The sequence below is a fragment of the Spongiivirga citrea genome (genome assembly GCF_010671565.1).
GTDB lineage: Bacteria > Bacteroidota > Bacteroidia > Flavobacteriales > Flavobacteriaceae > Spongiivirga > Spongiivirga citrea.
Genome location: NZ_JAABOQ010000006.1, coordinates 1 through 230,686, shown reverse-complemented (window position 1 = coordinate 230,686; position 230,686 = coordinate 1). Strand labels below are relative to the sequence as shown.

Below are 230,686 nucleotides of genomic sequence, written 5' to 3'. Positions count from 1 at the left end.
AATCCCGACCCAGAGCAATCGGTTATACAAAAGTAAACCACTAAAACCAGGACTTAAGGTATTTCGTTCTACCGATGTATAATATTTGGTAGTGATATCGTATGTGCTGATAGCGAATATATCGGTCAAACCGGCAATGGTTTCATTTTCAATATCTGAAGTTAAACTTCCTGCAAGCGCATATACAACTACAATGATTAATGAACCCACAAATGAGATAACGGTACTCTTGAATTTTTTAGCAAGTCCGTAGATAATTGCACCGGCAAAAAACATATTGGGCAGTATAAACAAGAAATAGTTGTTGATAAACATTTCCGCAGTAAATGAAGTGTAGCGTTCTGCATCTACCCAGCCAGCGACAGGAGCCACATAGGTGCCAATAATCATTCCTAAAAAAATTCCGAGCATAGGCACAGTTCCTAAAATAAGTGCCCCGAAAAATCGACCGAAAAAGTACCCAGCCTTACCTAAGGGTGTGGTAAAGAGAATTTCGTTAAAGTTGTGATTATGCTCACGCAATGCAGCATAGTTAAAAAACGCCGTGGCCATTAGTAACCCAAAAAGCGTCATTATAGAAGTATATTGTCCTAAGGTGTATGGAGAATTCCTATAAACATTACCCACAGCTCCGCCAATAGTGACATTATCACTAGCGGTTGCTCCAAAAACGAGAAGACCAATAATTAATAAAAATATATACACCATTGGTTGTCGCAACGAATAGCGTAGTTCGCCAAAAAAGAAAGTCTTAAACATAATAAATGGTGGTTAGTGGTTAAACAAGTGTGTTTGCAGTGTTTATTTTCGAGAAGAACACATCTTCAAGATTTGGCCGTACTTGTTCAAATCCGTTTCCAGGATCTGTTTCACTTAAAATGTGAATAACAGGCTGACCTCCCACCATTTTATTGGATATAATTGAGTAGTTAACGGCATATTCTTCTAAAGAATCTCTAGAAACAATTTTTTGATATACCATTCCTTTTAGTTCATCAAGTGATTCTTGAGGTGCACCTTGATACACGATTTGCCCTTGATCCATTATCGCCATTTTGGTACATAATTCGCGCACATCATCAACGATATGCGTAGAAAGTATGACTATAACTTCTTTACCAACATCAGCAAGTAAGTTGTAAAAACGATTGCGCTCACTAGGGTCTAGTCCGGCAGTAGGTTCATCTACTATAATAAGCTTTGGGTTCCCAATTAAAGCTTGGGCAATACCTACTCGCTGTTTCATTCCACCAGAAAAGCCTTTTACACTCTTATTTCTTTTATCATAAAGATTTACCTTATCGAGCAAATATTTTACCATTTCTTTTCGCTCTTTACCATTGGTGAAACCTTTTAAAATAGCAAGGTGATTTAGCAGTTGCTCTGCAGATATTCTTGGGTAGACCCCAAATTCCTGAGGTAAGTAACCAAGTACTTTTCGTAGTTCTTCAGGTTGAGTGAAAATATTAATATCATCTAAGGTGACTGAGCCTGTATCCGCATCCTGTAGGGTAGCAATAGTTCTCATTAAAGAGGACTTCCCAGCGCCATTCGGGCCAAGTAGTCCGAACATGCCGTTTTCGAGTTCTATGCTTACATTATCAAGTGCTTTTACACCGTTAGGATAAGTTTTTGAAAGATTGTTGATACTTAAATGGCTCATAGGATTGTTTTAATTAGTTGGAAATATGACGATCCAAAATACATTAAGTTACAATACCTGTCATCTTATTGTTTTGTTAAAGTAAGTAATGCCCTGACGTGCATTGGTTTTGCTAGGGAAATAAAATTTTTGGCGGGAGCAGTAAAATTAGCCTTTTAGGATCAAGAGTTTCTTGAAAAAAATGAGGTTTTGAATTGGATTGGATTATCTAAAGATGATCCAAAATCGGTTCACTACTGCAAATACAATCCCAAGCCTTATCAGGTTTTCGGGATTTTTTGCCTTTCTCCGCCTTCAAAACCTTTGATTTTGGGCCGCGAAAAACAAAAATCCCGAGGGTATATGCCCTTGGGATTGTGCTTAATGTGAAGCGTATTGGATTCGAACCAACGACCCCTGCCCTGTCAAGGCAGTGCTCTGAACCAACTGAGCTAACGCTTCGTTTTCTTATGACGAAAATAGGCATCTTTTTAAAGAGTTAAAACTGCTTGGCCTTATTATTTAAAGAGTAATGGCGTCTATTTTAAATAAAAGTTAATTTTTATGTAACAAAAGCCGGTTAAACTAGTCCAATAACAAATTTCTAAAGCAGATATTTTTAAACTAACTACATTAATTGCAAAATACATATGAAACTTATCATTAAAGACCTCTCCAAAACCTATGGCAATGGAGTAAAAGCTATCGACAATGTGAATATTGAAATAGGCGTGGGAATGTTTGGGTTACTAGGACCCAATGGAGCGGGAAAGTCTTCGCTTATGCGGACGATTGCCACGCTACAGAGCCCAGATTCAGGCTCGATTTCTTTTGGTGATATTAATGTATTAGAAGATAAAATGTCATTAAGAAAGGTATTGGGGTATCTTCCTCAAACATTTGGAGTGTATCCTAAAATGTCTGCCGAAGCCCTATTAGATTACTTCGCCACATTAAAAGGTGTTAAAACCAAATCTGATAGACAAACTTTGGTAAAGGAAGTACTTGAAATCACTAATCTTTATGATGTAAGAAAGAAAAATGTTGCTGGATATTCTGGTGGTATGAAACAACGTTTTGGTATTGCGCAATTGTTATTAAATAATCCGAAATTGATTATTGTAGATGAGCCTACCGCTGGATTAGACCCGGCGGAACGTCACCGCTTTTTAAATGTACTGCGCGAAGTTGGTACAAATAGTACCGTAATATTTTCAACCCACATTGTAGAGGATGTAAAAGAGCTTTGTAATGAAATGGCGATTTTAAACGGTGGCCGTATTTTAAAACATACCACTCCTATGGAAGCCACTGCGGAATTGGATGGAAAAATATGGACTAAGGTAATCGAGCGGGATGATTTGGAGTCGATGGAAGCTTCATACAACATATTATCATCTAATTACAATCAAGATAATACACTAAATATTCGTGTACATGCATTAGAAAAACCCGCCTCGGATTTTGAAAATGCCAAACCACAATTGGACGACGTTTATTTTATCGCCTTAAAAGAAGGGGAATCAGTAGGCGCTTAATCAATATTTAGTTTTAATTTATTAAGATATTATCTATGTTTTCTACCATATTCATGAACGAACTAAGGTATTGGTTTAAACGACCTGCCTTTTATATATATGCTGCTATATTTTTCTTGTTGTCAATACTTATTGCAGCAGCTTCGGCTGGTATATTTGATTCTGTAACTGCTACAACTGGATCAGCCAATATTGTGAACTCTCCCATTGGAATTATGGGAGCAATTAATGGTCTCGCTACTCTAATTATATTCCTTTTTCCTTCAATAATTGGTGTTGCTATTTATAGAGATTATAAGAGCGAGATGCATACTATATTGTATTCGTATCCTTTTACTAAAGCCAACTATTTATTTGCAAAGTTCTTTAGTGGAGTTTTTGTGGTTTCGATTGTTGTCCTCTGCATTGCCTTAGGTGTTTTCATAGGTTTTAGGTTGCCAGGTACTAACCCAGATATCGTAACTGGGTTTAACTTTCAGTCATACGTCTCAGCCTTTGGTGTTTACGCATTACCAAACATTGTTCTATTTGGTGCGATCATTTTTGCAGTGGTAACATTTACAAGAAATATTGCCGCCGGTTTTATAGTGGCTGTAATTATAGTTTTTGGAAGGGATCTTTTAGATGGCCTTATTACAAATCCAGATAATCGCTATATGGGCGCATTAATGGATCCTTTTGGTTTTTCTGCATCTGATTATTATACAAAGTACTGGACCGTTTCCGAAAAAAATGAATTACAGCTTCCTATTAAAGGCGTTATCATATATAACCGATTAATCTGGCTAGGTGTTGCTTCACTGATTTTTGGACTAGTATTTAGGGTGTTCAGTTTTAGCCAAAATGCCATTTCTTTTTCTTTTAGAAAACAAAAAGGAGAACGATCTACAAAAAGCAATTTTGGAGGGATTACTCGAATTAACCTTCCAAAAGTACAATTGGACTATTCTTTTCTTCAGAATTTAAGAACCACTTGGAGGCTGTCTAATACCGATTTTAAGTATATCATCAAAAGCTGGCCTTTCATATGCATCGTGTTTATAGGTTTGATTTTTATAGTAATTAATATTTCAGAGGTTGGAAATCTATTTGGAACAAAGACCTTGCCTATGACCTGGAAGATGCTAGACAAGGGTGATGCTTTTTACCTTTCCATTATTATCTGTACATTTTTATATGCAGGTATGTTGGTGCATCGTGGTAAAATTGCTAGAGTCAACCATTTGGTAGATGCCTCACCAATTCCAAACTGGACATTATTTGGTTCGAAGTTTTTAGCATTATTGAAAATGCAATTACTGTTATTGACTGTAATAATGGTTTCCGGTCTTATTTATCAAATATCACAGGGCTTTAGTTCTTTTGAGATATGGCATTATATGTTCGAGCTTTATGTGTTGAACTTCATAGTCTTTATTATTTGGGCATTTTTAGCAATGTTTGTTCAAACGCTTGTTGGTAATCCATATTTAGGCTTGTTTATTCTTTTAGTGATTGTAATTGGTTTACCGTTTTTAAGCTTAGCTGGCATTGAGCAGGCAATCTTTAAGTATAACCAAGGAGGAGGTTTTAGTTATACCGATATGACCAACTATGGTTCTCTATCGCGATTCTTAATTTATAGAAGTTATTGGACCTTATGTGGCTTAACCTTATTAGTGATGACTACGCTATTTTGGGTTCGAGGTTTACCTCATTCTTTTAAAGAAAGATTGGCTATTGCTAAGTCCAGATTTAAAGGAATAACAGTTGCTGCTTTCGTATTGTTCTTTGTTAGTTTTTTGACTATGGGTTTTAGAATTTATTATGAGAATAACATCGAAAACGAACGAACTTCGTCTAAAGAACGTGAACTTCAAAACGTCGAATGGGAAAAGACCTATAAAAAGTATCAAGGTGCTTTACAGCCAAGAATCGTGTCGGTAAAAGCTGATATGAATATCTATCCTAAATCCAGAGATTTTAAGGCCAGTGCCGAGTATGTTATGATCAATAAGACTGATCAGGCAATCGATAGTATTTTCTTGAATCATAACAGCTACCCGAGCACTTTTAATTTTGATAGGGAGAATACATTGGTATCTGAAGATACGTTGTATAATTTTGATATTTATAGGTTGAAACAACCTTTATTGCCTGGCGATACACTTGGACTTAGTATTACCGTCGAAAATGAGTCAAATACATCGTTACGCCGAAATTCACCGGTAGAAGAAAATGGCACGTTCATTAACAACTTTTCGATTTTCCCGACATTGGGGTATAGCGACGGAGGTGAATTACGTGATAATAAAACACGCAAGAAATACGATTTACCACCTAATGAGCTGAAGCCACATCCATCTGATTCTACAGCATTGACCAATACGTATATACGAAGCGATTCAGATTGGATTGATTTCGAAACGACCGTAAGTACTTCTGAAGACCAAATAGCAATCGCACCTGGTTATTTGCAAAAAGAATGGGTAGAAGACGGTCGGCGTTATTTCCACTATAAAATGGATAGTAAAATATTGAATTTCTTTGCCTATAACTCTGCTAGATATAAGGTAGTTCGTGATAAATGGAAAGATGTGAACTTAGAAATATATCACCACGAATGGCACGATTATAATATTGAGCGTTTTATGAAAGGCCTAAAAGCGTCTTTAGCATATAATTCTGAGAATTTTGGTCCCTACCAACATAAACAATTGCGTATAGTAGAGTTTCCGTCCGGAAGTTTTGCACAATCGTTCCCAAATACGATTCCATATGCTGGTGATGCAGGTTTTATTGCTGATGTAGATGACAGCGAAGAAGGTGGTGTTGATTACCCATTTGCCATTACTGTACACGAAGTGGCTCACCAATGGTGGGCACATCAAGTAATTGGGGCTGATGTATTAGGAGCCACCATGTTGTCTGAGAGTTTATCAGAATATGTTTCCTTAAAGGTGCTGGAGCATCAGCAAGGAAAGAGAAAAATGAGAAAATTCTTGAAAAAAGCACTTGATGATTATTTATTGAGAAGAACCTTTGAACAAAAGCGCGAAAAACCACTAATGTATAATGACGGACAAGGATACATTCGCTATCAAAAAGGATCACTGATATTTTATGCGTTAAGTGATTATATCGGAGAGAAAACCTTGAATAACGCATTGAAAGATTATGTGGAAAAAGTGAAGTTTCAAGAAGCGCCTTATACAACATCGATCGATATGGTAAATCATATTAAAGCTGTCACGCCCGATTCTTTGCAGTATGTTATAAAAGATATGTTTGAGACCATCACTTTATATAAAAATAAAACCGTAGATGTTACTTCAACCGAGCTTGACAATGGTAAATATCAGATTGATATGGAGTTTAATGTAAGTAAATATCGCAATGATGAAAAGGGCAAGCGCTTTTATGGTGAAAAAGAAGGTGATACCCTGACTTACAAAACTGAAAAAATGAGGAAACCTGAGCTATCAGTAAAACTGGCGGATTATGTCGATATTGGAATTTTCGGTGAGGAAGAAGATGAGGAAGGCAATCTAAAAGAGGTAGAGCTTTATTTGCAAAAACATAAGGTGACTCAAATTAATAACAAGCTTACCATTATAGTTGACAAAAAACCAGTTGAGGTTGGCGTCGATCCATATAATAAATTAATCGATACAAACTCTAACGATAACAGGAGGAAATTATAACGTCTAGATAGTTTTAATGAGAAAACCCATAAGTAAATAAGCTTATGGGTTTTTTAATACCCACTTTTCAGGGATTAGCACTATTGAAAACTAGTTTATCTTTGATAACTCTAAAAACAAGAAAATGAAAAAAATAATTGTCCTATTTATTAATCTATTCATCATACAGCTTATGGCAGCACAAGAAGCTCAACTTCCATTGAAAGAAATTCCGACAGCACCTGATACTTTTTCATCTGGAAATATGGTTGCACGAATGATAGAAGGTTTAGGATTTAGATATTATTGGGCTTCAAAAGACTTAAAAGAGGAAGATCTAGCTTATAAACCAAGTGATGATGCTAGAAATATAATGGAAACCTTACAACATATCTATGGTTTAACAAACGTGATTAAAAATGGACCAACGAGCACTGCAAATGGCAGAGGCGAAGATCTATCTAAATACAGTTATGGCGAATTACGGAAAATGACACTTGACAATTTAAATGAAGCAGCACTTTTAATGCGCGATAAAACATCCGATGATGTAGCCAATATGAAAGTTGTTTTTGATAGAGGAGGGCAGACATCAGAATTCCCATTTTGGAATATGATTAACGGTCCAATAGCCGATGCAATTTACCATACAGGGCAGGTGGTTACCATGCGACGGTCTAATGGAAATCCAATCAATCCTAAAATAAGCGTATTTACAGGTAAAGTAAGAGAGTAATCAGCGCTATTAGAAAAAGGAAAAATGAGACTTTCTTGGAGTTTGACAGAAAGATGATTTACTAAGTAATAACGTGCTAATTATTTAATGAAAACACTGCAGTTTTTAAGATAAAAAGTAGGGTGTAAAGGACCCAGTGAGTATCTTTGTAAAACTCACTTTTTAATGCCTAGAATATGGATAATCTAGATGCGGCTCGGCTGCAAATGGCATTCACACTTATCTTTCATATTGTTTTTGCCTGTATTGGTATGGTAATGCCTTTTTTTATGGTTGTATCACATAGAAAATGGCTAAAAACAAGAAATCCAATTTACTTGACACTTACAAAATCTTGGCAAAAAGGAGTAGCAATCTTTTTCGTTACTGGTGCTGTTTCAGGCACTGCTTTATCTTTTGAGTTAGGGCTGTTATGGCCTGGATTCATGGAGCATGCAGGTCCTATTATTGGTATGCCATTTTCTTTAGAGGGAGCTGCCTTTTTTGTTGAGGCAATTGCACTTGGTTTTTATTTATATGGATGGGATAAAGTACCTGAAAAATTTCATTTGTTTACTGGTGTAATTGTAGGTTTGGCAGGTGTAGCTTCTGGAATTTTGGTGGTGTCTGCTAATGGATGGATGAACGCACCTTCGGGTTTCGATTTTGTAAACGGAGAATTCCTGAATATCGATCCTATTAAAGCATTTTTAAATCCAGCTTGGTTTACTCAAGCACTTCATATGACCTTAGCTGCATTTACTGCAACTGGATTTGCCGTAGCCGGAATCCATGCTTTTCAAATATGGAAAAAACGGAATGTCGAACTTCATAAAAAGGCATTTAAAATAGCGATTACTTTCGGAGCAATTGCTGCTATCTTACAACCACTTAGTGGGGATCTTTCAGCAAAGGATATTGCAGTTCGTCAACCTGTAAAGTTAGCAGCTATGGAAGCGCACTATGAGACGACCAAAGGTGCACCACTTTATATTGGCGGTATTGTCGATACGGAGGCTAAAGAGGTGAATTATAAGATTGCAATACCTAAAGCACTTTCATTTCTTGCTTTTGGTGATTTTGATGCTGAGGTAAAGGGATTAAATGATTTTCCTGAAGATGAGATTCCGAATGTTGCAATTACGCACTATGCTTTTCAAACAATGGTAGGCTTAGGATCGATTTTGGCACTTGCTGGGGTTTTATTTTTTATTGCAAATTATAAAAAGAAAAGCTGGCTTGGTAAAAGTAAGTTTTGGCTGTTGTTTGTATTACTTGCTCCAGCAGGTTTTATTGCTTTAGAAGCTGGTTGGATCGTAACTGAAGTAGGTCGTCAACCATGGATAATTCATGGTGTAATGAAAACAAAAGATGCCGTTACACCTGTACCTGGTATAATCGTTAGTTTTTACATGTATGTATGCTTGTATGCCACCCTTTCAATTGCTGTGACTTGGCTGATGATTCGACAAATAAAAGCACTGAATTTAAAAGAGCATAAGTAATATGATTTATGTAGTATTAGGTTTTTTAGCTATTTCTTTTGTACTCTATGTGCTACTAGCGGGAGCAGATTTTGGTGCAGGTATTATTGAATTATTTTCTTCTAAAAAGAATCAACAGCTCACAAAAAAAACTGTCTATAGGGTAATGGGACCTGTTTGGGAGGCAAACCACATATGGATCATATTAATGATTGTTATTATGTGGATAGCGTTTCCGAAATACTATAATATTCTGGTGGTATACTTACACATTCCGTTAACCTTGGTGCTATTAGGAATTACCCTGCGAGGCGTTGCATTTGTTTTTAGACATTATGATGCCTTTAAAGATCGATCTCAATTACTATATGATTGGATGTTTAGAATATCAAGCTTAGTAACGCCTATTTTTCTAGGTCTCACTTTTGGAGCCTGTTTGCAAGGAGAAATCATTATGGGCTCCAATGATGTTAACTATAGTTTTACCGAATTGTATATATCGCCCTGGCTTAATAGCTTTTCACTATTAGTAGGCGTGTTTTTTGCAGCTTTATGCGCGTTTTTAGCGTCTATTTTGTTAATAGGTGAATCAGATAGAGAAAGCAGAACTATTTATGTAAAGAAAGCCTTGATAGCAACTATAACTGTAGTGCTAATTGGTTTTATCACCTTGATTATAGGTTATTTTAGCAGTAGTGATTTTGTAAATAGTTTTTTATCTAATGTATATGCAATTGGTTTGGCCATTGCTTCTAGTGTTTTGTTAGTTCCCTTATGGTTTGCAATCAGAAATGGGAAGCGGGTATTAAGTCGTTTATTTGCTGGGCTGCAAGTGCTATTTGTGCTGTTTGTTCCTATTATTGCTCATTATCCTAATATATTACATACTCGCTCTGGTGAATTAAATATTTTAAGCGAAATCGCATCGCCCTCGGTTGTGAATGTATTAGGGATTTCTTTACTTATTGGAGGTGCTCTTATTTTACCCGGACTATTTCATCTTTTTAAGTCATTTAAGATGATTAAAATATTAGAAAGGTGATTATTTGCTTTTATCTGCAACCTTATAACTGATATACTTTCGCTTCATCCATAAGTAGGCAAAACAATCCATCAAAGGACCTACGGATCTGTTCCAAACTCCAAATTTCGCAGTTCCAGCAATTCGTTCAAAATGCCGAACAGGAATCTGCTTAACTTTCCCATTTTGTAGCAAGATCATAGCAGGAAGAAAGCGATGAAGACCTCTAAACATGGGAATACGTTTGGCATAATCAGTTTTAATGATTTTAAGCGGGCAATTGGTGTCAGTCATTCCATCTTTTGTAAACCATCGTCTCACCGTATTTGCGATGGTAGAAGACAGGTTTTTTATGAATGAGTCCTGTCGGTTTGATCTGACTCCTGTAATGAGGTCAAATTCTTCAACATATGGAAGTAGTAGCTCGAAATCATCAGGGTGTGTTTGTAAGTCGGCATCGATGTAGCCAATTAAAGGAGTTGCAGCATGATCAAATCCCGCTTTTATAGCTGCGCTGAGTCCATAATTCTTGTCGAATGAAATATACTTAAATGCTGAATTTGATTTGCATATTGACTCTATAATAGACTGACTTTTGTCATTCGATCCATCATTAATAAATAAAACACAAGCTGTAGCTGAAGCTTTTTCCAAATAACCTTCCAACTCATTTTGCGCCCTATTCAAATTGTCCTGTTCATTATAAACAGGAATGATAATAGTTAAGGTATAATTGGTGTCTGACAAGTGGTTATTGTTGCTTAATAAATCTAGGTAAAATTAAGAATTGAAATAAGATGAAATATTTTTCTTTTTCTTTTGTCAAAATTAAAAACAAAACTATATTTGCACCCGCTAACAGCAATAAGGGCGCTTAGCTCAGTTGGTTCAGAGCACCTCGTTTACACCGAGGGGGTCGGGGGTTCGAATCCCTCAGCGCCCACATCAAGCAGAATCCCGTTAAAACTATAGTTTTAACGGGATTTTTTCATTTCAAAAATAAGCCGAGCGAGCTCGAGCATATTTTTGAAATGAAAAAAGACCAAGGATGCGAGAGCATCCTACGGGATTCTATTTGCAGAAGTGGTTTCGCAATGGGATATTCAATCCCTCATTAAAAATCATTCACCAAATACCTCTATTATCCCTAATAGAATTAAAAAAATAGAGCCGTAACATCAACAAAAACAGTGGTTTCTAAAGAAATGACTAAATAAATGAAAATTTAGGTAGGGTATTTTGGGTTGTAGTTGTTTTATATGTGTAAATCGATAATAACGAAACACTGATTGAAAATGCCCCTTTCAACAGCAAGTTTCAAAAAAATATAGAAACCGATTTTAGTGATGTTTGATCGGATTTCATAACAATTTACATTAGGTTTTTGGTTGGGAAAAAAGGTCGTATTTCTTAGGAAATTCGGCCTTTTTCATTTCTAATAGTTTATCAAATTACTTCAGCCACGACAAACGTACTTCCGCCAACAAATACAACATCTTCGCTTTTAGCCTTATCCTTTGCATTGTGGAATGCATCTGGAACAGATTCATAAATACTTCCTGTTAATCCAGACTTTTTAGCTTCTTTATGCAATGTTTTAGTGTCTAAAGCACGCGGAATTTTAGGCGAACAGAAGTAGTAGGTCGCACTTTTAGGAAACAATGGTAGAATATCACTTAGATTTTTATCCTTAACAATTCCCAAAACGATATGTAGGGTTTGGTAGTTTTCTTTTCGGAGTTGATTTAGTACTAGGCTTAATCCCTCTTTATTGTGAGCAGTATCACAAATGATTTTCGGTTTTTGCTGCAATACTTGCCATCTACCTTGAAGGTTGGTGTTTTTGAGAACATTAGATAGTCCGTTTTTTATATGAGTATTATTGATCTTAAATCCTCTATTTGCTAGTTGATAAGTTGCAGCAATAGCGGTTTTACAGTTTTTCTCTTGATAATTACCTAGAAGATCGGATTTATAGGTTTCCGAAGTACTTGTCTCCGCAACTGTCATAGGAGCATTTCGCTCGCTGGCTAGATGTCTAAATATTGGAATTGTTTCTTCTTGTAATTCGCCAATTACAACCGGAATATCTTTCTTAATAATACCAGCTTTTTCAGCTGCAATTAGGGGTAAGGTGTCCCCTAAATATGCCGTATGATCAAAACCAATATTAGTGATAACTGAGACTTCGGGAGTAATGATGTTTGTGGAATCCAAACGTCCGCCTAATCCCACTTCAATAACGGCAATGTCAACTTGCTTTTTCGCGAAATAATCGAATGCCATTCCAACAGTCATTTCAAAAAAAGACAGCGAATTGGTTTCAAAAAAATTCCAGTTGCGATGTACAAATCCTCTGACGAATTGTTTGCTAACAGCTTTTCCGTTAATTCTAATGCGCTCTCTAAAATCCTTTAGATGAGGCGAAGTGTATAATCCAACCTTATAGCCTGCTTCTTGCAAAATCGAGGCGATCATATGAGAAGTAGAACCTTTTCCATTGGTTCCTGCAACATGAATAGTCTTAAATGTGCGATGAGGATTTTTTAGATGTTCATCTAGTTTCTGTATATTGGAAAGATCTGCCTTATAAGCCACTTTTCCCACTTTTTGGTACATAGGAAGTTGGTTAAACAACCAATCGATAGTCTCGGAATAAGTGGAATTTTTATTCAAGTTTCAAAGTAGTTTCGAAACGCTAAATTACTCAGTAAGTTTAAAATTGTAAATGATTTTACCGACTTGTTTGTCTGGTGCGCTGCTATCAGACTCCCATTTGGTTTTTAGAGCGGCCGCTTTTGCTTTATCTAGCAGGCAAGATGCGCTATTGGTAGTCCCTCTTGCGCCTGGTGTAGCACTTATCACCTTTCCACTTCGGTTTACAGATATTTGTACCACTACTACACCTTCCTCGTTACAAATATATTCTGGTTTTGGTCTTGATAGTGGAGCTCGACCTCCTAACTGATAATTACCCCCGCGACCGTTACCAGCTTTACCATAATAGCCACTAGCATTAGGGTCACCACTTTCTTTGCCTTTATCTCCTGCTTGGTTGTCATCTCCTTCACTTCCGGAGTCAGTTCCATCCGAATCGGTTACTCCACCTAGCAATGCATCTAGTTTTTTCTTTTTAGCGTCTTGCTCTGCTTTTGCCTTTGCTATAGCAGCTAGACGTTCTCGTTCTTTTCGTTCGGCCTCCTCGCGTTCCTTGCGTTCAGCATCTGCTTTTGCTTTTCGCTCAGCAGCCTCCGCAATTTTTTTAGCTTCTTCAGCTTTTTTTATAGCTATTGCTTCTTCTTGCTCCTGCGTTAATACATTTTCTGCTTTTGTAGTCTCTGCAGCTTTGGCAGGCTCGCTAGGCTTAGCTTCTTCTTGAGGTTTTGTTTCTTCAACCTTTTCTGGTTCGGAAATTTTAGGAGTAGGGGCTTGTCTAATTTTTTGCTTTGGTTGTTTGTTGCCGCTTCCAAAATCAGTAGTGCCAAAATTGACTTCCATTCCGTACTCAACAGGAATATCATCGGGATCTAATGTGACAAAAAAGAATAATAGGAACAAAATGACTATACCGATTACGGTTGTAATCGCTGCCGACTGTTTCTCATATTTTGTTTTAAATCCCCTCATCTTTTTGGTATGCAGTCTTTAGTGTTCAGTTGGCAGTATTTGTTGTTGAAAGAAATGCCAATTTTTTCAAACTTTCTAAACTCTAAACTCTAAACTCTAAACTCTAAACTCTAAACTCATTTAGGTTTTACGGCTAGAATTACCTTAAACTTATTTCTATTTGCAATATCCATAACACGCACCACATTTTGCACAGGAACTGATTCCTCAGCGCGCAAAACGATATTCTTGTTCTCTGAATTACTTAAAGCTTCGATTAAAGCACTTTCTAAGCGACTCGTTCGAACTTTCTTTTGGTCGATATAAAAATCTAAATTTTTGGTAATGCTAACAGATACTGATTTTTTATTCTCGGTTTTTCCTTTTGCTTCGGGTAGTAAGATGTCAATGGCACTGGTTGTTGCCAATGTCGATGCTAGCATAAAGAATATCAGTAATAGGAACACAATATCCGTCATCGACGACATATTGAATTCGGGTGTTACTTTATTTCGTCCTCTAATATTCATACTAGGCTGGTTCTTCTAATAAATCAAGAAATTCAACGGAATTTGCTTCCATTCGATACACTACTTTAGTAGTTCGAGTTACCAAATGGTTATATGCGATGTATCCTATAATACCTACGATAAGCCCGGCTACTGTAGTTGTCATTGCCGTATATAATCCACCAGAAAGTATTTGAATATCAATTCCGGTAGATGAATTTGCCAGATTAAAAATAGAAATAATCATCCCTATAACTGTTCCTAAAAACCCAATCATTGGTGCGGCTCCAGAAATGGTAGCCAGAATGCTAACGTTCTTTTCTAATTTATAAACTTCTAATCGTCCAGCATTTTCGATAGCTGTATTAATATCCGATAATGGTTTTCCTATTCGGTTTAATCCTTTTGCAATTAATCGAGATACAGGAGAATCTTCTTGGGCACATAAAATAAGAGCCGCGTCGATCTTACCACTACTTACATGATCTTTTATTTGATTCATGAAGTTAGGATCAACTCTAGAAGCAGCCTTAATTGCTAAGATGCGTTCAAAATAAATATAGCAAGCAAAAAGTAATAAAATAAATAGCAGTAGGATGATGACTTGACCTGAGGTTTCTCCTTCACTAATAAGTTCAACGATCGATAGTGATTTTTGGTCGGTGCCGGCTTCTTCCAGTACCTTTTTCGCACTATCCTGAATAATAGTTGTTAGCATTATAAAGTTTTAATTATCTATTACGTATAACGCCTATATATTCACAAAAGTATACGGCGATTTTATAAGAAGTAAATAACCCCAGCTAAACCAACACCACCTAAAACGATCGTGTAGGGAAGCGCCATTTTAACCATCTTACCATACGATAATTTGATTAGCGGAGCTAAAGAAGAGGTTAGTAAGAATAAAAATGCAGCCTGTCCATTTGGCGTTGCAACACTTGGTAAATTTGTTCCTGTATTAATTGCAATTGCTAATTTTTCAAATTGCTCACGATCGATTACCCCATTTTGAAATGCTTGTTGCACTTCTCCTATATAAACGGTTGCCACAAATACATTATCACTAATCATTGATAAAATACCATTTGCCGCATAAAACATAGAGGGTTGTTGTGAGGCAGGCATCTCTAGAGCAGCGTCAATAATTGGTTTAAACAAATGCTGATCATGAATCATAGCAACAATAACAAAAAAAACCACCAACAAACCTGTAAATGGTAATGCCTCTTCAAATGCCGCCCCAAGGCTATGTTCTTCAGTTATGCCCATAAACGCTGTTTGAACAATGATCAATCCCAGACCAATAAAGCCTACAGGTGCGATATGTAGTGCTAGACCGGCAATTAGTAATATTGCTGAAACACCTTGAATAATTAAGCCAAGACGTTCACGTTCGGTGCGTTTTTCATCTTCTTCCTCAGTATATTTTTCAATAATTTTTCTAGCTACTTCCGGCAATTTTTCTCCAAAACCAAAAGTTTTCGTTTTCTCAAGAATTACGGTTGTGATAAGTCCAGCTGCTAAAACGGGCAATGTAATGGGCATCATTTGTAGGAAGAATTCGATAAAATCCCATCCCAAACGGTCCCCAATCAATAAATTTTGTGGTTCGCCCACAAGCGTACAAACACCACCTAAAGCAGTACCTACGACGCCATGCATAACTAAACTTCTAAGAAAGCTTCTAAAATTCTCCAGTGTTTCTCCACTCAATGCTTTCCTATCTAAAACATCATCTTGATCATAATCTGCCGTAGCGCTTGAATGAATTTTGTGGTACACCCCATAAAAACCAACAGCTACACTTATTAATACTGCCGTTACAGTAAGTGCGTCTAAGAATGCTGAAAGAACTGCAGCAAGAAAAACAAACAGTAAGGATAATGCGGTCTTAGATTTTATTTTGGTAAAAGCCTTGCTAAATAAAAACATCAACAATGGTTTCATGAAATATATTCCCGCAACCATAAATACTAAAAGTAATATAACTTCAAGATTCTGTTCTACTTCATGAAGTACACCACCTTTTATACCTTTTCCTAATTCATCATACATTACTTTTCCAAACTCATCTAATTTATACATAGGATGGGTTAAGCCCAATGCTAGAGCTTCAATAGCTAAAATCCCCCCTGATTGCAAAGGATAGCATTTTAAAGCCATAGCTAAGGTGAAGATAAATTCACCTATAAAAATCCAAGCTGTAATGGTCTTTCCTAGGACAAAAAATGATATAATATTGAAGATTAAGAACCCAATCATGGTAAGCTTAAACCATCTTGGGCTATTGCCTAGGAAACTTTTGAACATAGTTAGTTGGTTTTTTTTGAAAATCTAAATTAGTTGTTTTAATGCAATTTCGAAAGCTGTGCTGCTGATATTTGTTTTCGAGTTATTGTTATCGAAGATATTTTGAATGGCCTGTTTTATAATATGTTGAGTATCATTAAATATGGCTTCATCAGTCATTTGCACTTTTCTTTCCATGAAATAAGCAAAAACTCTTGCCATTCCACAATTGGAAATGAAATCAGGAATAAGACTTACTCGCTCATCTGTGTATTCCATTATAGGTCCAAAGAAGATCTCCTTATCTGCAAAAGGAACATTGGCTCCGCATGAAATAACTTCTAAGCCAGAGTCGATCATTTGAGAAATCTGATCTTTAGTAATCAGCCTCGATGCAGCACAAGGAGCAAATATTTCAGTTTGTAGCCTCCAAATACGATCATTCATCTCGTTAAAAGGAATCATGTTATCAGCTACAAGCGTGTTACCATCTTTATTTAGAAATAACTCGGTAATTTCCTCAAAAGAAAATCCATCTTCCTTAATCACACCACCAACTCGGTCAATAATTCCAACAACTTTAGCACCCATCTGCGCTAAATAAAATGCAGCGGCTGATCCTACATTCCCGAAACCTTGTACTATAGCTTTTTTACCTTCAATAGAGCCACCATAAATGTCGTAGTAGTTTTTTGCGGCCACTGCGACACCATAACCAGTGATCATATCTGCAACCGTATACTTTTTATCAACATCTGGTGAGAAAGTCGGATTTTCAATCACTTTTATCACTCCCTGTCTTAGTTGGCCTATGCGGTTTATTTTATCCGCTTCAGATGGTTGAAAGTGGCCATTAAAAACTCCTTCTTGAGGGTGCCATACTCCTGATGCCTCTGTAATAGGAATTACTTCATGTATCTCATCAACATTTAGATCACCACCAGTACCATAGTAGCTTTTTAATAAAGGGGAAACCGCTTTATACCACCGTTTTAAAACGCCTTCTTTTCTTGAATCGGATGGGTCGAAGTTGATTCCCGATTTTGCTCCGCCGATTGCCGGACCAGAAACCGTAAATTTCACTTCCATGGTCTTAGCAAGTGATAGTACTTCGTTTTTGTCTAGGCCAACACGCATTCTTGTTCCGCCACCTGCTGCACCGCCTCGTAATGAGTTAATAACGGTCCATCCTTCGGCTTCAGTTTCAGCGTCATTCCAATGGAAAACAATCTCAGGTGATTTATCTTCGAATTTTTGTAAAAGTTCTTTCATTATTAATGAATTGTAATTTGAATAAATAGAAAAGTAGAAACTATAAAGTGTTTAATGAAATCCCCAAGCGGGGTTAAAGCTGATCCATAATTTTCAAATTATTTAATGAAGAATTGTGCAAATATATAAAACTATAAAGCGTGGTTAAGATGCTTTTTTAAGAATCATGAAGTTACCAGTGTTTTAACGTTTTCGTTAAACAAAAAACACTTTTAAAAATGAGATTTAAAAATTGAATTTTGCATTTTAAAAGGTATCTTTGCGCAACTTTTTTGAAACACATAAAACAAGGGTTTAAATGGATTTTAATTTATCAGAAGAACACTTAATGATACGCGACGCAGCTCGCGATTTTGCCAAAGCTGAATTATTGGAAGGCGTTATCGAAAGAGATAACGAGCAACGCTTCCCAAAAGAAGAAGTTAAAAAGATGGGTGAGCTTGGGTTTTTAGGGATGATGGCATCACCTGAATATGGCGGCGGCGGTATGGATACCTTGTCTTATGTGCTGGCTATGGAGGAGATCTCAAAAATTGATGCGTCAGCTTCTGTAGTAATGTCTGTAAATAATTCATTGGTATGCTGGGGTCTTGATACCTACGGAACGCCAGAGCAAAAAGAAAAATACCTTTCTAAATTAACGACTGGAGAGTCTATAGGTGCATTTTGCTTATCAGAACCGGAAGCGGGAAGTGATGCAACTTCGCAACGCACAACTGCCATCGATAAAGGTGATCACTATGTAATTAATGGCACCAAAAACTGGATTACCAATGGGGGGACTTCCGACTTTTATTTGGTAATTGCTCAGACAGATAGAGAGAAAAAACATAAAGGAATCAACGCTTTTATTGTTGAAAAAGGATGGGAAGGTTTTGAGATCGGACCTAAAGAAGATAAATTAGGAATTCGCGGGAGTGATACACACTCCCTTATTTTTAATGATGTAAAAGTGCCAAAAGAAAACCGCATCGGTGAAGATGGTTTCGGATTTAAATTTGCAATGAAAACCTTAGCAGGTGGACGTATTGGTATAGCAGCACAGGCGTTAGGTATAGCAGCTGGTGCGTACGAGTTAGCGAAAAAATATTCAAAAGAGCGTAAGGCTTTTGGGACTGAAATAATGAACCACCAGGCCATCGCTTTTAAGTTAGCAGATATGCACACTAGTATTGAAGCAGCAAGAATGTTGGTATACCGAGCTGCTCGCGATAAGGATAATCACGAAAACTATGATTTATCTGGAGCCATGGCAAAATTATATGCCTCACAAGTCGCTATGGATGTTACTGTTGAAGCAGTTCAAGTACATGGAGGAAACGGATTTGTGAAAGAATATCACGTTGAACGCCTAATGCGAGATGCGAAGATTACACAGATATATGAAGGAACTTCTGAAATTCAGAAGATTGTGATTTCAAGAGCGATATTGAAAGATTAAATATCATTACGTATTAATAAAAGACCCGGCCCTCGAGCTGGGTTTTTTCATTTAAAAAAGAATTTGATACCTTACAGAATAGAATAATTATCTAATTGAAATGGTTAAAATCATATGCTAAATCTATCCGTGTTACTAGAGGAAAGTGCGCTTAAGTTCAAAGATAAAACCGCCTATACTTTTATGGATACAAGCTTGAGTTTTGTGCAGGTAAACGCCCTGGCAAATCAAGTGGCAAATGGGTTGGTTAGTAAAGGGATTAAGCCCGGTGATAAAGTGGCGTTAAGCTGTTTTAATTTACCTTATTTTCCTATAATTTATAATGGTATTTTAAAAGTCGGTGCTGTGGTGGTTCCACTGAGTGTATTGTTGAAGGAAGATGAAATTCAATATCATCTTGAAAATAGCAATGCAAAAGCGTATTTCTGTTTTTTGGGGAATAATGATCTTCCTATGGCCTCAATGGGTTATGCCGGCTTTAATAAGGCAAAACCATGCGCACATTTTTTTACAATCATGCCAAAACCCGAAACGCCTTCAGCTATTGATGGTACTGAAACATTTGGCTCGTTAATTAATGGCCAAAGTCCAATTTTTGACACAGTAGAAACAAAAGCAAACGACACTGCTGTAATTGTCTATACCTCGGGGACAACTGGTAAACCTAAAGGCGCTGAATTAACGCATTCCAACCTACTACAAAACACCATTCTATGTGCTGATTTGTTTAGCGCAAGTCCAGCGGATAAGATGCTTATTGTTTTACCTCTATTTCACATATTTGCTATGACTGTTCAAATGAATGTAAGTTTATATAGAGGAGTTACCGCAGTATTGCTTCCACGTTTTGATGCGAAAACGGTCTTAGATCTTTGTGAACAACATAAAATCACCTTTTTTGCTGGAGTTCCCACCATGTATTGGGGTTTAAATAGTTATTTAGATATTAATAAAACAGACTTAAAAAGCATAAAAGAGAACCTAAGGATGTGTGTTTCTGGGGGAGCGTCATTACCAGTAGCAGTTCTAGAAAAATTTGAGTCCCATTTTGATGTTGCAATTTTAGAAGGTTATGGTATGTCAGAAGGATCTCCAGTAGTTTCATTTAATCAATTAGAGGTAGGGCGCAAGCCAGGATCGATTGGCACGCCTGTTTGGGGAGTAAAAATCAAGATTATTGACGAAGAAGGAAATGAAGTGACGACAGGAGAAAAAGGGCAACTTGTTTACAAAGGACATAATGTGATGAAATCCTACTACAACAACCCAGATGCCTCTAAAAAAGCAATCAGAAATGGCTGGCTACATTCAGGTGATATTGCAGTTAAAGACGAAGATGGTTTCTTCTTTATCGTCGATCGAACCAAGGATATGATTATCCGTGGTGGACTTAATGTTTATCCTCGAGAGGTTGAAGAAGTGATGATGAAGCATGAGGCCGTTTCAATGGTCGCCGTAATTGGAGTTCCCGATGAAAAAATGGGAGAAGAAATAAAAGCGTATGTGGTTTTAAATGAAGGAGTAAATGCCTCTCAAGAGGAATTGACGTCATGGACAAAAGACCATATTGCGGCATACAAATATCCAAGGTATATCGAAATTACCAATACATTGCCAATGAGTGCGACCGGGAAAATTTTGAAGAAAGAGTTGCGCAAGTTGTGAAGTAGTATCTTGAAATCTTGATTAGCGATATTGTATTGACTCCTGGGAAATGGCAATTTCTCCGTTTTTTCCATTATCAAATTGAAAATTAGACCCCCGTCAAAATATCGATATTACATTTTTATCACACATAATTTAGTATGTCTGCATTTTTGCTAAACAATCAGTAAAAACGGTGTAATAAATTTAGCAAAACCTTTATTTTCGGTTAAAATAGTCAATTATGAAGCTGGAAAAACAAGGTCTATACTTACCCGAATTTGAACATGATAATTGCGGAGCAGGATTTATTTGTAGCCTCGAAGGGAAAAAGTCAAATGACATTATTCACAAGGCTTTAGAGATTCTCGAAAAACTAGAGCATCGTGGTGCTGTAAGTGCTGATGGGAAGACCGGTGATGGTGCTGGAATTTTAATTGATATTCCACATGAGTTTTTTGTAGATGAATGTGATTTTAAATTGCCGAAAGCTGGACAGTATGCTGTTAGTAATGTATTTCTTCCTAAGAAAGAGAATCAACGCAATTATTGTATCGAGGTTTTTGAAAAGCACATTGCCAATCAAGGTTTAAAATTAATTGGCTGGAGAGATGTTCCTGTAAAACCAGCTCATATTGGTGCAATTGCTGCGAGTACAGAACCCTTTATCAAACAAATTTTTATTGGTAAAGAGAATAAGGATCAAGACATTTTTCAATTTAACCTTAAATTGTTCATCGCTCGAAAGTTGACTGAGCACGAAGTATATGGTTCTAAATTGTCTGAAGCAGATTTCTTTTACCTACCAAGCCTTTCAACTAAAACACTAATATTTAAAGGCCTGTTGTTGCCTGAGGATATCAAATTATATTATAGTGATCTTTTAGATCCGAGAGTGGTTACCCGATTAGCTTTGGTACACCAGCGTTTCTCAACCAATACCTTCCCGACATGGGATTTGGCGCAGCCATTCCGATATATGTGTCACAATGGTGAAATCAACACCCTACGTGGTAATGTAACCAGAATGCGCTCAAGAGAAGAGTTGCTGGAAAGCGAATGGTTTGGTGCTGATATTAAAAAAATATTGCCGGTAGTACTACCAAAAAAATCGGATTCGGCATCGATGGATATGGTAGTCGAATTGCTTCTGATGACAGGACGTTCATTACCCGAAGTAATGATGATGCTAGTTCCAGAAGCTTGGGAGAAAAATCCGGATATGTCTGAAGCTAAAAAGGCATTTTACGAATACAATTCTTGCGGAATGGAGCCTTGGGATGGTCCAGCCTCAATACCATTTACAGACGGTAACTATATTGGTGCTGTCTTGGACCGAAATGGGTTGCGACCATCTCGATATAGCGTCACTAAAGACGGTTATGTAATCATGTCGTCAGAGACTGGTGTAGTTGATATTGCACCTGATAATGTGGCAAGTCACGGTCGTCTAGAGCCAGGAAGAATGTTCTTAGTAAATATGGAGGAAGGCCGCATTGTAAATGACCAAGAAATAAAAGAAACCATTGCCTCTAAGCATCCATATAGAAAATGGCTGGATGATAAGCTGGTTCATTTAAAGGATATTCCATACAACGATTGTCCGTTATTTTTAGATGAAGCACCTTTGGAAAAACGCCAGACTGTTTTTGGATACACACAGGAGGATATCAATACGATAATCCTACCTATGGCAAAGCTTGGTAAGGAGCCAATCGGATCAATGGGGTCAGACACGCCTATCGCAGTCTTATCTCAACGTCCTCAATTGGTTTACAACTACTTCAAGCAATTATTTGCTCAGGTTACCAATCCGCCTTTGGATGGTATTCGAGAAGAGCTGATTACCGATATTAGTTTAACACTTGGGGCAGATACTAATATATTCGAAATAAGTGAGGCGCATTGTACTAAACTTAAAATTCAGAATCCTGTAATTTCTAAAGAAGATCTTGATAAGATAAAAAGTTATAAGAACCCTGATTTTACGGTTACGTCAATTCCCATTTTATACGATGCTGAAAAAGGCTTAAATGGTATTGAAAATGCCTTAGAAGATGTATTACAACAAACATCAAAAGCGATTGATGAAGGGACTAATATTCTAATTCTTTCTGATAGAAATATTAGTGAAGATAAAGCGCCGATTCCTGCATTATTAGCCTGTTCATTCATTAATAGTAGTCTTCAAAAAATTGGAAAGCGATCTCGATTAAGTATCATTATAGAATCTGCAGAGCCAAGAGAAGTACATCATTTTGCCTTATTGTTTGGTTACGGTGCGAGTGCGATTAATCCGTATATGGTTAATGAAACCATTGCCAATCAAATTGAAGACGGGAATTTAGAAGGAGTTACTTTCAATGAAGCCATCAAAAACTATAACAAAGCAGTTGGTAAGGGCATCTTGAAGGTGATGAATAAGATCGGTATCTCGACCTTGAATTCATATCGTAGCTCGCAATTGTTTGAATGTATTGGTATCAATACAACTACAGTTGAAAAATATTTTCCAAATACACCAACACGTATTGAAGGTATTGGATTGTATGAGCTAGAGCGCGAGATTACTAAAAGACATACAAAGGCATATGTTTCAAAAGAGATGGCTGCCAGTCTTGATCTTGAAATGGGAGGTGAATATCGCTGGAGAAGAAATGGAGAAAAGCATATGTTCAATCCATTATCAGTTGCTAAACTTCAAGATTCTGTTAGAAGAAACGATTCAAAAACATATAAAGAATACTCAGACTTGGTTAATGACCAAGCGAAGAATTTAATGACCATTCGTGGTCTGTTTGAATTCTCAAATTATGATCCGATTCCGATTGAAGAAGTAGAGCCTTGGACGGAGATCGTTAAGCGATTTAAAACTGGAGCAATGTCATATGGTTCGATCAGTAAAGAAGCACATGAGAATCTGGCTATCGCTATGAACCGAATCGGCGGAAAAAGCAACTCAGGTGAAGGAGGGGAAAACGAAGAGCGTTTTTATAAAGATGCTACAGGAGATTGGCGAAATAGCGCAATCAAGCAAGTAGCCTCAGGTCGATTTGGAGTTACAAGTAATTACCTGACTAATGCTCAGGAAATTCAAATTAAAATGGCACAAGGGGCGAAGCCGGGTGAAGGTGGTCAGCTTCCTGGACCGAAGGTGAATCCTGAGATTGCCAAAACAAGAAATTCAACACCCTATGTTGGCTTAATATCGCCACCGCCACATCATGATATTTATTCAATTGAGGATTTATCGCAGCTTATATTCGATTTAAAGTCGGCTAACCGCGAAGCGCGAATTAATGTAAAGTTGGTAAGTGAAGTAGGAGTAGGAACGGTAGCAGCTGGTGTCGCAAAGGCAAAAGCTGATGTAGTTTTAATCTCTGGTTTTGATGGTGGTACAGGAGCCTCACCATTAACCTCATTAAAACATGCTGGATTGCCATGGGAACTTGGTATTGCGGAAGCTCAGCAAACTTTAGTAATGAACGACTTACGAAGTCGAATCGTATTGGAGTGTGATGGTCAATTAAAAACAGGACGTGATGTTGCGATCGCATGTTTACTAGGAGCGGAAGAATTCGGTTTTGCAACTGCACCGCTAGTAGCTTCAGGTTGTATTATGATGCGTGTATGTCATTTAAATACCTGTCCGGTAGGAATCGCAACGCAGAATCCAGAACTGCGTAAAAAGTTCAAAGGGAAGCCAGAGCATGTAGTGAACTATATGTATTTCATTGCGGAAGAGTTGCGTCAAATTATGGCAAAACTCGGATTTAGAACTGTGAATGAAATGGTGGGCCAGGTACAAAAGCTAGATCGTAAAAAAGCAATCGATCACTACAAGGCAGCTGGTATCGATTTAACACCAATACTTCATCAACCAATCGTTCATGAAGGTGTCGATATTTACAATACGCAAAAACAAGATCATCAACTATCAAAGTCAATTGATTTTGATATTATCGAACAAGCGCATACCGCCTTATTCCGAAAGGAAAAAACAACATTAGATCTTAAGATCGAAAATACCGACCGAGCGGTTGGTGCGATTTTAAGTAATGAAATCTCTAAGATATATGGTGCGCAAGGTTTGCCAGAAAATACATTAAAACTCAATTTTACGGGGTCAGCTGGACAAAGTTTTGGTGCATTCGCTACACACGGTTTGACAATGATCGTAAACGGAAATACCAACGATTATCTTGGTAAGGGGCTCTCAGGAGCCAAATTGATTGTAAAGGTACCTCAAGAGTCGACTATTATTCCAGAGGATAATGTGATTATCGGGAATGTAGCGATGTACGGTGCAACAGGAGGTGAAGTCTATATAAACGGGAAAGCAGGAGAGCGTTTTTGTGTCCGTAACTCGGGTGCTAAAGCTGTTGTAGAAGGAATAGGAGATCACGGTTGTGAGTATATGACAGGCGGAATTGCTGTCATTCTTGGAGAAACCGGACGAAATTTTGGTGCTGGAATGAGTGGTGGTATCGCGTATGTGTACGATGAAAATGGACAATTTGAAAAGCAGTGTAATAAAGAGACCTTGAATTTGCTTCCGGTTGAAATAGAGGAGGATATTTTGGAGCTAAAAAGTTTGATAGAAAATCATTACAATGCTACTTTGAGTCCGCTTGCACAGCGTATTCTTGAGAAATGGGAAACGGTATTACCGAAATTTGTAAAGGTATTCCCTGAAGAATATAGACAAGCTTTGAAGCGATTAGAAGAAGAAAAATTACAAACAGTATAACGGATAGCGATCATGGGAAAGACTACAGGGTTTTTAGAATACGAAAGAGCAGACGAAGGCTACGTTGCCGTTGAAGAACGCGTAAAAAATTATAAAGAATTCACAGTTCCATTAAAGGATAAAAAGTTAAAAGATCAAGGTGCACGCTGCATGGATTGCGGCATTCCGTTTTGTCATAGTGGTTGCCCACTTGGTAATTTAATTCCGGATTTTAATGATGCAGTATATCGCGGAAAATGGGAAAAGGCAGCTAGCATTTTACACAGTACGAACAACTTTCCTGAATTCACGGGGCGTTTATGTCCTGCGCCTTGCGAGGAAGCATGTGTTTTAGGAATTAATGAAGATCCTGTGTCCATTGAGAATATTGAAAAAAATATCGTCGAAAAGGCATTCAAAAAAGGATGGATCACTGCAAATCCACCGGAAAAGCGAACAGGAAAAACGGTAGCAGTTATTGGTTCGGGTCCAGCAGGATTGGCTACAGCACAACAATTAAATAGAGCGGGACATTTAGTGACTGTCTTCGAACGTGATGAAAAGATCGGTGGGTTGTTACGTTATGGTATTCCGGATTTTAAGATGGAAAAAAACGTGATCGATCGACGATTGGAAGTTCTAAAAGAAGAAGGGATCTCTTTTGAAACAAATGCCCATGTTGGAAAAAACGTTCCAGTAGAAAAATTGAAATTGGATTTTGATGCGATTGTACTTTGCGGCGGCGCAACAGTAAAAAGACAATTACCTATTAAAGGTTCGCATTTAAAAGGAGTAGTGCAGGCAATGGATTTTCTACCTCAAAATAATCGTCGTGTAGATGGTGTAAAATTCAAAGGAGAAGAGATTCTAGCTACAGATAAAAATGTAATCGTAATTGGAGGTGGAGATACAGGATCAGATTGTATCGGAACTTCAATTAGGCATGGCGCAAAATCGGTTAAGAATTTTGAAATCATGGGAAAAGCTTCTACAGACAGAACAGAAGATCAACCTTGGCCATTTTGGCCAATGCGTTTGCGAACCAGTAGTTCTCATAAAGAGGGAGCGGAACGCTTTTGGTCCGTTAGTACTAAGGAGTTTATCGGTGATGTCAATGGCAATTTAAAAGGATTGATTACATGTGAGGTTGAATGGATTAAAGAAGCTGGAAAGCGACCTGTTTTAAAAGAAGTGCCAAATACAGAAAAGCAGTGGGAATGCGATCTAGCATTACTCGCACTCGGTTTTACGGGAGCAGAATCAACACTATCCGACCAGCTAGGCTTGGAAATGGATCCACGGACCAACATAAAAGCAACCGCTAAAGATTATCAAACCAACGTTCCTGGAATTTTTGTCGCAGGTGATATGCGAAGAGGACAATCGTTAATCGTTTGGGCAATTTCTGAAGGACGACAAGCGGCACATCATGTAGATGCGTATTTAATGGGGAGTTCTGAGTTGCCTTTAAAGGGTGATGGGGATCTGCCGCGTATTTAGTTAGCAGTATTCAGTAGCAGTAAGCAGTACTTGGAAAACCCAATTTTGAATAGAAAGAATCTCGATACATTTTTTCTTTCGTATCTCAGAAAAAACACTCGATCCGACATTGTTCAAGCAAGATGTCAGATCGAGTGTTTTTAGATTGATCCCGAGAATTCGGGAGAAATCTAAAAATGTATCGAGATCCTATTCAAAAGATTAAAAACCTAAAAACTAAACTTTACCCCCAACTGCGCTTTCCATCTCGAGTTTTGAGCATCAGTTACCCAAGGTGTGATGCCTTCAGGAATATTAAAAGTATAGCGGGATGCACCATTTTGAATATCAACAAAACGTAACAAGCTAAAACTCGAATTCACCACATTTGGAACGAAAACTAATCGGCCCCAATCTCGGTTTACGAAGTTCAAAACATTCAACATGTCTAAAGAAACCGTAATTCCTTTTCCGTTTTTAAGTTTTCGGTTATAAGATAATTTCATGTCTAATTCATGATTCCAAGGTGTTCGAGCGCCATTACGCTCTGCAAATTGACCGCGGCGCTCTGACAAATAATCGTCATTTTCAATAAATGCGTTTAAGCTTTCCCATTGTTGTTGTGCTGAGGTAATTACAGCACCCGTATTATCTGTTATATCGACTAGATTAATCTCATTTTGATTGCTAGGCACAAATATTACATCATTTCGAGAAGAACCGTCTCTGTTTGGGTCTCCTTGATATACATATGAAAACGGACTACCAGAGCGGCCTCCGTATAAAAATGAGACTAACAAACTATTTACATCCTTAAAATCATAGTAAAATGAATGAGACGAGACGATCTTATGTCTTAAATCGAAATTAGAAAATGATAAGTCAGGATTGTTGCCAAAAACCGCTTGATTCCATTCAAAATTTGCTGCGGGACTACTTCTTACTGTACTTGAAATGTCTTTACTTTTTCCATAAGTATACCCCAAATAGCCATCATAGTTTTTCAGTTTTTTACTGATTGAGGCGGTAATGTTATACCGATATCCTTGATCGGTATTGGTTAGCAAAAAGACATTTGTAAAATTAGGATTGATCTTAATATCGCTTCCGGTTTGAAGAAAGTAAGGTCGATTATCCGCTCCAGTAAAATTACCAATCTCATTGCGACGGTTTATAGATTGAAAGAAAATGCCATTTACAACGTCGGTGTAGGTCGCTTCTAGGCTCAATTTCCAATCGTTTTTTAAAGAAAGATCTATTGCAATATTCGATTTCCATTCTCTAGGTAATTTAAAATCGGTATCTAATAAATTGATTTCCGTAAGTCCGGGCTGTTGTGATACAAGATCATCTAAATTTTGGGTAAGTGCTAGTCCATTTTCTGGTCGCAAGTCGATGTTAAAATAATTGGTTCCAGAAATATATTCAACATAGGCAAACCATAAATAGGGGAGTCTTCCGGAGAATAATCCTGTACCACCTCTCAATTTATACCTTCTATCATTATCCATGAAATAAGTGAAACCAAAACGTGGATTAATCTGTGGGGCTTTTGATAGTTTATTGTCAAAACGACTAAATTCTGGTGTGTTTAAGACCTCTTGGCTAATGGGTAAATCTTCGGGCAATAGTTGTGCATCTAATCGTAAACCAAACGATAGAGAGAGTCTATCTGAAGCACGATAATTATCTTGTGCGTACAAGGCGCCTTCAAATACTTTAAAAGATGCTGAGGGCGTATTACTTACAAAATCGAAGTCGTTATTATTTACATTGTAAACACCACGAACACGGCGGGGATTATCATTTAAAAAATCTTCCACCGACCGGTATTCCCATCGGCCGTTCCAAGCGGATAAAAACCCATAATCAACATCATTAAATTGCGCAAATCCGCCAAATTTAAAACTATGGTTGTTTTTTATATATGTGAATTTGTTTGTGAGCTGAACGGTTGAAAAATCAGTGCTATAAACGGATGCTTCACGATAGGTTCCTGCAAAAATGCGATCGGAAGCGTTGACGGCTATTTGAATATGAGGAAAAACACGACCATCGAAATCCCGATTTTCCTTTACGGTATTATATCCTATTGATAGTACATTGGAGGTGTTATCAGTAAGATTAGATTTTAACTCGACGGCGAGACTATTGGCTGTACTGCTGTGACGGTATCCTTGATTTCCGAAATTAAAAAAGGACGCATTCCATTCTAAATTATCGGTAAAACTCTTGACGTAGTTGTTACGCAGCGTTAGTTTATGTTTATCAGAAATATTATAGTCCAAACGAGCAAAAAGTTTGGTGCTAGCTGTTTCAATATCGGCATTGGTAAAGGTGCCAGGGTTGTAGTTGTAATTCTTTATAAGATGATCTGCAATCGATTCTACTACATCTAACGATATATTAGATGAATCGCTTCCTGGAGCATTCAGCACCGGGATTTTTGAAAGTGCTTGTTCAAAATTGATGAAATAGAAAAGCTTATCCTTCTTTAAAGCACCGCCAATCGATCCGCCAAATTGGGTGTCATAAAAGCTTCGCACTTCTTGCTCGATTCCATCAGAAAAACTTCCGATTAAATTCTGATTATTCCCAAAGGCATACACTTCTCCTTTAAAATTATTGGTGCCGTTTTTAGTAACAACATTGATGTTAGCACCGCTAAAATTTCCGATACTTACATCAAAAGGTGCAATTTTGACTGATAGTTCCTTAATCGCACCAAAACCTATTGGCTGTGATTTTGATAAGCTACCCGGAGTGCCGTTTGCCTGAGATCCAGAAGCACCACTGGCGGGTTCTTGAAATCCGATGATATCGTTGTTTGCTATACCATCAATGTTCAAATTATTGAAACGGTTACTGGCCCCGGCAAAGGAGTTTAGATTGGCTTCAGGTAAATTTTTCGTTAAATCTTGAATGCCACGTGAGATGGTCGGAGTCTCGGTTATTTTCTTATTGCTAAGCAATACTTCGTTTCCCTTTTTTAGAATGCTATTGGTATTATTGGCGTTCAGGACAACTTCATCTAAGGCAACATTTTCTTCAGTTAAAACAAAGTCTTTATAGGTGACGGTTCCTAAATTAATAACCACTGCGTCCAACTGTTTTGCGCTAAAACCAAGTGAGCTTACTTGTATTTGATAACTGTTGGATGGTGGTAGATTGTTTAAAATATAAAACCCGGTTTCTTGCGTTGTCGTGCCGTATTTAAAATTAGTTTCGACATCAATTACAACGATATTTACAAATGGGATCGGGTTATTGTTTGAATCTTTAACGGCCCCTTGCAGTGTTCCTGTGGTTTCTTGGGAGAAGGTAAGTGTAGGTAGTAAAATTATAATAAGGAAAATCCTTTTTAGGAAATTAATCATTAAATGCATTGGGTTTAAAGAAAAGAGTAATTAGGTCATGCAAAATAACTAAACCTTACAGTAGAATGGATAATTTAACAACTTTAGTTTTTAAATGACGTGCTTCCAAATAAACCAAAAATGACTTATCGCTCCGCCAAGGACGAAAAAATGCCAGATAATATGATTGTAGGGTATTTTTTTAACAGCATAAAAGATGATTCCGATAGTGTAGAACGCACCTCCGAGCATTAAAAGACCATTTCCAGTATTCGAATGAATTGTGCTCATGGCATCCCAATCTAAAACGATGAGCCATCCCATTACTGCATATAAGACTAAAGAGATTGCTTCAAATTTCCCTGTAAAAAAGATTTTTAGAACAGTGCCAAATGCCGTTATTCCCCAAACAATATAAAATAGTAGCCAGCCTTTGTTATCGATTAAACTTATAAGACAAACAGGCGTATAGGTACCAGCAATAAGAAAATAAATACTGATATGATCGAGCTTTCTTAAGTTCGATTTTCTTTTAATGCCCTGTATGCTGTGATACATGGTGGACGCCGTAAACAAAAGTATAAGCGAAAATGAATACGCTAGAATGCTAAGTGTGCTATAAGTAGTTTTATGAGTATCGTCGATAAGTAAGAGAAATAGACCAATTACACCTAAAACTGCGCCTAGGGCATGCGATCCTGCATTCCAACGTTCCTCTGTTTTGCTATACATGAAGGCAAAGATACATCAATGGTTGATGATATGTAACTTATACGGATTGCTCGTAAGCTTCTTTTAGCCAGCTAGTTAATTCTTGATCAATCTCATTTTTCGAAGTTAGTTGAACCCGATGCGTGCACATGGTTCCGAAAGGTCCAGAATTTCCTAAACGATCTGTAATCGGCTTGTCTTTTAATTTAAGTCCCAGATCGATTCTGGTTTTAGTAGCGGGTTTTATAAGCGCGAATTGGCGTTTTCTAATGATGCTTACACTTGTCTTTTTGGGAGTTATGGTTACATCATTTCCGAATGAGCGAACTACAGAAAGAAGTTGGTCATAGATTGATTTTAATGATTCTTTTCCCTGATATTGGTTAGCAACAAGATCATCGGATGAATCGTTATTCTCCTTTGATAGGCTTACAATTGTGTTAGCAAAGCCATGAGTCACTCCGTGTTCTTCTTTTAAAAACTTTACAGCCTGACCATGTTTTTCGAATGCTTTGGTCTTAAGTAGTTTTTTCCATTCTTCTAATGACTTACCAGTTTTTTCCAGCATATTATTAATCATGGTTTGTAGTGCCTTGTCCATATTTTAAAACTTTACTTTTTTTCCGGTTTCTAAATAGTTAATTAAGTTAAGATAACTAGACTCGTTGCCTTTGATGAAAAAGTCAAGTAACGCCTTGTATTTGGCTGTGTTTTTATACCCAATTCCGTACGAGGTAACCTCAATTGTTGCATTATCTATTGAACTAAAGTAAATGATATTGTAAAAATCCTTAGCATCTTGTTTCATAAACTCAGGGAAATGAGGAGACAGTTCCGCCTGAAGCGTGATCACTTTTTTCGGCACAAAATTGATAATGTTATTAACTATGGTAGTACTATCGCCTATTCGTGCATTTTTATTATAACTTGATTTGATAGTTCCACCTATTTTGAAATCAACTTCGGCTAGTGGGACGAAAACAGACTCCCAACCATTTTTAGTAGTGAATACTTTCCATATCTCGTCTATTGATGCTCCTACCTTGAATTTTTGAATTAAAACTACATTGTTTGTATTCGTCGAATCTATTATTGATTCTACGCGTTTCTTATCTGATAAATTACTTTGAGAAATTGTTAGGCCGGAACAGAAAATCGCAATAATTAAGAGAATTTTGTACTTCATTACTTTTTATTTGAAGTAAAAGTACAATATCGAACATCTTGAGTATTGTAAAAAATTAACCTTTCTGGTCGATAGGGAAAAAGTTTGGTTCTCTTTGATTGTGGTCAAATGAAATGAATTCTTTTGGATTGAAGCCTGAGAATTCTTTAAACTCTTTTATAAAATGTGCTTGATCTGCATAACCAGTGTCGTAAGCCACTTTAGCCCAATCTAATTTTTCTTTATTTCGGATTTGATTTAAAATGTTATTGAATCTTACTATTCTGTGATAAACCTTAGGGGTTAGACCGACATACTTTTTAAACTGCTGAATTAAATGTTTTTGAGTTCTTGAGTAGTTCTTTATTACATCTTTGTGGTTAGTAACTGGGTGTCCATTTAGATCATTTATAATTTTAACAAGCTCTTGTTGAGGTGTTTTGCTTTGGTCGTATTTAGATAATAACCAGTTTTGTATACTTGAAAACTTTAGGTTGACATCGTCAATGCTCATTATATCATTTCTTAAATCCACTATTTCCATACCTAAAAGTGTATCTGCATCTACAACTTTATTATTTAGTTGATCAACCGATATATTTATGAAAGGATGGGCTCCGTAGGGTTTAAATTGAACTACTAGCATTTCCGAATTTTCATGTGCCGATATAGAGATAAAGTTTTTGTGCATCCCAGATATCCACGCATTACTGAATTTTCCGTTGGGAGATAAGGTTTTATTGTCAAAGGTATTTCGTTCTATTCCATCTAATTCGAAAATGATAAAAAGATGGCCAGTTGGAACAACGCGCTCAATAGAATGATCGGGCATAAAACCCTTGAAATAAAACACCGATTCTATATATGAACTTAAAGGAGTAGATAACGGATAAGTTTCGAATTGCATGGTATTAAAAAAGGGTTGAGCTTTCAATGTACTAAGAAAGACTCAACCCAGAAAATTATTTATAAAACCAGCTTATCCCAAGAATGGATAGCGATAGTCTGTAGGAGTTACAAATGTTTCCTTAATTAATCTTGGCGAAACCCAACGGAGTAGGTTTTGAGCAGATCCGGCTTTATCATTAGTTCCCGATGCACGTGCACCGCCAAATGGCTGTTGACCTACAACTGCACCTGTTGGCTTATCATTGATATAGAAGTTACCTGCAGCATTTTGTAAAGCTGTTGTCGCTTCTTCAATCGCATAACGGTCGGCTGCTAAAACAGCACCTGTTAAAGCGTATTCTGATGTTTCATCAACTAACTTCAATGTTGCGCTCCAATCTTTATCATCATAAACATATACTGTCACTACAGGTCCGAATAGTTCAGTTTCCATGGTAGTGTATTTTGGTGTTTTTGCAACAATTACTGTAGGCTCGATAAAGTAGCCTTTGCTCTTGTCATATCCACCTCCTGCAAAAACTTCAGCATCGCTGTCGTTCTTAGCAGCATCGATATATTTTGCAAGTTTATCAAATGAGCCTTCGTGAATTACTGCAGTCATGAAATTACTCATATCTTCAGGGCTTCCCATTTTGATACTTTCAATATCCGCTTTTACGAAATTTAAAATCTCATTAGCTGTTGACTTTGGCAAGTACACACGAGAGGCAGCACTACATTTTTGTCCTTGAAATTCGAATGCTCCTCTAGTGATTGCTGTTGCAACTTGTTTTGTATTTGCTGTTGGATGTGCAAGGATAAAATCTTTACCACCAGTTTCACCAACAATCTTAGGATATGTCTTGTAATTATGAATATTCTGACCGATTTGTTTCCAAAGCTCTTTAAAAACAAAAGTCGATCCTGTAAAGTGTAATCCAGCAAAATCTGGGCTATCAAGTACCGTATTCGTAATCATAACAGGATCACCATAGACAACATTAATTACCCCGTCAGGAACTCCAGCTTCTTTAAATATATCAACAATTACTTGCGCTGAGAATACTTGACTATCACTTGGTTTCCAAACAACAACATTACCCATCATTGCCATGCAGCTTGTTAAGTTTCCTGCAATCGCTGTAAAATTAAATGGGGTAACGGCATAGGTAAATCCTTCAAGAGGGCGATATTCCACTCGATTCCATAAACCTTCATTGCTATCTGGCTGCTCCGCATATATTTGTGACATATACTCCACATTAAATCGAAGGAAGTCAATTAACTCACATGCTGCATCAATTTCAGCTTGGTGAACTGTTTTTGATTGAGCAATCATTGTCGAAGCATTGATTTTTGCTCGATAAGGTCCGGCAATAAGGTCGGCTGCTTTCAAGAAAATAGCGGCACGTTGCTCCCATTTCATTTGTGACCATTTTTTTCTGGCTTCTAAGGCTGTACTTATTGCCTTTTCGACATGACTTTTATCAGCTAAATGATACGTGCCTACTACATGTTGGTGATCATGTGGCGGAGTCATGTTACGTGTATTATTACTACGAACTTCTTCACCATTAATGTACATGGGTACATCAACATTGCCATTAAAATATTCTTTGTATTGAGCTGCTACTGCTTCGCGTTCGGGCGTGCCGGGAGCATATGATTTTACGGGCTCGTTAATTGCTGTCGGTACTTGAAAAAAGCCTTTTGACATGGATTTTTTTGTTTTTGTGTTTAAGAGCTTCAAAAGTACCAAAAAAGGCACATTAAAATCCATTGTGTGAAAGGGTTTCTTATATTTTTTGTAAGTTGCCAACAGATTTCTGACCAAACCTACATGTGTACAGTTACATTTTTATATAAGGGTGATAATCAATTCGCGCTTACTTCCAATAGAGACGAGGCTCCGGCTAGAAAAACCATCTCACCTAAAATTTATAATGACTTAGGAATTAAGATGGTCTACCCGAAAGATGAACTTGCAGGTGGTACTTGGATTGGTGCAAGCGAGCAGCAGCGCGTTGTGTGTTTGTTAAATGGTGCCTTTGAACTTCATCAGCGCAAATTACCGTATCGTAAGAGTAGAGGATTAGTTGTTAAAGAATTTCTTGCAGCTTCCGACATCAGATTATTTTGTGATAGCTACGATTTCGATAATATTGAGCCTTTTACCATGATTTTAGTCGATTGGAATGAGTCCTTAAAACTTATTGAAATTATTTGGGATGGAAAGGAAAAGCATCAGCGCGATTTACCTCTAACTGCTCATATTTGGTCATCATCTACTTTGTATACTGATGAAATGAAAGCGCTGCGCAAAGATTGGTTTGAGGATTTTAAAATGAAAGGAGATTTTAGCGACGATACAATTTTCAATTTTCATCAAACTGCTGGAACAGGAGATCCAACTACTGATGTGTTGATGAATCGTGTTTTTGTTCGCACAGTTAGCATTACGCAAATCAGAAAAAATAATAATGATATCGCCATTCAATATAAAAATGTATTGACTGACGAAATTTCAAATACAAATCTGCAATTAAAAACTTCGTGGAGTATAACGGAAAGATAATATCGATAGCATATCCCGATACTTTTGTAAATATGTCGACTGAATTTATGTGCAAAGTTTTGCCCATGGTCGGTTTAGGAACAAAGGACTATATTAAAGCAGGTCATGCAGCTTTGATATTGGTTTCTAACGATACCGAAATGGCGTATTACTACGATTTTGGACGCTATATAACCCCAAATGGAAAAGGTCGCGTTCGTGGAGCGTTAACCGATAGTGAACTTGAAATCCCATTTAGAGCAAGTTTTGATAAGGATGGAACTTTGACCAATCTCGATGATTTTTTAATGTGGTTAAATGACAATCCTCATAAAACACATGGTGAAGGTCGATTGGTTGCTTCGGTTTGCGAGGATATTAATTTTGAAGCCGCTCAGCACTATATATTAAACTTACAGCGCAAAGGAAGCATTCCTTACGGCGCATTTGATAAACGAGGTAGTAATTGTTCTCGTTTTGTTACCGATACCATTTTATTTGCCACTAAAAACAGACGTATTAAGCTTGGTCTAGGTTTTAATAAGTTGTTTACACCAAGTCCACTTGGTAATGTTCAAAAAGCTGCGACAATTGGGAAAATGTTTTCCGTAGAAAAAGGGCATATCTCGGTTTATAGTCGGTCGGTTGTTGTTGAGAATTTGACCAACTATTTTCATAAAAAGTCAGATGATATTGAGTTGGGTCAGGTTGAAAAACACCCACTTCCTGCCAATGCGCAGTATCTGCCAGGAATAGGCTGCGGCGCATACTTTACTTTGGCAAGAACGCGAAAAAAGTATGAATACCGTATTCAGAAATTTGATGATTATGGACATTTAGATCACGACGGCGTTTTTGAAGTAAATGATGCCGATTTCAATGAAAATCATTTTTATCAGTTTATGTACGATAGCAACTGTCAATACTGCCACGTAAAACAAGATGGGTACATTTTTCAATTCAATTTTTTAAGAAAGACAGCGGTTAAGAAGGAAAAAGTCGTTGCTAGTTTACAGCAAAAGGAGCGCTTAGCTTAAAATTAGGAATAGTTGCCTTTATATGATTATTAGTTCCTAAATTAATCAAGTTGTAATAGCCTTGCATAGCGCCTAAAGGTGAAGAAAGCAAGCAGCCAGAGCTATATGTATGTGACTTTCCGGGTTTGATTATTGGTTTTTTTCCAACAACACCTTCACCATCCACGATTTCAGTTGAATTTAGCGCGTCCATAACCTCCCAATGTCTTGAAAGTAATTGAACGGTATCATTACTGAGGTTTTCAATGGTTATTTTATATCCAAAGGCGAAGTGCATTTTATAGTCCTTATAAAATGTACCCTCAAAATTAGTCGTAACCGAAATTTTAATACCGCTGGTAATTTGCGTAACCATAATCTCACTTCAGGTGATTAAAGATATTAATTTATGTGAGTGGATCGAAAATTTTAACAGTGATGATTTTTTGAAGAAAAACTAGGCTATGTCTTAGGATACTTTTGCGGTTATTTTTAATTCGTAATTATCGAAGAATCTCCAACACCCACGCCAATAAGACTGTCATACATAGCGCCGAATTTTCTGAAATAAACAAGAACGGTATAATTGTTTTCCGTCTGTGATAAAGAGCCGCTTATGCTAACGTCGTTAATGATGCCATTTTCTACCGTTACATATTTATAGTTATAAAAACCTTGCTTGAAAAGTGCACTACCTTTAAACATACCGGCTTTATCATCAAACAGTAACTCGTACTCATCTGTTACCTGGTAATTATTGAACTTACCAACTACATATACCTTATTTAGGCCTAGATCTGTGGTGTAGGGTAGACTAAAGTGCATGCGAGCATAATCTGCTTCTATATCAGGATCGCCGTTGTCAACTGTGACCAAAAAATCGCCATTTATATCAGGATTGAAGGTATAAGGAAGCCCATTTCTTATTTGGTCTGTAAATAGATGTTGATTATAAATATCGGTTAATTCAACACGGGCAACATTAATGTTGGAGGTGCGTATACTCTTGCTATCAAAATTTAAAAACTCATTTCCAGCATCAAATCTAGCTTCTTCGTCATAGCGGTATTGTAATTGATTTCCCAAAATGTATTGCGGCTTGAGGTCGGTGATGGCAGTATCCCACAAATAATTCTGTAAAATAGCTACTTTAATTTCCTTTTCCGGATTTCGATATCGAAGGCTGTTTGTGTTTATATTTAGCTGCACGACCTGTTTTTGATCAATAACGGAAACATCGCGCGCCCTTTTTATAGTTACACCAACGGTGGCGATATTTTCATATACCACAAAACGTCTTGAGAACATCAGCTCATCATTCTTATCAAAAATTTCAAGAATGTAATTGCCGCCAATCTTAAATCGTGTTTTGTTATTTGGTATAGTTAATTCGTAATGCGAATAAAGGACTAATGCGTTTAAAGAGTTTTGGTAATTAATAATGCGTTCGTTATCAAAACCATCTAGAAAACGGTTTTTCGGAATACTCGATGGAGTCCAGTCAAAATTGCAGTGGGTTAATTTGTAGTAATAGTTTGCTTCGTCTGCATTAAGATCATCGAACTTTAAAAGTACTTGTTCGCCAAGTTTAATAATGGGAAATTGATCGTCATCATCACTACCCTTAAAAACGATGGTTTTGATATTTTCTGGCGGATTCTCTTCATATTTAACCTGAGCATGAGAAAAGCTGCAACAGACAAGTAAAATGAATAAATGTTTAAGGTTCATGTGAATATTCGCAATTTCTTTTGGCTAAAGATAAACAAAATGCGTGCCTAAGATTATTTTATTATTTAGAATAATTATAAATAAAAATTACAGTTATTTCCAACCTTTTAGATTGCTGTTTTAATTAGTAAATTTGCACGAAATTTTAGAACGGAATTTTCTAAATAATATTCTGGAAATATGTCTAAAGACATTCGAATTAAAAGGGGTTTAAATATTAAACTCAAAGGGCAAGCAGAGAAGGTATTATCCGATGCACCCAAATCACAAATTTTTGCAATCAAACCCACAGACTTTCACACTGTAATGCCTAAAATGGTAGTTAAGGAAGGTCAAAGCGTAAAGCAAGGTGAGGTTCTCTTCTATTCAAAATACAGCGACAAAATTAAATTTACGGCACCAGTTAGTGGTGTGGTAAAAGAAATTGTTCGTGGAGCAAAACGTCGAATTCTTGAAGTTCGTGTAGAGGCTGATGGTAAAAATATCAATCTAGAACACGGATCTAAAAACCCGGAAGAAATGTCGGGTGAAGAAGTAAAGGATTTTATCTTGGAAAGTGGATGTTGGCCATTTATTAAGCAACGTCCTTACGATGTTATTGCAAATCCTGATGATAAGCCAAAAGCAATTTTTATTTCAGCTTATTCGACCGCTCCATTAGCTGCCGATGTAGAGTTTGTTCTAAATAACGAGGAGGAAGCTTTTCAAGCTGGTATCAATGCAATTGCAAAACTAACGGAAGGTAAAACACATTTATCAGTTGATAAAACAGGGACTTCCTTCCTTAATAATGTACAGAATGTTGAAGTACATCGTGTTTCGGGACCACATCCTGCTGGTAACGTAGGTGTGCAGATTCATCATATCGATCCGATAAATGCTGGCGAACGTGTTTGGGTAATTAATCCAGCCGATGTTATCATTATCGGACGCCTGTTTCTAAATGGTGCTTACGATCCTTCAAGAGTAATTGCAGTAGCTGGTTCTTCTGTTAAGAATCCTAAGTACTATAAAACAAAAATAGGGGCTCAAATTTCAACCTTCATTTACGATGCGGGTGTTGAAAATCCTGAAAGTATAAGAATGATTAATGGCGATGTACTTACTGGTGAAGAAGTGCAGCCTGATAATTTCTTAGGTTTCTATAATTCCACCTTTACCGTCATACCTGAAGGTAATAAGTACCGTATGTTCGGTTGGTTGCCTTTTGTAGGAAACAGTATTCCAAGTATGTCTCGAACTTCATTTGCTTTCTTGTTTAAAAACAAAGAGTTTGAGGTTGACACCAATTTGAATGGTGAAGAGCGAGCTCTGGTTGTAACAGGAGAAATGGAAAAAGTAATGCCAATGGATATTTATCCAATGCAACTAATTAAAGAATGTATGGCGGGTAATATCGAAAAAATGGAAAATCTTGGTATCTACGAAGTTGCGCCAGAAGATTTTGCATTGGTTGATTACGCAAGTACTTCCAAAATAGAAGCGCAGGCAATTATTCGCCAAGGATTAGATATAATGATTGAAGAAGTTGGATAAAAAATATACCTATGAACTTTTTACGTAAACAACTTGATAAAGCTGGAGAAAATTTCAAACCTGGAAGCAAGTTTGAGAAATTCGCTCCTGCATTAAATGCATTCGATACATTTTTATTTGTGCCGAATCATACCACAAAAAAAGGCGCACATATTCGTGATGCAATCGACTTAAAACGTACGATGATTACTGTTGTAATCGCATTGTTACCAGCTTTGATATATGGTATTTACAATGCTGGGGCACAACATTTCGGTCAAACGGGAGAGGCATTTACATTTATGGATGCTTTTATTCATGGTTCATGGAAAATAGTACCAATGATCGCGGTATCTTATATCGTTGGTCTTAGTATTGAATTTGCATTTGCTGTATATCGTGGTCACGAAGTAAATGAAGGTTATCTAGTAACGGGATTGTTAATTCCAATGATTATGCCAGTTGATATTCCTCTATGGATGGTAGCTGTCTCTACAGCTTTTGCTGTTGTAATTGGTAAAGAAGCCTTTGGCGGTACTGGAATGAATATTTTGAATCCTGCTTTAACAGCCCGTGCATTCGCATTCTTTGCATACCCAACATATATGTCAGGTAACGAGGTATGGGTTTCTGAAGCGTCAGCTTCTAAAGTAGATGCGATTACAGGTGAAACTATCCTAGGATCGCTTGCTTCTGGTAATGAGGTGAGTTACTCATTTATGGATATGTTTAATGGGGCCATTCCAGGGTCAATTGCAGAAACATCGACACTATGGATTTTGGTCGGTGCTGCCATATTAATTTTTACTGGTATTGGCAGCTGGCGTATTATCGTTAGCGGATTTGTCGGTGCTGCTGTAATGGGGCTAATCTTCAATGCATTTTCAGTGAACGCTTTAATGGCTTTTGATTGGTCAAATCACTTAGTAGTTGGAGGACTTGCATTTGGTGTTGTCTTTATGGCAACGGATCCAGTATCAGCTGCACAAACCACCAAAGGAAAATGGATTTACGGTTTCCTTATCGGATTCTTTGGCATAATGATACGCGTATTTAATCCGGCATATCCCGAAGGTATTATGTTAGCGATTTTATTATTTAATGTATTTGCGCCAACAATAGACCACTACGTAATTCAAGCAAACATTAAAAGAAGAAAGAAACGTTTGGCAGCAGTCCAAGCTTAAATATAACACTATGAATAGAGATAGTAACGCATATACATTTTTGTTTGCCGCTGCAATGGTTGTGGTGGTGGCTGCGTCATTAGCATTTGCTGCTACATCTTTAAAAGATCTTCAGCAAGAAAATGTGCGAAAAGAAAAAATGCAAAATATCCTGTCGACTATAGGAGTTGAAACTGATAGAGATGGGGCTGAAGAGTTATTTGGACAATATATTCAAGAGCAACTAGCTTTAAAACCCGGTGGTGGTGTTGATACGGAAGTTGATGCATTTAAAATCGAATTATCAAAAGAAGTGAAGAAGCCAATTGAAGAACAGCGCTTCCCGTTATATGTAGCTGATGTTGAAGGCAAGAAGTACTATATAATCCCATTATACGGTTCTGGACTATGGAATGCGATTTGGGGCTATGTTTCTTTAGAGCAGGACATCAATACGATAAAGGGAACCATTTTTGATCACACCGGTGAAACTTCTGGTCTGGGTGCAGAAATTACCCAAGGATGGTTTCAAGAACGCTTTGAGGATGAGAAAATCTTTAATGATTCTGGTGAGTTGGTTGGTGTTACCGTTCTAAAAGGAAACAACGATCCTAAGAACGAAGATAAAACGGACAATGAAGTAGATGCTATTTCTGGCGCAACAATTACTGGTGATGGTGTGACAGATATGTTTAAAGAAAGACTGCAACACTACTTACCTTATATAAAATCTCAAAAAGCTACGTTCGCTTTAAAACAATAATCCATGGCAGACAACAAAAAAACCAAGGAAACACAAGAAAAGCCGGTGGTGCTTTTTGTAGCGGAAGAAAAAGAGCCGTTATTTTCGAAAAAGAACAGAAAATTACTAAGCGATCCGCTTAATGACGACAACCCGATTACGGTTCAAGTATTAGGTATTTGTTCGGCATTGGCAATAACTGTGCAGCTAAAACCTGCTTTGGTAATGAGTATTTCGGTAATGGCGGTAATGGCAGCAAGTAATGTCATTATTTCGTTATTAAGAAACTTAATTCCAAACCGAATTCGAATTATCGTTCAGTTGGTGGTAGTAGCCTCCATGGTAATTTTGGTAGATCAGGTATTACGTGCATATGCGTATGATGTAAGTAAAGAGTTATCCATTTTCGTTGGGCTTATTATTACAAACTGTATTGTAATGGGGCGTTTAGAGGCATTTGCCCTTGGTAATGGACCTTGGAAATCGTTCTTAGATGGTATTGGTAATGCTGCCGGATATGGGTTTATTTTGATCTTGGTAGCTTTCTTTAGAGAGCTGTTAGGTTCAGGAACATTATTTGGTTTTCAAGTAATTCCTGATGCTGCTTACGAAGCTGGATATACTAACAACGGGTTAATGTTATTATCACCAATGGCACTAATCGTAGTTGGGCTTATTATTTGGATTCAGCGATCTAGAAACAGAAAATTAATCGAAAAGAATTAGATACCCTCTAAATAAGATATTATGGATTACGTAAATTTATTTGTAAAAAGTATTTTCATCGAAAATATGGTGTTCGCATACTTCTTTGGTATGTGTTCTTACTTAGCGGTATCAAAAACGGTGAAAACTGCCGTTGGTTTAGGTGCGGCAGTAATATTTGTATTAGCGATCACTGTTCCGATTAACTTCCTTTTAGATGAATATGTACTGCAACCTGGAGCTTTAAAATGGTTAGGCGCTGAATACGCTGAAATTGATTTAAGCTTTTTAAGTTTCATTATGTTCATCGCGGTAATTGCGTCTATGGTGCAGTTAGTCGAAATGATCGTTGAAAAATTTGCTCCAGCTTTATATGGTGCACTTGGTATTTTCTTACCGCTTATTGCTGTAAACTGTGCGATTTTAGGTGGATCATTATTCATGCAACAAAAAGATTTCGGGGGCGTAAGCGAATCATTAGTGTATGGTTTAGGCTCGGGAATTGGTTGGTTTTTAGCCATTGTGGCCATTGCAGCGATACGAGAAAAAATTGCTTATTCAAACGTACCTGCTCCTTTAAAGGGACTAGGAATTACCTTCATCATAACAGGGCTTATGGCACTAGGTTTTATGAGTTTTATGGGTATTAAATTATAAGAAAAGATAGATATGGATATGTCAGTTATAATTGCCAGTTTAGTAGTATTCTTTATTCTAACTTTTGCCCTTGTAGGCATACTTTTAGGAGCGAAAGCGAAGTTATTACCTTCTGGTCCTGTTAAATTAAAGATCAATGGTCAAGAAGATGTTGAGGTATCTTCAGGAGGAACACTATTGGGTACTTTAGGAAACAACAAAATATTTTTACCATCAGCTTGTGGAGGTGGAGGTACTTGCATACAGTGTAAGTGTATCGTTACTGATGGTGGTGGTGAAATATTACCGACAGAGGAGCCGCACTTTACTAGAAAAGAAATAGCCGAAGGATGGCGTCTTGGTTGCCAAGTAAAGGTAAAACAGGATATGGTTATCGAAGTGCCAGAGGAGGTATTCGGTATTAAAAAATGGGATGCTACGGTCGTACGTAATTGGAATGTAGCTTCATTTATCAAGGAATTCGTAGTTGAAATTCCTGAAGAAATGGATTATGAAGCAGGTGGATATATTCAAATCGAGATTCCTCCTTGCGAAATCAATTATAAAGATTTTGATATTTCGGCTCACCCAGAGGAGCACGAAACTGCAGACAAGTTTCAACTAGAATGGGATAAGTTCAACTTATGGCCATTAACCATGAAAAATACCGAAACCGTGGAGCGTGCATATTCAATGGCTTCTTATCCAGCTGAAGGAAGAGAGATTATGCTAAATGTGCGTATTGCAACTCCGCCATGGGATCGTAATAAAAACGGTTGGATGGATGTAAACCCTGGAGTAGCATCATCATATATTTTTAACCAGAAGCCAGGAGATAAAGTCGTTATTTCGGGTCCTTATGGTGAATTCTTTATTAATGAGTCTGAAGCAGAAATGCTTTATGTGGGAGGTGGTGCAGGTATGGCGCCAATGCGTTCGCACTTATATCACTTATTCCGCACCCTAAAAACAGGTCGTAAAGTCACCTATTGGTATGGCGGTCGTTCTAAGCGTGAGTTGTTTTACACTGAACACTTTAGAGCCTTAGAAAGAGATTTTCCTAATTTCAAATTCTATATCGCATTATCGGAGCCTTTGGAAGAAGATAACTGGAAAGTAAAAGATGGACTAGATGGAGAAGGAGATGGTTTTGTAGGCTTTGTACACCAAGTGGTGATCGATAACTATTTATCAAAACACGAAGAACCAGAAGAAATAGAAGTTTATTTCTGTGGGCCACCGTTAATGAATAAAGCGGTAGAGAAAATGGCAGAAGACTTCGGTGTGCCTCCGGAAAATGTTCGTTTCGACGATTTTGGTGGGTAGACGCTTGAAGATTAAATAATAACTAACCTGCAAGGTTTTCAAAGCCTTGTAGGTTTTTTCGGTTTAAATAACAAACTAAATGAAGCCACTTACAGAACAAGACTTACATAACTTAGCGATGAATATCGTTGGTAAAGATCTTGAGAGTAAAGGTTTCGAGTTTATGGCGGTAAACAGTAAGCTCAAAAAAAATCCACAGTTTGTTTGCTTAAAGAATAAAAAGCTGCATTTTATAATCGTAAAAGCTATTGCGTATCCTGACAATCCATCGGACTATGATGTGGTTTTTATGGAGACTATAAAAGAGCATGCTCTAAAATTCAAAGCGCGAACCTATTACGCTGGTGTTGGACTGGCTAATACAAAAGATCTAACGACACCTTTAACTAAAAACGATGATTACACTATCAATTACAATGGACTTATTGAAATTGTTTAAACGACACAAACTCATGTTAGGGCTTCTTGCTCTGGCAGTGATTTTAGGAGGATGCAGCAAAAGTGGCACTATGAAAGTGTATAAGGGCTCCGTTTTTGGTACCACATACACTGTTAAGTTTTTTAGCGATGCTGAATTTGATGCCAGAAAGAGAATCGATTCAGTATTCGATTTAGTCAATAGTTCTATGTCTACTTATATTCCAGATTCTAAAATATCTCGGATTAATAAAGGTGATACTACGGTAGTTTTAGATGCACCTTTTAAAGAAGTATTAAATAGGTCATATCGTCTAGCTGGCAAGACCTATGGGTATTTTGATCCTACTGTAGGCGCATTAGCTGATGCTTGGGGTTTTGGTCCCAGCGGTAGTTTTATAGCCATGGATTCCGCAAAGGTCGATAGTATTATGGAGTTTACGGGGTTCTCGAAATTAAGACTTACTCCCAGAGGAGATCGTATTATCAAATCCGACCCAAGAGTAACACTCGATTTTAATGCAGTGGCAAAAGGCTATGCGGTCGATTTAATTGCGAGGGTTTTAATTTTTGAAAAAGTAGATAATTTTTTAGTTGAAATAGGGGGAGAGGTTGTCGGTCTTGGGGAAAATATCGACAAACAAAAACCTTGGATTGTGGGTGTCGAAAACCCGAATAGAGAAGAAGGTCCCACGTATATTACCACTTTAAAATTAGATAAAAAAGCATTAGCTAGCTCTGGCAACTATCGAAAGTATAGGGTTGATGAGCAAACAGGCGAAAAATACGTTCATACGATTGATCCCAAAACAGGTTTTACCAAAAAAGGTAATATTTTAGGAGTTAGCGTATTGTCTAATTCATGTTTAAAAAGTGATGCAATTGCAACAGGTTTAATGGCAATGAATCAGATATTGGTTAAGGATTTTGCCCTAAAAAATGCGGATGTCGAGATATTGATGGTATATCTTGATGAGAACAAAGAGGAAAAGGTTTGGATGACTGCGGGATTTAGTGAGTTGGTGGTTGAATAAGAAGAGATAAGACGAGATATGCTCTAAATTTCAGTTCGAGTGATCCCGATAGCAATCGGGATTGTATCGAGAACATTTGTGAGGCAAATGGAGGTCGTCTATTAATTATGAAATGGTCGAAAGCATCTCGATACATTTTTTGTTTTCCCTATCGTTCACACAAAAAAACACTCGATGTGACACATTATTCTGAGGCAATATAGCTAACAGTTTTACTAGGTAAGGAACATCTTCGAAGCGAAAAATCATTTCCAGCAAACAGGAATAATTTCCCCTTTGGCTAAACGATATTTGTCCACTAATTCAGAAGATAAATCGGAAGTATAATCAACTTCATCAACCTTAAACCCGATTGATCGAAGTTTTTCAAAATAATCGCGACCATATACTCGAACATGATCATACTGCCCAAAAATCTCCGTACGCTTTTTAGGATCTGTAATTGAATTATCCTCAAAGGTCTGCTCGCGATTTAAATCTTGGGGTATTTGAAAAATGCCCATTCCGCCTGGCTTTAATACACGAAATAGCTCTTGCATAGCCTTGGTGTCATCTGGGATGTGTTCTAAGACATGATTACATAAAATGACATCATATGTGTCATCTTCAAAAGGAAGATTGCAAATATCAGCTTTTACATCCGCCAAGGGTGAGTTGAGATCGGTTGTGGTATAGTCTAAGTTTTTCTGTTTTCTAAATCCTTTATAAAAAGCTTGCTCAGGTGCGAAATGCAATACTTTTTGCGGTTTGGTAAAAAAATCGGTTTCATTTTTTAAGTACAGCCATAGTAGCCGGTGTCGTTCTAAAGAAAGTGTGCTGGGAGATAATACATTTGGCCGTTGTTTGCCATAACCATATGGCAGGAATTTTCTAAAACTTTTTCCATCAATAGGGTCGGTGTACTTTTTTCCTTTTAAGAATAACACTAACAATGGGCGAATCAAAAAGCTCAACCTAATTAGTATTGGCCTGGGTATGGTGTTTAGGATGAATTTGAAAAGTTTTTTCATTTGGTTTTGTAAATAGGGAATGGCAAAGTTCTTACACAAAGGGTCACAAAGTTATCACGAAGGTACACTAAGTACTACATTACAAATCTTCGCATATTGTTTTTTAATAAGGTAGAATGAAAGTTAAAAAGTAAACCAAGTTTGTATCCACCTAGCTTTAAATATGTCAAAACTTGTGCAGTATGAACATCATTAAGTGCTTCAACTGTCTTTAGTTCGATAACTACTTTATTTTCTACGAGCAAATCTAGTCGATAACCATGGTCTAGTTTTACTTCTTTATAAATTATCGGTAATGCCTTTTCTTTTTCAACTTCTAGATTGTTTTTCTTTAATTCGTAGAAGAGACATTCTTGATAAGCTGATTCCAATAAACCTGGGCCTAAATTCTTGTGCACTTCAATTGCGCAACCAATTACAATATTTGAAATCTTATCTTCTGTCAAGCAAATATCTCTTTGAGGTTCTTTGTGTCTTCTTCGTGTCTCTTTGTGTAATAACCCCTAATCAAAAACAATCTCCTTAGCTCTAAATTCGTTTTCCTCATCACTTTCGATACCTAATGCTTCGTATACGTAATGAAAGGTCGATAAAACTTCTGGTTTACCGTTTACTAAGGCGACATCATGTTCAAAGTGTGCGCTTGGTTTTCCGTCTCTTGTAACGATGGTCCAACCATCTTTTAACTGTTTAATCTTTGCTGTTCCCATATTAATCATGGGTTCTATTGCGACCACCATACCTTCGATAAATTTCTTTCCGCGACCACGGCGACCATAATTTGGCATTTCCGGATCTTCGTGCATTTTACGACCAAGGCCATGACCTACAAGCTCGCGCACAACCCCATACCCATGATCTTCGCAATATTTTTGAATAGCATAGCCTACATCGCCAACACGATTTCCCTTTTTAAATTCTCGAATACCAATATAAAGTGACTCTTTCGTTACTTGTAGCAATTTTTTAGTTTCTTCAGCTACATTACCAACTTCAAATGTATAAGCATGGTCCCCATAAAATTCATTTTTTAAAGCGCCACAATCTATAGCAACGACATCACCATCTTGCAATGGTTTGTCTGTTGGTAAACCATGAACCACTGCCTCATTAACACTAGTAAGTAGGGTTGAAGGGCAGTCGTACAATCCTAGAAAACCAGGTTCAGCACCATGATCTCGAATAAACTGTTCAGCCAAGGCGTCTAATTGATTAGTGGTCACGCCTTCCTTTACTTCTTTTGCAAGCATTCCTAGGGTTTTAGAAACAATAAGGGCGCTTTCGCGCATTAATTCGATCTCCTCTGCAGATTTTGTAATAATCATGGTGTCTTTTTATAGCCTGCAAAGTTAGCAAAACAAAGTCATATCATATAGGGTAAACCTAATTTGAGTAGGAGACTAATAAATAGGATTTCTTTAAGCTATTTAGGGCATATAGGAACCCAAACATCCTCTTCGGAATTAGGATTATCCTGACCTAAATACTTAGCACCTAAAACTTCAAATTGATTGCGATGATCTAATTGATACGGCGAATTTGGCATCCATTCTAAATGAATATAGTCAAAGGTCTTTCTAAACGCTGCCAGATCCCCTTTGTGTCTAAATATTGCATATTGACCACCTTTTAGAGTTATTGCCTCAAGTTGATCAGGAATGTGGTTATGATCGACAACTTCTATACCTGCGATATAAGTGAACTGCGTGTCAAAAGTAAATTCCCCATGAGCATAGTCATTATCATACACTTGAATTGAGTACATATCATTACCAATATTATTTATTTCTTTACGTCTTGGCATAAGGCGCTGCCAAGCCATTGGCATCTTACTTTCGGCCAGTGATGTTCTGATTGATATTCCAACTAATAGCTTGTCGGATATTATGGTAATAATGGGTTCGTTTAACATAAAAAACTATTCCGCATAGGCATGTTTGTATTCACCATCACTTAAGATTAGCAGCATATCTTTTTCTAGACTTTATATGGGATATTCCACAATGCGGTTTACTTCTTTATCAGCACTTGTTGATTTACAACTAGCAACCAGAATGAAAATAGCGAAGGCAAGTAGGTTTTTCATTAATAAATGAATATAAAATTTGAATGAGTCAATTATAAAAGCGACTTCTGTGTCATTTCTGCGGGTTTCTCAATACCTATTAGATCTAGAATCGTAGGTGCCATATCACCCAAAATCCCATCATTAATATGTTTCAAATCCTTATCGATTAAAATGATAGGAACTGGATTCGTAGTATGCGCCGTATGTGGGCTTCCGTCAGGATTCACCATTGTTTCACAATTACCATGATCGGCTATAAGTAGCGTAGTATAGCCATGTTCTAGCCCTGTTGTAACAACATCTTTTACGCACTCATCTACTGCCTCACAAGCTTTAATGGCAGCTTCCATAACTCCTGTATGACCCACCATATCCCCATTGGCAAAATTTAAGCAAACAAAAGAAGCTTCTTCTTTTTTAAGCTCTTCGACTAAAGCATCTCGTAATTCATATGCACTCATTTCTGGCTTTAAGTCGTAGGTAGCAACTTTAGGGGAATTTTTTAAAATGCGCTGTTCCCCTTCAAACGGTTCTTCTTGGCCACCACTAAAAAAGAAAGTCACATGCGGGTATTTTTCAGTTTCAGCAATACGGATTTGTTTTTTACCGCTTTTAGCTAAAACCTCACCTAAGGTCATCGTAATATTGTCTTTGTTGTATACCACTTTAATGTCTTCGAAGTTCTCGTCATAATTCGTAAGTGTAACGTAATAAAGGGGTAACTTTTTCATTCCGTGTTCAGCGAAATCACGTTGTGATAAGGCATCGGTTAATTGTCTTCCTCTATCAGTTCTAAAATTGAAGAAAATGACGACATCATCAGCTTCGATATTCCCGACTGGGTTTTTATTATCATCTACCATTACGATAGGCTTAATAAACTCATCCGTAACATCATTATCGTAATTCGCCTGTATCGATTGCAATGCATTTGTCGAATGTTCGCCTTCGCCCTTTACTATACTATTGTAAGCTAATGCAACGCGTTCCCATCGCTTATCACGATCCATAGCGTAGTATCTGCCAGTAACAGTCGCTAGCTTTGTTCCCGTTTTATCTAGTGTCTCTTGAAGATCTTGTATAAAACCTTTTCCTGATTTAGGGTCGACGTCACGTCCATCAGTAAATGTGTGAACGAACATATTTGTTACATCATTGTCATGGCCAGCGTTTAGTAATCCTTTTAAATGCGTTATATGCGAGTGCACACCACCATCTGAAACCAATCCTAGAAAATGCACATTTTTATCATTGTCCTTGGCATACTGAAATGCATCAACCAAAACTTGCTCTTTTGCAAGTGTGTTATTCTCAACGGCTAAATTAATTTTTGCTAGATCTTGATATACAATGCGCCCAGCACCCAAATTCATATGTCCCACTTCACTATTACCCATTTGCCCTTCAGGTAAACCGACATGCATACCATCTGTTCTCAATGTGGCATGAGCATATTGATCATACAAACCGTCGATAAAAGGCGTTTTAGCATTATCGATTGCGGATACTTTCGGGTCAGGTGATAATCCCCAACCATCGAGGATCATAAGGATAACTTTTTTGTTCATGTAGTGATTTTAATAGACCGCAAAGATACTAAGATTGGATTGTTATAAATATTGTCATATCCCTAAAAATAGCTGACTGAAATTGGGAATATGGTATTGGAATAATCTTGTTTTTATTTATTGAAGAAATCAAGTGAGTGTTAACATATTTGTTTCCAAACCGTTAAAATTAGGTTATTTGTAATTTTTTTATGATCTCGGTCTTTTTTTGATATGTAACTTCATTGTATTCATTAATCAAAATCAATCATCATGAAAAAACTTCCAGTATTCGTACTGTTGTGCTTATTTTTGAGCGTAACATGCTTCGCAAACGTCAACGACCTAAATGTTGAAACTTCTTCAAAAAATGTATCAGTTAAGGTAAGTTCCTTTTGCCATGCCATTGTAAAAGGTGATATGGAAACGGTCAAAAAAATGATCTCTCTAGGTGAAGATGTTAATCAAAAGTCAAACGGATTAACGCCCTTAATGTATGCAGCACGCTACAATAAAACAAACATCGCGGAATTATTGATCGAAAAAGGAGCAAAGCTAAAAACTACTTGCCCTAAGGGTTATACCGCACATAAGTATGCACTACTATCAAATGCAGACGATGCAGCAAAAGTCATTGAAAAGGCACTTAAGAACCAAAAGAAGAAAAAGCGCAGAAAAGCTTAAGTACTTCAGAATTATTTGAATTAGTCAGTTGAAGTATTTGCCCTAGATTTTATGTCTGGGGCTTTTTCTTTTAATATATATCAAAAGCCGTGAACTGAATACTGAATACTGAAAATTAACTCCCTCGATACTCCCGAATAGCCTCCTTAATCTTTTCAATGCGATTTTCAGGATCTGGGTGCGAGCTTTGAAATTCGGGTACCCGATTCGGACCTGCGGCGGCTTTTAATATTTTCATCACACCAATCATTTCTTCTGGTTCGTATCCTGCTCGCATCATAAAACGAACCCCTAATTTGTCGCTTTCTAGTTCATCACCACGACCGTTTTTTAAAAGTGTAGTTTGACCAATACCACCAATAAGGCCGCCCATATCCGCACCAACGGAGGCCCCAGTAGAAACCGTTCTCCAAAAATCAGATTCAGCAATACGTTCTGCACTATGTCGGCCTAGAACATGACCAATTTCATGGCCTAATACTCCAGCTAACTGGTCTTCGGTTTGTAATTTTGAAAATAAAGCTCGAGTAATAAAAATTTGCCCTCCAGGTAATGCAAATGCATTTATGGTTTGTCTATCTGCTAATAAATGAAACTCATACTTATAGGGGGTTTCTCTTGCCATACTGTTGTCCACCAATTTCTTTCCAACATAGTCAACCAAGGCTTGTGCCTTAGAATCCGGATCTAAACCTCCATGTTGCTGTGCCATTTGGGGAGCACTTTGCAGACCAATAGCAATTTCTTCATCTGAGGACATATTGATAGTTTGGACTCTTTTAGTATAAGGGTTTTCTTCTTGACTGCTGCACTTTTTAAAATAGGCAAAAGCAACAATTGCAAGTCCAATTAACAATCGGATTTTTAACTTACTTCCTCTCATGAGTTTTAAGTGTTAAGTAATACATAATCAGTACTGGGTATTTGATTTTTAAATGCTATCTAAAGATACAAAATGCCTATTTAAGTAATTCCGGATTTATATCAAGGATATTTTCATTTATATATTGATTAATAAAGTCGGCTGTAAAGTGTTCGCTTCCTATCAATTTTTCTTGTTGCAACATGCTTTTAACATCCAATTTCCGGTATTGTTTTAGCATTGGTCTCGAAATAGCTGCATAGCTCAAATGCCATGGCTCATATTTAAATCCTTTTCTATTGGCGTTGGAGGTATATACAGTATGGAACCCAAACTCTAGCGAATGCTTATCAAGCCATTCCCTTAGCTTACAAAAAGGACCATTCCCATGAAATTTTGATGCAACTAACACATCACCTTCAACCTTTTTGCTTCCATCAATAATGTCGATATCGGTACCCCAATGGTGTCTAGAAGTTCCTGGTATGGTTGAGTATTCCACTATTTTTCGGATGGCTCTGATAGGCGATAAACCTTCCTTAGTAAATCGGTTGTATTTACGAGTCCATATCCGGTTTTGATGATCGTAATTGCGATAGCTGCTTACCGCTTTGATCTCGATTCCATCTTTTAAAGCAGCTTTACACATTTTCATATAAGCTTCATACGCTTCTTTTCTTAGTAGGAATCCATCACCAAATAATGTTGGGTTTCCCTTTCCGATTAGCTCTTCCCTTGAATATTTATCTAATTCTAATGAATATACAGGAAGGCTAAATAATCCTATTACTGCAAAAGAGGTTGACTTTATAAAAAAACGTCGTTGCATATATTAAGTTGATGGTTCTTGCTAATGATAAAGATAGTAAGGAATTAACTTTTTATTAAAATTAAACAGTATCTAATTTTTTATCTTAGAAAATGAATCTATTAAACCATTAAATTATGACAACCAAAGAAGTAGCAAATCGCTTAGTCAACCTATGCAGAGAAGGAAAATATGAAGAGGCATACAATGAATTATATGCCGAAAATGCCATAAGTCAAGAAATGGAAGGTATGCCAAATGCCTTGACTAAAGGGAAAAAAGAAATTATCGAAGGATTTCATCAGTGGCAAAACAACATTCAAGAAATGCATAGTGGTGAAATAGGGGAGCCCATGGTGGCAGGAAATCATTTTGCTCTACCCATGTCGTATGACATTACTTTTAAAGAAGGCGGTCGCCAGGCGATGGAAGAGATTTGTATGTATGAAGTACAAAATGGCCAAATAACAAAAGCTTCTTACCATTACGAGGTTCCAAATATGGGATAGCCAGAAAAAGAAGAAAAAACTAAAAAGCGCATGCCGACGAAAATCGGATTATGTGCTTTTTTATTACGGTAAAACCGTAAATTAATGTTAAAAAATCATAAAAAAATTGCATTTAATCGATTATATATGTTTTTAATATTTTCTTTTAAAACAAAGAGTATATATTCGGCACAGGCTTAATAATAACTTTATTAACAGATTGATCCCTAACTAAATCTGCAAGTTAATTTTTTAAAAATTTAATTTATGGCAAAAAGATTACTCTTATTATTTACTTGCTCATTTGTTTTTGGATACGGAAATACACGTGACTTTAAGATGTCTAACGTAATTGATGTTGATGAAATAGAATCAAGTTTTTCTGATATCGATGGAGATGGGATACTCGATGCAGATGATAATTGTCCTCAAAGCGCAAACCCTAATCAGCTAGATACCGATCAAGATGGTATTGGTGATGTTTGCGATGATGATGATGACAATGATGGTATCTTAGATATTTATGATCAATGTGCTGATTCTGTAGGTTTTACCGTAGATGTAAATGGCTGTCCCGTTTTTACACTTCCTTCTAACAATTTCGAGATCGGATTTGTTAAACAAGATTGTACTATAAATGGCAATGACACTTTCATAAGCATAAGTGCGGTAGAAGAGCATGATTACCAAATCACGCTTATTGATTCTGACGAAAATGCTATTCAATATAATTTTCGAAAGGATATTGAGATAATGGAGCTTGCTCGAGATACCTATGTCCTTAATATTACCGTTAGACGGCAGCCAAATTTCTTCAGGAATTACACAATTAATTTGGAGTAGAATTTTAAGGTTTTTTTAAAATTTTTACATCCTACCCTAAATACTTATTATAATGAAATACGCCTATATTTTTGGCTTAATGAGCCTTGTCTTTTTAAGTGTTGCTTGCAATAAACCTTCTAATGGGGAAGTCTTTGCAAATGAGTTTTTTGCCGCCAAACTGGAATATCCAGTGGATATTATACCATGCGGAGATCTTACTTTTGAAGAAGAACATACTACTTTAAGGTTTACGTGGGAAGAGCTGAACGATCAGGTTGATTATTACAATGTGTTTTTAACTAATAACAGTACATTTGAAACTGCTATTTTCTTAACAATGACCAATAGTTTGGAAATAGAAGTGTCGGCTAACTCCAGTTATTCTTGGTACGTAAGTACTTTTTTTGATAACAATCCATTACATAAGATCAGTCCGGTTTCGAATTTCATGATCGAATCTTCAAGTTATAGTGTGCATCCTCCTAATGCTGCTATGCCAAATACACCAAGACGCGGTGAGCATATTGCTTCAAATATGGTTAATTTAAGTTGGATATGTACTGATCGTGATGAAGATATCGTGAACTATGAGGTAATTTTAGATACAAAGTTTCCTCCTACGGAGACTATTGGTTTGACTCAAGATAATGAATTGACTTATACCGTAGACCCAGATACTATTTACTATTGGATGATAAATACTGAGGATTCACAAGGTAATATAACAAGTTCGGAAGTATTTCAATTTCGCACTAATGAAGTTAGCCTCAATTAGGGTTTAGATATGTTGCGGATTGGTTTGTTAACTATCTATTAATATAGATATAACCAGTAGCTCGCTCACCATTATCTTTAAATTCTAGAATGTAGAAGTACGTACCTACAGGAAGACCTTTGTCGCGAGAAATGGTTACTCTACCATCTGATGTGCCGTCCCAGTTGTTGTTATAGCCATCTGCCTCATAAACTTTAACGCCCCAGCGATTAAAAATTTCAAGATGGTTTTCCGTTCTTCTTCTAGTAGCTTCAATTACTAAAACGTCATTAACACCATCGCCATCCGGGCTAATGCCGTAGTTTAGGCTTTGTGTTTCCGTATTTGCGGAGCCTATGGTTAATACTGCATATTCATCAGGAATAAAAGGAGCCGATGTAACACTACCAGAGGTAATGTCACCAGCAGTTAGGGTATTTCCAAGATCTTGCCATTCTGCATCATTAATGTTCCAACCTACTACTACAAAATCTTCGATTTCATCAGCTAGGAAATTAACATTACTATTAGCGTCCCAGGTTAGGGTTACTGAAGTTTCGGAGGGGCCGTCTAAATCCCAAAATTCAGTTGGGTTAACCGTGCTTATGCGTTCTTGTCTAGTATTAGTGTTGAAATTAGTTGAAAATGTAGACGGGCTATTTGGGTCTTCAAAGAAGTATGCGCCGCTATAAAATTGCTTCAAGCTACTTGCAGAGACGCTCATAGGTCTAAAACGGTTATCATCTCCGATAGGAAATGTAAATGCATCGTTTCCTGAGATAGATGCATAACCATCGGTATGACGGGCATCTGCAACCCCAGAATAGAATGAGTCATTAATAAAGTCTAAAGAGATATTTGGTGTGTTTCTATCAGTAACCACCAGGCCCGTAATAAAGTTTGTACCATTGGTTACACCAACACCAGTGCGTATAAAAAGGTTATTTGCTACATCAACTTCAAGATCATTAAATACGACGGTATTACCAGAAACTATAAGCGGGTTCGTTTGACTATAAAACCCTGCTAAACCAAGATTTTGATTAAATACACCTTGATTAATTAGATCGATATGAAACCCAATTTGGCCTTCATCGTGTATTTGCAAATTGCCATTATTTTGAAAGGCGACCTGAGCCTGAAGGACTATCGCATTGCAAAAGAACAATAGTGTTGTGATGATATTTGGGGTATGCATCCTCATGGGTATAAATATATCGTTTTTATTTCCATTCTATTTCTTATTTCCTCCAAGCAACTTCAATAAGCACTTGGGGGTTAGAAACACCTCCTGCAACAGTTGGGAGGAAACATTGAATAAAATCCCCTTCAGAAACATCGATATTTATGGTGTTGTCATGATCTCCTTCCGCTGCTGTTACTGTGAATGTTAGTATTGGCGCTGTATTATCATTGCTTCGTATTTGAATATCAAAGGTGTCAATATTATTGCTTTGGACGGTAATAGCCGTAATTGTGGCATCTCGAATCATTCTCCATCCATTATTGTTAGACTGCGAACCATTAAATTGTCTCAAATATTCATTTGATGCGGATCCAGAGTTTCTGCCCCATCCGACCATGTTTCTATCCATACTTAGCCATTTAGTGCGTGTGGTGTCATACGTATATAACAGCCCATCTGTATCTATGAACATTTGTCCGCCTAGAGTTCCTGTCGGGGTTGTAGCACTAGGTTGAATCCGTAAGGGAACATCTGTACTTTCGATATCCAATTGAGCATCGGGGGTACTAGTATTAATGCCGACTTGACCACCTTGCTCCATAAAAATCCTGAAATCCGCCACACCAGATTCAGCAAAGTTTAAACCATTACCTAAAAGGTTCCAATGCCATTCTGTTGTTCCAGTATTATCCTGAAATGCCATTACATCATCACCATTTGCTCTGATGATAAAAGGGTGATTGTTAAATTGGGTTGCCTGATTTACTCGAACCGTTTGATTGCCTTGGGAAAGACGTAATCTTTCCGCTCCATTTGCCGAAAGAACAAAGTCTTCTGGATCGGTTGTACCTATAAAATCAGTGGTATCATCCGTACCTGCATTACCATCAGTTTTCCAGGCGCCATCATTAGTGGTCATTTCTAACCATGTGGTACCATTGTATTCAAATACCGAATTCTCGGTGGTATTAAAAACCAAAGAACCGATGCCGGGTGACGCAATTCCATTCATTTCTGTTGTTGTTACTTGAACCAATGTTAATATGAGGTTCGGATCTAGTTGTGCTTTTGCCTGCATGATCATGCAGACAGCTACACAACAAATGATTTTTCGTGTTAGGGAATAAAAAATCTTCATTGTTTTTAGTAATGGTTAATATGTTTAAATTTTAATGCTCGCTATAGAATGTTTTCTTTTAATTTATTTATCAATTTATTTTATTGTTGTTTAATTACTTTCTCCAGGCAATCTCAATAAGCACTTGTGGGAAATTAATGTCGGTTCCATTTAGAAAGCATTGTAAAAAATCTCCTTCATTAAAATCTATATTAATTGTATTATCGTGTCGACCTTCTTCATTTGTCAGGGTTAAACTTGAAACAATTGTTGTTGTATCATTTTTTCTAATTTCAATTGTACAGCTCTCCGCAGCATCTGTTTGTACAGTAATGGCCGTAATAGTGCCATCACGAATCATTCGCCAACCATTGTTATTTGATAGTGCACCATTGTATTGTCTTAGATATTCATCGGTCGTATTGGCATCATTTCTCCCCCAGCCAAACATTGTTCTGTCAATACTTAACCACTTAGTTCGTACAGCATCATAAGCATACAATAATCCATCATTGGCAACAAACATTTGACCACTGAGTGAACCGGCAGGAGTTGCAGCATTAGGTTGTATTCTAAGTGGAACTTCTGTACTTAAAATGTCTAGTTGGGCATTGGGGTTTATGGTATTGATACCTACTCTTTGATTGACTTGTGAAACCCGGAATGCTTCCAAATTATTGGCCTTAAAAATTAAATCCTGACCATCTGCGGTTCCGATAAAATCGGTAGTAGGATTTGTGCCTGAATTTCCAGAGGTACTCCAAGTAGAATTATCCACAGGAATCTGTTCCCAGGACCCTGAGTATTGAAAAATTGCGTTTTCAGTACTATTAAAAATCATAGCGCCTAAGGGCGGAGTAATACTATTCATTTGTGTTGTTGTCAAACTAACTAGTGTAAAAATGAGGTTTGGATCTTGTGCATTAATTTTCATAAATACTGCCACCATGATTACGCAGAGTAGTTTTTTTAGTTGATTAAAATAATTGCTCATAATTGATTAAATTTTAATTATCTGTTAAGCAACAAGTCAATTTCTTAATAAAAAGGTTTGATCAACCATATTAAAAAAAAAACCTACCACTATCAATTAATAGAGAGCAATTTAGGGGTGGCTGTTCTAATATGAACAGCTAATACATCTCTTAGATTTGATTGTTTTTTACATATTTAGTCTATTTAAAATCCAGGAACTCGAATAATGGTAAACATGAATTCTGAATCATACCGAGCCCGAGCGGTTCCACCATTATCATTATCACCTATAATAACATCAAAACTAGTACCCAATTGATTATTGTATGAAATTCCTGGGTCGTCGTTGCCCGCTCCGCCGCGACCTGGTTGTGATAATTGTATTATATAGTTGGTACCAATATCTGGTGTCCAACTTACTGTATAATTTCCAAGACTATTTCTAACTGCAGTGGCATTGAAAATTGTACCACCACCAGCTGAAGCTACTTTTCCAGTAGCAAACACAGTAGGAACTTCGATTACATTTCCTGCGGTATCAACTGCAAGTCCAGCATCAGGTTGTTTTGCAGCTGTTACTTGAGTATCTGTATTATCTTCTCCGTATCCTGCTAACTGTATTTCTTGAGTTGCTTTAATTCTCATTCCTTCAGCACCTCCTGCTGTGAATCCAAGTTGGTCAGCTGCAGGTCTAAACATACCAGTATTAGAATCATCAGTAAATCTATAAGAAGGTAAATTTACGGTGCCATCAGAATTGTTTAAACCTCCAGTACGCGTGGAACCATTTACATTTAATTCATTGTTGATTCCTGTAACCAATCGAGGTCCCAAGAATAGACGGGTATTTGTTTCGTCATAAAAGAACTGAGCATTGTTTTCGGTAGGTGTTCCATCTGCGTCACTTGCAAAAAATACTGATCCAGCTGTTCCTGTGTGTTCTAGGTCTGTCTTGTCTTCCCATTGAGGGTTTCCAGTCCCGTCGGTCGTCAATACTTGATCGGCTCCTCCATCAACTATTTTAGAAAGTGTTACGTTGTTATCAAGAATCTTAGTTGTAGTAACATTTCCGTCTAGGACCTTAGCAGTAGTCACTGCATCATCAGCCAGTTCAGTAGTTCCAACTGCACCAGCAGCTATTTCTAGTGTAACATCAGTAAAAGTTGCATCTGTTCCACCAGTCACGGTAAGATCAGTAGAAGTGATATCCCCATCGCCGGTTAAAGAAGAAACATCGACTTCTAAAGCACCCGTTCCTACATTTTGAGTCAGTCCAGAACCAGCAACATCTGCATTTATCTTAGTGGCAGTAACCGAATCATCGGCTAGTTTAGCAGTGGTCACATTGGCATCTAATATTTTGGCAGTAGTAATTGCATCATCAGCAATCTTAGCTGTAGTAACATTTCCGTCTAGGATCTTAGCAGTAGTCACAGCATCATCAGCCAGTTCGGTTGTACCTACTGCACCAGCAGCTATTTCTAGCGTAACATCAGTAAAAGTTGCATCTGTTCCACCAGTCACGGTAAGATCAGTAGAAGTGATATCCCCATCACCGGTTAAAGAAGAAACATCGACTTCTAAAGCACCCGTTCCTACATTTTGAGTCAGTCCAGAGCCAGCAACATCTGCATTTATCTTGGTAGCCGTGACCGAATCATCAGCTAGTTTGGCTGTGGTTACATTTGCATCTAATATTTTAGCAGTAGTCACTGCATCATCAGCAAGTTCGGTTGTACTTACAGCACCTGCAGCTATTTCTAGCGTAACAACAGTAAAAGTTGCATCTGTTCCACCAGTTACAGTAAGATCAGTAGAAGTGATATCCCCATCGCCGGTTAAAGAAGAAACATCGACTTCTAAAGCACCCGTTCCTACATTTTGAGTCAGTCCAGAACCAGCAACATCTGCATTTATCTTAGTGGCAGTAACCGAATCATCGGCTAGTTTAGCAGTGGTCACATTGGCATCTAATATTTTGGCAGTAGTCACTGCATCATCAGCCAGTTCAGTAGTTCCAACTGCACCAGCAGCTATTTCTAGCGTAACATCAGTAAAAGTTGCATCTGTTCCACCAGTCACGGTAAGATCGGTAGAAGTGATATCCCCATCGCCGGTTAAAGAAGAAACATCGACTTCTAAAGCACCCGTTCCTACATTTTGAGTCAGTCCAGAGCCAGCAACATCTGCATTTATCTTGGTGGCAGTAACTGCATCATCAGCAATTTCATCTGTCTCTACAGCACCATTTGTAAGATCTAGAACTCCGGCAGGCGATATTGTTGCGTCACCACTAATTGCTCCCGCTATTGCCGCAAAGTCAACATCTAGAGCTCCGCTAGCATTTTGAGTTAAACCGGACCCCGCTACATCCCCATTAATTTTAACAGCAGTAACTGCATCGTCAGCCAGTTTAGCTGTTGTTATTCCGCCGTCAGAAACTTGAATATTTGAATTAGTAAGTGTAGCACCTGCTCCATTGGTAACCGTAATGCTAGCATCAGCAGCAGTAAGATCTAGGCCTGTAATATCTCCAACTCCTAAAGTCACATTTCCATCGGCAGTCGGGTTGATACCATTAACACTTCTAGTAATATTCGTAATATTGGTATCTAGACCATTTTCGTCTGTATAGGTCAAAGTTGAACCAGTTGCGGACAACACAGTGGTAGCTTCTTGAGCTGCAACTAAAGCAGTTAGGTCTACTATGTTTGCCGTTCCGTTTTCATCATTATATGTTAATGTTCCAGCAGTTGCATCAACTGTTAAAGAAGTATTTGTCTCAAAATTATTAATTACGGTTTCAAGGTCTACTGAGTTCAATACTCCATCCTCATCGGTATATTCTAATGTTTTTCCATCGGCATTTAACGAGAAAATAGTTAAGGTTTCCTGAGCTGCAATTAATGCGGCTAAGTCAACTGTATTTGTTACGCCATCTTCATCAACATAAAACAAGTTCCCGCCGGCAGCGTCGACCGCAACGGAGGTATTGGTTTCAAAATTATCAATAATCGTTTCTAAGTCAATCGTTGTCGTAAGTCCATCTTCTGCAGTGTATTCCAAAGTTTTGCCGTCGGCATTTAATGCAAAAACGGTTAAAGATTCTTGAGCGGCAACCAATGCTCCCAAATCGATTGTATTTGTGACTCCATTCTCATCCACATAAAATAAATTACCCGCCGCGGCATCTACAGCGACAGAGGTGTTGGTTTCGAAATTGTCAATTATTGTTTCAAGATTTACGGACGTTAAAGCACCATTTTCATCAGTATATTCCAAAGTTCTCCCATCGGCATTTAGAGCAAAAGTGGTTAATACATTGTTAGTATCAATTGCAACTGGTGCCCCTCCGTTGTTAAATGTAAATGTTCCATCACCGTTATCAATAAACCTCGCTTTTTCAATGATTACGGCAATATTATCTTCGTTGGTGTAGGTAAATGTACCATCGCTGTTATCTACTACGGTAGTTACGGTTTCGTTTGTGAGAGCTCCACATAAGCTAGTCCAAGCTGAATTGACATATTGGAAAATACAATCAAGGTCTATATTATACACCATTGCACCATTTAGGGGTGTTATTGCATTCATCTGGGCATCGGTTACCCTAGTTAATACAAATACCCTATCGGCACTTTCTAATTCTAATATTGATGCATTATCAATCTGATCTGGGTTATCACCTACCTTTACTTGTGAGTATAGTGAAGTGGCACAGGTAATTAACAAGAATACCAGTGTTAGTCTCTTCTTCATAATATGAAATTTATAGGGGGCTAGCCTAGATATAAATTTTTTTTAAACACTAAATGTAAGAATTTCATCTCTTAAACTTATAATTTTCAAAGTGTAATTGAAGTCTGTTCCTAATGAAACGAGCATTGTAGGATGATTTTATAAAAGCTATAATCTAAACGGAAACATGTTAAAATTGATGTAGAAGTGTAGAGCTAAGGCTATTTTATTAGTTGAAATTCAGTAAGAGACCACTTTCTAGCTCAAAAGGAGGCTTTTCTTTCTGAAAAATGCGAGCGGCATAAGGTCCTTTTAGGATGATATTTTCGTCTTCAACGTCGAGCCAACTACCTTCTCTTAAACCTATTACTGTAGTGTCATTTTGAGTGAGATATTCCTGTATTCTGGTTTCCCTAGTCTCGCCCATAAAAGTACTGTTCGGATCAGGATCTTGGTAATGTGGATTAATGTTAAAGGGAAGAATTCCAAGTGTTTCAAAACTAGGTGGGTAAACAATAGGCATGTCATTAGATGTTTGCATAGTAACACCACAAATATTGCTACCTGCACTTGTGCCAAGGTAAGGAGTGCCTTCTTCAATTTTCTCGCGCAAAACCGATAATAAATTCAGATCGTGTAAGGTCTTAACCAATAAAAAAGTATTCCCACCACCAACAAAAATGGCTTCTGCTTTCTGGATTGCTTCAGTAGGATTGTCAAAATCATGAATTCCGTCAACAGGTTTGCCAATACTTAAAAGTGCTACTCCCACGGCATTCGTGTAGTGTTTATGTGAAATACCATTTGGTCTTGCATACGGTATAAATAAGATTTTTTTAGCATTTTTAAAAAGTATGGAGAGCTCTTCTTTTAGGTATTCTAAAGTGTCCTGTCCGTGCAAGGTTGATGTACTTGCAACTATCATTTTTTTCATAGAATTCAGTTGGTGCAAATGCTAGATTTTGTCCAATTTAACAAAAGTTTATAGCAAACAACAAGTTAACTTTAAGCTTTCGTTGTTTTCTTTACATTATGCAAAAACTCTTATACCTACTCATTTTAATATTCTTCTCAACTGTAGCTGTAGCACAAGATGAAGATCGTGAATTACTTCGTGGTACTGTTTTGTACTTAAATTCAGTCGTTACCGGTGAAAACGTGATTAACGCCAATACTCGAAAAGCAACAATTACCAACAATGCAGGTCAGTTTGAGATGTTGGTAAAAAAAGGTGACACGTTGGTTTTTTCTGCGGTTAATTACAAGTTCAAATCAGTAGTGGTGACTCAAGATATTTTGGACAAAAGGCGAATGGTTGTGGAGGTTAAGGAAAAGGTAACTGAACTTGACGAAGTGGTTGTTACGCCAGAATCTAAAGAGCGCTTTTTGGAGCTTGAAAAAGAAAAATACAAAAAGTACGATTATGAACGTGATCAATATACACGTCTTCAAAATTATGCTACCAATAGTGGGACATTTTACAATGGAATAAACTTTGTAAATATTTTTAACGCATTGCGCGGGAAAAAGAAAAAAGACCAACGAAATAACGAGCCACTTAAAGTGAGTCAGTTTTTAAGAGAAATGTATGAAGACGAGTTTTTTGTAGTTGATTTGGGTATTCCTCAAGAGGACATTGGAAAATTTTTATTCTTTTGCGATGACAAGATCAAACCTGCAGATATAGCCGGGGAGAATCGAGAATTTAAGCTTTTAGAGTTTTTAGTAGATCAAAGCATCGCCTACAAGAAAATACCCAAAGAGTAGCGGCATTTCCTCGCTGTTTAACAAAAGTTTATTGCGATTTTAAGTTTTTGATAAGACTAAGTCGGTTTTCTTTACGCCAACTAAACAAACCGCCTGTATGCATAGAAAATTACTTTGCATCTTTTTAATTATACCTCTTTTTTCACTACTTCAAGCCCAAGATGTTTTTGAATTAACAGGAACCCTTGCTCATAGCAAATTATCCGTTGCTGATGTTCATGTTATCAATAAAACCTTTGATAAATATACCATTAGTGATGCAAGTGGTAAGTTTAATCTAATGGCTAGATTAGGAGACACCATTGTTTTTTCTGCGGTCCAGTTCAATCTAAAAAGTATTGTTTTAGAATCAAAAGAATCAATCAATATTACATTGGTTGAACGAGTTAATGAGCTTGATGAAGTTGTGCTGTACAACAAATTGTCTGGAGACCCTGCAATGGACATGAAAAATTCAGAAGTCAAAAAGCAAATAAATTTTTATGATATTGGCATTCCGGGTTATACAGGAAGGAAATTAACGCAGCCGGAAAGAAAACTATTTGAAGCAACTAGTGGAGGCGGAATTCTGCCTTTAAATCCTATTTTGAATGCCATTACTGGCCGGACAAAAATGCTAAAGGAGCGAGTTAAACTACAGAAAAAATTTGCCAGTATTGATGCAATGGAAGAGCGCTATCAACAACTTTTTATTGATGTATATAAATTACCGGAAGAAAAAGCCCATAATTTTTTTGATTTTTGCTCAGATGACACCAAATTTATGAGTATTGCAAATGGCCCAGTATCTTTGGATCAATTAGATTTCTTTATAAACAAGTATAAGGAATATGAAAAAATAGTAATGGTTACAGATGAATAGGATTGTCTTGCGCACATGTCTTTTGTTACTGCTTTTTTTTAGTAGTTTTCTTTCCGGTCAAATTACCACTAACGGGAAAATCGGAGGGAAGGTGCTAAATGATTCTATTACAGTCGAAGGTGTACATGTGATTAATAAAACATCTAAAAAAAATTCGATTACCGATGAAAAAGGTTTTTTCGAAATTTTTGCACAGTTAAATGATACTATCGTCTTTTCGGCGGTTCAGTTTAAGCTTAAAAATGTAATTATCGATCAGAAAATATTAGATGAAGGTTTTATTGAAGTTCCTATGGAAATTAGAGTACAAGAACTAGACGAGGTAACCTTGTATAATCCACTTTCAGGTGACCCAGCCTTCGATATCAAAAATTCCGGTGTTGAAAAGCAACTTAATTTCTATGATTTAGGAATTCCTGGCAGTCAAAAAGCCCCACCATCGCAGTCAGAAAGGCGATTGCAGGAAGCCTCTTTTGGAAAATTTCAGTGGGGTATGCTGACTACTATTCCATTAAATCCCATTTTAAATGCCATTTCTGGAAGAACTAAAATGTTAAAAAAGCGCGTTAAGCTAGAAAGCGAGGAAGCTTTTTTAGAACAGATAAAAGAGCAGTTTGAGCCTGTGCTTATCGATGTGTATGGTTTGAAAAAGGAAGAATCCTATCGCTTTTTCTACTATTGTACGTTAGATGAACAGTATCAAGTGAAATGCCGAAATGCTAATCCCGTTGTGCAAATGGAATTTTTAATCGATCAATTAACAGTTTTTCAAAAAATAGAGAAAGAGTAACTGATTTGGAATAGTTTTTGAATTTACTTCTTTTGAATTGAATACTTTTGCCTCATGAAATTGAGATCACTCAAACTTTTATTAATACCCATATCAATATTGGTGATGGGCTTTGCTCCTAAAACTGATTTACATAAATATTATGTCAGTACAACCGATATTGCCCAGTCTAAAACAGGACACAATCTTCAAATCACTATTCGCTTGTTTATTGATGATTTTGAAGACGTACTTCAAGAACGATATGATCAAAGTATTATATTAAATGAGGATAATAATCCAGCACTTATTGAAAATAGTATTGGAAAGTATCTTTCAAAAAAATTAAACATCAAATTAAACGGAAAAGACGCTACCTTAAATTATTTGGGTAAAGAGTACGATAATGACATTGTGAAATGTTATGTCGAAATCGAAAACACTAACGAAATAAAGAGCGTTTCGGTAACTAATAAACTGCTATTCGATCTTTTTGAAGAGCAGCAAAATATTGTACATCTACGTCTAAAAGGGAAACGCAAAAGTTTTGTGTTGATCAAAGAAAATGATAAAGGAATGTTAAATTTCTAGTCAGCTTTTATCAATCGTTACGTTATCGTTAATTTCCCGCTTCAAAATTCACATCAATAATGAAGAAGTTACAATACATTTTATGTAGTGCTTTGTTCCTGACTGTAGGTATGATAAATGCCCAGCAAGAAGAAAAGCAAGAAAGAGAACCTGGTCATATCAATGACAATGCGTTCCGACAATTATACCAGGAAATGGCGACACCTAATATGTATCGCACTGCCGCAGGTGCGCCTGGTTCAGCTTACTATCAACAACAAGCTGATTATAAAATGGACATTACGCTGGATGATGCTAACACAAAATTGTCAGGCTATGAGACCATTACCTATTACAACAACTCTCCAGATGATCTAGAATATCTTTGGGTACAATTAGATCAAAACGTTCGCAAAAAAGATGCACCGGGATTACAAAAAAATGGGAATGGTTTTGCTTTTGCAACCCAGCCAGGAGGATTTGTAAACAACTATATGAAAGATCCGTTTGACGGTGGTTTCAATATTGAGGCTGTTACTGATGCCAACGGGCGAGCATTAAGCCACACCATTAACCAAACGATGATGCGTATTAATATTCCGAAGCCGTTAAAAGCGGGTGAAAAAATATCATTCAACATCAAATGGTGGTACAATATTAATAATCACGTTGAAGGTCGTGGGCGTTCAGGTTACGAGTACTTCGCAAAAGACGATAATCGTGCTTATGTGATCGCACAGTTCTTTCCTAGAATGTGTGTGTATAATGACGTAGAAGGATGGCAAAACTATCAGTTCTGGGGTAATGGAGAATTCGCATTGCCATTTGGTGACTACGAAGTAAACATCACGGTGCCTTCTGATCATATTTTAGATGGTACAGGTGTTCTTACTAATAGAAAAGAGGTATATAGCAAAGAAATGATGAAGCGATATGAAAAGGCTAAAAAGTCTTATGACAAGCCAGTAATTATCGTTTCTCAAGAAGATGCTGAAAAGGCTGAGAAAACAAAATCAACTAAAACAAAAACCTGGAAATTAAAAGCAGAGAATGTTCGTGATTTCGGATTTGCAACTTCAAGACGATGGATTTTAGATATGCAAGCAGTTAAGATTGGTGCAAAAGATGTAATGGCTGTAAGTATGTATCCTAAAGAAGGAAACCCACTTTGGGAAGAGTATTCTACGAAAGCGGTGGTTTCTACTCTGCAATCTTACTCTGAGCATACTTTTGATTATCCATATCACAAGGCGATTTCGGTTCATGCTAAAAACCAAGGGATGGAATATCCCATGATTTGCTGGAATTATGGTCGTCCAAATGAAAAAGGAGAATATAGTGATCGTACTAAATTCGGAATGATCTCCGTAATTATTCATGAAGTAGGTCATAACTTCTTCCCTATGATCGTTAATAGTGACGAGCGCCAGTGGGGATGGATGGATGAAGGTCTTGACACCTTTATGCAGTATATCGCTGAGCAGGAGTTTGGTGAGAAATTTCCAGAAGCAATAAAAGGTAATGATAAGTATCCATCTCGTAGAGGGGAACCTTCTAAGATTGTAAACTATATGAAAGGTGATCAACAGTATATTTCGCCAATAATGTCAAATCCTGAAAACGTTTATCAATTAGGAAACAATGCATATGGTAAACCAGCTACAGCTCTTAATATTCTAAGAGAAACAGTAATGGGTAAGGAGCTTTTTGATCACGCATTTAAGACCTATGCACAACGTTGGATGTTCAAACACCCAACACCTGAAGATTTCTTCCGTACAATGGAAGATGCATCAGCCGTTGATCTTGATTGGTACTGGAGAGGATGGTTCTATAGCACTGACTATGTTGATATAGGCGTTAAAGATGTGAAAAAGTATTATGTTACGTCTAAACCTAACAAGGAAGCAAAAGAGTATGTAGCTGCAAGAGGTAGAACTATAGCCGACCTTCCTCCATTAGTATATCTTGTTGAAGAAGGAAGCGAAGACTATAATGAAAGCATGAAAGGTTCTAATCCGTTAGAAAGCGCTAGTACTTTGAAGGAGTATGTAATGGATAATTTTAGTGCTGAAGAGCGTAAAAATCTGAAGACACCTAAATTTTTCTATGAAATCACTTTTGATAAGCCAGGAGGAATTCCAATGCCATTGATTGTAGAGTATACTTACAAAGATGGTTCAAAGGAAACAATTACCTATCCTGTACAAGCATGGAGAAAAAACGACGCTGAAATAAGCAAAGTACTTGCAACAGATAAAGAAGTTGTAGGTATTGTTGTAGATCCTGAATTACGTACAGCGGATATCGATATGTCCAACAACTCATGGCCTAAAAAGGAAACAGAGTCTGATTTTGACAAATTCAAGAACAAAGTAAAAGGGGAGTAGTTCCTTTCTGAAACAGTATTAGAAAAGCCGATGGAAACATCGGCTTTTCTGTTTTTATAGTCGCTTCTTCTCGATTAGGTCTAATTCTATTATAAAATTTTAATAATAGCACTTGATTCATTCAAACGGTTTGAGCCATACTCATTATATTTGTAATACCTAATAAAGTATAAAGTGCGTCTTAAGATGCTCAGTTGCTTTTACTTCTTACGAAGCAGTAAAATTCTTGCATAGTTTTAGCTACGGAAGTTTTTTACAATGAAGTAAGAAGGGAAATGAACAAGCAGATTTGAGGTATTTTATGGTTTATTAGGTATAAACTTAAAACTCACAAGATGTTTTTAATGATCAGCGGTGGCGAAATTGTATTCATACTATTTATAGTGGTGATGGTTTTTGGTGCTGATAAATTACCTGAGATCGCAAGAGGTCTAGGTAAAGGTATGCGCACACTTAAAGACGCGACAAACGACATTAAAAGTGAGATTCAAAAAAGTGCCGAAAAAAGCGGTATTGATACCGACGTTACAAAAGGTATTTCCAACGAAATTAAAAAGGTAAAAGAAGATATCGAAGACATTACTGGTCCGGTTAAACGTAAGTTCTAATGCTTGATAGCTTACTCTCGTTAGACAGAGAACTGCTTATCTACCTAAACAGTTTGGGTAGCCAAACCTATGATTCATTTTGGATTTTTATCACTCAACAACGGAATTGGACTCCTTTCTTTCTGTTGATTTTTGCTGCTTTATTTTTCAAGTTAGACCGCAAGGTTTTTGTCAAATTAATGCTAACTGTTGTTATCGTGCTGCTATTAGTACTTGCCATTACAGAAAGCACCAAAGAATTAGTACAGCGGTTGAGACCAAGTCAGGAACCTTCTTTACAAAATGTACTTCGTATTTTAAGCAGACCTACAAACTATAGTTTTTTCTCAGGTCATGCTTCGACCTCATTTTCTATTGCGGTTTTACTTTGGTTAAGTTTGCGCAGAAAACTAAAATGGATTGGAATTTTCTTTATTTGGCCAGTACTTTTTACGGCAAGTAGAATTTATTTAGGGGTTCATTATCCCACTGATATTTTAGTAGGGATTTTTGTTGGTGGCCTAACGGGTTATTTAACGCACCGTTTTATAAAAGATAGGTTAGAGTTTGCGAATAATTAGAAAAGGGATCTCGCTATAGCTTTTATATTTCAAGTCAAATAACTCGACTTAATGTCAGTCCATCTCGAATAGAAAGCAACACCGTTTCAAGGCGATTATCTTCTTTTAGGAGCTTGTTATATTCTAATAACACTTTAGTCGATTCGTCGTCCTCTTTCAAATCCTCAATCACTTTACCACTCCACAGTACATTATCAGATAGAATAATACCGCCTTTATTCACCTTGTCTATAACTAAATTAAAATAGTTACAGTAGTTGGGTTTATCAGCGTCAATAAAAACAAGATCAAATTTTATATCTAGGCTAGGAATAACATCGATTGCACTGCCTAAATGCTGTTTTATTTGATGGCCAAACTCTGATTTGTCAAAATATTTGCGTTGAAAATCAACCAATTCTTCATTAATGTCTATCGTATGCAGCTCGCCATCTTGTTGCATCCCCTCTGCTAAGCATAAGGTTGCATAACCAGTGTATGTGCCAATTTCTAGAATAGTTTTCGGCTTCACCAATTTCGAGATCATACTTAGCACTCGGCCTTGATATGCACCACTAAGCATACGTGGCTGCAGTACTTTTTGGTAGGTTTCCCTAGTTAATTGCTGTAGCAGAAGCGGTTCGTTTGCGCTGTGATCAACAATATATTGGTCTAGTTTTTCAGGTAAAAAATTCAATGTAATTCGTTTTCAGTCCAAAATTACCAAATAAACAGACAAGGATTAAAAAAACACCCTGACTTAGTCGGATTTTTGCACCATACAAAATCCAGCCAGGGTGTTCACACCAATTCAATGAAACCCACCTCGTGCAAGCGCAGCGCAGCAAGAAGTGACGGTTAAGCGGAATCCTGATCGTATTATCGGGATCACTTCCTCCTCGTTTCAGTTTTCATTCTAATTTGTTTTATTCAAACCTCCTCTCAGGTTAGGCGTAATTATAATGCCACTACTACTTCCTTTTTATAGGCGTCATCATGCACATTTGCCACAGCTCGTCCACTTGGATCGTTCATGTTTTTAAATGCTTCATCCCATTCTAGGGCGATTTTTGTGCTACATGCTACCGAAGGTTCTTGGGGAACGCTTAAAGCCGCCACATCACTAGGGAAATGCTCAGCAAAAATCGAACGATAGTAATATTCTTCTTTTGACGTTGGTGTCTGGATAGGGAAGCGGAATGCGGCATTTTGAAGCTGCTCATCACTTACTTTTTCATCAACTAGTTCTTTTAAAGTATCAATCCAACTATAACCAACACCGTCAGAAAACTGTTCTTTTTGTCTCCAAGCTACGCTAGCAGGTAAATATGATTCAAATGCTTTACGGATAACCCATTTTTCCATACGCTCACCATTAATCATCTTGTCTTGAGGGTTGATACGCATGGCAACATCCATAAACTCTTTATCTAAAAACGGCACACGACCTTCAATTCCCCAAGCTGCTAATGATTTGTTAGCTCTAAGGCAATCGTACATATGTAGTTTACTTAATTTACGTACGGTTTCTTCATGAAATTCTTGTGCATTAGGCGCTTTATGGAAGTATAAATACCCACCAAACAACTCATCGGCACCCTCGCCTGACAATACCATTTTCACACCCATTGATTTAATAACACGTGCCATTAAATACATAGGGGTAGAAGCACGAATCGTCGTAATATCATAAGTTTCAAGGTTGTAGATTACATCTCTAATGGCATCCAAACCTTCTTGAATAGTAAATTTAATTTCGTGGTGAACAGTCCCGATATGATCGGCAACTTTTTGTGCTGCAGCGAGATCCGGTGAACCTTCTAACCCAACTGAGAATGAATGTAATTGTGGCCACCAAGCTGCTTTCGTATCACCAGATTCTACTCGTTTATCTGCATATTTTTTTGCGATAGCTGAGGTCACTGACGAATCTAATCCACCCGATAATAAAACCCCGTAAGGCACATCAGACATTAGTTGTCTATGCACGGCTGCTTCCAGCGCATCTCGTACTTCTTCGATAACCGTTTCATTTTCTTTTACAGCTTCATAATCTGTCCAGTCGCGCTTGTACCATTGTACCAATTCGCCATCAGTACTCGACAAGAAATGTCCTGGAGGGAATAATTCAATTTTAGAACATGTCCCTTCTAATGCTTTTAATTCGGATGCGATATAGAATGTACCGAACTGATCCCATCCCATATATAAGGGAATAATCCCCATATGATCTCGTGCAATCAAATAACTGTCGTTTTCTGCATCATATAATGCAAATGCGAAAATCCCATTTAGATCATCTAAAAATGCTGTTCCTTTTTCTTTGTATAGGGCAAGAATGATCTCACAGTCCGACGCTGTTTGGAATTCATAATCAGCCGTTAGTTCCTTCTTTAGGTCTTGATGATTATAAATTTCACCATTGGCAGCTAGCACCAATTTTTTATCAGCGCTAAATAATGGCTGTTTTCCCGATGCGGGATCAACAATTGCCAAACGTTCGTGAGCCAAAATGGCATTATCATGATTGTAGATACCGCTCCAGTCTGGACCACGGTGTCTTATTTTTTTAGACATATTCAATAGCTGAGGTCTTAATAGCTCGCTATCTTGTTTTAGATCGAATGCACATACAATTCCACACATAATTCTATTCTTATTTCAAATTCTGATACAAATAATGCTTTAAACTTTCATTTTAAAAACAGTAATTACTTTATTGATTAAGAAGTGTAATTTTTAAAGTGCATTTTGATGTTTTTTGATATTGAAAATATGATAATTTGGGTTTGAAGTATAAATGTGTAAGTAGCTGCTAAATTTAACATCTAGGCGTTAAATTTTAACATGACCTATGAATTATGATTGGTAGCTTTAACTTTTAAAATAAATTCTTCAAAAGAACATGAAAAACAAACTATTTACGGGTGCTTGTATGGTATTATTAGCCCTGTTTACTTCGATTAATGTAAATGCGCAAGATTTCCCTGGTATAGATAAAAGCCCGATGGATGCTGCTTCTTTTCCATCTAGCTACCGAGTGTCTGACAAAGCTGTAAAAGTTACTTATAGCCGCCCTCAGCTTAAAGGAAGATCTATGGCGACGCTAGCTCCTGCTGGAAAAGTATGGAGAACTGGTGCGAACGAATCTCCTGAGATTACTTTTTATAAAGATGCAACTTTTGGTGGTAAGGCTGTAAAAGCTGGTACGTATTCATTATTCACTATTCCTGGTGAAAGTGAGTGGACTGTAATATTGAATAGCAATTTAAACCAATGGGGAGCTTATTCTTATGACGAATCTAAGGACGTGGCTAGAGCAACAGCTAAAGTTGGAAAAGTTAAAGGGAAGGCTGTTGAAGCATTTGCGATGACTTTTACTGAAGCTGATGGTGGTGCTCACCTAAACATGGCTTGGGGTGACGTAATGGTAGCTGTACCAGTAAAAATGTAAAATATATCAAACAGTATATAAACGTAACATTTATTGTTAGTTGTTAGAAAAAGGCTAGTTTCTTACTTAGAAACTGGTCTTTTTCAGTTAAATACTTTGATACAATTCCCAAGTTAATTAGTCGAATCTAGTTTTTCATGATATTCATAGACACTCTTTAATATCTCGCTAGGCTTTTTGGCAATTATATTAAGAGCAACATCATCGTAAACTAGCATTTCTTCAGCCAACAATTCAATTTTATTTAGCCTTTTAATCTTTGCAGATTTTCTTTTTAAATCATCTATTCCTTTTGCTAAAATATTGATTTGTTTGACTTTGCTTACATAGTCAATTCCTATTTTATTTGAACACGAACTGCAATATTTCTTATCGCCAAAATCTTGAGTTGAAAACTGAAAATCTTCTTTACAAAAAAGACATACTTCGTTTTTTAAGCTTTTGATATATTTAAGATGTTTGCTTTCTTCTTCAATTTCCTCATCTCCAATTTTTAACCCAAAAGATCCTCCAATTACAATACCAACTCCTCTAAAAATAAAAGCTTGAATTGTAGCAATCTCAAACCTTTCTGATTTCTTGGTGTAAAACGAGTTATATAAGAATCCGAAAACCATGCCAACCAAAAGACCAACGAAAGCTCCTAGGAAAAAGTACTTGATCTTCTTAGTCATGCTAAAATTCTTAAAAAACCCTGTTAGTTTACTTTCTTACCATCCAAATAAGTTGCCTCAACCTTAATAGTCGGTATCTCTGCACTATCAACTTCCATAATATTCTTATCTAAAATCACAAAATCAGCGAGTTTACCAACTTCAATACTCCCTTTTTCATCTTCTTCAAAGTTAGAATGTGCTGCCCAAATGGTCATGCCTTTTAAGGTTTCTTCTCTACTCAAAGCGTTTTCCATTTGAAATCCGCCTTCAGGGTAATTGTCAAGATCTTGACGGGCTACTGCCGCATAAAATGTCAAAAAAGGACTCACACGCTCCACCGGAAAATCAGTTCCCAGCACAACGGTTCCTGATTTATCTAATAACTGTTTAAATGCATAAGCACCTTTAACGCGCTCTGCTCCTAAACGATCACCTGCCCAATACATATCACTAGTGGCATGTGTTGGCTGAACAGACGGTATGATATTACCATCACTAAAATAATCGAAGTCATTACCTGTTATTACCTGAGCATGTTCAACCTTCCAGCGTTTGTCTTTTTTGCCCTCCAAGGCATTTTTATAAGCGCGTAATACTACAATATTGGCGGAGTCACCAATCGCGTGGGTATTCATCTGGTAGCCTGCAGCGGCAATTCTGGTTGCCAAAGCTTCCATTTCTGCCGCAGGAGTGATCATAGCACCAAAATGTCCATCCTGATCGCTGTAGGCTTCTTTTAAAGTTGCTCCTCGGGAACCCAAAGCACCATCGCCATATACTTTAACCGATCGCACATTAAGCTTATCAGTCTTAATTTTTCCCTTAATTAAAAAGTGATCCAAATTTTCAGGATAGTTACTGATCATTCCATACACACGCATATTAAGATCTCCGCTTTTTTGAAGACTATCAATCAAATAAACAATCTCTTTGCTTAAGCCGGCATCATTTACTGTCGTTAGACCTAAATCAAAACAGATCTTTTCCGCATCTTTTAATGCTTGAATTTGTGTGGCTTTATTGGGTTTCGGTATAACGGCCTCCACCAATTGCATTGGTCTATCAATTAAAATGCCTGTTAGTTTTCCATTTTTTAGAATAACACTACCACCTGCTACTTTTGTTTCTGGAGTAATACCAGCCATATCCAATGCTTTCTGATTTACTAAAAAAGCATGACCATCAATACGTTCAATAGCTAATGGAGTATCAGGAAATAATATGTCTAATGTGTCTTTCGTTGGAAATTCCTTAACATCCCAATCATTTTGATCCCAACCACGACCTTGAATAAAAGCTCTTGGTTTTTCTTTTTGAAAGTCAACAATGCGCGCTATAACTTCCTCAAAACTTTTAGTGCCGACAAGGTCAACTACCTGCTGATTCATCCCTAAACCATAAAAGTGGCAATGCCCGTCTATAAGACCTGGTGTAATTGTTTTTCTATTGGCATCGAGAACATTTGTGGATTCATAGGCATTGGCTATTTCTTCAGAAGTGCCTACAGCAACGAACTTACCGTCTTTAATTGCAAAAGCCTCGGCATTTTCAAAATTACTGTTAACCGTATATACCTTGGCATTCGTTATAATAAGATCTACTGGTTCTTTTTTCGCACAAGAAACGACGAATAGAAAACAAGGAATTAAGAGAGCTAATTTTTTCATCTGGTTGGATTATCTTTAGTTCTATAAAAATAATCCAATAAAAAGAAACCTTTAAGTATCATGCGATATTTAAAGGTTTCTTACTAAAAAAAAAGCCCATAAACTGGGCTAATGGGCTTTTTTCACAGCATTATTTTAAGTCAAATCCATAGGTTATACCTGCTAGAAACTGGAAACCTTGAACAGGATAATTTTCCCACTTCTGATAATTCTGATTTGCTAAATTGTTGATATTCATAAAGATATTAAATTTTTCGCTTATTCTATAACCTAAGTAGGAATTTATGTCTAAAAAACTTTTTAAAACGGTTGGTTCAGCAGTGGGATCAACAGGTAAAACGCTGTTTTGTCGCGCTCCTGTATAAAAAACGCTACCACCTAAATACCAATTTTTATTTATTTGGTAATCGACCATCGCAGTGGCGGTTACTTCTGGTAAATTCCAAGCCATATCGATATTGTCCGTTTTATAATCGTAAATGGTTCCTCTAGCAGAAAGCGTTAGGTCTGATGAAGCTTCATAGCTTAACTTACCACTAAAAGAGATGGTTTGTAGATTATCGTAAATAACTCCAAACGAATTGCCGTATGAATATCCTTGATCGTTTAACGTGTTATTTGAAGCATTGCTAATAAAGAACGGATGATCATTCTTTACGCTATATCCGCCCTGAACAGAATATCCTACATTGGCAGATATTTTCCCTTTCATACCCACATAGGCATCGTATTTGGCATCAGTAGGCGAAACGTTCAACGTCGGACTCACAAATTGATTATCCTGATAAAACTGATAGTAGTTATTCTGAATAAGATCGCCTTCAACGCCACCAAACAAGATGACATACTCATCTACTAATCGGTAAGAAGCAGTAACCCGAGGATAGATAAAAACATCACCGTCTTTGCTTTCTGCATTGTAGCCATAATAGACCGCAGCACCTAGGTTTAAAGTCACATCATCACGTAATAATGTAAGTCCACCGCTAAGTCCTGTTTTAAGATATTGATAACTTAAACTAACATTGTTAAAATAATCTCGGTCAAATTTTCCGGTTAAATAGTCCGCTGTGAATGTAGCGGTAATAGTTTCGTTTTCAATCGGGAATTGAATCGTTGGATTAATAATAACTCGTGTTTCGCTGGACTTAAAAGAATCACCACTTTGGCGAACATTCAAATCAATACTTCTAAAAATACCGTCTTCAAAAGTAACTTCCCCACCAAGATAACCACTTATAAAATTTTGTGTTGGGTCGATTGCTGCTATTTCCGGATCGCTTAAGGCCGTTGGAGTAGCAATGCCGTACCAATTGTACAACTGATGTTGGAATCCGCCATTTGCTTCCCACTTAAAATCACGTTCACTTCTTATGAATTTCAGTTCAAGATCGGTATCAAAAAATTTATCGTCTAGAATGACATTATCAATACCACCTTGTGATGAATGATGCTTTAATGAGATGTTGAGGTCAGAATCGCGATCGACCTCTTGAGCAGTATAAAAATCGAGTTTGGCAGTATTGAAATTTCCTAAACCAAATCCGAGATACGTATCATACAATTTTTCTCTAGGTGCTTTTTGAATGCCTTCAGCTTTTCCTTTGGCAGGGGTGAAGGTTGATGCTACCGGTTGTGAGAAAATGCGATAATTAACGATCTTACGCCTTGTGGTGGTCGAGTCGTTTAAAGTCGGATTCTTTTTTATTTTAAATGCGTCTGAAACCGTTGGTGTATATGGTTTGACCACGTTAATCACCTCAGTGTCTATTTTTTTTTCTTCTTCTTGCGCCAGTACGAATGATGAGGTTGTAAGTGCTAGAAAAAGCAAATTGATTTTTATGATTTTGATCATTTTTGTGATGTAGATTGATGAAAAATTAACGATTTCCGTCTGGACTAACTGATTCGTTTCGTTTAGACTCTTTCGTTTTAATACGTTGTAATTCAGTTTTAGCTTCAGTTACTATTTCCTGGTATTGCGTGAAGTTTTTGATCACACTTTCCAAAACATAAGTAGCCTGAAAAGCATCATCTAGCTTATCGAAATTTTTTGCCATGATAATTAAACCTCGGGCAGCAAATTCTTTATTAGAAGAATAATCCTTAACTAGTTTTTGTATCGTTTTATTCGATTCTTCATAAGCACCATCCTTATGTTTAAAATACCCTTCATAATACAGCGCTTCAGCAGCAAGTCTTCCTGTGGCTGTTGTTAGTACCTCTGAATAAGCGGATCTTGCTTTTGCCTCATCACCCGTTTTAATGGCTGATCTTGCAATGATGATTTTGGCATCCGATGCCAAACGTTTATCAATTTTAGAAGAGGATAATACTTTTTCGGCATAAGCAACTGCAGTAGCATAATCCTTCAACTCATAATTAGCTTTCATCAAGTTAGACTGGGCAAATGAGATATTTTGAGGATAGCCTGCCTCATTTTCCAATCGCATCAATAAGGGTTTAGCTGATTGATAATCGGATTGCTCTAAATAGATTTGCGACAATCTCGCCAAAGAAGGCTCAGTAAAATCGGTAGATGATCTATTGACCACATATTGATAGTGTAGTATCGCTTCCCCTTTTTTATCTTGTTCGAACAATGCCTGCCCTAGCATAAAATTGGCATTATATGCATGGCTCCCATTCGGAAACGATTTTAAGTATGATCGTAAACTTTTTGTTGCCGTAACCATATTATTTTCTTGAAATTGCTTTTCGGCAGCTTCAAAGGTGGTGTTCTCTAATTCCGAATCCGTAATTTCAACAAAATCCAATCCTTTTACCCAGCGCGCATACTCGTCAACATTGCCCATATCCACGTAAACAAGTCTGGCTGATGAAACTGCTGCATTAGCTTCTGGTGTTCCTGGATAATCCCGAGCTACTGTTTTAAACTTAGCCAGCGCGTTGTTATTATCGTTTGTGTTATAGTAAACCAAACCTTGTTTTAATAATGCTTTAGATGCGTAGCTGCTACCTTTATATTCAGAGATTAATTGATCGTAGGCAGCTATTCCTTTTTGGTTTTGCTTTTGGGCGATATAGGTATTGCCTAACTCAAATAAAGCATCATCCTTTAATGTTGATCTTGGTCGCGCATTAATAAAAGTATTTAGCTCCTTAATCTTGCTATCATTTCGTTTTAAAAAGCCGTAACTAATCGCTTTTTGGAAATAGGCATAGTCAACATTACCACTACTATTATTTATTGCACTGTTGTACGCTTCAATAGCAGGCCAATATTTACTGGAAACAAAATTGCAATCACCTAGACGCAAATAGGCATCTGTTTTTTTAGATTCGTCTTCAACACCACTTTTAATAAAAGTATTGAACTCACCTATGGCCTGTGTATAGTTTTTCTGCTTAAAGTATGCATATCCTAAATTGTAGTGCGCTTCTTTAAACTCTTCAGTTTGTGATGCCCCAGCCTGATTTAAAAATTGTTTAAATCCTATAACAGCATCGGCATTTTTCTTTAGTCTGTAGTCGGCTTCGGCTTTCCAATACAAAGCGCGAGCGGTATAATTAACGTCAATTTCGTTTTTTAATGACTTGTCGAAATAATCGATAGCTTCTTTGTAATTTCCTTCATTAAAAACCTCGATAGCACGATAGAAGGCTACTTTTTGGTAGGTGGCTTTGCTGTCGTAATTATTCCCTTTTTCAATAAGGTCTAAAGCTGCTTCGTAGTTTTTAGAAGTGATATAGGATGAGATCAATAACTCATTAATTTCATCTTTAAACTGACTTTTAGGATAGCGCTCTATATATTCATTTAGTACTTCAGGAACTGGTTTGTATGCATTACCAATTTCATAACTTAGTTTAGCATAATTTAACCAGGCATCTTCTTGAATTTTCGGCTCAAAATCCATTGCCGACGCATTTTTAAACGCGTTTAAAGCCTCTTGTTTTTTTCCGACGTTCAAATAACATTCTCCTAAATGGTAGTATGCATTTTGAGCAACTGCATTTTTGCCACCTACAATTTTATTGAATTGAGAAATTGCTTTTGGATAGTCTTTTTGCTTGTAGTAAGCATATCCTAACTGATAATAATCAACATTATTCCACCGATTTCGTTTTCCTTTATATCCCTCTAAGTATGGGATTGCCTCATTATATTTTGATAAGTTGAAATAACTCTCTCCTATAATCTTAGATAATTCTGATTTTTCTTTGCGGTCACCTTTCTTTAATTGTTTTTCTGCAAGGCCAATAGCCTTTTCAAAATTACCTAGCTTGAAATTCATGTCAGCTTGGTAGTAGGATAGTTTTTTATTAAAACGATCATCGCCTGAAACTTCATCAAAGTAGCTGCTGGCGGTTTGGTAATCGTCACCCTGATATGCCATAAAGCCTTTGTAATACTTCGCCTGACTTCCATATTCTTTTGAAGCGATTAGCTGGTTAAAATACTTTTCTGCCTGTCCATATTGTTTGGTGGTGAAATAGCAATAACCGATGTTAAAGTTAAAGCGCTCTTCTTCTTTGTTGCTAAGTCGAGATGCATTTGTTTGATTATACCATTTAAGAGCATATGCATATTTACCTTGACTAAAATAATAGTCAGCAACATCCATAAAAGCAGCATTTCTTTTTATGCTTGTCGGATGGTTTTCAACAAAAGCCTCCATTAGCTTGTCGGCCCTAGGCTGACTTAATCGTATCGCACAATTGGCAATGTAGTAGTCACAATCAGCCAAAATACTCTGGTCTTTGGTCTGCTTTTTTATCTTTTGAAAAACCGCCTGCGAGGCTTGGTATTGTTTGTTGTTGTAAAGGGTAAGTCCTTCATTATAAGGTTGTAAGTCAAATGTATAGACTTTTGACTGTTGTGCGGAAGCCGAAAAAAGGCCTAGTAGTAAGAACAGGCTCCCCAAAAATTTCCTGTATGTCATTTACCAAGAATTAAAATTCAATTGTATTGTTCACGTTATATTGATAACGTCGCAAACGTGGGTTAATTATTATTGTGGATAATTATTGAATATGGAAAAGCCAATATTCAACGGTCAACGTAAATAAGTTGTTATTTTTATTCAGTATTAAAAAGGATCGATTACTAATGTCAGAAACTGTTTTAGAATTAAAAGACGCATCAATATTTCAAAAAGAGAATTTGGTATTATCAGATGTGTCTGTAACCGTAAATAAGGGCGATTTTATTTATTTAATTGGAAAAACAGGTACTGGTAAAAGTAGTTTTATGCGCACCTTATATGGTGACCTGCCTTTAAAAAAAGGGGAAGGCCATATTGTCGATTTTGATCTACCTAGTCTAAAAGAAAAAGATATTCCGCATTTACGACGAAAACTTGGGGTCGTTTTTCAAGATTTTAAATTGCTAAATGATCGTACTGTAAACGCTAATTTGGAATTTGTATTGAAAGCTACTGGCTGGAAAGACAAAGAACAAATGAAAGCCAAAATAGAAGAGGTTTTGGATAAGGTAGGAATGAAGACAAAAGGTTTTAAATTCCCATATCAATTATCCGGCGGCGAACAACAACGAGTTGCCATAGCGAGAGCGTTGTTAAACGACCCAGAACTTATTCTAGCAGATGAACCTACAGGAAATCTCGATCCGCAAACCAGTGTTGAGGTGATGGAAGTACTAATGGAGATCAATAAAAATGGGAATACCATTTTAATGGCGACCCACGACTATGCATTGATCTTAAAATACCCATCGAAAACATTAAAATGTGATGGTGCCAAGGTTTTTGAAGTGGTACAAAAGAGCCTTTGATTTAGTTTTCAGTATGCATTAATAGTCTGTGGTAAGTGATCTTAGAATGTCTTATTTTTAGGAAACATATCAATTTCACAATTCATATTTAAACAATAGTGGCAATTGAAATTCAGAAAAAAGTATGGACTATCAGAAGATTATCAATCAAATAGCGCAAGAGGTTTCTGTTAAAGAAAGTAAGGGCAAAGTAGCTTCTTACATTCCCGAGTTATCGTGTGTGCCTTCTGATAAATTAGGAATGCATTTGTACTGCATTAATTCTGGTCATTATCAATTTGGAGATAGTGCAGAACGCTTTTCTATTCAAAGTATTTCAAAAGTATTTGCTCTTACAATGGCAATGTTAGCTCCTGCTGAAGATTTATTCAAGCGTGTTGATGTTGAACCATCGGGGGATCCGTTTAATTCATTAATCCAATTAGAATACGAAAAAGGAATACCCAGAAACCCATTTATAAATGCCGGTGCATTGGTCGTGTCGGACCTATTAATTTCCCATTTAGAAAATCCAAAAGAGGAGTTTTTAGAGTTTGTACGTGCGATTGCTCACACCAAATCTATCGGTATAAATGATGCTGTATACCAATCAGAAAAAAGACACAGTGACCGAAATGCATCTTTAGTTCATTTGATGAAATCTTTCGGGAATATTGAAAACGATGTTGATGAGGTGTTGGATTTTTACATTTATCAGTGTGCAGTCGAGATGTCATGTAAAGAGCTGGCAATGGCTTTTATGATATATGCCAACGGTGGAGCATTGTTAAATACAGATTCTCAAATTATAGCACCTTCAAAAATTAAACGTATCAATGCAATCATGCAAACATGCGGATTTTATGACGAAGCTGGTGAGTTTAGTTTTCGAGTAGGATTACCAGGTAAAAGTGGAGTTGGGGGAGGAATCGCGGCTATCCATCCAGGACAATACGCAGTTACAGTATGGAGTCCACCTTTAAATGCAAAGGGCAATTCAGAACTTGGAATGTTATGTTTAGAAAATCTTACAACGCTAACAGGCTTGTCAATTTTTTAGTACTACTAATTTGCGTTTAAGTACTCTAGAATTGTTGATAAAGCCATCTAAAAATAGGTGCTTCTTGAGCTAGACCGTTTTCTTCAAAAACAAGTAATAAAAATTAATTACCAAAATAGCGACATTGGTAATGATTACAGGCCATGAGTTTAATAAGAATCCGTAAACTACAAAAAGGGCACATCCTACTGAGTTTACCATTCGTAGTTTTCTAATGTCTCTCATTAAAAAAGAGGATAAAACTCCTGCAGATGCTGCGTAGCCAACCCATTCCGTAAGTGTACTTAAATCTTCCATATCTTGAAGCTGCAATGATACGGCAACTTTCTGTTTTTATTAGTAATTTGAAATAGAAACTGTAACAATTTTGGAATAGCACAGTCTAATCTTCAAAATCAATCAACCTCTTAAAATGAAAAAATCCATCTTCGTACTTGCGACATTCTTTTTTGTAAGTACAATTGTAGCCCAAAAAACTGATAAGCGCTTATCAGGATTAGACAAACAGCTTAATGAGATTTTAAATGATTGGCAAGCAGCAGGCTTTGCAGTTGGAGTGGTCAAAAAAGATAAAATTTTATATGCAAAAGGATTCGGATATCGAGATTATGAAAATAAGATTCCCGTCGATGCGAATACACTATTTGAAATTGGATCGAGTACGAAGGCTTTCACCTCTTCCTTATTAGGAATACTTCGTGAAGAAGGTTCAGTCGATTTTAATGAGAGCCCGAGAAAGTATATTCCTTATTTAAAATTTGAAAGCGACCAACTGAATAATAGACTTACTGTCAAAGATTTTATGAGTCACCGCTCAGGATTGCCACGACACGATTTCGCCTGGTATATGTTCAATACCGATAATAAAGATAGTTTATTACAGCGTATGGAGTTTCATAAGCCCTTTGCAGATGTTAGAGAACAGTGGTATTATAATAACTGGGGATTTTTATTACAGGGTGTTATCACTGAAAAGGTAACGGGTAAAAGTTGGGAAGACAATGTAAAAGAGCGAATTTTTGACCCGCTAGGTATGAAACGCTCGAATACGAATATTAGTGGTTTGAAATCTGATAGTAATGCGTCGTTTGGCTATGAGGTTAAGGATGACAAAATCTCAAAAATGGATTATTATGATATATCGGGAATGGGACCTGCTGGAAGCATCGGTAGTAGTGCAAACGATATGGCAAAATGGGCAATGCTTTGGTTAAATAAGGGAAAGAATGGCGAAAAACAGATCCTTTCCGAGGCTTACATTAACGAGGCGATAAGTTCTCATGCTGTTGTAAGTAGTGGTATACCAAGAAAAGAATCTCCTGATATGTTTTTTGGAAACTACGGCTACGGATGGTTTTTATCATCATATAAAGGGCATTATCGGGTTGAGCATGGTGGCAATATCGATGGCTTTTCAGCGAGCGTTAGCTTTTTTCCGACCGATGACCTCGGCATTGTAGTTCTTACTAATCAAAATGGCTCACAAGTTACAAGCATTGTACGTAATACTATAGCAGATAGAATGTTGAAAGTGAGAAAGGAAGATTGGAATGAGAAATTGAAAAAACGTAGAGATGAAGCCAAAGAAAAAGGGGAGGAGGGAGAAGACTCAACTTCATCAAACAAAGTTGAAGGGACAAAACCGTCTCACGCGATGATAGCGTACACAGGTAAGTATAATAATCCTGGTTATGGGACTTTTGAGATAGAGGTTAAGAATGATTCGATGTTTGCGAAATTCCCGATCATTAAATTCTGGCTAGAGCATTATCACTACGATATCTTTGTACCTCACCGAATGGCGAAAGATGGTAGTATAGATATAGATGAAGATAACGACGTGGTAGGTCTTATCGTTAGCTTCAGGACAGGCACTGATGGTGAGATAAGCGGACTAGAAGCGGCACTAGAGCCCACTTTAGATCCAATAAAATTTACCAGAAAACCAACATCTGTAGATCTGTCGAAAGAAGAAGTCGAGGCCTATGTGGGAGAGTTTAACCTAATGGGTCAGGATATAAAGTTCTATACAAAAGAAGACACCACACTATTTGCATTTATAAAAGGGCAACCGGAATACGAATTGATTTACACAGGAGATAACACTTTTGCCTTAAAAATTCTTGATGGCTACAAAGTTAGTTTTAGTAATGAGAAAAACGGCAAATACCATGGTGCGACCTTTAAACAACCACAGGGCAATTTTACAGCTACGAGGAAAAAGTAGGCTGACCATAAACAATGTCGGTTCGAGTGTTTTAATTGAACGATAGTGAAATTAAAATGTATCGAGAACCCTTTGTAAGTCCTAAGGTTCTCGATACATTTTTCTTTCGTGCCTCAGAAAAACACTCGAACTTACATTGTACTTTTAATTCGGAAATAAGCTCTTATCAATATTTGGAATAACCTTTAATGCATTCTTGTAATAAATCTTTTTTAGGACTTCGTCGCTAAGATCAAGCCCGTACATTTTCCAAAAGGCATGATATCTTTTATAATACGGAAAGTATTCATCATTAGATTCTAGTACTCGAAAATAGGTATAGTATTCTTCAGGTTTCCAGTAGTCCTTTCCAAACATTACGCGATCTTGATACTTGGTTAGAAATTTTTTAGCATTTCTCGGTTGTCTTCCGAGCTCGGCAATAACAGCCCCTATTTCTGTATACATATTAGGCATTTCATCCATTAGCTTAGCCAAGGTCGAAAGATCATTTGCAAACCATCCTAAATGGGCATTAATAAACTTGGTACTTTTATGTTTTCTAAAAATTGAATGTTGTTCTGCTATAATCGTTTCCCAAGATCCTGTGACCTTACTATCTCTTTTTCTTCGTGATCGCAATTTAAGCTCCAACCAACGTTCATTTTTATTATCATGCGCATCCCAAAATGGTTTAGGATCTGCTGAATGGATTAATACAGGAATTCCTAATTCGCCACATTTTTCAAAAACAGGACCAATTCTGGGGTCACTTATTTTAATGCGATTTCCACTATTATCCTTAGCATCCATTGTTTGGCTTTTATATATCTTAAGACCATTAGCTCCTGCTTTCACATCGCTTTCCAATTGAGCAACGGTTCTTACTGTCCAGTCTTCATCATCAATGCCATCTAAAGAAATGTTTGTGAAAATAATGAATCGTTTAGGGGCATTTGTACGGACATTGTTCATTACCCCTTTAAAGAAAACATCACTACCTCCACGACGACCTGATAGATTAACCATTACGGCCATATTTAAAGCATCCATCTGAGCAGTCAACTTCGCCAAGTCTTGATTAGGCATATCCCACTGGTGGTTGTGCACATCAATAAAAGGAAATTTCGATTTTTTAATAATGGTTTCTTCAACTTTTAAAGTGGAAGGAGGATTGTAATCTTCAAATTCCATTTTCTGAGAAAATGAGGTCGTACTAATAAGAAGAATACAGAGAAGTAATAGTAATTTTTTCATGACTTAAAAGTAGGATTTTAGGGCGTATTGAAATCTTAAGAAAATGAAAAACTTCTTAAGTGCTCAGATATTTGTGAATTTTAATAATTAATGTGAAATTTGGAGCCTTTAAACTCAAGCATAGTATATATGGAAGTATTGGGTATCGATGTAGGTGGATCTGGAATAAAAGGGGCCATTGTAAATACAGAAACTGGCCAATTAGTAACCGAGAGACATCGCATACCAACCCCAGAAGGCGCAAAGCCAGATGATGTTGCTGATGAAATTAAACAAATGCTTGAGCATTTTAATTGGACAGGGAAAATCGGTGTAGGATTTCCTGCAGTTATTTTAAATGGCGTTGCCCAATCTGCGGGTAATATTCATAAATCGTGGATTGGCGTTCATGTAGGCGAGTTGTTTAAAAAGACTACGGGTGTTGACTTTCTTGTGGCTAACGATGCTGATGTTGCAGGCTTAGCCGAAATGAATTTTGGTGCGGGTAAAAATGAGAATGGTTTCGTGTTGATGATCACTGCAGGCACAGGACTTGGTTCGGGGGCGTTTTACAATAAAAAGTTAATTCCCAATTTTGAACTTGGCACGTTGCCCTACAAAAGCTATAAAAAGATCGAACATTTTGCCGCTGACTCCGCAAGAAAACGCGAGAAGCTTTCACTTAAGGAATGGGCAAAGCGTTTCAATAAATTTTTAAAAATTATTGAAAAAATGTTTTCTCCCAGCTTAATTATTTTAGGAGGCGGTTCAAGCAAAAAAATGGATCAGTTTAAAGATCAAATTACCGCTAAGACTAAAATTGTTCCAGCCGAGATGTTAAATAATGCAGGGATCGTAGGAGCCGCAATGTTATGTGAGCAAGCTTAGTAGAGAGGTAAAACCTCCACATCAAAACTAATATTAATATCAAGGTCACTTAATTCGCGTTCCTTTTTAGCGTCGTAACACCATAGACTTACTGCACCGCCTTTTCGTGTTATCATTTCGGTTAGTGGTACTGTAGTTTCACCAAAAATAGTATCGTCATAACGTCCACCACTTCCATCTTGTTCTGTGAATTCTCCTTTGAAATAGAAGTTGACGTCTTCGCGAAACGCTAATGGAATCTCATTTAAGTTAATATAAACTGACAATTCGCGGGTATCAAAATTCCGATTCCAATCTTGTTTAAATGGGAGTTTGGTGGGGCTATCGGATTTTTCTAAATTCCACACAGCTGTTTTTTCTGGATAGTATCGTATGGCACGTTGCCAGATAGAATCACTAAGACCTTCTGGTTTTTGAATATCCATAACAATGTTGGCCTCGCTAACTGTATTTTTAGGATTTGCGGTATCTCTTGAAGCATTGACAAATAATCCAAAGCAATTCAATTTAAATCCATATACCATTAATTCTTCAGGATAATCTTTATTAACTGGGATGCTTTCGGACAAGTGTTTTAAAAGCCTTTGTTTGGCATTTCTACCTTCTAAAAGGGGAATAAAAGCTTCATCAAGAAGCGTGTAAATTGGAGTTAACTGCTGTCTGATTGGATGTAAATTCGGATCATCGACGGATTGCGAACTCAATTTTTTATCAATGGCAATTTTCTTGGCGGCGAGAACAATAGAATCGGATATGCTATGAAGTGTTGTTGTATCCTTCTTAATCGCTGGATTTAGTTTTTCTTTGAGTTTAGTTTCTTCTGATGCTATTTGTAATGTCTCTTGCGAATTAATTGCTGCTAATAACAAATTTGTTGGCCCGTAGTTAATGCGTTCCACAAAATGAGTTCCCCATTCATTAATAAATAATTGATAGGGTAGGAGCTCTTTAGGTAAATTAGCATAATCTAATGAATCAGGAATTACAGTAACTATAGGGAGATCAGAAATCGCCTTTTTGAATTCCGAATTAATCTGAATTTTAGATGTGTCGAGCGCTAATGTCAACACTTCTTTATTTAACTCAAACCAGCTGTATAATTTAGGTTGTGGGATGCTGTCATTATTAAAAATGGTAATGGTATTGTTTTGAGTTCCAATAATAGTATCGAATGGTTGGTTAATTAAATAATGACCTCGTATAAGTTGTTGAAGTTTTTTGTCTGAATTAGCCAATACGTGAAACCCTCCATTTTCACTATTGAAATTGGTCGATAGTTTTATGTAATCTTCCAATAAAAATTGTTTTTCTAACAACTGCCAATTTCTGCTAGTGCTTGCTAATGGCTGAAATATTTTTTTGGTAAGCCCACCATTTTGATAAATAGGATCGGCCTTCAAAACATTCAATCCATACAACATCTTATCATATTGTTGTAGAATTTTATACCGATTGCTTAATTCACCAACTGTTTTTTTTGATAATTGTAGAGGGATTTTTTGTTGCTCTGTACTATCTGCAACATATGGTAAAATTTCATAGTCTTGCTGACCTACTGGTTTAAAGTAGAGTTTGTCACCTTGCTCAAAATCATAAATATGAATACTGTCTCCTGCGTTTAGTATGGTTTTAAATGGTTTGTCATTGTCTATACTTTCCTTTAAAATGGAAATTTCTGTATCTGGTAAGGGATTCTGAATGAGAATAAATCGATCCTTGTCAGTACAAGAACTTAAAGACAGAACAAGAATTATAACAATAATTCGTACCAAGGTACCTAGGGGCATGCTTTGATTGATTTAATAACGGAAAGATAGAAAACTGTAGTTGATTGGACAATCAGCTTTCATCCAAATAAACGTTAAAGAGGTGTAGCGGGTACAAAAAATGTCCGTTCGAGCGGAGTCGAGAACTATCCTTGATTTTCGTAAGATAGGTTTCGACTGCGCTCCACCAGACATGTTATTATCCTATTGTTAGGTAGGATTAAATCCCTTTATTTCGCTTACGCTCTACTTCTTTTAACAGTACTTTACGTAAACGTAAATGGTTTGGAGTTACTTCTACCAACTCATCTTTTTGGATGTATTCTAATGCTTCTTCTAAGGAGAATTTGATAGCAGGAACGATCTTAGCCTTGTCATCAGCACCAGAACTTCGTACGTTACTTAGCTTTTTCGTTTTGGTTACATTAACGGTCATATCATCACCACGGCTATTTTCACCAATTACTTGACCTTCATAAATAGCTTCACCCGGGTCGATAAAGAACTTTCCTCTTTCTTGTAATTTATCAATTGAATAAGGAATCGCAGTTCCGTTTTCCATTGATACAAGAGAACCGTTAATACGACCAGGAATTTCACCTTTTATTGGCGCATATTCCTTAAAACGGTGTGCCATGATTGCTTCACCTGCGGTTGCAGTCAATAACTGGTTACGTAAGCCAATAATTCCTCTAGATGGAATTAAGAATTCGCATATCATGCGGTCTCCTTTAGCTTCCATGCTTAGCATTTCACCTTTACGTATAGAAACCATTTCTACTGCCTTACCTGAAACGTGTTCCGGTAAGTCAATAGTCAACTCTTCAATTGGTTCGCACTTAACACCATCAACTTCTTTGATGATTACCTGTGGCTGACCAATTTGTAATTCATATCCTTCACGACGCATTGTCTCGATTAATACGGATAAATGCAGTACACCACGACCAAATACCATAAACTTATCTGCACTGTTTGTTTCTTGAACACGTAATGCTAAGTTTTTTTCTAGTTCTTTAGTCAGGCGATCTTTAATATGACGCGATGTAACGAACTTTCCATCTTTACCGAAGAAAGGAGAATCGTTAATCGTGAATAGCATACTCATGGTAGGCTCATCAATGGCAATTGTTTTAAGTCCTTCCGGATTTTCAAAATCGGCAACAGTATCGCCAATTTCAAAATTTTCTAAACCAACCAAAGCACAAATATCACCAGCTTGAACAGTAGATACTTTCTTTCTTCCAAGCCCTTCAAATGTGTGTAGCTCTTTAATTCTACTTTTTACAATAGAACCGTCTCTTTTTACCAAAGAAACAGGAGCGCCTTCATTTAAAGTACCTCGTTGTAAACGTCCAATAGCGATTCGACCTGTAAAGGATGAAAAATCTAAAGATGTAATAAGCATTTGGGTAGTCCCTTCTTCAATTTTAGGAGAAGGAATATGCTCTATTACCATATCTAATAATGGCTCGATATTATCTGTTTGTTGTTCCCAATCTTCCGACATCCAGTTATTTTTAGCTGAACCATATACTGTAGGGAAATCTAATTGCCATTCTTCAGCACCTAGTTCGAACATCAGGTCAAACACCTTTTCATGAACTTCTTCTGGTGTACAATTTTCTTTATCTACTTTATTGATAACAACACAAGGTTTTAAACCAAGGTCGATTGCTTTTTGTAGTACAAAACGAGTTTGAGGCATTGGTCCTTCAAAGGCATCAACTAACAAAAGCACGCCATCCGCCATGTTCAATACGCGTTCTACTTCACCTCCAAAATCGGCGTGACCTGGAGTATCAATAATATTGATCTTCGTGTCTTTGTATATAACCGATACGTTTTTAGAAGTAATGGTAATTCCGCGTTCGCGTTCAAGGTCATTGTTGTCTAAGATCAAGTCACCTGTATTTTCGTTTTCACGAAACAATTGACAGTGGTACATGATCTTATCAACCAGGGTTGTTTTACCGTGGTCAACGTGAGCAATGATCGCAATATTCTTCATTTGTGCCATAACTAAGCCGATTTTAAGCGCGCAAAGGTACGCTTAATAGGTTAATAACAACTTGTATATATGATTTAATTTTAGGTATGTTTATTAGGGAGCTTACTTTTTACCTCCTAAGACCCAACCTAAAGTAAATGAAACCGTTGGTAGAATTTCGCCGTCAAAGTTTTCACTCCAAGCATAACCGACACCAGCACTTAGATTCAGATTGAATCCGCTATTATAAGTACGTTGCATTCCCCATATTGGGCCTACAAATGCTGCATAGTCTTCTGTAAAATCGACATTGCCAATAATAGATTTTCCGCTTTGAGCGAGTGCGCTAAGCGAAAAGTAGTTGGCTGAGTTTCTATCGGTACGTTTGCCTTTATCAAGACGTCTTTTAAAATTGTAGTAATAGCGATATTGTCCGTCTAAATATGGGAATACTCCAAACTCGGTATCTTGATTATTTTGCTTCCTTAGAAAAATACCAGTACCTAAGGCAAAGTTAAGGGTGCTATTATTACTAATACCCGTTTCAAACTCAACTCCAGGAGTTAGAAAGTTAATTTTAAATTGGCTATCAGCTACATTTTTTGAGTCTTGACCAATTGCAAATTGAGAGATAATTAAAGCTAGAAGTACTGTGGTTTTTTTCATGATTAAAGGTTGTTATAATTATTTGATGGGATTATTTACAAAGTTTATGCCATAAAAATAACCTCCGGCTTATCGACTAATAAACTATCTTTGTGGCTTAACAATTTTACTGATGAACCTTACTGAAATTCCTAAGCTTAAACATACTAATTCAGATAACTTTTTCTTGTTAGCAGGACCTTGTGCCATTGAAGGTGAAGACATGGCAATGCGTATTGCTGAAAAAGTAGTTCGAATTACAGACGATTTAAAAATTCCTTATGTATTTAAGGGGAGTTTTAAAAAGGCTAATCGCAGTAGAATTGATAGTTTTACGGGTATTGGCGATGAAAAAGCGTTGCGCATTCTTGATAAAGTAAGTGAAGCTTTTGATGTGCCAACTGTTACCGATATTCATGAGGTAGAAGATGCATACAAAGCAGCAGAATATGTGGATGTACTGCAGATTCCTGCATTCTTAGTGAGACAGACCGATTTAGTTGTTGCAGCAGCTAAAACAGACAAAGTGGTAAATCTTAAGAAAGGACAATTTATGAGTCCTGAAAGTATGCAGCATGCCGTTAAAAAAGTGCATGATTCTGGAAATCAAAAAGCCTGGATAACCGATAGGGGAACCATGTTTGGTTATCAAGATATGATTGTTGATTTTAGAGGAATTCCTACGATGCGACAATTTGCTCCTACAGTACTTGATGTAACTCATTCGTTACAGCAGCCAAATCAAACTAGTGGAGTCACTGGGGGAAGACCTGATATGATAGAAACTATTAGTAGAGCAGGGGTCGCGACAGGAGTTGACGGCCTATTTATGGAGACACATTTTGATCCTGCTAATGCGAAAAGTGATGGGGCGAATATGCTTCATATAGACCATTTAGAGGGCTTACTTCGCAATCTTGTGGCTATTCGTAGAACAATCAACAGCTTATAGGTCTAAGTGAAGCAACTTGCATTCATAATCTTATTTTTTCTTTCGACTACAATGATATTTGATTTTAATAAAACTACAGATATTAGCGGTTGGCGAGTCGTAGATGATGGAGTAATGGGAGGCCGTTCTCAAGGAAGTTTTGCATTGAATGCAAATGGCAATGGTGTTTTTTCAGGTACAGTTTCACTAGAAAACAATGGAGGATTTTCATCTGTGCGTTATCAAACCGATCAAATGGCATTAGGTTCTTACAGCAAGTTTGTACTTAAACTTAAAGGAGACGGAAAGAGTTATCAGTTTAGAGTGCGATCGAGTTTTAGGGAACGATTTTCGTATATAGGAAAATTCGAAACTACTGGAAAGAAACAAACAATAGAGATTCCTTTTGCAACAATGTATCCAGCATTTCGCGGTCGTACTTTAGACCTCGATAATTATAACGGAGAAACCCTTGTCGAAATCGCCTTTTTGATAGGAAATAAAAAGGCTGAAAATTTTAAGCTGGAGATAGTATCTATAGCTGTTGAATAAAACACTTTCTTTCTATTTTAAAATCTTTTTAAGTACATTTTTTCCGGTAATTGCAGCAGCTGTTATTACTCCAGAAAATAGTGCGCCACCAACTCCAGCCGAAACGATATCTTGACCCGTTAAGTAAAAGTTCTTTATTGGTGTTCGGGGTTTCAAGAACTTTTGCCTGAATCGTTTAGGGCTATGATCTAAGCCATAAATCTCACCTTTTTCATAGTTTACGAAATGTTGTGTAGTAAGAGGAGATGAAAGCTCATAGCAGTCCACTTTTCCTTTTACCTGAGGTAGCTGTTTGTATAGTTCTTCCAATAAACGTTGTGTGATATTTTCTTTTAGTTTTTCGTAGTCTTCACCCCGTTTTTTCCATCTACTACCGCTCCAAGGCTCAAATGTTTCATACGGCACTAAGGTTATGATATCTATGGTGCTTTTTCCTGGATATCTATTCGACCAATCGGGATCTTTCGCAGACGGGAATGAGATATAAACAACAGGAAAAGGTTGATTCATATCATCTAAATATCGATCGACACAACCGTCGTGATCTAGATCACCAGGGTAGATCCATAAGTTTGTTTTTGGTAATTGCAGTTCTTCGGGTGAGCCTTCCAATCCTATGTATAAACAAGAATGCGCAACTGATCGTTCTACTTTTTGTAGTTGTGCTTTCAGATTATGTTTTAAAACAGCATTTTCTGGTAGCAAGCTGTCATAGGTAGTCATGAGACCCGCGCCACTTACGATTGTATTTGCTGAGAATACGTCTCCATTTTTCATTTTCACCCCAGTCGCTTTGTTATTCTCAATAATTACTTCGTCAACTTCTGCACTTACTAAAATAGTGCCTCCAGATTCTGCAATAACTTCTGAAGTAGTTTCTGCAATTTGAGAAGAGCCTCCAACAGGAAAACTACCTCCTCCAAAATAATGGCGTGCAACAGAGGCGTGCATCGTAAAACTACTTTGTTTTGGTGCCATACCATAGTCGCCATACTGACCTGTAAGTACTTTTATTAGTTCCTCATTGTCAGTTAAATCTTTAATAACCTCGTAAGTCGTTTTATCCGAAAATTTGTGAAAAGGACGACGCATAGATCCACCAAAAAGTGAACTAACTATTGGCGGTAATGCTTTGTCTAAATAGAAGTTCTTACTTGTTTTATTGGCCGCAAAAACAAGATCGACATACTTTTCTATGGCCTCTTTTTCCTCTGGAAAATATGCTGTTAATTGTTTTTTAAAGTTAGAAACTCCTTTGACAAGATCGTATGATTTATCACCGATAATAATTCGATCATAAACTTCTCCCATATCGGCCCATTTCAATTTGTTATTTGACACATAATCAAAAAGCCGTTTCATTACACTATTGGGGCGTTGTACTTCTCCTATGTAGTGAATTCCAACATCCCATTCATAACCTTTGCGCTTAAAAATATGTGTAAAACCACCGGCTATATAATGTCGTTCGAGTACTAATACTTTTTGTCCTTGCCTTGCTAGGATAGCGGCTGTTGCAAGGCTACCCATACCTGAACCTATAATAATCGTATTGTATTGTTCCTGTAATTTGGGTTTTTGTTTAAATGATTGGATCATGAAATGCGGCTGTTGTTGCGTGAAATATACGAAATAGAAGTTGGCCTTTTCTAAGGCGTTTGAAGGTTAGTTCAACTTTTCAAAAACCATGAAATTGCCAGCTTCCAACCCCCATTTATCCGAAAGTCCGGCGTTAACCTCTAAAACATATTTGGCAGGACCTTCCGACGGGAGCGAATTTTCATTAAAGGGTTCTGCATTTTTTTGAATGCTAACGATCTTATTGTCTTCATCAAGGTAGATTATATCGATAGAGAACTCGGTGTTTTTCATATAGAAGTACCGTTGTTGTGAGTTCGGAAAAATAAACAGCATGCCTCGATCATCTTGCATCGATTTGCGATACATTAAACCAGTTTGTGTTTCGTATTCGTTATCCGCAATTTCAATATCAAGTTTTACCAGCAGGCTATCTTTCTTAAAAAGGCTGAGTGTACCCTCTTTGGTAAAGGATACTTCTTGTTTGATTACTTTTTTGTCTGATTTTTTGTCACCACAAGTTATCAGTAAAAAACCGGAAACTAATATTATACAAGCCAGGAATTTTTTCATGTTGTAGCGACCTTTTTATTAGCCTTAACAATGAAATAAATTCCGATTAAAACAAAAGGAATACTTAGTAGTTGTCCTGTATTTAATCCTAGTACCCAATCTTCACGTCCGTCAACTTGTTCAATTTTAAAATACTCAACTATAAAACGAACGCCCATTAGCATTACTAAAAAGGTGCCAAATAAAGTTCCAAGTTTTTTGCCAGCTTCCTTTTTCCAATAAAGAAACATTAATGTTGCAAATACGAATACATATCCAAAAGCTTCATACAATTGCCCGGGATGTCTTACAACATTGTCAATTTTAGCAAATATTACCCCCCATTCAGATCCAGAAGGTTTTCCAATCATTTCCGAATTGAAAAAATTACCCAATCTAATCGCTATAGCTCCAAATGCACAAGGAATTACAACGCGGTCTAAAACCCATAATAAAGGTTTTTTGATTACTTTTTTGCTGTAATAGTACATCCCGATGATCATTGCGATTGCCGCTCCGTGACTTGCCAAGCCTCTAAAACCTGAGAATTTATATTTCGAAAATTCAAAAATACCAACACCTGTTGGTTTTGATATAGGTAAGAAAACTTCAAATGGACTTTCCCATAACAATTCCGTCTGGTAGAATAATACATGACCTAAGCGAGCTCCAACCATGATCGACACCATACTATAAATAAACAATGAGTCTAGTTCATCAGCGCTTCGACCTTCTTTATTGAATATTTTTTTGGTAATGTAAAAACCAATGGCAAAAGCCACGACCCACATTAAACTGTAGTACTTTATCTCATAAAATCCGAGGTCGATACCCTCAGACGGATTCCACGTAAAGGAGAGGGGAAATGTCGTCATATTTTTAGTATATGGGCGTAAATATAACCAAAAGCCGCGTGAACGCTGAAATCATTTGACATAAAGTTTTGTGCTATTTTAGTATTGAAAAGTATCAGTTTTTTAAAATAATTACATTTGTTTAATGCTGCTAGATATTGAAAATACAGTTATTGCTTTAGTATGCCTAGTGACGGCTGTTGTTATACAACGCATTTACCTAAAAGAGAAAAAACAGGTTAAGGAAGCTGCTTCTATAAATGGTATAAAATGGTTCGGTCTTGCAATATTTGTGTGGGGTTTAGGTGCTTTTTTTACTGAGGTTTTGTTGAAAATAGGATTTTCAGAAACACATAAAGCTATTATTTATTTGGGTTTATTGGTGTCTTTACTTAATTCGCTTTTTATCATTTTATCCTTACCATCTATTGAGCATAATCAGTCAAGAAGCATGGTTGTTAAAATGATCAACAGGTTTACCGAAAAAGAATTCATTGGCCTATATTCTGGAATACTGGTAATGATTGCCTTTGTCTTTGTAATAACCTCATTAACCAATGACGGGTCTTCTAATAGACTTATTTGGTTAATTGATATACCAATTTCTTTAGTAGTTGCTTTTTCATTATTAATGGAGTTAAATCGAGCATTTAAACACCGTGAAATGCGTTTTATGTATTTGCCATCATTTGCTTTGTTTATATTAATTGTTATTGCCGTATCACATAGAATTATTCCATTAGAAATCATTACGGAATGGGTTTCAGTAGATACATGGAAACTACTAGGGAGTATTGCTTCTATTTCATTTAAGTTTTTATTTATTGTATTGTTTTCAATTTTACTATACAGCTGGAAATTTTTATCAGAAAAAGAACAGCAACAGACTATGGTTAATGATTTGATAATGCAGAATAAAGAGTTATTGTCTGTAAATAATGAGTTGCTGAAGCAAAAAAAAGTAAGCGATAAGAAGTTGTCAACTGTAAGAAAGGAATTAGAAGCGATTCAAAAATCGAAGAATGTTGAATTATCTGATAGACAAAAAGAAGTGCTTGGCAATTTAGTCGTTATGGGAATGAAAAAGTCATATACTGACATTGCGGAAGCCATGAATATTAGTGTTGATGGTTTTCAAACACATATCTATCAAATTAAAAAGATATTAAATGTGAGTGGAGTAGATGGTAAAGAACAGTTAATCAACTTTGCAACCGAAAATAATCTAATTCACTTTGCTACCATAAAATCGGATGGTTAAGCATGTACTTAAGCATAGTCACTTAAAAAAACACCCATGCTTAATCTTTTTATGTTAATAGAATGATGACATCTTGGTCAGGATTTTAAAACGAGTTCTGATGATTCTATTAATACAAGGCGCCAATCCATCCATTGATGAAATTATAAATGAGCGTTTCGCAAAGGCTACGGGCTGGTTTTACGATGCCATTTTTGCCCAAATCCCGATAACAGAAGATGTAGGTATACCATGGGTCCTTATTATATTAATTCTTGGTGCGAGTTACTTTACTACTTATTTCAGATTTATAAACTTCCAACATTTTTTGACCGCAATTAAAGTGGTAAGAGGTGACTATGATAATCTAGAAGATTCCCCAGTAAAAGTTGCGTCAAATATTCATCAATCAGAAGGCGATGCGGTAGATACGATTAGGGTAGAGGGGTACGAAGGTGAAGTAAGTCATTTTCAAGCCCTAACCGCTGCCCTTTCGGCTACCGTTGGTTTAGGAAATATAGCTGGGGTAGCCATTGCGCTATCTATTGGCGGGGCTGGAGCCACTTTTTGGATGATTATTATCGGTTTGATCGGAATGGCTTCAAAATTTGTTGAATGCACACTAGGTGTGAAATACAGAGAGATCGACGAAAGTGGAACTGTTTTCGGGGGTCCAATGTATTATTTGAAAAATGGATTGAATGAAAAGGGTTTTAAAAAACTTGGTAAATTATTAGCGGCTGTATTTGCAGTAATGTGTATTGGTGGTTCTTTCGGTGGAGGAAACATGTTTCAGATAAACCAGGCATTTAAATTATTTGAATATGTAACGGGTGCCGAGTCTAGTTTTATTTATGGAAAAGGTTGGCTATTTGGTTTGATAATGGCAATTTTAGTTGGCGTAGTAATTATTGGTGGGATTAAGAAGATCGCTAAAGTGACAGATAAGATAGTGCCAGTAATGGTTGTTGTATATGTGTTGGCAGTACTTACTATTCTAGTCATTAATTACGATCAAATTCCAACAGCGTTTCAGTCTATTTTAAATGGAGCATTTTCCCCACCGAGTGTTGCTGGAGGTTTTATTGGTGTAATGATTCAAGGGTTTAAGCGTGCGGCATTTAGCAATGAAGCTGGTATTGGTTCATCTTCGATTGCTCATTCGGCAGTAAAAACAAAATATCCTGCTAGTGAAGGTTTAGTGGCATTATTAGAACCTTTTATTGATACTGTAGTGGTTTGTACAATGACGGCTTTGGCATTGATTATTACTGGTCAGATTACTATAGGAAATGAAGTTTCCTGGGAGGAAGGGGCTATTTTAACATCTAAAGCCTTGGAAAGCGGAATCTCATGGTTTCCCTATTTGCTGTCAATAGCAGTTATACTTTTTGCATTTTCCTCAATGATATCTTGGTCTTATTATGGGTATCAGGCATGGTCTTTCTTATTCGGTAGGAAGAAGCGAACCGAGTACGTTTATAAATCAATTTTTTGTCTTTTCGTAATTGTTGGTGCAGCTTCCAGTTTAACAGCAGTAACTGACTTTTCCGATGCAATGATATTTGCCATGCTGGTTCCAAATATGATTGGTTTATTTCTTTTGAGAAAAAAGGTTGGGACCGAACTTAAAAAGTACTTAGACCGGATAAGGTTGCTAAAATGATTTTGTATCTTTAAGTATCAAAAAAAAGAAATTATGAAGACATATAAATCATCATGTAGCTGTGATTGTTTCCATTGTATTAATGGTGACTGTGTCAATTGCAGTGTAGAGAATTGTACGAACGAAACTTGCTGTAAATAGCGTTTTACATGACGCATAAAGCGCTATTTTTTGTTTTTTTAAGCTGTTGTTTTCTGGGCTTCTCTCAAAATATGCCTAAAGGTGAGATATTAGATTCTTTAAAAATAAAAGGAAGTGACGATAGTTTTGCCCTTTATTTGCCCAGTAGCTTTGACGCATCAAAACCGAACCCGGTTGTTTTTATTTTTGAACCAGCCGCACGATCAAAAATAGGAATCCAACCATTTATTCAAGCGTCTGAAGAATATGGTTATATTCTTGTCTGTTCTAACAATGCCAAAAACGGACCATACAATACCAATTTCGAAATAGCAAATAGATTATTTAATCATGTATTTTCTTCTTTTAAAATTAAAGAGAATCAAATTTATTTTGCGGGCTTCTCTGGTGGTGCTCGGCTTGCCACTGCAATTGCTGCGTTAACCAACAAAGCGGCAGGTGTCATTGCATGCGGAGCAGGTTTTTCTCATCTTCCAGAACATATGCCGAGTACTCAAAACTTTGCTTATGTGGGTATGTGTGGTGATCGAGATTTCAACTATTTTGAAATGATTAACGTAAAAAAATTCCTTGAGAGATTAAATTTCACACATGCGATTTTCACCTATAATGGCTATCATGATTGGCCTAGTGAAACAAAAATAAAGCAGGCTTTTGATTGGTTGCAATTACAAACACATCGATCTAAACGCAAAATCGTACCGGAGGATATTTTAAAATCATATTATCAATCAGATTATGATCGAATCGAAGCTTTTAGAAAACAGGGAAATTGGTTACAGACAGCATTGAGTTATGAGCGAATGCTCGCTAGTTATAAAGGTTTATTCGAGCTCGATTCAATTCAAAATCAGTACGACAACTTATTAAAAGAGAAACAGCTTATTCTCGCAAATAAGCAGCTATCAGCTGCATTATCTGAAGAGGTTATTTTGAAAAATAAATTTCGTAATCGATTTGATGCTGACTTAAAATCCCCTAAAGCCAATAGACTAAATTGGTGGAAAAAGCAGTTAGAAAAACTGAAAAAACAATCGGAAAAATCTAATTTAGAACATGAAAAAATGATTTATCGTGTAAAGAATAGTATTGGCGTTATGACTTGGTCTACACAAAACTCGAATCTCTATAATGCCAATCAATCTCAAAAAGAGTATTGTCAAGATTTGGCCAAACTCATGAATACTATTTTTAAAAAATAATGAGTTTAAGATTATGGTATATTTTTTGATGCCTTTTTGTAAACAATCAATAATCACCTCATTTTAATTATGCGATATATTTACGTTTTTCTGTTTTTCTGTCTATTCTCTAACACCGTAAAATCGCAAGAATTTGCAGTTAAAAAGAATCACTTAACGGACTCGATCGCCATTCCTGATTCAGATATTACTTTTGCAATGTATCTCCCAGGATCATTCGATATTAATACCTCAAGTCCTGTATTATTTGTTTTTGATCCTTATGAGAGTGCATCTTTGGCAATTAGAAATTTTAGGTTAGTATCATCTGAATTTGGTATGCCAATTGTAGCGCTAAATCATCCAATGTCTCAATTAAAAGAAGAGAATTTGACACTGTTTGCTGCGTTGTACAAGCAGGTTTTTAGCATTCTACCTGAGACAAATGAAATTTATTATGCAGGTTTCTCTAGTGCCGCTGCACTTGCAACAACGATCGGATCAAGACTAGGTAACTCGGCGGGTCTTATATTGTGTGGGGCAAATTATGGTGTAATTGAGAAAATGAATTACCTGAGAAACAGAGATATGCCCGTAATTGGGTTAGTGGGTGATGAAGATTTTACATACCACAGTATGCAAAGTGTTCACCGTTATTTAACTCGAAAAAAGGTGGCAAATGACCTTATTTTATTTAAAGGTGGGCATTATTGGCCAACTGCTGATTATTTGCAACAAGCTCTTCAGTGGATTTATGTAAAAAGAGCTATTATAGGAAAGTACCCACAGCATGAAATTGTCACACCTAAATTGTATCAAAAACATTATGACTATGCTCAATCACTAATAGATAGTAAGAACCTGTATTTCGGAGAAAAAGCACTGTCAAGGACTGAGAAAAATTATCGCAGTTTATTTAAAACAGATAGCCTTATCAGTAAGTTGGAGAATTTGAGAAGAGATAAGGACTTTAGACGCTTTAAACGAGGAGAAAATGGAGCGGGATTTGGAGAAAATGATATATTAAATAGTTTTAGCACCTTGCTAGAAGAGGATATAAAAAACGCCAGTTTTCAAAACTTCCCTTTTTGGGAAGACGAGTTAGTGCAGTTTAAGTCGTATGAAAAGGGAACAATTTATTTTCAGAAGAAATTAAAGCGAATAAAGGGAATGTTATTTCACACTTGTGCAGAAAGTGTGCCTTTGTATGACGAAGAAGAAGGTATCGATAATCTAATATTTATCTACGAATTTATGGTTTACATAAAACCGGGTTATCATAAAGCGTATTTAGAATTAATACAGCTATATACGAAGGTAGGAGAGGTTGACAATGCTTTATCAAGTATGGAGGTACTGTTTAAAAATGGATATAAAGATGAGGACGCCTTGAAACTTTTACCAGGAGTAAGCACCTTAAAAAGTCAACCCGAGTTCTGGGAAATTTTGGACACCTATCCGTTGCCAGAGGATAAAAAGGACCAGTAATTTTCTCTATTTAATAACTAGATGTGGGACTTCTTCTAATTTCCAATCAATAACGAGCCCGCCTGCGAGCGATCGTGCTATTTCAGCACCGTATAAATATTCACATAGATAAAGTGCAGCCTCAAAACTTTTCGCTCCACCAGCAGAGGTGATATATTTCCCATCATGCACAAACAATACATCTTTTCGTATATCTAGGGTTGGGAATGTTGTTCTCATTTTATCAATATCACTAGGGAAGGTTGTTGAAACCACATTGTTTAGCAATCCCGCTTTCGCCAACACAAAAGCACCATCGCAATGACTGGTAATATAGATAGCGTTTTTATCGGTTTCTTTTACAAAATTAATCATAGCCTCATCTTCTAGATCTGTATCCAAATGATGCTCAGCGCTTGGCACTACCAAAATATCAATCTGTGGCAGTGAATCTTTTAGATAATTAAAATCAGATAGTAAGCGCATTCCTTCAAAAGTAGTGATAGCTGCATCGGTATTGGCCACAGTGAACACATTCATTTGTTTGATGTTTTTTCGATATTGAGTATGTTGAAAAATATCGAAGGGAGCCGTTAATTCTGTATTGTATACCCCGTCCATTATCAAAAATGCTACATTATATCGACCCTCTTTTAATTCTGGAAATTGCTTTTCTACAAAGGTGTTTTCTGCTGTATTATCCGCTGTTTCCTGTTTCTTTGTGCAGCTGAAAAAAATGGATAGTGCAATCAGATATATGACAGATTTTTTCATGCTATTTATATTTTTGATAAAGATACAGTTTCGTTTAGTTGTTGCCGTTTTATTATCCGAATTACAATGAGTACCAAAAATGTAGCTATAGCCCCAACGCCTCCCATAATGAGCCATGTATTTTCGAAACCTAACAAGTCAATAAGTTGCATTCCTGAATTATGTCCGAAAATGTGTGCAACCGAAAAAGACATAGTGAAGAGACCCATATAAGCGCCTTGCCTTCCTTTTTTAGAACGTTCTAAGGCAAAAGCATTGCCCATAGGCAACCCAATCATTTCTCCTACGCTCATGAAAATCATGCCTATTATCAAAATTCCAGCCCAAGGCGTAATTACTAAGACCAGAAAACTAACTGCTGTTAAAACCAATCCAGTAACTACATGTTGTAAATTACTCATTGTAGTTTTTTCAATATAAGCGATCAGTGGCATTTCGATTATTACTATAAGCGCCCCGTTAAAAGCCAATAAAAAGCCAATTGTTCTTTCTGACAGTTCGTATGCTTGTCTGTAATACAATGGCATTGCTGAAAAGTACTGCACGAATATGATTCCGAACAGCGAAAACGCTACAAGAAATAGTAAATAAGGAAAATCCTTTTCAGGAGCTATCGGATTTTCTACTACTTTTTCTTCATCAGAAATACGTGCTTTCTTTGGATTCAAAGTCTGCATCATTAGTAAACCGGCAAGTATGCAGGTTAAGCCATCAATCCAAAAAAGCCCGTAATATCCAATAGTAGCAATTATGAGTCCACCTAATGCTGGCCCTGCCGAAAAGCCAAGGTTGATGGCAAGTCGAATAAGGGTTAATGAACGTGTTTTATTCTCTGGTTTGCTATAAGCGCTTAATGCCACAAAAAATGCTGGCCGCGCGGCATCGGCAACAGCAATTAGCAGGAAAAATGTCACACACATTCCCGCAAAGGTGTCTACGTATTGCGTAAGTACGAATGCTAAGCCGGTCGCAAATAATGAACCTAGTATTACTTTGTAATATCCTATCTTATCACTTAATTTTCCGCCTAACCAAGCACCGAAGAAAGAGCCCAGTCCGAAGCTAGTCATTACCCAACCCACTTGGGGTACTGTAAATGATTTGTCCTCTGTCAGATACAGTGAGAGAAACGGAATTACCATTGCCCCAGTTCTATTAACAAGTGTAATTAAGGCAAGCCACCACACTTCGCGTGATAAACCTTTAAAGGTATTGGTGTATTTGTTGATTAAATTAAACATTGGTTGGTTTTGATTGATATTAGTGCAAAAAAAAGCCCGACTATATCAGCCGGGCTCCTAAAATTATATTGTTAGATAACATTACAACATATACCGGCAGTTAATCGCTGTTTTCACAGAATTTAATTGACAAATATTTAGTGTAATGTGTTTCATTTTCTAATGTTGATTCAAAATTAATTAAATAGTTGAGATGTTGTACATTTAATCTATCAATTATTTAAATATGAAAATAAATTTTCGATATCTGGTGTTTTTCTATGTGGTTATATTGATGAGTATTGCTACAAGCTGCGCGCAAAAAAAAGTTGAAAAGAAAGAGGCTACTGTCTTTAAAATGCCGTCTGCGAATCAGATAATTAATGAAGTTCATGATTTTCAGGACGATCTAAATCTTAATTATGGTGACAAGGAAGAGTCACCTCTGACCGATGAAGATCTAAATGCATTCAAAGGGCTTCAATTTTTTGAGATCGATACTTCATATTATGTGATTGCTAAGTTTGTGGAGACACCAAACACAGCTCCTTTTAAAATGAAAACCACAACAGATAGATTGCCTATTTATCGAAAATTTGGCGAAGCTCATTTTCAACTGCAGGGAAAGGATCAAGTATTGAGTATTTTTCAGAATTTGGGCTTGATGGAAGATCCTGAGTACGAGGATTATTTGTTCGTGCCCTTTACTGATGAAACGAATGGGTCAGAATCCTATGGAGGTGGGCGCTATTTAGATGTGGAAATGCCTGAGGGAGACAGAATGATTATTAACTTTAATAAGGCGTATAATCCGTATTGTGCGTATAATGCCAAATATTCCTGTCCAATTCCGCCATCAGAGAATCACTTAGATATAGAGATTAAGGCTGGAGTGAAAGCTTATGATAAGCATTAAAAAAACCACAAACCCGAAGGCCTGTGGTTTTTTAAAACTCTATAATAAACCAATTTAATTCTAAACTATCTTAGAAAGAATAGATCGCTGCAATCCCAAAAGAAGATAAACTCTTTGCAGGGGCTAAATCATTATCAAGGAAACCTTCTTCTGATAAACTGTCCAAACGAAGCTCTGGCTTGATAATTAAATTTTCAACAGTATAACTTCCTGTTAGTGTAACAGCAAATACAGTAGCATCATCAAAACCAAATACTGGTCCGCCATCTTCTAGTTGTGCAAAATATTCACCTCGCAATCCTAGAGAAAAGTTCTCAGATGTTTTTAGTTGAGGGTATAATGCTGCACCGTAAAATCCGCTACCGTCATTATCTTGATATGCGGCATTCAATCCTAAATAAAAGTCATCAGAAACATCGAAACCACCAGTATAATCAACTTCAAAACCTAGACCCGTACCGTCATCATAGTAAAAGTTTAGATATTGTCCTTTATAACCTAACTGTGCTCCTGCAGAATATGAGCCCGTAAGGTTGTTGTTCACGTCAGTAACATTCATAGCCGCTAACATTAAGCTAAAATCATCAGATAATGCGAAATCGGCTTTTAAACCAACATGAGAAAATGGACCGTATGAGAATAGGTAAGATGTACTGTAGTTAAAGTTGGCAGCTGGGGCGATTACTTCATATCCTAGATAGGTATTAAATCGACCTGCAGATAAGGTAGTTTTCTCACCTACTTTCCAGTACGCATAGAGTTGATTTAAGTTAAACCCGCCAGTTGCTGCATCGCCACGAGGTCCAAAAGTTAAGTCGGCTACGACACCTGTCTTTTCACCGTCGTATGCCGCAATTACATTTGCCATACCTAAAGCAAATCCAGTTTCATTGGCGAATGAGGTCGGAGGGGCTTGTGATAATCCTGCTGCAATTTCTTGATCTGTTGATGAAAGATTAGTGCGGTAGTAAGCATCGATACTACCACTTATTTTAAGTTTCTTTTCGCTAGCCTCTTCTTCTTGAGCGAAGGCATTAAATGTGAAAAGAAGACTTAGGGCAAAAACTGCTTTTTTTACGATATTTGTTTTAGTAATCGCTTTCATAAAATTTGATTTTAGCTATTAATGTTTTTCTCTGACCAGAGAGTAATTTGATAGTGTGTTGAAGGGATTATTATCCGGATGGTGCTGCAACACCATCCGGTTTTTTGTGCCTTCTTGTTAAAAGTTATTAGTGTTGATTCATTCGAAAATCTGGGTAGGAGTCCATGCCATGTTCGTGAATATCCAAACCTTGTACTTCTTCTTCCTTGGTAACACGTAGCCCCATTGTTGCTTTTATTGGTAATAATATAACTAGGGCACTGACTGAGCAGAAGGCTCCATAAATTCCTACACCTGCTAATTGAATTAGGAATTGATCCCATCCTGCCATAGCTCCAAAAATACCCACAGCTAACGTACCCCAAATTCCACAAATTAAGTGTACGGCTATAGCACCTACAGGGTCGTCAAGTTTTAATTTATCAACTAGAGCAACACCTAAGACAATGATCACACCGGCAATCAATCCTATTAAAATTGCATCTGTTGGTGCCATTTGATCGGCCCCAGCAGTGATTCCTACAAGTCCACCTAAAATACCGTTTAGGAACATAGTTAGGTCGTAGTTCTTGTATAAGAATGAGCTAAAGATAAATGCTCCAACACCACCAGCTGCTGCTGCTAAACAAGTTGTTACTAATGTGATTGAGGTTGCTCCTGGATCTGCTGATAAGACAGAGCCGCCATTAAAGCCGAACCATCCTAACCAAAGAATTAATACACCAGCTGCTGCGATTGGAATGTTATGACCCGGAATCGCTTTTGGTTTGCCATCGCTGCCAAATTTACCGATACGAGCACCTAATAAGTAAACCGCTATCAATGCAGCCCATCCTCCTACAGAGTGTACTAATGTAGAACCTGCAAAATCATAGAATCCTAATTTATCTAAGAATCCTCCACCCCATTTCCATGAACCGGCAATTGGATAAACAATACCTACATATAAGACCACAAAGATCATAAAACTAGGTAGTTTAATCCGTTCAGCTACGGCACCAGAAACTATGGTTGCTGCAGTGGCAGCAAACATTCCCTGGAAAAGAAAATCTGTCCAATACGTATAGCCCTCGTTATAGGTTAGATCTAAGCCAGCATCAGTAACTGGAGCACTTAAGCCGAAAAGATCGAAGAAATAATCTGGTATAAATCCGGCAACAAAGCCAGAAGGGTACATTAGATTAAACCCAACCAAACAGTACAAAAGTAAACCTACGCAAATGATAAATACGTTTTTAAACAAAATGTTGATGGTATTTTTTTGTCTGGTAAGGCCAATTTCTAAAAAAGCAAAACCTAGGTGCATAAAAAATACAAGTGCTGTACAGATCATCATCCATACATTATTAATCGTTAAAATATTGCTTGTCGTTTCCATATCGTTTTTAAATGAGTGTCAATTAGTTTAGAGATTCTGATCCGTTCTCCTTAGTTCGTATTCTGTAGGCTTCTTGAATTTCTGAGACAAATACTTTACCATCACCAACATTACCTGTGTAAGCTGATTTTAAAATGGCATCGATTGTACGCTGCTCAAAACTGTCGGACACTACAATGGAAAGGTACCTTCTTTGAATATCGGTGGTGCTATAGCTAACACCGCGATATACATGACCTCTTTTTTCGTTTCCAACCCCTGTTACATCCCAGTAGCTAAAAAAGTTTACCTCTACTTCGTGTAGTGCTTCTTTAACCTCGTCGAAGCGAGATTTGCGAATAATGGCTTCAATTTTTTTCATTGTTCTAAATGGTTAATCATTTTATTCAAGTGCCAAATCTATGTTAAATGAATATATACCCCAAAAAAAATAGGGGTATGAATATAATTTTTATGATTTAATCAAATTTACCCTATAAAAATTAGGGTAATGTTATTTTAAACTAGTAAAAATGGGAATTTGAGCCTGATAAAATGAAGGTTGGTGCTATAATTTTGAGAATAATGAGCTTCCTACCATTGAAATAGCGGTTTAAATAAAATGAGAAAGTAAAATGAGATTAAGGACGTATTATCTAAATCAATTTGGATAACCAGATCCCAAAGAATACTGCTCCAAGCCCTATAATAAAGCTAAGAGCGGTATAAAGAAAAAATTGAAATGGGTCACCACTTTTGAGGAAAACGTGATTCTCGTAAGCAAAGGTTGAAAATGTGGTAAAGCCCCCACAAAATCCAGTGGCTAACAATGCGATTTGCGATTGGCTTAACGAATTGCTTTTTGCGGCATAGCCTAGGATTAATCCAATTAGCAGGCTACCAATAATATTTGCGGCAAAAGTGCCATATGGAATACCATCATTAGTACTGTTGAGGTATTTTCCTAATATGAAACGAGCAACACTTCCAACACCACCACCTAGAAATACCAATAAAACCTGTTTCATGTGATATATGACGAAGTACCTATTTAATAGGTATGTATAAATTGGTGACCCATTTCGCAGGATTTTTTACAACGCCTGGATCGTTCATGTAAATTTCAAAAGGCTCACTATTCCAAGTGGGCTGTAATTCATTTTGAGCCATGTGGGCATATGCTTTTTCCCAAGCTTCACCAAGATTAGTGTAGTTTCCGGTAAGCACAGTTTTTATCATTTTGCCCTTAGGTAGTTTTCCGCATAGTACGGTATTATTCCAAGGTACAATGACGCGTTCAGCCACAGGAATACCAGTAGACATAATTGTGGTGCCTTGTTCGCTATTCATTTCTTTATAAACTGTAAGTGGCATACCTGATTGTGGGATGTTATTGTCACTCATGTATTTTGAGATCATACCGAACATTTCTGCCATTTTTTGTGAGACAGCTTCTTGCTGAACTTCCGCAGTTACGTACATATAATAGCCACCATCAAATTCAACTACCCCTTCTACATTCACATTGTATTGAGAGACCTCATTTAAGGCAATCTTACTTAAATTTTCAAGACCTTCTTGGTACATTGGGCTAACCGCCTGTTCCAATGTCTCATCCTGAAACAAGAAATATACCTTTTCTAGAAGTGATTGCTCACCATTCATCCCCCAACTTACTTTGGTCCCGCCTTGGTCTTGTTCCTCAAAAGTCCAATAGACATTACTTTGTGAATCACCTATTGGACTATTAAAAGTGATTTCTTGAGCAATCTCTTGATTCGGAATGACTTTAATAGTAGTCATAGATCCGTTTCCTTCAGTTTCCGACTCCCATGAATACGATCCGCCTGCGCCAACAGTATTTTCGGCATAAGAAAGCTGCATATTAGGATCCTTTTTCATCCACGGACCCCATGTTTCCCATTTTTTAAAATCACTAACGTGCTCAAAAATCACCTCGGCCGGTGCATTAATAACCTTACTTTCTGCTATTTGAAAACTTCCGTCTTTGGTTGCGGCATATACGAAAAGTCCGATAAGACCTATTATTATTAAAAAGAAGAGGTATTTGATAATTTTCATAAAAGCTGGTAGTATTGGTGGTTGTTTACGCTAAGATAGCGATTTTTATGGTAGTTAATCCGATTTTACCTAGTGTGAAATAAATCACTTCACATAGAACTTGATAAGTAATAAGATGCCAACAAATATCAAAAAGCCAATAATGATTGGGCCGACTCCACCTTTGAAAAAGCTTTTATGCATTTTGATGTCTTTTCTATAACTAAAAATAATGACGGCAGTAAAAACGATAACAAAAAGACCAGCAAAAATTAGTTGACCTGTACTTAGCATATGTTTATTTTTAGGCAAAATTACATCATTAATATGAAGCGAAAATTAGAAGCCGTAAAAGAATTTCATGAAGCCTTTGGTTTAGGTGTAAAGCATGAGCCTATTGCCGACCTAGGTGCCAATAAATTAAAATTGAGATTTAATCTAATGGCTGAAGAAAATGAAGAATACCTAGAAGCTGCAGAAGAAAATGATCTTGTGGAGGTTGCCGATGCTTTAGGCGATATGCTTTACATTTTATGCGGTACTATTTTAGAGCACGGCATGCAGTATAAAATTGAAGAGGTTTTTGAAGAAATTCAGCGAAGCAATATGAGCAAGCTAGGCGCAGACGGAAAACCGATTTATCGCGAAGATGGAAAAGTGATGAAAGGGCCTAATTATTTTAAGCCAGATATTAAGGGGATTCTTGAAGCTTAAAAAGTTTTAAGAATATTTATTACTATATAGTAAAAGCCTCAGAATTGTAAATTCTAAGGCTTCATATGTATTTCAGTTTTTTCGATACGGACTATTTTACCAAATACCTCCACTCAAATGGGTCGGCATCTAAATTATATTGAATATCGGTAAGTTGCTTTTTAAACAAACTAGCATAAGAATTTGGAACATCTTCTAACTCAAAACGCTCATCTCTAAATCCGAAACCTTTTATAGGGTTAATTACTGCCGCAGTACCAGCACCAAACATTTCTTTAAGTGATCCGTTTTTAGCAGCTTCTACAAGCTCAGTTACTTTTACTGGGCGCTCCTCAATGGTAATATTGTTATGCCTGGCTAGCTCGATTAAACTTTTTCTAGTAATTCCATCCAAAATTGTGTCGCTCGTGGGTCCAGTTACCAAAGTATCATTTATACGGAAAAATAGGTTCATAGTCCCTGCTTCTTCGACATATTCATGATTCTTAGCATCTGTCCAGATTATTTGTTGAAATCCTTCTTTAGCTGCCAACTGCGTTGGATAGAACTGTCCACCATAATTTCCGGCGGCTTTTGCATAACCAACACCACCTGAAGCGGCTCTAGAAAAATGCTCTTCAATTTTAACTCTAACCTCGCCACCATAATACGATTGTGCTGGCGAGCATATAATAAAGAACATATATTCCTGGGCTGCTGATGCTCTTACACCAGCCTCTGTAGCAATTACAAACGGTCTTATATAAAGGCTATTTCCAGCTCCAGACTTGATCCAATCTGTATCAAGCTTTAGCAAGGCTTCTAAGCCTTCAAAAAAGTATTCTTTAGGAAATTCAGGAATAGCCATTCGCTTTGCCGACTTATTAATCCGGTCTAAGTTGTCTTCAGGCCTAAACATCAGGATTTGACCCTCAGCATCTTTATAAGCCTTCATACCTTCAAAAACAGCTTGGCCGTAATGAAATACACTTGCAGACGGATCTAAGCTTATCGACTGATAAGGCTTTATTGTCGGTGTTTGCCAGCTTCCGTTTTTATATTCACAGACAAACATATGATCAGTAAAAACTTTCCCAAAATCAAGGTTATCGAAGTCAACTTGGTCTATTCGCGACTGTTTTACAGTCTCTACATGTAAGGCTGATATTGCTGTGCTTTTCATGGTCTAATGAATTAGATCACAAAGTTACCAATTAAATCAATCTAGTTGATTTCAAAAATGCTGAAAAAACTGTTATTTTGTAAAATATGAAACACAAAGCAGTAGAATCATGAAAAATATGAAAGTAATACAGTTATTCGGACTAATATTAATGACTTGTGGCATTGTTTCATGCCAAAGACAATTCGAAAATTTTGGTGCTGAAGTGAAGGGAGATCGGAGCACTATGACCACTGCGATGCTAAAAAAATACGAATCTCTAAAAGAAAATGATACCATTCAAGCCACTTTCGAAGCTCCTATTAATAGCGTTTGCGCCAAAAAAGGTTGTTGGATGCGTTTGGATATGGGCAATGGGCAAGAAACGATGGTGCGATTTAAAGATTACGGTTTTTTTATGCCGCTAGATGCAAAAGGTAATGTGATTGTGCAAGGCAAGGCATTTGTGAGCAAAACAAGTGTTGAAGATTTAAAGCACTACGCAAAAGATGCAGGAAAGTCTGAAGAAGAAATTGCAGCTATTACCAAACCAGAAGTTACATATTCTTTTATAGCCGACGGAGTTTTACTCGAAAAATAGAGTGAAACGTAAAATCATAAAAACTGCAGATGGTTCGCACACCATCCATCTTGAAGATTGGAATGAACAATATCATTCTAAACATGGTGCAATACAAGAGGCATATCATGTATTTATAAAAAGTGGACTAGCACATTGTGACAAAACTGATGTTAGCATTCTAGAAGTCGGTTTTGGCACTGGTCTAAACGCTATTATTACATTGTTGGAGTCTCAAAAATCAAGTCTAAATATAAGCTACGTTGGGGTTGAAAAATACCCTGTTGCATGGGAAGAAGCACGGTTGTTGAACTATATTGAGCAGCTTAATGAAGCCTATTTGGGTTCTCAATTCGAAAAAATGCATGCTTGCACGTGGGAAGAAGAGACTATTATCACTCCTAATTTTAAACTTTTAAAACGGCAAAAGGACTTCATTGACATCGACAATGAAAATCAGTTTGATCTGGTATATTTCGATGCATTCGGGGCCCGTGTACAACCTGAATTGTGGACCGAAGAAATATTTGAAATCATGTATAAAGGCATGAAAAAATCTGGCATTTTGGTTACTTATGCTGCAAAGGGCAGTGTACGGCGAGCAATGCAAGCCGTAGGCTTTGAGGTTGAAAGATTGCCTGGACCTCCCGGAAAACGAGAAATGCTTAGGGCTACTAAACTATAATCTAAACGACAATTCTATATATGAAAAAAATTACTTTTCTTCTTTTTGCAATGTTCAGCATTAGCTGTTCTTCTCAATCTAAATATGAAAAAGATTTTCTGGAGTTTTGGGAATTAATAGATGAGAGTTATGCATATTTTCATGATAAGCAGACCAATTGGGATGAGGTAAAAGTATTATATGCTCCTGAATTTAAAAAAGTAGAGTCGGGTTACGAGTTTGTGTATCTTTTTGAAAAAATGATTTATGAGTTATATGATTCTCATATTACCATTAATACAAATATCGATAGCTCATTTCAGCAGGTTCCAGATAAAAGTGACGCCTGGCTGGAATACAGAGATGGTGGGTATTATATAGTCGATATTCGAGAAGGATTTACTGCAGATAAAGCTGGACTAGAAATCGGAATGAAAATTGAATCGATTAATAATATTGATTTTGATAAAGCTGTACAAAAGGAATTGCCTATTTCTTTTGATGATCATAATAACGAAGTGCATGTTTTTATCGCCAATCTCGTATTTTCAGGAGATCGGGTTAACCCTAGAAAAGTAGAGGTTGTTTATAAAGGACAGAAGCAACAATTTACACTAGAAAACCCTAAACGAATTACGACTGACGTCTTCAACAATCAAATGCTTACAACAAAAAAGCTCAATAATAATATTGGATACATTAGGGTGAATAATTGCCTGAGTAATTACGATCTGGTCAATCATTTTGATAAGACTGTTGATGAATTGTACGATACTAATGGATTAATCATAGACCTCAGAGAAACTGCTGGAGGCGGTAATACAGTCGTTGCAAGAGCAATTTTAGGGAAATTTCTCAATAAGGAAGTTCCCTACCAAAAACATGAACAACCGTACGAGGAAAAACAATATGGCGTTAAAAGAAGTTGGATTGAATACGCATTTCCTTTCCGAAAATTTTATAACAAACCTGTTGTTGTTTTAGTTGGACACTGGACAGGTAGTGTAGGAGAAGCCTTAGGGGTCGCTTTTTCAACTTTTGATAATGTTACTGTTGTAGGAACTAAGATGGCAGGTTTACAAGGTGGTGTAAATTGCCAAACACTTACAGGAACTAATATTAGTGTTTGCTACCCTTTTGAAAAGATCTTTCAGGTCAATGGAGAAAGTAGAAAATCGTTTATTCCTGAAGTCCATACAAAAAGCTTTAAAGAAACCTATGATATCGGTTTAAAAACACTTGAAAAAGCTATTAAATAAGCAGTAGCAAGTTAAACCCAACTTAAAGCTTGCTTATTTAAGATTATGATAACCTAACTTTGCAAAAATTGGCAGAATGCGTGTTTTAATTACAGGAGCGACAGGATTGGTGGGTAAGGCATTAGTTAAAAAATGCCTAGAGCAAGGTATTGCTGTAAATTACCTTACCACTAGAGTTTCTAAGATAGAAGGGACCGCATTTTATAAAGGTTTTTTGTGGAACCCCGCAAGCAATGAGATCGACATCAATTGTTTTGAAGGTTGCGACGCGATCATCAATCTAGCTGGCGCGTCGGTTTCAAAAAGATGGACACCCGCTTATAAACAAGAAATTTTAGAAAGCCGATTAGATATACTGGAAACTTTAAAAAGGGGGCTTGAAAAAGTTGAAGATCACACCATAAAGCAACTCATATCGGCTTCCGCAATTGGATTTTACCCGGACTCTGAAACCGCTTATTATAAAGAAGATCATGATACTGCAGGAACTTCATTCTTGGCACAAGTAACTGAAAAATGGGAAGCTGCAATTGACTCCCTATTACCTTTGGGTGTACAGATAACCAAAGTCCGAATCGGTATAGTATTGGCTGAAGAAGGTGGTGCATTGCAAAAAATGGTACCACCTATTAAGTATTTAGTTGGTGCTCCTTTCGGTTCTGGCAACCAATGGCAATCATGGATACATATTGATGATTTGACTGATATGTTGTTGTTTTTAATTCACAAGGAAATAACGGGTATTTTTAACGCTGTTGCACCTAATCCGGTTACTAATATGAAAATGGTAAAGGCAATCGGTAAGCAACTAGGAGTTCCTGTTTTCCTTCCGAATATCCCCCGTTTTGTAATGCGCTTGGTTTTGGGCGAAATGCACACCCTAGTTTTTATGAGTCAGCGAGTAAGTAGTAAAAAAATAGAGTCTTTAGGCTTTCATTTTGAGTATGTCAACTTAGAAAAAGCCTTGTCAAATCTATTGTAAGCGCAAATACGACACCTTCCTTTAAATTTTCCGTGACATTTTGACATTTTTATAGAAATGGCAGTACTTTTGCGCACCTATAAAAAAGTGTTTATATATCCTATGGCAACAAAGAATAAAAAGGAAGAGAAAGATATACAAGTAGAAGAGCAAGTTCAAGAAACTGTTGAGGAAACAACTGAGACTAATGAGCCAATTGAGACGTTGAGCAAAGAAGAGCAGTTAGAAGAGGACTTAGCTAAAGAAAAAGATAAATTTTTAAGGTTATTTGCTGAATTTGAAAACTTTAAAAAGCGAACGTCAAAAGAGCGTATTGAGCTTTTTAAAACGGCAGGTCAGGATATTATGGTAGCTATGCTGCCTGTTTTAGATGATTTTGACCGGGCGTTAAATGAAATTTCAAAATCAGGTGAAGGTGAATTGGTAAAAGGCGTTGAGCTTATTAGCAATAAATTTAGGGAAACCTTAAAAGCAAAAGGTTTAACCGAGATGGAGGTAAAGGCAGGAGATGCATTTGATGCAGATCATCATGAAGCGATTACCCAAATTCCTGCGCCAAGTGACGACCTAAAAGGAAAGATTGTAGATGTTATTGAAAAAGGATATCAGTTAGGTGATAAAATTATTCGTTTCCCAAAGGTAGTTACGGGGCAGTAAGTCATATTTTACTCAAAAAACAACGATTTGAAAGAAGATTATTACGACATATTAGGCGTTAGCAAAGGAGCCTCTCAGGCTGAGATTAAAAAGGCGTATCGTAAAAAGGCCATAGAGTTTCATCCAGATAAAAACCCAGACGACCCAGCTGCTGAAGAGCAATTTAAGAAAGCTGCGGAAGCCTATGAAGTTTTAGGTGATGAGCAGAAGAAAGCCCGATATGATCAATTTGGACATGCTGCATTTGAAGGTGGAGCCGGCGGTTTCGGCGGGGGCGGAATGAATATGGAAGACATATTCAGTCAGTTTGGTGATATTTTCGGTGGAGGTTTCGGTGGTTTTAGTGGTTTTGGTGGTGGCGGAGGCCAACGTCGCGTTAAGGGAAGTAATTTGCGCATTCGTGTAAAGCTAACCTTAGAGGAGATCGCAAATGGAGTAGAGAAGAAAATAAGCATTAAAAGGAAAAAACAAGCAGCTGGGGTTAGTTATAAAACCTGTAGCACTTGTAATGGTAGTGGTCAAGTAACACGTATTACCAATACTATTTTAGGAAGGATGCAAACTGCTACTACCTGTAATACATGTGGTGGAGCAGGGCAAATGATTGATAAAAGACCATCAGGTGCCGATGCCAACGGACTTATTACGGAGGAAGAAACAGTTACAATTCCAATTCCAGCTGGAGTAGTTGATGGTATGCAGCTTAAAGTTTCAGGAAAAGGGAATGAAGCCCCAGGAAACGGAATTTCTGGTGATTTACTTGTAGGTATTCAAGAATTGGAACATGAAACCTTAAAGCGTGAGGGAGATAATCTACATTATGACCTATACGTAAGCATGCCAGAGGCAATTTTAGGTGGGAGTAAAGAGATTGATACCGTTACTGGGAAAGTTCGGATTAAATTGGAGCAAGGTATTCAATCAGGAAAAATACTTCGACTACGAGGAAAAGGAATTCCTAGTATAAACGGATATGGGGCGGGTGATCTTTTAGTACACATAAATGTCTGGACACCGCAACATTTGTCGAAAGATCAAAAATCCTTTTTTGAGAAAATGCAAGGTGACGAAAACTTCGAGCCAAGCCCTTTAAAAAGCGATAAATCCTTTTTTGAAAAAGTAAAAGATATGTTTTCATAACTTTTTTGTTTAACAAAAAAAAGTTATCTTTGATAACTAGTGCTATATTCTTATAGCGCTAATTTTTTCTTTTTCATAGCAATTTTTTCCCATCCTTAGTGCTTTAAATTAAGGGTGGGTTTTGTTTTCTACTGTTTTTTTAGATGCTTTTTTGTTTTTTGCTAGTAATTCAAAGGTTAAACAAAAGTATAGGTTTAGATCCCAAAGCCCAGACTTTAGGATAGGATCAACAAAAAATAAAACAAACGCTATTCTGCTTAATTCTCGGTCAATTCAATATCTTTGAGACCTTTCAAATATCATCTATGGATCATCTGTTGGTTGCCAACAACATTACTAAAAAATATGCTGATTATGTTGCTTTAAATAAAGTATCCATCAGTGTTCCTACTGGAAGTATTTTTGGATTGTTAGGCCCAAATGGAGCGGGAAAAACAAGTCTTATTCGCATCATAAATCAAATTATATTACCAGATGAAGGATATTTGACTATGAATGGTGAACCTTCAAAGCCTGACCATGTAAAGCAAATAGGTTATTTACCAGAAGAACGCGGGCTATACAAAAACATGAAAGTAGGAGAGCAAGCAATTTATTTAGCTCGACTAAAGGGGTTGTCAAAAGTGGAAGCAAAAGAACAGCTAAACTATTGGTTTGATCGCTTGAATATAAACCATTGGTGGAACAAGAAGCTTACCGAGTTGTCTAAGGGAATGGCGCAAAAAGTGCAGTTTGTTGTTACCGTATTGCACAATCCCAAACTGCTCATATTTGACGAACCATTTTCGGGGTTCGATCCTATTAATGCAAACCAAATAAAGGATGAAATTCTTCAGCTTAGAGAAGATGGAGCGACAGTTATATTTTCAACCCATAGAATGGAATCCGTTGAAGAGCTTTGTGATCATATAGCACTAATAGATAAAGCTGAAAAAATAGTAGATGGCAAGCTAATAGATATCAAACGCGAATATCGATCAAATACCTTTGAAGTTGCCTTGGAAGCAGCTGAAAATATGCAACTGCTAAAACAAATTCAACAAGAATTTAGAACAAGCCCGGCGCATTTTAAAACAATTGGAAATGAGCTTAAGCTAAATGTTCATTTAAATAGTGATCAGAAAGCAAACGAATTAATTAGTTATTTGGCAAGCAAAGGAACAGTAACTCATTTTGTAGAAAAGGTACCTAGCGTGAATGACATTTTTGTGCAATCAGTTAGTAGTCGAGGAGATGAGTAAGCTAAAATTAATTATTGTTCGAGAGTTTTTAGCAAAGGTTCGAAATAGAGCTTTTGTGGTTATGACCTTCGTTAGTCCGTTAATTTTTGCAGGAATGGTTAGTTTAATTATCTATTTGACTAGTGTAAACGGGGAGGATAAAAAGCTAATTACGGTTCTCGATCAAAGCGGATTATTTCTACCAGAACTGGAGAAAAGTCAATCTATTTCTTTTTTGCATTTCAGAAAATTATCGTTTACTCAAGCAAAAGATAGCAGTTTGCAAATCGGCGCTAGTGGTTTTTTATTTATACCTGATGGTATGGAGATCGACCGACTAAATGAAGAAATTCAGTTTTATTCTTCAAACTCTCCAAGTGTATCAACGCTTAGTAATATTGAACAGCGTATTGAGCGTAAACTTCGTGAGCTAAGGTTGGCGAATTATGGTATTTCTAAAGAAGCGCTTTCAAAAATAGATACCGATTTCGAACTAAACACCAGTAGCTTTACAGGCAGTCAAAATTTAAAAGGAATTAACGAAATCAAGGCCTTTATTGGTAGCGCTTTTGGTTACCTGATTATGATGTTTATCATTATATATGGTTCGTTTGTAATGCGAAGTGTTATCGAGGAAAAAACCAGTCGTATAGTTGAAGTAATCATCTCTTCAGTCAAACCATTTCAATTAATGATGGGTAAAATTATTGGGACGTCATTAGCGGGTGTTTTTCAATTTTTAATATGGATTGTTTTAGGAGGTATTGTGTTGATAGCTCTTACATTTTGGCTTGGTATTGATTTGCAGCAGTTGGCTTCTACCAATGCAGTTGCTAATGATTCTATTGAGATGATGAATGCGAATTCTGGCGATTTATCAAAAGTTAATTTATACTTTAATGAGATTCTGACGATACCTTGGGTAGGGCTGTTGCTATTGTTTATCGTGTATTTTGTTTTAGGGTACCTGATTTACAGTTCTATTTACGCGGCTATTGGTAGCGCAGTAGATAATGAAACGGATACGCAACAATTTATTTATCCGGTAATTGTTCCTTTGATACTTGCAGTGTATGTTGGCGGTTTTTCGGTATTTGATAACCCCGATGGTCCTATTGCAGTCTCTTTTTCGTTGTTTCCGCTTACCTCACCCATAGTAATGCTAATGAGATTTCCACTCGGCGGAGTGCCTTGGTGGCAGATAGTAGTTTCTATCCTGTTATTAATACTTACATTTATATTCATAGTTTGGTTGGCAGCCAAAATTTATCGCACTGGCATTTTAATGCACGGAAAAAAAATAAGCTATAAAGAACTATATAAGTGGTTAAAATATTAGAAGATGACGCAAGATAACGCGCAACATACAATACAAGAAACAACATCAACTTGGGATAAGGTTGTCGATCTACTATCATACCAAATAGATATTACTGAAAAGGTTCATATTACGATCCTGCAAATACTAATAGTCTTACTGGTATTTATTTTAACATCCTATTTGTTAAAGCTGATAAGAAGGCTTGTCACAAGAAAGTTACCGGAAGAAGATAAGTTGAAGTTTGTTAGCTTTTTTTCCTTTATAAAGTACTTTATTTACATAGTTGTCATATTAGTCACTCTTGATAATACTGGGTTTAACGTAACAGCCATTTTTGCTGCCTCTGCTGCCTTATTAGTTGGTATTGGTTTAGCATTGCAAACCTTATTTCAAGATATTATATCAGGGGTTTTCATTTTACTTGATCAAACGGTACATGTTGGTGATATTATTGAAATAGATGGTAAAGTAGGACGGGTAGAAAAAATTAACCTTCGTACAACAAGAGCAGTCACAATTGATAATAAGGTATTAATCATTCCCAATCATAAATACCTAACTTCGATATTGTATAACTGGACAGAAAACGGTTCACTAACTCGGGAAAATATTGAAGTAGGTGTCGCCTATGGCAGCGACACGGAATTGGTTAAAAATATTTTACTAGAGGTAGCACTAGCCCATCCTAAAGTTCGAAAAAAACCTGAGCCTTTAGTGTTGTTAACTAATTTCGGAGACAGTGCCTTAAATTTTAAGCTTATTTTTAGTATGAATGATAGCTTTATTGCTGGAATTCCTAAAAGCGATATGCGTTTTGAGATCGATAAGCGATTTAGAGAACATAATATTAGTATTCCGTTCCCTCAGCGAGAAGTGCGCGTGTATCAAGCTGATGAAACATCTTTAGATCAAAACAAGAGTGAGTAAATTCAATTAAAAATCGAAAAAATGTCAAAAATTTTAGTCATAGAAGATGAAGCAGCCATTCGCCGTGTGCTGGTAAAGATACTGAGTGAGGAGAACGATGCTTATAAAGTATTAGAAGCTGAAGATGGTCTTGCGGGCGTTGAACTTATCAAAAAAGAAGATTTCGACCTTGTATTATGCGATATTAAAATGCCTAAAATGGATGGTGTTGAGGTATTAGAAGCAACAAAAAAGGTAAAACCTGAGATTCCTTTTGTAATGATATCGGGTCATGGAGATTTAGATACGGCTGTTAATACAATGCGATTAGGAGCATTCGATTATATTTCAAAACCACCAGATTTAAATCGTCTTTTAAACACCGTGCGTAATGCTTTAGACCGTAAAGAATTGGTGGTCGAAAACAAAATGCTGAAGAAGAAAGTAGGCAAGAAATATGAAATGATAGGAGAGTCAGATGCGATTGCTCAAATCAAAGACATGATTGAAAAAGTTGCAACAACTGATGCTCGTGTGCTAATTACAGGTCCTAATGGAACTGGAAAAGAACTTGTAGCACATTGGCTTCATGAAAAGAGTGAGCGAAGTAAAAACCCAATGATAGAGGTAAACTGTGCAGCGATTCCTTCAGAATTAATTGAAAGTGAACTATTCGGTCATGTAAAAGGAGCATTTACATCTGCAAATAAAGACCGCGCTGGTAAGTTCGAAGCAGCCAATGGAGGTACCATCTTTTTAGATGAAATAGGCGATATGAGTTTATCAGCACAAGCTAAAGTATTACGAGCACTACAGGAAAGTAGAGTACAGCGTGTTGGTAGCGATAAAGATATTAAGGTGGATGTCAGGGTAGTTGCTGCGACCAATAAGGATTTAAAGAAGGAAATAGCAGATGGTAAATTTCGCGAAGATCTATATCACCGCCTAGCGGTAATCTTGATAAAAGTTCCGGCCTTAAACGATCGACGTGAAGATATTCCGTTGCTAGTAGATCATTTTTCTAAAAAGATTGCGAGCGAACAAGGTATTGCTTTAAAAAGTTTCAGTGATAAAGCAATTAAAAAATTGCAAGACTATGACTGGACAGGAAATATTCGAGAGCTTAGGAATGTGATTGAACGGTTGATTATCTTAGGAGGAGCAGAAGTCTCTGAAGAAGATGTGAAACTGTTTGCAAGTAAGTAAGATACTACCACCAGCTTATTTGGTTAGTTCGAGGGTCATTGTGGAATTACTGGGAGTTTGACTTTTTTGTTAAAATCAAAAAACCAATTTAAAACACTGAAAACAAGCTATTTAAGTGGTTTTTTTATGCGATTTGAACTCATCCAAAGAATATAAAATGTTAACAAAATCTTAAAATTATATGTTAAAATTTTAACATATTTAACATTTTGAAGTTTTTTTTCGATGTTCTACCGATTATTTAAAATTTTCATTTTGACTAGCCTTAAAGAGGTTGCACCTTTGGGGTAACCAAATGACCTATTGTATTTAGATTTTATATTAATCACATAAATACAATAGATTATGACAACAATTTTACTTTTTAAAGATCTTTACAATCAAGCTTTCAACAAGCTACAATTTTTACAGCTAGTTGTATTAAAATCATTTACATGGTTTGCCTTAGGAATGATCGCTATTGGTTTTTTAGCGTTTGTTTATAGAATAACCTCCGGATTTTTTACAATCTAGACTTACCTTAATACTAGTTTGCAAAAACAAGTGGCCCAAAAAGGATAAAACCTTCGCAAGCCGCTTGTTTTATTTTAAAACAGTACCGAAATAAAAAAGCTAATGGTAGTGATGCCATTAGCTTTTGTTTATTTATTGGATATAAGAGTGCTATTTACCGTGGTACTTACCCATATAACGTTTCCATAATTTAGTTTGATGCGTTTCTAAACTCACTTCGCGACCTTGAATAAATGCATGACTAATGATATTTGTACGCATGTCTAATGCATCACCTTCACTAATAAACAGTGTGGCACTTTTTCCTGTTTCCAGACTGCCATAATCAGCATCAATACCCAATACTTTCGCTGCATTAAGTGTAATCATTTCAACTGCTTTTTCTTTTGGTACACCATAAGCGGCATATGTACCTGCATAAAATGGGATATTTCGCGTATTCATGCGTTCCATCTGTCCTTCCATCCCAATAGTAACCATGACGTCTTTATCGATTAGAATTTTTGCCATTTTGTAAGCCAGTCGTACATCTTCATCATCCATATTTGGGTTTCTGTGAGATCGGTCAAGCACAACAGGAACTTTATTCTTAACCAATAAATCAGCAACTAAATGAGCTTGATTACCATGCACTAATACCATTTTTATTCCTTCATTCGCTGCAAAGTTCACGGCATCTACTATTTCTTTCTTACCTCCAGCATGAACGAATAATTTTTGAGTACCATCATATAGACCTTTAACCGCTTCATAAGGAAGGTTTTTTTCACTTTGCCCACCTTTTAGATACGCTTTTGCCTGATGCATAAAATCCTTAATTGCACCTACATTTTCTGCGTATTTCTTGTCTGGTTTAGCTCCAGGGTCTTCGCCTAACCACCAACGACCAAAGGTGAAACTACTTGGCCAGTTTAAATGAATACCGTCATCGGCTTTGACTACCGCATCTTCCCAATTCCATGCATCGAATTGCATTACCGATGATGTTCCTGAAATAGTCCCACCGCGCGGGGTTATTTGTCCCAATAAAACGCCATTAGGCCTCATGCTCTCGACCACTTTGGATTCGGCATTGTAGGCGATTTTAGCTTTTACATGCGGTATTAGCTCGCCCAATTCATCAAAATCACGAGTAGGACGAACGGCATCAATTTCTGACAACCCTAAGGAGGCATTTGGCACAATAAATCCAGGATAAACGTGCTTGCCTTTTGCATCTATCATCTTACCACCAACGTTTTGGGCCTGCGTACCTATATAGGTAATTTTTCCATCTTTAAAAACTACAACGCTGTTTTCAATAACTTGTCCGTTTCCTATGTGCGCAGTAGCACCATTAATGGTAATGGTTTCACTTTGTGCAGATGCAGGTGTTTGCTGTGCAACAACTGTTGATACTGCAAATATGGAGGCTAGTAAACTTTTATATAAATTCTTCATCTTGCTTCGTATTAAAATTGTTCAACAGTATCACAGTGAAAATCTTCCTTCACCTTTTTCTTAGGTGGTTGTGTTTTCATTCCGCTATTTTTTGCTTTTAGCATCATATTAATAAGCATATTCCGCTCTTTCAAGATGTCTTTGTTTAGTTGTTCATCTCTAGCCGAATCAAAATAGGTTACGCCCTCGATAATTGTCTTTTCTGCTTTTGCATAAATTGACATTGGGTGATCGCTCCATAGCACCAAATCTGCATGCTTTCCTACCTTAATGCTGCCGACCTTATCATCTATCTGTAATAGTTTAGCGGGGTTTAAAGTAACAAACTTCCAAGCCTCTTCTTCAGACAGACCGCCATACTTAATGGCTTTGGCGGCTTCTTGATTTAATCTTCTAGACATCTCAGCATCATCCGAGTTAAATGCGGTCACAACACCAGCGCTATGCATTATTGCTCCGTTATAGGGTATTGCATCATTTACTTCATATTTATAGGCCCACCAGTCGGAGAAAGTCGACCCACCAACACCGTGTTCTTTCATTTTATCGGCAACTTTATAACCTTCTAAAATGTGGGTGAACGTCTGTATCTTAAAGTCGAATTGCTCTGCAACCTTCATCAACATATTAATCTCAGATTGCACATAAGAGTGGCATGAAATAAACCTTTCTTTATTTAAAATTTCGACCATGGTCTCCATTTCAATATCATAACGGGGAGCTTTAGCTCTTGCTTTTGCCTTTTTGGAAAGACCATTATAAGCCTTCCATTTTGCTTCATATTCTCTTGCACGGGTAAAGTTGTCTACAAATACTTGCTCAACTCCCATACGTGTTTGAGGGAATCTTGAAAAGCTATTCCAGTTACTCTGCTTTACATTTTCACCTAAGGCGAACTTGATGTATTTCGGAGCACCTTTAAATAACAATCCGTCGGCATCTTCACCCCATTTAAGTTTTAATATGGCCGAACGCCCACCAATAGGATTTGCAGAACCGTGTAAGATTTGAATCGTGGTAACTCCACCAGAAAGATTTCTGTAAATACCTATATCATTAGCTTCAATAACATCTTCGATAGTTACTTCGGCAGAGTTATTATGACCGGCTTCGTTAATAGAAGCAGCCGCTATATGACTATGCTCATCAATAACACCAGAGGTTAAGTGTTTACCTGTCGCATCAATTACCTTGGCGCTAGGATCGCTTAAGTCTTTTCCAACCTGAGCAATACGCCCATTTTTGACCAACACATCAGCACTTTCCATAATACCTTCAGCTTCGTTAGTCCAAACTGTTGCGTTTTTGAAAAGTAGATTTTCAGCTTTTGGATTCGTCTTAAATCCAAATGCATTATTAGGATAGGTGAGTGGCATTAAAACAGGATCTTTATCGGCAGTTGATCCAGCTTTGCCGCCTTTTCCACCTTTACCTCCGTTCTTTCCATCGACACCATCTTTTCCGTCTTTACCTGATTTGTCATCCTCCTTGTCTGCTGTTTTAGTTGCTGACCAATTGGTCAAAGATCCGCTTGCGAGCGTACCATTACCAGATAAGTTGTCACTATCTCCAATAGCTGCAGTTAGGCGCACAAAACGCTCTTCTTTTTCATCAAAAGGGATATAGAACAGGTTTAACCATCCGTCTTTATAAGTAACTTTAGACGCCATTTTAACCGTGTCCTTTTTTACTTCAGATTTCAATTTAGATAACTCACCAGATAGTTTTAAGCTGTAGGTATTGCCAACAATTTTAAGATCATAATCACCACGAATGTCTTTTACATTCATGTTGTTAATTACATTTTTATTACCCTGTACCCAGTTTTCATGTAGTGTTGTTTTCTTATTAAAAATATCACCTGAGGTAATTAAAAAGTTGGCTATGGACCCTTTGTTCAACGAACCGATCATATTGCTTTTACCCAATAATCTTGCTGGGACTGTAGTTAGCGCCTCCAATGCTTTGGTCTCATCTAAGCCATGTTTTATAGCTTTCATTAAGTTAGACTTGAAATCTTTAGTCGACTTTAAATCAGCGGTTGTTAATGCAAATTGAACACCATTCTTAGCCAAAACTCCAGGATTAGTTGGTGCGTGATTCCAATGCTTCATTTGGCTTAACTCAACCATTGAAGCGGCATAAGGATCACTAACATCATAAGCTGCAGGGAATTTTATAGGAACAATGAAGCTTGCATTTGTTCTTTTTATTGCTGCAATATCCGCATATTCATCTCCACCACCTTTAATGATGAAGTTCATGCCAAACTCGTTTGCGATCTTATCAGCCCTTAGCGCATTTGCCGCACTTCCAGCATCTATAATTTGCGGTAAATTTTTGTTTTTTGCAACTGCTTCTAATGACCGGTCTTTAGTATCACTATTTCCGTTGGCGTACCATTTTGAATCGTGATATACCTGTCGAATTAGAGCCATCCCACCCATTATAGAGGTTGGGTAACTTTGTCTTGAGGCTACACTTTTTCTAAAAGACAAATGATTGGCAGCATCCTGATCTAAGATCCGAGTTTCATCACCATCTTTATCATTCAGCGTTACCAGCATACTGGTTCCTCTCATAATGCCATCTTCAAGATGTGTATTCACAGCTCCAAATCCAGCTTTTACAAGCTCTCCAGCTTTCTTGCTATCAAATTTAAATGAAGATACACCATGTGCTTCTGGCATTATATGGTCGTTCCAATAATAACCTTCACGACTACCATTATATTGAGCGCTGCGCCCTCCGCCAGATGCTCTTTTAGGTTTTGCAATACCAAAACCACTGTAGATATCAATAAATGAAGGATAAATTTGTTTTCCTTCAAGATTTACTACTGTTGCGTTTTGAGGAATAGAAACGGAAGCTCCTGCATTGACCACTTTTCCATTTTGAATAAGTAGCGTTCCGTTTTCGATTATTTGGGTCGGTGTGACATAGATCTTTGCATTTGTAAATGCTGTGTAGTTGTTGTTCGTTGTTTTAACTCCATCATTTTTAGGAAAGTAATCTTGAGAAAAAACAGTTAGGCAGCTCAGCAGAAAGCCGAGTACCAAGAGTTTTTGTTTCATAGGTTGGTTGAATTGAATTAATAAGCCTAAAGTTAACATAAGCTTAAGAAAGCCGTTGTTAATTTAGGATTTTTTAACTTTTGGTAAGGATAGAAAAACAGTGAATTTCTAAAGCGCCTCCTCCTTATAATAATTCACCAATAAGGCCACAACATGATTATAACTCTTTATACCCGCACTTTGACTATTCGCTTTTAAGTAGGTGTTAAAGGTGAGTTTAAATAGAGGTTCGAATACATTCTTATGATCGCGCCAAAATTGACGCGCTTCTTCGTAGTTTTTTAAAATCCCAGGATTCACTTTTTCCAAATATTGATCTACAAGCTCTGGTTCTCGGCGACTTATTTCATTTAAACAATGACGCAAGGCGAAGGTATATCCTGAATATTTAAAGTACGCATCATCGTTATTAATAGAGGCTAAATAACCCAAGAAATTGGCTTCGTTTTCAGCGCTATATCCTAGCTGATGAGCTTCTTCATGGCAGCTAGTAGTTGGGAACTTATGTCCTGGGATCATATAATCTACATGTCCCTCCTGAGTAAACGGATTTAAATAACCACTAAAACCCATATAGGTTAGCGGATAACTAAACAGCGACTTTTTTATACTCTTGGGAGTATATTCAAATTGAGGATATCGTTCACTTAATTTTTTATAGCCTTCAGGAGTTTTTTTAAATACCTCTGATAAGCTATGAGGAATGGCAACAGCCACCGTATCATTATTAGTGATCGATCTATGGAGTTCGTTATTTTTATCAATTAAAAGATCGGTAAAAGCAAGTAACTCCTCAGTGGTATATTGAGCACCGATATTCAAAGATTTGTATAATGGCAAACGATAATAATTCATTCCCCATAACAGGTGGAAAGTGAAATAAACCAACGATACGCCTACAAATACATCAGTAAAAAACACTCGAGTAGATGAAAAAAACTTCCTGCCGTTTTTTATAAGAAAACGAATTATCAAGACGATCGCAAGCGCATATAAAAGGTCGCCAAACGAAAATGGTAACCACCCCAACATATATCGAAATAATTTAGAGATAAACGGATAAATACCTTGGCTGTAGTAGTTTTCTACAAAATCAGGATATCTAGCGAGTATCTTAACAATAATAACTTGAGGAATAATTGACAGCGCAATTATAATCTTGGTTTTTTTTTGCATAAAGCTAAATTAGGTTTTTATCGATTGGTGAGGGCTTATTCAATATTTTTGCAACTAGAACATACAAGTTACTTAAGCATAAAAATATGAATTCTGAAATAATACAACTAGCACCTTCGGAAATATGGTCAAATTTCGCAAAACTGAATGCCGTTCCGCGTGCTTCTAAAAAAGAAGAGCGTGTAATAGCCTTTATGAAAGCGTTTGGTGAAAGCCTTGGTTTAGAGGCTTTTGTCGATCATGCTGGTAATGTTGTCATCAGAAAACCTGCGACTGCCGGAATGGAAGATCGAAAAATGGTGGTCATGCAATCGCATTTGGATATGGTTCATCAGAAAAACAACGATACTGTTTTTGATTTTGATACTCAAGGCATAGAAATGCTGATTGATGGTGATTGGGTAAAAGCAAAAGGGACTACACTTGGGGCTGATAATGGACTTGGAGTTGCTACAATTATGGCAGTTTTAGAAAGTAAAGAAATAGCCCATCCACCAATTGAAGCATTATTTACAATTGATGAGGAGACTGGAATGACTGGCGCTTTCGAATTAAAAGGTGGATTACTACAAGGTGATATTCTTTTAAACCTGGATACCGAAGAAGATGACGAAATTGGAGTAGGTTGTGCGGGAGGTATTGATGTTACTGCAAAACGCAGCTATAAGGAAGAATCAACACCTGATAATACGATTGGCTATAGCATTACCGTAAAAGGATTACAAGGAGGTCATTCCGGAATGGATATTCATAAGGGCTTAGGTAACGCTAATAAGATCATGACGCGTTTGTTGTTTGATGGTTTTGAGAATTTTGGACTTCGGATTCACTCATTTGACGGAGGTAGTCTTCGCAATGCTATTCCGCGTGAAGCTGTTGTTCATTGTGTGATTGATTCCGTTCATCAATCTTCTTTTGAATTTGAAATAGGAAATCTTAGCAAACAGATTAAAAAAGAGCTTGAAACGATGGAGCCTGAGCTGGATATTGTAGTTGAGCAAACTAACACTGCTCCTACAGTTATGGAATTAGGTGTGCAGGAGGGAATTATAAAGGCTTTATACGCAGCTCAAAATGGCGTATATAGAATGAGTGCTGACATTACCGATTTGGTAGAGACTAGCAACAATATTGCTCGAGTAGAAATTAAGGAAGAATCCATTCATGTTGGCTGTCTAACCCGATCTTCAGTTGAAACATCTAAAATGGATTTGGCCAATAGCTTAAGAGCGACTTTTGAGTTAGTAGGCTGTGAAGTGGAATTTTCTGGTGATTATCCAGGGTGGACACCTAATATGAAATCACCAATTTTAAAAGTAATGACCGAGTTGTACGAGAAATTAAATGGAGAAAAACCTCATGTAGCTGCTTGCCATGCAGGTTTGGAATGTGGCATTTTGGGACAGAATTATCCTGAAATGGATATGATTTCTTTTGGTCCAACCATTAAAGGGGCTCACTCACCAGATGAGAGAGCTAGTATTTCATCCGTACAGAAATACTGGAGTTTTGTATTAGAGATATTGAAGAATATTCCTAAGAAGTAGATTCTGATAAAACTAAAAGAGCCAATAAACAAGACTATTTTAATCTTGTTTATTGGCTCTTAATTTTTTAAGCCAATATAGTTTTTGAGCTTATTCTGGTTTTTGTTCTAATCCAAGAATCTCAAGATCAAATACCAAAGTTGATCCGCCTGGAATTGGGCCGTAGTTTTGATCGCCATATCCCAAATGTGAAGGAATTATCGCTCTTACCTTATCGCCAACTTTCATGGTTAAGAGTGCCTCTCTAAAACCGGCTGCTAGTTGCGCTTCTGGACTATATTCCATTGGGAATGGAGTCATTTGATGTCTAATTGATCTGGTAACACCAAATTCTTCTGCGACCTCGGTAACATTGGTATCGAATAGGGTAGCATCTTTTGCCAACCAGCCAACATAATTTACCATTACTTTTGGTCCGCCAATTCTTGGTTTTTCACCAGATCCTTCAACTAGCTTAATGATTTTCAATCCAGAAGGAAGCGTTTGTGCAGTTTCTTGCTGTGTAGCCAATGTTGCTAAAAAGTCTGTCTTTGCTTTTGCTATTTTAGCCGCTTCTGCCTCTTTCTCTTTTTTCTCTTCTTCTAAGGCCTTCGTGAAGACATCAGCTGCGTCAAAATTTTTGGCTTCTTTTCCAACTTTAATGATCTCAATTTTATTAATGATAATGTCTTCTTTAGGTTTTGTACCTTGAACTTCCGTATTTGCAATGCTGTCAAGGACAGCAGTTCCTTTTTCAACTTTACCAAAAACTGAATGGATATTATCTAACCATGGTGTTGCTTTATGTGTAATAAAAAACTGACTTCCGTTAGAGTTAGGACCTCCATTTGCCATTGATAAGATCCCCTTTCCACTATGTGTTAGGTCTGGGTTAAATTCATCACCAAATCGATATCCTGGATTACCAGAACCATTTGCTAAGTGATCACCACCTTGAATCATAAAGTCTTTCATCACTCGGTGGAAGGTTAGGCCATCATAAAACCTTTTTCCTTTGAATTCTTCGGAAACAGCGGGATTGGTACCTTCGGTTAATGAAACAAAGTTAGCAACAGTTTTAGGTGTTTTTTGAAATTCTAATTTCAATAAAATATCTCCCTTGGTTGTTTGCAAATCTGCATACAACCCGTCGGCAAGGTCTTGGTATTTGGCAGATTTACATCCCGCAACAAAAATTGCGAATAGCACTAGTATATAATTAACTCTTTTCATGTAAAATTTAAAATTTAAGTTTGACTGTTATTCTGTTTTTTCTTGTTCTACGCTATGTACATTCACAATAGCTTTTAATGGTGTATTGGTCGTTATTTTTTTATTGTCACCATGATATCCGTAGGCTTGATTAGAAGGAAATAAAAAGACAACACGCTCATTGGCTTTCATTAATTTAATACCACTTCGTAAACCTTCCATTATATTTTCCTTGTCAACATAATACTCTTGTGTTCCAAGCTCTTCTTTTGAATAAATTACAGTGTTGTTTAGAAGTCTTAGTTCATAATCAAAAGTAACTTTATCCCCAAATTTTGGCATTTCAGTAATTTCCTTATTCTTGTTTTCGTAATAATACCAATAACCATTTTCTGAGGCTACATAGTCGTTCAAGCTATCATTTTTAATAATAGTTTGAATGACAGCCTCTTCCTTTGCAATTAGTTTTTTATTACGTTCAACCGACTGTTTTAAGAACGATCCGCTAGAAATACTAATTGGTTTTCTAGGAATTGGTTTGCTGCATGAAAACATACTGGCAATAAGCAAAAAAGCAATCCATTTAGTTTTCATAAGCCTCTTGTAATTCATTTTTATAGTTAGGTAGGACTGATTTAAAACGCTCAATTGTCGCTTCCATTGTGTCGTCGCTTCTTCCTCCTGCAGCATTATCATGACCGCCTCCTTTAAAATGTTCTCGCGCAAATTGATTCACGGAAAAACTTCCTTTTGATCGCAATGACAATTTGATAAAGTCTTCTTGTAAATCCTGAATAAAAATAACAGCAAATACAATGCCTTCGAGTGATAAGCCGTAGTTTACAAAACCTTCAGTATCTCCTTTTTTAAAGTGATTGTCGTTTAATTCTTCTCTACTTAACGAAATAAATGCCGTTTTATACTCCTCTAGTACCACCAGGTTATTAAGCGCACAACCTAACAATTTCATTCGATTAGTACTGTTCGTATCTAAAATGTTAGAATGAATTTTGAACCCGTCGATACCTGTGTCCAATAAAGCAGCCGCAACTCGATGTGTTGTTCCAGTGGTCGACGCAAATTTGAAAGAGCCTGTATCGGTCATAATCCCGGTATACAAGCACGTAGCAATATCCTTATCAACCAGATCGACATCGCCAAGCATATCCATAAAATGATATACCATTTCGCAAGTCGATGACATAGTCGTGTCGCTGTACATGAAATCGGCATAATCAGCTGGTTGTTGATGATGATCAATCATTACGAAAGTAGCATCAACATCAGCGACCACTTTTTCCATAGCACCAATACGACTAAGATGATTAAAGTCTAGCGTACAAATAATATCTGCAACCTTGATTAGCTCTGTAGACTGTTCTGCCGCATGGTCAAATTTTAGTATGCGCTCTTGCTGTGGAATCCACTTTAAAAACTGTGGATAATCATTGGGAGCTATTACGGTGCAGGAGTGCCCTAATTTTTCTAAATACATAGATAAACCAAGGGTAGAACCAATAGCGTCACCATCTGGATTTTTATGTGGTATGATTACCACCTTTTTTGGCGAAGCAAGCAGGTTTTTAAGGGCTTTTAGCTGGTTTTTATCCATAAGCGCCAAATATACAAATTTAATAATCGCTTAATCTTCGTTTTACTAACTTCGGACTTAAATACATCACATATGAAACGACTATTATTGATACTTATTTTGATTTTTTCTGGAGGAATTCAATCTGGTTGTAGTCAGGAAAAAGAAACCGACTTCGTAATTGCATTTGGTTCTTGCAATGATCAAAAACGGCCAAATGAACTTTGGAAAGATATCATAGCCACGCAGCCAGATTTATGGATTTGGGGCGGTGATAATATTTATTCAGATACCGATGACCCTGTTAAGATGAAATCGGACTATGATTCACAATTGTTAAATGAAGATTACCGAAAATTGGTTAATACAATACCGGTTATGGGAACTTGGGATGACCATGATTATGGTAAAAATGATGCTGGAGTCGAGTATGTAATGAAAAAGGAGAGTCAGCAATTGTTTCTTGATTTTTTAGGCGTTAGTAAGGATGATTCAATAAGAAAACAAGAGGGAATTTATACCTATAAAGACTTTGATACAGCTAAGGGAAGTATTCGTGTTATTGTGTTAGACACAAGATACTTTAGAACTACTTTGACAAAAGGGACAGGAGGTAAGCGTTATCAGCCTAACAAACCTGGTGATGGTACTATTTTAGGGAAAACACAATGGAAATGGCTTAGGGAAGCTTTAGACAGCAGTAAAGCCGACTTTAATATTATAGTAAGCAGTATTCAAGTACTTAGCGGAGAACATGGCTTTGAAAAATGGGCCAATTTTCCGGCGGAACGAGATTTACTATTTGATACTATAGCTAACTCAGGTGCAAAAGGGGTGGTTATTCTTTCAGGAGACCGCCATATATCGGAGTTTTCTAGAAGGGAAAGCACTTTATTGCCTTATCCCTTAATTGATTTTACTTCTAGTGGTTTAACCCATGCATATCGAGGGTTTAAAGGAGAGCCTAATGAATTTAGAGTCGGCGAGGTGGTTTTTACTGAAAGTTTTGGGGTGCTGCGATTCAACTTTGATGAGAAAAAAGTGATGATGGAAATGAGAGCAAAAGGAAACGTGGTATTGGATGAATTAAGTCAGAAGTACTAGTTTTTACAGCTTAATCAGAAAATTCAGAATTATAAAACTTTTAAACCCCGATAAAGTATTATTTTTGCACCACATTTTAAAAAATAGAAATGGCAACAAACAGAACATTTACAATGCTTAAGCCCGATGCAGTAGAGAATGGGCACATTGGCGCAATTCTTGAAAAAATTACAGCAGCAGGATTTAAGATTGCTGCAATGAAATACACGCAGCTTAGCAAAAGAGATGCACAGCAGTTTTATGCGGTTCACAATGAGCGTCCGTTTTTTGGCGAACTTGTTGAGTTTATGACTAGAGGGCCTATCGTAGCTGCAATTTTAGAAAAAGACAATGCAGTTGATGATTTTAGAGCATTAATTGGTGCTACAAATCCTGAAGAAGCAGCTGAAGGAACTATCAGAAAATTATTCGCAACATCAATTGGTGAAAACGCAGTTCACGGTAGTGATAGCGATGAAAACGCAGCCATTGAAGGTGCTTTCCACTTTTCTGGAAGAGAGATTTTCTAGGACTACAACAAATACAATACTGAAAGCCGTTTAGTTTTACTAAATGGCTTTTTTTATCTAAGAATTAGTTTGGAAACTAACTCTTTACCGAGTTCTCTATTCATCATTTCGATAATTTTTTGCTTACCATAACTCAATTCTTCTCGCAAAGGAGCTGATTTTAAGGAGATGTACAATGTAGCGCCTTTAAGTTGTACATCATCGGTATAAGCAGCCACGGCTTGCCCCATCATTTGCATCCAAATATCTTTTACTTGAACCTGATCTAGCCCTTTTTCAAGTTTATTAGCGCTTACAAAATCTTTTAAGACGTCGCTTATTGTTTGCTCTTCTCTAGTTCGTTTTTTCATTGCTCAGGTCTAAAGATTCATAACGTTTATAATGGTATTGCAAACCACGGTCATTTAATAAGACCATCGATGAGCTATCTGCTTTTTTTACATATTCATCCCAAGTCGCGATCTTGTTTTTATAAGAAATAAAGAGGCTATCATTCTTAGTGACTAATTCGATAGTCGATTCATTTTCATTTCCTAAAAACTTTCCATCTATTGTAGGAGTCACTTTCTTTCGATAACCAGATGTTTCATTTTCTAAGTAAAAGAGATCTACTGTATTACTTATGGAATATTCTTTTTTCTTCCCTTTAAACAAAACCTGCTCAATTTCCCAATAGCCGGCTATATGCTTTTTTTTATCCGAATTAGATTGCTCTTTGCTACACGCACTGCATAATAAGATAACAAAAAGGACCTGAAGTTTCTTCATAATTTGAAAATCTTATAAGATTGATGCGTTTTGCTTACTACCTTTTCGGTTCTTTCAGCATGCGTATCAGAAATAAATAGTTGACCAAAGTGATCATCTTCTAGCAATGAAACGATATGTGATACACGCTTTTCATCTAACTTATCAAAAATATCATCTAAAAGTAAAATGGGACTCACTCCAGCTTTTTCCTTTATAAAATCGAACTGCGCCAACTTTAAAGCAATCAAAAAGCTTTTTTGCTGCCCCTGAGACCCAAATTTTTTAATGGGATATTCTTCTATTTCAAAACTAAGATCATCCTTATGAATACCTTGACTGGTAAATTGCAGGGCTTTATCCCTATTGAGATGTTGCTTTAATAATTCGTCTAAACTTGCATCATGCAAATGCGACTTATAACTAAGCCCAACCTGTTCGTTCCCGCTAGAGATCGATTTATAACGCTCAATAAAAATGGGAACAAAAACCTCTAAAAATTCCTTTCGGGCATTGTAGATCGGTTTAGATAGCTCCGTTAGCTGCTGATCGTATATTTCGAGATTATCGGCATTAAATGTATTGTTCGCTGCAAAGTATTTAAGTAATGCATTACGCTGTTGCAATACTTTATTGTAGGTGATTAAATTGTTGAGGTAGTCTTTGTTTTGCTGTGAGATCACGCTGTCAACAAAGCGTCTTCTAGTATCACTGCCTTCTATGATGAGGTCACGATCGGCGGGAGATATGATTACTAAAGGCAAGAATCCGATATGATCTGATAGTTTGTCGTAAGCCTTAGCATTGCGTTTTATGATCTTTTTGTTTCCTTTTTTAAGGCTGCATATGATCTTTTCACTCCGATCATTCTTTTCAAATTCGCCATCAATGACAAAAAAATCGCTTCCGTGCCTAATATTTTGGGTTGCAACCGGGTTAAAATAGCTTTTTCCAACTGATAAATGATAGATAGCATCAAGCACATTCGTTTTCCCTACACCATTGTTTCCCACAAGGCAATTTATCTTCGTATCAAGCTCGAAATCCTTGGATTCAAAATTCTTATAATTAATAAGAGATAACTTTTTAAGGTGCATTAAATGGGTTTGTAAATGAGAAGGCCTTTATATATGGCAAATATAAATTGCAAAATATCGAAAAATTCAATAAATATTATATTTTTGCGCAGCATAAAAAATAAGCAATGGCAACGTATAAAAAACGAGCTAGTAAGGATAAGAAGGGAAAGAGTCAAGCGGATCGCATTGAGGAGCAGAGTACTACAGCTGAAGTATTCAACACGCTTGATGAAACTGCTGGCAAAACGGAAGCATGGGTAGCTAAGAACCAAAAGTATATTTTTATATTTATTGGAGTTGTTGCACTTGGTGTTTTGGGTTATTTGGGATACAATGAGTATGTACAAAAGCCTAAAGAGCAGGAGGCTGCAAACGAAGTTTACCAAGCAAATGAATTTTTTCAGGATGCCATGAATGGTAGTGCAGCAACTAAAGATTCGTTACTAACCCTTGCACTTAAAGGTGGTGAAGGTAAATATGGACTATTAGATATCATTGACGATTACTCTGGTACAAAAGCGGCTAATTTGGCAAACTATAGCGCAGGTATCGCATATTTAAATTTGAAAGATTACACAAATGCAATTGAGCATTTAAGTGATTTTTCATCAGATGATCCTGTTTATGGTGCGGTAGCAAAAGGTAGTATTGGTGATGCATTTATGCAGTTAAACCAGCCTAGTGATGCTTTGGATTATTACGAAAAGGCGGTTTCGCATAGTACAAATGACTTTACAACTCCTAAATATTTGTTGAAAGCTGGGATTGCTGCTTTAGAAGCAAAAGACTTTGCAAAAGCAAGTACCTTTTTCACTCGCATTAAAGAGGAGTTCGAAAATAGCACAGAGGCTAGAAATATTGACGTATATATCGGTCGTGCTGAAAATGCTAAATAATGGCAACAGCAAATAAAAATTTATCGGACTACGATAAGACTACAATCCCAAACGCGAAGGACTTTCGGTTTGGGATTGTTGTTTCTGAATGGAATGATACTATAACAGAAGGCCTTTTTGAAGGAGCACATCAAACGCTGATCGAGAATGGTGTGTCTTCGGATGATATAGTTCGTTGGAACGTTCCAGGAAGCTTTGAGCTGGTTTATGGCTGCAAGAAAATGATACGAGCTAACAAGTTCGATGCAATTATTGCTATCGGAAGTGTTATTCAAGGAGAAACAAAGCATTTTGATTTTGTCTGCAGTGCCACTGCTCAAGGTATTAAAGACCTTAATGTTGAATATGATACTCCAGTTATCTTTTGTGTGCTAACTGATAACAATCTACAACAAGCCATTGATAGAAGTGGAGGAAAACATGGCAATAAAGGTACTGAGGCTGCTATTGCTGCTATTAAAATGGCATATTTACGTGCTAATAGCCAAAACTAATTATACTACGAGTCAGACTGCTATATTACTAGACAAAGTATAGTGCTATTACACTAATTTCTTTAATGCAAGCCAGGTTATTTTCTGATGCTTTGTAGGCTCTTAACTAAGCATTTTTAACTAAATTTTTTAAGGAATTTGATGCTGTTTTTCTGCTAGTTTAATGATCAATTAATAAAGGACTTTTTTATCCTTTTTATGACGAATGTCATATCCTGCTTCTCATTCTGTACATATTTTTGGTTGAAATAATAAATCAGCCAAAATCATGAAATTCATATTTAGAAGTTTGGTTCTCCTTTTCTCATTAATGATGATAAGTTGTGGAGGGAAAGAGGAAAAAAAGAAGGACCAGATACAGATAAAACGAAAGGCAGACGTTGAGGTAAAAACTCAAGAAACTGTTACAAATGAGGTTCCTGCATCTCAACGAATTACCCTAGACAATAAGGGTGTTGGTAAAATAAAATCACTCACTTTAGATGCTACTATCAATCAAGAAATGGTTGCTAAGGGGGCAGCACTTTTTAAAACAAATTGTATGGCCTGCCATAAAGTGGAGAAACGATTTATCGGCCCATCTCCAAAAGGAATTATGAAAAGACGAAGTCCTGAATGGATTATGAACATGATTCTTGATCCTCAATTAATGGTAGAGCAAGACCGCTGCGCGAAAGATTTATTGGTTGAGTTTAATGGCGCGGCAATGGCCAACCAGAATATTAGCGAAGAACAGGCACGTGATATTCTAGAATACTTCAGAACCTTAAACTAATAATATATGAAAACTAGACACCATAATTGGCTGTTGAGCATACTTATAATGCTTTTACTGCTTTTTGTAATCGTTGGATGCAAGCAAGGAGCCAAGACGGAAAAATCAGAAACTCCAACTGCAACAAAGTCTGCGGAGACTGCTAAAAAACAGGGGCAGGCATTTATCGCTGATGATGAATCAACACCTAATGTGCTTCAAATTGCAATAGGGTCTCCTGATCACACTACACTTGTCGCTGCAGTACAGGCTGCAGATCTTGAAAATGCACTTGTAAACGCAGGACCTTTAATGGTTTTTGCGCCTACCAATGCAGCCTTCGATGCATTACCGGAAGGTACGGTAGATGATTTGCTTAAACCAGAAAATAAAGATGCTTTAGCCAACATTTTAAAGCATCATGTTACACCTGGAAATTACAGCAAAGACTTTCTCAAGAAATTCAAGAAACTAGGACAAGCTAATGATCAAAATACCACTATAGAGGTTAAGGGCGATGACGTGTATGTAGGTGGTGCAAAGATTGTTGCCAGTGTAAAGGCGGGTAATGGTATTGTACATGTAGTTGATAAAGTAATCCTGCCGCCAGCGCAGTAAGAAAACGATATAAGCTAATTAATAATCATAAATACAAACTAATGAAAAAATATAGTTATCATGTATTGTCACTACTGGGCTTACTGCTAGTATTTGCAGGATGTGGCAATCAACAAGGTCAAGGTTCTTCAAATGGTGCCTTGAACTCTAGCGCTGCGGAAAAAGTATACGTTGCGCCAGGGCAGCAGGACGAGTTTTACGCTTTTCTTTCAGGAGGATATAGCGGTAACCTTACTGTTTACGGATTGCCTTCTGGACGTATGTTTAAAGAAATTCCTGTTTTCTCTCAATTCCCAACCTCAGGTTATGGTTATTCGGAAGAAACCAAGCCAATGCTAAATACTTCTCATGGTTTTGTACCGTGGGATGATTTGCATCACCCTGATATTTCTCAGACAAACGGTGAGTTAGACGGTCGTTGGATTTTTGTAAACGGAAACAACACGCCAAGAATTGCGCGGGTAAGTTTAAGTACGTTTGAAACTGAAGAGATTATTGAGATCCCAAATAGTGCGGGTAATCATAGTTCATCCTTCATTACGGAAAATACCGAGTATGTAGTGGCTGGGACACGTTTTTCAGTTCCTGTACCGCAAAGAGATATGCCAATTGCCGAGTATAAGAGCAATTTTAAAGGAGCTTTAAGTTTTATTGAAGTAGAGCCGGAGCATGGTCATATGGATATTAAATTCCAGGTTTTAATGCCTGGTTTTAACTACGACCTTTCACACCCTGGACGGGGAGATTCTCATGGTTGGTTTTTCTTTAGTACTTATAATTCTGAAGAGGCGAGTACCTTATTAGAAGTAAATGCTTCTCAAAATGATAAGGATTTCATCGCCGCTATTAATTGGAAAAAAATAGAGGAGTACGTAAACAATGGCGGAGGTACAAAAATGCCAGCAAATTATGCGCATAATGTATATGATGAAAGTACACATATGGGTACAAGCACTATGAAAAAAGAGGTAGTTACTGTTGACCCCACTAAAGTGCCGGATGCAGTGTTCTTTTTACCTACGCCAAAGTCGCCTCATGGGTGTGATGTTGACCCTTCAGGGCAATATATAATTGGAGCCGGAAAACTATCAGCCGATCTTACGGTGCATTCTTTTGATAAGATGCTTGCTGCTATTGAAGGCAAAAAATTTGATGGTGAAGCCTATGGTATTCCAATCTTAAAATTTGAAGATGTATTGGCAGGTACCGTTAAAAGTGGTGGTTTAGGCCCCTTACATACAGAATTTGATTCAAAAGGAAATGCATATACTACATTCTTTATCTCATCAGAAGTTGTAAAATGGAAATTAGGTACGTGGGAAGTAATAGATAGACAGCCTACCTTTTATTCTGTAGGTCATTTAATGATACCAGGTGGTAACTCAAGAAAACCATTTGGTAAGTATGTGGTAGCCATGAATAAGATTACCAAGGATAGATATTTGCCAACGGGTCCTGAAATGGAACATTCGGCCCAGATATATGATATATCAGGAGAAAAAATGGAACTTATCTACGATTTCCCAACACATGGTGAACCACACTATGCAGCAGGATGTCCAGCCGAGTTACTCGCTTCGAAGTCTAAGAAAATATATCGTTTAGATGAGAATAAACACCCATATGCGGTTACAAGCCCAGATCAGGCCAAAGTAGTTAGAGAAGGGAAAAATGTACATGTTTATATGTCTACAATTAGAAGTCACTTTACTCCAGATAATATTGAAGGGATAAAAGTGGGTGATAAAGTATATTTCCACATTACGAATCATGAACAGGATTTTGATGTACCACACGGATTCTCAATGATTGGCCAAAATACATCAGAGATTCTGGTAATGCCAGGACAGACTAAAACGTCCGTTTGGGAACCTAAACAAGTAGGGGTTTGGCCGTTTTATTGTACCGATTTCTGTTCAGCATTACACCAAGAAATGCAGGGTTATGTCCGTGTTTCTCCAGCAAATTCTAATATTGAATTAAGCTGGTCTCTTGGTGGGGATTAAGTATTACTTGGTTTACGCCTATAAACTAAAATGGGCAGTCGAAAGCTGCCCATTTCTTTCACCATATTCGTCCACATTTACTTTATCAAAGACAATGAAAAAAGCAAGCATATTCATGATAGTTGGTTCACTATTGCTATTAGGCCTATTCAAATTCCCACTTTGGAATATTATGCTTGGTGCACCACAATACCCAGAGCCGTTGGGGATGAATATTTTTATTGATGGCATCGAAGGACAAAACGAATTCGACATACAAAACATAGATGGGTTAAATCATTATATCGGTATGAAAACCCTACCAAAGCCCGAAGATATGTGGGAGTTTAGCGTGTTTCCAATGGTAATCGGAGGAATGGCTTTATTAGGTGTTTTGCTGGGATTCCTGGGGTATTTTAAAAAGATAGGGTACCAATGGTTCCTATTATGGTTCTTTTTAATGGCCGTTTTGGGCACTTTAGGAATGTATGATTTTAATGCTTGGATGATTGACTATGGAACTAATCTGGATCCTAATGCCATTATGAAACTTCAAAATCCTGATGGTACACCAATGAGTTATAAGCCCCCGTTGTTGGGACATAAAAAGTTACTCAATTTCGATGCGTATTCGTATCCAAGATTAGGCGGTTATTTCATGTTCGTTGGAATGTTATTTACGTTGCTAGCGTATATGATAGGAAGAAATAAAATCAAATTAAATAGGCTATGAAAAGGTATTTAAAAATAAAATCTACTGTTTCAATCGTCATTCTGATTACTACGATTTCTTGCAGCACTCAGCCAAAATCCATTGACTACGGTTCTGACAGTTGTCATTATTGTAAAATGACCATTGTAGATAAAATTCATGCTGCTGAGTTGGTTACAAAAAAGGGAAAGGTATTTAAGTTTGATGCAGCTGAGTGTATGGTTAATCATATAAATGAAATTGATAAAAATACCATCGATAAATTGCTTACGAATCATCACGATACTCCAGAAGAATTAATACCCGTTACTTCATCAACCTTTCTAATAAGTCAACAGTTACCAAGTCCTATGGGGGCTTTTTTAACAGCCTTTGACGATAGGTCAAGCGCAGAACAAGTTTGGAAAAATGTTGGTGGAGATTTGTACTCTTGGGAAGAGCTTCAAGATCACTTAAAAAAATAGAAAGTCCTTATTCTCAATACATATAAGATGTTGTTTTATCATTAAATGATCATCTCTATAATATCAAAAAATATGGTAGTAACATTAAAACATATCATCTTTCTTGTATGCATTTTACATTGGTCTTTAGGCCAATCTGAAACCATAGAAGTTTGTGAATCTTGTGAAATAAACTCCGTTAAAGACGCAATTTCAAGGGCACAAGCAACAGATACCATCTTGATAAAAAAAGGGACTTATAAAGAGTTTAATATACTAGTTGATAAGCCGCTGACACTAATTGGTGAAGATTATCCTATTATCGATGGTGAAGATCAAGGCGAGATCATTAGAGTCGTTTCAGATAATGTTACAATCGACGGACTTTTTATCATTAATGTGGGAACTAGTTATACGAGCGATCATGCTGCCATTCGGGTTGTGCGAAGTGAGAATTACCTCATTCAGAATGTAGTTTTAGAAAAATTGTTTTTCGGTATCTACATTGAAAAATCAAACAATGGTAAAATCTATCACAACAAGATTATAGGCGATGCTAAAGACGAATACAATTCTGGGAATGGTATTCAATTGTGGTATTCAAAAAATGTAACAGTAGATCGCAATATTGTTCAAGGAGTACGAGATGGTATTTACCTAGAGTTTTCTGATGAAATAGTGATCAATAACAACATTAGCTCTAATAATTTGCGATATGGACTGCATTTTATGTTCTCGAATGATGACGTGTATACTAACAATACTTTCGAAAACAATGGGGCAGGAGTTGCGGTGATGTTTTCAAAAAGGATCAAGATGGTGAATAATATATTTCGAGAAAATTGGGGAACAACAGCCTATGGCATGCTTTTAAAGGAGATTAATGATGCCGAAATTATCGGGAATACGTTTGAAGAAAACACCATTGCAATAAACATTGAAGGTTCAAACCGAATTACATATCAAAAAAACTCTTTTATCAAAAACGGATGGGCTGTTAAGGTATTAGGGGCCTGTTATTCGAACAAATTCGAGGGTAATAATTTTTTGTATAATTCTTTCGATGTATCATATAACAGTAAGCTTAATGACAATGTTTTTGATGGGAATTATTGGAGTAATTATACGGGATATGACCTGGATAAAAATGGGATAGGGGATGTGCCATACAGACCTGTTAAACTTTTCTCATATGTTGTAAATAGAACACCAGAAACCATCGTGTTACTGCGCAGTTTATTTATGGACATTATTGATTTTTCTGAAAAAGTATCTCCGGTATTCACGCCCGATAATTTAATTGACGCGAACCCTTTGATGAAAAAAGTACTATGATCAAAATAGAAAGACTACATAAAAAGTTTGGAAAAAATCAAGTGCTTCGAGGCATTGATCTTGAAATTGAAAAGCCGGGAATTATTGCAGTTTTAGGACCTAACGGATCAGGAAAGACCACCCTAATCAAGAGTATTTTAGGCATGGTAATTCCTGATAAAGGAAGTATATCAATTCAAGAAAGCCTTATTAAGAAAAAATGGAGGTACCGTGAACGAATTCAGTACTTACCGCAAATAGCAAACTTTCCTGGGAATTTACGAGTAAGAGAGCTCATTAAAATGATTAAAGATCTCAGGCAACAAGAAAGTGATGATAAGAGCTTGATTTCACTTTTTGAGTTAGAACCATTTCTAGATAAAAAATTAACGACACTTTCAGGGGGAACTAAACAAAAGGTGAACATTGTCTTAACCTTTATGTTCAATGCTCCATTGGTAATACTCGACGAACCAACCAGCGGTCTTGACCCATTATCATTAATAAGTCTAAAAAAACTAATTAGCAACGAGCGCAAAAAGGGAAAAACAATATTGATAACCTCTCATATTATGCAGTTTGTAGAGGAGGTGGCCGACAATGTTATTTACCTTTTAGAAGGCGCAATTCATTTTAATGGTACTATAGATGAACTAAAAAATCGAACAAATCAAACAAGCGTAGAACATGCTGTGGCGGCAATAACAAAAGGAACAAATGTTTAAAATTTTTAAATACAGTTTTTTTGATTTAATGCGCAGCAGATGGAGTTATGTGTATTTTTTATTCTATCTAATCCTGGGTTTTGTATTGCTTTTTTTAAATAATGATGTATCAAAAGCTGTTATAACATTAATGAATGTAATTATCATATTGGTGCCTTTAATTAGCACAATTTTCGGCATCATGTATTACTATAATAGCAAAGAATTTACCGAGCTTTTGTTGGCACAGCCAATAAGACGCTCATCTATTTTTATGGGGCAATTTCTTGGTGTATCAGGTTCGCTTTTGCTTAGTTTAGTCCTAGGATTGGGTATTCCATTTGTGTCATACGGACTTTTTAAAAGCACTGCAATTTTCGATTTTTCGTTGCTTTTGGTAGTAGGATCATTTTTAACAATAATCTTCACTGCCTTATCATTTAACATAGCTATTTCAAATGAAAATAAGATAAAGGGATTTGGCTATGCGGTATTGTTATGGTTATTTATGGCAGTTATTTACGACGGACTTTTTTTAATGTCATTAATCGTTTTTGAAGAATATCCACTAGATACGTTCTCAATTGCGGCCACGATGTTCAATCCGATCGATCTGTCGCGTACCTTGATCTTATTAAAACTTGATATCTCAGCTTTACTTGGTTATACAGGAGCAGTTTTTAAAGGTTTTTTCGGAACGAACCTTGGCCTTATGACTTCGCTGTTATTGCTCATACTTTGGGCACTAATACCAATTTGGAGACTTATCATCAAATCTCAGAAAAAAGACTTTTAGATAAGTGTAGTTCTCACTTCTGTTTCACTATGCAATGTCTTGTGTACAGGACACTTATCGGCAATCTGCAAAATGCGTTTTATCTGCTTCTCGTCAAGATTACCAGTAAGCTTAATTCCACGATCGAAAACATCAATTTTCGTACCGTCTAGTTCACAGTTTTCACAGTCTGAAGCATGCTGTTTTGAGTAACTGGTATGCACTTCAACATTTTGCAAATCCCAACCTTTGCGCTTCACGTACATTTGAATGGTCATTGCTGTACAAGCCGATAAACCAGCAGAAACAAATTCATATGGGTTTGGGCCAAAATTATTCCCTCCAACTGACTCTGGTTCATCCGCTGTGATAAAATGACTTCCCACTTTCATATTCGTTGTAAAGCCATCTTCGGCATTTAAGCTAGCTACTACTTCATGAGATGTGCTTAAGGTTTTTGACTCGCTGGTATCGAGATAACGCACTGACCATCCTGCGATAACTTCTCCCGCATAATTGGAATCTTTTTTATTCATTAATAGGTGATCGGCGCCGTCAAGACTTACAAAGCTTTTTGGATGCTTTGCCGCATGATAAATTTGTTCTGCATTCTTGATTCCTACTGTCAGGTCTTGAGGGGAATGCAACACTAGCAACGCTTTGTTAAAATTGGTGACAGCCTCAGCTAGTGATTTACTTTGCAAGTCATCAACAAATTGTTTTTTAATTGTGAAATCACGACCACTTAGGTTTACAATGGCTTTGCCATTTGCATTAATCTCATCAATACTACTTTTTAACAAGTGCGTTACGTGTTCAGGATCGGACGGTGCACCAATTGTTGCAACGGCTTTTACTTTTGGTAACTGGCTCGCAGCAAATAGTACTGCTGCCCCACCTAATGAATGCCCAACTAACAGGCTCGGAGCTTTATATTCCTTTTCTAAAAAATGAGCCGCTGCTACAAGATCTCCCACATTGCCAGAAAAATTGGTATCCGCAAAGTCACCTTCGCTTTCACCCAGGCCTGTGAAATCAAAACGAAAAACGCCAAAACCTTTACTTGTTAAGGCCCGACTTATGTTTCTAACAGCAGCAAGGTTTTTATTACAGGTAAAGCAATGTGCAAATAGTACGTAGTTATGGGGATGTTGATTGGCAGGTAATTCTAATCTTCCTGAAAGTTGAAAACCTTCTTGATTTTGAAACTGAAGTTTTTGTTGTGGCATTGGTTATAGTTTTTCGAATAAGTCGATAACAAGTTACAACCCTTTCACTTAAATGACTATCTCCAGGTGTCTAAAAAACTAATGGGATAATGTATTTGTAAAATAGAATCAATAAGCCGACTCCAAGACAGTTTAAGATAAAACCTGCTTTCACCATTTGAGAAACTTTTACATGACCACTGGCGAATACGATCGCGTTCGGTGGTGTTGCCATGGGCAGCATAAACGCACAACTAGAGGCAATTGTTATAGGTATTAACACATGAAGCATTGGTACTTCTAGTCCGATGGCAATTCCTGCAACAACTGGAGCTGCGATGTTTACGAGTGCGACATTGCTAATCAACTCTGTAGTGAAAAGAACTACTACTATGAGCGTAATCACAATTAATGAAATTCCCCAAGCCGTATTACTGGCGATTCCAATTGCTATTGCATCGACGATTCCGGATTCTTTGAGACCCGATGCTAGCGCCAGTCCGCCACCAAATAAAATGAGAATTCCCCATGCCATTTTAGCGGTATCATTCCATTGCAAAATGAACTCGCCTTTTTTTAATTTCTGCGGAATAACAAATAAAGCAATCGCAGCAATCATGGCTATCTCCGTATCATTAATATTCAGAAAATCAAATTGAGCATTTAAAAGTCCACGGAAAATCCACATGAAAATGGCGAATACAAAGACAGCTATGACCTTTTTCTCTTGAGATGATATTTTACCAAGTTTTTTAATTTCCTTATTGATTACATCTCCTGATGCCTCAAATTTTCCAAGTCGGTTAGGAAAAACAATCTTAACAACAACAAAATAGGTTGCACTAATCATTAAAATTGAAAAAGGAAGACCTATGACCAACCAATTTAAAAATGAGATGTCAATTTGATATTCCTTCTCTAAAAAGCCAACTAAAACAGCATTAGGAGGTGTGCCTATAATAGTTGCGATGCCGCCAGCATTGGCTGCGAAAGCAATGCCAAGCATAATACTTAAGGCAAAATTCTTATCGTTTGCGGTAAATCCATCTTCATCATTAATCAAAAGTGAAATTACAGAAAGCGCAATAGGTAACATGACTAGCGTACTTGCCGTATTACTAATCCACATACTTAAAACTGCGGTAGCTATCATAAATCCCAAAATAATTCGGTTTGGACTTGTTCCTGTGAGCCGAATTATATGCAGGGCAATGCGTTTATGCAGATTCACTTTTTCAAGTGCCAATGCCATGATAAAGCCACCAAAAAATAGAAAAACAATACGATGTCCGTAGTTTTGAGAAACCTCACCAATTTCCATAATTCCACTAAGTGGGAACAGAACGAGAGGAAGTAGCGCTGTAACTGAAATTGAAACAGCTTCTGTAATCCACCAAGTAACCATCCATGCAGCTGCGGCTAATACTTTGTCAGCCATCGGATTGACCATTTCCGGCATAGCCAGCAGTATAAAAAATAGAATAGGACCTGCAAATAATCCAATTTGCTTCGACAAAGGAAATGCTTTCATACAAGCACTAAAATAGGAAATTCAAAACAGCTTATTGCGGACTTGTCTTCTTACGTAAATCGGTATTAAAAATTAAACCAAGTTGAAGACGATCGAAGTTTCTGCCAGTAAAATGATTTTTTAAATAGCCCAATTGTAATTGCACGTCATTATTAAATTTACGACCTAGTGCAAAGTATAATCGGTTTTGACCAAAAATGGGCTCCTGAAAATTAATGAATACTTCATCATAGGCATTTAAAAACCATTTGTCATCTAACGGATAAGTGATTTGTATGCGATAGCGGCCTCGATGTTGTGTATCATTTATATTATTACCAAAATCAATAAAACGCTGTTCTATACGATATCGATGCTCGAAAGCGAACTTACCGACCTTGTTTTTTAATATAAATTGCTGGAAAATTCGATGTTCTTTTGAATCTTCTTCTCCAGGGAATTCTTCGAACGTTCCGTCAGTGCCAATATAACCATAACCTAATGTCGCAATGGCTTTATCTGAAATATGATAGTTAAGCCCAGTACGCAGTAACAACTGATTAAAGTTCCCGAAGGTTTCGTAAAAACGGAATTGCGCTTCACTATGAATACTTAACTTATCTGATACTTTATTAGTACCAAAATACATATACCATGCGCCAAGTTCATCTTCACCAGTATTTTGAGAAAATGCTTGCGTTATGCTTATTAGAAAAATACCGACTAATACTTTTTTCATCGAGTTTCTTATTTAAAAAAGATGGCAATATAGAAATATATTGCCATCAGGTTGATTTTATTAAAAGGAATTATTCTACTGAGAAGGTTTTGGTTTCTTTAAATGGAGAAAGGTCGATTTTTTTCATTTCAGCTTCATAGTTTTTCCACTTATCCGAAAAGAATGTATTCGTTTTTTGAATTGCATCTTGTAATGCATCTTTCGCATTTTTAATCAAGGTTTGCTCGGTACTAGTAATGCCTTCTGGACGAGAATTAACATATCTACTTGCTGTAAAAACACGTTGCATCACTGTTACCTCAGGATTACGAGTAATACCTTGGCGTTTGTCGACTTTGCCGATATAAACGGCAATTACAGAATCGATTGCCTTAACAATATCTTTTGAAGATTTAATTTCGGCTTTAAACTTTTTCTTATCCTTTTTAGTCAACTTCGCTTTGTACTCATTTGCTGCATTTTTACTTTCTACTAGCTGTTTTACGGCATCGGCAGCTGTTTGTGTCATCTTCTCAATCTGCTTTCCGTAGGAATACGCATCATTAATTGCTTTTTGCGAAACTTCTAGTCTAGGATCACTCTTTACAGTAATATTTTGTGATGAGGTTTGATCTCCGTATTCCATTACTACTTTGTAGGTGCCTGGCTTAACACTGACTCCTCCTGGTTCATTCTTTCGTTTGCGTATGGTTCTTGAAGGTCGTTCGCTGCCTTTTTCATTCATAAACCATCTTGACTTATGAATCCCGGTACTATCTGGTGTTTTTCTTTTTAAAGTTCGTATCAAACGATCGCCATCATAAATTTTAATCTTAATAGAATCCCATTTTACTTTCTTTTCATCTTCTTCTTTATCGGCATCTTCATCTTTCTTTTTGTCGTCTTCTTTTTTCTTCTTCTTTTTCTCTACCTGAACAAAATAAGTCATATGTGCACCTCCAGCTTTATTCTCACCATTGTATAAGGCATCACCACCAAATCGACTTCCGGTGGGTTGTTGATAAGCCGCTTGATAGGCAGTAGGAGGTTCAAATAGGTGTAGTTTTTTATTCTGAATTGAAGGGTCTTTGGCTAGAGCACGCAAAGGTCGGATGTCATCAAGAACCCAAGCGGCACGACCGAAAGTGCCAATTACAAGGTCATGCTCTCTTTCTTGAATTACTAGATCTTTAACTGAAGTAGTTGGGAAACCTTTTTTATCCCATTTAGTCCATTTATTGCCTGCATTGAAAGACACATATAAGCCATCATCAGTTCCTAAAAACATTAGATTTGGATTAATAGGGTCTTCTAAAATACAGAGCGTATAACTCTGCACATCATTGCCATCAACGATGCGTTCCCATGTCTTTCCATAATTTTTGGTTCGGTAGGCATAAGGTGTATAGTTGAAACGACGATAATCATTGGCGACTAAAAGTGCTTCTCCTTTATTCTTGTTCGACGCTTTTATTTGAGTGATCCAACTTCCATTAGGCAAGCCTTTAATACTTTTAGTTACCTCTGACCATGTCGATCCGCCATTTTGAGTGATGTGCACACGACCGTCATCGGTACCAGCCCACATCATTCCTTTTTCAACAGTTGAAGGTTCGATTACCAAAATAGTACAGTGGTTTTCCGCACCAGTTGCGTCCATTGTCAATCCACCGCTTTCTCCTTGCTTCAACTTTTCAGGATCATTGGTTGTTAGGTCTTCAGAAATGACTTTCCAAGTCAGACCTTTATCTGTTGATTTATGAACGAATTGACTTCCGAAGTAAAGCGTACTGTTATCAAATGGATCAATATTAATAGCAGCATTCCAATTAAAACGAAGTTTTACTTTTGGGTCAGGATGTGTTGGTCGTACACTATAATTATTTCCTGTTTTCCAATCATATCGGCTAACAAAACCTTGCTGACTCATACTCCAGCCATACTGCGAATCATCTTTATCAGGCACAACATCAAAGCCATCGCCAAATGAGATTTCTTGCCAATATGAGTTACGTATTCCTTGCGCTTTCCAAACATATGCTGGCCCTCTCCAGCTTCCGTTATCCTGCATTCCTCCATATACGTTATACGGATATTCGTTATCTACATTTATATGGTAAAACTGAGCAACCGGGAGGTTTCCGATAAAGCGCCAGGTCTTTCCGCCATCCTTTGTAATGTTCATTCCTCCATCATTCCCATCGATCATAAATTGCCCATTTTCAGGGTGTATCCACCATGCATGGTGATCGGGATGAACACCATTATCAACACCATAAGCAGGCATTAATTGGCTAAAGTTTTTACCACCATCTTCAGAGGAGTTGACATAAGTGAAAATCGAGAAAACTCTATTTTCATTTTGCGGATCTACATAAATCTCTGAATAGTAAAAAGGTCGATTACCGATATCACTTTTATCATTGATCTTTTTCCATCTAAATCCGCCATCAATACTTTTGTATAGGGCATTTTTCTTCGCTTCTACTAAAGCATACACTACATTTGGTTTGTTTCGTGCTATGGCAATACCAATGCGACCAAGTTCACCTTTTGGTAGGCCATCTTTATCCGATAGTTTTTTCCAAGTTTTACCCCCATCATGCGTCATATGAAGCCCACTTCCTTTTCCACCAGATTTAAAAAACCAAGGATCACGCTTATGCTCCCACATAGCCACCATAAGCTTGTTGGGATTGGTTGGATCCATCACCATATCGGCAACACCAGTTTTGTTATTTGCGAATAAGATTTTATTCCAAGTTTTACCCCCATCCGTAGTTTTAAAAACCCCACGTTCAGCATGCTCGCCCCAAGGAGAACCGATGGCACCAACGTACACGGTGTTAGGATCGGTTGGATCAATGATAACTCTGTGAATATGTCTAGTTTGCTCTAATCCCATCGATTTCCAGCTTTTGCCTCCATCGAGTGATTTGTAGATGCCAAACCCGCCATTCAGGCTATTTCTAGGGTTTCCTTCGCCAGTTCCGACCCAAATTACAGAAGGGTTAGATTGTTGAATTGCCACCGCACCGATAGAAGCGGTTAACTCTCCATCAAATATGGGATTCCATTTAATTCCGCCGCTAGTAGATTTCCATAGACCACCTGAAGCAGTACCAACATACATAACATCAGGGTTATTGTGCACCACATCAATAGCAGTTACACGACCGCTCATACCACCTGGACCGATATTTCTAGGCTTTAAATTTTTAAGATAATTCGTGTTGATTTCTTGTGCGGACGAGATTAAAGTCAGGCAGATGAAAAGGAAGGTTAGTAAATTTCGCATTCTTGGTTTTGAATTAGTTTTAGAAGGCTAAAGTTAACAATTTGAGAAGGTGTATTTCTTAAAGGGATGTTAAGGTGTTTTAGCTGAAAAATGCTGTTTTTGCTGTTTACAACGAATAAAAATTTGAGTTTTACAAAATGCTTAGAGCAACTAGTGTTGTAGGGTATCTTACTCAAATACTGATACTTATTTACTATAATTTAATCGATAAGATTTGGTTTTTTTAAAAAAACTGCATAATATTGAAATTCATTATTATCATACTTATAGTTTTTTATTAATTATTAAAATTTATTTATTATGTCTTTTAAAGCAAAATTAAAAGTCGGTGGAGCCGAGTACAATGTATTGAACTGTAACTACGGTTTGCACCAAGAAACAGATGCCACAGGACGACCTTCTTCTGTAACACGTGGCGGAATGATCACCATCGAAGTCGAATCAACTGCAGACACTAGTCTTTCTGACTGGATGTTTAACAATTTTGAATTACGTAGTGGCTCTATTTTATTCCTGAAAAGGGACACTGAAGCAACTGCTAAGGAATTGGTTTTTACAGATGCATATGCTGTAAAATACGTTGAAAACTTCGATTCTACAGGAAAAAACCCAATGATTGAGCGCATTACGGTATCTGCAAGAGAGATTGCAGTAGGTAATGGTTCTCATACAAATGAGTGGGTATAATTAGATACTGAACCACATTTCGTGGTAACATTGTAAAAGTTACATTCTGGACGAATGGTTTGATGTTATCAAGCACATTCATAGTATAAGTTAGCAACCACTTGTTTAGGGATTATGTTGACTTCCATTGTTGAGAATGTGAATGTTTTTAGGGAAGGTATCTGTTGATTTGATCTTTCGAATCGAAATCGATAATAATGTGTTGCTAAAAAAATGCCCAAGGTTGGTAGGAAAAATTAAGGGTGAAGAAATAATAGCATATAATCGATAGATCTCGTTAATAAACTACTTTTTTTAATTGTGTATCACCCATTGTTCAGGTGTAACTTTTCAATTTTTTATTCTGCAATAATTTGTACCTTAACGTAAATAATATAGGTAGATGTCATTTTTAGCAAAACTAAATATAGACGGCGAGGAAATGAACGTACTCGACTGCTCTTTTGGATTTCATCAGTTAACGGATGCCACTGGTAGACCGTCCGAGAAGCCCAAAGGAGGTCAGCTACGATTGATTATTGAATCGACCGCAAAAACCGATTTTTTGGAGTGGATGATTTCATCGACCAATGTTAAAAAAGGAGAGGTTACTTTTTATAGAAGAGATAGTATGTCGACCTTGAAAAAAATAGTTTTCGAGGATGCTTATTGCGTAGATTATACGGAACAGTTTAATGCAACAAGTAACCAACCATTGCAGATTAGACTAGTCTTGTCTGCACGGGAGATTTCGATAAAAGGGACAACGTTTACTAATAATTGGCCAGTTAAGGGGTAGAACAACGCTATGGATCAGCCAAAGAAACCCAAGAAAAAATCTAAGCTGGAGATAAAAAAGGATCTTCAAGACCAATATGGTGCTTGGAAGGTCTTGGCAGTAGCTGGTTATGTAAATAGTCCTGAAGAAAAATTGGCAAGGGATCTTATCGAAGATGTTGCGAAAATTAACAATTTTATACCATCGTACTTTGCTACTATAATTCTTACCGAAGGTTTAGGGATTGATTATTTGGATCATGACTATAATTATAGAACCGATTCGGCAGGTAATAAAGTTATTCGTAACGATATAGAATTAAGCGGTTTCGATGTAGGAGGATTGGATGATTTTGGGAGTGAGTATCCGCGATACAAAAAATATTTACCAAGCTGGTTTGATCAAGGTTCTAATAGTGGGGATTTTAGTACGGGTTCAGAGTTTTACTCAAAATCGGAAACGAATGAGAGAAATGAAACGGTACTTTCTGCTCAGTTTAGTAATATGGAAAGTGTTATTTGGGCATGTGCTGCAACACTTTCTCATAGAAGAGATTTATTTCAAAAACACAGGAAAAACTTAGGATACCCTGCTCCGACTGAAGATCAGCTTGCCTATTGGAATTATATCTATTATCAAGGTGAGGGTCAAGCAAAGCGATGGTTGATACAAGTTGGTGGTTTGGATATTTTTGGATTAAATGGAATACTGCCAGCAAAAACAGTAACAAAAAAGAATAGAAATGCGCATGATGTTGCATTATCCAATTTAGCATCTTGGAGATATCTGCAAACATTTAAGATTTTTTCGAACTAGAGTATGGGGAAGGTGAGATTGATTGTTCTAATGATATGTTTCGTTTCAATTTCTTGCTCTAAAAATGAGGTTAAGAAAGATGAAGGCGAAATGGAGGCTAATTTGATACAGCAGTATCAAGAATTTCTTTCGAAAAGGAAGGACTATGGTCCAGTTAGAGATTCAATTTTACAGCATTTCGAAGATTCTTTATACAGCTATCTAAAAGTTGCTAGCTTTGATAAAAGTGAGTTGAAAGGTTTAGATAGTTTGGAAGGAGTTGGGGTGACAAGCTCAGCAGATGGAAAACTAAGAATAGTATCTTGGGATTATTTTAATGGTGGACCTTGGCACATACATAATAGTGTTTATCAGTTTAATAATGAATTAGAATTTGATGTGAGTTTTTTAGGTAAGAAGGAGCGTTATGGGTGGGTAAGCCCAGAAACAGACTCTTTCTACTTTAAGATTTTTCAGCCCGAACAAAACTTATACCTTCTAAAAAGTTGGGGGTCCCATGGTTCTGGAGGAGAGTTTTACATTTTTAAAATGTTGAGAGCTAAAGGAAATAAGTTAAGTGACTATAACGGGTTTGATAATAAACCAAACATATGGTTCACAAAACATCGAGGAGATGATGTTAAGATTGTTTATGATACTGAGAAAAAAACAATTTCATACCCAGAATATAAAGAAGACCAAGAAACAGGTTTTTCTAAATTGACTGGAGAACAAATAATCCTTTCGTGGGATGGGGAACAGTTTATAAAACAAGAATAGTAGAACAATGGCACTACAAAGTGATATTCAAATATATATTGAAGGGAATGCAATTCACGCGTTCAAACGGCTGACATTGCACCAGGAATTAGATTCGCATCACTTATTAGAATTAGTCTGTCGAATGGACGTTCTTGAGGAACTTAGTGGTGAGATAGCTTCAGAAAGTCGCAATTTCTTAGGAGAAATAGTTACCGTTCAAGTATCCACATTAGATTCATTAGAGGGTTATAAAGAACTGGAATTTAAGGGAGTTGTTACAGAAGTAAATAATACCAAAGCATTCCATCAAGGCGGAGGAGACCTGATAGTAATAAAAGCCCAGAGTGCTACTGTACTAGCGGATGACGGCCCACATTATACCTCTTATAACGACATGGGATTAACCGAAATTTTGGACAGTACATTCCAAGGTTACGATCAGTCAAAATTAGAAACAAGTTTCAGTCCTCAATATAGTGCCCCCTTGCATTATAGTGTCCAACAACAAGAAAGTGCATGGCAATATGCAAGTCGTTTGGCTGCTCAGTATGGCGAATGGTTTTATTATAATGGAAAAGCTTTAATATTCGGAAAACCTGAAGATGGCGAAGCAACGCAATTAACTTATGGTCAGGATCTAGAAGAGTTTTCTTTAAAGCTACAACCATCATCAAACAATTATAACTTTTTTACTAATGATTATTTAAATGCCGAGCAGATTGAATCCGCCACAAGTGCAGTAAATAGTAATATGAATGGTCATAATGCGTTTACAAGCGGTAAAAGTGATGAGTTGTTTTTAAAAGAGACAGCAGTATTTGTTAATACCTACAATGATGAGAAGTTGCAGCAACGCTTAGACAAACATGTAGAAAATCAGAAAAAAGCAGAAGAAGTTAATCAAGTACAGATTAATGGAGTTAGCGATAATCCCGGTGTCTTATTAGGAAATGTTATTAAAATAGCAGATGAAAACGGAGCTTATGGAAGCTATCGCATAACTAGAGTAACACATACAGCCACCGAAAACGGTCGTTATCAAAATCGATTTGAAGGAGTAACTGCGGATGCGGATATTTATCCAAATACCAATATTATGGCCTATCCTCGCAGTCAAAGTCAGACTGCTGTGGTAATGGATAATGCCGATCCTGATAGCCTTGGCAGAATACAAGTGCAGTTTCCTTGGCAAAAAGCTACTGGGGCGGTAACACCATGGCTCAGAATTCTAACGCCTCATGCTGGAGGCGAAAAAGGATTCCATTTTATCCCGGAGATCGATGAAGAGGTTTTAATAGGTTTTGAAGGTGGTAACGCGGAGAGACCTTATGTCATGGGAACATTGTATAATGGTAATGCCAATCCTGCAGGTTGGAAAACCGATGCAAATGATATAAAAGCAATACGAACACGGAGTGGGCATACGATTGAGTTCGACGACACAGATGGAGAGGAAAAAATAAAGATTTATGATAATGAAGGGAGTATTATCATTTTCGATACGAAGGAAAAATCATTGTACATCAATGCTACAGAGAACATAGAAATGGCCGCCAAGAATATTAAGATTATGGCGGAGGAAAATATTGAAATTCAAGCAAAAGGAAATATAGAAACAGCATCTGAAGGAGATACAAGCATTCAGACTGAAGGAAATACTACTTTACAAGCTAAAGGAGATACAGTAATCAGTAGTGATGCCTCGGTAACCGTTGAAGCTAAAACAGATGCAGAGGTCAAAGGACAAAATGTAACCGCTGAAGGAAAAGTTGCTGCTGAATTAAAAGGGCAGCAAACTAAGGTGCAAGGGCAGATGACGGTGATACAAGGAGCGAGTGGTAAAATCGATGTAGTTTAAAAAAGAGAATGCCTGGACCAATAGCGACAATAGGAAGTATGCATGTGTGCCCGATGGTAACGGGAACTACACCACACGTTGGTGGACCAGTTTCTGGACCAGGAGCACCGAACATCTTGGTAAACGGAAAACCCGCAGCCCTTATGGGCGATATATGCGTATGTGTTGGTCCGCCGGATACCATTGCTCAGGGTGCACCTTCTGTTTTTTTTAACGGAACTCCCGTTGCCTGCATGGGAGATATGACTGCTCATGGTGGCACAATTACAGTTGGAGAACCTAATGTGATTATTGGTAGTGCTGCAGGCGCTGGATCAGTTACCATGGCTGCAAGTAAAATTCCATTTCCAGAGATTTCTATTACTAATCGAGTATTGGGCAATGCTAAAGAAGCACTTGCCGCTCAGCAGAAATTGAAAGAGGAAGCGGAGAGAAAAGAAGGAGAACCACGAATTTTTAATCTGCAGTGGGTCAAAGAAGATCGAGTTATTCGAGAATCCAAAGTTTTAAAGGAAGTAACTCTAAGGGCACATGTTCAGAATATTGATGATGGGCAGTCTATCACTTTTAAAGTAAAACGTCCAATCGAAAATGTGGATGAAGAAGGAAATAAAACTACTACTGAAGAAGATATAATTGAATTAACTGGAACGGTCAAAGACAAAATGGTTGAGGTTGTTTGGGAGGTTGAAGATGCTAGTACGGATCAAGAAAATTCTTAGTCTATGGCAGATATAGCGCTTGAAGAAGAACAAGAAAAAATTTATGATGATGTAATTGGAAACTTCACCTTTACAGCGGAAGGGGGAGGCGCTCCAGAAGTCCAAGGTCCTGAGATTACTACTTTAAAACCTGGTATCAGATTACATTTTTTGCGGTATGGACTTTTTTATAAGAAGAGTCCTAATGATGTTACGGCTAGCATAAATAAACCTACTTCGACTAATACCGAAACTGGTAAAAAAGCATACACGATTGGTGATGTAAAGGCGCAACATAGTGATATACCATCATTAGAAAACTTTTATGTTGCGCGTACTTCTCTAAATCTCGGCTATATTTATTTGTTTAATGCTGATGATCCTGAAGGTCCAGATTGTCATGAGTTTGAAGTCCAGGAGGATGGTTCTTTTTCAACTATTTTATGGAGAAATAATAAAGATGTAAATGGGCGATATTTAGATCATAGGACTTCTGAAGGAGACCGACATCGATTTAAAGTAATAAGTAAAGAAAAAACTTTCTGGTTTGCCTTCTCAACAGTTCAGTGGACCGAGGAGTATTTGCAGGAGACCCGAAAAAATCCAGAGAAGACTGAAGCTAGAATGCAAAAAGTCGAATGTAGAGGAATTAAAAAAGAAGGTGATAATCACAAACATGCTATTTCATATAAAGACCTTTATACTGTTCATTACCAAAAACATGTTGGGCATGGAGTTCTAAAAGAAATCATACACAATATCGAAGCCGATGAAAAAAGGCAAGATGAAGAAGATGATGAAAATGTTATTTACGACGATATGTTTGTCACTTTGGATGATCCCATAGGTTGTGTTAATGATATCAGTCAAGTTGTTAATGACAAAACAATTCGTTTTAAAGCATTAGTTGATGCTATTCAATCGGGAGAGACACTTGACCAGGCTTACGAAAGACTGAACAATGGAAGCTTAGAGGCTCCTATGCCAGAAAAAGAATACCAAGAATTATTTACGCTCGCACTCACCTGTTATCAATTAGTTTATAATGATAATGATGCCATACTTAAATATGATGGTGGTTCGCCAGGTTTTAATTTTAGTGATAGACATTCTCTAGACCCAAGGCCTGCCAAAAAGTGGATAATGACGAATCATTCAACACGACAAATTGATAACACCTCTCGTATAGGTTATGGACTTGATCATCAAAAATTGGAAGGTATTCTGGGAATAAAGGAGCGAAATGAAGCAAGAGAAGACCTTATTAGGTATCGAGATGAGCTAGGTAATTTTGTTAGTAATAATTATTTCAGAAAACACCTTGATGACTACTTATGCAATCATGACGAGCGAAAATTAGAAGGCCGAGGTCTATTAATGGAAATTCTTGATGTACTTAGTTATCATCCGTACAAGTTTGACCAACATTTAATACTTAAAAAAGATTATGTCGAAAAAGATAAATGGGTAGATTGGATCTATAATATCACTGATGATGCTTGTCGTGAAGATATCAAAAGTGAAGAGGTTAAGAGTAATGCATCGGGTTATGAAGGAATGGATCCGTTGTATGCACTTTTGGGTGCTCCGCTCAATTTGAATGCATTTTTAGGAAATGCTGAGAGTTTTAGCAAAAAACTGGCAAGCGTATATAAAAAGAATCTTAAACACAGAGCATCGTTCATTGCCGGCATTAAAGAAATCGACGGGAAGTTTTATAAGACAATACCCGAGAAACAGGTTTTTATTGTTGACAAATTGAATAAGAATCTAAAAGTATTTGGACATGAAATGTTTGAAATACGTGACGGCGATATCTGGATGCGTCTAGATAAACTTGGAGTCGAATTGGATCCGGAATATAATCCATTGGGGAAATACACCGGTAAACGCGCAGATGTTTTGCGTATTATCAAAGATACCCACCCTGATGGCTTTGAATATAGGAGGATAAGAAAAGGGAGATATGTAGATTATGAAGTAAAAGTTAGGGTAAGAGAGAATATGGGTGCTTGGGAAACGCTTGATCCAAAAACTCAAAGAAATATAAAAATAAGTAAGGTTATTAATGGTCGAGCTTTTAATGGGGTGTTTGCGGCATTAGAATTGTATAATTTTGGAAATGCAATTATCACGGTTACCGAGGAGGGTAGCACACGAAAAGACGAAATCTATGCTCTTGGTTCAGCGATTAAATTAGGAGACGCAAGTATGAATCTGGCCAAGACAGTTGTAAGTACATCAACTGCAAATAAAGCATGGTTCAGAACAACTGCAACTAGTTTAAGTGTTGTTGGTGGTGTGATAACAGCGGGCTGGTGCTTCTACGACAGCTATAGCGCTATAGACAAAGGTGACATGGATGCTGGGTTAGCCCTTATAGGAGCTGGTGTTGCTTTTGGAGTATCTGCGCTTGCCTCCTTAGGGACTATAGCCGCTTTAGGAGGTCCCGTAGGATGGATCATGGCAGCAATTGGCCTTGGGTTATTGATTATAGCTTCCTTATTAACAGATTCTGAACTGGAAACGTACTTTAAAAATTTTGTTTTAAGCGATAGAGTGGCATTCCCAAAACCTGATTCGATGCTTCCTATGCGATACATTCTAAAAGTGTTGGATGAAAGGGAAAATCTTACAAAAGATAGTTACCATGAAACCTTGATGAACCCTTATGATGCCCAGGCAAAACTATTTGATTATATTATTTGTAAAGAAATTGAATTTAAGCCAATAGATCCTGAAAAAATAAGTTTTACCAGTCGTGAACCTGGAAGCAGTATAACAATAACTTCTTCTTTGACAACGGCCTATCGTTTCAATGCAAAAATGGTATTTAGTCGTTTTTTTAACCACCCAGATCAAGTGGAGGTTTATGCTTTTTTTTATGCTGAAGGGATAAAAAAAGGAAATCCAAAAAACATGGTTCTTAAAAAACCAGAAAAAGTCTATGACAATGATAACATGGAGGCGTTACAGGTTCAATTTTCGGTGTCAAGTAATGAGAGAAATCAGATCAAAATGCAATCAGAAGTAGTTTTTGCGTTGCGCTTAAAAGTAGATGAATCCAAAAAACTGTATTTCCCTTATCACTTAGGTGGAAAGGAGAGATTTTTAGGATCTAAAATACGCTTGCGTGGTTTAAGTGCGGGTCTTTACATTAGTGATTTACATCAAAATGAGGAGGTAAATATTGCTCCCTTAAATGAACTAAAAAATAGAAATGCTTGGTAATGGACTTTACAAGAAAAGTCACACATAACGGCTATAAGAATCCTGAAAAATTAAAAAAATATTACCATAGAGTAATTAAAAAAATTTATTCAAAGCCGGATAGTTTTGATGAGAACTATACCCAAGGTAGAGGCTCAGATTATTTGTTTTATGATGATGATTGTTTAGTTTCAAAAAGTGGGGGATGGGTCATTCCAATAATTCTGGGTCTCGTTTCTTTTGGTTTTCTTTTAATTTTTTTTCCAGGCCGGGAAGAAAAAAGTGAAATAATCGATTGGGTATTTTTTATTATTTCACTTTTGACATTAATATTCTCTTTTGTCTATGGCTTTACAATGCCGAAAAGAAAAAATATTTTAAACCGTAAGGATGGATTTATAACATTTTCCGGTTTTCTTTGGCAACCCGATATCACTATGGAATTTAGAAAAACAGAATTTTCATATAGTACTGGAGGAGAAGATGTGGTTGGGGCCTTTCAATTACAAATTATTAGACCGAATAAATGGCAGACCTTTGCAATAGCTGGTTACGTTGGTATTGATTGTTATGAGAACATGTCTTTTATAACTTGGTATATGGATCGAAACCGCCCCTTGCCTCCGGGTACATCCTTTGATGGATGTCGCCAAAAAGATTTTGAACGGAGAAAATCTGAGGGCTTCCCAAAACCATTATACCCTAGTGCAATACCAACACCAGAATTTACTGAAGAACAACAAAAAGAACGAGAAAAAATAGGAGGCTGGTAACCTAAAATTTATCAAAAATGAGCTTCAAAGCAACCCTTAACATATTTACACAAGCCTATTCGGTTTTAGATCTTAGCTATAACATCAACCAGCAAACGGATCATAATGGTCGACCTACTCGACGTGCCCTAGGCGGAATGATACACTTAAAAGTAGAATCAACCAAAGATGACGCTGGATTGTATGAGGCCATGTTTTCGCCAACACAATCTGTTCAAGGCTCTATTCGTGTTTATAAAAGGGACGGATTTAGTAAATCGTTTGATATTGAGTTCGCCAATGCATATGTGGTCGGGTTAAATGAGCACTACAATGCCGTGAGTAATCAACCGCTACATATGGATTTGACCATAAGTGCTCAAATACTGCGAATTCGTAATACAGTGTTTGAATTACCAGCAAACCCGAGTAATCCTTTTGTAGGAGCTGATGCCCCCATAACGGAACGTGAAACTAGCGATGATGATCCAGAATTGGTAGATTACTATATAACTGATCTTGAAGATAACAAGTTGGAAGAAGCGGTTCCAGGAGATAAAATATTATTGAATGTGCTAACGAAAAACCTAAAAGGGGAAACACTCACCTTAAATCTGGAAGATCCAACAGCCGATTATAAATATAAAGGCGATTTATTAGAGAATGATACTCTAAGTGATTATAAGATTAACTATGATCATGAGAAAATTGAGTTGGAGGTAATTATACAAGGATTGGAAGAATGAGCGAGAATACTTTTAAAATAGAGGTTGGAGGGTTTACTGCGACTGCAAGTATCATAGTAAAAGACTTAGTCATTGATCTTGTGCTATTTGTCCCTGGAACAACAGATCCTGTTAATCTAGAAAGCAAATTACATCAAGCATATAACAAGACCTATTTTGCAAAGGATGAAAAGAATAAGTTTTTACCCGCAAAAGAAGACCCTAATTTTCTTGAAGATTTTAGAATTCTAAGAGATGAAGAGTTTCCGGACATGCATATTGAAGACCAGTGGTTTAGTTGGACAGGGGATAATGATCCCAAAGCCAGAGTAAATGCGGGAAAAGCCTTAATGGATAAAATTTTAGATTGGTTTCCGGGTAATCGAAATAAAACGACATGGATCCACTTGGTAGGACATTCTCATGGGGGTAATGTAATTAATGAATTCACAAAGGCAATAGCCGAAAACAATGATTTTCATGATAAATGGAAGGTTAAAAGTGTGACTTACCTGTCAACTCCATTTTTCAACAAAATGCACCAAGTTGATGAATCGAGATTTCATGAAGATTGCAAGATTATTAATGTCTATAATGAATATGATCTGACACAAAGAGTAATAGCAGATTATTCGGTGAATGATTTATCAGCTTATGTTGCCTCTATCTTTGAGAATAGACTTTATAAAAGTGGCTCGAAAGAATTTGAAGCACTTTTTAAAGAAAAGGAAAAAACAAAATCTCAAAAAGACTTTGAGAAGTACATTGAAGAAGATCTAGGGGTAAACTTAATCAATACTCGTCAGGAAGAGTTGGAGCAACTTTTTAAAAAGCTTCAAAATAAGGATATTAACTATAATGATAGACTTTTACTTTGGGAATCAACTTTGAGTATTTTCAACGGATTAAGTTATTTTCTCCGATTGTTTAAAGAGGAGACTGCTAAAGCGCCTAAAACTGCTACCAACGTTCAAAATCTGTTATTACTACTTACAGATATTAATGTTTGGGTTAATAAAGTTAAAAAGGATTTAAAGGAAGGAATTACATTTATTAAAGATGATCAAGTAAAAGAAAAGGGTTGGTGGACAAGAAATATAACAGATAATGTACCATATCGTTGGACATATAATTTTGCACAAGACCTTAATTTGTCGACTGAAATTATTGGTTGGTTGAATACATTGATGGAGATTAAAACCGGACCGAAGGATAGTTATTTATTTAAGGTTTTTGAAGAACTTTTGCTTGCAGAAAAGCACGGTGTGATAAAGGTTATCGATGATACTAGTAATGATCCAGAGTTTCAGTTTAGTAAATTCAAAGGAAGTATTATTTCTGAAAATATTACAGACCTAGATAAGTATAGCACAAGGAATAAATTTAACGACTTTAACGTATTTATTTCTATGTTAGAAGATGCTGTTAAAAAAGGAAACCCCTCTGGGAACGAGCAAAAAAACATCAAAGAAATTCTCTTTATTTTAGTTAGTCAATTAGATTCAAAAGACAGTTTTAAAGCAGCTCATAAAGTATTGAGAAATATGAACATAGCCTTTGCCCTATTATCTGGGCCACTTGTTAAGTGGTATCTGGATATAGATAATGAGCTTAAAGAACTTGAAAAAAACTTAAAAGTTTATAAAAAAACAATAGCGAAATATAATTGTCACCTTATTGCCAATGAAGACCTAGTTAGTGATGATTTTGGATTAATGGAAAAACCAGGAAGTTTAGGTTATTTTGCCCAGGTTTCTCATAGCTTGAGTCATATGTTAATGACTAATGAAGTGAAAAATGAATTGAAGGAGAGTTTTGGATCAAGAAGGATATGATGTGTATTAAAAATAGTTTTTTGTTCTTATTTTTTTTTGGCGTATTCAGCCTTAATCTCTTTGGTCAGAAGTTAACAGATAGAGACCTTAATGAAGAACAATTTGCAGCCTTACTAACTTTAAATAAGGTAATCCCCGAAATAGATTTTGAGGAAAAAGGTGTCGCGGGCTTCTATCAATACTATGAAAATACCAGAAAAATTGAAATACCTTGCTCGGATATTGAAGGCGAAACAATAGATGATATTTCTATTTTTTCAACCTTGCCTAAGGTTGAAGAGATTTTGTTTTTTGGATGTTCAAATAATGACTTTAGTTCACTAAAGAATAGTTCCAAATTAAAAACGCTACGAATTTATGAACATAAAACATTACTTGATTTAACCACTGTCTTTCAGATTAAACAGCTTGAAAACCTGGTAATTAATGAAGTGTCTAATGTCTCTGAAAATGAGTTGCAAGGCATTGGATTCTTAAAAAACCTACTAACCTTATCAATTGAGAATAGTGATATAACGGATTTGTCTCCAATAGTTGACTTAAATAAACTTGAGAAAATTTCAGTTGCGTCATGTAATATTAGTAAAACTGAAAATTGGAATGCATTAGCTCAATTAAGAGAAGTCTCTCTAACTGGATGTGGTCTTACCAACTTAGATTTTTTAACATCACATGAAAAACTGGAAGTACTAAGTGTATCTCAAAATAAGCTACAGAAACTCAGTTTGAATTTTAAGGGGTTGAAAACATTATGGGTAGCTTCAAATGAATTGACAAAAGTAACTGGATTTGCAAATAGTAAGGACTTAGGTTTAATTAATTTAGGTTATAATAAGTTGGAAGATATAACAGAGCTCATTGATTTAGAAAACATAGAGTTTTTAAATATCAGTTATAATAATATTTCTGATATATGTTTTTTATCCTCAAAACAAACTTTAAGTAATTTAGATATTTCTAATAACCCAATAGGAGATGCTAGTTGCTTAAAGGCCTTAATTAATCTTGAAACATTTGATGGCAGTTCGAATCGATTATCTATATATCCTTGTTCTCCTAGAACACTTGAAGAATTAAAATCAAATAATTCATCATGCAACAGTCTTGAAAAAGGCTTATACTGGTCTTTAAATAACCTGTTTTATATTCTAGCTGCAATCATAGTTTTCGTCATAGTAATGGTATTTATTAGCAGGTCAATGAATAGAAAAACGGAATAATTAATTTATAAGATTTCTGGCTACCGATCTTAACAGTATCTTGTAATTTTCGTCTAACTTATACTCGATCTTTGTTGAATTCAACGGAAGATTACCTAACCTCCTCTTTACCATCCGCATGTAATGCAAACCTTCCTTTTTTATCTTCATTAGTAGGATCATGGGAGTTCCAAGGCCAACCCCCGAATTCAGTCTTACGATATTCCATAATGGCATCAGTAATTTCTTGGTAGGTGTTCATAACAAACGGGCCTTGTTGGGCTACGGGCTCACCAATCGGTTTTCCTTGAATTAACAAGAACTTAGCTTGTTTGTTTCCATTTTTGATAGTCAATTCTTTCTCAGGAGAAACGTACATTCCATGTAAAGTAGGAATTTCATAGCCTTCAACTTGTATTTCATCACCTTGAAAAAAATAGATACTTCGATTAATTACGCTTTCTGCTGTTGGCACTGACCATTCAGCATTGGCATCAATGGTTCCAATCCAAATAGCAACTGTGTTTTCAGTATTTGCCGCCCAGGAATTTGGAGTAGGAGCGAGTGCTTTTTGGTCATCATAAGCTCCTGCAATTAGTTTGATTGAAATACCATTTTCAAGAGTAAGTGTCGGAATATCTTCATTCCAAAGCATTTTATAATGTGCATCGACCATCTTGTCTTTAGCAGGTAGATTTAGCCAAATTTGAAATAAGAGCAACTCATTTTCCTCCTCCGTCTTTAGTAGGGGAAACATCTCGCTATGTTGCACACCTTTGCCGGCAGTCATCCATTGTACATCGCCTTCGCCAAACCTACCTTTAGCACCAAGTGAATCAAAATGATCGGCGATTCCTTTTTCAACAATCGTAACGGTTTCAAAACCACGATGTGGGTGGTGCGGAAAACCTGGAACTGTCTGGCCATGATACATATTCCATCCATCTTTATTAGCGAAATCCTGACCAATATTTCTTCCTTCTAGTGATGCTTTGGGGCCCATTTTACCATTACCTTTTGGGAAATGATCATGGTGAAATGCACAAAATAAAAATGGGTCTTGTGTTGGCCATTGATTGCCTAGTTGGAATATTTTTTTGATAGCTGTCATTTTTCTTTTTCCTTGCTTTTAAAGGTTATGTTTTTCAATCATGGCAACAATTTCAGTATGACCATGCAATTTGGCAGATTCTATCGCCGAGAATCCACCATATCCATCTATAATTGTACAGTCAGCACCATTTTCTAAGAGGAACTTGACGATTTCAAAATTCCCGTTTCTAGCGCTTTCAATGAGTGGGGTTGTTAACTCTTCGGGATGGACATAATTAATATCAATACCCATTCTCACATAAGCTTTTACCAATTCAAGATTTCCTTGCTCGGCAGCTTTTAGCATTTCTTTCCAATCACCTCCTCTTAAATTTACCATGTGTTTCTAGATTTAATTCCCTGAGAACAGAGACGGATAATTTCTTTAATTCGTTTTTCTCTGGTTTCTTGTCGTCTAGCCTGATTGAGCCAATATAAATAGCTTTTTCTGTTGCTAAATGTAAAGCCTTGATAATTGCTAAAAGCAAGTTGATTACCGTTAAAAGCTTTTTGAAGATCCATTGGAATAAGTCCATTTTCAACATCATCTAATGCAATCCACGAGCCATTTTCCTTAGCTATTTCTATAGACCGATATCCCGCTTCATGCATTTTATTGGTGGCAATTAATTCTTCAACATGGGTTTTGTTAACCTTGCTCCAGACACTCTTTGGTTTTCGTTTGCAGAAGTATTGAATTCGTTTTGGTCCACCCACATTCTTTACTGTAGAATCGATCCAACCAAAACATAATGCTACACGAACGGCTTCTTCCCAACGCATTGTGGGAATCTTGGCTTCCAGCTTATAAAAAACCAGATATATTCCGTTTTCGTATTGGTCATAGTTTTGATATAGCCAATTATACCACTCGTTGTCTTTTTTAAAGTAGAGCTCAGGTTTTTCAATCATTATATAAAGATACAAATCATAAACCCAATTTGATGCTTATTAACTCCCTAACCAATCGGTATGAAAAGTTCCTTTTTTGTCTACGCGTTCGTAAGTATGTGCTCCAAAATAATCCCGCTGCGCTTGTATCATATTTGCAGACAAATTCTTAGTGGTCATTGAATTTAGATAGGTGAGTGCCTCACTAAAACAAGGGATTGGGGCATCACTTTCTATCGATGCGATGACAATCATTTTTAGGCTATTTTTTAGGGATTTAACTTGATCGACTATTGAAGGTTGAAACAGAATTGCCTTATCAGAATTAGTAAACAAATTGACTAGACTCTCCATTAATTCCGATCGTACAATACATCCATTTGTCCAAACACGGGCAATCTCACTCAAATTCAAATTCCAACTGTAGGTTTTTGAAGCTTCGTTGATTAGATCAAATCCCTGATGATGATTGATTATTCTTGCCGCTGTATAGGCTTCCTTTAAAGTGTCAATATCAAATTGTGGTGCAATTTTTTCCTGCTCATAAAGGTCGACCATTTTAATACGAGTTTCTTTAAAAGCTGATACGTACCTAGCGAATAAAGCACTGGAGATTACGGTAGCTGGTATTCCTAAATTGGCAGCAGATACAGTGGTCCAGTTTCCTGTTCCTTTGTTTCCTGCCTTATCTAGTATTTTATCAATTAACCAGCCTTCACCTTCTTTTTTTCTTAAGATATTAACCGTTATTTCTAAGAGAAAACTATTTAATTCGGTTTTGGTCCAAGACCCCATCAAATCAGCAATTTCTGATGGTGTTTTTCCTTGTGTTCTTAATAACTGATAGACTTCTGCCAGAAGTTGCATTTCAGCATACTCAATTCCGTTGTGGACCATTTTTATATAATGACCACTACCTTCAGGTCCTACATAGGTACAACATCCTTTTCCGTTTTTGTCAACTGCAGCAATTGTATCAAGGTAAGGAGCAATCTCGTCATAGGCTTCTTTATTGCCGCTTGGCATGATTGACGGACCCTTTAATGCGCCTTCTTCACCACCAGAAACTCCTGTACCTACAAAGTGAATTTCCTTTTCTTTTAAATAATCAATACGCCGTTTTGTATCTTCAAAATGAGAATTACCACCGTCAATGATGATATCACCTTTATCAAGATACGGTTCTAAATCTGCAATAACATAATCAACGGGTTTTCCTGCATTCACCATCAACATAATCTTTCTAGGTTGTTGCATTGAAGCAACAAAATTCCCCAAATTATCAAAGGCTAATGAATTTTTAAAAACAGGAAATTCAGCTTTAAAGTCTTTTGCAATATCCACTTCTTTTTCATCGACGTGCCTGTTATACATGGATATGTTAAATCCGTTATTTGCTAGATTTCTACATAGACTTTTTCCCATTACCCCAAGTCCGATAAGACCGAATTCGGTTTTATTAGTAATAATATTCACTGCTTGATTGGTAATTTCTTCTGGTGTCATTGTAATTGAAAATGTAAGCGCTTTTTTGGGATTCTCTAAAGCATCAAATTGCGATTGCAATAATGCTTCCGGCATAAAATGATTTTCTCGCTGCTTCATTCTTTCCGAAATTAACTCGAAACTGCCCTCTAGGTGCACAAAATAGATTGATTTTATAGATTGTCTGAGCAACTGTCGGTAGTCATCCTTTAAGGCAGAGCAGGCAATAACGGCACCCTCTTCCGATTGTTTTTCTTGAGCCAGCTCGTTTAACGACTTTAGCCATCCCAAGCGATCACCATCATTTAATGGCTCACCAGCTTCCATTTTCTTTTTATTTACTTCCGGATGAAAGTCATCTCCGTCGAAAAAAGGAATTCCGATTTTTTCAGATAGGAGTAATCCGATGGTAGTTTTCCCAACACCAGAAACACCCATTATAATGATTATGTTCTTCAAAGTTATGATGCTTAAATAAGCGTCCCAATTTAGGTGATAAAATGACTTACTACATAATACTATTTGAAAATACTATGGTACTTTCCAATCCAATTTTAGAATAACAAAAGAGGTTTTAGCAACTCATTTTCTTATTCATAAATTCTAATTATTTCTCCATTTATTTTTCCTTCAATGCTTTTAACATAAGCATTGACAACTTTATTCATCGGAACCGGATTATGGCCTGGGAAATAGTCACGGTATTTATCAACTGCGTCAATTACCAAACCAGATGATACTACGTTAATACGATGACCGTTTTCAAGTTCTAATGCAGCAGCTCTAGCAAAACTATGAATTCCACCATTAACCATGGCCGCACTTGTGGTCATTGGTACTGGGTCATCTGCTAAAATTCCTGTTGAAAGTGTAAACGACCCTCCAGCGGATAAATGCTTTTGGCCAATACGAACAAGATTTACTTGCCCCATTAGCTTACTATTTAAACCAATATGAAAATCACTTTCAGATAAGTCGTTAAAAGGAGCCCATTTTGCCTCACCGGCAATACAAACAATAGCATCTACAGTACCAACCTTTTGAAACATATTTTCAATCGATTTTGAGTCGGCAATATCGACATTGACATCGCCATTAGTACGAGCTGCAATTATTAATTCATGATTTTGGGTTAGATGATCGCGCACTACTTTACCAATAGTACCGTTTCCACCAATAATTAGAATTTTCATATTTGTTTTTAGGTTATTTAGTTAATTATTTTGCTAGCATAAAAAGTATTGGAATATGTGCTCGGGCATTCCAGCTTTTTTCAGAATGATCTGCACCTTCAAATTTCTGGGTTATCCAGTTTTCATTTTTTACATAGCCTTTATCCGTCATTATCTTATCGACTCTCATTTGATAAGGCTCATATTGCGCATCCAATGTCTCAGTCCCATAATCGAAATAAATTTTGTGCGTTTTAGGATCTGGTAATGTACTAGGTAATGTTGCAATATAAGCATCCCCAATCATTGGTATTGGCCAATGTGTTGAAACGCAGCCCGCAGCACCAAATACATCAGGATATTTAGATATAGCATATAAAGATATTAAGCCACCCATAGAAGATCCCATTATAAAAGTGTCCTCTGCTTTTGTTGATACGTTATATGTTTTGTCAATAAAAGGTTTCAATTCCTTTACCAAAAACTCGAGATATTCATCCGATAATAGTTTCTCGCCACCAAAATTATCCATTAATGCTTTTCTAGCTTGATCATTATCCGTAGCTTCTTTTGGTTGAGCGGGCATATACTCGATAAATCGTGTTTTAAAGGTATTCCATGGTGCAACTACAATCGTTTTTTCAATTGCTCCTATGCGCATTAGGCTGTCAATTGTTTCATCTACTCCCCAGTCTATTTTAGTGTATGAAGTAGAGGGGTTGAATACATTTTGACCATCGTGCATATATAATACATGATAGGGTGTAGAATCATTTTGATCATAACCGGCAGGAAGAAAAACTTCGACATTTCTAGATTGTACGATTTCAGATTTGAAATCCTTATACATAATCACTTTTCCCTTTTGCTTGGTTTTAAGTGTTTTGTGATTGCTTTGCGCAATACTTTTTGTGAAAAAGACACAGGAAAGGAAAGCCGTGATAAAAGAAATTAATTTCATTGTTAAAGAATTATCTTATTATTTGATTCGGAAAAACTACAACACTTTCATGACCATCTTTTCCTATAGCAGATACGCCGAAAAAGAAATTGTCAATCACAATTCCCTTTAAAGTAAACTCGGTTATATCACCTACAGTTCTGCTGTTATCCCATATGGGACTAGTCGTATCTCTCCAATATATTTTATAACCAACCGCACCTTCAGTTTTATCCCATTTTAATTTGGCTGAAGGTTCGACAATACCGCCAATACCTACTGTTTTTGGAGATGGAGGTGCCCAAGCCAAACCAGCCATAGTAATGGCATTTACAGCTGTAAGTTTTTTAGCATAATCGAAGTTGACGTGTTCAAAAGTATCACCATACTTAATGCCATTTTCTGTTCGCAAATCTTGATGCTGCTGTGTGTAGTTTTCATGTGCTTCCATGATTCGTAAACCAGGAAAGCCTGCATCGTTAAATGGTCTATGATGTCCGCCGCGCCCAAAACGATCTAATCTATATACTAACATTGGATTCATTTCTGGCATATAAGTTTTAGTTTGCTTGTGAACATAGCGTGCTAGTTGTCTTGAAATTCCATCCACTTCACCACCATAAAAACGTCTAGAACGTCTTTGTCTTTCGGTTTCTGTTGGTGGTACGGGTTCAGAGAAAATTCGGAAAGTACGATTGTCAATAACTCCATCCACACCAGTAATATTGCCAATCATATCGTTGTTTAGAATTCCAATAATCTCCCAGCCTTTTTCTTTGGCATATTTAGCCAAGCCTTGTCCACCAAATAAGCCTTGCTCTTCGCCAGATAGACCGACGTAAATCACACTATTTTCAAACTTATACTTAGATAACACTCTAGCGGCTTCAATTGCACCAGCCATACCACTCGCATTATCATTGGCACCAGGAGAATCTGAAGTATAATCAGTAGGGTCACTTACACGAGAATCGATATCACCACTCATGATGATGTAGCGATTAGGATATTTTGTTCCCTTTTGAATGGCGACTACATTCACCACCATCACATCTTTTACAATACGCTGATTGGTTCCTTTTTTTACCAGGTCTTTTTGATAAAAAACATCTAGGCAATTGTTACAATCTTTTGAAATGTTTTCGAATTCCGATTTAATCCACCTTCTGGCAGCACCAATTCCGCGAGTATTAGATACAGTGTCACTTAATGTGTGCCTAGTGCCGAAATCGGCTAGTTTTTTAATGTCAGCTTTGATTCTATCAGCAGATACATTGTCGATAATATCATAAATACGCTGATCTTGTTGGGCGATAGTTAATGTAGTTATAAGCAAGCAAAGGAGAAGTAGTATATTTTTCATTTTTGGAGTGATTAATAACATTCTAAATTAAGCAAAAGTGGACGTACATTTTTATTAAAGTTTGTTAGGACTTTTTTTAAGAAGATAAAACAGACCAAAAAGTGGACCTATAGCTAATGGAATAAACAGGAATTTTATCTCAATATGCTCACTTAAATATGCTAATAATTGGATACTTATGATGCTTATGGCAAAACCAATACAATTAACAATAGTTAATCCGGTTCCTTTTAATTCTGGCGCAGCAGCCTGAGCCACTAATGTTGAAAATTGAGGTGAATCTGAAATGACGACCATACCCCAAATTACAAATACCGAAAGAAAAACTGGATACGGAAGTTGAAATAACAAAGGTGAACATAAACAACAGATACCAGATATCAGCAATGAAATAACTGCCACCTTTTTGCTTCCTTTTCTAATAGCAATGTAACCACCTATAATACAGGATAACAGTCCTACAGCAATTATTGTAAATACAACAAACGGACTTGATTCATTTGACTCATGAAGTTTGTTGTAATATTGAAATGCGACGGGCACAAATGCCCAAAAGGCGTATAATTCCCACATATGTCCAAAATACCCTAATGCAGCTATTTTGAACTGTTTTATTTTGAACAGATTTGTTGTTGCATTAAGCAGTAGTCGTTGGCTAGGTTTACGAAAGGGTCCGTCTTTAACGAATATCACCAATGATAATCCTCCTAAAACTGCAAGAGCTGATGTTCCTTTAGTAATAAAACTATAGTTTGTACTCCAATTAATTCCATTCAAAAAATGAGGGAAAGCGGTCCCTAGTACTAGTGCTCCTACCAGATAACCCAGCGCTTTTCCTAAACCTGCTTCATAATAATCAGCTGCGATCTTCATGCCAACAGGATAAATACCAGCAAGGAAAAAACCAGTACCAAACCGGACCAAAATTATTCCGGTTATGCTTAGATTTGGTAGCAAGATGATAGTGTTACAAGCTGCCGCAAGAAAGGAACAAGTCAAAAATACCTTTGAGGGCGAAAACCTGTCCGCGATCATTAATAAGGCAAAAGTTAATGTGCCAATAATAAAGCCTAGTTGCACTGAGGATAATAAGTGTCCAATATATTCGGAACCATTGTCTTTTAATATTGGTATTTGATCTACAATTGCATTTCCAGCAAACCAAAGGGAGGTACAGGCAAACTGTGCGAATACAATAATTGGTAGAATATATTTTTTTGGTTTCAAATGCCGATTATTCCTGAATATTGGTTACTGAAATAATCTTACCATTTTTAATTTTATAAACGGAAACAGCACTGTAATTACCACCGTTAAAATCGTGATGTTCTTCATCAATTATTATATCGCCAATAATAATTCGCTTGTCAATTTTTACCTTAATGCCCTTTACATTTTTAAAGATATTTCCATATAGATTGGATAAAGTATTCTTTCCTGTCGAAGTTTTAAGGTTCGGATAATTGTATAGAATTACATTTTCATCATATGCATTTAAAAACTTAATAAGATCTTGCTTGTTATAGGCTTCATTTTGCTGAAGGACCGGAGCTGGATCTACATTTTCTTCCTTAGGGCGTATAAAGCGAGCTCTAATAATCTTTCCATTTTCTACTTCGTATATCGCTACAATAGAATATCTACGGTCGTTGGCAGTGATGAACTCTTCATCGATTACCACATTGCCAATAACTATTCTGTTTTTTATTTCAGAATGAAGATTGGGAGTTTTCTCAAAAAATTCTTGATATCGTTTTCTAGTAGCTTCAGCACCTTCTGTAGTTAAAGAGTCGGGGAAACTGTATAGCCTGATATCCTCAAAGAATGTACTCATAAACCCATCAATATCTCGATTATTGTAGGTGTCCAACTGTTTCTGAACAATACGTTCTGGTGAAACTTCTGCAACAAAGGCCATATATGTGCCTACTTGATTAATGGCTAACCTGCTTATATTATTGATTTCAGGACTATCAAAACTTTTTAAGACTTTCCAATTAAGACCTTCATTAGGATTTAATTGATAGATGGTCTTGTCCTTAGCCATAAATATTGTGCCGTCTGGTGTCCAGCACATATCCTCTACATTAGGAATTGTATTGATAATCGATCGGGTTTTCCCTGTTTCAACATCAAGTGATCGGATTTCCCATTTTCTATTTTTCTTACTGATGTAACTCACCAATGCACTATTAGGAATTTTATGAAGTGAACGCCCGATATTGGTATCAACAGTTTTATTTTTATTAGTTGCCAAATTTGAGACAACAAGCGATGATTCTTTGCCCAAAACAAAAGATGCCAATTTTGTTTCGGTAGCCCAAGTGTGATAACCAATAACAAGATCGTTTATTAATGCTTTTGAATTACCAGTAGTAAAATCATAACTATATAGCAGCTGTTTTCCGTCTTTATCCAAACGAATTGCTGATATTTTTTCTTGGCCAGGAATTTTAGTCGGGGAGTATTCACTTCCGAAGTCAGTATTAGTAATGTGACAAAATTTCCCATCTAAAATGGTGTATTTGCCTATTTCTGTTTGTCCATCGAGATTTGATGAAAAGAGGACGGTATTGTTGTCGTAAAATGAAGGTTGATTATCATAGCCTTCGTTATTTGAGATATTTATACTTTTAGAAAATTTGAAAGAATTACCTTCTTTCTCAAGATATAATAGATGCACTTCGGTGTCAGCTTGCGCTTGCAAGAAAAATGTAGAGAGGAGTAGTATTGTGGTCAGGTAATTTTTCATCATAAAACTTTGAATAAAGATAGTGATTCAAAAAAAATCCTGAGTTGTTTTATCAACTCAGGATTTAGGGACTTGACTAAAAGCAAAAAAATTAGTTTTTTATCAGCTTAGATATACTTTTATTACCATTGATATCGAATAGAATGACATACACATCTGGCTTCATTTTATTTAATGTTAGCTGAATCTCATGTCTTCCTTTTGATAGTTTAGATTGATATACTTTCGATGACCTTCCTGAGCTATTTGTTGCGAATATCGAAACGTCATTCTCATTGTCTAAAAGTTGAATAATCGCACGTGATGATCTTGTTTTTTGGTCATAGATCAAAACAGCCTCCATATTGCTTGTTGAACTGCGTTGTGTCGATGAAAAATCACTAGGAGGGCTTGTATTCCATTGATTGTTATAATAATAAGGGGCGGAAGCGCAACCAAATAGATCGGTGGTTTGATCTGCACCTGCATTGCTGAAAATTATGTTAGTACAGTCGTTGCCATTTAGAGTAGTTTGATACCAACCATTGCCTATAGATTGCATAGCAACGCCAGGCCACTGTCCGGAAGTTGGTTGATTATTCTCCCAAGTATAAGCATGCGTTTTATTTTGAGTGTATAAGGTAAGCTGACCAGAATTATTATCTGGTTTGGTAGCGTAAAATTGGCCTTCGTAATAATAGGGTTGTGATGCGCAAGCAATAAGATCTTCGGTTTGCCCATTTCCATTATTTGAAAAGATGATATTAGTGCAGTCGGCGGGCACCTCAGTTTTATACCAGCCGTCGCCGTCGCTAGCCATTGTAGCTCCCGGCCAATTACCTGAAGTGGCTTGCTGCTGTTCATTCCATGTATAGGCGGTATTTAAGTTATAGGCATAAACTGTAAAATTAGATGGTGGTTGGCTCGTGCCTTCTTTCCAAACTGCATAATTAGGACCAGAGGTGATAATCTCCCAATTCGCCCCTTGCGGGCTCCAATCTTGAGGTCCCATTTTCATCGCAACTTTATAGTTGTCACCTTGAATAGTGGCAGCATATAGACCTTGTTGCGCAGTAACAATATCTAGAGAACTTTGGCTATGAATACCCGCTTCTTTCCTAGCATTTATTAGTTCTTTTATTTGATTTTGGACTGTTTCTCCCCAATCGAATAAATGTGGCCAGTATATGCATGGTACTCCAGGATGGGTAAGCAGATAAGCGTAAGTTTGACCAACATTACCTGCATTCAACACATTATTTGGTGTATCATATCTAGGAGTATCATGATTCTCTACAAAAGTGGTGTAATTTCTGGGGTCCCATCCAATTCCGCCAGAGGCTTGATCATTATTAGCTAGATACGAATAGTTATTGTCGCGTACAACTGATTTTAGAGTGAAATAGGTTGGGAAATCGAAAGCATTAGATTGCGAAGCGTCAATCCAATCCTGTACGACTTGTTTGTTGCTATTAAAGTTTTCACCAACCGTATACGTTGGATTAGTAGCATTGTTATATTCAGTAAAATAAGAAGGTGTAAAGCCATGAACAAAATCGTAACGCCAACCTTTATAACCAATAGCTTTTAAATTATTTAAAAACTGCTTGATGCTTTCTCTTACATAGTTTTTGGTATGATCTATATCTCGTGCCGCTTCATATGGTGTGCCTGTATCATTAGCCCCTCTTGGATATGTATTGAAATACGCCGGCTGCGACCACACTTCATCATTAGATGTAATGGCATCGGTATTCCATTGTGGGTTTTCGAAATCAACCCAATTAGTGTTTCCAACTCGATGATTTATAACAATATCTGCAATTGGCTCAACCCCATTATTGTTTAATGAGGAAAGCATTGAAATATGATCTTGTAAACTTCCGTAATTATTGGCAAAGTTATTGAGCTCACGGGGCAAATAACCTTCTAGAGAACCTGCATCACTTGGAGGGGGAAGCCAGATCATATCGACACCCATATCACCGATATCAGCAGCAAGACTATTGATTACATTATACCAGTTATCAGGATTGTTAGCTGCTGCTTCCCAATAGAAGCCTTGCAGTAAGACACGATCATCATTAGGTATTTGTGCATTGGAAAATGAAAAGGTACATACAGTAATGAGGAATAGAAGATACCTCAGATTTGGCATGATTTTTTTGAGTTTGGTTGAAATTGTTATCATAAAATGTGAATTGAATAATAATGGTGTTTAAAAAATGAGACTTTCACAATTTAGTCGTTAAAATCGGACTAAAAAATTGCACGTATTCACTATAACGTTGTAGTGTTGATAACTAATTCTAAGCGTGTTATAAATTGATATTAGAGCACAAGATTTTGTTAAGAATTTAATGATTTCTAAAGATATTGGTCATTCAAATGACTGATTAAAAGTATAATGGGGATTCTTTGAAAATAAAAAAGCCGCTCAATACGAGCGGCTTCTTCGGTTTACGAATAAACCAGATTTGAATTAGTCAAAGTGATATCCGTTTTCTGCAGCAACGCTGTCAGCAATTTGCGTACGCAATGCAACCACATTAGGATTGTTCATGTACTTAGTAAATCGCTTAAGACCCATTAACATCATGCGTTGCTCATCGCCTTCAGCAAAAGAAACAATTGCTTCTTTTCCTTTAGATTGAATGATATCAACGGCATTGTATAGGTATAATTTAGACATTGCTATTTGTATTGCTTGCGACTCTTCTCCGAATCGTTTCGCATTCTTCTCAGTCCTTAAAATAGCTGACTCAGCAAGGTATATTTGGATTAAAATATCAGATGAAGCCATTAACAATTGTTGGTGTTTCTCTAATTCTGGTCCGAATTTTTGAACTGCAGATCCTGCAACCATTAAAAACACTTTTTTAAGTTTAGCAATCATATCTTTTTCTTCAGATAATACTTCAGAAAAATCTGGCGTGTCAAAGGAAGGAATTCCTGTTAGCTCATCTGCAACTTTCATTGCTGGATTTAATAGGTCAACATGACCACGCATTGCCTTCTTAACCAACATGCCAACTGATAACATTCTGTTGATCTCATTAGTGCCTTCATAAATTCTAGAAATACGAGCATCTCTCCAAGCCGATTCCATCGGAGCTTCAGCAGAGAATCCCATACCACCAAAAATCTGGATTCCTTCGTCAGCAGTACTTTGTACATGCTCAGAAACTGCTACCTTTAAAATAGAGCATTCGATAGCGTATTCCTCTACACCTTTTAATTCAGCTTCTTGGTGCGAGTTTCCTTCGGCTTGTCTTACTGCAATGCGATCTTCGATATTTTTGGCGGCACGATACGAAGCTGACTCATCAGCATAGGTATTAGTGGCCATTGTTGCGATCTTAGATTTTATTGCACCAAAATTCATAATAGGAGTTTTAAACTGAATACGCTCGTTGGCATATTTAGTCGCTTCGTCAATAATACGACGTTGTGCATCTAAGCATGCAGCAGCTAATTTAATTCGCCCTACGTTCAATGCATTCATTGCAATTTTAAACCCGCCACCACGTTCAGAAAGCATATTCTCAACAGGAACTTTTGTTTCGTTAAAGAAAACCTGTCTAGTCGATGAAGATTTGATACCTAATTTAGGCTCTTCTTCACCCATTGTAATTCCGTTACTAGGGTCGTTCTCTACTATAAAACCTGTAATATTTTTATCATCACCAATTCTTGCGAATACGATAAACAATTGGCAGAATCCTGCGTTTGAGATCCACATTTTTTGTCCGCTGATTAGGTAGTGTTTACCATCATCAGATAAAACAGCCTTAGTTTTTCCAGAATTAGCATCAGATCCTGCTCCAGGCTCCGTTAAACAGTATGCGCCAAACCACTCACCAGTTGCTAGCTTAGGAACGTATTTTTTCTTTTGTTCTTCATTACCATATAATGTAATTGGCATCGTACCAATACCCGTGTGGGCACCATAAGCTGTACTAAATGAACCTGTAGCGCCAGAGATATAATCACATACCAACATAGTAGAAACAAATCCCATTCCTAGTCCGTCATATGCTTCTGGTACTGCAACACCAAGTAAACCAAGTTCACCAGCTTTGCGCATACATTCTTCTGTATATTTATAATCTTTCTTTTCGAAACGTTCCCAGTGTGCCCAAACATCTCGATCTACGAATTCTCTGGTACTGTCACGCATCATTTTCTGCTCTTCAGATAAATCTTCAAGCGTAAATACATCTTCGCATTTAGTTTCTTTTACAAGGAACTGTCCACCTCGTAGGATTTCTTTGTTTATTGTTTCTGTACTCATAGCTAACAGATTTTAGTAGTTAGTTTTAAGTATTGAATTGTAGCTCCAATACTTAATTCTTGTTTTATTTTAATTAATTTAAAAATTCGAAAATTCCCGCTGCACCTTGGCCAGTACCTACACACATGGTTACCATGCCGTATTTACCTTTCATGTCACGCTTGCGCATTTCGTCAAATAGCTGAACTGAAAGTTTTGCTCCAGTACAACCAAGTGGATGACCTAATGCAATTGCACCACCATTTACATTTACGATATCCTGATTTAAATCAAGCTCACGCATTACGGCTAATGACTGTGAAGCGAAAGCTTCATTCAATTCTATTAAATCGATATCGTCTTGTTTTAATCCAGCTTGTTTTAATGCTTTTGGAATAGCTTTTACTGGACCAATTCCCATAATACGGGGCTCTACACCAGCAGCTGCATAATTAACCATGCGAGCAATTGGTTCAAGATTTAGTTCTTTTACCATGTCTTCGCTCATAATCATTACAAAAGCGGCACCATCACTCATTTGTGACGAGTTACCAGCCGTAACACTCCCGCCAGCAGCAAATACAGGACGAAGTTTTCCGAGAACCTCTTTACTAGTTCCTTTACGCGGGCCTTCATCTTTATTTACAGTATATGATTTTGTTGCTTTTTTTCCATTAACATCGATGTAAACTTGCTCTACATTGATTGGTGCAATCTGATCTTGAAAACGATCTTCAGCTTGTGCTTTTAGCGCTTTCATATGTGAGTTGTATGCAAATTCATCTTGATCTTCACGAGATACTTTAAATTGATTTGCTACTGCCTCCGCAGTATTACCCATTCCCCAATAATAATCTTCATGTCCAGATTTTACTAAGTCATAGTTTAGCTCAGTCTTGTATCCTGTCATTGGTACGGCACTCATACTTTCTGCACCACCTGCAATGATACAATCTGCCATTCCAGCTTGAATTTTAGCAGTTGCAATACCAATAGTTTCTAGTCCTGATGAACAAAAACGGTTTACGGTTACGCCAGGAACATCAATGGTATCCAATCCCATTAATGAGATTAAACGCGCCATATTAAGACCTTGCGATCCTTCTGGCATTGCATTACCAACAATGACGTCGTCAATACGTGACTTATCTAAGCCGGGTAACTCCTTCATCATGTGTTGAATAGTCTCAGCAGCAAGCTCATCTGTTCTTTTAAACCGGAACAAACCTTTTGGAGCTTTTCCTACCGCGGTTCTATATCCTTTTACTATATATGCTGTTTTCATATTTTTTGATTTTTTTGAATTCGAAAAATGAATTGAATAGTTACAGTTTCGTTTTCCTTATTCTAATTTCTTAATGGCTTCCCTTTCTTCAACATGTGCTCTATACGCTCTAAGGTTTTACGCTCAGTACATAGACTTAAAAAGGCTTCGCGTTCAATGTCAAGTAAGTATTGTTCGCTTACCATTGTAGGTTCAGAAAGATCTCCACCAGCCATTACATATGCTAGTTTATTTGCGATCTTTTTATCGTGTTCTGATATATAATGAGAAGCTTCCATGCTGTCAGTTCCTACTAAGAACATACCTAGGGCTTGCTTACCAAGTACCTTAACATCTTTGCGTTTAGGTGGCTGCGTATAACCAGATTCTGCCATTAACATTGCATGCTTTTTAGCTGTTGCTATCTGACGATCTTTATTTACAACGATTGAGTCTCTTCCTTTTAAAAGCACACCAAGATCAAAGGCTTCATAGGCGGAAGTTGATACTTTTGCCATACCAACAGTTAAGAAATACTCCTGAAGAACATTCAACTCAACATCATTCTTTTTAAATGTATCTGCTGCACGGAGTGCCATTTCTTTAGAACCACCACCGCCAGGAATTACACCAACGCCGAATTCAACAAGTCCCATATAGGTTTCGGCAGCTACGACAGCTCTGTCAGCATGCATTGTCAACTCACAACCACCGCCTAAAGTCATTCCGTGAGGAGCCGCAATAGTTGGGATTGATGAATAACGCATGCGCATCATACTATCTTGGAAGTACTTGATCGCCATATTAAGCTCATCATATTCCTGCTCAACTGCCATCATAAAAATCATCCCAATATTGGCACCCACCGAAAAGTTAGCTCCTTGATTACCAACAACAAGTCCTTGGTAATCTTTTTCAGCCATATCGATCGCTTTGTTCAATCCTGCAAGTACATCACCACCAATAGTGTTCATTTTACTTTGGAATTCAACATTTAAAATGCCATCTCCGAGATCTTCAACTACTACACCGCTATTTTTGAATACTTCACTTGTTTTGCGAATGTTATCAAGAATAATGAATGCATCTTGACCAGGTACTTTTTCTTGTGATTTCTTAGGAATATCGTAAGCCAAAGTAGCGCCATCTTTAACAGTGTAGAAAGAAGAACTTCCTGCTGCTAACATATCGTTTACCCAAGCTGCTGGCTCAAGACCTTCAGCTTTCATGATTTCAATTCCTTTTTCAACACCGATAGCATCCCAAATTTGGAAAGGACCGTGCTCCCAGCCAAAACCAGCTTTCATGGCATCATCAATCTTATAAAGATCATCAGTAATTTCCGGAATTCTGTTAGATACATAAGCGAACAATGCCGCTAATGTTTTACGATAGAATTCACCAGCTTTATCTTTACCCGCCACCAACACTTTAAAACGATCAACCACATTATCGATGGTCTTGGTCATTTCCAAGGTAGCGAAGCTCGCTCTTTTCTTAGCTCTATAATCTAAGGTATTCAGGTCAAGAGAAAGAATTTCTCTTTTACCACCTTCTCCTTTTACTTTTTTATAAAAACCTTGCCCAGTTTTACTTCCTAACCATTTATTCTCCATCATTGTATTGATGAAATCTGGAAGTTTAAATAATTCATGACGCTCGTCATCTGGGCAATTCTCAGCAATTCCGTTTGCAACATGAACTAAAGTATCTAGACCAACCACATCTACAGTACGGAAGGTTGCTGACTTAGGACGACCAATAACAGGACCTGAAAGTTTATCAACTTCTTCGATAGTCATGTCTAGTTCTTTTACCATATGGAATAAACTCATAATTGAGAATATCCCGATACGGTTTCCTATAAATGCAGGAGTATCCTTAGCTACAACCGATGTTTTTCCTAAAAACTGTTCGCCATAACCATTTAAAAACTCAAGAACAGCCGGATCTGTCTTTGGACCAGGAATTATTTCAAAAAGTTTAAGGTATCGCGCAGGATTAAAGAAGTGTGTTCCGCAGAAATGTTTTTGGAAATCGTCACTGCGACCTTCACTCATAAAATTGATAGGGATACCAGAAGTATTCGATGTAATAAGTGTTCCTGGTTTGCGGTATTTCTCTAAGTTTTCGAATACCATTTTTTTGATGTCTAGTCTTTCAACTACCACCTCAATAATCCAATCTACCTGACCAACTTTTGCAATATCATCTTCTAGGTTGCCTGTAGTAATTCGGCTTGCAAATTTTTGGTGATAAATAGGAGAAGGTTTCGATTTTAAAGCGGCCGTAAGTGAGTCGTTAACCAAGCGGTTTCTTACCACTTTATCTTCTAACGTCAGCCCTTTCGCTTTTTCTTTGTCATTTAGTTCTCTTGGGACGATGTCTAGCAATAATACTTCAACACCTATGTTAGCAAAATGACAAGCGATACCGCTTCCCATAATACCCGAGCCTATTACGGCTACACTTTTGATTCTTCTAGTCATAACTTAGTTAGTGATTACTTCTTTTTGATCAAATATTTTTCTTGATGATATTAAATCATTGATTATTTCTGTTACTTCAAAAAAGCTGTTTAATTGGCTTTCTGAAACGCACTCTCTTATTGTTTCATTGAATGTAACAACTACATCTTTCGAAACAGCTCTCTTTTCTTTTCCGAAATCGGTTAGATAAATTAGAACACCGCGGCCGTCTTCAGGATTCGGTTTGCGAACAATCAATCCTTTTTCTTCCATCGATTTTAATGTTCTTGATAAGCTGGTGGCTTCCATTCCCATTCTTGGTCCTAGTGATGTAGAGGGAGTACCTTCATCCGGGTCGATACTTAGTAAAGCGAAACCCGTCGCCATTGTACTTTGAAATTTTGAGGCCTCTTCATTATACATTTTTGCTACTGCTTGCCAGGTGGCTCTTAATGCATAATCAATTGTTTTGTCTTTCATATATTTTTTGTGGATGTCAAATATAAGAAAAAATTACTATGCATGCATAGTAAAATAAGTGTTAATATTATAAATCGCTAAATATATGGTAGTTGTATAATTGTATCCATAAAAAAACTCCCTTAAAAAAGAGAGTTTCATAAATGTTTTAAGCCAAGAATTATTTTCTAGTGCCCGTATATATCATTATATAAGGTCATGTATTTTTCTTTAATAATCTTTCTTCTAAGTTTTAGGGTAGGAGTAACGTGACCACCATCGATTGTCCAAACGTCTGGTGTTAATCTAAATTGTTTTACTTTTTCCCATTTCGCAAAATCGATATTTGCCTCGTCTACTTCCTCCTGAATGCGATCGATAACTATTTGATTGGTTACAATTTCATTCTTATCTCCTAACGCAATATCATGCCGTTCTGCCCAATCATTTATAAATTCAAAATTTAACTGAATCAAAGCTGCTGGCATTTTTTCGCCTTCACCTACAACCATAATTTGCTCAATAAATCGACTTTGTTTAAATCTATTCTCAAGAAGTTGTGGTGCTACATATTTACCACCTGAGGTTTTAAACATTTCCTTTTTACGATCGGTAATTTTTAAGAAATTATCAGCATCGACTTCTCCTATATCTCCTGTGTGAAAATATCCATCTTTGTTTATGACCTCATCTGTTTTTTCTTGATCCTTATAATAGCCTTGCATAACATTAGGTCCTTTGACAAGAATTTCGCCATCCTCGGCAATCTTTACTTCAACACCATCGATAATACGGCCTACAGTTCCCATTTTTAATCCACGATTTATTTCTTCATTAACAGAAACAACCGGAGACGTCTCCGTTAGACCATAGCCTTCCATAACCGGAAGACCGGCAGCATTAAAAACTCTTGCTAATCTAGGTTGCAATGCTGCACTACCTGATGAGATAACATCTAATTCCCCTCCAAGGGCTTCTTGCCACTTAGAAAAGATGAGTTTTCTAGCTATTTTTAATTGGAATTCGTACCACCAGCCGTTTGCTCTGTATGGTTCGTATTTTAACCCAAGATCAACTGCCCAAAAGAACAATTTCTTTTTAATACCCTTTAGGTCGGTACCTTTAGCAATAATCTTGTCATATACCTTCTCAAGAAGTCTAGGTACACAGGTCATCATATTTGGACGAATCTCCTGCGCATTCTCTCCAATTTTTTCAAGAGATTCGGCAAAATAAATTCCTACTCCCGCAAATTGATATACGTATAAGGTCATCCGTTCATATATATGACATACTGGTAAAAAACTAAGAGCCTTTGAAACCCCTAGTTCAATAGGAAGTCTTTTTGTACAAGAATTCATATTACTGACAATATTATCATGGGATAACATCACTCCCTTAGGTCGGCCCGTGGTACCAGATGTATATATTAAGGTAGCAAGATCAGTTGGTTTTACTGCATCTTTTAGCTTTTCGACTTCTTGTTGGTTGCTTTCGTCTGCACCCAATTCTAGGACCTCTTTCCAATTTTTACAAGTTCCTAGCTCATCAAATGAATAAACCTCTTTTAAGGAAGGTACTTTGTCTTTAATTGCTTCTACTTTTCCTAATACCTCAGAACAGGAAACGAAACAGTATTTTGATTCAGAGTGGTTTAGTACATATTCGTAATCTTCTTGAGAAATCGTTGGGTAGATGGGCACATCTTGTGCTCCAATCTGCAACACACCAATATCTATAATGTTCCATTCAGTTCTATTGGTCATAGAAATTATCGCAACCTTGTCATTTGGCTGAACTCCTAAACGTAGTAGACCACGACTTATCGCATTTGCCTTGTCAACATATGCTTTGGTAGAAGTAGCAACCCACTCACCATTATGTTTGGTGATTAATGATTTTTCAAGGTTGTATTTTTCTAATTGATGATAGGGTATATCAAAAAGGCGTGTAATTTGTGTCATTGGTATTCAATAATATTCAGTCTTGCAAAATAGAGAAATACCAGCGGTTTTCAAATGGATTATCAAAAAATCCGTTGCGATATTGTGAATTTGCTGAAAATCAATTAGGTGATTAAAACTATACTTATATGGCTATAAAAGTTCATTTATTAAACATGTAGGATAATCAATGTTAAATTCACAACAAGTACAATATTGAGCAGTTTATCTAATTATTCTATTATCTCACGGTAATTTGTTTTCTAATTGAATGATAATTCATTAGCTTCACACTGTGATGAAGGAATTCTATTTTTTTGTCACAAAAAACCCACAATCTTATATCACTGAACCTAATTTATTTCTTGTTTTGGTAAGGACTAAATAAATAATCATTAAACATTAATCTAAAACACTTACCATGAAAAAAAACTTTTTAGGTATTGCATTCGCTTTGGGTGCATGTGTAGCTCTATCTGCGCAAGACAATTCAAGTGACAACACAACAGAGGGTAATGACAACGAAGTAACAATCAATCAAACAGGGGGACGTAATGTATCTATTACTACTCAAAATGGTGATGCTAATGTTATAAATGTTCGTCAAGGTTCTGATCTTTTTGCATCTAATGGAGGTACTTCGGACGTTTCACAGTCTGGACGTTCTAATTTCACGAATGTTGAACAAGAGGAATTTGGCAACGCAGCTACAGTTGCACAGGCAGGTGGCCTTAACATCGCTAACGTTTTACAAAACTTATTTTTCTTCGGAGGAGATAACGAAGGGAATATTTCTCAAGTTGGTACAGAAAATGACGCGTTGGTATTCCAAGATGGTAATGCTAACAGTGGAGAAATTCGTCAAGGATCTGATGCATTTGAATCTCGAAATGGTGTCGCTGTAGTAGATCAACTAGGTGACGATAATGAAGCTTCAATTGCTCAGGAAGAGGATGCGAATGAAGCAATTGTTGTACAGTTCGGAAATGGTAATCAGGCGGAAATTAATCAAAACTTACTCTTTTTTGGTGGAGATAACGAAGCAACTGTTACACAACTGGGTGACGGTAATATAAGTTTACAAGAGCAGGATGGTACTGCCAACACGGCAACTATTAATCAAGGTTCTTTCTTCTTTGCATCTACTGATGGTCAGGCTGTACAACTACAGTTTGGAGAAGATAACGAGGCAACTATTACACAGGAGGAAGTTGGAAACCTTGCAGGTCAATTACAAGACGGTATTGGAAACAATGCGATAATTGAGCAGAATCTTTTTGCATTTGGAGGTGAAAATTTAGCTGTGCAGAGACAAACAGGTACAGATAATCTTGCCGTAACATATCAAGACGGAACTGGCAATGAGGCTCAAGTGACACAAGGATCATTTTTCTTTGCTTCAAGAAATGGCTTCGTTGTACAAGAACAATTTGGTGATGGTAACTATGCGGAAGCTAACCAAGAAGAAGATGAGAATGTGGCCGACCAAAGACAATTTGGTAATGGCAACGTAATCGTTACGGAGCAAAATTTACTCACTTTTGGCGGAGGCAACTTAAGTTCAATTTTCCAACTTGGTGATGAGAACCAAGCTGGAGCTTTCCAAGATGGCAGTCGTAATACAAGCACAATTTTACAATTTGGTAGCGGTAACTTTGCTGTTGATGGTCAATTGGGTGAAGGAAATACCTCTACAACAACTCAATTTGGTACTGGACACTTTAATGTTACTAGACAAATTGGTGTTGGTAATACTGCTGTTGTTAACCAAAATAACGGTAACTAAAAAAATAAGTATATTAAACACTGCATCGAATAATTCGATGCAGTGTTATTTTTATTTTACCTAAAATAAACCCAAGTGTTATGAAAAAAGTAGTCTTACTAATTTTTCTTTTCATTACATCTATTACTGTTGCGCAAACGGAGATAAAGCGTCCAGATTCTGGTGTCTTTCTATCTCAAGTGGGTCTAAATACTGTTAGTCAGTTTTCTGCTGATAATGCACCGACACAAAATGTGGTGTTCATTCAACAAACTGGACTAGCTAATTTTTCTAAGATCAGTTCTTCTGGAAATAATGCAATATCCGTCACGCAAAATGGAGACAATAATTATGTTTCACTAGATACGGGTAATGTATCTTTGATAGAGAACATTGTTCAATTAGGTAATAACAACAGCGTCACAAGTAGTTATGGTACATATACTGCTTCTCAGGTAAATTCTCAAATCTTTCAAGATGGGGTTGGTTTGTCTGTACTTCGTATTGGAACAAATTCTATTACTGAGAATTTGAAAATCAATATGGAGGGTACTGGTCGCGAGATTATTATTAGAAGTTATCAATAATTATATCATCTTTAGGTAATGAAACAGGTACTTCTTGTCATTGCCCTTTGCTGCTTGTCTTCAGTATTTGCTCAAAAACAGAATGAGTTACCATATACAGGTGTTATTCCGAAAATTACTGTAAAATCGGTTGGAGTTAATGCTAATATAGAAGGTGTAGTAAAAAATGAATCAGAGCTTTTTAGAACACTAACATATGAACTCATTATTATCGGTAATATGGGTACTGATAATGCAAGTAAAACAGAACAAAAAAATAACTTTAGTCTAGCACCAGACGAAGTGAAAATTGTAGCAACACAGAACTTAAATGTTGCGGACAATGATAATATTATTGTATTACTTTTAATATATGAAAAGGGTAAGCTTATAGCCAGAGATAGAGAGGAGCTTAAGAAAAAGATAAACGATCCTGAAATTTCTGATGGATTGGAAATAAAAGGGTTGGTCGTAGAAAACGTACGATCTAAGGTAGGTAAAGATTTTTATGATTATTTTTATCGTCAATTCACCCTAAAAAACCCAGATAGTGATCAATTGGTGAAAGTCGAAGAACAACTGGGTATCGGTATTGGTACGCGAATACAAGTTAAAGTGCAAGAAGATCTTGTTTTTGAAAGTTTCGCAAGACCTAATGAAGAGCAACTTATAAGTTTGGCAAACAATGCGGTAATGCGTGTTACACAATTTATAAAGCAAAAAGAAAGAGAGAAACAATTATTAAAGCGCTTTTAGCTTTTAATCATATAGTTATGAAATTACGCCTATCAATTTTAACAGTATTATTTAGCCTATTTTCATTTATAGATGCTTCTGCACAACAATTTGTTTACAAGCCTGTAAATCCTGCTTTTGGTGGGGATACTTTCAATTATAATTGGCTGTTAAGTTCTGCCGAGTCTCAAAATAAGTTTAAGGAACCAGAAGAAGAACGAGAAGAGTTATCGGAATTAGAGCAATTTACTCAGGATTTGAATCGTCAATTGCTTAACCAGCTATCAAGACAGCTTTTTGAAGATGAATTTGGTGATGAAAGTTTTGAGGAAGGCACATTTACTTTTGGTAGTCTTTTTGTTGAGATAGCGCCTGGTTCGGGAGGCCTCAATATTGACATATTGGATACTAATACTGGCGAAAAAACACAAATTATTGTTCCAACTTTTTAGTAAAAGTTAGATGTTACAAAACAAAATTCTCATACTGGCATTTCTTGCCAGTTTTTTATTAAGTAGTTGCGGAGCGTATTTTAATCAACCACTTGGTGTAGAGCAAGCACGACTTGGTGAAGAAACCTCTTTAAACGATCAACTTAAAAGTTTACCACTTCCTAAAGAACCATTGGTAGCTGGTGTTTATAAATTCCGTGACCAAACAGGTCAATACAAAAATGTTGAGCAAGGTACCAGTTGGAGTACCGCCGTCAGTCAAGGAACCACCTCAATTTTATTAAAAGCCTTAGAAGACTCACGATGGTTCGTCCCAATTGAGCGTGAAAATGTGGGTAATCTTTTGAATGAACGTCAGATAATCCGAAATACACGTCAGCAGTACAGCGGTGCAAAAAAAAACAACCAACCTGCATTACCACCATTATTATATGCTGGTATTCTCCTTGAGGGTGGGGTTATCTCATATGATTCTAACATCTTAACAGGTGGAGCAGGAGCTCGCTATTTTGGTGCAGGAGCATCGGCAAGATATCGTCAAGATCGAATTACTGTTTATTTAAGAGCTATTTCTACCTCTAACGGTAAAATTTTGAAAACTGTTTATGTCTCTAAAACCGTTTTGTCACAAGCAGTTGATGCTAGTATTTTCCGGTTTGTAAAATTACAACGTTTACTCGAAGCTGAGACAGGATTTACACGTAACGAGCCAGTGCAACTTGCAGTTACGGAAGCCATAGAAAAAGCAGTAGAAACTTTAATTATTGAAGGGGTAAAAGACAATATTTGGTTTGTTAAAGATGACAATGAAAAACAAGCATTATTAGATCGATATGAAGCTGATGTAACTCAAGCAGAGTCAACAGAGCTTTATAATCGCTTGTTAAAAAAACGCCGTTCCTCTAACAGTGTTGGAATAACAGCTGGAGGTGCGTTTATTGATGGCGATTTTGCTGAAAGTAGACTTACCGGATCATTCGGCGCCTCATATAAACATGCATTTAGTCCGGCCTTTGGTGTTTCTGGCGCTATAAACGGGTTTGCTTTAAAAAATGAAGGCGTTTTTTCGGATAGCTTTGTTTCTTTTGACTTTAACGGAGAGCTTACCATTTTGCCAAAAGATTCGTTTTCTCCATATCTCACTGCTGGAGTTGGTAGTTATTTTACTACCGCCTTAGACGATGCCAACCTCAAGTTTCAATATGGACTAGGTTTTGAATATATGGGATTCCAAAATATTGGAATCAAGATTTTTGGAGAGAATAACATTTCGATTGCAGACGATTTAGATCGTACTGTTGCAGGTAAACGCAATGACCATTTTTGGAGATTTGGTATCGGACTTAACTACTATTTTTAAGAAGATGAAAGTAAATAATTTAAAACGAAATTTTAGGGCATATATAGGAATGTTACTTGCGCTTCTAGTATTGTTTTCTTCTTGTAATGAGGATAAAATCAATGCGGTAGAAACAGGCGATATAATTGGCACTGTCGTTAGAAAGGGAACCAACGAACCTATTGAAAATGTAAAGATTTCGACATCTCCTGTTAGTGGTACTGCATTTACCAATGTAGATGGTAATTTTCGGATTAATGATGTAACAGTAGGAGATTATTCAGTAGAAGCCTCGAAAGAAGGGCTATTAACCTCATTTGAATCTGCAAAGGTACTTGCAGATGGTGAAGTAAATGTTGTTTTTGAATTAGATATTTCAGAGTCAGCGAATTCTGCACCTTCTACTCCTGTATTAACTTCGCCAGCAGATGGAGCTGTAGATGTACCTATGAATCAAGAATTTATATGGACAGCGGAAGATGTAGACACGGATGATGAATTAAAGTATTTATTCGAACTCAAAAATGAGAATGACAATGAAGTAATCATGTCCGATTCAATTTCGGAAACGGCTTTTAGTGTGAATAATTTAAAGTTCGGGACGAAGTACTTTTGGCAAGTTCAAGTGACTGATGGTATTAATGATCCCGTATTTAGTACAGTAAGCACATTTACCACTTCCGAAAATCCTAATAATCGATTTCATTTTGTACGTGAAGACAATGGGACAAGCAGAATTATCTCTTCAAATCAAGATGGATCAATAGCATTTAATTTGACTGAAGCAGGACAAAATTCATTCGCACCTAAAAAGAATAATGCAGCAGGGCAAATTGCTTTCTTGCGCACTGTAGGTACGCAAACGCATATTTTTACAAGTGATCTCGACGGGGACAATGTACAACAAGTGACCAATACTGTTCCAGTTGCGGCATTTAATCTTGGAGAGGTTGATTTTGATTGGTCTACAAATGGTAGCCAAATTATTTATCCAAATTTTGATAAACTGTATGTCATTAATAAGGATGGTAGTGGTTTGCGTCAATTGTATCAAACGTCAGATGGCAGTCTAATTAGTCGATGTGCCTGGAGTTTTGACGGTCAATTTATCGCATTGCAAACCAATGATATTAATGGCTACAATGCTTCTGTATTTACAATCGATACAGGCGGTACAGTTCTCGAAACTATATTAACTGGAGTTACTGGCGCAGCAGGTGGAATTGATATTTCGGTGGACGGCACAACGGTACTATATACTTATGATGTGTCTGGATTTGAATCGCCAAGTTTTAGAAGATTGGATTCCAAAATATTTAGTTACAACCTTAATTCAGATGTAGCGACTGACCTTTCAACAGGTAAAGCGGCAGGTACGAACGATTTTGATGCTGAATTTTCTCCGAACGGGGCCAATATCATTTTCGTTAACACATCCAACGATGGTATTTCGATTAAAGGAATTTATACACAGCCGATTGCTGGTGATGGAGAACGTACATTGATATTTAATAATGCTAGCGCACCGAATTGGGAATAAGTGTCTTCGGATTTAATGCATTGTATTTTTTGATGAAAGACGAAAGATGCTTTTTCCATCTACGTTGCTTCATAAGGTCTCTGTAAATGGCGGTATTTAAGTTTCGATTGTACACAAAATAATCGCCATTGGGATGTATTACTAAATGCCAATAATATCCAAGGTTTTCTCTGTTCGAAAATAATTTCTTAAGCATTTGCAGATGGTCCTTGTGCCATTTTAAATTATCATAAATTTCTGGATGTCCATCATTTGAAGTGTAAAAATGGTACACATTTATGTCTTTTTTTCTTTTGAAGCGACGAACACAGTTTTCATGTTGTTTAAGAAATGTTATATGAGAATGTAGATGCTTGTGCCTTCCATTTTTCAGTTGAATTACAGTGTCTTTTTCTGGAAACGAGGCTATAGACTTAAGAGAATCCTTATAGTGAATTAGAATTGTTTTGGTAGTATCGATCTGATTTCTTTGTGATAACAAAGAAAAAAGCTGGTGCTTTTTTATACTATCAATTTTGCCAATATAGTAGTTTAAGTATAGTGTTGAAACATCGTAGTCTTTGGTATGGTAGTTTACTCCATAATAAATGGATGAGTATAGTTTTTGATCAAATATTAAGGAACTTACCTTTTTCCCGCTCTCATCAAAATATATCTTTTTCTTTTGAGAAAATGAATGGTTACTTAGTAAAAAGAAAAATAAGATAATGCTGATGCGAGACACAGATACATAAATTTATTTCTTCAAAAATAGAGAATAAATATAAATATATTAACCTGTTTTTTCGAGGCTACTTCTTCTCAATCCAATTCCTTGCATTCGCAAATGCCATTATCCAAGGAGATACTTCATCTTGTCTTCCATCAGGATAGTTTGCCCAATTCCATTGGAAAATTGAACGTTCAATATGTGGCATTGTTACTAAATGACGGCCAGTTTTATCCGTTAGCATAGCGGTATTGTAATCAGATCCGTTTGGGTTAGCAGGATAGCCCTCATATCCATATTTGGCTACAACATTATAATGATCTTCCGGCATAGGCATACTAAACTTTCCTTCTCCATGTGATATCCAAACCCCAAGCTGCGTTCCAGCTAGTCCCGATAGCATAACCGAATTGTTTTCTTGAATTATAACTGAAGTAAAATTACTCTCATGTTTATGAGAATCATTATACGTCATTTTGGACAGTTGTTCATGTTCAGGATTTATCAGATCAAGTTCAAGAAAAAGTTGACAACCATTACAAATACCAACCGAAAGCGTATCAGGTCTTGCGAAAAAGTTTTTAAGTGCCTTATTCGCTTCCTCATTATACAAAAATGCTCCAGCCCATCCTTTTGCTGATCCAAGCACATCGCTATTGGAAAAACCACCGACAGCACCAATAAATTGGATGTCTTCTAGTGTCTCACGACCGCTAATAAGATCGGTCATGTGCACATCTTTTACATCAAAACCAGCTAGATACATGGCATGCGCCATTTCTCGTTCAGAGTTACTTCCTTTTTCACGGAGTATCGCAGCTTTAGGTCTTGGTTTTTTAGATTCTAGAATAAGGTCGGTCAACTTTCCAGAAAAACCTACTGGAAATTTATACTGTAAAGATTGGTTTTTATAGTTCTTATAGCGCTCGTCAGCTTGGTTATTGGCACATTGCTTTTGGTCTAGTAGAAAAGAAGTTTCAAACCAAATATCACGAAGCTTAGCAACATCAAAAACTTCATTTTGATTATGGTTTTTCAAGTTGATGCGATTTCCTTCAACCACCTGGCCAATTTTGTAAAACTCAATATTATTTTTTGCTAGGATAGATTCAATTTTCGCTTCAGCTTGAATCAAAATCCCTGAATTTTCCGCAAACAACAGTTTGATAATATCAGATTCATTTAAAGAAGTTAGATCGATATTTGCACCTACATTTACTTCAGCAAAACACATTTCTAACAGCGCAGTGATCAATCCGCCAGAAGAAATGTCATGACCTGCTTGAATTTCACCTTCTTTTATTAATTGTTGAATACAGTTGAATGTATCTTTAAAATAAGCAGCACTTGTGATAGTAGGTGCTTCATCGCTTATTTTATTTAATGTTTGTGCAAAAGAAGATCCACCTAATTTAAAATCATCTCTAGATAGATTGATGTAATAAATAGCACCACCATTTGGTTTTAAAACGGGTTCCACTACCTTATTGATATCGTTACAATTTCCAGCAGCGGATATGATTACTGTGCCCGGAGAAATCACTTCATCATTTGGGTATTTCTGTTTCATCGACAGTGAGTCTTTTCCTGTCGGAACATTTACCCCCAGTTCAATTGAAAAATCAGAAACTGCTTGCACTGCTTCATATAATCTAGCATCTTCACCTTCATTTCGACAAGGCCACATCCAATTTGCCGATAAGGAAACGGATTTAAGCCCTTCTTTCATTGGCGCCCAGATAATATTTGTCAAGGCCTCAGCGATGGAATTTTTAGAGCCCGCTGTAGGATCTATAAGCCCGCTAATTGGAGAATGTCCAATAGATGTTGCGATACCTTCAGCACTATCATAATCTAATGCCATTACTCCAACATTATTAAGTGGCAATTGCAGTGCACCAGCACATTGCTGCTTGGCAACACGACCGCCAACACAGCGATCAACTTTATTGGTAAGCCAATCTTTACAAGCCACAGCTTCTAAACGCAGTACTTGCTCTAGATAGCCTTGTAATTCTTCTGTTTTATAGGCTACAGCCTCAAACTTTCTGTCCACCGTAACATCATTCATGATCGTTTTTGGTGAACTACCGAACATATCCGAAAGCGCCAAATCCATCGGTTTTGCACCAGTAGAACTTGATTTAAAGGTGAAACGGTCATCACCTGTCACTTCACCCACATTATACATTGGTGATCGCTCTCTATCTGCAATTTCTTTTAAGGTGTTAATATGGTCTTTTCCGATTACTAGTCCCATTCGCTCTTGAGATTCGTTACCTATCAACTCTTTATTCGAAAGGGTAGGGTCACCAACTGGTAATGCATCAAGATCGATTAATCCACCAGTTTCTTCTACTAATTCGGATAAACAATTTAAATGCCCACCTGCGCCATGATCATGTATAGAAACAATCGTGTTCTCTTCACTCTCAACCATTCCACGAACCGCATTTGCTGCTCGTTTTTGCATCTCGGGGTTAGATCGTTGTACAGCATTTAGTTCAATACCTGAGCTAAATTTTCCTGTATCTGCTGATGAAACTGCTGCGCCACCCATACCGATACGGTAGTTATCGCCACCAAGCAGTACGACCTGATCTCCTTTTTTAGGAACATCCTTTATACTTTGATCAGCTTTTCCGTAGCCAATTCCTCCTGCAAGCATAATTACTTTGTCGAAACCTAATTTTCGTGCATGCTCTTCGTGCTCAAAAGTTAAAAGAGATCCAGAAATTAAGGGTTGACCGAACTTATTGCCAAAATCAGAAGCTCCGTTAGATGCTTTGATCAAAATATCCATAGGAGTTTGATATAGCCATTCACGAGCTTCCATACCATTTTCCCAAGGTCTGTTTTCTTTTAAACGAGAATATGAAGTCATATATACCGCAGTTCCTGCCAAAGGCAAGGAACCTTTTCCGCCAGCAAGACGATCCCTTATTTCTCCACCAGATCCAGTAGCCGCCCCGTTAAATGGCTCTACGGTAGTTGGGAAATTATGGGTTTCAGCTTTTAAAGATATAACTGATTCAAAATCTTTTTTCTCATAGAAGTCAGGCTTATTGGCTGTTTTGGGCGCGAATTGTTTTACAATTGGCCCCTCTATAAAAGCGACATTATCTTTATAAGCCGATACTATGTTATGCGGATTTTCTTTTGATGTTTTCTTAATCAATTTGAATAACGAACTTGGTTTTTCTTCGCCATCAATTACAAAAACACCATTAAATATTTTATGTCGGCAGTGCTCTGAGTTTACTTGCGAGAATCCAAACACTTCGCTATCGGTTAGTTTTCGTTCTAGCTTTATTGCAAGCTGCTCAAGATATTCGACTTCATCTTGGCTTAAGGCCAAACCTTCTTTTTTGTTGTAAGCATGAATATCATCAATTTCAATAATAGGCTCAGGCGTGATATTGATATCAAAAACTTTTTGATCAATGATCTCATATTTTTGAGATAGCATAGGATCATAGCTATCAGTGGATTCGTTAACTGCTAAAAATTCTTCGATACGAATGACTCCTTCAATTCCCATATTTTGGGTAATCTCAGTTGCATTGGTACTCCAAGGAGTGATCATAGTGGCACGTGGACCAACAAAAAAAGCGTCGATAGACGCCAGTTTTATTTGAGGTTGGTTGCCAAAAAGCCATATAAGTTTATCAATGTCTTGGCTTGATATTTCTGAATTGGTTTGCAGGGCAAAAACCTTAGTTTTTACGTCTCCGAAGAAAAGGATCATGTATGCTTATATTGTGCAATTGAACAAAGCACAAAATTACTTTTTTTTAACCTTAAAATAAAAGCAATAGTAAAAAGTTATTGAACAATAATTCTTCGAGTTGCAACTCTTTTTTGGGTCTGAATTCTAAGAAGAAAAATACCACGAGGAAGTGTACCTACTATAAATTTTGAGTCTGGAGTAATATTCGGTTTAATTCGTTTGATAGATTTTCCGAACAGATCAAAAACTTCAATGCTTTTAACCGAAACCTTTCCCTCAAATTTTAGCGAGAGTTGATCTTCAGATTTGCAAGGATTAGGATACATTTTAAATGCAACCTCTTTCACCTTTAGCGATGCAAGTTCTTTTGTCTCTTGAGAGAAAATATTGAAGGAAATCAACAAAAAAAGTACAGGTAACAGTTTTTTCATTAATGGTCTAGTTGTTCTTTTTTAGCATTGCCATGTAAAAACCGTCAAAGCCAGTTTCATGTGCTAAAATCTTTCGATCGCTTACAAAGATAAAATCTTTCCCGATTTCTGAGTCTAAAAATTTATTTATTTGCAACTGATTTTCAGAAGGTAAGATGGAGCAAGTGGCATAAACGAGCGATCCTCCCGGCTTGACCATTTTAGAATAATCACTAATTATCTTTTCTTGAGTTTCCTTGATGTTGTCTAAAAATTCGGGAGTAAGTTTCCATTTTGCATCAGGATTTCTTTTCAAGACTCCTAAACCACTACAAGGAGCATCAATCAAAACAATATCCGCTTTACCATGCAGTTTTTTAATAACCTTGTTATTCTCAATCCACTTTGGAGTGATATTATGGGCACCAGCTCGACGAGCTCTTCTTTTTAATTCTTTTAATTTATTTTGATAGATATCGAGTGCAATAATTTGCCCTTGATTTTCCATTAATGCTGCTAAGTGAAGTGTTTTTCCACCCGCACCTGCACAAGCATCAACAACTTTGTTTCCAGGTTTAGGGTCTGCAAAAGTAGCCACTAGTTGAGAAGAGGCATCTTGTACTTCGAATAGTCCATTTTTAAACAACTCAGTTGTAAAGATATTGCTTCGCTCTTTTAAAAGAAGTGCTTCTTTGCTGCCAGAGATTGAATCGGTTTCTATTTCTATTTCCTTAAATGCCTTTTTAAGATCTTGTTTTGTGCCCTTTAGGGTGTTAGTTCTTACAACTAAATCAGCTTGTTCGTTTAGTGCAGCTATTTCTTTATCCCAGACTGCTCTACCCAATTCTTTTTCACCAAGCGCATCTAACCAATCAGGTATAGACTCCTTAAATTTTCTGATTTTCGAGAGTTCTTCAAACTTACCTTTTATACGACGTGAAGGCGTCTTAGCTAGTTGTGGCCAGTCGGGTAATTTAACACCTCTCAGTACAGCCCAGACTGCAAACATACGCCAAAGATCCTCTCGGCTAAAAGGCTGTTTAACGTCAGCTATTTCGGCATAAAGCCGTCTCCAACGAACCATTTCATAAGTAGTTTCTGCAATGAACCCACGATCACGAGCTCCCCATCGTTTATCTCTTTTTAACAAGCTTTGAACCACCTTGTCGGCATATTTATCATTGTTAAAAATGTCGCTTAAACCGTCAATTACCGCAAAAACTAAATTTCTATGCAGCCTCATACTCTTATTTTAATTTGACTGCAAAGGTAATTGTTTTACCTTGGCTATAATTCAATTTATTAGCATTGTTATAATGAAAAACAATTTGAGATTTTTTCGGTTAGAGTTTTGGCTTTTTATGGCAATTTTAGCCATTAGTTTTATTATTTCTTGTACTCAAAAAGAGGATAAACTACTGCCGATTGATTCGGTTAAAATTGAAACATTGACTACAGATAGTATTAGTATTAGAGCAATAACATTAATGGGCTCTAACTTGGGTTTTGCCGGTAATAAAGGACAGTATGGATTGTATGATGCACAGAAGAATATGGTAAAAACGAACATAAAAAAACAGGATACACTGTTGCCTAATTTTAGATCGGTAGCTAGTACGAGAAACGATTTTTTTATGTTGAGTATTCAAAACCCTGCCTTGTTGTATAAAACAGGTGATACTGGCGAAATGGAATTGGTTTATAAAGAGGAAAACGAAAAAGTGTTTTACGATGCTATGACTTTTTGGAATGATCAAGAAGGAATTGCAATGGGTGACCCTACGGAAGAATGTTTATCAGTTATCATTACCAGAGATGGTGGTAAAAGCTGGACTAAGATATCATGTGATAAACTACCTGAAGTAGCCAAAGGCGAAGCTGCTTTTGCTGCAAGTGATACCAATATTGCAATTATTGGCGACCATACTTGGATATTGACAGGAGGAATAAAAAGTCGGGTATTTTATTCGGCAGATAAGGGTGAGACTTGGGAGGTTTTTGAAACTCCACTGGTGCAAGGAAAAGAAACTACAGGAGGATATTCAATTGATTTCTATGAAGATAAGACCGGATTTATAATTGGAGGAGATTATACTAAAGTTGATGACAATTCTAAGAATAAAGCCATAACTGCAGACGGTGGTAGAACTTGGCAATTAATTAGTGAAGCATCCGGTCCTGGATATCAAAGCTGTGTCCAGTTTGTTCCTGGAAGAAATGGTCAACAATTGGTAAGTGTAGGCAAAACCGGTATTTGGGTTTCAAATAACACAGGAAAAGACTGGGAACAGCTTAGTGAAACTGGCTTTTATACGCTACGTTTTCTTAATGACTCTGTCGCTTATGCCGGAGGAAATAATATATTAGCAAAACTGCATTTTAAATGAGAACAATCCACTTAGTTGCCTTCTGTTGAGCGATAGATGCGGCTTCAAAGCTATGATGTCACCCCATGACATCTCACTTCAAAGGAGGCTTTTTATCTGATAAAGCATATATCAATTCCTTCTTCTGCCTTCCCGAAACTTTTTAATTAGCTGTTTGTTAAATTCCTCTTCAGCTCGCCGTAGTTTAATTATTTTTTTCGCGGAAATAACTTTTCTCAGATCAGTAGTTAGCTGTGTTTTTTCCATGTGCATTTTGTCTTCAATAGTGATAAGCCTATCTAGTAATTTACTTGCTTCAGCGTCGCTAATAGCATCACCTCCTTGATCTTGAAATTCTTTACGTAGGTTACGCATATCTTTTCTTCTTAGTTGATGCATATTTGCCTCATGCTTGTTGTAAATGGGCCAAAATTTGGCAGCCTCATCCGAAGTAAGCTCAAGTTGATTAGTTATATAAGCCACTTTTTGTGCTTTAATGCGCTCGTGCCTTGGTTGTGCCTGAACTGTACTGCCCATAAAAAATAGCAGTAGTATTATTGTTTTAGTAATTGAGTTCATAATTATATTCATTTACGCGAAATTTAATCTTCGCCATTTAATGTTGTTTCATCAAACAACGATTCATAGCTATCTGTTTGATCGTCCAAATAGTCTATCACAGTTTCATCTTGGAAATTTAGATTATTTAAATCGTTTAATTCATCTGCTTCTAGCTGTAATAATTCGGCCAGTTCATAACTATTATAATCTGTCAGATTATTACCTAAATATGCTTGTATATCTTCAAATTCGAGTTCTCCACTTTCATATGTAAAAACTGAATATCCTATTAAGCAAATAAGTACACTTGCTGCAATACTACCTATATAGCGGAAAGACCTAGAACTAAATAGATTAACAACCTTTGGTTCAAATTCATTTTTCTTTAGAATATTACCTGATACTGCTTCAAAGTATCCTCCAGGAATCTTAAATCCATCACCATTTTCTTTTATGGAATCTAGAATTGGTGTTGCTTCTAGCCCATTAATTTTTTCAAATAGGCGGTCTTGAAAATTGTCAAAATAATTTTCAGGTACTCCAAAAGTGTTTTTTTTCTTATTTCTATTGTCTTTCATAACAATTCCTTCCCATTACTCATTCGTTAAAAATTGCTCAATCTTTTTTGTTGCAATATGGTAGGATGCTTTTAATGCTCCTACTGACGTTTCCAAAATTTCTGACATTTCATCATATTTCAGCTCTTGAAAATACTTCATATTAAATACTAATTGTTGCTTATCAGGTAAGGCTGCTATTGCTTTTTGCAATTTTATTTCAATTTCCTCACCATCAAAATATACATCGGCTTTCAAGTTAGAAATCATTTGCTCTTTAATTTCTGAAGTCGATACACCTTTTTTTTGCGCTTTGCTATTGAGGAAACTAATTGCCTCGTTTGTTGCTATGCGATACATCCATGTGTATAACTTACTTTCTCCTTTAAACTTACCAATCGATTTAAAAACTTTAATAAACGTGTTCTGAAGAACATCATCTGCATCATCATGAATTAGCACCATACGACGTATGTGCCAGTACAATCTTTCCTGATACTCTTGCACAAGTTGCTTGAATGCTTGTTGCTGCGTATCGGTTTGTTGTAGCAAAGTGATGAAATCCTGTTCTTGAGTTTCTACCAAGCCTAATTTATTAGATGTCTTAAGTTAGACTTTATTGATGTAAAAAGGTTTAAAAATGGCCAAAAAAGTCTATAAATGTTAAAAAATAATGCATTTCATCGATTTATTAATACTTTTAAACGGTCATTTAAGAATTAATTATACATTAGCAATGGTTATTAATAATACCATTATAGTTATTTGAATATGTCAGTTTATTAAGTAGTAAGTTTTCAAGTCTTATTAAGTAGCCCCCAAAATCTTGATAATATTTGCCTCTAATCAAAAACTTGCTTGCAATCAAAAAGGATAGACACCTACTTGTCTATCCTTTTTTTGTTAGTTATTATTCGATGGGCCTTATGCTAAGGACTGCATATCCACTAACTTCTTATAAGTTGCATTCGCTTTTAAAAGCTCATCATGTTTACCCTGCTCGATGATCTTACCTTTTTGCATTACTACAATTGTATCGGCATTTTGAATAGTAGAAAGGCGATGGGCGATCACGATAGACGTTCTATTTTTCATCATATTCTCTAATGCATCTTGCACCAAACGTTCTGATTCTGTATCTAAGGCAGAAGTTGCCTCATCGAGAATCATAATTGGCGGATTTTTAAGTACTGCCCTAGCAATACTCAAGCGCTGTTTCTGCCCACCGGATAATTTATTACCGCTATCACCGATATTGGTGTTGTAGCCATCGGGTAGGTCCTTTATAAATTCGTGTGCATTGGCAATTTTTGCAGCTTCAATGATTTCTTCATCAGTTGCATTAGGCGTGCCTAATGCGATGTTACTTTTTACAGTATCATTAAAAAGAATGGAGTCTTGTGTTACAATAGCTAACAAACCCCGTAATGAATCCTTCTTTAAATCTTTAATGTCAACACCATCAATGGTAATTGACCCTTTGTTTACATCATAAAAGCGGGTTACCAGATTAGCAATGGTACTTTTTCCGCTACCAGACTGACCAACTAACGCTACTGTATGACCTTTTGGAACTTTTAGGTTGAAATCCTCAAGTACCAAATCGTCTTCATATTTAAAGGAAATATCTTTTAGAATGACTTCTTTTTCAAAGTTTGTTTTCGCTAGGGCATCTGTTTTATCGGCAATTGTATTTTCTGTTTCTAAGATTTCCAAAACACGTTCAGCAGCGGCATTACCCTTTTTAACACCATAGCTAGCCTTACTAATCGCTTTTGCAGGCGTTAGGATATTATAGGCCAACCCCATGTAAGCGAGGAATTCGGTGGCGTCTAGTGATTCGTCTACCAAAACCATTTTACCACCAAACCACAATAAGATTCCAATTACAAGAATACCTAAAAATTCACTTGTAGGTGATGCTAAATTTTGACGATTCAATAATGAATTTGAAAATTTAAAAAACCGACTGGTGGATCCCTGAAATTTTTTAAGAAACGTATTCTCAGCGTTGAATGCTTTTATCACTTTTAGTCCACCTAGTGTTTCCTCAGTTATGGATAAAAATTCTCCTTGTTCTTTTTGAACTTTATCAGACTGCTTTTTTAATGATTTCCCTATGGAGGAGATTATTATTCCCGTAATTGGGATAAAAATGAATACAAATAATGTAAGCTTGGCACTTATAAATAACATCGTTATGATGGTAAATAGTATGGTAAGTGGTTCTCTAATAATTAATTCAAGTATCGATAAAAAGGAATGCTGAATTTCTAAAACATCTGAGGTAATTCTAGCAATTACATCACCTTTCTTTTTTTCCGAAAAATAACCGATAGGTAGTTCAACTATTTTATCGTACATACTGTTTCTAATATCTTTTAAAACACCATTTCTTAGGAAGGTGATAAAAAACATGGCTAAGTAATTAAACAAGTTTTTAAGCAAGAACAAAGCTAGTATCAATCCGATACTAATTACTAGTGCTTGCATTTTATTGTCTTCTGCAAAAATCGTTACCTGATAATTAAACGAGTCTCCAATGAATTCTTTGAGACTTTCATAATTTTCGTAAATAGGCTTTGTATGAACTTGTTTTTCTTTATCAAATAGAACTTGTAACATCGGAATCAATGCGACAAATGATAACGCACTAAAGAGGGCGTATAATATATTAAAGAAGATATTTAAATAAGCGAACCTTTTGTAAGGCTTTACAAATCGCAGTATTTTTTTGAAATAATCCATTAAAGATTCATTTCCTTTTTAATTCGTGCAATTTTATCATTTAACAAGGTAGACGCTTTTTCAAAATCGGAAACACTACTTAAGTCCGATCGTACACTAAAATAAAATTTGATTTTTGGTTCAGTACCACTTGGTCTTGCAGCAATTTTTGTTCCGTCTTCGGTATAGTAAATTAACACATTCGATATAGGAATATCCATTGTATCTAAAGCGCCTGTCTTCATATTTTTTGAAGTTGAAGCTTGATAATCTTCAACTTTAATCACCTTCGATCCGTCAATCGACTCAATAGGATTTTGGCGCATATCAATCAACATCTGTTTGATTTCTTCTGCACCTTCTTTTCCTTTTTTCACCAAAGAGATTAAATCTTCTTGATACAAACCGTAGTCAACATAACTCTTTAAAAGCTCATTATAAAAAGAGCTGCCATTTGCCTTTGCATCACATGCAATTTCACAAGCGAGTAGGGTAGCGGTCACCGCATCTTTATCACGTACAAAATCACCTACCATATATCCAAAACTTTCTTCGCCGCCACCGATGAAATCAAGCTCAGGGAAGTCCATGATCATTTTGGCAATCCACTTAAATCCAGTAAGACCTTCTTTATACTCAACACCATAATCATTAGCCATTTTGGCTAACATTGGGGTAGATACGATCGTACTCCCTATAAATTCTTTTCCTTTAATTTTTCCAGCCGCTTTCCATTGGTCTAAAAGAAAACGTGTCATTACTATCATGGTTTGATTCCCATTTAATAGTATCATTTTTCCGTCATTGTCTCGTACAGCAATACCTAATCGGTCACAATCAGGATCCGTTCCTACCACCATATCAGCTCCTGTTTCTTCGGCTAGTTTGGTAGCCATAGAAAGTGCTTCGGGTTCTTCAGGATTCGGAGATTTTACAGTTGGGAAATCGCCATTTGGCTCCGCTTGTTCTTTAACAATAATAACATTATTGAAACCCGCTTTTTCTAAGGTCTTTGGAATAGCAGTGATTGAAGTACCATGCAAGGAAGTGAAAACAATCTTGAAATTGTCTTTCCCTTTTGCATTAAAACTTCCATTAGCAACGCTTTGGTTTATAAAGACATCGTCAACTTCTTCGTCAATATATTCAATTAATGATGTATTTTCATCGAACTTAATATCAGAAAAATCAAGGTTGTTTATTTCACTAATAATAGCTCCGTCTTGCGGTGGCACGATCTGACCTCCATCTTCCCAGTACACTTTATAACCATTATACTCTGGTGGATTATGCGAAGCTGTAAGGACAATTCCGCATTGACAATTTAAATGGCGCACCGCAAATGATAATTCTGGAGTGGGACGAAGATCTGAGAATAAGAACACCTTAATCCCATTTGCAGAGAAAACATCTGCGACCACTTTAGCAAGTCTTTTGCTATTATGACGGCAGTCGTATGCAATTACAACACGCACTTCCTGATTTGGAAATTGCTGTTTTAAATAATTAGAAAGGCCTTGGGTGTTTTTCCCTAAGGTATATTTATTGATGCGATTGGTTCCGACTCCCATAACACCTCGCATACCGCCGGTACCAAATTCCAGGTCTTTATAAAATCGGTCTTCGAGATCAGCTGGGTCATTTTTTAGTAGATGTTCGATCTCATTTTTGGTGTCTACATCAAAGACATCAGTAAGCCAAGATTTGGCTTTTTGAGCTACAGCGTCAGTAAGTTGTGCCATGTACTATGATTGATTAAGAATACAAAATTAGCTAATTCGCTAAGGTATGTATGAAAAAGTTGGTTAAAAGTTTCGTTTTTCCGCTATGCGATATTGCTTGTTGTCGGGTCGGGTGCGTAGGATCATTTCGCCTAGAAAGCCTGCAACAAATAGCAAGGTACCCAAGACCATAGTGGTTAATGCGATATAAAACCACGGATTTTGTGTTACCAATATAGCGGGTTGGTCATTGTATAAACGATATAATTTTAGTCCGCCAATATACCCGGCTGATACAAAACCAATAAAGAACATAAAAGCACCCCATAAACCGAAAAAGTGCATAGGTCTTTTTCCAAATTTTGATAGAAACCAGATTGTGATCAAATCTAAAAAGCCATTTACAAAGCGATTCATACCAAACTTTGTCGTTCCGTATTTTCTTTTTTGATGAATGACAACTTTCTCTCCAATTTTTTGAAAACCTGCATTTTTAGCCAGCACCGGAATATAACGATGCATTTCACCAGAAACATGAATGTTTTTGATAACAACTTTTTTGTAGGCTTTCAATCCACAATTAAAATCGTGAAGTTTGAGTCCTGAAGTTCTTCTTGCTGCCCAATTAAATAGCTTGGACGGAATATTTTTTCCGATAACGGAATCATAACGCTTTTTCTTCCAGCCAGAAACAAGATCATAGTTTTCATTATTGATCATTGCAGCCAATTCAGGAATTTCTTCTGGACTGTCTTGCAAATCGGCATCCATAGTGATAACGACATCACCAGAAGCCATTTCGAAGCCGGCATGAAGTGCTTGCGATTTCCCAAAGTTTCGTAAAAATCGAATGCCTTTTACCTCAGGATAGGCGTCTGCAAGTTTAGAAATGAGGTCCCAAGATTTATCAGTGCTGCCATCATCAATAAAGATGATCTCGTATGAAAAACGATTGGATTGCATCACTGATACAATCCAATCGTATAATTCTTGTAAAGATTCTTCTTCGTTAAGTAGTGGTATTACTACTGATAGGTTCATTGGCTTTGTTCAATATCTATAAGCCAAAAATACAAATTTAGCCGTTTAGTATGCTGGTCGTTCTTTTTTCATTATTAGACCAGTAATTAGACCGAGTATTAAACCCGCTAGAGCGCTAATTACCAAGAACACAGGAATAGTTAGTAAGGGTGATCTAAAGTTTCTTCCAAACTCTATTTGCTGTTCAATTTGCTCTTGACTCATTCCATAACCTTGAAGTGTTTGCGTGGTATAAGCTTCTTGTTTTGTGAAAAATTCTGGATCAATCACATTTGTTAATAAAAGCTGATAGGCAATTCCCACTAATCCGCCTATTAGACATAGGCCAACAGCTATTTTTAGCGCTTGTCCTAAGGTCATAAAACCTTCATTTTTTTGTTTAAATTCTCTAAGCGCTAAGACTATGATTGTTATGGTAATTAGCATTTGTATGCCAAACACTCCCCAGCCTCCTTGATAGTGCATGTCAATAAAGTAAAGCATTAGTCCAAATGCTACTCCAATAAGCCCAGATATTATGCCGTATTTAATTGCTAATGAACTGGTTTTAGGTTCTTGATTTTCCATATTTTTTATTATTAATTGGTTAGATTCTGTTAGTTGGTATCAAGTTACTAGAAATTGTTACATAAATTTGTATTTATTTTTTAAAAAAACTGCTTGTAGTTTTATTAAATAAAATTATCTTTGCACTCGCTTTTAAAGCACTACAGAAAAGTATAAGAAGATGAAAAAAGGTTTACATCCAGAAAATTATAGAATGGTAGCGTTCAAAGATATGTCAAATGAAGACGTATTTATTACTAAGTCGACTGCCGATACAAAAGAAACTATTACCGTTGAGGGTGTTGAGTATCCGCTTATCAAAATGGAAATTTCTCGTACATCTCATCCTTTTTATACTGGTAAGTCTAAATTGGTAGATACAGCAGGTCGTATCGACAAATTCAAAAACAAATACGCGAAGTTCAAAAAATAAAATTTCGTGTTTTTCAACATATTTAAAGCCTTTCGATATTTCGAGAGGCTTTTTTAATTTTTCAACTTTCTAACTTAAAACCGAAACTTTATCTTTGGTTAAACTTATCAAGTCACCTGATGAACTACATTCTATTCGACGGACCTTCAAGAAACGCTTTATTACCTTTTACTTATACAAGACCGGTTGCTGATATACGTATTGGTATTTTGACGATACGTGAAAAGTGGGAGCATTATCTGGGTAACACTACCACGACTATTACAGAGGATTATCTGGCAGAAAAATATCCTATGGTCGAACTGGAACAAAATATAATGATCAATGCATCTTATACTCCAAATGAGGATTTGGTAGACCTAGTGAAAAACCTAAAAGCAGACCAGGCTATTTTTCAACAAGATGAGGTAATCGCGTTTTATGCTAATGAAGGTCAGGAAGAGATCGATCTTACGAACTACGAAAAGATTAGTTTTGAGGGAGATGTGTTAACCGTAAAAACCACTTGGGATATTTTTTCTAAGAATGCAGAAGCGATGCAAACAGATTTCGACTTGATAACTGCGGACAGAACATCACAACCAATATCTGATACTAACCAAGTAATAGCTCCAGAGAATATTTTTTTAGAGGAAGGAGCAAAAGTAGAATGTTCAATTCTAAATGCGACTACAGGTCCAATTTATATTGGTAAAGATGCTGAGATTATGGAGGGTTCAATAATTAGAGGAGGACTAGCCATGTGCGAGCATTCGGTCTTGAAACTTGGCGCTAAAATATATGGGGCCACTACATTGGGACCTTATTGTAAAGTAGGAGGTGAGGTTAACAATTCGGTTTTATTTGGATATAGCAATAAAGGACATGATGGCTTTTTAGGAAATTCAGTGCTAGGAGAATGGTGTAATTTGGGTGCAGACACTAATAACTCTAATCTTAAAAATAACTACGCTCCGGTTCGCTTATGGAGCTATGAAACTGAAGGTTTTGCGAAAACAGGGTTACAGTTTTGTGGATTAATGATGGGCGACCATAGTAAAAGCGGAATCAATACCATGTTCAATACAGGAACTGTAGTAGGGGTGAGTGCCAATATTTTTGGTAGTGGTTTTCCAAGAAATTTTGTACCTAGTTTTAGTTGGGGTGGTGCGGTTGGTTTTACTACTTATAAAACAAATAAAGCCTATGAGGCAAATGCGGTTATGATGTCAAGAAGAGGTGTTGAATTTGATGCAAGGGAACAAGCTATTTTAGATCATATTTTTGAGGAGACTAAGAAGTGGCGAAAGGATTAGTTTAATTCTGAATTTTCTTAACCCGTTTCAATACCAACAAATTAATAGGGTTAATCCCTAACCCTTCAATATTCTTCTGCGTAAACCGAACGACTTCATCATAATAAAGCGGAACGATTGGCGCATCTGCGATAACCATACTGTCCATTTTTGTGTATAATGCTTCTCGTGCAATTTTGTCCGTAATGGTGAATGACTTTTCAAACAATACGTCGAATTCTGGATTGCTGTAGTGGTAATAATTAGGTCCGCCGGGTGTAAAATTCTTTGAATAAAAAACAGATAAATAATTCTCTGGATCAGGATAATCTGCGATCCAACTACCTCTAAAAATGTCAAGATTCCCCGTGCGCTTCGCCTGACGCAAAGTAACTGGTGGCATAACATCCACTTTTGTATTGAGGCCTACCTTTTGTAGTTCGCGTTGAATGTATTCACAGATATCTAAATACTGACTATTAGTAGCAATGGTAATAGTCGGATTTTGATCACCCGTTTCGTCCTTATACTCTTGGAGGAGTATTTTTGCCTTTTCGGGATTAAAGTTATAGCCTTCAATTTCTGCAAAACCTGGCATTCCCTTTGGTATAAATCCGCTATAGGCGGGAAAACCAATGCCATTACGTATATAAGTGATCATTTTTTGTCGATCAAATCCGTAATTAATGGCTTGCCTTATTTTAAGAGAGTTAATAGTCTGGTTATCGCCTTCTAAATAAAATCCAAGAAATTCAGAATTTAAATATGGACCTTTTACCATATTTATATTATCGGCATATCGAGATCTTAATTTCCCATCAGCTGTTAGTAATTCGTCTTTGTAGCTATTATCAATACTGTTTAAAAAATCAAAATTTCCCTGAGCAAATTGTAAAAACTCACTTTGTTTATCTGGCAAAAAGGTGATTGCAATAGCCTCCAAATAGGGGAGCGCAGTTCCATTTTTATCAACTTCATGATAATTATAGTTTTTGCGAAGCACCAGTTTTACGTTTTCTTCCCACAATTTAAAATAGAAGGGCCCTGTCCCAATTGGGTGAGATCGAAAATCGCTACCATAATGCTCTGCTACCTCACTGGGTACGGCAGCACAGTATTGCATAGTAAGTAATCCTAAAAATGCTGGAAATGGTTTTTTAAGTTGAATTATAAGGGTGCTATCATTAGCCGCTTTATAAGAATCAACATTATTTAAAACCCAACTTCCTGGCGAGGCAATTTGTGGACTTTTTAGGCGATTAAAGCTGTAAACAAAATCAGTTGCATTAACGGTTCTTGTACTATCCTTTCCAAATAAAGGCGACTTGTGAAAATAGACATCAGTGCGAAGGTTAAACTTATAGACTAAGCCATCGTCATTAATTTCCCATGATTTGGCTATATCTGGCTGCGGAATCAACTCATCATTCATTTGTACAAGACCATTAAAAAGCTGATTAATGGGCCAGATATTTTCCTGATTTCGCGCAAAAGCCGGATCTAAGCTTGTCGTGTTCTTATGTTCATTATACCTAAAAATAAGATGGTCTTTCGATTCGTTTTTAGTGCTTGTACATGCCGTGATTAAAATCAATACACAACTAGCTGATAAAAAGTATTTTAAAAGGGTCGTGCGGCCAGTAATAGATTTTATCATGCGAAAATTAGTTGGTATCTTTGCGCCCGCTAAAAGCGCAAACAAAACTGCTTTTTTAAAAAAGTGAAGGTAGTACTTTCTCTATTTTTTTAAAAGGAATCGCTTAATTGGTAATGGATACAAAAAAGGTCGCGTTTTACACACTGGGTTGTAAACTCAATTTCTCTGAAACTTCTACGATTGCTAGGAGTTTTAAAGATGAGGGGTTTAATCGTGTTGAATTTTCCGAAACTGCTGACATTTATGTGATCAATACTTGTTCGGTTACCGAAAATGCTGATAAGCGTTTTAAAACTATTGTAAAGCAGGCTCAAAAGACAAATGAAGAAGCTTTTGTTATTGCCGTTGGTTGTTATGCCCAACTAAAGCCTGAAGAACTGGCGGCGGTTGATGGTGTGGATTTAGTTTTGGGAGCAACTGAGAAGTTCAAGATTACAGATTATTTAAATGACCTTTCTAAAAACGATCATGGTGAGATTCATTCATGCGAGATCAAAGAAGCCGATTTTTATGTAGGTAGTTATTCAATCGGTGATCGAACTCGAGCCTTTTTAAAGGTTCAGGACGGTTGTGACTATAAGTGTACCTATTGTACAATTCCATTAGCAAGAGGCATTTCTCGTAGTGATACGCTAACCAATGTCTTGCAAAATGCAAAAGAAATCTCCGAAAGAGATATCAAGGAGATTGTTTTAACCGGTGTGAACATCGGTGATTATGGTAAAGGTGAATTTGGAAATAAAAAACACGAACATACTTTTTTCGAGTTGGTGCAGGCGTTGGATAAAGTCGAAGGTATCGAACGTTTGCGTATAAGTTCTATCGAACCAAATTTACTTAAAAATGAAACGATTGATTTTGTAGCAGGAAGTAAGGCATTTGTACCTCATTTTCATATTCCATTGCAAAGTGGTAGTAATGAGTTGCTGAAATTAATGCGTCGTCGATACATGAAAGAATTGTATGTAGATCGTGTTGCAAGAATTAAAAAGGCCATGCCTCATGCCTGTATTGGTGTTGATGTAATCGTTGGTTTTCCTGGAGAGACCGATGAATTATTTTTGGAGACCTACAATTTTCTTAATGAATTGAATATATCGTATCTACATGTATTTACATATTCTGAAAGAGAAAATACGGTAGCTGCCAAAATGAATGGAGTTGTGCCAAAGAATGTGCGAAGTAAGCGCAGTAAAATGCTTCGCGGATTATCAGTTAAAAAGCGTCGTGCTTTTTACGAAAGCCAACTAGGATCGATCAGAAATGTGTTGTTTGAAGGAGAAAATAAAGAAGGCTACATTCAAGGATTTACTGAGAACTATGTAAAAGTAAAAGCACCTTGGCATCCTGATCTGGTAAACACAATACAAGAGGTTGAGCTTACTAAAATTGATAAGGACGGACTAGTTCGTTTCGATTTTATAAAAGAAGCCGTAATTCAATAGGTCAAAGTCAATTCTTTCTATACCAAATATCTTTTTTGAAGTAACGTTTAGCGTCTTGATTCTAAAATTTAGCAGCGAAGTAATCTTGAAGTAAAGGCATAAAAAAAAGATGACACTAGGGTCATCTTTATCAGTTTCGTCAATCTTAAAATTAGATTCTTACGCCTACTGGAAGCAATGATTTATACTGTCTGTTTCTACGCATAAATTTTACAATCTTAGGACTTGTTGGCATCACCCGAAGGTTTCGTTCTTCAATGTTACTTAAGATCTGGACAATAAATTCGTTTTCAAATTCCTCTCCTTCTAAAGTCTCAGGAACGATCATTTTGGTTAAAAAGATTTTTCTTTCTTGTAATGAGTACTCCACTTTAGCAAGATCATCTTCAATCTTCAACTCGAATTGGCGCAAAAATTCATTGTCTTTAAGAACAGCCGTCTCTATCATATTCATTTATTTTTAGTTTTACCAACAGGTAATTTATTATTCAAAATAAGCCCAACTCCAAAGCCCATGCGTCAGCACATACTAAAATTGTACAGGCAGGTTGATTTCTGTTAAAAGATGGTTGTTTTGTTAATATATGTTGGTTGGGAATCGCTATTTTTGCGATGCAAAGATACGAAAACTTCTTCGATTTCTCTGTTATTCTCTCAAAATTAACGTAATGCAAGACTTGATACATGTGTATTTGATGCCAGGAATGGCTGCTAATCCAAGTATTTTTGAACATATTAAACTACCAGAAGAAACGTTTCAGATACACCTATTAAGCTGGGAAATTCCCTTAAAGAGGGAAAAGTTATCCGCTTATGCCAAAAGAATGAGCGAGAAAATCGAGCATAAAGACCCTGTTTTAGTGGGGGTTTCTTTCGGAGGAATTTTGGTACAAGAAATTAGCCAGCATATTAATGTTAGAAAAGTTGTCGTAGTAAGCAGCGTAAAGCATCAAAATGAGTTGCCTGTAAGAATGAAACTTGCCAAGCAAACTAAGGCGTACAAATTACTGCCAACTGGATTAATAAATAATATCGACTTTCTTGCAAAATATGCTTTCGGAGAAGTCGTTACTAAACGTGTAGAGTTGTACGAAAAATATCTTTCTGTACGCGATAAGTATTACTTAGACTGGTCCATTCACAATATCGTAAACTGGTCGGCGCCAAAAAATGTTGACAATATGATACATATACATGGTGACAAGGATGGTGTTTTTCCAGTTTCAAATATTAAAGATCATATAAACGTAAAGGGGGGGACTCATGTTATGATTATTAACAAATACAAGTGGTTCAACGAGAATTTACCCGATTTAATCTTATCGTAATTAACAGGAATAGTCTCAATTGATGAATTTCTGTATATTTAAACCGATCTTACTTAAAGTTTGAAAATAAATTTACCCCTATGAAGTTGCTAAAGAAATCCCTTATTGGTATTGGTGCATTTGCAGTATTGTTTATGTTGATCAATGCAGTAAGCGCCAAGAAAAATGAAGTAAAAGAAGAAAAAGAACCAACGTCTGCAGCTAAAGTTGCAAACGATTATAATGTATACGCATTATCTATTCCTGACAATCTTGATTTTGCAGGTGAAAAAATGCCGCTGGAAGATCCTGATGTTTATGAACGTATGGATCGCGAGTTATTGGTAAATACCTATTGGCAATCTAATGGATTGTTGATGTTTAAACGCGCACATAAGTTTTTTCCCATTATTGAACCTATTTTAGAAGAGGAAGGCGTGCCAGAAGATTTCAAATATTTAGCCTTAATTGAAAGCGGATTGGAAAATGTGACTTCACCAGCAGGCGCAAAAGGGTTTTGGCAGATCATGAAAGCTTATGGGCGAGAAAACGGCTTAGAGATCAATGAAAATATTGATGAAAGAAATAATTTAGAAAAGGCAACCCGTGCAGCCTGTGCCTACTTTAAAAAGGCTAAAAAACGTTTTGGTAGCTGGACTTTAGCTGCTGGGTCGTATCATAATGGTCAGTTTGGAATTAGTAAAGAACTGGAACGCCAGAAAGCTAATAGCTATTACGACTTATTATTAGGACCTAACGGAAGACGTTATGTATTTCGCATTGTGGCACTCAAAGAAATTGTAAATAATCCTAAAAAATACGGTTTCAATTTTACTGAGGATGATTTGTATCAACCTATTCCGACTTATAAAATAGCGGTAGAAGAACCTATTCCAAATCTTGCTGAGTGGTCTAAGAATAAAGGGATAAACTATAAGGTGCTTAAAATTCATAATCCTTGGTTACGAGAAAACAAACTGAATAATAGGTCGGGAAAACTATACTACATCACCTTACCGAAAGAAGGCTATTATAAGCAGGAATAAAATGAGCACACAGGTAATTGTCTGGCTAATCGTTATTGGTATTCTTGCCGGAGTACTTAGCGGTATAGTTGGCATTGGCGGAGGTATCGTAATGGTGCCTTTATTGGCTATTTTACTTGGTTTTACGCAGCACGAGGCTCAAGGTACAAGTTTGGCAGCCATGCTTCCTCCTGTAACTATACTAGCAGTAATGAACTACTACAAAGCCGGACATGTTAATTGGAAATACGCATTTCTAATTTCAGCAACTTTTATTATTGGAGGCTATTTTGGCTCTAAGTTTGCCGTGAACATCGACCAGAAAATGCTTCGTAAGGTTTTTGGTGGTGTAATGTTGATTGTTGCTATGAAAATGATTTTTGGGAAATAAAATTTTTTGAAGCAAGAAGCAGGACCCAAGAAACAAGATGAAAGAATGCGATTTTCCAGTTTTTAACTGCCACTGCAAACTGTTACCACCGACTGAACACTAAATTTTCTTCATCTGCCGCTGCATCATCTTGATCTGCTCTTTAAGCATACCTCGCTTGTCTAACTTCTTAGCCTCTTGTAGCAAAGTAGTAGCTTCGCGCTTGCGACGTTTTTGCATCGAGATCCCTGCAAGGCTCAATTTTGCCATGGCAATGTCATGATCCATAGACAAACCAAGCTTTAAAGCTCTTTTAAAAAACTTTTCGGCTTGAGTTAAATTGGTTTGAGAATATATAATACCGTGCAAGTAATTAAAATACCCTTGCTGTTTGGTAGTTAAAGCCGCTTCGGGTTTCTTGATATACGACAGCCATTTTTGTGTGCCCGCCATATCTTGTTTTCTCAATTTGAAGAAAGCGAGAAGGATAAATTCATTTCTAAAATAAAGAAAAACAAAAATTAAGGATAATAAGATAAGTGCAATACCATTTCCTATTTCACCTTCGGAAAATTGCCAAACTGCGATACCAACAATGATTGCAGTAATAATAAGTTTTATGTTTTTATGAAACATGTACGTTTTATTGTTTAAATACTACTTTTAAAGCCTTAAAAAGCTACTATTTTTAAGCGCTGCAAAGAAACTAATTTTTTTGCAATATATTTTTAATCCACTAGCTTGTCAAAGTAAAAAGTTGTTGTATATTTGCGCACGATTTTGAGGAGTAGTTTATCCACAAGATTTTTTAATAAAGAAGAAACGATAGCGTAAAGCACTTATACAATGAAAAGAACATTTCAACCATCGAAGAGAAAGAGACGTAATAAACACGGTTTTAGAGAGCGTATGGCATCTGTTAGTGGAAGAAAGGTGCTAGCTAGAAGACGTGCAAAGGGCAGAAAGAAAATTTCTGTGTCATCTGATCCTCGTCACAAGAAATAATGATTAACAATTGTTAATAATAAAGGTGTTGCTTTTACAAGTAACGCCTTTTTTTGTACCCATTCAGTTCATAATTTTACACACCATATAAGATACATTTTCATGCCAAAAAACGAAAAACTAAAGTCTATCCTTATCATCGGATCTGGCCCAATTGTAATCGGCCAAGCGTGTGAGTTTGATTACGCGGGATCTCAATCACTAAGATCATTACGAGAAGATGGTATTGAAACTATATTGATCAACTCAAACCCGGCAACTATCATGACCGATCCCTCAATGGCCGATCATGTTTATTTGTTACCGCTTACTACCAAGTCCATCATTCAAATTCTTAAAGAGCATCCACAAATTGATGCGGTGCTTCCTACAATGGGAGGGCAAACAGCCCTAAACTTGTGTATAGAAGCTGACGAAAAAGGGATTTGGAAAGATTTTGATGTCGACCTTATTGGTGTGGATATCGATGCGATTAATATTACTGAAGATCGTGAGAAATTTCGTGAGTTGATGCTGAAAATTGGTGTTGGTATGGCGCCTCAAGCAACAGCAACCTCCTTTTTAAAAGGGAAAGAAATTGCACAAGAGTTTGGTTTTCCGTTGGTAATTAGAGCGTCATATACCTTAGGAGGTGCAGGAGCATCAATTGTTTATAAGCCTGAAGATTTTGATGACCTATTACGTCGCGGTCTTGAAATATCACCTATTCATGAAGTCATGATCGACAAGGCTATGATGGGGTGGAAGGAATATGAATTAGAATTGCTTCGAGATAAAAACAATAACGTTGTTATTATATGTGCGATTGAGAATATGGATCCTATGGGAATTCATACTGGAGACTCTATTACGGTAGCACCAGCAATGACCTTGTCCGATACTACCTACCAAAAAATGCGTGACTTAGCAATCAAAATGATGCGAAGTATTGGTGATTTTGAAGGTGGTTGTAACGTACAATTTGCAGTTAGTCCAGATGATAAAGAAGATATTATTGCAATTGAGATTAATCCGCGTGTGTCTCGTTCCTCTGCGTTGGCATCTAAAGCAACAGGATATCCTATTGCAAAAGTAGCAACTAAATTGGCTATTGGATACTCATTAGATGAATTAGAGAACCAAATTACGAAGTCGACATCGGCTTTGTTTGAGCCAACCTTAGATTATGTAATTGTAAAAATTCCACGTTGGAACTTCGATAAGTTTGAAGGCTCCGATCGTACGCTTGGTTTACAAATGAAAGCGGTAGGTGAGGTAATGGGAATTGGACGCTCTTTTCAAGAAGCACTTCATAAAGCAACCCAGTCCCTCGAGATTAAACGAAACGGACTTGGTGCTGATGGAAAAGGATATAAAGACTACGATCAAATCATTAGCAAGTTAACACATGCTAGCTGGGATCGTGTTTTTGTGATTTATGATGCCATTCAAATGGGAATTCCTCTAAGTCGCATCCACGATATCACAAAAATTGATATGTGGTATTTGCGTCAGTATGAAGAATTGTATATGCTGGAAAAAGAGATTAGCACGTATACAATTGCCAGCCTGGATAGAGACTTATTGCTAGAAGCAAAGCAAAAAGGATTTGCCGATAGACAAATTGCCCACATGCTCGGCTGCTATGAAAGCGAGGTTTATAATAAACGAACTGAATTAAAGATTAACCGAGTTTATAAGTTAGTTGATACCTGTGCGGCGGAGTTTAAAGCGATGACTCCTTATTATTACTCGACCTTCGAAGCAGAAATTGAGACTCCTGATGGTACGCGTTATGTTGAAAATGACAGCGAGGTATCTGATAAAAAGAAAATTGTAGTCTTAGGCTCTGGTCCAAATAGAATAGGGCAAGGTATCGAATTTGACTATTGTTGCGTCCACGGGGTTTTAGCTGCGGCAGAATGTGGTTATGAGACCGTAATGATCAATTGTAATCCGGAAACGGTTTCAACAGATTTTGATACAGCTGACAAATTATACTTCGAACCAGTTTTCTGGGAACATATATATGACATCATCCGTCATGAAAAACCGGAAGGTGTAATCGTCCAGTTAGGCGGTCAAACTGCATTAAAACTTGCTGAGAAATTATCTAAATATGGAATCAAGATTATCGGTACAAGTTTCGAATCATTAGATCTTGCAGAGGATAGAGGAAGCTTTTCTACTTTATTAAAAGAAAATAACATTCCGTATCCAGAATTTGATATCGCAGAAACTGCAGATGAAGCACTAGCGGTTGCGGATAAACTAGATTTCCCGATTTTGGTTAGACCATCTTATGTTTTAGGAGGTCAGGGAATGAAGATTGTGATTAACAAGCAAGAATTGGAGGAGCACGTTGTCGATTTGCTAAGAAAAATACCAAATAACAAACTGTTGCTAGATCATTATTTAGATGGTGCTATTGAGGCAGAAGCCGATGCAATTTGTGATGGTGAAAATGTATATATCATAGGAATCATGGAGCATATTGAACCTTGTGGTATTCATTCAGGAGATTCAAATGCTACCTTGCCGCCATTTAATTTAGGTGAATTTGTAATGCAACAAATTAAAGACCATACTAAGAAAATTGCTTTAGCACTTAACACAGTAGGTCTTATTAATATTCAATTTGCGATAAAAGATGATACAGTATATATCATTGAAGCGAATCCAAGAGCATCGCGAACGGTTCCATTTATTGCGAAGGCCTATGGCGAACCATACGTAAACTATGCCACCAAAGTTATGCTAGGTGAAAAGAAAGTAACCGATTTTGATTTTAAACCGCATTTAGATGGTTATGCAATCAAACAACCGGCATTCTCGTTCAACAAATTCCCGAATGTAGATAAGAAATTAGGGCCTGAAATGAAAAGTACAGGTGAGAGTATCTTATTCATCGATAGCTTGAAGGACGACGAATTTTACAATTTGTATTCAAGAAGGAAGATGTATTTATCCAAATAAAATACTCGGATTGTAACTAAAAAAGTCGGTTTGAACTTGAAAGTTTAAACCGACTTTTTTATTACTTATTTTTCGATTTCTTTTAATAAACAATCGACTTTTACAGCCACTTCTTGAGCAATCTTTTTAAAGACTAATTTTGGTACTTTAATATCGTGATTCTCAGGTTTAATTATAAAAGATGAAGACAGTTTTAAATGTTCATCTTGCGTATCAATATCAACGGTGGTTTCTACAGATTGCTCAACACCATGAATCATAAAACTCCCTTTTAGTATATACTTTCCTTCAGGTTTTTTTAAATCAAAATCAGATAGCTTTCCTAGAAAAGTTGCTTTGGGAAATTTGTCTGATTCTAAATAATTCTCGTTAAAGTGCTCTTGCATTAAGGCATTAGGAAAAACAAATTGGCGTACATATAGTAATGCAGCAAATTCACCCGTATCGGTATTCAGCAATGCCTTTACTCGGATATTTTCAGCCGTAATATTTTCTAATGGTGTAGACGCATTAAAACTTACGATACCATTTTTGGTTTCGTATTTGTTTTGTGCTGTAACAATGGTTGTGGTAACCAAAAACAACGTGCATAGTACCCGAAGCATGTCTTAATTTTCAGGCATCCCTGCATTTACCCAGTCTTCGATGGTTTGACGTAGTGTAGCATTCATTCTACCAGTTTGCGGCATAGGAGCAGTTGTACTATTAATCCTGCTAACTAGATTACGATTGTTGACAGCGTCAACTACCTGATTATAGGTAACGAGCGACATTGGTGCACCGTTAGTAGGAGTACTTGCATGGCATCCCGTACAATTTCCAGCCATTATACCCTGAATGTCTGCTGTAAATGTTGGCGTTTCCCCTTCTTGCATTTCTTCAGGATTGTCATCATCTTTATTACAATTGTATAAAAAGACGGTACTCGCTATTAATGAAAGGGTTACTAGTCGGTTTAAAAATCTTTTGGGGTTCATAGATTAAACGGTTTAGGTTCTTTAACTGAAAAATATGGTAAATTATTGTAGTCAATTTATATTAAAAATCCGATGTATTAATAATAAAATGATGAAATTAGACCTGTTAAATCCAATTAAATTGTTTTGATAATGTCGAAATTATCCTTCCTATTATTCATTTTTATCCCGATTACTAGCTTCTCCCAAAATACGTTACTCGACGAGATCGATACTGATGCAGGTGATGATTTGAGCGTTATATCTGCTTTTAAAGGATTGAAAATTGTCAACTTTGAGTCGACAAAAATGATTGCTAAGAAAGACTTTTATTTTGTAGTTGCACACCGTTTCGGAAGTGTGAAAACTGGAATAAAGGATTTTTTCGGACTTGATAATGCGAATACACGATTGAGCTTTATTTATGGCTTAAGCGATTGGCTTAATGCCGGAATATCGCGAAGTTCGGTTGATAAAACCTATGATCTTTCGATAAAATATCGATTTATGAGTCAACAGGAAAGTGGATTTCCAGTTACCATCGTCGGCTACTCACAATTTGCTTTAAACACTGGTTTAGACGAGGATCTAATTCCAGGTTTATCATCTAGTGATCGATTATCAGTCACACAACAAATTTTAATTTCAAGAAAATTCTCTGAGCGATTTTCTTTTGAATTGATATCCACTGTTTTTAATGAAGGGTTTGTGGATTTCCCTACTCAAGATAATACTCAATTCGCCTTGGGTTTTGGGGGACGATACAAGCTTACAAAACGTTGGAGTTTCAACATGGATTATGGTTTGCATTTAAACCGGGCTAGTGGTTCAGATTTTAATAACCCGCTATCAATTGGTTTTGATTTAGAAACGGGGGGTCATGTATTTCAGCTACATTTTACAAATGCGCAACAAACCTATGAAAGTGGTTATTTGGGCAATGCTATTGGGGATTGGACAGAAGGCAATTTCTTTTTTGGATTTAATTTGAGTCGGGTTTTTTAGTTGAACTAGAGCGACTAGATTTTAGATCTTTTTTCAAGCCATATTTATAGACATATATCATAAATCCGAATATAATCATCATCCCTAAGACAGAAGGAATGTATTGACTGTGCGGTTGATATTGATCAAATACAGTACCGACAAAAGCGGCTAAAAGACCCGAAAATGCACTGGTCATTTTATATACGTGCTCATAAAGCCAGATTCGGTTTTTTTCATATTTCTTTTTCGGAATTAGATATCTTAAAAAATCATACATAACAACTACCAGTAATGCGCCTGCACCGCTATATATAATAACTGGAGACCATATCATACCAATAGATTTAAAATAGTATAAAAAATAGGCTAGCACTAAAAGACTTGCCATTGCTACTAAAACATCAATACTTTTAAGTGTATTTGATTTTAATACTAGCACTCTATAACCCGAAAACGAAACATAACCGCTTAGTACGGTTATCACCAACAAAAAGGAATTTCTTTTAAATACAAATACACCTATTAGACCAGTTAAAATGACAAAGGCAATCAACCTTAAAAAGTACTTGCCACTTGTATTATGTAGTTTACCTCCTTTTGTACTTAATAACGCGACTAGTCCGAGTGCAAGAGCAATACAACCTGTGATAATGTGAATCACTATGTTATACTTGTGTACGATTTCCATGTTTCAAAGCTTTTATGATGAACGAATTTCCCTTTAATAAGGCAATTCAAGCGCAAATAATTGAAATGTTAGTAATGGAAAAAGTGAAATATGGCGAATAGCCCAAACGATGGGTAAGTGCTCCTAAAAAATGGGCGAAATTATTTCGTAAAACAATGTAGTTTGGAACTACTTATTGGATTTTGATAAGATTTTTAATTGTTGACAAATATCCTTTACTGCTTGTGATTGATGGAATCCTCTTGTCATCGAACATAATGACATAACGGCCATTTAAATGAGGCTTAATTTGTTTAATATGGTTTTCGTTTACAATATACTTCCGGTGTACTCGTGCGAAACTTTTGTTTAGACGTGTTTCTAGAAAAATTAATGAATAATCGCAAAGCTTTTTTTCACCTTGGTCAATGTACACAAAAGAATAGTTATCATAGGCTTCGAAATAAAAGATATTTTCAATAGGAATAAGCACTATGTTTTCACCTTGCTTAACAGGAATTTTGCTAATTGAATTAGTTGTGGAGGAAAGATCGGTTTCATTATTCTGAATGTCGAAATGCTCTTTATTTTGTACTGACTTTGCGTCTTTAGTTTTAAGTAGCTTGTTTTGAAAGAAACTGTAGCCTAGTATTAAGGCAATAATCCCATTAAACAAGTACATTTTGCCTCCCGTAAAAGGCTGAAATTGTTGATTTTGAAAAATTAATGATCTTATTGTATGCTCCATCTCCGTCGCTAAAACACCACTAATAAAAAAGGCACACGTCAAGAAGATATAAAGCTTGAAATTTGTTTTAAGATGAGACAAAAACCAAGGCTTGTTCAATACAATGAGCACTAAGCTATATCCAATAATAAAACTTGTAGATAAGGATTGTATAACCCATTGTACCCAATTTAGATCACCATTCAATAAATAATTAGCGGTACCTATTCCTATACCAATAACTGCGATGTATGGTATAAAGCGGTTTGCTTCTTTGAAGTAAAATGGTTGGGTTGTCAATATTGGTTAATCTCCTTAATTTATTTTTAGTTGATAAATCGCATTTTAAAACGAACTACTCGTTTAAAGAAAACTTTGGTTTCGACTGCCACACGATATTAATTATTTTCCAGCCTTCATCGGTGCGAACGAGATTTAGGTAATCGATACCCCAAACTGCGCTAACTTTTGCTACCGCTATTTTGTCGGAAACTTCTAAAACCTTCACCTCTCTTATGCTATTTGCATCAGTGCGATCTCCTTTTAAATTCCATTTTTTTGCTAGATCAACCAACTTATTAAATGGCATTTCTAAAGGACCACTATAGCTTTTTGTTTTGTCATTGTACCACCAACCAACTTTTCGCAGATCTTTATGAACGCTTTGATATGCGAGAGTTGTATCAACCTTATAAAATGCATCGATATAGTTATAAGAAACCTTAGTGACATCCTCAATAGCCACTTCTTTTTCCTGCGCCGAAATTTGGATGCTCATTCCGATTAATAGAGCAATTATTAAAATTCTCATGATTATAGTCTTTGTGATCGATCTAGTCGACCGTTATTGGTTACATAACTTTCACATTGTAATTTTCTAGCTGATCAATATATTTTTTTGCGTCAAACTTTCCTTCACCAAATTCTGATTTACGTTCGTGTGCCATTTCTTGTCTTTTGATCGATCTAATGAAACGCCTGATCTCTTCATCACTATCGATTATTAATCCTGGTACTGGAACTGTTTTCCCATTTTCATCTTTGGCGACCATCGTGAAATAGGAAGAGTTGCAGTGTTTTGTTTCCCCGGTTTGAATGTTTTCCGAATCTACTCGAATTCCAACAACCATTGAGGTGTTTCCTACATAATTAATAGATGCTTTCATAGTAACCAATTCACCTACGTCGATCGGATTTCTAAAATCTACCGTATTTACAGATGCAGTAACACAATAAACGCCAGAATGTTTAGAGGCACAGGCAAAGGCAATCTGATCCATTAACGAAAGAATGTACCCACCATGAATTTTTCCACTAAAATTGGAATGGGAGGGAAGCATCAACTCACTTATAGTGATACGTGATTCTTCTACATGTTTATAAATAGTTGACTTAGTCATCGGATTCTGCTCTTTTTAAAATAGGTTCCGGAAGCGATTTTTTCGCTTTGGCTCCCATTTTCTTTAATTTTTCAACACTCGTAATAAGATTTCCACGACCTTCAACAAGTTTATTCATGGCTGCGCTATAATCTTTTTTAGCATCGTCTATCTTCTTGCCTACACCAGTAAGATCTTTTACCAATCCTTCAAATTTGTCGTATAAAGCACCAGCTTGTCTTGCAATCTCGATTGCATTTTGTTGCTGTTTCTCGTTATTCCACATACTGTCAATAGTACGCAAGGTGGCAAGCAATGTTGACGGAGTGACGATAACAATATTTTTTTCAAAAGCCTTATTGTAAAGCGAATTATCCTCATTTAATGCAACTGCAAATGCCGGTTCTATTGGAACAAAAAGCAACACGAAATCAGGCGATTCGATATCATATAAATCTTGATAATTTTTATCAGAAAGTTGATCAATATGGCGTTTGAGTGAATTTACATGTGCGTTTAAATAGGCTTGTTGCTCATCATCATCCGCATTTGCATAACGCTCGTAATCAGTTAATGACACTTTACTATCGACAATCATTTTCTTATTCCCAGGTAAATTAATAATGACATCCGGCATTACACGGCTGCCATCTTCTCGAGTAAAACTTTGTTGTACCAAATACTCCCGATCTTTTTCTAAACCAGATTTTTCTAGAACACGTTCTAACACCAATTCTCCCCAGTTTCCCTGCATTTTGCTATCACCTTTTAGCGCTTTTGTGAGGTTAAGAGTCTCTTTACTCATTTGCTGATTCAGCTCTTTTAATCCGAAGATTTGTTGACGCAAAGCCGCATGGTAGTCGATACTTTCTTTATGGGTTTTATCTACTTTTTCTTCAAATGTTTTTATTTTTTCTTGAAGCGGATTGAGAATATTCTTAATATTTTCTTTGTTCTGCTCGGTGAATTTGGTTGACTTTTCCTCCAGGATTTTATTGGCTAGTAGTTCAAAATCCTTTGTAAACTTTTCCTGTAGTTTGGCAACTTCTTCTTTCTGTTCGTTATTTTTTTGAAGGAGGTTGTCATATTCAACCCCTTTCATACTCAGTTGATTTTGGAAGAAGTCCTTTTCTTCTCGGATTTTTTCTTTTTCAGAAACTACTTGTTGATTGACACCTTGAAGTTCATTGATTTTTTCACCTAATTGAGATTGACGTTCTTCTAAAGTACTCGTAGTAGCTTTGTTTTTAAAGTTGGATAAAAAGAAACCAATAACACCACCAATGGCTGCGGCAAGGGCGATAATTAAAAAAGTGTAAAGCGATTCATTCATGTTGATAAAGATACATCAAAGCCGACATATCGAAAATCATTTTTTCACTTTAAACGACGCAGTTTTTTTATCAAAAACGATGAGATCATTTGGAAAAAGCGATTCAAAAACTCCTGTTTCGATCAAACTGTTAGGAGTCCCAAACTGGACTTTATCAGACTGCATTACCAGTAGGTTATCGGATAATTGTAGTGCAAGCTCGATTTCATGTGTTGAAAAAATGATTGTTTTATCAAACTCCACACATAGATTTTTTAGAAGATTTAAGATATATGCTTTGTGGTACATATCTAAATGAGTAGTTGGCTCGTCAAGTATGATTAGGGGCGTTTCTTGTGCCAAAGCTCGAGCTATCATTACTTTTTGAAACTGCCCATCACTAAGTTGATGACATTTTCTATCGGCAAGCTCTAAAGTATGAGTTGCAGCAAGTGATTGTTCTATCAATTCTTTGTCTTTTGGAGACAATTTACCAAGCCAATTGGTGTAAGGTTGTCTCCCAAGTCCCACAATTTCTGATACTGTAAGGTTTTTAGAAGCGATTTGTTCTGTAAGTACCAGACTTAATTTTGCAGCAAGTTCAACTGGTTTCAACAGATCGAGTGGTTGATCATCAATTTTAATGGAACCAGATAATACGGGCTGTAAATTGGATAACGTCCTTAATAAGGTAGACTTTCCAACGCCATTAGCGCCAACAATGGCAATTAGTTTACCTTTCTCAAAATCGACATTTATTTCTCGAGAAATGACAGTTTCGTTTCCTGACTCTTTATAGCCAATACTTAAATCTTGAATTTGTAAAATGGGATTTTTCATATCAATCAAAACATCATTTTACGTTTTTTCACCAATAACCAGATAACAACGGGAGCTCCAACCAAAGATGTTACAGCATTTATAGGAAGGGTATATTGGCTAAATGGAATTTGGGCAATACTATCACATAACAACATGAGTATGGCACCATATAATGCAATGGCAGGTAATAGGATTTTATGATCTGTAGTATTAAAAATTTGCCTTGTTAAATGTGGGACGGCAAGTCCTACAAATGCGATTGGCCCCGCAAAAGCAGTAATGCTCCCTGCTAATAGACTGGTGGCAATAATGATGATAAAGCGGGATCGTTTTATCTTAAGGCCAAGACTTTGCGCGTAGTTTTCACCAAGTAACAAACTGTTCAGAGATTTGATGGAAAGAATACTAAGAAGAAGTCCGATTAAAAATACCACTGTAAACAAAGCCAGTTCATTCCAACTTAGGTCACCAAGACTACCATAGGACCAGAATACATATTTTTGAAGCTGCTCGGCACTACTAAAGTAAGCCATAACACTTACAAATGCTGCCGTGAGACTACCAAACATTAATCCGATAATTAAAATTGCCATGGTATCACGAACTTTATTTGCAACAGAAACTACCAACAATAAAACCGCAAAACAACCAATTGCTGCTGCGGCGGTAATGCCCCAATATGAAAGCAGTGTAGTCGCCAAAATTCCGCCAAAAAGGCCGCTTCCCATAATTAATAAAGCGACACCTAAACTGGCACCCGAGCTTAATCCAAGTACAAAAGGACCTGCAAGCGGATTTCGAAACAGTGTTTGCATAAGCATTCCGCTAATACCCAATCCTGCGCCTACCAAAATTGCTGTAATGGCTTTTGGCAATCGGTAGTGTTGAATGATATAAGTTTGAGTACTTCCTTCATCATTAAAATCGAATAAGGAAGAAAGAATAGTATCAAATGCAATATGGACGGAACCAAGACTGATGTTTACAACAAATAATACTAATACTAATAAACTTAGCATTACAAATTGAAGGTGATATGTTTTGTTATTTGACAATTAACGTAGTGGCTTAAAAAAGGTAGCTTGATAATTTTCTAGTAAGCCAGGGTGAAAAATATTAATCATGTCTTTTAAAACAAGATCTGGTCTGTTTTGCCCGAGTTCGTAATATAAAATTCCGCCCGTTTCTCCTTTGGTTAGTGTAAAATTGAACACTTTTTTGTTTTTAAATGCATCGAATTGTGAATAATGCTCGCTACCATTTTTCATGTCTTCATAGGACTCAAATTGCCCAGGGGCAATCCAAAAATCGGCCTTCTTTCCTTTTTCTAAAACTGATTCAATATTGAGCGAAAGACTTCCTGTTCCTTTAGTGTCCGACCACAAGTAATTAACATTAGCATCCTTTAAAAACTGCGTTTGAAAACTTTCTCCCGCCGGTAAATACCAAATGTCTTTGTACATGGCCCCACTTAAAACTGTTGGCTTACTTGTGATTGTACTGGCTAAATTTTTAGCTTCTAGATAATCAGTTTCAATCTGCTTAAAAATACGATCCGCTTGTTGTTCCTTTTCAAAAAGCAAACCGAACAATTTAATCCATTCCGCTTTCCCAAGGGGAGTCTTCTCTGTCCAATCACCATTGTACAATACAGGAATTTTCGCTTTTTTAATCGTATTATAGGTCTTGTTATCGTTGTTGATAGAAAAACCAACGACCAGTTCTGGCTCAATAGACAGTAACATTTCGGTATTTAAGCTTTCATTATTTCCAATATCTTTTATTGTTCCATTATCAATTTTTGTTCTAGCGGCCTTAGATGAAATATATTTTGTGTCCGGAAAGCCAACTAGGGCGTCAAGACTGTTAAGCGCTTCTAGGGATGGAATATGCGTGGTAGACGTGACAACTAGTTTTTCCACTGGTGTTAAAATAATGGCATCATATTCTACAATAGCGAATGTGGTCGCTGCGGCCTTTGCTCTATTGATAATGGCGTATTTAAAGCTTTTTTCTGCGTTTGGCCATGGATCTTTGATAGTGACAACGGTAAAATTCGAATTTTTCTCTAGTTCAAGGCCACTTGCATATTTTATAGTAACGGGATTATTTACTTCGTTGACTTCTGGAGTATTCAGGGACGGTAGTTTTTTGTCAATCGGTTTTTTACACCCAATGAAAAAAAGCAATAGCAAGGTTAGATATGAAAAATATCTCATGGTGACACGGTTAGAATATCAAAAGTAAGACTATACCGCATAAGTTCTAAACTAACACAAATAATTAGTTTCTATCGCGACCTTATTTCATAATAAAATGAAACCGTAGCTGTTGCTATGCTTACACTTTCTTATTCATCTGTCCACGCCACAATTCAAATTCTTTTAGTGTGATTTTAGAATTTTATGTGGTATTATTTAAAATTTGAAGTATGTAGAAGATGAAAATGTTTAATTTCGCAGCGAATTTTGGTTTCAAATTCACATTGGTGAATGAGAATTAAAAGGGAATCGAGTTAAAATTCGGAATTCTGAATTGAAATCTTGAGCTGTTCCCGCAACTGTGATTCTATGCTGAACTCGTATTAGCACTTTCTTTATTGAAAGGTATTATTACTGCAAAACCACTGTTTTATCCCAATAGCTATCGGGAGAGATGGGAAGGTAAAATGATATTAGATAAGCCAGGAGACCTGCCTTTATTCATTAATTATTGTCAAACTTCGGGATAAAGTTGACGTATGGGTAAACTCATACTTTTTCCTTTTTAGAAAATTTAAAATGATTAAAAGATTAGCGTCTTTTGGTGCATTAGTGTGCACATGTACTGTTGCCGTTGCGCAACAAGAGGAAGTAAAAGAACAACAACTAGAAGAGGTTGTAGTAAGTGATTCGCGATTTGAATTAAAGCGTGAAAATTCCGGAAAAACCGTTATTAAGATCGATCAAAAAGAAATCGAACGAAATCAAGGTCGCACCTTGGTAGAATTGATTAATACTAAAAGCGGTATCGAAATTAACGGAAGCCGAAGTAATGCAGGTTCGGTCCTAGGGACCTTTGTTCGTGGTGGCAACAATCGTCAAGTACTTGTGGTTATTGATGGTGTTCAAGTATCTGACCCCAGTAATGTAAATGCCGAATTTGATTTACGATTAATTTCGTTGGATCAAATTGAAAGTATCGAAATTTTAAAGGGAGCTGCTAGTACGTTATACGGAACTGCTGCCGCCAGTGCAGTAATTAATATTACGACCAAGAAAGCAAGCGCTGATGGTTTAAGAGCGACGATCAATTCTTCTTTTGGAACCAATCAAGCTGAAAATGAGGATGATTACCGTTTTAATGATTTCTCAAATCAAGTAAATCTATTTGGGAAATCGGACAAAGTATCAGCGAATGTTGGCTTTGGTCATCAAAGTGTTGATGGTTTGTCAGCTGGCTTAAATGGCGAAAGCGATCCTTTTTCAAGAATAAATGCGATTGCAGGAATTGGCTATCAAGTTTCGGAAAAATTCAAAGTTGACTTCGGATTCAATTATGATAAATTCAATGCTGCATTCGATAATTTTGATGGAGCTGATCGTGATTTTGAATCAATCTCAGAACAAACTCGTTTTCGTATTGCTCCGACCTACAATTATGGAAAAGGAAGTGTAACTGCTAATGTTGCAATCAACGACATCGATAGAGAAATCAATAGCGATTTTCCTAATACATTCGATTCGCAAACACTTGTTGGTGATGTATTTAATAAATACACTTTTAATGATAAGCTATATACCATTGTAGGTGTCAATTATATCAAACAAAAAACACGTTTCAATACAATTGAAGAGGAAACCACAACGACTGATCCTTATGCCAATGTAGTCTATGTTTCAGAATTTGGATTGAATTTAAATGCGGGAGTTCGCCTTAACAATCATAGTGAGTATGGCAGTAATTTTATTTACAATGTCAACCCATCCTATGTATTCAGAACTGGAGATGGATACATCAAGGCTTTTGGTAGTTATGCCACCTCTTTTATTACTCCTAATTTATCACAACTTTTCGGTCCTTTTGGGGCAAATCCTGATCTCGATCCTGAGACAAATACAACTTTTGAACTAGGTTTAGAATTCAAGGATGATAATTTTAGAATTAGTGGTGTTGCTTTCAGTCGAAAAGAAAAAGATTTTATTGATTTTGTGGTTGTGGATTTCACCACTTTCGCTGGAGAATTTCAAAATGTTGCAGATGATTTTGAGGCAAGAGGAGTCGAAGTAGAGATCGACTACCTGCCTATTAAAAATTTAAATATTACAGTAAATAATACGTTTATTGAGAGACCCGATCAAGTGCGTTTGCGTTTGCCTAAGAACAAGATTAATGCATCTGTAGGATATCAGTTTAACGAAAAGACATTTGCCTCACTTCAGTATCAGTATACATCATCTAGAGTGGATACTGATTTTAGTACGTTCACTAATGTTGACCTAGATAGTTTTGCTTTATTAGATATATATGCAAATCATCAATTAACAAAGCGAATGAAACTTTTTGTTGGCGTATCTAACCTCTTAAATGAGGAGTACTTGGAAGTAATTGGATTTACTACCAAAGGAAGAAATGTTCGCTTTGGATTTATATTGAATCTATAAAAATTGTAATTCTGTAAACCGCGGACACCTTTTTTCTCGTAAATAAAGCCTAATCAATTAATCTTAAAGGTTTTTTAAATGAAAAAAGTAGTAGTATTCAGTGCAGTTGTCAGCTTGATGTTGTCATCATGTGTTGCAAAAAAGAAGTATGTAGCACTTGAAACGGAATTAAGCAATACGAAAAGTACACTAGTTAAAACTCAAGTAGAGAAAGAAGAACTGGAAACAAAGGTTTCTAAAATAGAGGCTAGGGTTGAGGAATATAACAATCGCATTAATTCGTTAAAAGAATTAAACGATAGCCAGTTAACGAGTGTTGGTGATGTTGCAGTAATGAGCAATACTACGAAACAGAAAATGAGGAATACGCTTTCTAAGGTAGATCCATCATTACTTGCAAATGCAGCTAGTTTAGAAGACTCGATTAATTTAGCGATCTCCCATAATTTGAAGAAAACGATTGCTGATAATGAGGATGATGTAGATATCAATGTTGACAAAACAGTAGTGATGATCAATATTTCTGATAAGCTTTTGTTCAATAGTGGTAGTTACCGATTAAATGAAAAAGCAAATACCATTCTTGAAAAATTGGCAAACGTCATCAACCAAGAGCCAAGTATCGAAGTAATGGTTGAAGGACATACTGATTCTAAAACCATTAGAACTCCAGATATGTTTGATAACTGGGATTTAAGTGTGAAACGTGCTACATCAATTGTCCGTCTATTACAGGATAAGTATGAGGTAGATCCGTCTAAATTGATAGCTGCTGGTAGAAGTAGTTATGTTCCTTTAGCTGAAAATAATTCTAAGGAAAACATGGCTAAAAACAGAAGAACACGAATCGTAATTATTCCTGATTTAGATAAGTTTTTTGCTTTGATGGAGAGTGAGTTGTAGATATTAGTCCATTTTAAAAAAAAATAAAACCCAGCTATATGTTGGGTTTTTTTATTTTATATTTCAAATGGAGTAGTTTTTTGAGAACCATTCTAATCGAATTATTGTTTTTCTATTTTAGCCTTTCCTTTATTCACTTTTTCCACTTTTATTGGATTACGTCCTTCTTTGGGCGGTGCTTGAGGGCATGCCTGCATAGGGCTTATACATATGTCACAGTTAGTGCATGACGTCCCTGGAGGGCAATTATCGCAAGGATCGGGTCCTGTGCCTGGATCAAACTCCACTATAACTGTCCCCGTAGCTGTCCCACCAAACCCGTCTGAAACTTGATAGGTGAAGGTTGAAGTAGCCCATGTACCTCCATTGCCAGAAAATACAATTGTTTGTTGACCAGTCCCAATTATTGCAGTGCCACCATTATTAGAAGGCGTACCGACAGCATTCAAAAGTACGGTATGTCCGTCCGGATCGTTGGTTAGTGAGTTAATAGAAATCAATAAAGTACCTGATCGATCAGAGATTAATCTTGTAACCGATTGAGGGTTTATTGTTGGAGGCCTATTAATAAATACCGAAACCGTGGCGTCATTTGAAACATTACCATTAATATCTTCTAAATTGTACGTAAATGTATCATTGCCAAATTCTCCATTCGTAGGGACGTAGTTAATTGCATCACCTTGAATTGCCGTTATTCCTTTACTAGGATTTGAAGGAATTTGATTTATGATGAAATCATCATTTTCAGGGTCCTCATCAATACCTGATCCATTGTCAGCATATACCAGTAGTAGGTTTTGACTTGAATTTTGTTGTATAATAAATGAATCATTTTGGGCTATTGGAGGTTGATTCCCTGCTACATAGTCAATTCTGAAGGCGCTTGTTCTTATTGGTTCTGTTTGTCCAACTGGAGTGGCTGATATACTCAAATTGTGAAGATTGACAGATGTTCCTGTATAATTAAAGTTAAAGCTTGCGCCTCCATTAACAGTAGTGGTAATATGGGTATCACCTGAATTAAATATACCATCAGCTTGATCTGAAGCAATGGTTAGGTCGTAAGCGGATATGAAGGAGGTATCTGTAGGGTCAATTCGTACACTTAGATTGGTAACCTGAGTACCTGCAGTTTCTGTAATCGTAGTTGTCGGATTAACGGTAATCGAAAAATCAATAATTTTAATGTTGATGTTCTGAGGATTTCCAGTAACTGTTCCGCCCGAAGCATTGCGCGCCTCAAAATTTAAATCAGCAATACCGATAGATGTTCCTGCCCTAAATTTCCAAACTGTAAGATTTGAATTATTTACGGAAGTCCAGGTATTGAGACTCACTGTATTATTAGATTGGTCTAGTATCTGTCCTCCAGCAAGATCTCCAGTAAATCGTACCTCATGTTGCCCACCACCAACTGGACCGGCAGGAGTAATATTTAGATTAATATCTATTTCGTTGTTAAAGAATAAAAACGGATTTACTGTTACCGTGCTGGCACTAAAAGTAAATGGGAATGCTGTTGAGGTATAATTGATATTTCTATTTTCATTTCTTGAAAGACCGTTAAAAGAAACCGGTACTACTGAAACCGAAATAGCATGATTGGTTGCTGTAGTCCCTATATATGAGATGCTGATTGGGCTTCCAGGTGACTGATTATTTATGGTTAGGGTACCTGTCGAGCTATCTCCACCAGCATTAATAGTTCCATCTGTGCCTTGATCTGTATTTATTGTTATGTTGTACTGATTCCCTATTTGTCCATTGACTTCGCCGATAAACAAGGTAAAATCAACTGAATTACCTACTTCCGCATTAATTGGATCAGTATCGGGTATTAAGTTAATTGTAAAAGTTTGTACCGCAATATTAATTGTGCTTGATCCAATTTCTTCTCCAGCTCCATTTTTTACATAAATTTCAAAACTAGCATCAAAAGCGGCATTTCCTATAAAAGTCCAATTAGTAATGTTATTGCCAATAGATATATCTGTATCCACGTTAATACTCGTGCCATTAGATAGGTCAAAAGAACCTGTAGCGTTTCTATATCCGGCAGTGTAAGGCCCATTACCCCCATTTGTTTCATCAATATCGATAGTAATTTGTACATTTTCAGTCACGTAACTGGCGTTCTTAGCACTGTTAATTAATACTGTTGCAGAACCTGTTACATTGACTATAATCTCCTGGCTAGCTGTATTTGTATTTGTGCACCCATCAGCATCTTCAATAGTAAGTGTTGTTGTAAAAGGAGATCCTGCGCTTGTGCTATAAGTATGATCAACCGTCGGATTTGTTGTAGTTTGTATAGGCGATCCATCACCAAAGTTCCATGTATAGGTAATTGCGCTACTAGCAGTCGAGGCAGAAGCATCAAAGTTTACCGTTTCACCTTCGGTAATTGTTAACTGATCTACATTAAACGAAGCAACTGGTGTCGTGTTGACTACTACAGTTCTTGTCATATCAGTAGCTCCCGCTGCTGAGTACGTCAAAGTATACGTTCCAGGCAGATTAGTATCAAACGGATCAGGAGAAGATGTGGTGGTAACAGGAATTATATTCCCATTTCCATCTTCAGCTGAGACAGTATCGGTAAAAATAGCTCCTTGGCATAGTGTCACAGTCGCTGGAAGTGCCCCAAGATCGATAAACGGAGAAGTGGCGGGGTTTACTGTTATTTCTTGACTAGCATTGGTTGCAGAAGTACACCCATTAGCATCTTCAATAGATAAAGTTGCAGTAAATGGAGAACCAACATTACTACTGTACTGGTGAGAAATAGTTGGGTTTGTGGTTTGTTGGATTGGCGATCCATCACCAAAATCCCAGTTATAGGTAATTGCGCTGCTAGCAGTCGATGCAGAAGCATCAAAATTAACCATGCTACCTTCTGTAATTGTCGATTGATCGACGGTGAAGGAAGCTACTGGAGTTGCATTAACTACAACAGTTCTAGTCACATTAGTAGCTCCTGTAGCTGAATAAGTTAATGTATACGTATTAGGAACGTTAGTATCAAACGGATCAGGA

At 36.7% G+C, this 230,686-nt stretch carries 201 protein-coding genes, 2 tRNA genes and 1 riboswitch (1 of these 204 cut by a window edge); of the genes, 97 read left to right on the top strand and 106 right to left on the bottom strand.

The features are described 5' to 3' along the window. From GWK10_RS15690 to GWK10_RS15680, 3 genes are all read right to left on the bottom strand, one after another. Positions 1-759, bottom strand: the 5' portion of a protein-coding gene (locus tag GWK10_RS15690) for a M1 family aminopeptidase (protein WP_164033339.1). 2,826 nt of this gene lie to the left of the window's left edge; only the first 759 of its 3,585 coding nucleotides appear in the window; it begins with the start codon at positions 757-759; its stop codon lies off the left edge, out of view. Positions 760-778: 19 nt separating this feature from the next. After that, the gene (locus GWK10_RS15685; protein ID WP_164033338.1) at positions 779-1,663 is read right to left on the bottom strand and encodes an ABC transporter ATP-binding protein; all 885 of its coding nucleotides are present in this window, start codon (positions 1,661-1,663) and stop codon (positions 779-781) included. Positions 1,664-2,029: 366 nt separating this feature from the next. After that, positions 2,030-2,104, bottom strand: a tRNA-Val gene (locus GWK10_RS15680). Positions 2,105-2,292: 188 nt separating this feature from the next. Here GWK10_RS15680 and GWK10_RS15675 point away from each other — a divergent pair. The 5 genes from GWK10_RS15675 to GWK10_RS15655 all read left to right on the top strand — a co-directional run bounded on the left by GWK10_RS15675 (position 2,293) and on the right by GWK10_RS15655 (position 10,083). Then, the gene (locus GWK10_RS15675) at positions 2,293-3,180 is read left to right on the top strand and encodes an ABC transporter ATP-binding protein (RefSeq protein WP_164033337.1); all 888 of its coding nucleotides are present in this window, start codon (positions 2,293-2,295) and stop codon (positions 3,178-3,180) included. A gap of 35 nt (positions 3,181-3,215) precedes the next feature. Further along, a complete protein-coding gene (locus tag GWK10_RS15670; RefSeq protein WP_164033336.1) occupies positions 3,216-6,863 on the top strand; it encodes a M1 family aminopeptidase in 3,648 nt (1,215 codons plus the stop codon). A gap of 124 nt (positions 6,864-6,987) precedes the next feature. Next, positions 6,988-7,578 (top strand): DinB family protein, encoded by a 591-nt coding sequence (locus GWK10_RS15665; protein ID WP_164033335.1) that lies wholly within the window; start codon positions 6,988-6,990, stop codon positions 7,576-7,578. 176 nt (positions 7,579-7,754) lie between these two features. Continuing rightward, positions 7,755-9,062: a cytochrome ubiquinol oxidase subunit I gene (locus GWK10_RS15660; RefSeq protein WP_164033334.1), complete on the top strand. Its 1,308-nt coding sequence runs from the start codon at positions 7,755-7,757 to the stop codon at positions 9,060-9,062. Between the two features lies 1 nt (position 9,063). Beyond that, on the top strand, positions 9,064-10,083 hold the full coding sequence (locus GWK10_RS15655) for a cytochrome d ubiquinol oxidase subunit II (RefSeq protein ID WP_164033333.1): 1,020 nt from the start codon (positions 9,064-9,066) through the stop codon (positions 10,081-10,083). On the opposite strand, the gene GWK10_RS15650 is transcribed toward GWK10_RS15655, so the two are convergent. After that, positions 10,084-10,809, bottom strand: a complete 726-nt coding sequence (locus tag GWK10_RS15650) for a glycosyltransferase (protein ID WP_164033332.1) — start codon at positions 10,807-10,809, stop codon at positions 10,084-10,086. 121 nt (positions 10,810-10,930) lie between these two features. Here GWK10_RS15650 and GWK10_RS15645 point away from each other — a divergent pair. Then, positions 10,931-11,005 (top strand) — tRNA-Val (locus tag GWK10_RS15645). Between the two features lie 503 nt (positions 11,006-11,508). Here the strand turns inward: GWK10_RS15645 and GWK10_RS15640 are convergent. The 6 genes from GWK10_RS15640 to GWK10_RS15615 form a co-directional block, all read right to left on the bottom strand. Then, positions 11,509-12,681: a bifunctional folylpolyglutamate synthase/dihydrofolate synthase gene (locus tag GWK10_RS15640; RefSeq protein WP_164033331.1), complete on the bottom strand. Its 1,173-nt coding sequence runs from the start codon at positions 12,679-12,681 to the stop codon at positions 11,509-11,511. An 84-nt stretch (positions 12,682-12,765) separates the two neighbouring features. Beyond that, positions 12,766-13,689, bottom strand: a complete 924-nt coding sequence (locus GWK10_RS15635; RefSeq protein ID WP_164033330.1) for an energy transducer TonB — start codon at positions 13,687-13,689, stop codon at positions 12,766-12,768. A 116-nt stretch (positions 13,690-13,805) separates the two neighbouring features. After that, the gene (locus tag GWK10_RS15630; protein ID WP_164033329.1) at positions 13,806-14,198 is read right to left on the bottom strand and encodes an ExbD/TolR family protein; all 393 of its coding nucleotides are present in this window, start codon (positions 14,196-14,198) and stop codon (positions 13,806-13,808) included. Between the two features lies 1 nt (position 14,199). Then, complete coding sequence (locus GWK10_RS15625) at positions 14,200-14,895, bottom strand: MotA/TolQ/ExbB proton channel family protein (RefSeq protein ID WP_164033328.1); 696 nt, start codon at positions 14,893-14,895, stop codon at positions 14,200-14,202. Positions 14,896-14,957: 62 nt separating this feature from the next. Continuing rightward, the gene (gene nhaB / locus GWK10_RS15620) at positions 14,958-16,490 is read right to left on the bottom strand and encodes a sodium/proton antiporter NhaB (RefSeq protein ID WP_164033327.1); all 1,533 of its coding nucleotides are present in this window, start codon (positions 16,488-16,490) and stop codon (positions 14,958-14,960) included. 24 nt (positions 16,491-16,514) lie between these two features. Continuing rightward, complete coding sequence (locus GWK10_RS15615) at positions 16,515-17,741, bottom strand: Glu/Leu/Phe/Val dehydrogenase dimerization domain-containing protein (protein WP_164033326.1); 1,227 nt, start codon at positions 17,739-17,741, stop codon at positions 16,515-16,517. A 298-nt stretch (positions 17,742-18,039) separates the two neighbouring features. On the opposite strand from GWK10_RS15615, the gene GWK10_RS15610 reads away from it, so the two are divergent. The 4 genes from GWK10_RS15610 (at position 18,040) to GWK10_RS15595 (ending at position 27,055) form a co-directional block, all read left to right on the top strand. After that, positions 18,040-19,182 carry an acyl-CoA dehydrogenase gene (locus GWK10_RS15610; RefSeq protein WP_164033325.1) on the top strand — a complete coding sequence of 381 codons (1,143 nt, stop codon included), beginning with the start codon at positions 18,040-18,042 and terminating at the stop codon, positions 19,180-19,182. Positions 19,183-19,296: 114 nt separating this feature from the next. Then, positions 19,297-20,847 carry a long-chain-fatty-acid--CoA ligase gene (locus GWK10_RS15605; RefSeq protein WP_164033324.1) on the top strand — a complete coding sequence of 517 codons (1,551 nt, stop codon included), beginning with the start codon at positions 19,297-19,299 and terminating at the stop codon, positions 20,845-20,847. A gap of 223 nt (positions 20,848-21,070) precedes the next feature. Further along, positions 21,071-25,576 carry a glutamate synthase large subunit gene (gene gltB, locus GWK10_RS15600; protein ID WP_164033323.1) on the top strand — a complete coding sequence of 1,502 codons (4,506 nt, stop codon included), beginning with the start codon at positions 21,071-21,073 and terminating at the stop codon, positions 25,574-25,576. A 12-nt stretch (positions 25,577-25,588) separates the two neighbouring features. After that, positions 25,589-27,055: a glutamate synthase subunit beta gene (locus tag GWK10_RS15595; protein ID WP_164033322.1), complete on the top strand. Its 1,467-nt coding sequence runs from the start codon at positions 25,589-25,591 to the stop codon at positions 27,053-27,055. Positions 27,056-27,264: 209 nt separating this feature from the next. Here GWK10_RS15595 and GWK10_RS15590 read toward each other — a convergent pair whose 3' ends face one another. The 6 genes from GWK10_RS15590 to pruA form a co-directional block, all read right to left on the bottom strand. Beyond that, positions 27,265-30,411, bottom strand: coding sequence for a TonB-dependent receptor (locus GWK10_RS15590; RefSeq protein ID WP_164033321.1), 3,147 nt, complete (start codon positions 30,409-30,411; stop codon positions 27,265-27,267). Positions 30,412-30,501: 90 nt separating this feature from the next. Then, positions 30,502-31,122 carry a PAQR family membrane homeostasis protein TrhA gene (trhA, locus tag GWK10_RS15585; protein WP_164033320.1) on the bottom strand — a complete coding sequence of 207 codons (621 nt, stop codon included), beginning with the start codon at positions 31,120-31,122 and terminating at the stop codon, positions 30,502-30,504. Positions 31,123-31,159: 37 nt separating this feature from the next. Next, positions 31,160-31,702 carry a DUF4287 domain-containing protein gene (locus GWK10_RS15580; RefSeq protein ID WP_164033319.1) on the bottom strand — a complete coding sequence of 181 codons (543 nt, stop codon included), beginning with the start codon at positions 31,700-31,702 and terminating at the stop codon, positions 31,160-31,162. A 3-nt stretch (positions 31,703-31,705) separates the two neighbouring features. Continuing rightward, the gene (locus tag GWK10_RS15575; RefSeq protein ID WP_164033318.1) at positions 31,706-32,287 is read right to left on the bottom strand and encodes a hypothetical protein; all 582 of its coding nucleotides are present in this window, start codon (positions 32,285-32,287) and stop codon (positions 31,706-31,708) included. A 55-nt stretch (positions 32,288-32,342) separates the two neighbouring features. Then, positions 32,343-33,173 (bottom strand): helix-turn-helix domain-containing protein, encoded by an 831-nt coding sequence (locus tag GWK10_RS15570; RefSeq protein ID WP_164033317.1) that lies wholly within the window; start codon positions 33,171-33,173, stop codon positions 32,343-32,345. 72 nt (positions 33,174-33,245) lie between these two features. Further along, positions 33,246-34,871 (bottom strand): L-glutamate gamma-semialdehyde dehydrogenase, encoded by a 1,626-nt coding sequence (gene pruA, locus GWK10_RS15565; RefSeq protein ID WP_164033316.1) that lies wholly within the window; start codon positions 34,869-34,871, stop codon positions 33,246-33,248. A 123-nt stretch (positions 34,872-34,994) separates the two neighbouring features. Here pruA and GWK10_RS15560 point away from each other — a divergent pair, with 123 nt between their 5' ends. Together GWK10_RS15560 and GWK10_RS15555 are read left to right on the top strand one after the other, a co-directional pair. After that, positions 34,995-35,729: an NRDE family protein gene (locus tag GWK10_RS15560; RefSeq protein ID WP_164033315.1), complete on the top strand. Its 735-nt coding sequence runs from the start codon at positions 34,995-34,997 to the stop codon at positions 35,727-35,729. Beyond that, the gene (locus tag GWK10_RS15555) at positions 35,708-36,745 is read left to right on the top strand and encodes a DUF6695 family protein (protein WP_164033314.1); all 1,038 of its coding nucleotides are present in this window, start codon (positions 35,708-35,710) and stop codon (positions 36,743-36,745) included. Before GWK10_RS15560 ends, GWK10_RS15555 begins: the two co-directional genes overlap by 22 nt. On the opposite strand, the gene apaG is transcribed toward GWK10_RS15555, so the two are convergent. After that, the gene (gene apaG, locus GWK10_RS15550) at positions 36,714-37,100 is read right to left on the bottom strand and encodes a Co2+/Mg2+ efflux protein ApaG (protein ID WP_164033313.1); all 387 of its coding nucleotides are present in this window, start codon (positions 37,098-37,100) and stop codon (positions 36,714-36,716) included. The two genes, GWK10_RS15555 and apaG, sit on opposite strands and share 32 nt — an antisense overlap. 116 nt (positions 37,101-37,216) lie before the next feature. After that, positions 37,217-38,455, bottom strand: coding sequence for a type IX secretion system plug protein (locus GWK10_RS15545; protein WP_164033312.1), 1,239 nt, complete (start codon positions 38,453-38,455; stop codon positions 37,217-37,219). Positions 38,456-38,635: 180 nt separating this feature from the next. On the opposite strand from GWK10_RS15545, the gene GWK10_RS15540 reads away from it, so the two are divergent. The 8 genes from GWK10_RS15540 to GWK10_RS15505 all read left to right on the top strand — a co-directional run bounded on the left by GWK10_RS15540 (position 38,636) and on the right by GWK10_RS15505 (position 45,996). Then, the gene (locus tag GWK10_RS15540) at positions 38,636-39,991 is read left to right on the top strand and encodes a Na(+)-translocating NADH-quinone reductase subunit A (protein WP_164033311.1); all 1,356 of its coding nucleotides are present in this window, start codon (positions 38,636-38,638) and stop codon (positions 39,989-39,991) included. A gap of 11 nt (positions 39,992-40,002) precedes the next feature. After that, positions 40,003-41,157, top strand: a complete 1,155-nt coding sequence (locus GWK10_RS15535; RefSeq protein WP_164033310.1) for an NADH:ubiquinone reductase (Na(+)-transporting) subunit B — start codon at positions 40,003-40,005, stop codon at positions 41,155-41,157. 10 nt (positions 41,158-41,167) lie between these two features. After that, positions 41,168-41,899, top strand: coding sequence for a Na(+)-translocating NADH-quinone reductase subunit C (locus GWK10_RS15530; RefSeq protein ID WP_164033309.1), 732 nt, complete (start codon positions 41,168-41,170; stop codon positions 41,897-41,899). A gap of 3 nt (positions 41,900-41,902) precedes the next feature. Beyond that, entirely contained in the window at positions 41,903-42,604 is a 702-nt protein-coding gene (locus GWK10_RS15525) for an NADH:ubiquinone reductase (Na(+)-transporting) subunit D (RefSeq protein WP_164033308.1), read from the top strand. 21 nt (positions 42,605-42,625) lie between these two features. Continuing rightward, positions 42,626-43,240, top strand: coding sequence for an NADH:ubiquinone reductase (Na(+)-transporting) subunit E (gene nqrE / locus GWK10_RS15520; protein WP_164033307.1), 615 nt, complete (start codon positions 42,626-42,628; stop codon positions 43,238-43,240). 18 nt (positions 43,241-43,258) lie between these two features. Beyond that, complete coding sequence (gene nqrF, locus GWK10_RS15515; protein WP_164033364.1) at positions 43,259-44,545, top strand: NADH:ubiquinone reductase (Na(+)-transporting) subunit F; 1,287 nt, start codon at positions 43,259-43,261, stop codon at positions 44,543-44,545. 79 nt (positions 44,546-44,624) lie between these two features. Next, on the top strand, positions 44,625-44,984 hold the full coding sequence (locus GWK10_RS15510; RefSeq protein WP_164033306.1) for a Na(+)-translocating NADH-quinone reductase subunit F: 360 nt from the start codon (positions 44,625-44,627) through the stop codon (positions 44,982-44,984). Continuing rightward, on the top strand, positions 44,941-45,996 hold the full coding sequence (locus GWK10_RS15505; RefSeq protein WP_164033305.1) for an FAD:protein FMN transferase: 1,056 nt from the start codon (positions 44,941-44,943) through the stop codon (positions 45,994-45,996). Before GWK10_RS15510 ends, GWK10_RS15505 begins: the two co-directional genes overlap by 44 nt. Before the next feature lie 245 nt (positions 45,997-46,241). Here the strand turns inward: GWK10_RS15505 and GWK10_RS15500 are convergent, their stop codons facing one another. The 5 genes from GWK10_RS15500 to gpmI all read right to left on the bottom strand — a co-directional run bounded on the left by GWK10_RS15500 (position 46,242) and on the right by gpmI (position 50,642). After that, positions 46,242-47,006, bottom strand: a complete 765-nt coding sequence (locus tag GWK10_RS15500; protein ID WP_164033304.1) for a class I SAM-dependent methyltransferase — start codon at positions 47,004-47,006, stop codon at positions 46,242-46,244. 74 nt (positions 47,007-47,080) lie between these two features. After that, positions 47,081-47,452, bottom strand: a complete 372-nt coding sequence (locus GWK10_RS15495; RefSeq protein ID WP_164033303.1) for a GxxExxY protein — start codon at positions 47,450-47,452, stop codon at positions 47,081-47,083. Between the two features lie 57 nt (positions 47,453-47,509). Beyond that, complete coding sequence (gene map, locus GWK10_RS15490) at positions 47,510-48,331, bottom strand: type I methionyl aminopeptidase (RefSeq protein ID WP_164033302.1); 822 nt, start codon at positions 48,329-48,331, stop codon at positions 47,510-47,512. A 98-nt stretch (positions 48,332-48,429) separates the two neighbouring features. Next, positions 48,430-48,918 carry a GyrI-like domain-containing protein gene (locus GWK10_RS15485; protein WP_164033301.1) on the bottom strand — a complete coding sequence of 163 codons (489 nt, stop codon included), beginning with the start codon at positions 48,916-48,918 and terminating at the stop codon, positions 48,430-48,432. 206 nt (positions 48,919-49,124) lie between these two features. After that, the gene (gpmI, locus tag GWK10_RS15480) at positions 49,125-50,642 is read right to left on the bottom strand and encodes a 2,3-bisphosphoglycerate-independent phosphoglycerate mutase (RefSeq protein WP_164033300.1); all 1,518 of its coding nucleotides are present in this window, start codon (positions 50,640-50,642) and stop codon (positions 49,125-49,127) included. A gap of 252 nt (positions 50,643-50,894) precedes the next feature. Here gpmI and GWK10_RS15475 point away from each other — a divergent pair, with 252 nt between their 5' ends. Further along, the gene (locus tag GWK10_RS15475) at positions 50,895-51,305 is read left to right on the top strand and encodes an ankyrin repeat domain-containing protein (protein ID WP_164033299.1); all 411 of its coding nucleotides are present in this window, start codon (positions 50,895-50,897) and stop codon (positions 51,303-51,305) included. A 115-nt stretch (positions 51,306-51,420) separates the two neighbouring features. Here the strand turns inward: GWK10_RS15475 and GWK10_RS15470 are convergent, their stop codons facing one another. Together GWK10_RS15470 and GWK10_RS15465 are read right to left on the bottom strand one after the other, a co-directional pair. Continuing rightward, a complete protein-coding gene (locus GWK10_RS15470) occupies positions 51,421-52,188 on the bottom strand; it encodes a M48 family metalloprotease (protein ID WP_164033298.1) in 768 nt (255 codons plus the stop codon). A 76-nt stretch (positions 52,189-52,264) separates the two neighbouring features. After that, positions 52,265-52,996: a M15 family metallopeptidase gene (locus GWK10_RS15465; RefSeq protein WP_164033297.1), complete on the bottom strand. Its 732-nt coding sequence runs from the start codon at positions 52,994-52,996 to the stop codon at positions 52,265-52,267. Positions 52,997-53,112: 116 nt separating this feature from the next. Here GWK10_RS15465 and GWK10_RS15460 point away from each other — a divergent pair, with 116 nt between their 5' ends. From GWK10_RS15460 to GWK10_RS15450, 3 genes are all read left to right on the top strand, one after another. After that, entirely contained in the window at positions 53,113-53,484 is a 372-nt protein-coding gene (locus tag GWK10_RS15460) for a nuclear transport factor 2 family protein (RefSeq protein WP_164033296.1), read from the top strand. 246 nt (positions 53,485-53,730) lie between these two features. Next, on the top strand, positions 53,731-54,306 hold the full coding sequence (locus GWK10_RS15455) for a thrombospondin type 3 repeat-containing protein (RefSeq protein WP_164033295.1): 576 nt from the start codon (positions 53,731-53,733) through the stop codon (positions 54,304-54,306). Positions 54,307-54,358: 52 nt separating this feature from the next. Then, positions 54,359-55,063 (top strand): hypothetical protein, encoded by a 705-nt coding sequence (locus GWK10_RS15450; RefSeq protein WP_164033294.1) that lies wholly within the window; start codon positions 54,359-54,361, stop codon positions 55,061-55,063. Positions 55,064-55,094: 31 nt separating this feature from the next. Here the strand turns inward: GWK10_RS15450 and GWK10_RS15445 are convergent, their stop codons facing one another. The 5 genes from GWK10_RS15445 to pepE form a co-directional block, all read right to left on the bottom strand. Next, positions 55,095-56,240, bottom strand: coding sequence for a gliding motility-associated C-terminal domain-containing protein (locus GWK10_RS15445; protein ID WP_164033293.1), 1,146 nt, complete (start codon positions 56,238-56,240; stop codon positions 55,095-55,097). A 43-nt stretch (positions 56,241-56,283) separates the two neighbouring features. Then, entirely contained in the window at positions 56,284-57,366 is a 1,083-nt protein-coding gene (locus GWK10_RS15440) for a type 1 periplasmic-binding domain-containing protein (protein ID WP_164033292.1), read from the bottom strand. 94 nt (positions 57,367-57,460) lie between these two features. Next, positions 57,461-58,339 (bottom strand): hypothetical protein, encoded by an 879-nt coding sequence (locus tag GWK10_RS15435; RefSeq protein ID WP_164033291.1) that lies wholly within the window; start codon positions 58,337-58,339, stop codon positions 57,461-57,463. 185 nt (positions 58,340-58,524) lie between these two features. Beyond that, positions 58,525-62,079 (bottom strand): beta strand repeat-containing protein, encoded by a 3,555-nt coding sequence (locus tag GWK10_RS15430; protein WP_164033290.1) that lies wholly within the window; start codon positions 62,077-62,079, stop codon positions 58,525-58,527. Positions 62,080-62,287: 208 nt separating this feature from the next. Further along, positions 62,288-62,992, bottom strand: coding sequence for a dipeptidase PepE (gene pepE / locus GWK10_RS15425; RefSeq protein ID WP_164033289.1), 705 nt, complete (start codon positions 62,990-62,992; stop codon positions 62,288-62,290). A gap of 98 nt (positions 62,993-63,090) precedes the next feature. Between pepE and GWK10_RS15420 the strand changes: the two genes are divergently transcribed. The 7 genes from GWK10_RS15420 (at position 63,091) to GWK10_RS15390 (ending at position 69,584) form a co-directional block, all read left to right on the top strand. Further along, entirely contained in the window at positions 63,091-63,825 is a 735-nt protein-coding gene (locus GWK10_RS15420) for a carboxypeptidase-like regulatory domain-containing protein (RefSeq protein ID WP_164033288.1), read from the top strand. A gap of 97 nt (positions 63,826-63,922) precedes the next feature. Beyond that, positions 63,923-64,687, top strand: a complete 765-nt coding sequence (locus tag GWK10_RS15415; RefSeq protein ID WP_164033287.1) for a peptidase associated/transthyretin-like domain-containing protein — start codon at positions 63,923-63,925, stop codon at positions 64,685-64,687. Further along, complete coding sequence (locus tag GWK10_RS15410; protein WP_164033286.1) at positions 64,680-65,477, top strand: hypothetical protein; 798 nt, start codon at positions 64,680-64,682, stop codon at positions 65,475-65,477. Before GWK10_RS15415 ends, GWK10_RS15410 begins: the two co-directional genes overlap by 8 nt. A 54-nt stretch (positions 65,478-65,531) precedes the next feature. Beyond that, positions 65,532-66,047 carry a DUF6702 family protein gene (locus GWK10_RS15405; RefSeq protein WP_239540776.1) on the top strand — a complete coding sequence of 172 codons (516 nt, stop codon included), beginning with the start codon at positions 65,532-65,534 and terminating at the stop codon, positions 66,045-66,047. Positions 66,048-66,106: 59 nt separating this feature from the next. Next, positions 66,107-68,416: a M1 family metallopeptidase gene (locus GWK10_RS15400; RefSeq protein ID WP_164033285.1), complete on the top strand. Its 2,310-nt coding sequence runs from the start codon at positions 66,107-66,109 to the stop codon at positions 68,414-68,416. 335 nt (positions 68,417-68,751) lie between these two features. Next, positions 68,752-69,024, top strand: coding sequence for a Sec-independent protein translocase subunit TatA/TatB (locus GWK10_RS15395; RefSeq protein ID WP_164033284.1), 273 nt, complete (start codon positions 68,752-68,754; stop codon positions 69,022-69,024). After that, positions 69,024-69,584 carry a phosphatase PAP2 family protein gene (locus tag GWK10_RS15390; RefSeq protein ID WP_164033283.1) on the top strand — a complete coding sequence of 187 codons (561 nt, stop codon included), beginning with the start codon at positions 69,024-69,026 and terminating at the stop codon, positions 69,582-69,584. Before GWK10_RS15395 ends, GWK10_RS15390 begins: the two co-directional genes overlap by 1 nt. A gap of 34 nt (positions 69,585-69,618) precedes the next feature. Here the strand turns inward: GWK10_RS15390 and GWK10_RS15385 are convergent, their stop codons facing one another. Beyond that, positions 69,619-70,260 carry an O-methyltransferase gene (locus tag GWK10_RS15385; protein WP_164033282.1) on the bottom strand — a complete coding sequence of 214 codons (642 nt, stop codon included), beginning with the start codon at positions 70,258-70,260 and terminating at the stop codon, positions 69,619-69,621. Between the two features lie 260 nt (positions 70,261-70,520). Next, the gene (gene asnB, locus GWK10_RS15380; RefSeq protein ID WP_164033281.1) at positions 70,521-72,209 is read right to left on the bottom strand and encodes an asparagine synthase B; all 1,689 of its coding nucleotides are present in this window, start codon (positions 72,207-72,209) and stop codon (positions 70,521-70,523) included. A 259-nt stretch (positions 72,210-72,468) separates the two neighbouring features. On the opposite strand from asnB, the gene GWK10_RS15375 reads away from it, so the two are divergent. Further along, entirely contained in the window at positions 72,469-73,017 is a 549-nt protein-coding gene (locus GWK10_RS15375; protein WP_164033280.1) for a DUF2911 domain-containing protein, read from the top strand. A gap of 113 nt (positions 73,018-73,130) precedes the next feature. Here the strand turns inward: GWK10_RS15375 and GWK10_RS15370 are convergent, their stop codons facing one another. From GWK10_RS15370 to GWK10_RS15355, 4 genes are all read right to left on the bottom strand, one after another. Next, the gene (locus GWK10_RS15370; protein WP_164033279.1) at positions 73,131-73,691 is read right to left on the bottom strand and encodes a hypothetical protein; all 561 of its coding nucleotides are present in this window, start codon (positions 73,689-73,691) and stop codon (positions 73,131-73,133) included. A 23-nt stretch (positions 73,692-73,714) separates the two neighbouring features. Next, a complete protein-coding gene (locus tag GWK10_RS15365) occupies positions 73,715-75,340 on the bottom strand; it encodes an amidohydrolase (protein ID WP_164033278.1) in 1,626 nt (541 codons plus the stop codon). A 130-nt stretch (positions 75,341-75,470) separates the two neighbouring features. Continuing rightward, positions 75,471-77,195, bottom strand: a complete 1,725-nt coding sequence (locus GWK10_RS15360) for a TonB-dependent receptor (RefSeq protein WP_164033277.1) — start codon at positions 77,193-77,195, stop codon at positions 75,471-75,473. Positions 77,196-77,220: 25 nt separating this feature from the next. Continuing rightward, on the bottom strand, positions 77,221-80,247 hold the full coding sequence (locus GWK10_RS15355; RefSeq protein WP_164033276.1) for a tetratricopeptide repeat protein: 3,027 nt from the start codon (positions 80,245-80,247) through the stop codon (positions 77,221-77,223). A 167-nt stretch (positions 80,248-80,414) separates the two neighbouring features. Between GWK10_RS15355 and GWK10_RS15350 the strand changes: the two genes are divergently transcribed. Then, positions 80,415-81,098, top strand: coding sequence for a cell division ATP-binding protein FtsE (locus tag GWK10_RS15350; RefSeq protein ID WP_164033275.1), 684 nt, complete (start codon positions 80,415-80,417; stop codon positions 81,096-81,098). A gap of 124 nt (positions 81,099-81,222) precedes the next feature. Continuing rightward, complete coding sequence (locus GWK10_RS15345; protein WP_164033274.1) at positions 81,223-82,137, top strand: glutaminase; 915 nt, start codon at positions 81,223-81,225, stop codon at positions 82,135-82,137. Positions 82,138-82,206: 69 nt separating this feature from the next. On the opposite strand, the gene GWK10_RS15340 is transcribed toward GWK10_RS15345, so the two are convergent. After that, entirely contained in the window at positions 82,207-82,434 is a 228-nt protein-coding gene (locus GWK10_RS15340; RefSeq protein ID WP_164033273.1) for a PQ-loop repeat-containing protein, read from the bottom strand. 115 nt (positions 82,435-82,549) lie between these two features. Here GWK10_RS15340 and GWK10_RS15335 point away from each other — a divergent pair, with 115 nt between their 5' ends. Further along, entirely contained in the window at positions 82,550-84,364 is a 1,815-nt protein-coding gene (locus GWK10_RS15335) for a serine hydrolase (RefSeq protein WP_164033272.1), read from the top strand. A gap of 144 nt (positions 84,365-84,508) precedes the next feature. Here GWK10_RS15335 and GWK10_RS15330 read toward each other — a convergent pair whose 3' ends face one another. Then, entirely contained in the window at positions 84,509-85,600 is a 1,092-nt protein-coding gene (locus tag GWK10_RS15330; protein WP_164033271.1) for an amidohydrolase family protein, read from the bottom strand. 129 nt (positions 85,601-85,729) lie between these two features. Between GWK10_RS15330 and ppgK the strand changes: the two genes are divergently transcribed. Next, entirely contained in the window at positions 85,730-86,467 is a 738-nt protein-coding gene (gene ppgK / locus GWK10_RS15325; protein ID WP_164033270.1) for a polyphosphate--glucose phosphotransferase, read from the top strand. Here ppgK and GWK10_RS15320 read toward each other — a convergent pair. The 3 genes from GWK10_RS15320 to GWK10_RS15310 form a co-directional block, all read right to left on the bottom strand. Then, entirely contained in the window at positions 86,464-88,254 is a 1,791-nt protein-coding gene (locus tag GWK10_RS15320; RefSeq protein ID WP_164033269.1) for an MAC/perforin domain-containing protein, read from the bottom strand. The genes ppgK and GWK10_RS15320 overlap by 4 nt on opposite strands. Before the next feature lie 199 nt (positions 88,255-88,453). Beyond that, positions 88,454-90,253 (bottom strand): translational GTPase TypA, encoded by a 1,800-nt coding sequence (gene typA / locus GWK10_RS15315; protein WP_164033268.1) that lies wholly within the window; start codon positions 90,251-90,253, stop codon positions 88,454-88,456. A gap of 93 nt (positions 90,254-90,346) precedes the next feature. Next, on the bottom strand, positions 90,347-90,889 hold the full coding sequence (locus GWK10_RS15310; RefSeq protein ID WP_164033267.1) for a hypothetical protein: 543 nt from the start codon (positions 90,887-90,889) through the stop codon (positions 90,347-90,349). A 112-nt stretch (positions 90,890-91,001) separates the two neighbouring features. Here GWK10_RS15310 and kdsA point away from each other — a divergent pair, with 112 nt between their 5' ends. Both kdsA and GWK10_RS15300 read left to right on the top strand, forming a co-directional pair. Continuing rightward, the gene (gene kdsA / locus GWK10_RS15305) at positions 91,002-91,820 is read left to right on the top strand and encodes a 3-deoxy-8-phosphooctulonate synthase (RefSeq protein ID WP_164033266.1); all 819 of its coding nucleotides are present in this window, start codon (positions 91,002-91,004) and stop codon (positions 91,818-91,820) included. A 6-nt stretch (positions 91,821-91,826) separates the two neighbouring features. Continuing rightward, positions 91,827-92,351, top strand: a complete 525-nt coding sequence (locus tag GWK10_RS15300) for a CIA30 family protein (RefSeq protein WP_317164698.1) — start codon at positions 91,827-91,829, stop codon at positions 92,349-92,351. A gap of 12 nt (positions 92,352-92,363) precedes the next feature. Here GWK10_RS15300 and GWK10_RS15295 read toward each other — a convergent pair whose 3' ends face one another. From GWK10_RS15295 to lgt, 3 genes are all read right to left on the bottom strand, one after another. Continuing rightward, the gene (locus GWK10_RS15295; protein WP_164033265.1) at positions 92,364-93,950 is read right to left on the bottom strand and encodes a phytoene desaturase family protein; all 1,587 of its coding nucleotides are present in this window, start codon (positions 93,948-93,950) and stop codon (positions 92,364-92,366) included. 66 nt (positions 93,951-94,016) lie between these two features. Then, positions 94,017-94,502, bottom strand: coding sequence for a DUF192 domain-containing protein (locus GWK10_RS15290; protein WP_164033264.1), 486 nt, complete (start codon positions 94,500-94,502; stop codon positions 94,017-94,019). Next, positions 94,499-95,356, bottom strand: a complete 858-nt coding sequence (gene lgt / locus GWK10_RS15285) for a prolipoprotein diacylglyceryl transferase (protein WP_164033263.1) — start codon at positions 95,354-95,356, stop codon at positions 94,499-94,501. The genes GWK10_RS15290 and lgt overlap by 4 nt, the downstream gene beginning before the upstream one ends. Positions 95,357-95,480: 124 nt before the next feature. Between lgt and GWK10_RS15280 the strand changes: the two genes are divergently transcribed. The 4 genes from GWK10_RS15280 (at position 95,481) to GWK10_RS15265 (ending at position 101,051) form a co-directional block, all read left to right on the top strand. Beyond that, positions 95,481-96,596, top strand: coding sequence for a helix-turn-helix transcriptional regulator (locus GWK10_RS15280; protein ID WP_164033262.1), 1,116 nt, complete (start codon positions 95,481-95,483; stop codon positions 96,594-96,596). Between the two features lie 100 nt (positions 96,597-96,696). Beyond that, entirely contained in the window at positions 96,697-98,241 is a 1,545-nt protein-coding gene (locus GWK10_RS15275) for an alanine/glycine:cation symporter family protein (protein ID WP_164033261.1), read from the top strand. Between the two features lie 149 nt (positions 98,242-98,390). After that, entirely contained in the window at positions 98,391-99,584 is a 1,194-nt protein-coding gene (locus GWK10_RS15270; RefSeq protein ID WP_164033260.1) for a hypothetical protein, read from the top strand. Between the two features lie 69 nt (positions 99,585-99,653). Beyond that, entirely contained in the window at positions 99,654-101,051 is a 1,398-nt protein-coding gene (locus GWK10_RS15265) for a hypothetical protein (protein ID WP_164033259.1), read from the top strand. A 6-nt stretch (positions 101,052-101,057) separates the two neighbouring features. On the opposite strand, the gene GWK10_RS15260 is transcribed toward GWK10_RS15265, so the two are convergent. Together GWK10_RS15260 and GWK10_RS15255 are read right to left on the bottom strand one after the other, a co-directional pair. Beyond that, the gene (locus GWK10_RS15260) at positions 101,058-101,804 is read right to left on the bottom strand and encodes a DJ-1/PfpI family protein (protein ID WP_164033258.1); all 747 of its coding nucleotides are present in this window, start codon (positions 101,802-101,804) and stop codon (positions 101,058-101,060) included. Positions 101,805-101,809: 5 nt separating this feature from the next. After that, complete coding sequence (locus tag GWK10_RS15255) at positions 101,810-103,045, bottom strand: MFS transporter (protein ID WP_164033257.1); 1,236 nt, start codon at positions 103,043-103,045, stop codon at positions 101,810-101,812. Between the two features lie 226 nt (positions 103,046-103,271). Here GWK10_RS15255 and GWK10_RS15250 point away from each other — a divergent pair, with 226 nt between their 5' ends. Further along, on the top strand, positions 103,272-103,940 hold the full coding sequence (locus GWK10_RS15250) for a DUF1684 domain-containing protein (RefSeq protein ID WP_239540775.1): 669 nt from the start codon (positions 103,272-103,274) through the stop codon (positions 103,938-103,940). 70 nt (positions 103,941-104,010) lie between these two features. Here the strand turns inward: GWK10_RS15250 and GWK10_RS15245 are convergent, their stop codons facing one another. The 6 genes from GWK10_RS15245 to GWK10_RS15220 form a co-directional block, all read right to left on the bottom strand. Beyond that, complete coding sequence (locus GWK10_RS15245) at positions 104,011-105,045, bottom strand: outer membrane beta-barrel protein (protein ID WP_164033256.1); 1,035 nt, start codon at positions 105,043-105,045, stop codon at positions 104,011-104,013. A 127-nt stretch (positions 105,046-105,172) separates the two neighbouring features. Then, positions 105,173-106,423, bottom strand: coding sequence for an ammonium transporter (locus GWK10_RS15240; RefSeq protein ID WP_164033255.1), 1,251 nt, complete (start codon positions 106,421-106,423; stop codon positions 105,173-105,175). Positions 106,424-106,445: 22 nt separating this feature from the next. Then, on the bottom strand, positions 106,446-106,784 hold the full coding sequence (locus tag GWK10_RS15235) for a P-II family nitrogen regulator (protein ID WP_164033254.1): 339 nt from the start codon (positions 106,782-106,784) through the stop codon (positions 106,446-106,448). Positions 106,785-107,058: 274 nt separating this feature from the next. Next, the gene (gene crcB / locus GWK10_RS15230) at positions 107,059-107,430 is read right to left on the bottom strand and encodes a fluoride efflux transporter CrcB (RefSeq protein WP_164033253.1); all 372 of its coding nucleotides are present in this window, start codon (positions 107,428-107,430) and stop codon (positions 107,059-107,061) included. 19 nt (positions 107,431-107,449) lie between these two features. Next, on the bottom strand, positions 107,450-108,484 hold the full coding sequence (locus GWK10_RS15225) for an SRPBCC family protein (protein ID WP_164033252.1): 1,035 nt from the start codon (positions 108,482-108,484) through the stop codon (positions 107,450-107,452). Positions 108,485-108,568: 84 nt separating this feature from the next. After that, complete coding sequence (locus GWK10_RS15220) at positions 108,569-108,757, bottom strand: hypothetical protein (protein ID WP_164033251.1); 189 nt, start codon at positions 108,755-108,757, stop codon at positions 108,569-108,571. A 33-nt stretch (positions 108,758-108,790) separates the two neighbouring features. On the opposite strand from GWK10_RS15220, the gene GWK10_RS15215 reads away from it, so the two are divergent. Beyond that, positions 108,791-109,177 carry a pyrophosphohydrolase domain-containing protein gene (locus tag GWK10_RS15215; protein ID WP_164033250.1) on the top strand — a complete coding sequence of 129 codons (387 nt, stop codon included), beginning with the start codon at positions 108,791-108,793 and terminating at the stop codon, positions 109,175-109,177. A 91-nt stretch (positions 109,178-109,268) separates the two neighbouring features. On the opposite strand, the gene GWK10_RS15210 is transcribed toward GWK10_RS15215, so the two are convergent. Continuing rightward, complete coding sequence (locus tag GWK10_RS15210) at positions 109,269-110,339, bottom strand: branched-chain amino acid aminotransferase (protein ID WP_164033249.1); 1,071 nt, start codon at positions 110,337-110,339, stop codon at positions 109,269-109,271. A gap of 109 nt (positions 110,340-110,448) precedes the next feature. Between GWK10_RS15210 and GWK10_RS15205 the strand changes: the two genes are divergently transcribed. The 11 genes from GWK10_RS15205 to GWK10_RS18695 all read left to right on the top strand — a co-directional run bounded on the left by GWK10_RS15205 (position 110,449) and on the right by GWK10_RS18695 (position 120,766). Next, positions 110,449-110,919 carry a DUF4920 domain-containing protein gene (locus GWK10_RS15205; RefSeq protein ID WP_317164697.1) on the top strand — a complete coding sequence of 157 codons (471 nt, stop codon included), beginning with the start codon at positions 110,449-110,451 and terminating at the stop codon, positions 110,917-110,919. 1 nt (position 110,920) lies between these two features. Further along, positions 110,921-111,583, top strand: a complete 663-nt coding sequence (mnmD, locus tag GWK10_RS15200) for a tRNA (5-methylaminomethyl-2-thiouridine)(34)-methyltransferase MnmD (protein ID WP_164033248.1) — start codon at positions 110,921-110,923, stop codon at positions 111,581-111,583. A 20-nt stretch (positions 111,584-111,603) separates the two neighbouring features. After that, positions 111,604-112,821, top strand: coding sequence for a S41 family peptidase (locus GWK10_RS15195; protein ID WP_164033247.1), 1,218 nt, complete (start codon positions 111,604-111,606; stop codon positions 112,819-112,821). A 76-nt stretch (positions 112,822-112,897) separates the two neighbouring features. Beyond that, positions 112,898-113,803 (top strand): TIGR01777 family oxidoreductase, encoded by a 906-nt coding sequence (locus GWK10_RS15190; RefSeq protein WP_164033246.1) that lies wholly within the window; start codon positions 112,898-112,900, stop codon positions 113,801-113,803. Between the two features lie 57 nt (positions 113,804-113,860). Further along, complete coding sequence (locus GWK10_RS15185; protein ID WP_394351673.1) at positions 113,861-114,460, top strand: nucleotide exchange factor GrpE; 600 nt, start codon at positions 113,861-113,863, stop codon at positions 114,458-114,460. A gap of 27 nt (positions 114,461-114,487) precedes the next feature. Further along, entirely contained in the window at positions 114,488-115,600 is a 1,113-nt protein-coding gene (gene dnaJ / locus GWK10_RS15180; protein WP_164033245.1) for a molecular chaperone DnaJ, read from the top strand. A gap of 305 nt (positions 115,601-115,905) precedes the next feature. Beyond that, a complete protein-coding gene (locus GWK10_RS15175; RefSeq protein ID WP_204263153.1) occupies positions 115,906-116,841 on the top strand; it encodes an ABC transporter ATP-binding protein in 936 nt (311 codons plus the stop codon). Then, positions 116,834-118,159, top strand: coding sequence for an ABC transporter permease (locus tag GWK10_RS15170; RefSeq protein WP_164033244.1), 1,326 nt, complete (start codon positions 116,834-116,836; stop codon positions 118,157-118,159). The genes GWK10_RS15175 and GWK10_RS15170 overlap by 8 nt, the downstream gene beginning before the upstream one ends. 3 nt (positions 118,160-118,162) lie before the next feature. Continuing rightward, entirely contained in the window at positions 118,163-119,068 is a 906-nt protein-coding gene (locus GWK10_RS15165) for a mechanosensitive ion channel family protein (RefSeq protein WP_164033243.1), read from the top strand. Between the two features lie 21 nt (positions 119,069-119,089). Then, positions 119,090-120,253 carry a sigma-54-dependent transcriptional regulator gene (locus tag GWK10_RS15160; RefSeq protein WP_164033242.1) on the top strand — a complete coding sequence of 388 codons (1,164 nt, stop codon included), beginning with the start codon at positions 119,090-119,092 and terminating at the stop codon, positions 120,251-120,253. A gap of 345 nt (positions 120,254-120,598) precedes the next feature. After that, positions 120,599-120,766: a DUF6747 family protein gene (locus GWK10_RS18695; RefSeq protein WP_394351672.1), complete on the top strand. Its 168-nt coding sequence runs from the start codon at positions 120,599-120,601 to the stop codon at positions 120,764-120,766. A 150-nt stretch (positions 120,767-120,916) separates the two neighbouring features. Here the strand turns inward: GWK10_RS18695 and GWK10_RS15155 are convergent, their stop codons facing one another. From GWK10_RS15155 to GWK10_RS15145, 3 genes are all read right to left on the bottom strand, one after another. After that, positions 120,917-122,206, bottom strand: a complete 1,290-nt coding sequence (locus GWK10_RS15155; RefSeq protein ID WP_164033241.1) for an amidohydrolase family protein — start codon at positions 122,204-122,206, stop codon at positions 120,917-120,919. Between the two features lie 11 nt (positions 122,207-122,217). Beyond that, complete coding sequence (locus tag GWK10_RS15150) at positions 122,218-125,280, bottom strand: amidohydrolase family protein (RefSeq protein WP_164033240.1); 3,063 nt, start codon at positions 125,278-125,280, stop codon at positions 122,218-122,220. Positions 125,281-125,388: 108 nt separating this feature from the next. Next, positions 125,389-126,456, bottom strand: coding sequence for a DUF3810 domain-containing protein (locus GWK10_RS15145; RefSeq protein ID WP_164033239.1), 1,068 nt, complete (start codon positions 126,454-126,456; stop codon positions 125,389-125,391). 86 nt (positions 126,457-126,542) lie between these two features. On the opposite strand from GWK10_RS15145, the gene GWK10_RS15140 reads away from it, so the two are divergent. Next, positions 126,543-128,003 carry an aminoacyl-histidine dipeptidase gene (locus tag GWK10_RS15140; RefSeq protein ID WP_164033238.1) on the top strand — a complete coding sequence of 487 codons (1,461 nt, stop codon included), beginning with the start codon at positions 126,543-126,545 and terminating at the stop codon, positions 128,001-128,003. A 90-nt stretch (positions 128,004-128,093) separates the two neighbouring features. Here GWK10_RS15140 and GWK10_RS15135 read toward each other — a convergent pair whose 3' ends face one another. Genes GWK10_RS15135 through GWK10_RS15125 form a run of 3 tightly spaced genes read right to left on the bottom strand, consistent with a single transcriptional unit; the run spans position 128,094 to position 130,806 of the window. Further along, positions 128,094-129,215 (bottom strand): peptidylprolyl isomerase, encoded by a 1,122-nt coding sequence (locus GWK10_RS15135; RefSeq protein ID WP_164033237.1) that lies wholly within the window; start codon positions 129,213-129,215, stop codon positions 128,094-128,096. Positions 129,216-129,242: 27 nt separating this feature from the next. Next, positions 129,243-129,788: a gliding motility-associated peptidyl-prolyl isomerase GldI gene (gene gldI / locus GWK10_RS15130; RefSeq protein ID WP_164033236.1), complete on the bottom strand. Its 546-nt coding sequence runs from the start codon at positions 129,786-129,788 to the stop codon at positions 129,243-129,245. Further along, complete coding sequence (locus tag GWK10_RS15125; protein WP_164033235.1) at positions 129,778-130,806, bottom strand: DHH family phosphoesterase; 1,029 nt, start codon at positions 130,804-130,806, stop codon at positions 129,778-129,780. Before GWK10_RS15125 ends, gldI begins: the two co-directional genes overlap by 11 nt. Positions 130,807-130,878: 72 nt before the next feature. On the opposite strand from GWK10_RS15125, the gene GWK10_RS15120 reads away from it, so the two are divergent. Continuing rightward, positions 130,879-131,889 carry an alkaline phosphatase D family protein gene (locus GWK10_RS15120; protein ID WP_164033234.1) on the top strand — a complete coding sequence of 337 codons (1,011 nt, stop codon included), beginning with the start codon at positions 130,879-130,881 and terminating at the stop codon, positions 131,887-131,889. An 89-nt stretch (positions 131,890-131,978) separates the two neighbouring features. Beyond that, entirely contained in the window at positions 131,979-132,398 is a 420-nt protein-coding gene (locus GWK10_RS15115) for a nucleoside-diphosphate kinase (protein WP_164033233.1), read from the top strand. Positions 132,399-132,451: 53 nt separating this feature from the next. Here GWK10_RS15115 and GWK10_RS15110 read toward each other — a convergent pair whose 3' ends face one another. The 3 genes from GWK10_RS15110 to recF are packed head-to-tail and all read right to left on the bottom strand — an operon-like array spanning position 132,452 to position 134,242. Then, positions 132,452-132,748 (bottom strand): DUF721 domain-containing protein, encoded by a 297-nt coding sequence (locus tag GWK10_RS15110; RefSeq protein ID WP_164033232.1) that lies wholly within the window; start codon positions 132,746-132,748, stop codon positions 132,452-132,454. Beyond that, positions 132,732-133,166: a hypothetical protein gene (locus GWK10_RS15105; protein WP_164033231.1), complete on the bottom strand. Its 435-nt coding sequence runs from the start codon at positions 133,164-133,166 to the stop codon at positions 132,732-132,734. The genes GWK10_RS15110 and GWK10_RS15105 overlap by 17 nt, the downstream gene beginning before the upstream one ends. After that, a complete protein-coding gene (gene recF / locus GWK10_RS15100; protein ID WP_164033230.1) occupies positions 133,163-134,242 on the bottom strand; it encodes a DNA replication/repair protein RecF in 1,080 nt (359 codons plus the stop codon). Before recF ends, GWK10_RS15105 begins: the two co-directional genes overlap by 4 nt. Before the next feature lie 107 nt (positions 134,243-134,349). On the opposite strand from recF, the gene GWK10_RS15095 reads away from it, so the two are divergent. From GWK10_RS15095 to GWK10_RS15050, 10 genes are all read left to right on the top strand, one after another. Continuing rightward, positions 134,350-135,120 carry a tetratricopeptide repeat protein gene (locus tag GWK10_RS15095; RefSeq protein WP_164033229.1) on the top strand — a complete coding sequence of 257 codons (771 nt, stop codon included), beginning with the start codon at positions 134,350-134,352 and terminating at the stop codon, positions 135,118-135,120. Beyond that, positions 135,120-135,614 (top strand): 6,7-dimethyl-8-ribityllumazine synthase, encoded by a 495-nt coding sequence (gene ribH / locus GWK10_RS15090; RefSeq protein ID WP_164033228.1) that lies wholly within the window; start codon positions 135,120-135,122, stop codon positions 135,612-135,614. The genes GWK10_RS15095 and ribH overlap by 1 nt, the downstream gene beginning before the upstream one ends. A 268-nt stretch (positions 135,615-135,882) precedes the next feature. Continuing rightward, complete coding sequence (locus tag GWK10_RS15085) at positions 135,883-136,389, top strand: cytochrome c (protein WP_164033227.1); 507 nt, start codon at positions 135,883-135,885, stop codon at positions 136,387-136,389. A 6-nt stretch (positions 136,390-136,395) separates the two neighbouring features. After that, entirely contained in the window at positions 136,396-136,986 is a 591-nt protein-coding gene (locus tag GWK10_RS15080) for a fasciclin domain-containing protein (RefSeq protein ID WP_164033226.1), read from the top strand. 41 nt (positions 136,987-137,027) lie between these two features. After that, the gene (gene nosZ / locus GWK10_RS15075) at positions 137,028-138,992 is read left to right on the top strand and encodes a Sec-dependent nitrous-oxide reductase (protein ID WP_164033225.1); all 1,965 of its coding nucleotides are present in this window, start codon (positions 137,028-137,030) and stop codon (positions 138,990-138,992) included. A gap of 94 nt (positions 138,993-139,086) precedes the next feature. Continuing rightward, the gene (locus tag GWK10_RS15070; RefSeq protein ID WP_164033224.1) at positions 139,087-139,704 is read left to right on the top strand and encodes a hypothetical protein; all 618 of its coding nucleotides are present in this window, start codon (positions 139,087-139,089) and stop codon (positions 139,702-139,704) included. Next, complete coding sequence (locus tag GWK10_RS15065; protein WP_164033223.1) at positions 139,701-140,147, top strand: nitrous oxide reductase accessory protein NosL; 447 nt, start codon at positions 139,701-139,703, stop codon at positions 140,145-140,147. The genes GWK10_RS15070 and GWK10_RS15065 overlap by 4 nt, the downstream gene beginning before the upstream one ends. Before the next feature lie 72 nt (positions 140,148-140,219). Then, on the top strand, positions 140,220-141,461 hold the full coding sequence (locus GWK10_RS15060; RefSeq protein WP_164033222.1) for a nitrous oxide reductase family maturation protein NosD: 1,242 nt from the start codon (positions 140,220-140,222) through the stop codon (positions 141,459-141,461). Beyond that, positions 141,458-142,165, top strand: coding sequence for an ABC transporter ATP-binding protein (locus tag GWK10_RS15055; RefSeq protein ID WP_164033221.1), 708 nt, complete (start codon positions 141,458-141,460; stop codon positions 142,163-142,165). Before GWK10_RS15060 ends, GWK10_RS15055 begins: the two co-directional genes overlap by 4 nt. Next, positions 142,158-142,940 (top strand): ABC transporter permease, encoded by a 783-nt coding sequence (locus GWK10_RS15050; protein ID WP_164033220.1) that lies wholly within the window; start codon positions 142,158-142,160, stop codon positions 142,938-142,940. Before GWK10_RS15055 ends, GWK10_RS15050 begins: the two co-directional genes overlap by 8 nt. Here the strand turns inward: GWK10_RS15050 and GWK10_RS15045 are convergent. The 4 genes from GWK10_RS15045 to GWK10_RS15030 form a co-directional block, all read right to left on the bottom strand. Further along, a complete protein-coding gene (locus GWK10_RS15045) occupies positions 142,937-144,148 on the bottom strand; it encodes a bifunctional alpha/beta hydrolase/OsmC family protein (protein ID WP_164033219.1) in 1,212 nt (403 codons plus the stop codon). The two genes, GWK10_RS15050 and GWK10_RS15045, sit on opposite strands and share 4 nt — an antisense overlap. Before the next feature lie 70 nt (positions 144,149-144,218). After that, entirely contained in the window at positions 144,219-145,658 is a 1,440-nt protein-coding gene (locus tag GWK10_RS15040) for an SLC13 family permease (RefSeq protein ID WP_164033218.1), read from the bottom strand. 31 nt (positions 145,659-145,689) lie between these two features. After that, positions 145,690-146,376, bottom strand: coding sequence for a DUF2490 domain-containing protein (locus GWK10_RS15035; protein ID WP_164033217.1), 687 nt, complete (start codon positions 146,374-146,376; stop codon positions 145,690-145,692). 70 nt (positions 146,377-146,446) lie between these two features. Next, positions 146,447-149,653, bottom strand: coding sequence for a WD40/YVTN/BNR-like repeat-containing protein (locus tag GWK10_RS15030; protein WP_164033216.1), 3,207 nt, complete (start codon positions 149,651-149,653; stop codon positions 146,447-146,449). Positions 149,654-149,953: 300 nt separating this feature from the next. Here GWK10_RS15030 and tssD (GWK10_RS15025) point away from each other — a divergent pair, with 300 nt between their 5' ends. The 11 genes from tssD (GWK10_RS15025) (at position 149,954) to GWK10_RS14975 (ending at position 162,955) form a co-directional block, all read left to right on the top strand. After that, positions 149,954-150,340, top strand: coding sequence for a type VI secretion system tube protein TssD (gene tssD, locus GWK10_RS15025; protein ID WP_164033215.1), 387 nt, complete (start codon positions 149,954-149,956; stop codon positions 150,338-150,340). Between the two features lie 382 nt (positions 150,341-150,722). Beyond that, the gene (gene tssD, locus GWK10_RS15020) at positions 150,723-151,118 is read left to right on the top strand and encodes a type VI secretion system tube protein TssD (protein WP_164033214.1); all 396 of its coding nucleotides are present in this window, start codon (positions 150,723-150,725) and stop codon (positions 151,116-151,118) included. Between the two features lie 9 nt (positions 151,119-151,127). Then, the gene (locus tag GWK10_RS15015; RefSeq protein ID WP_164033213.1) at positions 151,128-151,913 is read left to right on the top strand and encodes a hypothetical protein; all 786 of its coding nucleotides are present in this window, start codon (positions 151,128-151,130) and stop codon (positions 151,911-151,913) included. A 30-nt stretch (positions 151,914-151,943) separates the two neighbouring features. Then, the gene (locus GWK10_RS15010; RefSeq protein ID WP_164033212.1) at positions 151,944-152,672 is read left to right on the top strand and encodes a hypothetical protein; all 729 of its coding nucleotides are present in this window, start codon (positions 151,944-151,946) and stop codon (positions 152,670-152,672) included. 7 nt (positions 152,673-152,679) lie between these two features. Further along, positions 152,680-154,512 (top strand): type VI secretion system Vgr family protein, encoded by a 1,833-nt coding sequence (locus tag GWK10_RS15005; RefSeq protein ID WP_164033211.1) that lies wholly within the window; start codon positions 152,680-152,682, stop codon positions 154,510-154,512. 8 nt (positions 154,513-154,520) lie between these two features. After that, the gene (locus tag GWK10_RS18660; RefSeq protein ID WP_164033210.1) at positions 154,521-155,234 is read left to right on the top strand and encodes a PAAR domain-containing protein; all 714 of its coding nucleotides are present in this window, start codon (positions 154,521-154,523) and stop codon (positions 155,232-155,234) included. Positions 155,235-155,237: 3 nt separating this feature from the next. Beyond that, a complete protein-coding gene (locus tag GWK10_RS14995; RefSeq protein WP_164033209.1) occupies positions 155,238-158,444 on the top strand; it encodes a toxin VasX in 3,207 nt (1,068 codons plus the stop codon). Further along, positions 158,444-159,196 (top strand): hypothetical protein, encoded by a 753-nt coding sequence (locus tag GWK10_RS14990; protein WP_164033151.1) that lies wholly within the window; start codon positions 158,444-158,446, stop codon positions 159,194-159,196. Before GWK10_RS14995 ends, GWK10_RS14990 begins: the two co-directional genes overlap by 1 nt. Positions 159,197-159,213: 17 nt before the next feature. Next, on the top strand, positions 159,214-159,921 hold the full coding sequence (gene tssD, locus GWK10_RS14985) for a type VI secretion system tube protein TssD (protein ID WP_164033208.1): 708 nt from the start codon (positions 159,214-159,216) through the stop codon (positions 159,919-159,921). After that, entirely contained in the window at positions 159,918-161,735 is a 1,818-nt protein-coding gene (locus GWK10_RS14980) for a lipase family protein (protein ID WP_164033207.1), read from the top strand. The genes tssD (GWK10_RS14985) and GWK10_RS14980 overlap by 4 nt, the downstream gene beginning before the upstream one ends. Positions 161,736-161,755: 20 nt before the next feature. Continuing rightward, entirely contained in the window at positions 161,756-162,955 is a 1,200-nt protein-coding gene (locus GWK10_RS14975) for a leucine-rich repeat domain-containing protein (protein ID WP_164033206.1), read from the top strand. A 91-nt stretch (positions 162,956-163,046) separates the two neighbouring features. Here the strand turns inward: GWK10_RS14975 and GWK10_RS14970 are convergent, their stop codons facing one another. The 15 genes from GWK10_RS14970 to GWK10_RS14900 form a co-directional block, all read right to left on the bottom strand. Beyond that, the gene (locus GWK10_RS14970; protein ID WP_164033205.1) at positions 163,047-164,045 is read right to left on the bottom strand and encodes a pirin family protein; all 999 of its coding nucleotides are present in this window, start codon (positions 164,043-164,045) and stop codon (positions 163,047-163,049) included. 18 nt (positions 164,046-164,063) lie between these two features. Next, positions 164,064-164,366 carry an ankyrin repeat domain-containing protein gene (locus tag GWK10_RS14965; protein ID WP_164033204.1) on the bottom strand — a complete coding sequence of 101 codons (303 nt, stop codon included), beginning with the start codon at positions 164,364-164,366 and terminating at the stop codon, positions 164,064-164,066. Beyond that, on the bottom strand, positions 164,360-164,938 hold the full coding sequence (locus tag GWK10_RS14960; protein WP_164033203.1) for a YdeI/OmpD-associated family protein: 579 nt from the start codon (positions 164,936-164,938) through the stop codon (positions 164,360-164,362). The genes GWK10_RS14965 and GWK10_RS14960 overlap by 7 nt, the downstream gene beginning before the upstream one ends. Before the next feature lie 39 nt (positions 164,939-164,977). After that, complete coding sequence (gene gndA, locus GWK10_RS14955) at positions 164,978-166,861, bottom strand: NADP-dependent phosphogluconate dehydrogenase (protein WP_239540774.1); 1,884 nt, start codon at positions 166,859-166,861, stop codon at positions 164,978-164,980. A 131-nt stretch (positions 166,862-166,992) separates the two neighbouring features. After that, on the bottom strand, positions 166,993-167,595 hold the full coding sequence (locus GWK10_RS14950; RefSeq protein WP_164033202.1) for a short chain dehydrogenase: 603 nt from the start codon (positions 167,593-167,595) through the stop codon (positions 166,993-166,995). Between the two features lie 25 nt (positions 167,596-167,620). After that, positions 167,621-168,535 (bottom strand): alpha/beta hydrolase, encoded by a 915-nt coding sequence (locus GWK10_RS14945; protein WP_164033201.1) that lies wholly within the window; start codon positions 168,533-168,535, stop codon positions 167,621-167,623. A gap of 10 nt (positions 168,536-168,545) precedes the next feature. Continuing rightward, positions 168,546-169,877 (bottom strand): M28 family peptidase, encoded by a 1,332-nt coding sequence (locus tag GWK10_RS14940; RefSeq protein WP_164033200.1) that lies wholly within the window; start codon positions 169,875-169,877, stop codon positions 168,546-168,548. A 54-nt stretch (positions 169,878-169,931) separates the two neighbouring features. After that, a complete protein-coding gene (locus GWK10_RS14935) occupies positions 169,932-171,104 on the bottom strand; it encodes an MFS transporter (RefSeq protein WP_164033199.1) in 1,173 nt (390 codons plus the stop codon). 7 nt (positions 171,105-171,111) lie between these two features. Beyond that, entirely contained in the window at positions 171,112-172,632 is a 1,521-nt protein-coding gene (locus GWK10_RS18305; RefSeq protein ID WP_204263152.1) for a nuclear transport factor 2 family protein, read from the bottom strand. A gap of 88 nt (positions 172,633-172,720) precedes the next feature. Then, a complete protein-coding gene (locus GWK10_RS14925) occupies positions 172,721-174,766 on the bottom strand; it encodes a starch-binding protein (protein WP_164033198.1) in 2,046 nt (681 codons plus the stop codon). Between the two features lie 324 nt (positions 174,767-175,090). Continuing rightward, positions 175,091-176,902: an acyl-CoA dehydrogenase family protein gene (locus tag GWK10_RS14920; protein ID WP_164033197.1), complete on the bottom strand. Its 1,812-nt coding sequence runs from the start codon at positions 176,900-176,902 to the stop codon at positions 175,091-175,093. Positions 176,903-176,975: 73 nt separating this feature from the next. Then, positions 176,976-178,166 (bottom strand): acetyl-CoA C-acyltransferase, encoded by a 1,191-nt coding sequence (locus tag GWK10_RS14915; RefSeq protein WP_164033196.1) that lies wholly within the window; start codon positions 178,164-178,166, stop codon positions 176,976-176,978. A gap of 62 nt (positions 178,167-178,228) precedes the next feature. After that, complete coding sequence (locus GWK10_RS14910) at positions 178,229-180,634, bottom strand: 3-hydroxyacyl-CoA dehydrogenase/enoyl-CoA hydratase family protein (RefSeq protein WP_164033195.1); 2,406 nt, start codon at positions 180,632-180,634, stop codon at positions 178,229-178,231. Positions 180,635-180,637: 3 nt separating this feature from the next. Beyond that, positions 180,638-181,093 (bottom strand): MarR family winged helix-turn-helix transcriptional regulator, encoded by a 456-nt coding sequence (locus GWK10_RS14905; protein WP_164033194.1) that lies wholly within the window; start codon positions 181,091-181,093, stop codon positions 180,638-180,640. 167 nt (positions 181,094-181,260) lie between these two features. Continuing rightward, positions 181,261-183,036: an AMP-dependent synthetase/ligase gene (locus GWK10_RS14900; protein WP_164033193.1), complete on the bottom strand. Its 1,776-nt coding sequence runs from the start codon at positions 183,034-183,036 to the stop codon at positions 181,261-181,263. A gap of 400 nt (positions 183,037-183,436) precedes the next feature. On the opposite strand from GWK10_RS14900, the gene GWK10_RS14895 reads away from it, so the two are divergent. The 6 genes from GWK10_RS14895 to GWK10_RS14870 all read left to right on the top strand — a co-directional run bounded on the left by GWK10_RS14895 (position 183,437) and on the right by GWK10_RS14870 (position 189,412). Then, entirely contained in the window at positions 183,437-184,801 is a 1,365-nt protein-coding gene (locus GWK10_RS14895) for a hypothetical protein (protein WP_164033192.1), read from the top strand. Positions 184,802-184,881: 80 nt separating this feature from the next. Further along, positions 184,882-185,367, top strand: a complete 486-nt coding sequence (locus tag GWK10_RS14890) for a hypothetical protein (protein ID WP_164033191.1) — start codon at positions 184,882-184,884, stop codon at positions 185,365-185,367. A gap of 18 nt (positions 185,368-185,385) precedes the next feature. Continuing rightward, positions 185,386-186,102, top strand: a complete 717-nt coding sequence (locus tag GWK10_RS14885; RefSeq protein ID WP_164033190.1) for a CsgE family curli-type amyloid fiber assembly protein — start codon at positions 185,386-185,388, stop codon at positions 186,100-186,102. A 17-nt stretch (positions 186,103-186,119) separates the two neighbouring features. Then, positions 186,120-186,533, top strand: coding sequence for a curli production assembly/transport component CsgF (locus GWK10_RS14880; RefSeq protein ID WP_164033189.1), 414 nt, complete (start codon positions 186,120-186,122; stop codon positions 186,531-186,533). A gap of 10 nt (positions 186,534-186,543) precedes the next feature. Beyond that, positions 186,544-187,893: a CsgG/HfaB family protein gene (locus GWK10_RS14875; protein ID WP_164033188.1), complete on the top strand. Its 1,350-nt coding sequence runs from the start codon at positions 186,544-186,546 to the stop codon at positions 187,891-187,893. After that, a complete protein-coding gene (locus GWK10_RS14870; RefSeq protein ID WP_204263151.1) occupies positions 187,832-189,412 on the top strand; it encodes a carboxypeptidase regulatory-like domain-containing protein in 1,581 nt (526 codons plus the stop codon). The genes GWK10_RS14875 and GWK10_RS14870 overlap by 62 nt, the downstream gene beginning before the upstream one ends. Here the strand turns inward: GWK10_RS14870 and GWK10_RS14865 are convergent. The 4 genes from GWK10_RS14865 to GWK10_RS14850 form a co-directional block, all read right to left on the bottom strand. Beyond that, positions 189,390-190,136, bottom strand: a complete 747-nt coding sequence (locus GWK10_RS14865; RefSeq protein WP_164033186.1) for a hypothetical protein — start codon at positions 190,134-190,136, stop codon at positions 189,390-189,392. The two genes, GWK10_RS14870 and GWK10_RS14865, sit on opposite strands and share 23 nt — an antisense overlap. A gap of 67 nt (positions 190,137-190,203) precedes the next feature. Further along, entirely contained in the window at positions 190,204-193,869 is a 3,666-nt protein-coding gene (gene purL / locus GWK10_RS14860) for a phosphoribosylformylglycinamidine synthase (RefSeq protein WP_164033185.1), read from the bottom strand. Positions 193,870-193,946: 77 nt separating this feature from the next. Beyond that, positions 193,947-194,282 carry a T9SS type A sorting domain-containing protein gene (locus tag GWK10_RS14855; protein ID WP_164033184.1) on the bottom strand — a complete coding sequence of 112 codons (336 nt, stop codon included), beginning with the start codon at positions 194,280-194,282 and terminating at the stop codon, positions 193,947-193,949. A 7-nt stretch (positions 194,283-194,289) separates the two neighbouring features. After that, positions 194,290-195,504: an RsmB/NOP family class I SAM-dependent RNA methyltransferase gene (locus GWK10_RS14850; RefSeq protein ID WP_164033183.1), complete on the bottom strand. Its 1,215-nt coding sequence runs from the start codon at positions 195,502-195,504 to the stop codon at positions 194,290-194,292. A 73-nt stretch (positions 195,505-195,577) separates the two neighbouring features. Here GWK10_RS14850 and GWK10_RS14845 point away from each other — a divergent pair, with 73 nt between their 5' ends. Further along, the gene (locus tag GWK10_RS14845; protein WP_239540773.1) at positions 195,578-196,648 is read left to right on the top strand and encodes a WD40/YVTN/BNR-like repeat-containing protein; all 1,071 of its coding nucleotides are present in this window, start codon (positions 195,578-195,580) and stop codon (positions 196,646-196,648) included. 111 nt (positions 196,649-196,759) lie between these two features. Here the strand turns inward: GWK10_RS14845 and GWK10_RS14840 are convergent, their stop codons facing one another. From GWK10_RS14840 to GWK10_RS14810, 7 genes are all read right to left on the bottom strand, one after another. Further along, complete coding sequence (locus GWK10_RS14840; protein WP_164033182.1) at positions 196,760-197,218, bottom strand: hypothetical protein; 459 nt, start codon at positions 197,216-197,218, stop codon at positions 196,760-196,762. A gap of 11 nt (positions 197,219-197,229) precedes the next feature. Then, positions 197,230-197,766: a hypothetical protein gene (locus GWK10_RS14835; protein WP_164033181.1), complete on the bottom strand. Its 537-nt coding sequence runs from the start codon at positions 197,764-197,766 to the stop codon at positions 197,230-197,232. 15 nt (positions 197,767-197,781) lie between these two features. Continuing rightward, the gene (locus GWK10_RS14830; protein ID WP_164033180.1) at positions 197,782-198,330 is read right to left on the bottom strand and encodes an RNA polymerase sigma factor; all 549 of its coding nucleotides are present in this window, start codon (positions 198,328-198,330) and stop codon (positions 197,782-197,784) included. A gap of 339 nt (positions 198,331-198,669) precedes the next feature. Further along, positions 198,670-200,493, bottom strand: coding sequence for an ABC transporter ATP-binding protein (locus tag GWK10_RS14825; protein ID WP_164033179.1), 1,824 nt, complete (start codon positions 200,491-200,493; stop codon positions 198,670-198,672). Further along, positions 200,493-202,214 (bottom strand): phospho-sugar mutase, encoded by a 1,722-nt coding sequence (locus tag GWK10_RS14820; RefSeq protein WP_164033178.1) that lies wholly within the window; start codon positions 202,212-202,214, stop codon positions 200,493-200,495. Before GWK10_RS14820 ends, GWK10_RS14825 begins: the two co-directional genes overlap by 1 nt. Before the next feature lie 63 nt (positions 202,215-202,277). Then, the gene (locus GWK10_RS14815) at positions 202,278-203,234 is read right to left on the bottom strand and encodes a glycosyltransferase family 2 protein (protein WP_164033177.1); all 957 of its coding nucleotides are present in this window, start codon (positions 203,232-203,234) and stop codon (positions 202,278-202,280) included. Between the two features lie 45 nt (positions 203,235-203,279). Next, complete coding sequence (locus GWK10_RS14810) at positions 203,280-203,801, bottom strand: DUF4199 domain-containing protein (protein ID WP_164033176.1); 522 nt, start codon at positions 203,799-203,801, stop codon at positions 203,280-203,282. 160 nt (positions 203,802-203,961) lie between these two features. Here GWK10_RS14810 and GWK10_RS14805 point away from each other — a divergent pair, with 160 nt between their 5' ends. Both GWK10_RS14805 and GWK10_RS14800 read left to right on the top strand, forming a co-directional pair. Beyond that, a complete protein-coding gene (locus GWK10_RS14805) occupies positions 203,962-204,213 on the top strand; it encodes a type B 50S ribosomal protein L31 (RefSeq protein WP_164033175.1) in 252 nt (83 codons plus the stop codon). Positions 204,214-204,332: 119 nt separating this feature from the next. After that, entirely contained in the window at positions 204,333-205,508 is a 1,176-nt protein-coding gene (locus tag GWK10_RS14800; protein WP_164033174.1) for a GlmU family protein, read from the top strand. A gap of 1 nt (position 205,509) precedes the next feature. On the opposite strand, the gene GWK10_RS14795 is transcribed toward GWK10_RS14800, so the two are convergent. Then, complete coding sequence (locus tag GWK10_RS14795) at positions 205,510-207,144, bottom strand: ABC transporter substrate-binding protein (protein ID WP_164033173.1); 1,635 nt, start codon at positions 207,142-207,144, stop codon at positions 205,510-205,512. A 113-nt stretch (positions 207,145-207,257) separates the two neighbouring features. On the opposite strand from GWK10_RS14795, the gene mtaB reads away from it, so the two are divergent. Next, the gene (gene mtaB / locus GWK10_RS14790; RefSeq protein WP_164033172.1) at positions 207,258-208,589 is read left to right on the top strand and encodes a tRNA (N(6)-L-threonylcarbamoyladenosine(37)-C(2))-methylthiotransferase MtaB; all 1,332 of its coding nucleotides are present in this window, start codon (positions 207,258-207,260) and stop codon (positions 208,587-208,589) included. Between the two features lie 151 nt (positions 208,590-208,740). Here the strand turns inward: mtaB and GWK10_RS14785 are convergent, their stop codons facing one another. After that, the gene (locus tag GWK10_RS14785) at positions 208,741-209,037 is read right to left on the bottom strand and encodes a GNAT family N-acetyltransferase (RefSeq protein WP_164033354.1); all 297 of its coding nucleotides are present in this window, start codon (positions 209,035-209,037) and stop codon (positions 208,741-208,743) included. A gap of 220 nt (positions 209,038-209,257) precedes the next feature. On the opposite strand from GWK10_RS14785, the gene GWK10_RS14780 reads away from it, so the two are divergent. The 3 genes from GWK10_RS14780 to GWK10_RS14770 all read left to right on the top strand — a co-directional run bounded on the left by GWK10_RS14780 (position 209,258) and on the right by GWK10_RS14770 (position 211,312). Beyond that, complete coding sequence (locus tag GWK10_RS14780) at positions 209,258-209,917, top strand: alpha/beta hydrolase (RefSeq protein WP_164033171.1); 660 nt, start codon at positions 209,258-209,260, stop codon at positions 209,915-209,917. A gap of 80 nt (positions 209,918-209,997) precedes the next feature. Beyond that, positions 209,998-210,942 carry a lytic transglycosylase domain-containing protein gene (locus GWK10_RS14775; protein WP_164033170.1) on the top strand — a complete coding sequence of 315 codons (945 nt, stop codon included), beginning with the start codon at positions 209,998-210,000 and terminating at the stop codon, positions 210,940-210,942. A gap of 1 nt (position 210,943) precedes the next feature. Beyond that, a complete protein-coding gene (locus GWK10_RS14770) occupies positions 210,944-211,312 on the top strand; it encodes a sulfite exporter TauE/SafE family protein (RefSeq protein ID WP_164033169.1) in 369 nt (122 codons plus the stop codon). A gap of 99 nt (positions 211,313-211,411) precedes the next feature. Here GWK10_RS14770 and GWK10_RS14765 read toward each other — a convergent pair whose 3' ends face one another. Further along, entirely contained in the window at positions 211,412-211,927 is a 516-nt protein-coding gene (locus tag GWK10_RS14765) for a DUF2892 domain-containing protein (RefSeq protein ID WP_164033168.1), read from the bottom strand. A 210-nt stretch (positions 211,928-212,137) separates the two neighbouring features. Between GWK10_RS14765 and rpmH the strand changes: the two genes are divergently transcribed. Beyond that, a complete protein-coding gene (gene rpmH / locus GWK10_RS14760) occupies positions 212,138-212,296 on the top strand; it encodes a 50S ribosomal protein L34 (RefSeq protein WP_164033167.1) in 159 nt (52 codons plus the stop codon). A gap of 102 nt (positions 212,297-212,398) precedes the next feature. Then, positions 212,399-215,251 (top strand): carbamoyl-phosphate synthase large subunit, encoded by a 2,853-nt coding sequence (gene carB, locus GWK10_RS14755; RefSeq protein ID WP_164033166.1) that lies wholly within the window; start codon positions 212,399-212,401, stop codon positions 215,249-215,251. A 65-nt stretch (positions 215,252-215,316) separates the two neighbouring features. Here carB and GWK10_RS14750 read toward each other — a convergent pair whose 3' ends face one another. Further along, complete coding sequence (locus GWK10_RS14750) at positions 215,317-215,856, bottom strand: YceI family protein (RefSeq protein ID WP_164033165.1); 540 nt, start codon at positions 215,854-215,856, stop codon at positions 215,317-215,319. A 3-nt stretch (positions 215,857-215,859) separates the two neighbouring features. Further along, positions 215,860-216,228 (bottom strand): hypothetical protein, encoded by a 369-nt coding sequence (locus GWK10_RS14745; RefSeq protein WP_164033164.1) that lies wholly within the window; start codon positions 216,226-216,228, stop codon positions 215,860-215,862. Positions 216,229-216,360: 132 nt separating this feature from the next. On the opposite strand from GWK10_RS14745, the gene GWK10_RS14740 reads away from it, so the two are divergent. Further along, positions 216,361-217,212 carry a DUF5777 family beta-barrel protein gene (locus tag GWK10_RS14740; RefSeq protein ID WP_164033163.1) on the top strand — a complete coding sequence of 284 codons (852 nt, stop codon included), beginning with the start codon at positions 216,361-216,363 and terminating at the stop codon, positions 217,210-217,212. On the opposite strand, the gene GWK10_RS14735 is transcribed toward GWK10_RS14740, so the two are convergent. The 8 genes from GWK10_RS14735 to GWK10_RS14700 form a co-directional block, all read right to left on the bottom strand. Continuing rightward, positions 217,190-217,882: a hypothetical protein gene (locus tag GWK10_RS14735; protein ID WP_164033162.1), complete on the bottom strand. Its 693-nt coding sequence runs from the start codon at positions 217,880-217,882 to the stop codon at positions 217,190-217,192. The genes GWK10_RS14740 and GWK10_RS14735 overlap by 23 nt on opposite strands. A gap of 172 nt (positions 217,883-218,054) precedes the next feature. After that, a complete protein-coding gene (locus tag GWK10_RS14730) occupies positions 218,055-218,888 on the bottom strand; it encodes a LytR/AlgR family response regulator transcription factor (protein ID WP_164033161.1) in 834 nt (277 codons plus the stop codon). Positions 218,889-218,943: 55 nt separating this feature from the next. Beyond that, positions 218,944-219,399: a nuclear transport factor 2 family protein gene (locus GWK10_RS14725; protein ID WP_164033160.1), complete on the bottom strand. Its 456-nt coding sequence runs from the start codon at positions 219,397-219,399 to the stop codon at positions 218,944-218,946. 40 nt (positions 219,400-219,439) lie between these two features. Beyond that, positions 219,440-219,988, bottom strand: a complete 549-nt coding sequence (locus tag GWK10_RS14720) for an acyl-CoA thioesterase (RefSeq protein ID WP_164033159.1) — start codon at positions 219,986-219,988, stop codon at positions 219,440-219,442. Continuing rightward, positions 219,981-221,300 carry a DNA recombination protein RmuC gene (locus GWK10_RS14715; RefSeq protein ID WP_164033158.1) on the bottom strand — a complete coding sequence of 440 codons (1,320 nt, stop codon included), beginning with the start codon at positions 221,298-221,300 and terminating at the stop codon, positions 219,981-219,983. Before GWK10_RS14715 ends, GWK10_RS14720 begins: the two co-directional genes overlap by 8 nt. A gap of 36 nt (positions 221,301-221,336) precedes the next feature. Then, on the bottom strand, positions 221,337-222,119 hold the full coding sequence (locus tag GWK10_RS14710) for an ABC transporter ATP-binding protein (protein WP_164033157.1): 783 nt from the start codon (positions 222,117-222,119) through the stop codon (positions 221,337-221,339). Positions 222,120-222,124: 5 nt separating this feature from the next. Further along, positions 222,125-223,156, bottom strand: coding sequence for a FecCD family ABC transporter permease (locus GWK10_RS14705; protein WP_164033156.1), 1,032 nt, complete (start codon positions 223,154-223,156; stop codon positions 222,125-222,127). After that, positions 223,157-224,320: an ABC transporter substrate-binding protein gene (locus GWK10_RS14700; protein WP_164033155.1), complete on the bottom strand. Its 1,164-nt coding sequence runs from the start codon at positions 224,318-224,320 to the stop codon at positions 223,157-223,159. It abuts the gene before it with no gap. A gap of 233 nt (positions 224,321-224,553) precedes the next feature. Beyond that, a riboswitch (cobalamin riboswitch) is annotated at positions 224,554-224,815 on the top strand. 66 nt (positions 224,816-224,881) lie between these two features. Here GWK10_RS14700 and GWK10_RS14695 point away from each other — a divergent pair. Further along, complete coding sequence (locus tag GWK10_RS14695) at positions 224,882-226,744, top strand: TonB-dependent receptor plug domain-containing protein (protein WP_164033154.1); 1,863 nt, start codon at positions 224,882-224,884, stop codon at positions 226,742-226,744. Positions 226,745-226,822: 78 nt separating this feature from the next. Further along, on the top strand, positions 226,823-227,647 hold the full coding sequence (locus GWK10_RS14690) for an OmpA/MotB family protein (protein ID WP_164033153.1): 825 nt from the start codon (positions 226,823-226,825) through the stop codon (positions 227,645-227,647). A gap of 101 nt (positions 227,648-227,748) precedes the next feature. Here GWK10_RS14690 and GWK10_RS14685 read toward each other — a convergent pair. Beyond that, positions 227,749-230,686: beta strand repeat-containing protein (locus GWK10_RS14685; RefSeq protein ID WP_164033152.1), on the bottom strand; the 2,938-nt coding region annotated here is incomplete at its 5' end.

Coding starts and splice junctions, on each gene's coding strand:
- GWK10_RS15685 (WP_164033338.1), bottom strand. CDS start 1,663: ATGAGCCATTTAAGTATCAACAATCTTTCAAAAACTTATCCTAACGGT.
- GWK10_RS15675 (WP_164033337.1), top strand. CDS start 2,293: ATGAAACTTATCATTAAAGACCTCTCCAAAACCTATGGCAATGGAGTA.
- GWK10_RS15670 (WP_164033336.1), top strand. CDS start 3,216: ATGTTTTCTACCATATTCATGAACGAACTAAGGTATTGGTTTAAACGA.
- GWK10_RS15665 (WP_164033335.1), top strand. CDS start 6,988: ATGAAAAAAATAATTGTCCTATTTATTAATCTATTCATCATACAGCTT.
- GWK10_RS15660 (WP_164033334.1), top strand. CDS start 7,755: ATGGATAATCTAGATGCGGCTCGGCTGCAAATGGCATTCACACTTATC.
- GWK10_RS15655 (WP_164033333.1), top strand. CDS start 9,064: ATGATTTATGTAGTATTAGGTTTTTTAGCTATTTCTTTTGTACTCTAT.
- GWK10_RS15640 (WP_164033331.1), bottom strand. CDS start 12,681: ATGTACCAAAAAGTGGGAAAAGTGGCTTATAAGGCAGATCTTTCCAAT.
- GWK10_RS15635 (WP_164033330.1), bottom strand. CDS start 13,689: ATGAGGGGATTTAAAACAAAATATGAGAAACAGTCGGCAGCGATTACA.
- GWK10_RS15630 (WP_164033329.1), bottom strand. CDS start 14,198: ATGAATATTAGAGGACGAAATAAAGTAACACCCGAATTCAATATGTCG.
- GWK10_RS15625 (WP_164033328.1), bottom strand. CDS start 14,895: ATGCTAACAACTATTATTCAGGATAGTGCGAAAAAGGTACTGGAAGAA.
- nhaB (WP_164033327.1), bottom strand. CDS start 16,490: ATGTTCAAAAGTTTCCTAGGCAATAGCCCAAGATGGTTTAAGCTTACC.
- GWK10_RS15615 (WP_164033326.1), bottom strand. CDS start 17,741: ATGAAAGAACTTTTACAAAAATTCGAAGATAAATCACCTGAGATTGTT.
- GWK10_RS15610 (WP_164033325.1), top strand. CDS start 18,040: ATGGATTTTAATTTATCAGAAGAACACTTAATGATACGCGACGCAGCT.
- GWK10_RS15605 (WP_164033324.1), top strand. CDS start 19,297: ATGCTAAATCTATCCGTGTTACTAGAGGAAAGTGCGCTTAAGTTCAAA.
- gltB (WP_164033323.1), top strand. CDS start 21,071: ATGAAGCTGGAAAAACAAGGTCTATACTTACCCGAATTTGAACATGAT.
- GWK10_RS15595 (WP_164033322.1), top strand. CDS start 25,589: ATGGGAAAGACTACAGGGTTTTTAGAATACGAAAGAGCAGACGAAGGC.
- GWK10_RS15590 (WP_164033321.1), bottom strand. CDS start 30,411: ATGATTAATTTCCTAAAAAGGATTTTCCTTATTATAATTTTACTACCT.
- trhA (WP_164033320.1), bottom strand. CDS start 31,122: ATGTATAGCAAAACAGAGGAACGTTGGAATGCAGGATCGCATGCCCTA.
- GWK10_RS15580 (WP_164033319.1), bottom strand. CDS start 31,702: ATGGACAAGGCACTACAAACCATGATTAATAATATGCTGGAAAAAACT.
- GWK10_RS15575 (WP_164033318.1), bottom strand. CDS start 32,287: ATGAAGTACAAAATTCTCTTAATTATTGCGATTTTCTGTTCCGGCCTA.
- GWK10_RS15570 (WP_164033317.1), bottom strand. CDS start 33,173: ATGCAATTCGAAACTTATCCGTTATCTACTCCTTTAAGTTCATATATA.
- pruA (WP_164033316.1), bottom strand. CDS start 34,871: ATGTCAAAAGGCTTTTTTCAAGTACCGACAGCAATTAACGAGCCCGTA.
- GWK10_RS15560 (WP_164033315.1), top strand. CDS start 34,995: ATGTGTACAGTTACATTTTTATATAAGGGTGATAATCAATTCGCGCTT.
- apaG (WP_164033313.1), bottom strand. CDS start 37,100: ATGGTTACGCAAATTACCAGCGGTATTAAAATTTCGGTTACGACTAAT.
- GWK10_RS15545 (WP_164033312.1), bottom strand. CDS start 38,455: ATGAACCTTAAACATTTATTCATTTTACTTGTCTGTTGCAGCTTTTCT.
- GWK10_RS15540 (WP_164033311.1), top strand. CDS start 38,636: ATGTCTAAAGACATTCGAATTAAAAGGGGTTTAAATATTAAACTCAAA.
- GWK10_RS15535 (WP_164033310.1), top strand. CDS start 40,003: ATGAACTTTTTACGTAAACAACTTGATAAAGCTGGAGAAAATTTCAAA.
- GWK10_RS15530 (WP_164033309.1), top strand. CDS start 41,168: ATGAATAGAGATAGTAACGCATATACATTTTTGTTTGCCGCTGCAATG.
- GWK10_RS15525 (WP_164033308.1), top strand. CDS start 41,903: ATGGCAGACAACAAAAAAACCAAGGAAACACAAGAAAAGCCGGTGGTG.
- nqrE (WP_164033307.1), top strand. CDS start 42,626: ATGGATTACGTAAATTTATTTGTAAAAAGTATTTTCATCGAAAATATG.
- nqrF (WP_164033364.1), top strand. CDS start 43,259: ATGTCAGTTATAATTGCCAGTTTAGTAGTATTCTTTATTCTAACTTTT.
- GWK10_RS15510 (WP_164033306.1), top strand. CDS start 44,625: ATGAAGCCACTTACAGAACAAGACTTACATAACTTAGCGATGAATATC.
- GWK10_RS15505 (WP_164033305.1), top strand. CDS start 44,941: ATGATTACACTATCAATTACAATGGACTTATTGAAATTGTTTAAACGA.
- GWK10_RS15500 (WP_164033304.1), bottom strand. CDS start 47,006: ATGAAAAAACTTTTCAAATTCATCCTAAACACCATACCCAGGCCAATA.
- map (WP_164033302.1), bottom strand. CDS start 48,331: ATGATTATTACAAAATCTGCAGAGGAGATCGAATTAATGCGCGAAAGC.
- GWK10_RS15485 (WP_164033301.1), bottom strand. CDS start 48,918: ATGTTAAACGAACCCATTATTACCATAATATCCGACAAGCTATTAGTT.
- gpmI (WP_164033300.1), bottom strand. CDS start 50,642: ATGAACAAAAAAGTTATCCTTATGATCCTCGATGGTTGGGGATTATCA.
- GWK10_RS15475 (WP_164033299.1), top strand. CDS start 50,895: ATGAAAAAACTTCCAGTATTCGTACTGTTGTGCTTATTTTTGAGCGTA.
- GWK10_RS15470 (WP_164033298.1), bottom strand. CDS start 52,188: ATGAGAGGAAGTAAGTTAAAAATCCGATTGTTAATTGGACTTGCAATT.
- GWK10_RS15465 (WP_164033297.1), bottom strand. CDS start 52,996: ATGCAACGACGTTTTTTTATAAAGTCAACCTCTTTTGCAGTAATAGGA.
- GWK10_RS15460 (WP_164033296.1), top strand. CDS start 53,113: ATGACAACCAAAGAAGTAGCAAATCGCTTAGTCAACCTATGCAGAGAA.
- GWK10_RS15455 (WP_164033295.1), top strand. CDS start 53,731: ATGGCAAAAAGATTACTCTTATTATTTACTTGCTCATTTGTTTTTGGA.
- GWK10_RS15450 (WP_164033294.1), top strand. CDS start 54,359: ATGAAATACGCCTATATTTTTGGCTTAATGAGCCTTGTCTTTTTAAGT.
- GWK10_RS15445 (WP_164033293.1), bottom strand. CDS start 56,240: ATGCATACCCCAAATATCATCACAACACTATTGTTCTTTTGCAATGCG.
- GWK10_RS15440 (WP_164033292.1), bottom strand. CDS start 57,366: ATGAAGATTTTTTATTCCCTAACACGAAAAATCATTTGTTGTGTAGCT.
- GWK10_RS15435 (WP_164033291.1), bottom strand. CDS start 58,339: ATGAGCAATTATTTTAATCAACTAAAAAAACTACTCTGCGTAATCATG.
- GWK10_RS15430 (WP_164033290.1), bottom strand. CDS start 62,079: ATGAAGAAGAGACTAACACTGGTATTCTTGTTAATTACCTGTGCCACT.
- pepE (WP_164033289.1), bottom strand. CDS start 62,992: ATGAAAAAAATGATAGTTGCAAGTACATCAACCTTGCACGGACAGGAC.
- GWK10_RS15420 (WP_164033288.1), top strand. CDS start 63,091: ATGCAAAAACTCTTATACCTACTCATTTTAATATTCTTCTCAACTGTA.
- GWK10_RS15415 (WP_164033287.1), top strand. CDS start 63,923: ATGCATAGAAAATTACTTTGCATCTTTTTAATTATACCTCTTTTTTCA.
- GWK10_RS15410 (WP_164033286.1), top strand. CDS start 64,680: ATGAATAGGATTGTCTTGCGCACATGTCTTTTGTTACTGCTTTTTTTT.
- GWK10_RS15405 (WP_239540776.1), top strand. CDS start 65,532: ATGAAATTGAGATCACTCAAACTTTTATTAATACCCATATCAATATTG.
- GWK10_RS15400 (WP_164033285.1), top strand. CDS start 66,107: ATGAAGAAGTTACAATACATTTTATGTAGTGCTTTGTTCCTGACTGTA.
- GWK10_RS15395 (WP_164033284.1), top strand. CDS start 68,752: ATGTTTTTAATGATCAGCGGTGGCGAAATTGTATTCATACTATTTATA.
- GWK10_RS15390 (WP_164033283.1), top strand. CDS start 69,024: ATGCTTGATAGCTTACTCTCGTTAGACAGAGAACTGCTTATCTACCTA.
- asnB (WP_164033281.1), bottom strand. CDS start 72,209: ATGTGTGGAATTGTATGTGCATTCGATCTAAAACAAGATAGCGAGCTA.
- GWK10_RS15375 (WP_164033280.1), top strand. CDS start 72,469: ATGAAAAACAAACTATTTACGGGTGCTTGTATGGTATTATTAGCCCTG.
- GWK10_RS15370 (WP_164033279.1), bottom strand. CDS start 73,691: ATGACTAAGAAGATCAAGTACTTTTTCCTAGGAGCTTTCGTTGGTCTT.
- GWK10_RS15365 (WP_164033278.1), bottom strand. CDS start 75,340: ATGAAAAAATTAGCTCTCTTAATTCCTTGTTTTCTATTCGTCGTTTCT.
- GWK10_RS15360 (WP_164033277.1), bottom strand. CDS start 77,195: ATGATCAAAATCATAAAAATCAATTTGCTTTTTCTAGCACTTACAACC.
- GWK10_RS15355 (WP_164033276.1), bottom strand. CDS start 80,247: ATGACATACAGGAAATTTTTGGGGAGCCTGTTCTTACTACTAGGCCTT.
- GWK10_RS15350 (WP_164033275.1), top strand. CDS start 80,415: ATGTCAGAAACTGTTTTAGAATTAAAAGACGCATCAATATTTCAAAAA.
- GWK10_RS15345 (WP_164033274.1), top strand. CDS start 81,223: ATGGACTATCAGAAGATTATCAATCAAATAGCGCAAGAGGTTTCTGTT.
- GWK10_RS15340 (WP_164033273.1), bottom strand. CDS start 82,434: ATGGAAGATTTAAGTACACTTACGGAATGGGTTGGCTACGCAGCATCT.
- GWK10_RS15335 (WP_164033272.1), top strand. CDS start 82,550: ATGAAAAAATCCATCTTCGTACTTGCGACATTCTTTTTTGTAAGTACA.
- GWK10_RS15330 (WP_164033271.1), bottom strand. CDS start 85,600: ATGAAAAAATTACTATTACTTCTCTGTATTCTTCTTATTAGTACGACC.
- ppgK (WP_164033270.1), top strand. CDS start 85,730: ATGGAAGTATTGGGTATCGATGTAGGTGGATCTGGAATAAAAGGGGCC.
- GWK10_RS15320 (WP_164033269.1), bottom strand. CDS start 88,254: ATGCCCCTAGGTACCTTGGTACGAATTATTGTTATAATTCTTGTTCTG.
- typA (WP_164033268.1), bottom strand. CDS start 90,253: ATGGCACAAATGAAGAATATTGCGATCATTGCTCACGTTGACCACGGT.
- GWK10_RS15310 (WP_164033267.1), bottom strand. CDS start 90,889: ATGAAAAAAACCACAGTACTTCTAGCTTTAATTATCTCTCAATTTGCA.
- kdsA (WP_164033266.1), top strand. CDS start 91,002: ATGAACCTTACTGAAATTCCTAAGCTTAAACATACTAATTCAGATAAC.
- GWK10_RS15295 (WP_164033265.1), bottom strand. CDS start 93,950: ATGATCCAATCATTTAAACAAAAACCCAAATTACAGGAACAATACAAT.
- GWK10_RS15290 (WP_164033264.1), bottom strand. CDS start 94,502: ATGAAAAAATTCCTGGCTTGTATAATATTAGTTTCCGGTTTTTTACTG.
- lgt (WP_164033263.1), bottom strand. CDS start 95,356: ATGACGACATTTCCCCTCTCCTTTACGTGGAATCCGTCTGAGGGTATC.
- GWK10_RS15280 (WP_164033262.1), top strand. CDS start 95,481: ATGCTGCTAGATATTGAAAATACAGTTATTGCTTTAGTATGCCTAGTG.
- GWK10_RS15275 (WP_164033261.1), top strand. CDS start 96,697: ATGATTCTATTAATACAAGGCGCCAATCCATCCATTGATGAAATTATA.
- GWK10_RS15270 (WP_164033260.1), top strand. CDS start 98,391: ATGACGCATAAAGCGCTATTTTTTGTTTTTTTAAGCTGTTGTTTTCTG.
- GWK10_RS15265 (WP_164033259.1), top strand. CDS start 99,654: ATGCGATATATTTACGTTTTTCTGTTTTTCTGTCTATTCTCTAACACC.
- GWK10_RS15260 (WP_164033258.1), bottom strand. CDS start 101,804: ATGAAAAAATCTGTCATATATCTGATTGCACTATCCATTTTTTTCAGC.
- GWK10_RS15255 (WP_164033257.1), bottom strand. CDS start 103,045: ATGTTTAATTTAATCAACAAATACACCAATACCTTTAAAGGTTTATCA.
- GWK10_RS15250 (WP_239540775.1), top strand. CDS start 103,272: ATGAAAATAAATTTTCGATATCTGGTGTTTTTCTATGTGGTTATATTG.
- GWK10_RS15245 (WP_164033256.1), bottom strand. CDS start 105,045: ATGAAAGCGATTACTAAAACAAATATCGTAAAAAAAGCAGTTTTTGCC.
- GWK10_RS15240 (WP_164033255.1), bottom strand. CDS start 106,423: ATGGAAACGACAAGCAATATTTTAACGATTAATAATGTATGGATGATG.
- GWK10_RS15235 (WP_164033254.1), bottom strand. CDS start 106,784: ATGAAAAAAATTGAAGCCATTATTCGCAAATCTCGCTTCGACGAGGTT.
- crcB (WP_164033253.1), bottom strand. CDS start 107,430: ATGAAACAGGTTTTATTGGTATTTCTAGGTGGTGGTGTTGGAAGTGTT.
- GWK10_RS15225 (WP_164033252.1), bottom strand. CDS start 108,484: ATGAAAATTATCAAATACCTCTTCTTTTTAATAATAATAGGTCTTATC.
- GWK10_RS15220 (WP_164033251.1), bottom strand. CDS start 108,757: ATGCTAAGTACAGGTCAACTAATTTTTGCTGGTCTTTTTGTTATCGTT.
- GWK10_RS15215 (WP_164033250.1), top strand. CDS start 108,791: ATGAAGCGAAAATTAGAAGCCGTAAAAGAATTTCATGAAGCCTTTGGT.
- GWK10_RS15210 (WP_164033249.1), bottom strand. CDS start 110,339: ATGAAAAGCACAGCAATATCAGCCTTACATGTAGAGACTGTAAAACAG.
- GWK10_RS15205 (WP_317164697.1), top strand. CDS start 110,449: ATGAAAAATATGAAAGTAATACAGTTATTCGGACTAATATTAATGACT.
- GWK10_RS15195 (WP_164033247.1), top strand. CDS start 111,604: ATGAAAAAAATTACTTTTCTTCTTTTTGCAATGTTCAGCATTAGCTGT.
- GWK10_RS15190 (WP_164033246.1), top strand. CDS start 112,898: ATGCGTGTTTTAATTACAGGAGCGACAGGATTGGTGGGTAAGGCATTA.
- GWK10_RS15185 (WP_394351673.1), top strand. CDS start 113,861: ATGGCAGTACTTTTGCGCACCTATAAAAAAGTGTTTATATATCCTATG.
- GWK10_RS15175 (WP_204263153.1), top strand. CDS start 115,906: ATGGATCATCTGTTGGTTGCCAACAACATTACTAAAAAATATGCTGAT.
- GWK10_RS15170 (WP_164033244.1), top strand. CDS start 116,834: ATGAGTAAGCTAAAATTAATTATTGTTCGAGAGTTTTTAGCAAAGGTT.
- GWK10_RS15165 (WP_164033243.1), top strand. CDS start 118,163: ATGACGCAAGATAACGCGCAACATACAATACAAGAAACAACATCAACT.
- GWK10_RS15160 (WP_164033242.1), top strand. CDS start 119,090: ATGTCAAAAATTTTAGTCATAGAAGATGAAGCAGCCATTCGCCGTGTG.
- GWK10_RS18695 (WP_394351672.1), top strand. CDS start 120,599: ATGACAACAATTTTACTTTTTAAAGATCTTTACAATCAAGCTTTCAAC.
- GWK10_RS15155 (WP_164033241.1), bottom strand. CDS start 122,206: ATGAAGAATTTATATAAAAGTTTACTAGCCTCCATATTTGCAGTATCA.
- GWK10_RS15150 (WP_164033240.1), bottom strand. CDS start 125,280: ATGAAACAAAAACTCTTGGTACTCGGCTTTCTGCTGAGCTGCCTAACT.
- GWK10_RS15145 (WP_164033239.1), bottom strand. CDS start 126,456: ATGCAAAAAAAAACCAAGATTATAATTGCGCTGTCAATTATTCCTCAA.
- GWK10_RS15140 (WP_164033238.1), top strand. CDS start 126,543: ATGAATTCTGAAATAATACAACTAGCACCTTCGGAAATATGGTCAAAT.
- GWK10_RS15135 (WP_164033237.1), bottom strand. CDS start 129,215: ATGAAAAGAGTTAATTATATACTAGTGCTATTCGCAATTTTTGTTGCG.
- gldI (WP_164033236.1), bottom strand. CDS start 129,788: ATGAAAACTAAATGGATTGCTTTTTTGCTTATTGCCAGTATGTTTTCA.
- GWK10_RS15125 (WP_164033235.1), bottom strand. CDS start 130,806: ATGGATAAAAACCAGCTAAAAGCCCTTAAAAACCTGCTTGCTTCGCCA.
- GWK10_RS15120 (WP_164033234.1), top strand. CDS start 130,879: ATGAAACGACTATTATTGATACTTATTTTGATTTTTTCTGGAGGAATT.
- GWK10_RS15115 (WP_164033233.1), top strand. CDS start 131,979: ATGGCAACAAACAGAACATTTACAATGCTTAAGCCCGATGCAGTAGAG.
- GWK10_RS15110 (WP_164033232.1), bottom strand. CDS start 132,748: ATGAAAAAACGAACTAGAGAAGAGCAAACAATAAGCGACGTCTTAAAA.
- GWK10_RS15105 (WP_164033231.1), bottom strand. CDS start 133,166: ATGAAGAAACTTCAGGTCCTTTTTGTTATCTTATTATGCAGTGCGTGT.
- recF (WP_164033230.1), bottom strand. CDS start 134,242: ATGCACCTTAAAAAGTTATCTCTTATTAATTATAAGAATTTTGAATCC.
- GWK10_RS15095 (WP_164033229.1), top strand. CDS start 134,350: ATGGCAACGTATAAAAAACGAGCTAGTAAGGATAAGAAGGGAAAGAGT.
- ribH (WP_164033228.1), top strand. CDS start 135,120: ATGGCAACAGCAAATAAAAATTTATCGGACTACGATAAGACTACAATC.
- GWK10_RS15085 (WP_164033227.1), top strand. CDS start 135,883: ATGAAATTCATATTTAGAAGTTTGGTTCTCCTTTTCTCATTAATGATG.
- GWK10_RS15080 (WP_164033226.1), top strand. CDS start 136,396: ATGAAAACTAGACACCATAATTGGCTGTTGAGCATACTTATAATGCTT.
- nosZ (WP_164033225.1), top strand. CDS start 137,028: ATGAAAAAATATAGTTATCATGTATTGTCACTACTGGGCTTACTGCTA.
- GWK10_RS15070 (WP_164033224.1), top strand. CDS start 139,087: ATGAAAAAAGCAAGCATATTCATGATAGTTGGTTCACTATTGCTATTA.
- GWK10_RS15065 (WP_164033223.1), top strand. CDS start 139,701: ATGAAAAGGTATTTAAAAATAAAATCTACTGTTTCAATCGTCATTCTG.
- GWK10_RS15060 (WP_164033222.1), top strand. CDS start 140,220: ATGGTAGTAACATTAAAACATATCATCTTTCTTGTATGCATTTTACAT.
- GWK10_RS15055 (WP_164033221.1), top strand. CDS start 141,458: ATGATCAAAATAGAAAGACTACATAAAAAGTTTGGAAAAAATCAAGTG.
- GWK10_RS15050 (WP_164033220.1), top strand. CDS start 142,158: ATGTTTAAAATTTTTAAATACAGTTTTTTTGATTTAATGCGCAGCAGA.
- GWK10_RS15045 (WP_164033219.1), bottom strand. CDS start 144,148: ATGCCACAACAAAAACTTCAGTTTCAAAATCAAGAAGGTTTTCAACTT.
- GWK10_RS15040 (WP_164033218.1), bottom strand. CDS start 145,658: ATGAAAGCATTTCCTTTGTCGAAGCAAATTGGATTATTTGCAGGTCCT.
- GWK10_RS15035 (WP_164033217.1), bottom strand. CDS start 146,376: ATGAAAAAAGTATTAGTCGGTATTTTTCTAATAAGCATAACGCAAGCA.
- GWK10_RS15030 (WP_164033216.1), bottom strand. CDS start 149,653: ATGCGAAATTTACTAACCTTCCTTTTCATCTGCCTGACTTTAATCTCG.
- tssD (WP_164033215.1), top strand. CDS start 149,954: ATGTCTTTTAAAGCAAAATTAAAAGTCGGTGGAGCCGAGTACAATGTA.
- tssD (WP_164033214.1), top strand. CDS start 150,723: ATGTCATTTTTAGCAAAACTAAATATAGACGGCGAGGAAATGAACGTA.
- GWK10_RS15015 (WP_164033213.1), top strand. CDS start 151,128: ATGGATCAGCCAAAGAAACCCAAGAAAAAATCTAAGCTGGAGATAAAA.
- GWK10_RS15010 (WP_164033212.1), top strand. CDS start 151,944: ATGATATGTTTCGTTTCAATTTCTTGCTCTAAAAATGAGGTTAAGAAA.
- GWK10_RS15005 (WP_164033211.1), top strand. CDS start 152,680: ATGGCACTACAAAGTGATATTCAAATATATATTGAAGGGAATGCAATT.
- GWK10_RS18660 (WP_164033210.1), top strand. CDS start 154,521: ATGCCTGGACCAATAGCGACAATAGGAAGTATGCATGTGTGCCCGATG.
- GWK10_RS14995 (WP_164033209.1), top strand. CDS start 155,238: ATGGCAGATATAGCGCTTGAAGAAGAACAAGAAAAAATTTATGATGAT.
- GWK10_RS14990 (WP_164033151.1), top strand. CDS start 158,444: ATGGACTTTACAAGAAAAGTCACACATAACGGCTATAAGAATCCTGAA.
- tssD (WP_164033208.1), top strand. CDS start 159,214: ATGAGCTTCAAAGCAACCCTTAACATATTTACACAAGCCTATTCGGTT.
- GWK10_RS14980 (WP_164033207.1), top strand. CDS start 159,918: ATGAGCGAGAATACTTTTAAAATAGAGGTTGGAGGGTTTACTGCGACT.
- GWK10_RS14970 (WP_164033205.1), bottom strand. CDS start 164,045: ATGACAGCTATCAAAAAAATATTCCAACTAGGCAATCAATGGCCAACA.
- GWK10_RS14965 (WP_164033204.1), bottom strand. CDS start 164,366: ATGGTAAATTTAAGAGGAGGTGATTGGAAAGAAATGCTAAAAGCTGCC.
- GWK10_RS14960 (WP_164033203.1), bottom strand. CDS start 164,938: ATGATTGAAAAACCTGAGCTCTACTTTAAAAAAGACAACGAGTGGTAT.
- GWK10_RS14950 (WP_164033202.1), bottom strand. CDS start 167,595: ATGAAAATTCTAATTATTGGTGGAAACGGTACTATTGGTAAAGTAGTG.
- GWK10_RS14945 (WP_164033201.1), bottom strand. CDS start 168,535: ATGAAATTAATTTCTTTTATCACGGCTTTCCTTTCCTGTGTCTTTTTC.
- GWK10_RS14940 (WP_164033200.1), bottom strand. CDS start 169,877: ATGAAAAATATACTACTTCTCCTTTGCTTGCTTATAACTACATTAACT.
- GWK10_RS18305 (WP_204263152.1), bottom strand. CDS start 172,632: ATGATGAAAAATTACCTGACCACAATACTACTCCTCTCTACATTTTTC.
- GWK10_RS14925 (WP_164033198.1), bottom strand. CDS start 174,766: ATGCCAAATCTGAGGTATCTTCTATTCCTCATTACTGTATGTACCTTT.
- GWK10_RS14920 (WP_164033197.1), bottom strand. CDS start 176,902: ATGAGTACAGAAACAATAAACAAAGAAATCCTACGAGGTGGACAGTTC.
- GWK10_RS14915 (WP_164033196.1), bottom strand. CDS start 178,166: ATGAAAACAGCATATATAGTAAAAGGATATAGAACCGCGGTAGGAAAA.
- GWK10_RS14910 (WP_164033195.1), bottom strand. CDS start 180,634: ATGACTAGAAGAATCAAAAGTGTAGCCGTAATAGGCTCGGGTATTATG.
- GWK10_RS14905 (WP_164033194.1), bottom strand. CDS start 181,093: ATGAAAGACAAAACAATTGATTATGCATTAAGAGCCACCTGGCAAGCA.
- GWK10_RS14900 (WP_164033193.1), bottom strand. CDS start 183,036: ATGACACAAATTACACGCCTTTTTGATATACCCTATCATCAATTAGAA.
- GWK10_RS14895 (WP_164033192.1), top strand. CDS start 183,437: ATGAAAAAAAACTTTTTAGGTATTGCATTCGCTTTGGGTGCATGTGTA.
- GWK10_RS14890 (WP_164033191.1), top strand. CDS start 184,882: ATGAAAAAAGTAGTCTTACTAATTTTTCTTTTCATTACATCTATTACT.
- GWK10_RS14885 (WP_164033190.1), top strand. CDS start 185,386: ATGAAACAGGTACTTCTTGTCATTGCCCTTTGCTGCTTGTCTTCAGTA.
- GWK10_RS14880 (WP_164033189.1), top strand. CDS start 186,120: ATGAAATTACGCCTATCAATTTTAACAGTATTATTTAGCCTATTTTCA.
- GWK10_RS14875 (WP_164033188.1), top strand. CDS start 186,544: ATGTTACAAAACAAAATTCTCATACTGGCATTTCTTGCCAGTTTTTTA.
- purL (WP_164033185.1), bottom strand. CDS start 193,869: ATGATCCTTTTCTTCGGAGACGTAAAAACTAAGGTTTTTGCCCTGCAA.
- GWK10_RS14855 (WP_164033184.1), bottom strand. CDS start 194,282: ATGAAAAAACTGTTACCTGTACTTTTTTTGTTGATTTCCTTCAATATT.
- GWK10_RS14850 (WP_164033183.1), bottom strand. CDS start 195,504: ATGAGGCTGCATAGAAATTTAGTTTTTGCGGTAATTGACGGTTTAAGC.
- GWK10_RS14845 (WP_239540773.1), top strand. CDS start 195,578: ATGAAAAACAATTTGAGATTTTTTCGGTTAGAGTTTTGGCTTTTTATG.
- GWK10_RS14840 (WP_164033182.1), bottom strand. CDS start 197,218: ATGAATATAATTATGAACTCAATTACTAAAACAATAATACTACTGCTA.
- GWK10_RS14835 (WP_164033181.1), bottom strand. CDS start 197,766: ATGAAAGACAATAGAAATAAGAAAAAAAACACTTTTGGAGTACCTGAA.
- GWK10_RS14825 (WP_164033179.1), bottom strand. CDS start 200,493: ATGGATTATTTCAAAAAAATACTGCGATTTGTAAAGCCTTACAAAAGG.
- GWK10_RS14820 (WP_164033178.1), bottom strand. CDS start 202,214: ATGGCACAACTTACTGACGCTGTAGCTCAAAAAGCCAAATCTTGGCTT.
- GWK10_RS14815 (WP_164033177.1), bottom strand. CDS start 203,234: ATGAACCTATCAGTAGTAATACCACTACTTAACGAAGAAGAATCTTTA.
- GWK10_RS14810 (WP_164033176.1), bottom strand. CDS start 203,801: ATGGAAAATCAAGAACCTAAAACCAGTTCATTAGCAATTAAATACGGC.
- GWK10_RS14805 (WP_164033175.1), top strand. CDS start 203,962: ATGAAAAAAGGTTTACATCCAGAAAATTATAGAATGGTAGCGTTCAAA.
- GWK10_RS14800 (WP_164033174.1), top strand. CDS start 204,333: ATGAACTACATTCTATTCGACGGACCTTCAAGAAACGCTTTATTACCT.
- GWK10_RS14795 (WP_164033173.1), bottom strand. CDS start 207,144: ATGATAAAATCTATTACTGGCCGCACGACCCTTTTAAAATACTTTTTA.
- mtaB (WP_164033172.1), top strand. CDS start 207,258: ATGGATACAAAAAAGGTCGCGTTTTACACACTGGGTTGTAAACTCAAT.
- GWK10_RS14785 (WP_164033354.1), bottom strand. CDS start 209,037: ATGATAGAGACGGCTGTTCTTAAAGACAATGAATTTTTGCGCCAATTC.
- GWK10_RS14780 (WP_164033171.1), top strand. CDS start 209,258: ATGCAAGACTTGATACATGTGTATTTGATGCCAGGAATGGCTGCTAAT.
- GWK10_RS14775 (WP_164033170.1), top strand. CDS start 209,998: ATGAAGTTGCTAAAGAAATCCCTTATTGGTATTGGTGCATTTGCAGTA.
- GWK10_RS14770 (WP_164033169.1), top strand. CDS start 210,944: ATGAGCACACAGGTAATTGTCTGGCTAATCGTTATTGGTATTCTTGCC.
- GWK10_RS14765 (WP_164033168.1), bottom strand. CDS start 211,927: ATGTTTCATAAAAACATAAAACTTATTATTACTGCAATCATTGTTGGT.
- rpmH (WP_164033167.1), top strand. CDS start 212,138: ATGAAAAGAACATTTCAACCATCGAAGAGAAAGAGACGTAATAAACAC.
- carB (WP_164033166.1), top strand. CDS start 212,399: ATGCCAAAAAACGAAAAACTAAAGTCTATCCTTATCATCGGATCTGGC.
- GWK10_RS14750 (WP_164033165.1), bottom strand. CDS start 215,856: ATGCTTCGGGTACTATGCACGTTGTTTTTGGTTACCACAACCATTGTT.
- GWK10_RS14745 (WP_164033164.1), bottom strand. CDS start 216,228: ATGAACCCCAAAAGATTTTTAAACCGACTAGTAACCCTTTCATTAATA.
- GWK10_RS14740 (WP_164033163.1), top strand. CDS start 216,361: ATGTCGAAATTATCCTTCCTATTATTCATTTTTATCCCGATTACTAGC.
- GWK10_RS14735 (WP_164033162.1), bottom strand. CDS start 217,882: ATGGAAATCGTACACAAGTATAACATAGTGATTCACATTATCACAGGT.
- GWK10_RS14725 (WP_164033160.1), bottom strand. CDS start 219,399: ATGAGAATTTTAATAATTGCTCTATTAATCGGAATGAGCATCCAAATT.
- GWK10_RS14720 (WP_164033159.1), bottom strand. CDS start 219,988: ATGACTAAGTCAACTATTTATAAACATGTAGAAGAATCACGTATCACT.
- GWK10_RS14715 (WP_164033158.1), bottom strand. CDS start 221,300: ATGAATGAATCGCTTTACACTTTTTTAATTATCGCCCTTGCCGCAGCC.
- GWK10_RS14710 (WP_164033157.1), bottom strand. CDS start 222,119: ATGAAAAATCCCATTTTACAAATTCAAGATTTAAGTATTGGCTATAAA.
- GWK10_RS14700 (WP_164033155.1), bottom strand. CDS start 224,320: ATGAGATATTTTTCATATCTAACCTTGCTATTGCTTTTTTTCATTGGG.
- GWK10_RS14695 (WP_164033154.1), top strand. CDS start 224,882: ATGATTAAAAGATTAGCGTCTTTTGGTGCATTAGTGTGCACATGTACT.
- GWK10_RS14690 (WP_164033153.1), top strand. CDS start 226,823: ATGAAAAAAGTAGTAGTATTCAGTGCAGTTGTCAGCTTGATGTTGTCA.